At 59.6% G+C, this 230686-nt stretch carries 183 protein-coding genes and 4 pseudogenes (1 of these 187 cut by a window edge); 103 read left to right on the forward strand and 84 right to left on the reverse strand.

Annotated elements, in window-relative coordinates:
• Nucleotides 1-222 precede the first annotated feature (222 nt).
• Both ACYZTZ_RS13215 and ACYZTZ_RS13220 read left to right on the forward strand, forming a co-directional pair.
• Nucleotides 223-1329 carry an enoyl-CoA hydratase/isomerase family protein gene (locus tag ACYZTZ_RS13215; RefSeq protein WP_461998515.1) on the forward strand — a complete coding sequence of 369 codons (1107 nt, stop codon included), beginning with the start codon at nucleotides 223-225 and terminating at the stop codon, nucleotides 1327-1329.
• 3 nt (nucleotides 1330-1332) lie between these two features.
• On the forward strand, nucleotides 1333-2484 hold the full coding sequence (locus ACYZTZ_RS13220) for an acyl-CoA dehydrogenase family protein (protein ID WP_129443945.1): 1152 nt from the start codon (nucleotides 1333-1335) through the stop codon (nucleotides 2482-2484).
• Nucleotides 2485-2718: 234 nt separating this feature from the next.
• Here the strand turns inward: ACYZTZ_RS13220 and ACYZTZ_RS13225 are convergent, their stop codons facing one another.
• From ACYZTZ_RS13225 to ACYZTZ_RS13250, 6 genes are all read right to left on the reverse strand, one after another.
• On the reverse strand, nucleotides 2719-3492 hold the full coding sequence (locus ACYZTZ_RS13225; protein WP_461998516.1) for an enoyl-CoA hydratase: 774 nt from the start codon (nucleotides 3490-3492) through the stop codon (nucleotides 2719-2721).
• A gap of 14 nt (nucleotides 3493-3506) precedes the next feature.
• Entirely contained in the window at nucleotides 3507-4634 is a 1128-nt protein-coding gene (locus ACYZTZ_RS13230; protein ID WP_046046988.1) for an acyl-CoA dehydrogenase, read from the reverse strand.
• A gap of 142 nt (nucleotides 4635-4776) precedes the next feature.
• Complete coding sequence (locus ACYZTZ_RS13235; protein WP_076031059.1) at nucleotides 4777-5970, reverse strand: acetyl-CoA C-acyltransferase; 1194 nt, start codon at nucleotides 5968-5970, stop codon at nucleotides 4777-4779.
• Nucleotides 5971-5982: 12 nt separating this feature from the next.
• Nucleotides 5983-6744 (reverse strand): SDR family NAD(P)-dependent oxidoreductase, encoded by a 762-nt coding sequence (locus ACYZTZ_RS13240; RefSeq protein WP_461998517.1) that lies wholly within the window; start codon nucleotides 6742-6744, stop codon nucleotides 5983-5985.
• 16 nt (nucleotides 6745-6760) lie between these two features.
• Nucleotides 6761-8425 carry an AMP-binding protein gene (locus ACYZTZ_RS13245; protein WP_461998518.1) on the reverse strand — a complete coding sequence of 555 codons (1665 nt, stop codon included), beginning with the start codon at nucleotides 8423-8425 and terminating at the stop codon, nucleotides 6761-6763.
• 278 nt (nucleotides 8426-8703) lie between these two features.
• The gene (locus tag ACYZTZ_RS13250) at nucleotides 8704-9720 is read right to left on the reverse strand and encodes an AraC family transcriptional regulator (RefSeq protein WP_461998519.1); all 1017 of its coding nucleotides are present in this window, start codon (nucleotides 9718-9720) and stop codon (nucleotides 8704-8706) included.
• A gap of 166 nt (nucleotides 9721-9886) precedes the next feature.
• On the opposite strand from ACYZTZ_RS13250, the gene efeU reads away from it, so the two are divergent.
• From efeU to efeO (ACYZTZ_RS13270), 4 genes are read left to right on the forward strand one after another with little or no spacing between them, the layout of a single operon-like run.
• Entirely contained in the window at nucleotides 9887-10726 is an 840-nt protein-coding gene (gene efeU, locus ACYZTZ_RS13255; protein WP_461998520.1) for an iron uptake transporter permease EfeU, read from the forward strand.
• Nucleotides 10727-10734: 8 nt separating this feature from the next.
• Nucleotides 10735-11934 carry an iron uptake system protein EfeO gene (efeO, locus tag ACYZTZ_RS13260; protein ID WP_461998521.1) on the forward strand — a complete coding sequence of 400 codons (1200 nt, stop codon included), beginning with the start codon at nucleotides 10735-10737 and terminating at the stop codon, nucleotides 11932-11934.
• A 13-nt stretch (nucleotides 11935-11947) separates the two neighbouring features.
• Nucleotides 11948-13258, forward strand: a complete 1311-nt coding sequence (gene efeB / locus ACYZTZ_RS13265; protein ID WP_461998522.1) for an iron uptake transporter deferrochelatase/peroxidase subunit — start codon at nucleotides 11948-11950, stop codon at nucleotides 13256-13258.
• A gap of 25 nt (nucleotides 13259-13283) precedes the next feature.
• A complete protein-coding gene (gene efeO, locus ACYZTZ_RS13270) occupies nucleotides 13284-14108 on the forward strand; it encodes an iron uptake system protein EfeO (RefSeq protein ID WP_461998523.1) in 825 nt (274 codons plus the stop codon).
• A gap of 140 nt (nucleotides 14109-14248) precedes the next feature.
• Here the strand turns inward: efeO (ACYZTZ_RS13270) and ACYZTZ_RS13275 are convergent, their stop codons facing one another.
• From ACYZTZ_RS13275 to pssA, 5 genes are all read right to left on the reverse strand, one after another.
• Nucleotides 14249-14692, reverse strand: a complete 444-nt coding sequence (locus tag ACYZTZ_RS13275; RefSeq protein ID WP_461998524.1) for a hypothetical protein — start codon at nucleotides 14690-14692, stop codon at nucleotides 14249-14251.
• Nucleotides 14679-15437, reverse strand: coding sequence for an HNH endonuclease signature motif containing protein (locus ACYZTZ_RS13280; RefSeq protein WP_461998525.1), 759 nt, complete (start codon nucleotides 15435-15437; stop codon nucleotides 14679-14681). Before ACYZTZ_RS13280 ends, ACYZTZ_RS13275 begins: the two co-directional genes overlap by 14 nt.
• Before the next feature lie 16 nt (nucleotides 15438-15453).
• Nucleotides 15454-16719, reverse strand: a complete 1266-nt coding sequence (locus tag ACYZTZ_RS13285; protein WP_461998526.1) for a hypothetical protein — start codon at nucleotides 16717-16719, stop codon at nucleotides 15454-15456.
• Entirely contained in the window at nucleotides 16716-21836 is a 5121-nt protein-coding gene (locus ACYZTZ_RS13290; protein ID WP_461998527.1) for an AAA domain-containing protein, read from the reverse strand. The genes ACYZTZ_RS13285 and ACYZTZ_RS13290 overlap by 4 nt, the downstream gene beginning before the upstream one ends.
• 148 nt (nucleotides 21837-21984) lie before the next feature.
• Entirely contained in the window at nucleotides 21985-23328 is a 1344-nt protein-coding gene (gene pssA, locus ACYZTZ_RS13295) for a CDP-diacylglycerol--serine O-phosphatidyltransferase (protein WP_461998528.1), read from the reverse strand.
• 216 nt (nucleotides 23329-23544) lie between these two features.
• Here pssA and ACYZTZ_RS13300 point away from each other — a divergent pair, with 216 nt between their 5' ends.
• Nucleotides 23545-24108 (forward strand): TetR/AcrR family transcriptional regulator, encoded by a 564-nt coding sequence (locus ACYZTZ_RS13300; RefSeq protein ID WP_008152706.1) that lies wholly within the window; start codon nucleotides 23545-23547, stop codon nucleotides 24106-24108.
• Between the two features lie 56 nt (nucleotides 24109-24164).
• Nucleotides 24165-24641 carry a nuclear transport factor 2 family protein gene (locus ACYZTZ_RS13305; protein WP_096511704.1) on the forward strand — a complete coding sequence of 159 codons (477 nt, stop codon included), beginning with the start codon at nucleotides 24165-24167 and terminating at the stop codon, nucleotides 24639-24641.
• A gap of 121 nt (nucleotides 24642-24762) precedes the next feature.
• On the opposite strand, the gene sfnG is transcribed toward ACYZTZ_RS13305, so the two are convergent.
• On the reverse strand, nucleotides 24763-25857 hold the full coding sequence (gene sfnG / locus ACYZTZ_RS13310) for a dimethylsulfone monooxygenase SfnG (RefSeq protein ID WP_461998529.1): 1095 nt from the start codon (nucleotides 25855-25857) through the stop codon (nucleotides 24763-24765).
• Nucleotides 25858-26226: 369 nt separating this feature from the next.
• Between sfnG and ACYZTZ_RS13315 the strand changes: the two genes are divergently transcribed.
• Nucleotides 26227-27465 carry an acyl-CoA dehydrogenase family protein gene (locus ACYZTZ_RS13315; RefSeq protein ID WP_461998530.1) on the forward strand — a complete coding sequence of 413 codons (1239 nt, stop codon included), beginning with the start codon at nucleotides 26227-26229 and terminating at the stop codon, nucleotides 27463-27465.
• 197 nt (nucleotides 27466-27662) lie between these two features.
• Nucleotides 27663-28442, forward strand: coding sequence for a TSUP family transporter (locus tag ACYZTZ_RS13320; RefSeq protein ID WP_140678939.1), 780 nt, complete (start codon nucleotides 27663-27665; stop codon nucleotides 28440-28442).
• On the opposite strand, the gene nudC is transcribed toward ACYZTZ_RS13320, so the two are convergent.
• The gene (gene nudC / locus ACYZTZ_RS13325; protein ID WP_282482849.1) at nucleotides 28410-29240 is read right to left on the reverse strand and encodes an NAD(+) diphosphatase; all 831 of its coding nucleotides are present in this window, start codon (nucleotides 29238-29240) and stop codon (nucleotides 28410-28412) included. The two genes, ACYZTZ_RS13320 and nudC, sit on opposite strands and share 33 nt — an antisense overlap.
• A gap of 6 nt (nucleotides 29241-29246) precedes the next feature.
• A complete protein-coding gene (locus ACYZTZ_RS13330; RefSeq protein WP_056745926.1) occupies nucleotides 29247-30059 on the reverse strand; it encodes a crotonase/enoyl-CoA hydratase family protein in 813 nt (270 codons plus the stop codon).
• 561 nt (nucleotides 30060-30620) lie between these two features.
• Here ACYZTZ_RS13330 and glgA point away from each other — a divergent pair.
• The 10 genes from glgA to ACYZTZ_RS13380 all read left to right on the forward strand — a co-directional run bounded on the left by glgA (nucleotide 30621) and on the right by ACYZTZ_RS13380 (nucleotide 45666).
• A complete protein-coding gene (gene glgA, locus ACYZTZ_RS13335) occupies nucleotides 30621-32207 on the forward strand; it encodes a glycogen synthase GlgA (RefSeq protein ID WP_461998531.1) in 1587 nt (528 codons plus the stop codon).
• 13 nt (nucleotides 32208-32220) lie between these two features.
• On the forward strand, nucleotides 32221-34020 hold the full coding sequence (treZ, locus tag ACYZTZ_RS13340; protein WP_461998532.1) for a malto-oligosyltrehalose trehalohydrolase: 1800 nt from the start codon (nucleotides 32221-32223) through the stop codon (nucleotides 34018-34020).
• Entirely contained in the window at nucleotides 34017-36095 is a 2079-nt protein-coding gene (gene malQ, locus ACYZTZ_RS13345; RefSeq protein ID WP_461998533.1) for a 4-alpha-glucanotransferase, read from the forward strand. The genes treZ and malQ overlap by 4 nt, the downstream gene beginning before the upstream one ends.
• Nucleotides 36092-38878 carry a malto-oligosyltrehalose synthase gene (locus tag ACYZTZ_RS13350; RefSeq protein ID WP_461998534.1) on the forward strand — a complete coding sequence of 929 codons (2787 nt, stop codon included), beginning with the start codon at nucleotides 36092-36094 and terminating at the stop codon, nucleotides 38876-38878. Before malQ ends, ACYZTZ_RS13350 begins: the two co-directional genes overlap by 4 nt.
• A 21-nt stretch (nucleotides 38879-38899) precedes the next feature.
• On the forward strand, nucleotides 38900-39220 hold the full coding sequence (locus ACYZTZ_RS13355; protein ID WP_461998535.1) for a DUF2934 domain-containing protein: 321 nt from the start codon (nucleotides 38900-38902) through the stop codon (nucleotides 39218-39220).
• 113 nt (nucleotides 39221-39333) lie between these two features.
• Nucleotides 39334-41493, forward strand: a complete 2160-nt coding sequence (gene glgX, locus ACYZTZ_RS13360; RefSeq protein ID WP_461998536.1) for a glycogen debranching protein GlgX — start codon at nucleotides 39334-39336, stop codon at nucleotides 41491-41493.
• 148 nt (nucleotides 41494-41641) lie between these two features.
• Nucleotides 41642-42400, forward strand: a complete 759-nt coding sequence (locus ACYZTZ_RS13365) for a PIG-L deacetylase family protein (RefSeq protein ID WP_461998537.1) — start codon at nucleotides 41642-41644, stop codon at nucleotides 42398-42400.
• A 169-nt stretch (nucleotides 42401-42569) separates the two neighbouring features.
• Nucleotides 42570-43370 (forward strand): endonuclease/exonuclease/phosphatase family protein, encoded by an 801-nt coding sequence (locus ACYZTZ_RS13370; protein ID WP_056745912.1) that lies wholly within the window; start codon nucleotides 42570-42572, stop codon nucleotides 43368-43370.
• A gap of 372 nt (nucleotides 43371-43742) precedes the next feature.
• The gene (locus ACYZTZ_RS13375; protein ID WP_461998538.1) at nucleotides 43743-44111 is read left to right on the forward strand and encodes a DUF6124 family protein; all 369 of its coding nucleotides are present in this window, start codon (nucleotides 43743-43745) and stop codon (nucleotides 44109-44111) included.
• A gap of 481 nt (nucleotides 44112-44592) precedes the next feature.
• Entirely contained in the window at nucleotides 44593-45666 is a 1074-nt protein-coding gene (locus ACYZTZ_RS13380; RefSeq protein ID WP_461998539.1) for an autotransporter domain-containing protein, read from the forward strand.
• A gap of 149 nt (nucleotides 45667-45815) precedes the next feature.
• Here the strand turns inward: ACYZTZ_RS13380 and glgB are convergent, their stop codons facing one another.
• From glgB to ACYZTZ_RS13395, 3 genes are all read right to left on the reverse strand, one after another.
• Entirely contained in the window at nucleotides 45816-48047 is a 2232-nt protein-coding gene (gene glgB, locus ACYZTZ_RS13385; RefSeq protein WP_461998540.1) for a 1,4-alpha-glucan branching protein GlgB, read from the reverse strand.
• 2 nt (nucleotides 48048-48049) lie between these two features.
• A complete protein-coding gene (treS, locus tag ACYZTZ_RS13390; RefSeq protein WP_461998541.1) occupies nucleotides 48050-51391 on the reverse strand; it encodes a maltose alpha-D-glucosyltransferase in 3342 nt (1113 codons plus the stop codon).
• Nucleotides 51392-51540: 149 nt separating this feature from the next.
• The gene (locus tag ACYZTZ_RS13395) at nucleotides 51541-53535 is read right to left on the reverse strand and encodes an alpha-1,4-glucan--maltose-1-phosphate maltosyltransferase (RefSeq protein ID WP_461998542.1); all 1995 of its coding nucleotides are present in this window, start codon (nucleotides 53533-53535) and stop codon (nucleotides 51541-51543) included.
• A 229-nt stretch (nucleotides 53536-53764) separates the two neighbouring features.
• Here ACYZTZ_RS13395 and ACYZTZ_RS13400 point away from each other — a divergent pair, with 229 nt between their 5' ends.
• The 4 genes from ACYZTZ_RS13400 to mapR all read left to right on the forward strand — a co-directional run bounded on the left by ACYZTZ_RS13400 (nucleotide 53765) and on the right by mapR (nucleotide 57571).
• Nucleotides 53765-53932 (forward strand): hypothetical protein, encoded by a 168-nt coding sequence (locus tag ACYZTZ_RS13400; RefSeq protein WP_461998543.1) that lies wholly within the window; start codon nucleotides 53765-53767, stop codon nucleotides 53930-53932.
• 115 nt (nucleotides 53933-54047) lie between these two features.
• On the forward strand, nucleotides 54048-54281 hold the full coding sequence (locus tag ACYZTZ_RS13405; protein WP_056745903.1) for a DUF3203 family protein: 234 nt from the start codon (nucleotides 54048-54050) through the stop codon (nucleotides 54279-54281).
• A 195-nt stretch (nucleotides 54282-54476) separates the two neighbouring features.
• On the forward strand, nucleotides 54477-55922 hold the full coding sequence (ccoG, locus tag ACYZTZ_RS13410; RefSeq protein ID WP_461998544.1) for a cytochrome c oxidase accessory protein CcoG: 1446 nt from the start codon (nucleotides 54477-54479) through the stop codon (nucleotides 55920-55922).
• 239 nt (nucleotides 55923-56161) lie between these two features.
• A complete protein-coding gene (gene mapR / locus ACYZTZ_RS13415) occupies nucleotides 56162-57571 on the forward strand; it encodes a GntR family transcriptional regulator MpaR (RefSeq protein WP_033054711.1) in 1410 nt (469 codons plus the stop codon).
• Nucleotides 57572-57695: 124 nt separating this feature from the next.
• Here mapR and ACYZTZ_RS13420 read toward each other — a convergent pair whose 3' ends face one another.
• From ACYZTZ_RS13420 to tpx, 7 genes are all read right to left on the reverse strand, one after another.
• Nucleotides 57696-58442 carry an SDR family oxidoreductase gene (locus tag ACYZTZ_RS13420; RefSeq protein ID WP_082555907.1) on the reverse strand — a complete coding sequence of 249 codons (747 nt, stop codon included), beginning with the start codon at nucleotides 58440-58442 and terminating at the stop codon, nucleotides 57696-57698.
• A gap of 93 nt (nucleotides 58443-58535) precedes the next feature.
• Nucleotides 58536-60617: a putative bifunctional diguanylate cyclase/phosphodiesterase gene (locus tag ACYZTZ_RS13425; protein ID WP_461998545.1), complete on the reverse strand. Its 2082-nt coding sequence runs from the start codon at nucleotides 60615-60617 to the stop codon at nucleotides 58536-58538.
• A gap of 195 nt (nucleotides 60618-60812) precedes the next feature.
• The gene (locus ACYZTZ_RS13430) at nucleotides 60813-62294 is read right to left on the reverse strand and encodes an efflux transporter outer membrane subunit (RefSeq protein ID WP_461998546.1); all 1482 of its coding nucleotides are present in this window, start codon (nucleotides 62292-62294) and stop codon (nucleotides 60813-60815) included.
• On the reverse strand, nucleotides 62291-65398 hold the full coding sequence (locus ACYZTZ_RS13435) for an efflux RND transporter permease subunit (protein ID WP_461998547.1): 3108 nt from the start codon (nucleotides 65396-65398) through the stop codon (nucleotides 62291-62293). Before ACYZTZ_RS13435 ends, ACYZTZ_RS13430 begins: the two co-directional genes overlap by 4 nt.
• Nucleotides 65395-68499, reverse strand: coding sequence for an MdtB/MuxB family multidrug efflux RND transporter permease subunit (locus ACYZTZ_RS13440; protein WP_461998548.1), 3105 nt, complete (start codon nucleotides 68497-68499; stop codon nucleotides 65395-65397). Before ACYZTZ_RS13440 ends, ACYZTZ_RS13435 begins: the two co-directional genes overlap by 4 nt.
• Nucleotides 68496-69812, reverse strand: coding sequence for an MdtA/MuxA family multidrug efflux RND transporter periplasmic adaptor subunit (locus ACYZTZ_RS13445; protein WP_461998549.1), 1317 nt, complete (start codon nucleotides 69810-69812; stop codon nucleotides 68496-68498). Before ACYZTZ_RS13445 ends, ACYZTZ_RS13440 begins: the two co-directional genes overlap by 4 nt.
• 178 nt (nucleotides 69813-69990) lie before the next feature.
• Nucleotides 69991-70491, reverse strand: coding sequence for a thiol peroxidase (gene tpx, locus ACYZTZ_RS13450; protein WP_134097025.1), 501 nt, complete (start codon nucleotides 70489-70491; stop codon nucleotides 69991-69993).
• A 307-nt stretch (nucleotides 70492-70798) separates the two neighbouring features.
• On the opposite strand from tpx, the gene ACYZTZ_RS13455 reads away from it, so the two are divergent.
• The 15 genes and pseudogenes from ACYZTZ_RS13455 to ACYZTZ_RS13525 all read left to right on the forward strand — a co-directional run bounded on the left by ACYZTZ_RS13455 (nucleotide 70799) and on the right by ACYZTZ_RS13525 (nucleotide 90228).
• The gene (locus ACYZTZ_RS13455; RefSeq protein ID WP_461998550.1) at nucleotides 70799-71224 is read left to right on the forward strand and encodes a YciI family protein; all 426 of its coding nucleotides are present in this window, start codon (nucleotides 70799-70801) and stop codon (nucleotides 71222-71224) included.
• A gap of 467 nt (nucleotides 71225-71691) precedes the next feature.
• Nucleotides 71692-71880 (forward strand): annotated as a pseudogene (locus ACYZTZ_RS13460) (hypothetical protein); the annotation flags it as partial.
• A gap of 10 nt (nucleotides 71881-71890) precedes the next feature.
• Complete coding sequence (locus tag ACYZTZ_RS13465) at nucleotides 71891-73342, forward strand: DUF1254 domain-containing protein (protein ID WP_461998551.1); 1452 nt, start codon at nucleotides 71891-71893, stop codon at nucleotides 73340-73342.
• Between the two features lie 27 nt (nucleotides 73343-73369).
• Nucleotides 73370-74773 (forward strand): DUF1254 domain-containing protein, encoded by a 1404-nt coding sequence (locus tag ACYZTZ_RS13470; protein ID WP_461998552.1) that lies wholly within the window; start codon nucleotides 73370-73372, stop codon nucleotides 74771-74773.
• A 12-nt stretch (nucleotides 74774-74785) separates the two neighbouring features.
• Entirely contained in the window at nucleotides 74786-75739 is a 954-nt protein-coding gene (locus tag ACYZTZ_RS13475; protein WP_461998553.1) for a SphA family protein, read from the forward strand.
• A gap of 13 nt (nucleotides 75740-75752) precedes the next feature.
• Nucleotides 75753-76733: an AAA family ATPase gene (locus tag ACYZTZ_RS13480; RefSeq protein WP_461998554.1), complete on the forward strand. Its 981-nt coding sequence runs from the start codon at nucleotides 75753-75755 to the stop codon at nucleotides 76731-76733.
• Between the two features lie 8 nt (nucleotides 76734-76741).
• Nucleotides 76742-77680, forward strand: a complete 939-nt coding sequence (locus ACYZTZ_RS13485; protein WP_461998555.1) for a DUF58 domain-containing protein — start codon at nucleotides 76742-76744, stop codon at nucleotides 77678-77680.
• Nucleotides 77677-78270, forward strand: a complete 594-nt coding sequence (locus ACYZTZ_RS13490; protein ID WP_461998556.1) for a DUF4381 domain-containing protein — start codon at nucleotides 77677-77679, stop codon at nucleotides 78268-78270. Before ACYZTZ_RS13485 ends, ACYZTZ_RS13490 begins: the two co-directional genes overlap by 4 nt.
• Entirely contained in the window at nucleotides 78257-79249 is a 993-nt protein-coding gene (locus ACYZTZ_RS13495; protein ID WP_461998557.1) for a vWA domain-containing protein, read from the forward strand. Before ACYZTZ_RS13490 ends, ACYZTZ_RS13495 begins: the two co-directional genes overlap by 14 nt.
• 1 nt (nucleotide 79250) lies before the next feature.
• On the forward strand, nucleotides 79251-80831 hold the full coding sequence (locus ACYZTZ_RS13500) for a VWA domain-containing protein (protein WP_461998558.1): 1581 nt from the start codon (nucleotides 79251-79253) through the stop codon (nucleotides 80829-80831).
• Nucleotides 80828-82255: a hypothetical protein gene (locus tag ACYZTZ_RS13505; RefSeq protein ID WP_461998559.1), complete on the forward strand. Its 1428-nt coding sequence runs from the start codon at nucleotides 80828-80830 to the stop codon at nucleotides 82253-82255. Before ACYZTZ_RS13500 ends, ACYZTZ_RS13505 begins: the two co-directional genes overlap by 4 nt.
• On the forward strand, nucleotides 82252-83286 hold the full coding sequence (locus ACYZTZ_RS13510; RefSeq protein WP_461998560.1) for an HAD family hydrolase: 1035 nt from the start codon (nucleotides 82252-82254) through the stop codon (nucleotides 83284-83286). Before ACYZTZ_RS13505 ends, ACYZTZ_RS13510 begins: the two co-directional genes overlap by 4 nt.
• Before the next feature lie 73 nt (nucleotides 83287-83359).
• Entirely contained in the window at nucleotides 83360-84946 is a 1587-nt protein-coding gene (locus ACYZTZ_RS13515; RefSeq protein WP_461998561.1) for an arylsulfatase, read from the forward strand.
• A gap of 195 nt (nucleotides 84947-85141) precedes the next feature.
• Entirely contained in the window at nucleotides 85142-87655 is a 2514-nt protein-coding gene (locus ACYZTZ_RS13520) for a fused MFS/spermidine synthase (protein WP_461998562.1), read from the forward strand.
• 221 nt (nucleotides 87656-87876) lie between these two features.
• Nucleotides 87877-90228: a tetratricopeptide repeat protein gene (locus ACYZTZ_RS13525; protein WP_461998563.1), complete on the forward strand. Its 2352-nt coding sequence runs from the start codon at nucleotides 87877-87879 to the stop codon at nucleotides 90226-90228.
• 225 nt (nucleotides 90229-90453) lie between these two features.
• Here the strand turns inward: ACYZTZ_RS13525 and ACYZTZ_RS13530 are convergent, their stop codons facing one another.
• The 3 genes from ACYZTZ_RS13530 to ACYZTZ_RS13540 all read right to left on the reverse strand — a co-directional run bounded on the left by ACYZTZ_RS13530 (nucleotide 90454) and on the right by ACYZTZ_RS13540 (nucleotide 93649).
• On the reverse strand, nucleotides 90454-91422 hold the full coding sequence (locus ACYZTZ_RS13530; protein WP_461998564.1) for a hypothetical protein: 969 nt from the start codon (nucleotides 91420-91422) through the stop codon (nucleotides 90454-90456).
• 77 nt (nucleotides 91423-91499) lie between these two features.
• Nucleotides 91500-91979: a DUF934 domain-containing protein gene (locus ACYZTZ_RS13535; RefSeq protein ID WP_046046936.1), complete on the reverse strand. Its 480-nt coding sequence runs from the start codon at nucleotides 91977-91979 to the stop codon at nucleotides 91500-91502.
• Entirely contained in the window at nucleotides 91976-93649 is a 1674-nt protein-coding gene (locus tag ACYZTZ_RS13540) for a nitrite/sulfite reductase (protein ID WP_461998565.1), read from the reverse strand. Before ACYZTZ_RS13540 ends, ACYZTZ_RS13535 begins: the two co-directional genes overlap by 4 nt.
• A 264-nt stretch (nucleotides 93650-93913) precedes the next feature.
• Between ACYZTZ_RS13540 and ccoN the strand changes: the two genes are divergently transcribed.
• Together ccoN and ACYZTZ_RS13550 are read left to right on the forward strand one after the other, a co-directional pair.
• A complete protein-coding gene (gene ccoN, locus ACYZTZ_RS13545) occupies nucleotides 93914-95341 on the forward strand; it encodes a cytochrome-c oxidase, cbb3-type subunit I (protein ID WP_461998566.1) in 1428 nt (475 codons plus the stop codon).
• A gap of 15 nt (nucleotides 95342-95356) precedes the next feature.
• Nucleotides 95357-95578, forward strand: a complete 222-nt coding sequence (locus ACYZTZ_RS13550; protein ID WP_461998567.1) for a cbb3-type cytochrome c oxidase subunit 3 — start codon at nucleotides 95357-95359, stop codon at nucleotides 95576-95578.
• A 193-nt stretch (nucleotides 95579-95771) separates the two neighbouring features.
• On the opposite strand, the gene ACYZTZ_RS13555 is transcribed toward ACYZTZ_RS13550, so the two are convergent.
• Both ACYZTZ_RS13555 and ACYZTZ_RS13560 read right to left on the reverse strand, forming a co-directional pair.
• Nucleotides 95772-96266 (reverse strand): hypothetical protein, encoded by a 495-nt coding sequence (locus ACYZTZ_RS13555; RefSeq protein ID WP_046046933.1) that lies wholly within the window; start codon nucleotides 96264-96266, stop codon nucleotides 95772-95774.
• Between the two features lie 69 nt (nucleotides 96267-96335).
• Complete coding sequence (locus ACYZTZ_RS13560; protein ID WP_461998568.1) at nucleotides 96336-97112, reverse strand: helix-turn-helix domain-containing protein; 777 nt, start codon at nucleotides 97110-97112, stop codon at nucleotides 96336-96338.
• Nucleotides 97113-97190: 78 nt separating this feature from the next.
• On the opposite strand from ACYZTZ_RS13560, the gene ACYZTZ_RS13565 reads away from it, so the two are divergent.
• Nucleotides 97191-97883 carry an aspartate/glutamate racemase family protein gene (locus ACYZTZ_RS13565; RefSeq protein ID WP_056745848.1) on the forward strand — a complete coding sequence of 231 codons (693 nt, stop codon included), beginning with the start codon at nucleotides 97191-97193 and terminating at the stop codon, nucleotides 97881-97883.
• Between the two features lies 1 nt (nucleotide 97884).
• Here the strand turns inward: ACYZTZ_RS13565 and ACYZTZ_RS13570 are convergent, their stop codons facing one another.
• The 3 genes from ACYZTZ_RS13570 to ACYZTZ_RS13580 all read right to left on the reverse strand — a co-directional run bounded on the left by ACYZTZ_RS13570 (nucleotide 97885) and on the right by ACYZTZ_RS13580 (nucleotide 99964).
• A complete protein-coding gene (locus ACYZTZ_RS13570; RefSeq protein ID WP_461998569.1) occupies nucleotides 97885-98406 on the reverse strand; it encodes a GNAT family N-acetyltransferase in 522 nt (173 codons plus the stop codon).
• A 37-nt stretch (nucleotides 98407-98443) separates the two neighbouring features.
• Nucleotides 98444-99436, reverse strand: coding sequence for a LysR substrate-binding domain-containing protein (locus tag ACYZTZ_RS13575; RefSeq protein WP_461998570.1), 993 nt, complete (start codon nucleotides 99434-99436; stop codon nucleotides 98444-98446).
• 87 nt (nucleotides 99437-99523) lie between these two features.
• Nucleotides 99524-99964: a carboxymuconolactone decarboxylase family protein gene (locus ACYZTZ_RS13580; RefSeq protein WP_056745842.1), complete on the reverse strand. Its 441-nt coding sequence runs from the start codon at nucleotides 99962-99964 to the stop codon at nucleotides 99524-99526.
• A gap of 207 nt (nucleotides 99965-100171) precedes the next feature.
• On the opposite strand from ACYZTZ_RS13580, the gene pdxR reads away from it, so the two are divergent.
• The 4 genes from pdxR to ACYZTZ_RS13600 all read left to right on the forward strand — a co-directional run bounded on the left by pdxR (nucleotide 100172) and on the right by ACYZTZ_RS13600 (nucleotide 103562).
• Nucleotides 100172-101605 carry a MocR-like pyridoxine biosynthesis transcription factor PdxR gene (gene pdxR, locus ACYZTZ_RS13585; RefSeq protein WP_461998571.1) on the forward strand — a complete coding sequence of 478 codons (1434 nt, stop codon included), beginning with the start codon at nucleotides 100172-100174 and terminating at the stop codon, nucleotides 101603-101605.
• Nucleotides 101606-101728: 123 nt separating this feature from the next.
• Complete coding sequence (locus ACYZTZ_RS13590) at nucleotides 101729-102022, forward strand: putative quinol monooxygenase (protein ID WP_008150809.1); 294 nt, start codon at nucleotides 101729-101731, stop codon at nucleotides 102020-102022.
• A gap of 190 nt (nucleotides 102023-102212) precedes the next feature.
• Nucleotides 102213-102623, forward strand: a complete 411-nt coding sequence (locus ACYZTZ_RS13595) for a cupin domain-containing protein (RefSeq protein WP_461998572.1) — start codon at nucleotides 102213-102215, stop codon at nucleotides 102621-102623.
• Nucleotides 102624-102851: 228 nt separating this feature from the next.
• On the forward strand, nucleotides 102852-103562 hold the full coding sequence (locus ACYZTZ_RS13600; RefSeq protein ID WP_461998573.1) for an ATPase: 711 nt from the start codon (nucleotides 102852-102854) through the stop codon (nucleotides 103560-103562).
• Between the two features lie 132 nt (nucleotides 103563-103694).
• On the opposite strand, the gene ACYZTZ_RS13605 is transcribed toward ACYZTZ_RS13600, so the two are convergent.
• Complete coding sequence (locus tag ACYZTZ_RS13605; RefSeq protein WP_461998574.1) at nucleotides 103695-108602, reverse strand: NAD-glutamate dehydrogenase; 4908 nt, start codon at nucleotides 108600-108602, stop codon at nucleotides 103695-103697.
• Nucleotides 108603-109023: 421 nt separating this feature from the next.
• Complete coding sequence (locus ACYZTZ_RS13610; protein ID WP_461998575.1) at nucleotides 109024-110418, reverse strand: hypothetical protein; 1395 nt, start codon at nucleotides 110416-110418, stop codon at nucleotides 109024-109026.
• Nucleotides 110419-110734: 316 nt separating this feature from the next.
• Between ACYZTZ_RS13610 and ACYZTZ_RS13615 the strand changes: the two genes are divergently transcribed.
• From ACYZTZ_RS13615 to ACYZTZ_RS13660, 10 genes are all read left to right on the forward strand, one after another.
• Nucleotides 110735-111088: a hypothetical protein gene (locus ACYZTZ_RS13615; protein WP_461998576.1), complete on the forward strand. Its 354-nt coding sequence runs from the start codon at nucleotides 110735-110737 to the stop codon at nucleotides 111086-111088.
• Nucleotides 111089-111390: 302 nt separating this feature from the next.
• Complete coding sequence (locus tag ACYZTZ_RS13620) at nucleotides 111391-112350, forward strand: AAA family ATPase (RefSeq protein WP_008150800.1); 960 nt, start codon at nucleotides 111391-111393, stop codon at nucleotides 112348-112350.
• Nucleotides 112351-112355: 5 nt separating this feature from the next.
• Entirely contained in the window at nucleotides 112356-113300 is a 945-nt protein-coding gene (locus ACYZTZ_RS13625) for a DUF58 domain-containing protein (protein ID WP_095128275.1), read from the forward strand.
• A complete protein-coding gene (locus ACYZTZ_RS13630; protein ID WP_461998577.1) occupies nucleotides 113297-113791 on the forward strand; it encodes a DUF4381 domain-containing protein in 495 nt (164 codons plus the stop codon). Before ACYZTZ_RS13625 ends, ACYZTZ_RS13630 begins: the two co-directional genes overlap by 4 nt.
• On the forward strand, nucleotides 113784-114860 hold the full coding sequence (locus ACYZTZ_RS13635; protein WP_461998578.1) for a vWA domain-containing protein: 1077 nt from the start codon (nucleotides 113784-113786) through the stop codon (nucleotides 114858-114860). Before ACYZTZ_RS13630 ends, ACYZTZ_RS13635 begins: the two co-directional genes overlap by 8 nt.
• On the forward strand, nucleotides 114857-116596 hold the full coding sequence (locus tag ACYZTZ_RS13640; RefSeq protein WP_461998579.1) for a tetratricopeptide repeat protein: 1740 nt from the start codon (nucleotides 114857-114859) through the stop codon (nucleotides 116594-116596). Before ACYZTZ_RS13635 ends, ACYZTZ_RS13640 begins: the two co-directional genes overlap by 4 nt.
• The gene (locus ACYZTZ_RS13645) at nucleotides 116593-118233 is read left to right on the forward strand and encodes a BatD family protein (protein ID WP_461998580.1); all 1641 of its coding nucleotides are present in this window, start codon (nucleotides 116593-116595) and stop codon (nucleotides 118231-118233) included. The genes ACYZTZ_RS13640 and ACYZTZ_RS13645 overlap by 4 nt, the downstream gene beginning before the upstream one ends.
• 196 nt (nucleotides 118234-118429) lie before the next feature.
• A complete protein-coding gene (locus ACYZTZ_RS13650) occupies nucleotides 118430-119674 on the forward strand; it encodes an exonuclease SbcCD subunit D C-terminal domain-containing protein (RefSeq protein ID WP_461998581.1) in 1245 nt (414 codons plus the stop codon).
• Nucleotides 119671-123312 carry an AAA family ATPase gene (locus ACYZTZ_RS13655; protein WP_461998582.1) on the forward strand — a complete coding sequence of 1214 codons (3642 nt, stop codon included), beginning with the start codon at nucleotides 119671-119673 and terminating at the stop codon, nucleotides 123310-123312. Before ACYZTZ_RS13650 ends, ACYZTZ_RS13655 begins: the two co-directional genes overlap by 4 nt.
• A complete protein-coding gene (locus tag ACYZTZ_RS13660) occupies nucleotides 123309-123905 on the forward strand; it encodes a glutathione S-transferase (RefSeq protein WP_461998583.1) in 597 nt (198 codons plus the stop codon). Before ACYZTZ_RS13655 ends, ACYZTZ_RS13660 begins: the two co-directional genes overlap by 4 nt.
• A 7-nt stretch (nucleotides 123906-123912) precedes the next feature.
• Here the strand turns inward: ACYZTZ_RS13660 and ACYZTZ_RS13665 are convergent, their stop codons facing one another.
• The 9 genes from ACYZTZ_RS13665 to ACYZTZ_RS13705 form a co-directional block, all read right to left on the reverse strand.
• The gene (locus tag ACYZTZ_RS13665; protein ID WP_461998584.1) at nucleotides 123913-124170 is read right to left on the reverse strand and encodes a hypothetical protein; all 258 of its coding nucleotides are present in this window, start codon (nucleotides 124168-124170) and stop codon (nucleotides 123913-123915) included.
• Complete coding sequence (locus ACYZTZ_RS13670; RefSeq protein ID WP_046049553.1) at nucleotides 124167-124379, reverse strand: hypothetical protein; 213 nt, start codon at nucleotides 124377-124379, stop codon at nucleotides 124167-124169. The genes ACYZTZ_RS13665 and ACYZTZ_RS13670 overlap by 4 nt, the downstream gene beginning before the upstream one ends.
• Before the next feature lie 115 nt (nucleotides 124380-124494).
• Complete coding sequence (locus ACYZTZ_RS13675) at nucleotides 124495-124620, reverse strand: hypothetical protein (protein WP_255141673.1); 126 nt, start codon at nucleotides 124618-124620, stop codon at nucleotides 124495-124497.
• A gap of 208 nt (nucleotides 124621-124828) precedes the next feature.
• Entirely contained in the window at nucleotides 124829-125008 is a 180-nt protein-coding gene (locus ACYZTZ_RS13680) for a hypothetical protein (RefSeq protein WP_008157047.1), read from the reverse strand.
• Between the two features lie 155 nt (nucleotides 125009-125163).
• Nucleotides 125164-126333: a lactonase family protein gene (locus tag ACYZTZ_RS13685; protein ID WP_461998585.1), complete on the reverse strand. Its 1170-nt coding sequence runs from the start codon at nucleotides 126331-126333 to the stop codon at nucleotides 125164-125166.
• Nucleotides 126326-126622 (reverse strand): DUF5629 family protein, encoded by a 297-nt coding sequence (locus ACYZTZ_RS13690; RefSeq protein WP_056745816.1) that lies wholly within the window; start codon nucleotides 126620-126622, stop codon nucleotides 126326-126328. Before ACYZTZ_RS13690 ends, ACYZTZ_RS13685 begins: the two co-directional genes overlap by 8 nt.
• Nucleotides 126623-126837: 215 nt before the next feature.
• On the reverse strand, nucleotides 126838-128418 hold the full coding sequence (locus ACYZTZ_RS13695; RefSeq protein ID WP_461998586.1) for an aldehyde dehydrogenase (NADP(+)): 1581 nt from the start codon (nucleotides 128416-128418) through the stop codon (nucleotides 126838-126840).
• 10 nt (nucleotides 128419-128428) lie between these two features.
• On the reverse strand, nucleotides 128429-129421 hold the full coding sequence (araD1, locus tag ACYZTZ_RS13700; RefSeq protein ID WP_056745812.1) for an AraD1 family protein: 993 nt from the start codon (nucleotides 129419-129421) through the stop codon (nucleotides 128429-128431).
• Nucleotides 129422-129571: 150 nt separating this feature from the next.
• Nucleotides 129572-130894: an MFS transporter gene (locus ACYZTZ_RS13705; RefSeq protein WP_461998587.1), complete on the reverse strand. Its 1323-nt coding sequence runs from the start codon at nucleotides 130892-130894 to the stop codon at nucleotides 129572-129574.
• Nucleotides 130895-131087: 193 nt separating this feature from the next.
• Here ACYZTZ_RS13705 and ACYZTZ_RS13710 point away from each other — a divergent pair, with 193 nt between their 5' ends.
• Both ACYZTZ_RS13710 and ACYZTZ_RS13715 read left to right on the forward strand, forming a co-directional pair.
• Complete coding sequence (locus ACYZTZ_RS13710) at nucleotides 131088-132824, forward strand: IlvD/Edd family dehydratase (protein ID WP_008157040.1); 1737 nt, start codon at nucleotides 131088-131090, stop codon at nucleotides 132822-132824.
• A 199-nt stretch (nucleotides 132825-133023) separates the two neighbouring features.
• Entirely contained in the window at nucleotides 133024-133743 is a 720-nt protein-coding gene (locus ACYZTZ_RS13715; protein ID WP_191623590.1) for a FadR/GntR family transcriptional regulator, read from the forward strand.
• A gap of 196 nt (nucleotides 133744-133939) precedes the next feature.
• On the opposite strand, the gene ACYZTZ_RS13720 is transcribed toward ACYZTZ_RS13715, so the two are convergent.
• The 8 genes from ACYZTZ_RS13720 to ACYZTZ_RS13755 all read right to left on the reverse strand — a co-directional run bounded on the left by ACYZTZ_RS13720 (nucleotide 133940) and on the right by ACYZTZ_RS13755 (nucleotide 144924).
• Nucleotides 133940-136324: an efflux RND transporter permease subunit gene (locus tag ACYZTZ_RS13720; protein ID WP_046049562.1), complete on the reverse strand. Its 2385-nt coding sequence runs from the start codon at nucleotides 136322-136324 to the stop codon at nucleotides 133940-133942.
• Between the two features lie 28 nt (nucleotides 136325-136352).
• Nucleotides 136353-137420 (reverse strand): WD40/YVTN/BNR-like repeat-containing protein, encoded by a 1068-nt coding sequence (locus tag ACYZTZ_RS13725; protein WP_461998588.1) that lies wholly within the window; start codon nucleotides 137418-137420, stop codon nucleotides 136353-136355.
• A gap of 987 nt (nucleotides 137421-138407) precedes the next feature.
• Entirely contained in the window at nucleotides 138408-141065 is a 2658-nt protein-coding gene (gene pepN / locus ACYZTZ_RS13730) for an aminopeptidase N (RefSeq protein WP_461998589.1), read from the reverse strand.
• A 10-nt stretch (nucleotides 141066-141075) separates the two neighbouring features.
• Entirely contained in the window at nucleotides 141076-141906 is an 831-nt protein-coding gene (locus tag ACYZTZ_RS13735) for a DUF2797 domain-containing protein (protein WP_150657567.1), read from the reverse strand.
• Nucleotides 141903-142163 carry a YeaC family protein gene (locus ACYZTZ_RS13740; RefSeq protein ID WP_461998590.1) on the reverse strand — a complete coding sequence of 87 codons (261 nt, stop codon included), beginning with the start codon at nucleotides 142161-142163 and terminating at the stop codon, nucleotides 141903-141905. The genes ACYZTZ_RS13735 and ACYZTZ_RS13740 overlap by 4 nt, the downstream gene beginning before the upstream one ends.
• Nucleotides 142164-142196: 33 nt before the next feature.
• Nucleotides 142197-143066 (reverse strand): rhomboid family intramembrane serine protease, encoded by an 870-nt coding sequence (locus ACYZTZ_RS13745; protein ID WP_461998591.1) that lies wholly within the window; start codon nucleotides 143064-143066, stop codon nucleotides 142197-142199.
• Nucleotides 143063-144034 carry a metallophosphoesterase gene (locus tag ACYZTZ_RS13750; protein ID WP_461998592.1) on the reverse strand — a complete coding sequence of 324 codons (972 nt, stop codon included), beginning with the start codon at nucleotides 144032-144034 and terminating at the stop codon, nucleotides 143063-143065. Before ACYZTZ_RS13750 ends, ACYZTZ_RS13745 begins: the two co-directional genes overlap by 4 nt.
• Nucleotides 144034-144924, reverse strand: coding sequence for an NAD(+) kinase (locus ACYZTZ_RS13755; protein ID WP_007906781.1), 891 nt, complete (start codon nucleotides 144922-144924; stop codon nucleotides 144034-144036). Before ACYZTZ_RS13755 ends, ACYZTZ_RS13750 begins: the two co-directional genes overlap by 1 nt.
• A 107-nt stretch (nucleotides 144925-145031) precedes the next feature.
• Between ACYZTZ_RS13755 and ACYZTZ_RS13760 the strand changes: the two genes are divergently transcribed.
• The gene (locus ACYZTZ_RS13760) at nucleotides 145032-145982 is read left to right on the forward strand and encodes a DUF1853 family protein (RefSeq protein WP_461998593.1); all 951 of its coding nucleotides are present in this window, start codon (nucleotides 145032-145034) and stop codon (nucleotides 145980-145982) included.
• Nucleotides 145983-146015: 33 nt separating this feature from the next.
• Here the strand turns inward: ACYZTZ_RS13760 and ACYZTZ_RS13765 are convergent, their stop codons facing one another.
• Nucleotides 146016-147299 (reverse strand): arsenic transporter, encoded by a 1284-nt coding sequence (locus ACYZTZ_RS13765; protein WP_461998594.1) that lies wholly within the window; start codon nucleotides 147297-147299, stop codon nucleotides 146016-146018.
• A gap of 68 nt (nucleotides 147300-147367) precedes the next feature.
• Nucleotides 147368-148471, reverse strand: coding sequence for a DUF2855 family protein (locus tag ACYZTZ_RS13770; protein WP_461998595.1), 1104 nt, complete (start codon nucleotides 148469-148471; stop codon nucleotides 147368-147370).
• 55 nt (nucleotides 148472-148526) lie between these two features.
• Here ACYZTZ_RS13770 and ACYZTZ_RS13775 point away from each other — a divergent pair, with 55 nt between their 5' ends.
• Entirely contained in the window at nucleotides 148527-149180 is a 654-nt protein-coding gene (locus ACYZTZ_RS13775) for a TetR/AcrR family transcriptional regulator (RefSeq protein WP_461998596.1), read from the forward strand.
• Between the two features lie 7 nt (nucleotides 149181-149187).
• Here the strand turns inward: ACYZTZ_RS13775 and ACYZTZ_RS13780 are convergent, their stop codons facing one another.
• Nucleotides 149188-149748, reverse strand: a complete 561-nt coding sequence (locus ACYZTZ_RS13780) for an NADPH-dependent FMN reductase (RefSeq protein WP_046048836.1) — start codon at nucleotides 149746-149748, stop codon at nucleotides 149188-149190.
• A gap of 176 nt (nucleotides 149749-149924) precedes the next feature.
• Between ACYZTZ_RS13780 and ACYZTZ_RS13785 the strand changes: the two genes are divergently transcribed.
• Both ACYZTZ_RS13785 and ACYZTZ_RS13790 read left to right on the forward strand, forming a co-directional pair.
• A complete protein-coding gene (locus ACYZTZ_RS13785; protein WP_046048837.1) occupies nucleotides 149925-150185 on the forward strand; it encodes a hypothetical protein in 261 nt (86 codons plus the stop codon).
• Between the two features lie 88 nt (nucleotides 150186-150273).
• On the forward strand, nucleotides 150274-151167 hold the full coding sequence (locus ACYZTZ_RS13790; protein WP_461998597.1) for a LysR family transcriptional regulator: 894 nt from the start codon (nucleotides 150274-150276) through the stop codon (nucleotides 151165-151167).
• Here the strand turns inward: ACYZTZ_RS13790 and ACYZTZ_RS13795 are convergent.
• From ACYZTZ_RS13795 to ACYZTZ_RS13815, 5 genes are all read right to left on the reverse strand, one after another.
• Entirely contained in the window at nucleotides 151133-151747 is a 615-nt protein-coding gene (locus tag ACYZTZ_RS13795) for a GNAT family N-acetyltransferase (protein WP_461998598.1), read from the reverse strand. The genes ACYZTZ_RS13790 and ACYZTZ_RS13795 overlap by 35 nt on opposite strands.
• A gap of 14 nt (nucleotides 151748-151761) precedes the next feature.
• Entirely contained in the window at nucleotides 151762-154017 is a 2256-nt protein-coding gene (locus tag ACYZTZ_RS13800; RefSeq protein ID WP_461998599.1) for an Orn/Lys/Arg family decarboxylase, read from the reverse strand.
• Nucleotides 154018-154245: 228 nt separating this feature from the next.
• Nucleotides 154246-155004: a DNA polymerase III subunit epsilon gene (gene dnaQ, locus ACYZTZ_RS13805; protein WP_033054619.1), complete on the reverse strand. Its 759-nt coding sequence runs from the start codon at nucleotides 155002-155004 to the stop codon at nucleotides 154246-154248.
• 213 nt (nucleotides 155005-155217) lie between these two features.
• Complete coding sequence (rnhA, locus tag ACYZTZ_RS13810; protein ID WP_008152099.1) at nucleotides 155218-155670, reverse strand: ribonuclease HI; 453 nt, start codon at nucleotides 155668-155670, stop codon at nucleotides 155218-155220.
• 92 nt (nucleotides 155671-155762) lie between these two features.
• The gene (locus ACYZTZ_RS13815; protein WP_008152097.1) at nucleotides 155763-156521 is read right to left on the reverse strand and encodes a methyltransferase domain-containing protein; all 759 of its coding nucleotides are present in this window, start codon (nucleotides 156519-156521) and stop codon (nucleotides 155763-155765) included.
• Nucleotides 156522-156586: 65 nt separating this feature from the next.
• On the opposite strand from ACYZTZ_RS13815, the gene gloB reads away from it, so the two are divergent.
• The 8 genes from gloB (at nucleotide 156587) to fabI (ending at nucleotide 167312) form a co-directional block, all read left to right on the forward strand.
• Nucleotides 156587-157354 carry a hydroxyacylglutathione hydrolase gene (gene gloB, locus ACYZTZ_RS13820; protein ID WP_461998600.1) on the forward strand — a complete coding sequence of 256 codons (768 nt, stop codon included), beginning with the start codon at nucleotides 156587-156589 and terminating at the stop codon, nucleotides 157352-157354.
• Between the two features lie 99 nt (nucleotides 157355-157453).
• Complete coding sequence (locus tag ACYZTZ_RS13825; protein ID WP_461998601.1) at nucleotides 157454-158896, forward strand: transglycosylase SLT domain-containing protein; 1443 nt, start codon at nucleotides 157454-157456, stop codon at nucleotides 158894-158896.
• Nucleotides 158897-159114: 218 nt separating this feature from the next.
• Nucleotides 159115-160947 carry an extracellular solute-binding protein gene (locus tag ACYZTZ_RS13830; protein WP_461998602.1) on the forward strand — a complete coding sequence of 611 codons (1833 nt, stop codon included), beginning with the start codon at nucleotides 159115-159117 and terminating at the stop codon, nucleotides 160945-160947.
• A complete protein-coding gene (locus tag ACYZTZ_RS13835) occupies nucleotides 160944-162785 on the forward strand; it encodes an extracellular solute-binding protein (protein WP_461998603.1) in 1842 nt (613 codons plus the stop codon). Before ACYZTZ_RS13830 ends, ACYZTZ_RS13835 begins: the two co-directional genes overlap by 4 nt.
• 4 nt (nucleotides 162786-162789) lie before the next feature.
• Nucleotides 162790-163863: a microcin C ABC transporter permease YejB gene (locus ACYZTZ_RS13840; protein ID WP_095128241.1), complete on the forward strand. Its 1074-nt coding sequence runs from the start codon at nucleotides 162790-162792 to the stop codon at nucleotides 163861-163863.
• A 1-nt stretch (nucleotide 163864) separates the two neighbouring features.
• Nucleotides 163865-164884: an ABC transporter permease gene (locus ACYZTZ_RS13845; RefSeq protein WP_046048847.1), complete on the forward strand. Its 1020-nt coding sequence runs from the start codon at nucleotides 163865-163867 to the stop codon at nucleotides 164882-164884.
• Nucleotide 164885: 1 nt separating this feature from the next.
• The gene (locus ACYZTZ_RS13850; protein WP_461998604.1) at nucleotides 164886-166496 is read left to right on the forward strand and encodes an ABC transporter ATP-binding protein; all 1611 of its coding nucleotides are present in this window, start codon (nucleotides 164886-164888) and stop codon (nucleotides 166494-166496) included.
• A gap of 21 nt (nucleotides 166497-166517) precedes the next feature.
• Nucleotides 166518-167312: an enoyl-ACP reductase FabI gene (gene fabI, locus ACYZTZ_RS13855; RefSeq protein WP_461998605.1), complete on the forward strand. Its 795-nt coding sequence runs from the start codon at nucleotides 166518-166520 to the stop codon at nucleotides 167310-167312.
• A gap of 78 nt (nucleotides 167313-167390) precedes the next feature.
• Here the strand turns inward: fabI and ACYZTZ_RS13860 are convergent, their stop codons facing one another.
• Nucleotides 167391-168605, reverse strand: coding sequence for a hypothetical protein (locus ACYZTZ_RS13860; RefSeq protein ID WP_461998606.1), 1215 nt, complete (start codon nucleotides 168603-168605; stop codon nucleotides 167391-167393).
• A gap of 203 nt (nucleotides 168606-168808) precedes the next feature.
• On the opposite strand from ACYZTZ_RS13860, the pseudogene ACYZTZ_RS13865 reads away from it, so the two are divergent.
• Nucleotides 168809-168967, forward strand: a pseudogene (locus ACYZTZ_RS13865) (hypothetical protein); the annotation flags it as partial.
• A 48-nt stretch (nucleotides 168968-169015) separates the two neighbouring features.
• On the opposite strand, the gene ACYZTZ_RS13870 reads toward ACYZTZ_RS13865, so the two are convergent.
• The gene (locus ACYZTZ_RS13870) at nucleotides 169016-169882 is read right to left on the reverse strand and encodes a LysR family transcriptional regulator (protein WP_461998607.1); all 867 of its coding nucleotides are present in this window, start codon (nucleotides 169880-169882) and stop codon (nucleotides 169016-169018) included.
• A gap of 111 nt (nucleotides 169883-169993) precedes the next feature.
• Here ACYZTZ_RS13870 and ACYZTZ_RS13875 point away from each other — a divergent pair, with 111 nt between their 5' ends.
• Nucleotides 169994-170419 (forward strand): VOC family protein, encoded by a 426-nt coding sequence (locus ACYZTZ_RS13875; protein ID WP_201187412.1) that lies wholly within the window; start codon nucleotides 169994-169996, stop codon nucleotides 170417-170419.
• On the opposite strand, the gene ACYZTZ_RS13880 is transcribed toward ACYZTZ_RS13875, so the two are convergent.
• The 5 genes from ACYZTZ_RS13880 to ACYZTZ_RS13900 all read right to left on the reverse strand — a co-directional run bounded on the left by ACYZTZ_RS13880 (nucleotide 170388) and on the right by ACYZTZ_RS13900 (nucleotide 175311).
• A complete protein-coding gene (locus ACYZTZ_RS13880; protein ID WP_461998608.1) occupies nucleotides 170388-170987 on the reverse strand; it encodes a GGDEF domain-containing protein in 600 nt (199 codons plus the stop codon). The genes ACYZTZ_RS13875 and ACYZTZ_RS13880 overlap by 32 nt on opposite strands.
• A 74-nt stretch (nucleotides 170988-171061) precedes the next feature.
• Nucleotides 171062-171640 (reverse strand): hypothetical protein, encoded by a 579-nt coding sequence (locus ACYZTZ_RS13885; protein ID WP_461998609.1) that lies wholly within the window; start codon nucleotides 171638-171640, stop codon nucleotides 171062-171064.
• A 1-nt stretch (nucleotide 171641) separates the two neighbouring features.
• Nucleotides 171642-173810, reverse strand: coding sequence for a xanthine dehydrogenase family protein molybdopterin-binding subunit (locus tag ACYZTZ_RS13890; RefSeq protein WP_461998610.1), 2169 nt, complete (start codon nucleotides 173808-173810; stop codon nucleotides 171642-171644).
• A 25-nt stretch (nucleotides 173811-173835) separates the two neighbouring features.
• Nucleotides 173836-174291, reverse strand: coding sequence for a (2Fe-2S)-binding protein (locus ACYZTZ_RS13895; RefSeq protein WP_046052829.1), 456 nt, complete (start codon nucleotides 174289-174291; stop codon nucleotides 173836-173838).
• Between the two features lie 174 nt (nucleotides 174292-174465).
• Complete coding sequence (locus tag ACYZTZ_RS13900; protein WP_461998611.1) at nucleotides 174466-175311, reverse strand: oxidoreductase; 846 nt, start codon at nucleotides 175309-175311, stop codon at nucleotides 174466-174468.
• A gap of 114 nt (nucleotides 175312-175425) precedes the next feature.
• Here ACYZTZ_RS13900 and ACYZTZ_RS13905 point away from each other — a divergent pair, with 114 nt between their 5' ends.
• Complete coding sequence (locus tag ACYZTZ_RS13905; protein ID WP_461998612.1) at nucleotides 175426-176346, forward strand: LysR family transcriptional regulator; 921 nt, start codon at nucleotides 175426-175428, stop codon at nucleotides 176344-176346.
• 71 nt (nucleotides 176347-176417) lie between these two features.
• Here the strand turns inward: ACYZTZ_RS13905 and ACYZTZ_RS13910 are convergent, their stop codons facing one another.
• Complete coding sequence (locus ACYZTZ_RS13910) at nucleotides 176418-177776, reverse strand: XAC2610-related protein (RefSeq protein ID WP_461998613.1); 1359 nt, start codon at nucleotides 177774-177776, stop codon at nucleotides 176418-176420.
• A gap of 180 nt (nucleotides 177777-177956) precedes the next feature.
• Here ACYZTZ_RS13910 and ACYZTZ_RS13915 point away from each other — a divergent pair, with 180 nt between their 5' ends.
• The 3 genes from ACYZTZ_RS13915 (at nucleotide 177957) to ACYZTZ_RS13925 (ending at nucleotide 183319) form a co-directional block, all read left to right on the forward strand.
• The gene (locus tag ACYZTZ_RS13915; RefSeq protein WP_461998614.1) at nucleotides 177957-178460 is read left to right on the forward strand and encodes a VOC family protein; all 504 of its coding nucleotides are present in this window, start codon (nucleotides 177957-177959) and stop codon (nucleotides 178458-178460) included.
• 34 nt (nucleotides 178461-178494) lie between these two features.
• Nucleotides 178495-179328 (forward strand): AraC family ligand binding domain-containing protein, encoded by an 834-nt coding sequence (locus ACYZTZ_RS13920; protein ID WP_461998615.1) that lies wholly within the window; start codon nucleotides 178495-178497, stop codon nucleotides 179326-179328.
• A 310-nt stretch (nucleotides 179329-179638) separates the two neighbouring features.
• Nucleotides 179639-183319, forward strand: coding sequence for a hypothetical protein (locus ACYZTZ_RS13925; RefSeq protein WP_461998616.1), 3681 nt, complete (start codon nucleotides 179639-179641; stop codon nucleotides 183317-183319).
• Between the two features lie 10 nt (nucleotides 183320-183329).
• On the opposite strand, the gene ACYZTZ_RS13930 is transcribed toward ACYZTZ_RS13925, so the two are convergent.
• Nucleotides 183330-183917, reverse strand: a complete 588-nt coding sequence (locus tag ACYZTZ_RS13930; RefSeq protein ID WP_461998618.1) for a LysE family translocator — start codon at nucleotides 183915-183917, stop codon at nucleotides 183330-183332.
• 170 nt (nucleotides 183918-184087) lie between these two features.
• Between ACYZTZ_RS13930 and ACYZTZ_RS13935 the strand changes: the two are divergent.
• The 8 genes and pseudogenes from ACYZTZ_RS13935 to ACYZTZ_RS13970 all read left to right on the forward strand — a co-directional run.
• A pseudogene (locus tag ACYZTZ_RS13935) lies at nucleotides 184088-184468 on the forward strand (LysE family translocator); the annotation flags it as partial.
• Nucleotides 184469-185003: 535 nt separating this feature from the next.
• On the forward strand, nucleotides 185004-186386 hold the full coding sequence (locus ACYZTZ_RS13940; protein WP_461998619.1) for a DUF1254 domain-containing protein: 1383 nt from the start codon (nucleotides 185004-185006) through the stop codon (nucleotides 186384-186386).
• Between the two features lie 335 nt (nucleotides 186387-186721).
• Nucleotides 186722-187201 carry a hypothetical protein gene (locus ACYZTZ_RS13945; protein ID WP_461998620.1) on the forward strand — a complete coding sequence of 160 codons (480 nt, stop codon included), beginning with the start codon at nucleotides 186722-186724 and terminating at the stop codon, nucleotides 187199-187201.
• A gap of 85 nt (nucleotides 187202-187286) precedes the next feature.
• Nucleotides 187287-187475, forward strand: a pseudogene (locus ACYZTZ_RS13950) (LysE family translocator); the annotation flags it as partial.
• A gap of 73 nt (nucleotides 187476-187548) precedes the next feature.
• Nucleotides 187549-188589 (forward strand): DMT family transporter, encoded by a 1041-nt coding sequence (locus ACYZTZ_RS13955; protein ID WP_461998621.1) that lies wholly within the window; start codon nucleotides 187549-187551, stop codon nucleotides 188587-188589.
• Between the two features lie 81 nt (nucleotides 188590-188670).
• Nucleotides 188671-189753, forward strand: coding sequence for a bifunctional transcriptional activator/DNA repair enzyme AdaA (locus ACYZTZ_RS13960; RefSeq protein WP_461998622.1), 1083 nt, complete (start codon nucleotides 188671-188673; stop codon nucleotides 189751-189753).
• A 43-nt stretch (nucleotides 189754-189796) separates the two neighbouring features.
• Nucleotides 189797-190600 carry an isocitrate lyase/PEP mutase family protein gene (locus tag ACYZTZ_RS13965; protein ID WP_461998623.1) on the forward strand — a complete coding sequence of 268 codons (804 nt, stop codon included), beginning with the start codon at nucleotides 189797-189799 and terminating at the stop codon, nucleotides 190598-190600.
• A gap of 4 nt (nucleotides 190601-190604) precedes the next feature.
• Nucleotides 190605-191255 (forward strand): DNA-3-methyladenine glycosylase family protein, encoded by a 651-nt coding sequence (locus tag ACYZTZ_RS13970; protein WP_461998624.1) that lies wholly within the window; start codon nucleotides 190605-190607, stop codon nucleotides 191253-191255.
• Here the strand turns inward: ACYZTZ_RS13970 and ACYZTZ_RS13975 are convergent.
• The 3 genes from ACYZTZ_RS13975 to ACYZTZ_RS13985 form a co-directional block, all read right to left on the reverse strand.
• On the reverse strand, nucleotides 191230-192327 hold the full coding sequence (locus ACYZTZ_RS13975; protein WP_461998625.1) for an extracellular solute-binding protein: 1098 nt from the start codon (nucleotides 192325-192327) through the stop codon (nucleotides 191230-191232). The genes ACYZTZ_RS13970 and ACYZTZ_RS13975 overlap by 26 nt on opposite strands.
• A gap of 2 nt (nucleotides 192328-192329) precedes the next feature.
• On the reverse strand, nucleotides 192330-193454 hold the full coding sequence (gene aguA, locus ACYZTZ_RS13980) for an agmatine deiminase (RefSeq protein WP_461998626.1): 1125 nt from the start codon (nucleotides 193452-193454) through the stop codon (nucleotides 192330-192332).
• A 100-nt stretch (nucleotides 193455-193554) separates the two neighbouring features.
• Nucleotides 193555-194439: a LysR substrate-binding domain-containing protein gene (locus tag ACYZTZ_RS13985; RefSeq protein ID WP_033054579.1), complete on the reverse strand. Its 885-nt coding sequence runs from the start codon at nucleotides 194437-194439 to the stop codon at nucleotides 193555-193557.
• Nucleotides 194440-194727: 288 nt separating this feature from the next.
• On the opposite strand from ACYZTZ_RS13985, the gene ACYZTZ_RS13990 reads away from it, so the two are divergent.
• The 4 genes from ACYZTZ_RS13990 to ACYZTZ_RS14005 all read left to right on the forward strand — a co-directional run bounded on the left by ACYZTZ_RS13990 (nucleotide 194728) and on the right by ACYZTZ_RS14005 (nucleotide 197923).
• The gene (locus tag ACYZTZ_RS13990; RefSeq protein WP_461998627.1) at nucleotides 194728-195081 is read left to right on the forward strand and encodes a PaaI family thioesterase; all 354 of its coding nucleotides are present in this window, start codon (nucleotides 194728-194730) and stop codon (nucleotides 195079-195081) included.
• A gap of 96 nt (nucleotides 195082-195177) precedes the next feature.
• Complete coding sequence (locus tag ACYZTZ_RS13995; protein WP_056741763.1) at nucleotides 195178-195666, forward strand: GFA family protein; 489 nt, start codon at nucleotides 195178-195180, stop codon at nucleotides 195664-195666.
• Nucleotides 195667-195766: 100 nt separating this feature from the next.
• Complete coding sequence (locus ACYZTZ_RS14000; RefSeq protein ID WP_461998628.1) at nucleotides 195767-196555, forward strand: MipA/OmpV family protein; 789 nt, start codon at nucleotides 195767-195769, stop codon at nucleotides 196553-196555.
• Nucleotides 196556-196753: 198 nt separating this feature from the next.
• Complete coding sequence (locus tag ACYZTZ_RS14005; RefSeq protein WP_461998629.1) at nucleotides 196754-197923, forward strand: IS4 family transposase; 1170 nt, start codon at nucleotides 196754-196756, stop codon at nucleotides 197921-197923.
• A gap of 42 nt (nucleotides 197924-197965) precedes the next feature.
• Here ACYZTZ_RS14005 and ACYZTZ_RS14010 read toward each other — a convergent pair whose 3' ends face one another.
• From ACYZTZ_RS14010 to ACYZTZ_RS14020, 3 genes are all read right to left on the reverse strand, one after another.
• Nucleotides 197966-199252 carry an ATP-binding protein gene (locus ACYZTZ_RS14010; RefSeq protein ID WP_461998630.1) on the reverse strand — a complete coding sequence of 429 codons (1287 nt, stop codon included), beginning with the start codon at nucleotides 199250-199252 and terminating at the stop codon, nucleotides 197966-197968.
• Nucleotides 199253-199960, reverse strand: coding sequence for a winged helix-turn-helix domain-containing protein (locus ACYZTZ_RS14015; RefSeq protein ID WP_462000673.1), 708 nt, complete (start codon nucleotides 199958-199960; stop codon nucleotides 199253-199255).
• Between the two features lie 155 nt (nucleotides 199961-200115).
• The gene (locus ACYZTZ_RS14020) at nucleotides 200116-200724 is read right to left on the reverse strand and encodes a MiaE family protein (RefSeq protein WP_095128217.1); all 609 of its coding nucleotides are present in this window, start codon (nucleotides 200722-200724) and stop codon (nucleotides 200116-200118) included.
• 160 nt (nucleotides 200725-200884) lie between these two features.
• On the opposite strand from ACYZTZ_RS14020, the gene ACYZTZ_RS14025 reads away from it, so the two are divergent.
• Nucleotides 200885-201748 (forward strand): universal stress protein, encoded by an 864-nt coding sequence (locus tag ACYZTZ_RS14025; RefSeq protein WP_056741759.1) that lies wholly within the window; start codon nucleotides 200885-200887, stop codon nucleotides 201746-201748.
• 94 nt (nucleotides 201749-201842) lie between these two features.
• Here ACYZTZ_RS14025 and ACYZTZ_RS14030 read toward each other — a convergent pair whose 3' ends face one another.
• Complete coding sequence (locus tag ACYZTZ_RS14030) at nucleotides 201843-202313, reverse strand: DUF1289 domain-containing protein (protein ID WP_046048871.1); 471 nt, start codon at nucleotides 202311-202313, stop codon at nucleotides 201843-201845.
• 408 nt (nucleotides 202314-202721) lie between these two features.
• On the opposite strand from ACYZTZ_RS14030, the gene acnB reads away from it, so the two are divergent.
• Nucleotides 202722-205331 (forward strand): bifunctional aconitate hydratase 2/2-methylisocitrate dehydratase, encoded by a 2610-nt coding sequence (gene acnB / locus ACYZTZ_RS14035; protein WP_462000674.1) that lies wholly within the window; start codon nucleotides 202722-202724, stop codon nucleotides 205329-205331.
• Between the two features lie 51 nt (nucleotides 205332-205382).
• Here the strand turns inward: acnB and ACYZTZ_RS14040 are convergent, their stop codons facing one another.
• On the reverse strand, nucleotides 205383-207059 hold the full coding sequence (locus tag ACYZTZ_RS14040) for a SulP family inorganic anion transporter (RefSeq protein ID WP_461998631.1): 1677 nt from the start codon (nucleotides 207057-207059) through the stop codon (nucleotides 205383-205385).
• Between the two features lie 188 nt (nucleotides 207060-207247).
• On the reverse strand, nucleotides 207248-208528 hold the full coding sequence (locus ACYZTZ_RS14045) for a serine/threonine transporter (RefSeq protein WP_056741756.1): 1281 nt from the start codon (nucleotides 208526-208528) through the stop codon (nucleotides 207248-207250).
• 269 nt (nucleotides 208529-208797) lie between these two features.
• Between ACYZTZ_RS14045 and ACYZTZ_RS14050 the strand changes: the two genes are divergently transcribed.
• The 6 genes from ACYZTZ_RS14050 (at nucleotide 208798) to ACYZTZ_RS14075 (ending at nucleotide 214448) form a co-directional block, all read left to right on the forward strand.
• Nucleotides 208798-209181 (forward strand): tautomerase family protein, encoded by a 384-nt coding sequence (locus ACYZTZ_RS14050; RefSeq protein ID WP_046048875.1) that lies wholly within the window; start codon nucleotides 208798-208800, stop codon nucleotides 209179-209181.
• A 31-nt stretch (nucleotides 209182-209212) separates the two neighbouring features.
• Nucleotides 209213-209830: a TetR/AcrR family transcriptional regulator gene (locus ACYZTZ_RS14055; RefSeq protein WP_461998632.1), complete on the forward strand. Its 618-nt coding sequence runs from the start codon at nucleotides 209213-209215 to the stop codon at nucleotides 209828-209830.
• 254 nt (nucleotides 209831-210084) lie between these two features.
• A complete protein-coding gene (locus ACYZTZ_RS14060) occupies nucleotides 210085-211044 on the forward strand; it encodes a 2-hydroxyacid dehydrogenase (RefSeq protein ID WP_461998633.1) in 960 nt (319 codons plus the stop codon).
• Between the two features lie 144 nt (nucleotides 211045-211188).
• Nucleotides 211189-212256, forward strand: coding sequence for a phosphotransferase family protein (locus ACYZTZ_RS14065; RefSeq protein WP_461998634.1), 1068 nt, complete (start codon nucleotides 211189-211191; stop codon nucleotides 212254-212256).
• A 48-nt stretch (nucleotides 212257-212304) separates the two neighbouring features.
• The gene (locus ACYZTZ_RS14070) at nucleotides 212305-213072 is read left to right on the forward strand and encodes an SDR family oxidoreductase (protein WP_008149805.1); all 768 of its coding nucleotides are present in this window, start codon (nucleotides 212305-212307) and stop codon (nucleotides 213070-213072) included.
• Between the two features lie 260 nt (nucleotides 213073-213332).
• Nucleotides 213333-214448, forward strand: coding sequence for a Gfo/Idh/MocA family protein (locus tag ACYZTZ_RS14075; protein WP_461998635.1), 1116 nt, complete (start codon nucleotides 213333-213335; stop codon nucleotides 214446-214448).
• Nucleotides 214449-214854: 406 nt separating this feature from the next.
• Here ACYZTZ_RS14075 and ACYZTZ_RS14080 read toward each other — a convergent pair whose 3' ends face one another.
• The 6 genes from ACYZTZ_RS14080 to ACYZTZ_RS14105 all read right to left on the reverse strand — a co-directional run bounded on the left by ACYZTZ_RS14080 (nucleotide 214855) and on the right by ACYZTZ_RS14105 (nucleotide 221307).
• A complete protein-coding gene (locus tag ACYZTZ_RS14080; RefSeq protein WP_461998636.1) occupies nucleotides 214855-215103 on the reverse strand; it encodes a DUF1652 domain-containing protein in 249 nt (82 codons plus the stop codon).
• 129 nt (nucleotides 215104-215232) lie between these two features.
• Complete coding sequence (locus ACYZTZ_RS14085) at nucleotides 215233-216729, reverse strand: PAS domain S-box protein (RefSeq protein WP_461998637.1); 1497 nt, start codon at nucleotides 216727-216729, stop codon at nucleotides 215233-215235.
• A gap of 240 nt (nucleotides 216730-216969) precedes the next feature.
• Nucleotides 216970-217863 carry an RNA polymerase sigma factor SigJ gene (gene sigJ, locus ACYZTZ_RS14090; protein ID WP_461998638.1) on the reverse strand — a complete coding sequence of 298 codons (894 nt, stop codon included), beginning with the start codon at nucleotides 217861-217863 and terminating at the stop codon, nucleotides 216970-216972.
• A gap of 3 nt (nucleotides 217864-217866) precedes the next feature.
• Nucleotides 217867-218301 carry a carboxymuconolactone decarboxylase family protein gene (locus tag ACYZTZ_RS14095; RefSeq protein ID WP_461998639.1) on the reverse strand — a complete coding sequence of 145 codons (435 nt, stop codon included), beginning with the start codon at nucleotides 218299-218301 and terminating at the stop codon, nucleotides 217867-217869.
• Nucleotides 218302-218396: 95 nt separating this feature from the next.
• Complete coding sequence (locus tag ACYZTZ_RS14100) at nucleotides 218397-219680, reverse strand: Zn-dependent hydrolase (protein ID WP_461998640.1); 1284 nt, start codon at nucleotides 219678-219680, stop codon at nucleotides 218397-218399.
• A gap of 142 nt (nucleotides 219681-219822) precedes the next feature.
• Nucleotides 219823-221307, reverse strand: a complete 1485-nt coding sequence (locus ACYZTZ_RS14105) for an NCS1 family nucleobase:cation symporter-1 (protein WP_461998641.1) — start codon at nucleotides 221305-221307, stop codon at nucleotides 219823-219825.
• Between the two features lie 551 nt (nucleotides 221308-221858).
• Here ACYZTZ_RS14105 and hydA point away from each other — a divergent pair.
• From hydA to ACYZTZ_RS14125, 4 genes are all read left to right on the forward strand, one after another.
• Entirely contained in the window at nucleotides 221859-223298 is a 1440-nt protein-coding gene (gene hydA / locus ACYZTZ_RS14110; protein WP_461998642.1) for a dihydropyrimidinase, read from the forward strand.
• 154 nt (nucleotides 223299-223452) lie between these two features.
• Nucleotides 223453-224820, forward strand: a complete 1368-nt coding sequence (locus tag ACYZTZ_RS14115) for an NAD(P)-dependent oxidoreductase (protein ID WP_046048983.1) — start codon at nucleotides 223453-223455, stop codon at nucleotides 224818-224820.
• Nucleotides 224821-226095 (forward strand): NAD-dependent dihydropyrimidine dehydrogenase subunit PreA, encoded by a 1275-nt coding sequence (gene preA / locus ACYZTZ_RS14120; RefSeq protein ID WP_461998643.1) that lies wholly within the window; start codon nucleotides 224821-224823, stop codon nucleotides 226093-226095.
• A gap of 261 nt (nucleotides 226096-226356) precedes the next feature.
• Complete coding sequence (locus tag ACYZTZ_RS14125; RefSeq protein WP_461997883.1) at nucleotides 226357-227517, forward strand: integrase core domain-containing protein; 1161 nt, start codon at nucleotides 226357-226359, stop codon at nucleotides 227515-227517.
• A 77-nt stretch (nucleotides 227518-227594) separates the two neighbouring features.
• On the opposite strand, the gene ACYZTZ_RS14130 is transcribed toward ACYZTZ_RS14125, so the two are convergent.
• Complete coding sequence (locus tag ACYZTZ_RS14130) at nucleotides 227595-228215, reverse strand: TetR/AcrR family transcriptional regulator (protein ID WP_008149783.1); 621 nt, start codon at nucleotides 228213-228215, stop codon at nucleotides 227595-227597.
• A gap of 140 nt (nucleotides 228216-228355) precedes the next feature.
• Between ACYZTZ_RS14130 and copC the strand changes: the two genes are divergently transcribed.
• The 3 genes from copC to ACYZTZ_RS14145 form a co-directional block, all read left to right on the forward strand.
• Nucleotides 228356-228721 carry a copper homeostasis periplasmic binding protein CopC gene (gene copC / locus ACYZTZ_RS14135; protein WP_461998644.1) on the forward strand — a complete coding sequence of 122 codons (366 nt, stop codon included), beginning with the start codon at nucleotides 228356-228358 and terminating at the stop codon, nucleotides 228719-228721.
• A 3-nt stretch (nucleotides 228722-228724) separates the two neighbouring features.
• The gene (gene copD, locus ACYZTZ_RS14140) at nucleotides 228725-229585 is read left to right on the forward strand and encodes a copper homeostasis membrane protein CopD (protein ID WP_461998645.1); all 861 of its coding nucleotides are present in this window, start codon (nucleotides 228725-228727) and stop codon (nucleotides 229583-229585) included.
• A gap of 250 nt (nucleotides 229586-229835) precedes the next feature.
• On the forward strand, nucleotides 229836-230686 hold the 5' portion of the coding sequence (locus tag ACYZTZ_RS14145) for an OprD family porin (protein WP_461998646.1). The gene runs 448 nt beyond the window's last position; only the first 851 of its 1299 coding nucleotides appear in the window; its start codon is at nucleotides 229836-229838; the stop codon falls past the right edge of the window.

Raw genomic sequence — 230686 nt, forward strand, 5'->3', positions numbered from 1 at the left:
TGTAGACACCCGGATTGCGCTGATAAGGCTGTTTTCACAGCCGAATCTGTCGTAAGCGCGGCCCACGGCTGTATTCAGAGAGAAATCCTTCATCGGCATTACAAAAATGCAGGCAAGACCTGCACATATGCCGGTTGTACATCACAAATTTGCACTGGTACGATCCAGCATCGCTCGCATGCGAGCTTCTCTATAAAGAACAATAAAAGCAGGGAGTTAGTGATGACTGCTCAGGTTTCATCGAAGTGGACTTCGTCCATGGATGCCACGCAAAACGAAGTGCTGGCCGAGGTTCGCAATCACATCGGTCACCTGACCCTCAATCGCCCCGCCGGCCTTAACGCCATTACTCTGGACATGGTCCGCAACCTGCAGCGTCAGCTCGACGCCTGGGCACTGGATCCACACGTGCACGCGGTGGTATTGCGCGGTGCTGGCGAGAAGGCGTTCTGTGCCGGCGGCGACATCCGTTCGCTGTATGACAGCTTCAAAAACGGCGACACGCTGCACGAAGATTTCTTCGTCGAGGAATACGCCCTCGACCTCGCGATTCACCATTACCGCAAACCGGTGCTCGCCTTGATGGACGGTTTTGTCCTGGGCGGCGGCATGGGCCTGGTGCAAGGCGCCGACCTGCGGGTGGTCACCGAGAAAAGCCGTCTGGCGATGCCGGAAGTGGCGATCGGTTATTTCCCGGATGTCGGTGGCAGTCATTTCCTGCCGCGCGTTCCCGGTGAACTGGGGATCTACCTCGGCGTTAGTGGCGTGCAGATCCGTGCGGCCGATGCGCTCTATTGTGGCCTGGCCGACTGGTACCTGGAAAGCGACAGGCTGGGCACCCTGGACGAGCAACTCGATCAACTCGAATGGCACGAAACGCCGTTGAAGGACCTTCAAGGTCTGCTGGCGAAACTGGCCGTGCAACAACTGCCGGAACCACCTTTGGCGGCGTTGCGCCCGGCCATCGATCACTTCTTCGCCCTGCCCGATGTGCCGAGTATTGTTGAGCAACTGCGTGAAGTAACGGTCGCCGACAGCCACGAGTGGGCCACGACCACCGCCGACCTGCTGGAAAGCCGTTCACCGCTGGCCATGGGTGTGACCCTGGAAATGCTCCGGCGTGGTCGGCACCTGAGTCTGGAAGACTGCTTCGCCCTTGAGCTGCACCTGGACCGTCAGTGGTTCGAGCGCGGCGACCTGATCGAAGGCGTGCGCGCCTTGCTGATCGACAAAGACAAGAAACCGCGCTGGAACCCGCCGACCTTGCAGGCGCTGGATGCCGAGCACGTCGCGAGTTTCTTCACGGGTTTTGACCAAAGCGGGAGCTGAGCCATGCACGATATCGAATTGAGCGAAGAGCAAGTCATGATCCGCGACATGGCCCGGGACTTTGCCCGCGGCGAAATCGCACCCCACGCCCAGGCCTGGGAAAAGGCCGGCTGGATCGATGACGGTCTGGTGGCGAAGATGGGCGAACTGGGTCTGCTGGGCATGGTGGTGCCCGAGGAATGGGGCGGCACCTATGTCGACTACGTCGCCTACGCCTTGGCCGTGGAAGAGATTTCGGCCGGTGACGGCGCCACTGGCGCACTCATGAGCATTCACAACTCCGTGGGCTGCGGTCCGGTCCTCAACTATGGCACTGAAGAACAGAAACAGACCTGGCTGCCGGATCTTGCCAGCGGTCAGGCCATCGGCTGCTTCTGCCTGACCGAACCCCAGGCCGGGTCCGAAGCCCACAACCTGCGCACCCGCGCTGAACTGCGCGACGGCCAGTGGGTGATCAACGGCGCCAAGCAATTCGTCAGCAATGGCAAACGGGCGAAACTGGCCATCGTGTTCGCGGTGACCGATCCGGACCTGGGCAAGCGCGGCATCTCGGCGTTCCTGGTGCCAACCGATACCGCGGGTTTCATTGTTGATCGCACTGAACACAAGATGGGTATTCGCGCGTCCGATACCTGCGCGGTGACCCTGAGCAACTGCACCATCCCCGAAGCCAACCTGTTGGGTGAGCGCGGCAAAGGACTGGCGATTGCCCTCTCCAACCTCGAAGGCGGCCGCATCGGCATCGCGGCGCAGGCGCTGGGCATTGCCCGCGCGGCATTTGAAGCGGCGCTGGCCTACTCGCGGGATCGGGTGCAGTTCAACAAGCCGATCATCGAGCACCAGAGCATCGCCAACATGCTGGCCGACATGCACACCCGATTGAACGCGGCACGACTGCTGATCTTGCATGCCGCGCGGTTGCGCAGTGCCGGCAAGCCGTGTCTGTCGGAGGCTTCACAGGCGAAGTTGTTTGCATCCGAGATGGCCGAGAAGGTGTGTTCGTCGGCGATGCAGATTCATGGCGGGTATGGGTATCTGGAGGATTACCCGGTGGAGCGTTACTACCGGGATGCGCGGATTACGCAGATTTATGAAGGGTCGAGCGAGATACAGCGGATGGTGATTGCTCGGGAGCTGAAACATTACTTAGTGTGATGGCTGGAATTGGGGGTGGTCTTTGAATCCACCCCTCACCCTAACCCTCCCGAAACGTCGGACCGCCCCAGAGGGGCGAGGGGACTGACCGAGTTGTTTTGTAGAAATTCTGCGACCTCAAATACCGAGTCGAACTCAGGATTTGAAAAGCATGGAGATGGGCTCCCTTTCCCCCTCTCCCCTATGGGGAGAGGGCTGGGGTGAGGGGTGGATTTTGAATCTACCCCACTACCATCACTTACCCTGGAACTCCGCCTCACGCTTGGCAATAAACGCCGCCATCCCTTCCTTCTGATCCTGCGTCGCAAACGCCGCATGGAACACCCGACGCTCAAAGCGCACACCTTCCGACAGGCTCACTTCAAACGCGCGGTTGACGCTTTCCTTGATCATCATTGCAATCGGCAATGACTTCTTGGCAATCAGCGCCGCGACTTTCAACGCTTCTTCCAGCAACTCATCTGCCGGAACAATCCGCGCCACAATCCCACAACGCTCCGCTTCCACCGCATCGATCAAGCGACCGCTGAGGCACATTTCCATGGCCTTGGCTTTGCCCACCGCGCGGGTCAGGCGCTGGGTGCCGCCCATGCCCGGCAGTACGCCGAGGTTGATTTCCGGCTGACCGAACTTGGCGTTGTCGCCGGCCAGGATGAAGTCGCACATCAGCGCCAGTTCACAACCACCGCCCAAGGCGAAACCATTGACGGCGGCAATGATCGGCTTGCGGCGGTTAGCCACGCGATCGCTGTCGCTGAACAGGTCGTCAAGGTAGATCTGCGGGTAGGTCAGCTCGGCCATTTCCTTGATGTCGGCGCCGGCCGCGAAGGCTTTTTTCGAGCCGGTCAGCACGATGCAGCCGATGTTCGAATCGGCTTCCAGGCCATCGAGGGCTTGGTTCAGCTCGCTGACAATTTGCGCGTTCAACGCATTCAGCGCTTGCGGACGGTTGAGGGTGATCAGGCCAACGCGACCATGGGTTTCCAACAAAATCGTTTCGTAGTTCACAAGTAGCTACCTTCTCAAAGATTGCGCGAAATAACCATGCGCTGAATATCGCTAGTGCCTTCGTAGATCTGGCAAACCCGCACGTCGCGGTAGATACGCTCCAGCGGGAAATCGTTCAAGTAACCGTAACCGCCGAGGGTTTGCAACGCCGAGGAACAGACTTTCTCGGCCATTTCCGAGGCAAACAGCTTGGCCATGGACGCTTCTACCAAAGCTGGTTTGCCACTGTCTCTTAATGCCGCCGCGTAATGCACCATCTGCCGGGCGACGGCGATTTGGGTCGCCATGTCCGCCAGGCGGAACGCGACCGCTTGATGTTCGATGATCGGTTTGCCGAAGCTTTCACGCTCGCGGGCATAGTCGCGGGCTGCTTCGAAGGCAGCGCGGGCCATGCCCACCGATTGCGAGGCGATGCCGACACGGCCGCCTTCGAGGTTGGCCAGGGCGATTCGATAACCTTCGCCCTCCTCGCCCAACCGGTTGGCCACCGGCACCTTCACGTCTTCGAACAGAATCTGGCAGGTGTCGGACGCGTGCTGGCCGAGCTTGTCTTCGACCCGCGCGACTTTGTAGCCCGGCGAATCGGTGGGCACGATCAGCGCCGTGATGCCACGCTTGCCGGCACTCGGATCAGTCACGGCGAACACGATCACCACCCCGGCGTTCTGCCCGGACGTGATGAACTGCTTGCAGCCGTTCAACACGTAATGATCGCCTTCCAGACGGGCACGGGTTTTCAAGCCGCTGGCGTCGGAGCCGGCCTGCGGTTCGGTCAAGGCAAAAGCCCCGAGCATCGAGCCGCTGGCCAACGGTTTGAGGAAGCGTTCTTTCTGGTCGTCGTTGCCGTACTTGAGGATCGGTACGCAACCCACCGAGTTGTGCACGCTCATGATGGTCGAGCAGGCGCCGTCGCCGGCCGCGATTTCTTCCAGGGCCATGGCGTAGGCCAGGTAACCGGTGTCGCAACCGCCCCACTCTTCCGGCACCAACATGCCGAAGAAGCCCAGTTCCGCCATCTCGCCGATGGCCTCCTTGGGGAAGCGATGCTCACGGTCCCACTCGGCGGCGAACGGTTTCAGCCGTTCCTGGGCAAACTGCCGGGCCGCTTCGCTGATCTGAAGTTGTTCGTCATTGGGAATCATGCCAAATCCTTAAAATTCAAGTTGAAACACAAGACCTGTGGGAGCGGGCTTGCTCGCGAAGAGGCCGTGTCAGTCGACATCAATGTTGAATGACACACCGCCTTCGCGAGCAAGCCCGCTCCCACAGGGATTGGTGTCAGCCTCAGTACAGGCATTCAACGGCCATGGCCGTAGCTTCGCCGCCGCCGATGCAGATCGCTGCAACGCCGCGTTTCAGGCCTTTCTGGCGCAGGGCCGAGAGCAAGGTCACGAGGATCCGCGCGCCGGACGCACCGATCGGGTGACCGAGGGCGCAAGCGCCGCCGTGAACGTTGATCTTCTCGTGGGGGATTTCCAGTTTGGTCATGGTGACCAGACTGACCACCGCGAAGGCTTCGTTGACTTCGACCAGATCGACTTCGTCCAGGGACCAGCCGGTTTTCTTCATCAGCTTCTCGATCGCGCCCACCGGTGCCACCGGGAACAGGCCCGGAGTGTCGGCAAACGCGGCGTGGCCGTGAATCACGGCCAGCGGTTTCAGGCCACGCTTTTCAGCTTCGGAACGGCGCATCAACACCAGTGCCGCGGCACCATCGGAAATGGAGCTGGAGTTCGCCGCCGTCACCGTGCCGCCGTCGCGGAACGCCGGTTTCAAGGAAGCGATCTTGTCCAGTTTGGCTTTCGGTGGCTGTTCGTCGTTGCTGATCAGCACTTGCTCTTTGCCGACGGTCACGGTGAGCGGCACGATCTCGTCTTTGAAGCTGCCGTCCTTGATCGCCTGCTGTGCGCGGGTGGTCGAGGCAATGGCAAACGCGTCCTGAGCTTCACGGGTGAAACCGTTGGTTTCAGCGCAATCCTCGGCGTAGGTGCCCATCAGGCGACCTTTGTCGTAAGCGTCTTCCAGACCGTCAAGGAACATGTGATCAAGCACACGACCATGGCCCATGCGGTAACCGCTGCGGGCGCGGTCCAGCAGATACGGCGCGTTGGACATGCTTTCCATGCCGCCGGCGACAACCACGTCGGCGCTGCCGGCCACCAGCATGTCGTGGGCCAGAATGGCCGCTTCCATGCCCGAACCGCACATTTTGTTCAGGGTGGTGCAGCGGGTCGATTTATCCAGCCCGGCGCCCAATGCGGCTTGGCGCGCCGGCGCCTGGCCGAGGCCGGCGGACAGGACGCAACCGAACAGCACTTCTTCAACCGAGTCTGGCGCCACACCGGCGCGCTCGACAGCAGCGCGAATCGCCGCAGCACCGAGTTGCGGTGCGGTCAGGCTTTTCAGTTCGCCCTGGAAACCGCCCATCGGGGTGCGGACGGCGCTGACGATAACAATGGGATCGTTGGAAATAGTCATGACAAATCCTCCTTATTTGGCGGCCATGCGCAAGGCACCGTCGAGACGGATCACCTCGCCATTGAGCATGCTGTTTTCAATGATATGCCTGACCAGCTCGGCATACTCGCTAGGTTTGCCCAAACGTGGCGGAAACGGTACGCCAGCCGCCAGGGACGCGCGGACTTCCGGGGTCATGCCGGCCATCATCGGGGTTTCGAAAATGCCCGGGGCGATGGTCATCACGCGGATGCCGAAGCGCGCCAGTTCACGGGCGGCGGGCAAGGTCAGGCTGACGATCGCGCCTTTGGAGGCGGCATACGCGGCCTGGCCGATCTGGCCGTCATAGGCTGCAGCCGAGGCGGTGTTGATGATCACGCCACGCTCGCCGTCAGCATCCGCTTCGGTTTCGGCAATCGCCGCAGCGGCCAGGCGCAGCATGTTGAAGCTGCCGATCAGGTTGACGTTGATCACCTGGCTGAAATTGGCCAACACGTGCGGGCCGTTCTTGCCGAGGATCTTCTCACCGTGCACGATACCGGCGCAGTTGACCAGACCATTCAGGCCACCGAAGGCTTTGACCGTCGCCTGCACGGCGGCTTCGGCCGCGGCTTCGTTGCTGATATCCGCCACCACGCTTTGCGCGCCGAGACGTTCAGCCTGGGCCGTAACGGCTTCGGCGTTCATGTCCACCAGCATGACTTTGGCGCCCGCCGCGACCAGCATTTCAGCCGTGGCCGCACCGAGGCCGGACGCACCGCCGGTGACGAGAAAAACCTTGTTTTCGATCTGCATCATTGTTTCCTTGGATTCAAGCTGAAACGTTCTTCGCGGCGGCCTCTTGAGCCTTGGCGATTTCCTGGTTGCGCAAGATAAAGCGCTGCAATTTGCCGCTTGGGGTTTTCGGCAACTCGCTGACAAATTCGATTTCACGGGGGTACGAGTGCGCGGCCAGTCGTTTGCGCACGTGTTGGCGCAGTTCTTCGGCCAGTTCCGGTGTTGCGCGGTATTGCGAGCAAATCACCACGAAGGCTTTCACCAGCTCGGTACGCTCCGGATCCGGCTTGCCGACGACGGCGGCTTCGATCACTGCCGGGTGTTCGATCAACGCACTTTCCACGTCGAACGGACCGACGCGATAACCGGAGGTGGTGATCACGTCGTCGCTGCGACCGACGAAGCTGATGCTGCCGTCCGGGTTCCACTCGACAGTGTCGCCGCTCAGGTAATAGTTGCCGACGAAGGCCTTGGTCGGTGCGCCTTCGTAACCGGCGAACCAGCACATCGGCGACTGGGTACGATCGATGGCCAGAATGCCCGGCTGACCGACGCCGAGTTCTTTGTACTCGTCATCCAGCACCACGATGCGATGGCCTGGCGAGGCGAAACCGGCGGCGCCCATGTGGATCGGATGCTCGAGGCCATGGTGATTGCACAGGACCATGCCCAGTTCGGTCTGGCCGTAATGATCGTGAATGACCACGCCGAGGTTGTCGGCGAACCAGCGAATCACTTCCGGGTTCAGCGGCTCGCCGGCGCTGCTGACGATGCGCAGTTTGCCCTTGATCGAGCGGGCGAACTCGTCGCCACCCGCGATCAACAGACGATAGGCCGTCGGCGAACCGGTGAGGTTGGTGATCCCGTATTTGTTGATCACCCGGCAGGTGCTTTCGAGGGTGAACGGGCCATCGTAAAAGGTGATCGGATGCCCCATGGCCATGGGACCTGTGACACCGAAATAGATGCCATAGGCCCAACCCGGATCGGCGACGTTCCAGAAGGCGTCTTCGGGGCGCAAGTCCACGGCGTCACGGGTGTAGCTCTGGAAGGCGACGATGGCCTTGAGCGGAACGGACAGCGCTTTCGACGGACCGGTGGTGCCCGAGGTGAACATCAGCAGGAACGGGTCTTCGCCGGTCAGCAGGGCCGGTTCGCACTCAGCAGAATAATTGGCCAGTTCGGCCCAGAAGCTGTAATCGCCGCGGACGATGCCCTGGCCTTTGGGACCGGCGACGGTGACGATGGTCGGGCAGTCGGCGACTTCAGTGAGTTTGGAACGATTGCCCGCGTCGGTGACCACCACTTTGGCACCCGAGGAGCTGAGGCGGTGTTCGATGGCTTTCGGGCCGAATGCCGTGAACAGCGGCTGGTAGACCGCGCCGATGCGCCAGGTGGCGAAGACGGTGATCAAAAGTTCGATGTTACGTGGCAGGAGACCGGCAACCTTGTCGCCTTTTTTCACGCCTTGGGCCAGGAGGAAATTGGCTAAACGCGCGGCTTTGTCCTGCAAGTCGCTGAAGGTGTAGGTCGCGCTGGCGCCATCGCGGCCTTCCCAGAACAGCGCGATGCGCCCCGGCAAGGCATGCCGGTCGCAACACTCGACACAGGCGTTAAGGGCAGTCAAATCGCCCGCGAGTGCGGCGTCGACGGTGTGCTGATAATTGAACTGTGATGTAGCAGACAAATAATCGCGCATTGCCAGAATCCCTTTGTATTTTTATTAGGCTGGGGGAACCTTGAGTAACTGGGAAATACTCGCTCTGCGCGGGGCGCGGGACAATGGTCAAAGCTATCAAGTTGCGTGACTGGTTTGGCCAAGAATTGAGAGATGCGTCGTCAGGGATGGCCTCTTCGCGAGCAAGCCCGCTCCCACAGGGGATTGTTGGTGTGACATAGATAGTGTTCACACCACAGAACTACTGTGGGAGCGGGCTTGCTCGCGAAGGCGCCCGACCAATCAACACAAAATCCGGATCAGCTCGCCTCGTTGAGGATCAAACTGCGGTAATGCCCGGGATTTGACCCCGACCACTTGCGAAACGCCTTGTAGAACGAGCTGGCGTCGGCAAAGCCCAAGCGCGTGGCAATCTCGGCGAAGCTAATGGCAGGCTCCGCCAGCCAAACAATCGCCAATTCCTTGCGCACGCTGTCCTTGAGCCCCTGGTAAGTCTGCCCCTCTTCGGCCAAACGTCGACGCAGGGTGGAAGCCGACATGCACAGCTGTTGTGCCAGGGGTTCGGTTTCCGGCCAGTGCTCGGCGGGCAGTTGCCGCAAATCGTGCTTGATCCGGCTGGCCAGGCTCTCCGGGTCGCGGTACTTGACCAGAATATTGGCCGGCGCATGGGCGAGGAAACGCTTGAGTTCCTCCGGGCTGCGCTTGATCGGCAAGTCCAGGCACTCGGCCGAGAAAATCATCCGCGTGCGCGGCCGGTCGAAACGCAGGTTCTCGGAGAACATCACCTGGTAGTCATCGCAGAAGTCCGGTGCCGGGCAGCGCAACTCGATGGCCAGGATCGGAATCCGCCGCCCCGCCAGCCAGCAGGCGACGCCGTGCACGATCATCCAGTAAGTGAAATAGGTGAAGGCGCGGCGCGGGTCCTGGTCGTCTTCGAGCAGGACGATTTCCGCCAGACTTTGCTGACGAACCAACTGCGCGGGCAGGTGTTCGAGCATCAACGACAGAAAGCTCAAACCCGAGGTCAGGCCCGCGGCCAAGCTCGGCTGGACCATGGAGCAGCGACAGAGAAACTCCAGGCTGCCGGATTTGAGCTTGCGCGGGTCCATGCCAAAGAATTCATCGTCCCGACGCCGGGCCAACAAGCGCCACAGCCTTGCGTAAGCGGTGGCCGGCACGCGGGCAGTGGTGGTTTCCAGCAGCGCCGGATCGATGCCGACCTTGTTCAACACCTCATCGGTGGTCGCTCCGGGGGCGCAACTTTGCAGCAGCGCTTCACGCACCAGTTGAATGGAGATGGTGTCTTTTTCCGACATTGACCGAGGCAAGCCTTGTTCTTGTTTGAGTGGTCGGCATATTAGCGCAGCCATGATCTTCAGGGTTGTTCAGGTTAGGTTCAGCTAAATGCCAATGACTGCCATTTGGGAATGAGTGTCATTATGTTACAAATTAGCACCCTATCGAATGACACCACGGTGCTGAATGCTCGTTCCTTTTCTGATCATGCTGCGCGAAGGCATAGAAGCCGCGCTGATCGTTGGCATCATCGCCAGCTACCTCAAGCAGACCGGGCGCGGCCAGTGGATGCCGGCGGTGTGGATTGGCGTTTTCCTCGCCGCGGCCCTGGCCCTGCTGGTGGGCGGTGGCCTGGAACTGGTCAGTGCCGAGTTCCCGCAAAAACAACAGGAACTGTTTGAAGGCGTGGTCGGCCTGGTCGCCGTGGGCATTCTCAGTTCCATGGTGTTCTGGATGCGCAAAGTCGCGCGCTCAATCAAACATTCACTGCACGCTTCACTCGATCAGGCGCTGACCGGTTCCAGACACCAGGTCACGGCGCTGATCGCCATGGTGTTTTTCGCCGTCGCCCGGGAAGGTCTGGAAACGGTGTTCTTCCTGCTCGCCGTGTTCCAGCAGAGCGAAGGCCCGGCGGCACCGATTGGCGCCCTGCTCGGCCTGATTCTGGCGATCATCGTCGGTTTCCTGATCTACACCGGCAGCATGCGCCTGAACCTGGGGGCGTTCTTCCGCTGGACCGGGTTGTTCATTCTGGTGGTCGCCGCCGGAATCCTCGCCAACTCGGTGCAAGCGCTGCATGAAGCCGGCGTGTGGAATCACCTGCAAACCGTGCTCTTCGACTTCAGCGCAACGCTGCCGATGGATGACCCGCTGGGCTCGGTGCTGGCCGGGATGTTCGGTTACCAGGACGCGCCTACGGTCAGCACCCTCGGGGCGTATCTGATTTATCTGGTGGTGGCGCTGGTGATGTTCGTTCTCCCGGCTCCCGCACCCGCCAAGCAATCTTCTTCAGTTTCCAGCCAGTAAGGGCACCCATGCCAAATCAAGCCTCTCCTCAGGCCTCCCCTCCCCGCGCCTTGCGTTGGGCGGTGGCCGGTTCGGTGATCGTGATGATCGCCGCCGGAGGCCTGTTCTACTACGCCTCGAAAGTGGCCGCCGCCAAGCGTCAGACCAACCATGACGAAGTGCTGGTGACCATCCATTCGCGCAGCTGTGAGCCGAATGCACTGAGCGTCCCGGCCGGTCGCGCCAGTTTCCGCATCGTCAATCGCTCGGACCGGGCCGTTGAATGGGAAATCCTCGACGGTGTGCTGGTGGTCGAAGAACGGGAAAACATCACCCCCGGCCTGAGCCAGGTGATCAATGCCAACCTGTTGCCCGGTGACTATGCGATCACGTGCGGCCTGCTGAGCAATCCACGCGGCACCTTGCACGTCAGCCCGACGGCCGCTTCAGACGCTGCGGCCAAAGCCAAACCGTCGATGGTGGCCTTTGTTGGCCCATTGTCGGAGTTCCGCGTTTACCTGAGCACTCAAAGCAGCGCGCTGATCAAAGCCGTCACCGCCCTTGAACACGCTATCGAAGCTGGCGACCTCAGCCAAGCGCAAGCCTTGTATGTGCCGGCCCGTGCCGCGTATCAACGGATCGCCCCGGCCGCCCAGCGTCTGGCCGAGCTGGACAACACGATCAACGCCCGCGCCGATTACTTCGAGAAACGCGAGCAGGATCCGGGCTTCACCGGTTTCCACCGGATCGAATACGCACTGTTCCAGCAACGCTCGCTCGACGGCCTGATGCCTGTCGCCCAGCGTCTGATCGCCGACGTCACCATGCTCAAACAACAACTGCTGGCCCAATCACTGCCGCCAGAGCAACTGGTGAGCATTGCAGTGCGCAATCTCAACAGCATGGCCGACGTACGCGCCAGCAGCGGCGAAGAAGAACACTACAGCCACACCGACCTGAACGGTTTTGCCGCCAACCTCGACGCCACCCGCAAAGTCGTCGACCTGTTGCGTCCTTTACTGAGCAAATCCGCCGCCGAGCTGCTGCCGAAGATCGACAGCGCCGTCACTGCCCTCGACGCCGAGCTCAATGGCTTCAAGGTCAATGACGGCTATGCGAGCTACGACAGCGTCAGTGTCGAGCAGCGCAAACAGATCGCCGACAAGGCCAAGGTTCTGGCCGACGCACTCGATGGAATCGATCCCGCCCTTGGCCTTTCCGGCCTGTAAGAAGAACAAACCGATGAACGATTCAGAGCAATTCAACCTCCAGCGTCGCAGGGTATTGATGGGCATGGGCGCCGCTGGCGTGGCATTGGCCGGCACCGCACTCAGTTGCCCGGCCATGGCCGCCAGCCCGGCGCAAGTGACCGAAGCGCCGAGCAGCGACAAGACCGAAGACCGCCACGCGTTCCACGGCAAACACCAGACCGGCATCGTCACCCCACGCCCGGCCTGCGGCATGTTGGTGTCGTTTGATGTATTGGCCAGCGACCGCGAAGACCTGGAGCGTTTGTTCCGCACCCTCAACGAGCGCATCGCCTTCCTGATGAAGGGCGGCCCGGTCACGCAGGTCGATCCGAAACTGCCGCCGATGGATTCGGGGATTCTTGGCCCGGTCGTCACGCCGGACAACCTGACCATCACCGTGTCGGTGGGCGAGTCGCTGTTCGATGAACGCTTCGGCCTGGCCGCCGCCAAACCCAAGCGTCTGATCCGCATGGTCGGTTTTCCCAATGATGCGCTGGAAGCCGATTGCTGCCACGGCGATCTCAGTTTGCAGTTCTGCTCCAACACCACCGACACCAACATCCACGCCCTGCGCGACATCGTGAAAAACCTGCCGGACTTGCTCCTGGTGCGCTGGAAACAGGAAGGCAGCGTGCCGGCGCAAGCCCCGGCGAAACCCGGCGTGCCCGCGCAAAGTGCACGCAACTTTCTCGGTTTTCGCGACGGCTCGGCCAACCCGAATTCCAACGATACCAAGGCCATGAACAGCATCGTTTGGGTCCAGCCCGGCTGCGACGAACCGGCCTGGGCGGCCAATGGCAGCTATCAGGCCGTGCGGATCATCCGCAACTTCGTCGAGCGTTGGGACCGCACGCCGCTGCAGGAACAGGAAAGCATTCTCGGCCGGGTCAAGAGCACCGGCGCACCCATGGGCGGCGAGCATGAAACCCAGGTCCCGGACTATGCCAAGGACCCGGAAGGCAAGCTGACCAAGCTCGATGCGCATATCCGCCTGGCCAACCCTCGCACCGCCGCGACCCAGGCCAACCTGATCCTGCGCCGGCCGTTCAACTACTCCAACGGCGTGAACAAGAACGGTCAGCTGGACATGGGCCTGCTGTTCATCTGCTATCAGGCGGATCTGCAAAAAGGCTTCATCACCGTGCAAACCCGACTCAACGGTGAGCCGCTCGAGGAATACCTCAAACCGGTTGGCGGCGGCTACTTCTTCACCCTGCCCGGCGTGACGGATGACAAGGACTTCATCGGTCGTTCGCTGCTTGACGCCACGCAACCAACTCTTCAGCCAAAAGCAACCGCATAACCAACCCCCACCACGGAACCGCCCCATGAAAAAGTCGCCACTCGCGTTACTGCTGACCCTTGGTTTGCTCAACACCCCGCTTTCGGCTTTCGCGGCGACGGCACCGCTGGAGTTGGTGGGGCCGATCTCGGACTACAAGATTTACGTGACTGAACAGCTCGATGAGCTGGCCAGCCACACCCAACAGTTCACCGACGCCGTGAAAAAAGGTGACCTGGCCACCGCCAAAAAGCTCTACGCCTCGACCCGCGTCTACTACGAGTCGATCGAGCCGATTGCCGAGTTGTTCAGTGACTTGGACGCGTCCATCGACTCCCGTGTCGATGACCACGAAAAAGGCGTGGGCGCCTCCGACTTCACCGGTTTCCACCGCATCGAATACTCGCTGTTTTCGGAAAACAGCACAAAGGGCCTTGGCGAACTGGCCGATGGCTTGAACAAAGACGTGAAAGACCTGCAAACCCGCGTCGCCGGCCTGACCTTCCCGCCGGAAAAAGTGGTGGGCGGCGCTGCGGCGCTGCTTGAAGAAGTTGCTGCGACCAAGATCTCCGGTGAAGAAGATCGCTACAGCCACACCGACCTGTATGACTTCCAGGGCAACATCGACGGCGCGAAGAAAATCGTCGATTTGTTCCGTCCGCAGATCGAAAAGCAAGACGCGGCCTTCATTGCCAAAGTCGACAAGAACTTCGCGACAGTGAACAAGACGCTGGCCAAGTACAAAACCAAAGACGGTGGTTTCGAGACGTATGACAAGGTGAAGGAAAACGACCGCAAGGCGCTGGTCGGGCCGGTGAATACGCTGGCTGAGGATTTGTCGACGTTGCGTGGGAAGTTGGGGTTGAATTAAAACGTTCAGCACCTGGGCAAGCTACTTCGTGAGCAAAACCGCTGTGATACCGGGCTTGCTCGCGAAGGTATTATCAGCAACGCTTAACTGCGCCGGGATCCCGTCACCCTCCGTGTTCCGGATGCGTGAGCCCCAGCGCCTTATGCACTCCACGCACGTTCGAGCATGAACTCGAACATCTCCAGGGCATCCCGGAAGCGCTTCCAAACCGGTTTACCGACGAACTCGATCGCGCAGTAGGTCTGGCTGGCCAGCTCCAGTACGTACAACTCTTCGTCCAGTTGCCCAAAGTAGATAAAGTCTGCACTGAAGGTGTCGCGCAAATCGCTGTTAGCCTCCAGCAGGGTTTCTTGAAACAGTGGTTCAGTCACGGCTGGCCAAATGATCAAGCCGTTATGCAGTACACCGTTCGCCCGCCGCAGTACTCGCTTATAGACCTCTGGAAACTCCAAGCCGAATGCCTGTTTGAAAGCGGTTTCGGCCTGCACTATGGCCTGCTCGGGACAGGATTGCGGAATGGCCGGCACTTCGCTTGGCAGCAAGTCATCGGTCATGCGATCGACCAGCGATTCAATGGTCATCATAAATACTCAACAGATCGACATTCGCCACGCGTTCCGAATCGTAGCTCATGGCTGCGTTGGGATAGACGATAGAATCTGCCGGTGGTGTCGGTAACGCGACCATCACCGATTCGCCAGGCTTGAGACGGTCAATGCTTAGCTCTGCGGGGTTGTAGTGACCATGCACCGCTCGATGTTCCACGTCGTTACGAATGAGTATGAAGTTATCCGTGTTGTTATCACCGCCATCATCCAGGGGCTTGCGGTGGTGCACCTGATAAGCTTTGCCGCCGACGATCGGGCCGAGGCCGTCGCGTGCCATCTTGTCGATGACAACCTGCGGGAAACCGGCATCGAGCAACACTTGAGCATGGCTCACGGCAATCTCCTTGAGCCATTTCCGCTTGATATTCGGATACTCTTTATCGCGCTCGCGGACATACAGCGTGCGATCAGGTTTTTTCTCGAACTTGAAATGTTCAAAGGTAAACCCGATCAGTAGACGCACACCCGTTTCGTGATAGACCAATGTGGCGTCAGGCTCGCCGGCCTGCCTGCGCGCATCTTGCCAGTCCAGCAGTCTTCGATTAAACATCTCCAGCGTTTTATCATCATGTTTGCGAGTCCTGAACAGGACCTGCAGAAAACGTTTCAAGTTGACCCGCAACTTGTTATCGCGCATCAGCTTCATGACTTCGTCATAGCCTTGAGCGATGACTGCTTTGAGTTCGGCCGCCGTGCGTGGATAGGTAATCAGACTTGTCATAAGGATCTCGGCGGCATCAGATAAACGATTGGGCAATGGCAGCCTTGCACATCAGACTTGTACATATGTCATCAGGCAATGCTTGAATATGTTGGTGAGCCGCGTGGAGGTCCTGGGTATCAAAGGGTGCCTCTTCGGGCCCCAGGTCCACCCAACTGCGCCAGGCAATGTCCCGACAGACCAGCGCCGGCCACCGCTCCGTCGAATGTGCCTCACACAGCTGCAATGCGGCGGTCCGGCAGGCAGCCCGCTGGCGAGCACTGAAACGAATCCATTGGGAGTGATCAGCCTGAGCGAACAGGCCATCGATCTCCTCGCGCAGCGCTATCGCTTCCCCATGGTGACGAGTCAGCAACCGTGGGGCGAGCCCGGATGGCAGGCTTACAGCTTCCCAGCTATTGGCCGAAGGCAGTCGAGCTTCAGCGCGGGACAGGGCCTGAGTCAGGCTCTCACCGTCAATGACCAGTTCATCGAGCCAGTCGGCCAACTCAGTGGCTTGTCCTAAAGCACGCCGGCTGAATTCATTGAGCACGCGACCGGCTTGTGCCTGGTCCGACTCAACGTTCTTGAGCGCGGCGTCCAGATCCTGGCTATAGGCGGCACTCAACGCACCAACCTGCGGGTGAAGCGCGACATCGTCCAGAATCCATCGACCCAGCTCGCCCACTTCCAGGCATTCACCTTTGGCAACGATCAAATCATTTTTCATCGCCCGTTGAAGCGAACTGGCGAAGGTCGACGGACGTCCGACGGCGTTCTCGGCCATTTGGCCCAAAAGCTGATCCATGCCCAGGCCCGGAGTGAGGTTCACTTTACTCACCCGCCATTGCGAGACCTCGGGTAACAGACTTCGCAAACCGATGCAGGCCTGGGGGCCATGCAGCCTTGTGCCAGCCGTCCCTCTCTGCCCTGGCGGCAATGCCTCAAGCATGCAATTCAGATTGGCAGGAAACGGGTACAGGAACGAGGTAAAACCGTTTTGTGCCAGTGCACCTTCGCCGGGCAGCAGTTCTCGCCAGCCAGGATCAATACAGATTTCCTGGACGGCTTGCAGCAGCAGGTCGGGCGTACTGTCGGGGGTGTGACCGACGGGCTGCAGGCGGATTTCCAGTAATTGCTGGCGCAGCGCCGGCCCATCCATGGCACTGGCGACCGCTGCATTCCATAAAAGCTGATAGACCTGCAGCAAGTCACCGTCCAGTGTCGCCGCCGCTACTTTGGGGGTTAGCCGATAGTCGAGCGGTTCGAGCATCGGGTGTGCCGACGTGTGGTGCGAGGTCATTGGCGGCTCTCCAACTCGAGAAATACCGGCGCTGTTGTATCCGCTTTGGCCTCGGAAATTGCTGTTTGCCCTTCATAGAGCGCCTGCAGCGCTTCCATGACACGTTCCGGCCAAAGTCGCCTGGCGCGCCAACCCAAAGCCAACATCCGTGCGGTGTTGAGCGCGGGGTAAGTGTCCAGCTGTTGCAAGGGGGCCAACGAGACCTGCAACGTGATATCGCCGACATGTCGTTGCAATTTTTGCTCGATGAGCTTCAGTGCCTTGTCAGCAGCAGCCGGATCCATGGTCTGCCAGATCGAGGCTGGCTCTTCCGAAGATGGGCAGGCGAAGGTTTTCAACGCTCGACCGTCCTCAAGGGGAATCTCCACCTGCACCGCATATTCGGCCGGTTTCTGCGTCGCCTGTTCGACGAGATCCAGCACGCCCAACTGTACACGGCCAATGCCTTGGGCCGGCAAGTTCGGCCCGCCGCGGCCGATCCTCGCCGGGTACTGTGTACGCAACAGGTGGTCGAGCAGACTCCGTGTCAGCGCACTTTTAACCAGCCCGGAGTCCAACCCCTGCGCCGTCTGTTCAAAGGCGTCGCGCAGGATCGCGGGATCAAGGTTATTGAAGCGCACGCGTTTGATTTCGGGACCACCACTGGCCGAGACAAGGTTCGCCGACGCCAGACGCTCCTGCAAAACCCGAAGGCAATGCCAGGCAATCAGCTCACCTTCGGCATCAGCATCGGTTGCCAGGTACACCGTCTCCAGGTCGGGCCACAAGTTGGCCACACGTTCGAAAACCCTCTGGCCCGTCTCGCTCAATGGGCCCCAGACCGGTTTGGACGCCAGACTGGCATCCCACTTCTCCGGCTGTTCCAACTGTGAGATGTGCCCTCCGGTAGCCTGCATTTCCCATTCGATGCCATCGCCCAGAGCGGCATGAATGGCGTCGCGCTTGTTCGGTGACTCCATCAGTACCAAACGACGGTGATTGAGCCGCGAACCAGAAGTGGCAATGGCGTGCCACAAGTGGTCGCTGGGTTTTCCCAGGGTGTCGGGCGTCAAGCTACGGCCATAATTGAGGGCGTTTTGCGACAACGCCACGATGAACATTTCCTTGGCCCGCGAAACAGCGACATTGATGAGGTTCGCGCCTTTATCATAAAAATGCTTGATACCCGGTTCATGGGTATCGACCATCGCAAATATCACGATTTGCTTTTCTGCACCCTGCAACGAGTGCACCGTATCGATCACCATCACGTTGTGCAGCGCGGTTTTGTCATCCATGTTGTGTTGAACGCCGTAGCGTTCTGCGAGCGCACGCTTGAGGATCGGGACTTGTCCTTTGAACGGCGTAACAATAGCCACAACCTTGGCCAACGGTTCGCCATAATGCCGGACCAGGCTGGCTTCATTCTCATGAATCCACTGAGCGATACACTTTGCTTCCTTTTCGTTGCGTCGCGACCCGGTGGGGTGCTTGGTCTCTTTGACCTCCTCCGTCACGAGGAAACCGAGTCGTTTCAATTCTGGTCGCCAGAACGTCTTGGGTGCACGCGTCACTACCGTAAGATCCCCCCCGTACACCATGTCGTTGCAAATCGAGATGATGGGCTTGAGGCAGCGATAATGGTTGGTCAGGGTGAGTCCCGGTGCTTCGGTAAAGGCTGGGTTAAACCACTGCGAAACTTTCTGTGCCATGCGCATCACGCTGCCACTGGCGAGCAACGCACCACTGGCTTCCAGTGCCTGATAGGGGGACAGATCCAAGGCAACGTTTTGTGGCGCGAGTTCGAATCGCTGCACCAGACTGGCATCGCTGGCCTTCTCCATGGCCCACACGGGTTCCAGTTGAGCAACGTCGCCAACCACAATGGCCTTGCGAGCGAACATGAACGCACTGGCGCCGATCTCGGGAGAGCCCTGCCCGGCCTCGTCGACGATCAGCAAATCCGCTATCCCGAACAGATAAGGTTGAGACTGGGCGCTCAAATCCCTTACGTCGCATCGCATCAGCTTGGGCGCTGAATAAGCGGTGACGACAAACACCGGGGCCAGCATTGCCAGTTCGCGCAATTGCATGGCATTGGAGGCCACCCACGTCTCGTCTTTTTTCAGGTTTTTCGCCTTGGCGTGACGCGAAAGAATGTAGCGCCCTTCCCAGTAACGTGCTGCGCCATGGAACAATGCTGTGCGCACGTTTACGTCAAGCCAGTCCTGTAACTGTTTGAGCAGCATCGCCATGTGTTTGAAAAAATCTGCCGAGGGGGCCTGACCGGCCTGTCTGCTAGCACCAACGCAATCCATGCTGTGGATCAGCACCGACGGTTGCGTCGGGTCCAGGCCCAACTGATGCAGCGACTGCTCCAGCGCATCACGCACCAACGCCAATTGCTCACAAACGGCCTGATAGTTGTTCCATTGTTGATCGAGTTCGGACAACTGCGCATCAACATCTGCGTGTTGTTGCTCCAGCTCTCGGAGCCGGACCATGTGCTCTGCCCTCACCTGTCGCAAATCGCGACGGTGGGCTTCCACCCGCTCTGCCCAGCGACTGCGTTGCTGCGCTTCCATCGGCAAGCCGACGGCGTAGCGGCTCATGTACATCGACAAGCCTTCGGCCGCCTGCTCTTGCATTTGACTCTGCAGCGCTTGAATGCGGACTGCCAACAAGCCGGCATATTCTTCATAGCCAGGCTTTCCAGTCAAAACAGTCACCCCACAAGCCTTCAAAACCTCAGCCACTTCCGCAAGACGCCGGTCATGGGTGCCGGGGGAGAAAATGGCTTCCACTTTGTCTTCAATCCATTGCATGACGCTGCCGATATGCAATTTTTTGATCTTGGTGCCGACCTGGTTCGCCATTTCCAGGGTTTGTCGGGTATGGGTATAAGTACTATGACTGTTGAGTGCATCATCCGCCGGTAGTTGTTCCAGCAACCGCGCATAGCCAGTGCTCAGTTGATCGAAGTCGATAATCGGCTCAAGCCGGGCAAGCCTGGCATTGAGCCCTTCGATTTCACGCTGCAGTTGTCTGCGCTGGTCGTACTCTGCGTTGCGACCCTGCTGATGCACCCGCAGTTGTTGACGCGCGACTTCCTGGCGGGCGGTCCAGGGCGCAACGTGTTCGAGCCCTGATAGTTGAGCCAGCCACTGAGTCAAGCGCCGATGCAACTCGACAATACCGCGATGGCCAGTTCGAACTTGATCATGGAGGCGATCGACCACAGCATCGAGACTCAACGATTCGCCAAAGTGGTCCTGCGCGCAGCGCAAATAACCTGCTTCGAGTTTCTGCGTACTAATGCCTTCAAAAGCTTTGACACCACCACTGAATGTCCAAGGGGCTTGATGAGTTTTCCGTGTGACCCATTGGTAATGCCCATACTCGCTTTTTACATTTTTTTCGCTGGGCGGTGCAAACCAGCCGTATGAGTTCAGATGGGGTAACCAACGACTGTCCAGAGTGACCGAAACGCTGTCGACCCGTTCGCCGCCTGCATCAAACAGCGGTTGCCCCGGCGTCTCCTGAAAACTGGAGATGACATTGGTCACTGCCTGAGTGGTCGCCGCACACGCGAGAATCACCGGGCAGGCTGGCTCACGGTGTTCCGATAACAGCGGCTGGACCCAGGCACTGGCAATCACGCCGCGCAACAGGCTGGTCTTTCCGGTGCCAGGCGGCCCGTTGACGGCAAGCAACTGGCCCGCATTGGTGTTTGCCAGAGCGATCAGTGAATCGCGTTGCGCCGGATCCAGCGCGTAAGCCTCGCGCTTGCCGTTCTTGAACGAATCCATATGACCGAAGTAGGCCAAAAGATGGTCCAGTGAATGCTGCTCATATAAAGGGTCGTAGGGCTGAAGATTGCCGGTGCTGTCGATCTGCGACATCCGCTTGAACAGGCCGAACTCATCGCTATCCATCAGCGGCGTGTCTGCTAACAGTTGCTCGTAGGCATTGCACACATGCTGGGACGCCCCTTTGACAGCGCCCCCATCTACCAAGGCAAATACCGGCTTGTAGTTTTTCAACGCGGGAAAATTGGCCTGGGTCTGGCGAAAGCGCTTGATCCAGTCCTTTACACCTTGCGAGCCAGAGAGCACCTTGAACGCGTCATCCCACAGTTTCAGCGCGCCGTTCAGGGTTTGTCCGGACGACAGTCCTTCTGTGCCCTCACTCTTGATCGACATTTGCTGATGAACCCACTGGTCAAAAGCTTCGACCTCATCGAACAATAGACCTGGCAGGCGGCTGACCTCGCCCAGCAGGTTGCGATTGAACAACGGTACACGCTCTCTGGACAGCGCCCAACCACAAACATCGGATTCCGGGAGCGCTACCGCTTGCAGAGGGAGCACGCTCAACACCGTGCTAAACAGCTCGTTACGGACTGTCTTTTCAAGTTTGAACACCAAGTGTCGAACGGGCGGATATTGTGACTGCTCAAAATCCAACCCTTCACAGGGTTCGCTCAGGAATCGCTGTTCAATCTCATCAACATTGAATGGAAGGCTGGGTTTATCTCCCAACAGATTGTCGAGTACACCCATTGCATCGAAAGCCGTGGTTTTTAGCCCCTCGAGCCAATAGCCGACCAGTTTGAGGTTGATGGACTCAAGCTTCGTCGCGTCCAGTTGGGTGAAACCGCTTTTACCCGGCGCCTTGTAATCGTTGATCACGGAGAGTTTCTCCTGATCAGAAGGCGCCTCAGCCACGCTCTTGCGCAAAGCCGGGGTAATGATTTCAAGGTCCCTGATAGCCTGTTCAAGATCCTGCCTGGTTTTGAGCAGGGCTTTTGCTTCAATGAACGGAGCCTCGTGAGCCCTGATAAAATCGTTACACGCAGCGGCGCTCTTCAGGGCCTCGGCCAATTGTTGGGGTGTGATCAGCTTAGACAAGGTCTTGGCAATGCTATTGGCATACTTGCGTTGAGGATCGGTAGGCAGTGCAGGTGCCGAGGGTTGGGGTGAAGGGGCAGCGAGCGCCGCTTTACATTGCGAGATAAAAGCGTGGCATTTGGCTTTATCGTCACGCACCTCGGCAGACAGAGGAGTGCCTGTCTGTTTGGATAATTTCTCTGCGTAACGGATCTGTTCGGGAGAGGATCGAGCGGTATCTTTTGACATAATCGTCCGTGATTCGAGCTATCTGTCCTGTGCCTCGAAGGCGTATTTTGGCGGACACAGCGATAGCACAATAGTGGCCATCATTAAAACGCAAAAACACTTGAATAGAAACTCCACGCCTTTTCCTTAAGGCGTGGACGATCCCGATTCAGAGAATCCGATAGAGCAACCGCTCGATCCGCACACGACTCACGCGCTTGAGAAACTTGGCCACCCCCGCCGGGTATTCCAGCAGCGTTTCCAGTTCCTGATAACGCTCGATGCGGCGGGTGTTCTCGAAAATCTCCGCCAGCTCTATACGTCGCGGCTCCAGCAGTTCGCCTTTCGGATCATCAATCAGCAAGGCGTTTTCCAGATCGAGTCGGAATGCCCGCGGGTTGAGGTTGTTGCCGGTCAGCAAGGTGTAGCGCTGATCGATCCACATGCCCTTGAGGTGGTAGGTGTTGTCGCCGTCACGCCACAGATGCAGGTTCAACTGGCCGCTGTCGACGCTGCGATGATGACGCTTGGCGAAACGCCGCAGGCTGATCTCGTAAAGGTACGGCAGCGCCGAAATCACCTTGAACGGTTCGCTCGGCGGGATGTAGAAGTCGTTGGCCGTCTTGTCGCCGACGATGATGTCGATCTTCACGCCCCGCGCCAGTGCCCGGTTGATTTCCCGGGTCACGGGCAGCGGCAGGTTGAAGTACGGCGTGCAGATGGTCAGTTGATGCTGAGCGCTGGCGATCAACTCGCAAATCACCCGGCTCAACGGGTTGTTCTTGCCGACACCGAGCAATGGGCTGACCGACAAGCCACCCTTTTCCGTGGTGCCTGTCGTGGTGTCGTACGCCGCGTGCTTGAGGCGGCTGCGCAAGTCGCCGATGTCGTTGCGCAGGCTGCGGGTGGTCGGCAGGTTCGGCAAATCGAGACGATGCACCGCTTTGGAGGCGATCAGACCGTGCTGGACCAGGTGCTGCATCGAATCGGCCAGAGCGCTGTTCTGCAGCACGTGATATCGGTCGTAGCGGTATTTGTCGAACTTGTGCAGATAGACGTTGTTCAGGCTCGCGCCGCTGTAGATCACATAGTCATCGATCACGAAGCCTTTCAAATGCAGCACGCCGAACAGCTCTCGGGTCTGCACGGGAACGCCATACACCGGGACTTCACTGGCATGAGTGCGGGTGGTTTCCTGATACCAGGCCGAATTGCCCGGCTGCTTGCCGGCGCCGATCAAGCCGCGCTGGGCGCGCAGCCAGTCAACGACCACCACCACGTCCAGTTCCGGACGCGCCAGTTTGGCCGCGTGCAAGGCATCGAGAATTTCCTGGCCGGCTTCATCCTGTTGCAGATAGAGCGCGACGATATAAATGCGCCGGGTGGCGCTGGCGATTTTTTCCAGCAGGCAACGGCGGAACTCGGCAGCGCCGGAAAGAATGGTGACGGCATCGGCGGTCAGCGGAAAACTGCGCAGTTTGGGCAGCAGAGAGCGTTTGAAAAGCGACGGCATAGGGCTCGCAAAAAGGTCGAATCCGAAGAACCCGAGAGCTTACACCATGGATCGGTTCGGGTCTTGTTACTGACTGTAATGGCCCCATCGCGAGCAAGCTCGCTCCCACATTAAAATGCATTCCCCTGTGGGAGCGAGCTTGCTCGCGATAGCAATTTTGTAGGCAACGAAAATATCCGCTTGACCAAGGAGAACGATCGTTCTACTGTTCGCCACATGAACGAAATAACCAGCAACGACACACGCGACATCATTCTGGATGTCACCGAAAAGTTGATCTACAAAAGTGGCATCGCTGCCACCGGGATGGATCTTCTGGTGAAAACCGCCGGCGTCTCCAGAAAGAGTATTTACCGCTACTTCGCCAACAAGGAGGAGCTCACCGTCGCGGCCCTGCAGCGCCGTGATGTGCGCTGGATGCATTGGTACAGAAGCGAAGTCGACCAGGCTGAAACACCGGCCGACCGGCTGCTCAACCTGTTTACCGTACTCAAGGCCTGGTTCGCCTCTGAAGGCTTCCGTGGCTGTGCATTCATCAATACCAGCGGCGAAACTGGCGACCCGCAAGACCCGGTTCGCCTGGTCGCCAAAGACCACAAACAGAAGCTGCTCGACTACGTGCGCGAGCTCTGCACCGAACATGGCGCCACAGACCCGGAGACGCTGGCCAAACAGCTGCTGATCCTGATCGACGGTGCCATTACCGTGGCGCTTGTCATGGGTGATCACAGTGCCGCCGATAATGCGCAATGCATGGCGCGAAAGTTATTGGACCTGTAACACTTTAATCAAGCCCGACAACTTGCTAGAACTTTACTTTGATAGGGAGACTATTAATGTCTAATGCCGAAGTTCGTCCGCCATTGCCGCCATTCACCCGTGAATCGGCCATCGAAAAAGTACGTCTGGCCGAAGACGGCTGGAACTCCCGCGACCCGGAACGCGTATCGCTGGCCTACACCCTCGACACCAAATGGCGTAACCGCGCCGAGTTCGCCTACAACCGCGAAGAAGCCAAAGGTTTCCTGACGCGAAAATGGGCCAAGGAACTGGATTACCGCCTGATCAAAGAACTTTGGGCCTTTACCGGCAACCGCATCGCCGTGCGTTATGCCTACGAATGGCACGACGACTCGGGCAACTGGTTCCGTTCCTACGGCAACGAAAACTGGGAGTTCGACGAGAACGGTTTGATGGCCAATCGGTTTGCCTGCATCAACGACTTGCCGATCAAGGAAAGCGACCGCAAGTTCCACTGGCCGCTGGGCCGTCGGCCTGACGACCATCCAGGTCTGTCCGACCTGGGCCTGTAAGCACTGATCCCCTGTAGGAGCTGTCGAGTGAAACGAGGCTGCGATCTTTTGACTTTGATTTTTAAGATCAAAAGATCGCAGCCTCGTTTCACTCGACAGCTCCTACAGGGGTTTGTGGTGTTCAGGCTACCGCGGCAGCCTGCTTCACCTGCGCTTTAGCTTCCAGTTCACGCACCAACGGCAATACCCGCTTGCCGAAATACTCCACCTCTTCCTGAAAGTGCAGAAACCCCGCCAACACCAGATCCACGCCCACCGCTTTCAGCGCAACGATCCGCTCGGCAATCTGCTGCGGCGTACCGATCAGGTTGGTCTTGAAGCCATCGTTGTACTGCACCAGATCCTCGAACGTCGACTTGGCCCAATTGCCCTCACCCTCAGGTGACGCCCTGCCCGCCTGCTTCGCCGCATCGCCAAACGCATTCACCGCTTCGGGGTCCGCCTGATCGATGATTTGCGCCAGCACGGCTCGCGCTTCTTCTTCGGTGTCGCGGGCAATGACAAACGCGTTCACGCCGACTTTCACCGAATGATTGTTGGCCGCCGCCTTGGCGCGAATGTCATCGACCTGGGCCTTGATGCCTTCCGGGGTGTTGCCGTTGGTGAAATACCAGTCCGAAACCCGCGCCGCCATGTCCCGAGCCGCGCGGGAACTGCCACCCTGAAAGATTTCCGGCTGACCGAGCGGTTTGGGTTTGAGGCTGTAGTTGTCGAAGCGGTAGAAGGCGCCGCGAAAGGTAAAGTTGTCCTCGCTCCAGATGCCCTTCAACGAGCGGATGAATTCTTCGGAGCGGCGATAACGCTCGTCGTGTTCCAGCCAGTGTTCGCCAATCGCCTGGAACTCACCCTTGAACCAGCCACTGACGATGTTCACCGCCACCCGGCCGTTAGTCAGCTGGTCGATGGTTGCCAATTGCTTGGCCGCCAACGCCGGTTGCCAAGGGCCGGGCAGGATCGCGGCGATCACTTTCAGTTGGGTGGTGGCGGCCAGCAACGCGTGGCTGAAGGCGACGGATTCGTGTTGGTACTCGGCGCCGTAACCGGCGGTGAAGCGGATCTGCGTCAGGGCGTATTCAAACCCCGCCTCTTCGGCCAGTTGCGCCAGTTTGCGGTTGTAGTCGATGCCCCAGTGGGTGCGTTGCTCGATCTTGCTGACCACCAGCCCACCGCTGACGTTCGGCACCCAGTAGGCAAATTTGACGGCTTGCTGACTCATTGGCATGTCCTCGGGACTTTAGGGAAGTCCTGAGGCAAGAGCAGCAACCGTGCCAGCGCTGAAACGTGGCTTGTGGCACGACTGTCTTGAGTCTGGCGAGAACCCTGTGGGAGCGGGCTTGCTCGCGAAAGCGGTGTGCCATTCAACATCTTCGTTGGATGACATACCGCTTTCGCGAGCAAGCCCGCTCCCACAGGGATCCGTGTGTGCCTGGGGCAATTTGCTGATGCGCTGTTGGTACAGCAACAATTCACTGTGTGCCGACATCCAATTCCTCCCGTAAATCCTGGCCCGCGAGCTTCGGCATGGACCATGCAATTGCCCCTGGCAGACACAACACTTTCTACTGCCGATCCAAGGAGCGCCCCAATGACCGAACACCAGGTAATCAATCCGCTGTCCACTGGCACTGACTATGAAGCGCTGGCCGCAAGGTTCCGGCCGATTTTCCAACGCATCGCCGCCGGTGCCGTTGAGCGCGAGCAGTCCCGCACCCTTCCGCACGAACCGATTCAGTGGCTCAAGGACGCCGGTTTCGGCGCGGTTCGGGTGCCGGTTGAATACGGCGGTGGCGGCGCCTCTCTGCCGCAACTGTTTGAGCTGCTGATCGAATTGGCCGAAGCCGATTCCAACGTGCCTCAGGCCCTGCGTGGGCATTTCGCCTTTGCCGAGGATCGCTTGAACTCGGCGCCCGGGCCGGCGCGGGATCTGTGGTTCAAGCGCTTCGTCGACGGTGACATCGCCGGCAATGCCTGGACCGAAATCGGCAGCGTGGCGATTGGCGATGTCATCACTAAAGTCTCGCCTCACGGTGACCAATGGAGGCTCAACGGCGAGAAGTTCTACAGCACCGGCAGCCTGTTTTCCGACTGGATCGACGTGTACGCGCAACGCAGCGATACCGGTGGCGACGTGATTGCCGCCGTCCGAACCCGCCAACCCGGCATCGTGCAGAGCGACGACTGGGACGGTTTCGGCCAGCGCACCACCGGCAGTGGCACCTCACGGTTTATCGATGCCGACGTGGAGGCCGAGAACATCCTCGACTTCGCCACCCGCTTCAAATACCAGACCGCTTTTTATCAGCTGGTGCTGCTGTCGACCCTGGCCGGGATCGGTCGCGCGGCGTTGCGCGATGTGGCGCATCAGGTGCGTGAACGCAAACGCATCTACAGCCATGGCAATGCGCAGCACGTCAGCCAGGATTCGCAAGTGCAGCAAGTGGTCGGTGAAATTGCGGCACTGGTGTATGCGGCCGAGGCCAGCGCCTTGAAGGCTGCACAACCGGCGCAGCGGGCTTATCTGGCGCGATTCTCGGGTGATGACGCCTTGGAACAAGAGGCGAATGTCGCGGCGGAAATCGAATCGGCCAAGGCGCAGGTGGTGGTGTCGGAGCTGATACAGCGAGCGACCACAGAGCTGTTCAACGCACTGGGGGCTTCGGATACTCGGGTGGGTAAATCGCTGGACCGGCACTGGCGCAATGCGCGGACGGTGTCGTCGCACAATCCGGTGATCTACAAGGCGCGGATTGTCGGGGACTGGGCGATCAATGGGACCGAGCCACCGTTTGTGTGGCAGATCGGGAATGGGCCACAGACCAAGTGATGTAGCGTCATGGAGGACGCCTTCGCGAGCAAGCCCGCTCCCACATTTGACCGCATTCTTCTATGGGAACACGGTTGAATGTGGGAGCGGGCTTGCTCGCGAAGGGGCCAGACGGGTCGCCGCAAAGGGTGGATATGCGTAAGATATCGGCCCTTCCCCGCAGCCCTGTCCTGCACCCCGCCGAATAAGCCGATTCCATGCCTTTCGAACTCAGCGTTGACCTCACCACCCTGGCCATTCTGGCCCTCGTCGCTTTCATTGCCGGTTTCATCGACGCCATTGCCGGCGGTGGTGGTCTGTTGACCACCCCGGCGCTGCTGACCGCAGGCCTGCCGCCGCATCTGGTGCTGGGCACCAACAAACTCAGTTCGACATTCGGCTCAGCCACCGCCAGTTTCACCTTCTACAGACGCAAGCTGTTCCATCCCAAGCAGTGGATGCACGCCATTGTCGGCACGCTGGTGGGCGCGTTGACCGGTGCCGTGGTCGCTCATTATCTGCCAGCAGAATGGCTGAACAAGATGCTCCCGGTGATCGTTTTCGGCTGCGGCGTCTATCTGTTGTTTGGCGGCACGCCGAAAGCACCGCTGGACAGCGACGCACCGATCAAGAAAAAGTGGCAATCGACCCAAGGCTTCGGCCTGGGTTTTTACGACGGCGTGGCCGGTCCCGGCACGGGTGCGTTCTGGACCGTCAGCACGATGCTGATGTACCCCATCGACCTGGTGAAAGCCAGCGGTGTAGCGCGCAGCATGAACTTCGTCAGCAACATTGCCGCACTGTCGGTGTTCGTGTTTTCCGGGCAGGTGGACTGGATCATCGGCCTGAGCATGGGCCTGTCGGTGATGGTCGGGGCGTTCTTCGGGGCTCGCACCGCCATCAGCGGCGGTGCGAAGTTCATTCGCCCGGTGTTCATCACCGTGGTGCTGGGCTTGACCGTGCGGTTAGCCTGGCAACACTGGTTCAGCGTGGCCTAAGCGCCGCGCCACATAGACGTCGATCAGGTAACGGGCAATCGAGCGTGACGCCGGCAACGGCGGCAGCTCATGAACGTTGAACCACTGGGCGTCTTCGATCTCGTCTTCCTGACACACGATCTCGCCGCCGGCGTATTCGGCATGGAAACCCAGCATCATCGAATGCGGGAACGGCCAGCACTGGCTGCCCATGTACTGGATGTTCTTGACCTCGATCTGCACTTCTTCGCGGACTTCGCGAATCAGGCAGTCTTCGGCCGATTCGCCCGGTTCGGCAAACCCCGCCAACGTGCTGTAGACCCCGGTGACAAAGCGAGGCGAACGGGCCAGCAGGACTTCATCGCCCCGGGTCACCAGCACGATCATGCTCGGCGAAATGCGCGGGTAGCTGCGTAAATCACACGGCTCGCAATACATTGCCCGTTCCCGGGTTACTTGGGTCATCGCCTGCCCGCAGTTACCGCAAAAACGGTGTTCGCGGGCCCAGGTGCCGATTTGCGCGGCATAACCGAGCACCTTGTAAACCGTATGGTCGCCTTCGAGCATGAACGCCCGCAGGCCTTTCCAGTTGCAGCCCGGCACGTCGCTGTGACTGCGCAACTCCAGTAAATAGACCGGTTCGCCGTCCAGGTGACCGATGCCATGTTCGGCAAGGATCGACAGGTCCTGGCGCTTGAGCCATTCGCGGGGGAACAGCGCGCCATTGTCATCGAACAGAAAGCCTTCGGGGCTGCGCGCTACCGCCCAGCCGCCCGGTTGGTCGGTGTCCAGTACTGCAGTGGTCCAGCGTGAAGTCATTTTTAATCAGTCCAGAAATTCGGGTTTCTGTTTGCTCATATGGGCGGCCATGGCCACGCGCAAATCGTTGGATTGCAGCATGGCGGCGTTCCAGGTGGCGACGTATTCGAGGCCGTCGTCGATGCGATGGTCGCGCATGTAGCTGATCATTTCTTTGGTGCCGGTGATCGCAATCGGCGACTTGCTGGCGATCTCACGGGCAATGCCCATGACACCGTCGAGCAGGCTGGCGGTGTCGCTGTAAACACGATTGACCAGGCCCATGCCACGCGCTTCTTCGGCACCGAACGTGCGACCAGTGTAAGCCAGTTCACGCAGCATGCCGTCACCGATGATCCGCGGCAAGCGTTGCAAGGTACCGACGTCGGCGGCCATGCCGATGTCGATTTCCTTGATCGAGAATTGTGCGTCTTCGGCGGCGTAACGCATGTCACAGGCCGCAATAAGATCGATGGCGCCACCCAGGCAATAACCCTGAACCGCCGCCAGTACCGGCTTGCGGCAATTGTCGACGGCATTGAAAGACGCTTGCAGGGCGAGGATCTTGCGGCGCAGCAGGCGCGCGTTGCGACCCACGTCCTTGCCCAGTTCATTGGCCACGCCGGCCAGCATCATCAGGTCGATACCGGAAGAAAAATGCTTGCCCGCACCACTGAGGACCACCACCCGGACTTCGTCGGTGTCGTCGACCCACTGGAAAATCTCGATGATCTCGCTCCAGAACGCGGCATTCATCGAATTGATCTTTTCCGGCCGGTTGATCTGCACATGGGCGATTTTATCGGCCAGTTCGACGGTGAACGCAGTGTACTGAGACATGGCAGTGATCCTTTTACCGGGCAGAAAATGAGGCCCGGACTATAACAAGGCATCAAGGCGGACCGTAAGGCAGCGGTTCGGCCAAAGACGGGACTTAGCCTGCGCACCACAACGGTGCGCGAGCATTGCCGCGCTTCGCACATTCATGTGACATCTCGACTTTTTTTTGAGGCAAAACGGTAAAAAAACATGCCCTTCGTCGGTGCGTTTCTCCCCCCAGGCGGTACGTCCGTACCTCTTTAAACCGATTGTCGAACAATTTTGCCATCTGGCCTCACACGCTCTAAGTTCTGGCCTAGACTCAGTTCCGCGGGGCGAAACCGGTCGGTCATAAAGCGGAAAGAAAGTCGAAACTTTTGCCGGTCGTGACGGGTCAGCTTAAAAGGAGGTGCGTTGCGACTGGTGCAATCCTTGCAACGATCTCTACAGCCATTCTGCTTCATCGTATTGGCAGCGCTTGCTCACCGATGCGTAGCGCGTTTGCGCCCGGCCACAGGAATTGGCCACGAAACACCGTTTGTGCCAGACCTAAGAATTAGATCAACAACACGGGAGATTCATATGATCAGTGCGGCTTTAGATATTCAGGGAGAACGTGCTCATCAGCAGGTCGGCGAAGCGAGCACTGTGAGCGCGCCAAGTCACCAATCGATCAGCGTACCCGGCACCAAGACGCTGACACCGGTGGCCAGTCAGAATCCCAACAAGAAGAAAGTCCTGTTCGTCACCTCCGAGATTGCCGATCTGGTGAAAACCGGAGGTCTGGGCGACGTTTCCGCAGCACTGCCGCGAGCCATGGCTCACTTGCACGATGTGCGCGTGTTGATCCCCGGTTACCCGCAAGTGCTGCACAGCGAAAACCCGATTCATATCATTGGTGAGCTCGGTGGTCACGCCGCGTTGCCCCCCTGCAAGATCGGGCGCATGGACATGCCCGACGGTCTGGTCATTTACGTGTTGATCTGCCCCGAACTCTACGAGCGCGAGGGTTCGCCTTATGGTGCCAACAACGGCCGCGACTGGCCGGACAACCACATCCGTTTCGCCCGTCTGGGCCTGGCCGCTGCCGATATCGCCGCCAACCTTGCACAAATTCACTGGTGCCCGGACCTGGTGCACGCCCATGACTGGCCTGCCGGTCTGGCACCTGCTTATATGCACTGGCGTGGACAGCGTACCCCGACGCTGTTCACCATTCATAACCTCGCCTATCAGGGCGTGACCAGTCTGGGGTCGTGCCCGGAACTGGGTATTCCCCTGCATGCCTTGCAACAGGAAGGCATGGAGTTCTACGGCAAGATGTCGTTCCTCAAGGCCGGCATGGCTTACTCGAGCCACATCACCACCGTCAGCGCCACCTATGCCCAGGAAATCACCACCCCGGCCTTTGGCTGCGGTCTCGACGGTTTTCTTGCCGCCAAGACCCAGCAAGGTCTGCTCAGTGGCATTCCCAATGGCATCGATGAAAGCTGGGACGCCGCCACCGACCCGCACCTGTTCTGCCCCTTCAAAATTGGCGACTGGGAAGGCAAAGCGGTCAACGCCGCCCACGTGCGTGAGCTGTTCGGCCTGGACGATAGCGAAGGTCCGCTGTTCGCCGTGGTTTCGCGACTGGTCTATCAGAAAGGCCTGGACCTGACCGAGGCCGTCTCCGAGTACATCGTCAAATCTGGCGGGCAGATCGCGATCATCGGACGTGGCGAGCCGGAAGAAGAACAAGCCATGCGTGAACTGGCCCTGCGCTTTCCAGGCCAGATCGGCGTGCGCATCGGTTTCAACGAGACCGACGCCCGTCGCATGTTCGCCGGCAGTGATTTCCTGCTGATGCCTTCGCGTTACGAGCCTTGCGGGCTGAGCCAGATGTACGCCCAGCGCTTCGGTTCGTTGCCGGTGGCACGCAACACCGGTGGTTTGGCCGACACCATTGAAAACGGCGTGACCGGTTTCCTGTTCGACGAATCCACGGCCGAAAGTTACGAGGAAGCCCTGAGCCGGGCCTTCAAGGTTTTTGCCTTCCCCGACCTGCTCAATGCCATGCGCTGCCGGGCCATGGCCGCGCCTTTCAACTGGTGCAAGGCGGTCGAACCGTACGCCGAACTCTACGAAAAACTGGTGACCAAGGCGCTGGGTAAATCGGGCAAACATTAAGAGGTTTTCATAGATGCCGTTACGGACCCTTGAGACCTGGCCCCACGGCGCAATCATGCTGGACGCAGAGCACACGCGTTTTGCCTTGTGGGCGCCAGATGCGTTTTACGTCAGTGTCGAACTGGAAGATGGACAGTCCTTGCCACTCCTGCCCCAGGCAGATGGCTGGTTCGTGATCAACACCCGCTGTCCCGCCGGCACGCGTTACCGCTACAACATCGACGGCGAGCTGGAGGTGCCCGACCCGGCCTCCCGCGCGCAGGCCGGTGATATCGACCGCCACAGCGTGGTGGTCGATCCACTTGCCTATCAATGGCAACACAGCGCCTGGCTTGGGCGGCCGTGGAATGAGGCGGTGATCTACGAATTGCACGTCGGTGCGCTCGGCGGCTTCAGCGAAGTCGAGCAGCACCTGGCGCGCCTCGTGGAGCTGGGCATCAGCGCGATCGAACTGATGCCGCTGGCGCAGTTCCCCGGTGACCGCAATTGGGGCTACGACGGGGTTCTGCCCTACGCGCCCCAAGCTTCCTACGGCACTCCCGAACAACTCAAACACCTGATCGACACCGCCCACGGTCATGGCATGGCAGTGATTCTCGACGTGGTCTACAACCACTTCGGCCCGGACGGCAACTACCTGCATCGCTACGCCAAGGCCTTCTTCCGCGAAGACAAGCACACCCCGTGGGGTGCGGCCATCGACTTCCGGCGGCGCGAGGTACGGGACTTCTTCATCGACAATGCGCTGATGTGGTTGCTGGAGTACCGCTTCGATGGCTTACGCCTGGACGCGGTGCACGCCATTGAAGACCCTGACTTTCTTCAGGAACTGGCGCAAAAGGTTCGCCAGCAAACCGATCCGGCCAGGCATGTGTGGCTGACCGTTGAAAACGAACACAACCAGGCCAGCCTGCTCGAAGAAGGCTTCGACGCGCAGTGGAACGACGACGGCCACAATGCCTTGCACGTGCTGCTGACCGGCGAAACCGACGCCTATTACGCCGACTATGCGCAAAACCCCACCGAACAACTGGCACGCTGCCTGAGCCAGGGTTTTGTGTTTCAGGGCCACGTAACCCGTCACGGTACAACCCGTGGCGAGCCCAGCGGTCATTTGCCGCCCAGTGCTTTCGTGCTGTTTCTGCAAAACCATGACCAGATTGGTAACCGCGCCTTGGGCGAACGGCTGCATCAACTGGCCAACCCCGATGCGCTCAAGGCCGCCACGGCATTACTGCTGTTGTCACCGATGATCCCGCTGATGTTCATGGGCGACGAGTTCGCCGCCGAGCAACCGTTCCTGTTCTTCACCAGTCATCACGGTGAACTCGCGGAGTTGGTCCGCGAGGGACGCCGTAACGAGTTTGCAGCCTTCAGCGCGTTTGCTGATCCGCACAAACGCGAGCAGATTCCCGACCCCAACGCGCGCCAGACCTTCGAGGCTTCACGCCCCGAGCTGAAATCAACCCGACAATCCGCCATGCACGACCTGTATCGCCAACTGCTGCAGATCCGCCATCAGCAGATCATTCCCCGCCTGGCCGGTGCTCAAGCATTGGGCGCCGAGGTGCTGGCCACAGGCGCGGTAACGGCGCGCTGGCGACTGGGCGATGGCAGTCAGCTGCGCATTGACCTGAACCTCAGCGACACACCTGTGGTCCACACCCCACAGGCCGACGCTTCGTTGTTGTTGTTCGAATACCCGCCACAGTCAGCCGGTCTGTTGGATCAGGGCACACTCGCCCCGTATTGCGCGCTAGTCAGCCTCACGGCCGCAGCCCCTTTGCTAACCCCGGATGGAGAGCGCCCATGAGCGATGCGCAACTGGAAATACTGGCCAGCCAAGCTGGCCTGGCTGTCGACTGGATCGACGCCAACGGCCGCCCACAGAAAGTCGCTCCATCAGTGTTGCGTAACGTCCTCACCGGACTCGGCCACCCGGCCGGCAGCGCCCAGGAAATCGACGCCAGCCTGCAGGAACTGCAGCAGGTGCAACAGACCCGACACCTGCCGCCGCTGCTGACCGCCGACTTCGGTGTCGGCCTGAGCCTGGCGCATTACTTTGAGCCTGAAACACCGTGCGAGATCCACCTTGAAGATGGCTCACGACTCAACCTGAAACTGGATGCCGAGGCGCTACTGCCCGGCCTGATCCCGGTCGGTTATCAACACGTCAGCATCGACGGACAGGAATTTACGTTGGCCGTGGCACCGTCTCGCTGCTACAGCGTCGGCGATGCTGTCGACAGCCCGATCCCGCGCGCCTGGGGCCTGAGCGTGCAGCTGTACTCGCTGCGTCGTCCGGGCGATGGCGGTTTCGGCGATACCCAGGCGCTGGAAGACCTGGCTCGGGTGGCCGGCGAACGTGGCGCCGAAGCATTGGCGATCAGTCCGCTGCATGCCATGTTCAGCAGCGACACCCAGCGTTACAGCCCGTATTCGCCGTCCAGCCGTTTGTTTCTCAACAGTCTGTACGCCGCACCCGGCGCGATCCTGGGTGATCGAGCATTGCGCACCGCGATTGATGCCACCGGCCTGGCGGCAGAACTCAAGCACCTTGAAGCCTTGCCGTTGATTGATTGGCCGGTGGCGGCCGAGGCCAAACATCGCCTGTTGCAGGCGTTGTACGAAGGCTTTGTGCAGGGCGACCACCCGTTGCATGCCGACTTCAGCAGCTTCCGCCACGCTGCTGGCGAAGCCCTGGAAAACCACTGCCGCTTCGAAGCCATTCAAGAAGTCCGCGCCGCCAAGGGTGAAAGCCTCGACTGGCGGCAGTGGCCCGAGCAATGGCAAAACCCGCGCAGCGCGGCCCTGGCCGAGTTCGCCGAAGAGAACGCCGGACGCATCGGCTTCTTCGCCTTCTGCCAATGGCTGATCACCCGCTGCCTGGAACGCGCACAAACCGCCGCCCGCGGCGCCGGCATGAGCATTGGCCTGATCGCCGATCTGGCGGTGGGTGCCGATGGCGGCGGCAGTCAGGCCTGGAGTCGTCAGGACGAGTTGCTCGCCTCGCTGACCGTGGGCGCACCACCGGACATCCTTAACCGCACCGGTCAGGGCTGGGGGATTTCCGCGTTCTCGCCCGAAGGTCTGGTACGCAATGGCTTTCGTGCCTTCATCGAAATGCTCCGCGCCAATTTTGCCCACGCCGGTGGCCTGCGCATCGATCACGTCATGGGCCTGCAACGGCTGTGGGTGATCCCCAATGGCGCGTCACCCGCCGACGGCGCCTACCTCTATTATCCGGTAGACGACTTGCTGCGTTTGCTGACCCTTGAGTCCCATCGGCATCAGGCCATCGTCCTCGGTGAAGACCTCGGCACTGTGGCTGACGGTCTGCGAGAAAAGCTCATCGCCCGTTCGATCCTCGGCATGCGCGTACTGCTGTTCGAACAGGACAACGCGCGCTTCAAACCGATTCTCGATTGGCCGGACAACGCCCTCGCGACCACCAGCACCCATGACCTGCCGACGCTCAATGGCTGGTGGCATGGCCACGATATCGACTGGAACGCCCGACTGGGCCTGGTCGACGCCCCGGGTGAAATCGAATGGCGTCATCACCGCGAACGCGAGCGTGAAGGCCTGCGCCGGGTGTTGAGCGAGGACCCGCAGAACTTTCGCGAAGAGTCCCATGAAACCGATCAGGTGCTCGACGCCGCGATACGTTTCCTCGGTCATACCCGTGCGCCGATGGTGTTGCTGCCACTGGAAGATGCCTTGGGCATTGAACAGCAGGCCAACTTGCCCGGCACCACCGACACGCACCCCAACTGGTCCCGACGCCTGCTCGGCGACAGTGAAGCGTTACTCGATGACGCGGACGCCGCCCGACGCCTGGAACTGCTCGCCTGTGCGCGGCTTCAGGCGGCCGAGCGTGACCAATGAAGCAAACGCTTATCCAACCGCTGCGGGCAACCCTGCGGCTGCAGTTCCATAAAGACTTCACGCTGGACGATGCGGTGCCGCTGGTGCCGTACTTCGCTAGCCTCGGCATCAGCCATGTCTATGCGTCACCGCTACTGAGTGCCCGCGCCGGCTCCATGCATGGCTACGACGTCGTGGACCCGACCACGGTCAACCCGGAGCTGGGCGGCGAAGCGGCGCTGCGGCGTTTGGTCAGCGCATTGCGCGAGCTGAACATGGGGCTGATCCTCGACATCGTCTCCAACCACATGGCCGTTGGCGGTGGCGATAATCCCTGGTGGCAGGATTTGCTGGAATGGGGACGCCTGAGTCCTTACGGCGAGTTCTTCGATATCCAGTGGCATTCACCCGACCCGTTGATGGAAGGCCAGTTGCTGCTGCCCTTCCTCGGCAGCGACTACGGCATCGCCTTGCAGGACGGCACCCTGCCCCTGCGCTTCGATGCGCAAAAGGGCGCGTTTTATGTCGAGCACTATGAGCATCACTTCCCGATCTGCCCGACGAATTACGGCGAACTGCTCAGGACCGATGACCCACTGAGCGCCGAATCGCTCAAATCGCTGGCAGACCGATTCAGCACCTTGAGCTACCAGACCGACGCCCATAGTCTGGCGATACCGCTCAAAGCAGAGCTGCGTGAACTGGCCGGCGATCCGGCGATTCTGCAAGCCATCCAGCACAACCTCAGCGCTTACGACTCGCTCACACCCGAAGGTTTCCAGCGCCTGCACCTGTTGCTTGAACGCCAAAGCTATCGCCTGGCCAGTTGGCGCACGGCGGCAGATGACATCAACTGGCGGCGTTTTTTCGATATCAACGAACTGGGCGGCCTGCGCGTCGAACGTCCGGCCGTGTTCGAAGCCACCCACGCGAAAATCTTCGAACTGGTGGCCGAAGGCCTGGTTGACGGTCTGCGCATCGACCACATCGACGGCCTCGCCGACCCTCGGGGTTACTGCCGCAAATTGCGGCGGCGGGTCGACAGCCTGTCGCCGGATCGGCACCTGCCGATCTATGTCGAGAAGATCCTCGGCGAAGGTGAAACCCTGCACCGTGACTGGTCGGTGGATGGCACCACGGGTTACGAGTTCATGAATCAGCTGTCGCTGCTGCAACACGCTCCCGAAGGCGCCGACACCTTGAGCGAACTGTGGAATCGCTACAGCGAACGGCCCGCCGATTTCCGTCAGGAAGCGCAACTGGCCCGCCAGCAGATCCTCAACGGCTCCCTCGCCGGAGACTTCGAAAGCGTCGCCCAGGCCCTGTTGCAAGTGGCCCGGGATGACCTGATGACCCGCGACCTGACCCTCGGTGCGATCCGTCGGGCGTTGCAGGAATTGATCGTGCATTTCCCGGTGTACCGCACCTACATCAGCCCCCGTGGGCGGTTGGCTGAAGACGATGTGTTTTTCCAGCAAGCCATGGACGGTGCCAGACAAACCCTCGGCGAGGCCGACTGGCCGGTGCTCGATTGCCTAGCTGGCTGGCTAGGTGGTGAATCATGGCGCAAACGCCCGTTGGGCCGGCCGCGCAAGATGCTCAAGCATGCCTGTGTGCGTTTTCAGCAACTGACGTCGCCGGCGGCGGCGAAGGCTGTGGAGGACACCGCGTTCTATCGCTCGGCGACGTTGCTGTCACGCAATGACGTGGGCTTCAGCACCGAGCAGTTCAGCGCCCCGGTGGCCGATTTCCATGCGGCTTGCATCGACCGTCTCGAAGCCTTCCCCGATAACTTGCTGGCCACCGCGACCCACGACCATAAACGCGGCGAAGACACCCGCGCGCGCCTGGCGGTGCTAAGCGAGCGCAGTGCCTGGTACGCCGAGGAAGTCCCGTTCTGGCGAACCCTCGCACGCCCCCTGCGCGACGACGACCAGATGCCGACTGCAGGCGATGAGTTGATCCTCTATCAAGCGATCCTCGGCAGTTGGCCGCTCGATTTGCGCAGTGACGATCAAGCAGCCTTGGAAAACTACACTCAACGCCTGTGGCAGTGGCAACAGAAAGCCTTGCGCGAAGCCAAGTTGCAAAGCAGCTGGAGCGCGCCGAACGAAGCTTACGAACAAGCGGTTCAGCAATTCCTGCAACGTCTGCTTCTGAGCCCCGAAGGTGAGCTGTTACGCGCGGCCCTCGGCAAAGCAGCCAAGAGCATCGCCGTCCCCGGCGCCCTCAATGGGTTGGCGCAAACCTTGCTGCGCATGACTGTGCCGGGGGTACCGGACCTGTATCAGGGCAACGAGTACTGGGACTTCTCGCTGGTCGATCCGGACAACCGCCGGCCGGTGGATTACGCCAGCCGTCAGCAGTCGATGCAGACACCATTGGAACTGCCCGAGCTGTTGGCAGACTGGCGCGATGGGCGCATTAAACAAGCGCTGATCGCACAAGTATTGAACCTGCGGATCGAGCACACCGAGCTGTTTCGGCGAGGGACATATCAAGCCCTGGAAGTCGTCGGCAGCCAGGCTCACCGGGTGCTCGCATTTGCTCGCTCGCTGGAAGGAAAACGCGCCATCGTGATCGTACCGATACGCTGCGCCGAACTGCTGAAAAACAGTGCCGAACCCCGAATTGACGCGCCGCTGTGGGGCGATACACGGGTCAAATTACCGTTCACCGCCCCTGATGAAAATTTGAAGGGACTTTTTTCAAGCACAACAGTCACACACCAAAGGGAGCTGAACATCAGCGACGCGCTAGTGGATTTCCCGATCAATCTTTTTATCCAAACTACCCACACTTGAGTTCAGTTCAGGAGCATTGCGATGAGCACAAACGATAAACGCATCCGCGAATTCGCCTATCAAATCTGGGAATCGGAAGGAAAACCCGAGGGCCAGGACGCTCGCCACTGGGAGATGGCCCGCAAACTGGCTGAAGCCGAAGCCCTGGCACCGAGCAAATCGCCAAAAGCCGCTGGCAGCAAAGCCGCCGTCAAGGCCCCTGCCAGCAAAGCCAATGGCAAGGCTGCCGAGCCAACAACCAAAGCCAAAGCCAAGCCTGCCGCGGCGTCGAAGGTGATCCCTCCGGGCGAAAAAGCTACTGAGAAAAAGCCTCGAGCAGCGCGTAAACCGCCCGCTGTCTGACGCCTCTCACCCGTGTCCTGATTGACCTCGTGGCGAGCCTTCTCGCCACCGAGGGCTCGCTCGCCCTCAAAAAAAACCAGAGCCAAGAACTGTCCCCCTTTGCAGGAGCACCTATGACCAGTCCGAAGAAAGCCGCGCCAGAACCTCAGGTCGAGGCCTCGCGAATCCGTGAAGGCTTGCCCTTCCCGCTGGGCGCGACCTGGGATGGCCTGGGGGTCAACTTCGCCTTGTTTTCCGCCAATGCCACCAAGGTCGAGCTGTGCATCTTCGATGATGCCGGTGAGGTCGAACTGGAACGCATCGAACTGCCGGAATACACCGACGAGATCTACCACGGCTACCTGCCCGACGCGCATCCGGGGATGATCTACGGCTACCGTGTCTACGGCCCGTACGACCCGGCGAACGGTCATCGCTTCAACCACAACAAGTTGCTGATCGACCCCTACGCCAAACAACTGGTCGGCCAATTGAAATGGTCCGAAGCGCTGTTCGGCTACACCATCGGCCACCCCGACGCCGACCTCAGTTTCGATGAACGAGACAGCGCGCCTTTCGTGCCCAAGTGCAAGGTGATCGACCCGGCCCACACCTGGGGTCACGACCATCGGGTCAGCGTGCCGTGGGACAAGACCATCATTTATGAGACTCATGTGCGCGGTTTCAGCATGCGTCACCCCTCCGTCCCCGATAACGTGCGCGGCACCTTCGCCGGGTTGATGGTCGATGACGTGCTGGAACACATCCGCAAGCTCGGTGTGTCGACCGTGGAATTGCTGCCGATTCATGCCTTCGTCAACGACCAGCATCTGTTGCACAAAGGCATGACCAATTACTGGGGCTACAACAGCATCGCGTTCTTCGCCCCCGACCCGCGTTACCTGGCCAGCGGCAAGATCGCCGAGTTCAAGGAAATGGTTGCTCACCTGCACGAAGCCAATCTTGAAGTGATCCTCGACGTGGTCTACAACCACACTGCCGAGGGCAATGAACAAGGCCCGACCCTGTCCATGCGCGGCATCGACAACGCCTCTTACTACCGCTTGATGCCCGACGACAAGCGCTTCTATATCAACGATTCCGGTACCGGCAACACCCTGGACCTGAGTCACCCGTGCGTGCTGCAAATGGTCACCGACTCCCTGCGCTACTGGGCTTCGGAAATGCACGTCGACGGTTTCCGCTTCGACCTGGCGACCATTCTCGGGCGCTACCACGATGGCTTCGACGAACGTCACAGCTTCCTTGTGGCCTGCCGTCAGGACCCGGTGCTGCGTCAGGTGAAGATGATTGCCGAAGCCTGGGATTGCGGCCCCGGTGGCTATCAGGTCGGTAACTTTCCGCCAGGCTGGGTCGAGTGGAATGACAAATTCCGCGACACCGTGCGTGCGTTCTGGAAAGGTGACGACGGCCAACTGGCGGACTTCGCCAGTCGCATGACCGCCTCCGGCGAGATGTTCAATCAGCGTGGCCGGCGGCCGTACGCCTCGGTGAACTTCGTCACCGCCCACGACGGTTTCACCCTGAACGACCTGGTGTCGTACAACGACAAACACAATGAAGCCAACGACGAGGACAATCAGGACGGCAGCAACAACAACCTGTCCTGGAACCACGGCGTCGAAGGCCCGACCGACGATCCCGAGATCAATGAGCTGCGTCAGCGGCAAATGCGCAATTTCTTTGCCACGCTGCTGCTGTCCCAAGGCACGCCGATGCTGGTGGCCGGCGACGAATTCGCCCGCACCCAGGAAGGCAACAACAACGCCTATTGCCAGGACAGCGAGATCGGTTGGGTCAATTGGGACCTGAGCGAAGACGGCAAGGCCCTGCTCAAGTTCGTTAAACGGCTGATCAAGTTACGCCTGGCGTACCCGATCCTGCGTCGCGGGCGCTTCCTGGTGGGCAATTACAACGAGGACATCGGCGTCAAGGACGTCACCTGGCTCGCGCCGGACGGCAGCGAAATGTCCATCGAACAATGGGAGGAAGGCCATGGCCGCTGCCTCGGCATGCTGCTCGATGGCCGCGCCCAGGAAACCGGTATCCGCCGCAAAGGCGCCGACGCCACCCTGCTGTTGGTGGTCAACGCGCATCACGACATCGTCAATTTCCTGCTTCCGGAAGTGCCCGACGGTGGTTTCTGGACTTGCATGATCGACACCAACCAACCGTCGATCCGGGGTCAGGAACGCTTCGAGTTCGGGCACGAATACTCGGTCACTGGCCGTTCGCTGCTGCTGTTCGAATTGCAGCATGAGGAAGAAGAGTGAAATGGACCTTCAGGGATAGCCCGGATAAAAAAACGGACTGAATGGAGCATCGAGGCGACGAATAGCGCGACATGAGCAATACTCTGCTCGCGGCAATCCAGGGTTTGGAGCGCCGCACATTGCTATCAACGAGAACAAGGACGTAGCCATGAAATCGGTTTCCATCAGTGAAAGCATCCCGCCAGTACAAATCTGGAACAGCGCCCCGCAACTGGACAACATTCCTGTCATCAGCACTCAGACCCTGGTCCCCGCTGGCGCACGCGCCGTGGTGATTGCTCCACATCCCGGCGATGAAGTCGTGACCTGCGGCGGCCTGCTGCAGTTGCTCAGCGCCTTGGGTCATCCCCTGCAATTGATCTCGATTACCGACGGCAGCGCCAGCCATCCGGGCTCGCAGCAGTGGTCGGAGAAACGCTTGAGCGTGTTCCGCCCCCAGGAAAGCCTCGAAGCCTTGCGCCGGCTCGGGCTGCCGATGCACAGCCTCAAATGGATTCGTGGCGGCTTCACCGACAACGGCCTGGCCGAACGGGAATTTCAGATGTCTCAATTCATTGCCCGTTATTTACGCCCCGGGGATGTGGTGTTCAGCACCTGGCGCGAGGATGGCATTGTCGACCATGACGCCGTCGGCCGGGCCAGCGCCAAGGCCGCAGCAATGGTCGGTGCGGCGTTCAACGAGGTACCGGTCTGGGCCTGGCACTGGCCAACGCGTGATCGAGGGCTCATCCCCTGGCATCGCGCGCGCAAGGTGCGCCTGGACACCTGGACCGTCGCGCGCAAAAGCCACGCCACCCACGCCTACGCCAGCCAGCTTGACGGCGAACCGGCCATCGGCCTCGCCCCGCTGCTGCCCCCGGTGCTTCTGGAACGGATACGGCAGCCCTACGAAATTGTGTTCGTCTGAAGATCAAAAGATCGCAGCCTACGGCAGCTCCTACAGGTGTACGCGCAAATGTAGGAGCTGCCGTAGGCTGCGATCTTTTTGCTTCACAAAGACATACCGCAAATCCCACTGAACTGCCCGCCGCTGCATCAGTCGCATACATAAGCAGCCCTGATTCAGAGGAGTGAACGTGACCAGTGATTCCAAGTGGCGGGCCGTCGAGTCATCTCCATTGAACACACCCCCGGCGATTCATCGACTGAGAGTATTGACGGTCAACACCCACAAGGGTTTTACCGCACTCAACCGACGTTTCATTCTCCCGGAACTGCGTGAAGCGGTACGCAGTACATCGGCGGACCTGGTGTTCCTGCAGGAAGTCGTCGGTGAACACGACCGCCATTCCACTCGCTACAACGATTGGCCGCTGACCTCACAATACGAGTTCCTGGCCGACAGCATGTGGAGCGACTTCGCCTACGGTCGTAACGCGGTCTACCCCAACGGTCACCACGGCAACGCCCTGTTATCGAAATACCCGATCCGCGAACACCGCAACCTCGACGTCTCGATCACAGGCCCCGAACGGCGCGGGTTGCTGCATTGCGTTCTGGATGTGCCGGGGCACACTGAAGTTCACGCAATCTGCGTGCATTTGAGCCTGCTGGAAAGCCATCGCCAGTTGCAGCTCCAGCTACTCTGCCAACTGCTCGAATCGTTACCCGACGATGCGCCGGTGATCATCGCCGGTGACTTCAACGACTGGCAGTTGCAAGGCAACACCGCCCTCGCCCGTCGTGACTACCTGCATGAAGCCTTCGAACGCCACCACGGTCGCCCGGCGAAAACCTATCCGGCGCGCTTCCCGCTGCTGCGCCTGGACCGGATTTATCTGCGCAATGCCAGCAGTCATGAGCCGCGGATACTGGGGCACAAGCCCTGGACGCATTTGTCGGATCATTTGCCGTTGGCGGTGGAAGTGCATCTTTGAAACGCTCATTAGCTTCGGCGTTTAGCGGACGCGTTTAAAGACACTCGGTGTTACGTCCTAACGGCTACAACGTCTTGCGTCGTTACCTACACGTACGCCAGAATCCGCTGGCTTGTGCGCCTTGTCCCTGGCCTCTATTGTTTCCCTACCACTGCCCATCAGTGGTCGGGTTTAGTAGCCCGGATTAAGCGATAACGGTTGCACAAGTATCATTCAGACAGGAATTCGCCTGTTCTTCATGGTGGCTGTGCGCTTGGCGCCCTAGGGCGCGCCGGTTTTTTGTTGCTTATCCGGTCTACTAACTCGCGCACAGCTGCCACCCTCTCGTTTAGTAGCGAGATGGTTGCCGCCTCACTATGAGAGAAAGCAACTATGTTCAAAGTAACGCCGAATCCCCCGAATACCCGTCCGGTACCCTACGACGTCTTTCGTGATCTTGACCCCAAGAAAATGGAAGAGGCGGCCGACCGCGCACTCAGCTTCTACCTCGACCCCGGGGCGTCGAAAACGCAGATACCGCCCCGCAAACCCAGCACCATTTTCACCATCGACGCAGCGGTGGATGACGAAACGTTGCTCGTCGAGGCCTGCGAATCGTTGGCATCAGCCAGCGCCATGGTCAACGATCTCGCCGACGTAACGGACGGCCCGCGACGGCAAACGATGCTGGTGCTGCAACGGATGATCATGTTGGGTGAGTTAGCGGTCAATCGCGTACTGGATAACCACAAGCCTGGGTAGTCGCCAGGCGGGTAGCGAGGGCGCTTGCGCCCTCACTATTTAGAAGCATTCAAAGGTCGCAACCGCGACGCGCTTCTTTATGACTACACCAGCAATATCGACAGCAATCAGCTGCGCGGAACGGCCGCAAATGTCGGTCTCAGGGTGAGTTGGTAAACCGGTAGCCCACTATCAAAACCGCTCTGGATCGCGGATTTCTTGATGATTTTTCGAACAAACAAGAACTTAGATGTGCGGCAAAAATCAGTCACTTGCGAGTCCTAAAATACACATACCATTTATCGGCCATTTTCTTGACGCGATGTCAAGGCTCTTCTTAGCTACACGTTACTACCCCCGGAAATACACCAGGGGCAACCCCTCAGACTCCCGCAAAATCGGGCGGACAGAGGCTTGCCTCACTACATTCGGTCGCCCCTCATTCGGGGTAGGAGAGAGACGCCAGAGCGAGATACCGCATGCGATAGCAAGGTAGACCTCCATGAAAACTTCATTCACCCAACAAGAGATCAAAATCACTTTTTGCGCTGTCTCGAGTTCACTCCTTCTGTGCTCGTCCATGGATGTACAGGCAGGGACTGCAGAAGATCAAACCACGCCTTGGTACCGTCAGGATGTTCCGGTCATGACCTTGCCAGCCGTCACTTTCACCACCCCCTACCCCGGCCGCTTCAGCACTGCCTCGGATACACGAAGTTCACACCTGACCCTCGAGGACACTGCGCCTTCGGCTTGGGATCAGATGTATGGACAGGCTTCGCGGCAGGCGCAAACCGATGTTCTGGCTCAGGGATTTGCTATCCCTGGCAGTAGCGAATTCAAAGGTCCGGCGATCCTGACTCTGCAAAGCGGTAGCGGTAATACCCAGCGGGTCGGACTGGTCGGCGGCATGACTCAGTTACAAGGCAACAGCAACGGGCTGCTGACCGGTCGCGCCCTTGCTGACCCCGGCAACGACACCCTCAACCTCGAAGGCCAGAGCCTCGGCGCTTACTGGAGCCTGACCGGGCCCCAGGGCTGGCACGTGGACTTGACGGCCAGCGGCGGCCGGGTCAACGGCTTTAGCCGCAATGACCAGGGTGACCGGCAAGCAACCGAGGGCAGCGCGGTGACGCTGTCGGTAGAAGGTGGTTTCCCCATTGGACTTAGCGATCACTGGGTAGTTGAACCCCAGGCGCAATTGATCAATCAACGCATTACCCTGGACACCCCGTATGCCGGCTCAGGCAATGCCTCGTCCAGCGATCTGACGTCCTGGAGCGGCCGGGTCGGTGCACGGTTGAAAGGTAGTTACGACATCAACGGCCTGGGGGTCGAACCCTATATGCGAACCAACTTGTGGCACTCGGTGTACACCGGTAATACCGTGACCCTGGATCAGGTCGACAAGATCAGCAGCAGCCGCAACTCATCGACCGTCGAAGTGGGTTTGGGGTTGGTGGCCAGAGTGACGCCCGCCGTGAGTTTTTATGTCAGCGCCGACTTCAGCAGTGATGTGGATGGCAATGATTTGAACGGGTTGATTGGCAGTTTGGGTGTGCGGATGCGGTGGTAAGTGTTTCAGCTCAAGAAATTGATTGTTCGGGCTGACCCCATCGCGAGCAAGCCCGCTCCCACATTGGATTTATGTCGTACACAAAACCAATGTGGGAGCGGCGGTGCGACGATTCGACTTGCTCGCGAAAGGAGCGACTCGGTGTTAGATCAACCCTCCGGACGCAGCATCAACACCGCCAGCGGTGGCAGGTTCAATACCAACGAGAGTTCCTGCCCATGGCTCGGCTCATCCTCGGTAAATGCCCCGCCGCTGTTGCCATAGTTCGAACCGGCATAGGTGGCCGCATCGCTGTTGATCACCTCAGTCCAACGTCCGGCAAACGGTACGCCGATGCGATAACCCTCACGCGGCACCGGCGTGAAGTTAGCCACAACCAACACTGGCCGCCCATCCCTGCTCCAGCGCATGAAGGCGTAAACGCTGTTGATTGCGTCATCACCGATCAACCACTGGAAGCCTTGCGGCGCGTCGTCCTGATCATGCAGCGCCGGCTCTTGGCGATACAGCCGATTAAGATCGCCGACAAGTTTCTGCACACCTTTGTGTTCCGAGTACTGCAGCAAGTACCAGTCGAGTTGCTGATCGTGGTTCCACTCACGCCACTGACCAAACTCGCAGCCCATGAACAGCAGCTTCTTGCCCGGATGTGCCCACATGAAACTGAGGTAGGCGCGCAGGTTGGCGAATTTCTGCCAGCGATCGCCGGGCATCTTGTCGATCAGCGAATGCTTGCCGTGTACCACCTCATCGTGCGAGATCGGCAGGATAAAGCGCTCGGACCAGGCATACACCAGGCCGAAGCTCAGTTCGTTGTGGTGATGAGCGCGGTACACCGGGTCCTGCTGGATGTAGTGCAGTGAATCGTGCATCCAGCCCATGTTCCACTTGTAGTCGAAGCCCAGTCCGCCCTGTTGCGTGCCCTGACTGACACCCGGCCATGCGGTGGACTCTTCGGCAATCACCAGCGCGCCGGGGGCTTCGAGATCAACCACGTCATTGAGATGGCGCAGGAAGTCGATGGCTTCGAGGTTTTCCCGACCGCCGTGACGGTTTGGCACCCATTCGCCGGCCTTGCGCGAGTAATCGCGGTACAGCATCGAAGCCACGGCATCGACCCGCAGGCCGTCGACGTGGAAATGCTTGAGCCAGTGCAGCGCCGAGGCCAGCATGTAGCCGTGCACTTCGGTGCGACCCAGGTTGTAGATCAGCGTGTCCCAGTCCTGATGGAAGCCTTCCTGCGGGTTGCCATATTCGTACAGCGCGGTGCCGTCGAACTGCGCCAGGCCGTGGGTATCGGTCGGAAAATGCGCTGGCACCCAGTCGAGGATCACGCCGATGCCGGCCTGGTGGCAGGCATTGACGAACGCGGCGAAGTCATCCGGCGACCCGTAGCGAGCACTCGGGGCGAATTGCGACAGCAGCTGATAACCCCAGGATCCACCGAACGGATGTTCCATGATCGGCATCAGCTCGATGTGGGTAAAACCCAGATCCTTCACGTAAGGAATCAGCCGCTCGGCCAACTCATGCCAGGTGTACAGGCGCGAAACTTCGCCCAAATCGTCCAATTCACATTGCCACGACCCGGCATGCAATTCGTAGATCGACAGCGGCGCACTCACCCGATGACGGTCGCCCCGGGATTGCATCCACTCCTGATCCTGCCAATCGATGTTCAGCGGCGAAGCGACTTTTGACGCGGTGTCCGGCGGCAGCGAGGTGGCCAGCGCCATCGGGTCGGCCTTGAGCGGCAGAATGCCGTGGGTGCCGAGGATCTCGTATTTGTACGTTTCCCCCGCTTGCATGCGCGGGACGAAAATTTCCCATACGCCGGTCGGATGACGCAGACGCATCGGGTGCCGGCGACCGTCCCAGTTGTTGAAGTCACCCACCACCGACACCCGTTTGGCATTCGGTGCCCACACGGCGAAACGCACGCCATCGACACCGTCGACCGTTTTCAGCTGCGCGCCCAGGCAAGCGCTGAGATCGCGGTGATTGCCTTCGGCGAACAGGTACAAGTCCATCTCGCCGAGCAACGGGCCAAAGCTGTAAGGGTCTTCGGAAACCTGTTCGCCACCGGCCCACCGGGTTCGCAGCAGATACGCCTGCGCCCGATCGAAGTGCCCGACGAACAGGCCCGGCGTCTGGGTTGCCTCAAGGTTGCCGAGTTCCTCCCCGGAGTCCTTGGCCAGTACCTGCACGCTCAAGGCGTCCGGCAAATAGGCCCGAATGAATTGCCCACCATGACCATCGCCGTGGGGGCCAAGAATTGCAAAGGGGTCGTGATGTTCGGCGCGTACCAATGCGTCGATGTCCCGCGATCTGGGCAGCAACGCTTCTTTAGCGTGACCCTGTTCCTTGTTCGAGAAACTCATGACTACTCTCCACCAAGATCGGAAAAGGGTTTAAGCCCACTCAATAACCCATACAAACCGTGCAACGGCACGGGCAACCATGTGGGGCGATTTTCTGCCTCATAGGCTACTTCATACGCTGCCTTCTCCAGGCCGAACAACGCCAATGCGGCGTCCTCGCCTTCCGGATCTTGCCATGCATGAGCAAGACTAGCTGCCGCCAGCCGATAAGCGTCGACAAATGCTTGTCTTGCTTCATTTAAATAGCGATCAGCGACACGTTGACGAGCGGCTCGGGCATCAGCCGTGTTATCGACGTTGTGCACATTAATCGCCATCGCCGCAGCGTAGTCAAAAGAACGCAATACGCCACTGACGTCTTTGTATGGGCTGTGTTTGCCCCGTCGTTCGTGCAGCGGTCGCGCCGGCTCGCCTTCGAAGTCGATCAGGTAGGCGTCGCCCTTGATCACCAGTACCTGGCCCAGGTGCAAGTCACCATGGACGCGAATGCGCAGACCACCAACGGCTTTTTTGCCGAGCTCCTGAACATGGCTGAGGATGGCTTTTTTGTTGTCCAGTAAACGAGTGACCAAGGCTTTGTCTGCCGGGTTCAATTCGCTTTGATGCTGCTTGAGCAACTTCAGCGCGTACTCCAGTTGCGCCGCCACGTCCTTGGCGCAGGCCAGGGCATCTTTCTGGGTGGTGACCTTCGGGGCGAAGTCCGGGTTGTCGCTGGGCGCAGCCAGCACTTGATGCATTTCTCCCAGACGCTGACCGAGCATGCCGGCGAAGTCTCTCAGTTCGCCCAAGGCGTTGTAGTGTTGCTCCTGCTCGGACATGGCATCGGCCAGCTCGTCGCGCAGCGCCCGTTCGAGGTTGTTCTGGGTCCATTCCCAGGCGTCGCCCTGATTGCTCAAGTAGCCTTGGGCGATCATCAGCAGACTTTCCTCACCCGCCGGATCGCGGCGAACCACCGACCCCAGCAGCGGCGAGATATTGCGGAAACCGGCGTGAGTCAGGTACGCGCTCATTTCCAGTTCCGGGTGCACGCCAGACGCGACCTTGCGGATCAGTTTCAGCACCAGGCTGTTGCCGATCACCACCGAACTGTTGGACTGTTCGGCGGACAGGTAACGCACTTCCGATTCCCCGGTCAGACCGAGTTTCGCCAGTTCCCACGTCGGCTCAAAGCAGATATCGCCCGCACTGGATGGCAATACGGCATTACTTTGCATGCCCTGCAATACCGCATGCACAAAGGTGTCGAGGCTGAAGGCGTCAGTGATCAAGCCGACCTGACGCACGCGCCGGACCCGAGACAAGGCCAGTTGCTGAGGCAACGCGGCACCGACCTGATCTTCGGAGATAAAGCCGAACGGCAGCTGATAGCGACTGGTCTGGCCGCCACTGGTGACATCGATTTCACTCAACAGCACCGGATGTTGTGGATCGCCGAAGCGCACGCCGTAAGCGATGTTGACCTGATCGATGGCCGCGTCCTTGCCGGCAAACCAGCGGCGATTCTGCAGCCAGTTCGGCAAGATGCCCTGCTCCAGCGTGTCGCGTGACGGCGCTTCGAGCAGTTCTTCCATTTGTTTTTTCAGCACCAGCGTGGTGAAGTCCGGCAGGCTTTGCGCCGGCTCCACGTGCCAGCTCGGCATCTGGTTTTCCGCGGCCAATACGAACCAATAGAAGCCGTACGGCGCCAGGGTCAGCAGGAAATTCAACTGACCAATCGGCGGGAAGGCGTTACCGCCGAGCATCTCCACCGGCACCATGCCGACGTAGGCCGACAGGTCCAGTTCCGCCGCTTGCGCGCTACGGGACACGTTGGCCACGCACAAGATGATTTCGTGCTTGCCGTCCGGACCGGTGAATTCCCGGGTGTAGGCCAGAATCCGCCGGTTAGTCGGCGAGAGCATTTTCAGCGTGCCGCGACCGAAGGCCTTGGACTGCTTGCGCACAGCGAGCATGCGCCGGGTCCAGTTCAGCAACGAATGCGGGTCGCCGGCCTGGGTTTCAACGTTGACCGACAGGTAACCGTATTGCGGGTCCATGATCGGCGGCAGCACCAGGCTGGCCGGGTCGGCGCGGGAGAAACCGCCGTTACGGTCAATCGACCACTGCATCGGCGTGCGCACGCCGTCACGGTCGCCGAGGTAGATGTTGTCACCCATGCCGATTTCATCGCCGTAATACAGGGTCGGCGTGCCGGGCATCGACAGCAGCAAACTGTTCAGCAACTCCACACGACGACGATCGCGCTCCATCAGCGGCGCCAAGCGGCGGCGAATGCCAAGGTTGATCCGCGCCCGACGGTCAGCCGCGTAGTAATTCCACAGGTAATCGCGCTCCTTGTCGGTGACCATTTCCAGGGTCAGCTCATCGTGGTTGCGCAGGAAAATCGCCCACTGACAGTTGGCCGGGATCTCCGGGGTCTGACGCAGAATGTCGGTGATCGGGAAGCGGTCTTCCTGGGCCAGCGCCATGTACATGCGCGGCATCAGCGGGAAGTGGAACGCCATGTGGCATTCGTCGCCGTTCAGGCCTTTGGCGTCGGTGTCACCGAAGTACAGCTGGGTGTCTTCCGGCCATTGGTTGGCCTCGGCCAGCAGCATGCGGTCCGGGTAATTGGCGTCGATTTCGGCACGAATCTGCTTGAGGACGTCGTGGGTCTCGGGCAGGTTTTCGTTGTTGGTGCCGTCGCGTTCGATCAGGTATGGAATCGCGTCCAGACGCAGACCGTCGATGCCCATGTCCAGCCAGTAGCGCATCACCGACAGTACGGCTTTCATGACTTGCGGGTTATCGAAATTCAGGTCTGGCTGGTGGGAATAGAAACGGTGCCAGAAGTACTGACCGGCGACCGGGTCCCAGGTCCAGTTGGACTTTTCGGTGTCGAGAAAGATGATGCGGGTGCCATCGTACTTTTGATCGTCATCGGACCAGACATAGAAGTCCCGCGCCGCCGAACCTTTTTTGGCTTTTCGCGCGCGCTGGAACCAGGCGTGCTGGTCCGAGGTGTGGTTGATGACCAGTTCGGTAATCACCCGCAGGCCACGTTTGTGGGCTTCCGAGATGAACCGCTTGGCGTCGGCCATGGTGCCGTAATCAGAATGCACGCCACGGTATTCGGCAATGTCGTAGCCGTCATCGCGCCGTGGCGAGGGATAGAACGGCAACAACCAAATGGTGTTGACGCCCAGATCGGCAATGTAATCGAGTTTGGCGATAAGGCCGGGAAAGTCGCCGATCCCGTCATTGTTGGAGTCGAAAAAAGACTTAACGTGAACCTGGTAGATCACCGCATCCTTGTACCAGAGCGGGTCCTTGATAAAGGTGGCTGCCTTGGGTTTCTTCGCCATTTGAAACTCCTGTTGAAGTCGAAAAATCTGCTGAGCCGATCACCTACCTGTGGGAGCGAGCCTGCTCGCGAAGGCGGTGTGTCAGGCGACATCGATGTTTGATGTGCCGGCCTCTTCGCGAGCAGGCTCGCTCCCACAGGTTTTTGCGTTTATACGGTGATCCGCCAGATCCCGAACGGTTGATGCGCCGGGTCGATTCGCATGAACTGGTACTTGCCGTGCCAGGTCCAGCGATGACCGCTCATCAAGTCTTCGCCCTGGGTGCTGGCGTCGTCGGGCAAGCCCATTTCCCACAGCGGCAATTCGAAATTCGCTTCCTGGACGTTATGCGGATCAAGGCTCACCGCCACCAGAATGAAATTGCTGCCATCGGCGCTGCGTTTGCCGAAATACAGAATGTTGTCGTTCCAGGCGTTGTAGACCTTCAAGCCCAGATGCGTCTGCAATGCCGGGTTCTGCCGGCGGATGCGGTTGAGCTGGGCGATCTCGGCAATGATGTTGCCCGACGCGTTGAAGTCCCGTGGGCGGATTTCGTACTTCTCGGAATTGAGGTATTCCTCCTTGCCCGGCACCGGTGCCGCTTCGCACAGTTCAAAACCTGAATACATGCCCCACAGACCAGAGCCCATGGTCGCCAGTGCGGCGCGGATCAGAAAACCAGCGCGCCCCGACTCATGCAAAAACGCCGGGTTGATGTCGGGCGTGTTAACGAAGAAGTTCGGCCGGAAGCATTCACGCCACGGCGATTCATTGAGTTCGGTGAAGTAGGTGGCCAGTTCGGACTTGTTGTTGCGCCAAGTGAAGTAGGTGTAGCTCTGGGAGTAACCGACCTTGCCCAACCGCGCCATCATTGCCGGGGTGGTGAAGGCTTCGGCCAGGAAGATCACCTCGGGGTACAGCGCCCGCACATCAGCGATCAACCACTGCCAGAACGGCAGCGGTTTGGTGTGAGGGTTGTCGACGCGAAACAGCTTCACGCCCTCCTCGACCCAACCCACCACGATGTCGCGCAACTCGACCCACAGACTCGGAATCGCATCGGTGGCATAGAAATCGACGTTGACGATGTCCTGGTATTTCTTCGGCGGGTTCTCGGCGTATTTGATCGTGCCGTCGGGACGCCAGTTGAACCAGCCCGGATGCTGCTGCAGCCATGGATGATCCTGGGAACACTGAATCGCGAAATCGAGGGCGATTTCCAGCCCATGGTCCGCGGCCGCCGCGACAAGCCGTCGGAAGTCTTCGCGCGTGCCCAGCTCCGAATGAATGGCTTCATGCCCGCCCTCTTCGCTGCCGATGGCATACGGACTGCCCGGATCGTCCGGCCCGGCGGTCAAGGAGTTGTTCGGGCCCTTGCGATAGCTGCGGCCGATCGGGTGGATCGGCGGGAAGTACAGCACATCGAAGCCCATGTCCTGGATCATCGGCAGCCGCGAATGCACATCGTTGAAGGTGCCATGACGGGCCGGATCGTCAGTGATCGAACGCGGAAACAATTCATACCAACTGGCGAACTGCGCCAGCTCCCGTTCGACGTCGAGCGGGTACTCAGGGCTGATGCTCAAATAGGCACGATGATCGGCCTGCGTCATCAGCTCGGCGCTACGCTGGTGCAGAAACAGCTCGACCTGCTCGATTTCGAGCAGACCCGACAATTCATGGTGCAGCGCCGCCAGTTGCTCGCTCAGCTGTCCTTCCGTGCGTTCGGCGGCTTGCTGGACTTGAGTCCGCCCTTCCTGCAGTTCAAGGCTGATCGGCACCCTGGCGGCGTGTTTTTTCTCCAGGTCATAACAGAAGCTGGCGAACTGATCGATCCAGGCTTCGATGCAAAACACATAACGGCCCTGACGCGCGACCCGGAACTGGCCCTGCCAACCGTTATTGCCCAGGTCGGCCATGTCTTCGCTTTGCCAGGTCTCCTCACTCTCGGCGTGCCAGCGTATGCGCACGGCCAACTTGTCGTGACCGTCGGCGAACACTTTGCTGGTCACCACCACGTCCTGACCCACCACGGCTTTGACGGCGAACTGCCCGCCATCGAGGGTCGGCATGGTGTTTTCGATGGCGATGCGCGGTAGCAGTAAAGCCTGCGACAGCGGCATATGAGGGTTGTAGTTCAGCTCTGTCGGTTTTTCAGCAGTCATCGAGCATCTCTCCTTTACGCCCCATGGACGCTCTTGTGTCTGTGGCTTGTAACAGGATAGCCATCCCGCAGGACCGTCCGCCCCGGAATGGACTCACTTAGGTTCCGAGCCACAGGCACCGGTAAAGTTCACGAGGATTTGCCTGGGCCTTTGGAGGAATCAATTCCTTTACACCGTGGTCAACACACTTAAGCACGACTTACGCCATGTGCCACTGGAGGCTGAATTTATGAGCATTCCGATCCCTGCCGAAACGCCTGATCCAAACATCGACAGCCCGACCATTCCGCCGACCGAGCCTGAACCTGTGCCTGAGCAAGACCCGCCCGGTACCACCTCACCTCCCCGGGAAGACCCGCCGAGCACCATGCCGCCGATGGTTGGCACACCCGAGTAATGATTGTTAAGGGTCGTTTCAGGATGGACCGCGCCGACCATTAATCGGTTGCACAGAACGATGATCCTCGGCTGCGCCCTAACACTTTAGAACCCGCAGAAAAAAGGACACCTCCATGACTGTGCGCATCGAAAGCCAGACCTGCTTCTTCATTACCGAGAACGGCGAAGAAATTCGTTTGTGTCCCGACGTCACCATCATTACCGACTCGGAAAAAGCCATGTCGGCGGTGGAGCTCAATGGCCAGCGCTTCTACATTACCGAAGCAGAAGCCGACGCATTGACCGTAGCAGGCGCAGTCGACGGGCGTAAGCATTTGAAGGCCACCGACAGTGATTCGGTGATTTGACTGACCCGGATCAACAACACCCGCAGACGCTTGATATAGGTGTCTGCGTCCCACTGCAGCGGGTGCATCAACTTGTCGCAGGCAGCGGATCGACGCCCATCTGATCCGCTTTTTATTGCAATAGGTGAGTCTGTTATGCAAACAGATCGCCGCTCATAGTGCTCAGGCCTGATGGAGGCTGATGAGCGAAAGACCATGAGCGATAGAATCCCCGTCCGAACCGTAGAAACCGCCCCTTTAATACAAAACCCTTCAGTGCAGAGCTATGAGCCTTCGCGTCCAAAGATGAAGGCCAAGTCCAGCGACAACCTGATCCACACCCGCAGCTTCACCGGTTTATTCCGCACCCTGCGCATGAGCGGCGCGGGGTTTCTGTTTTTGCTGTTCTTCGGCACGGTGTGGTTGAACTGGGGCGGCCGCCAGGCGGTGCTCTGGGACCTTTCCGAAAGCAAATTCCACATCTTCGGCGCAACCTTCTGGCCGCAGGATTTCATCCTGCTGTCGGCGCTGCTGATCATTGCCGCGTTCGGCCTGTTCGCGATCACCGTGTTCGCCGGGCGGGTCTGGTGCGGTTACACCTGCCCACAGAGTTCCTGGACCTGGATTTTCATGTGGTGCGAGAAGCTCACCGAAGGCGAACGCAACCAGCGGATCAAGCTGCAAGCCGCGCCCTGGGGCCTGAACAAACTGATCCGCCGCTCGGCCAAGCACACCTTGTGGCTGGCCATCAGCCTGTTGACCGGCCTGACCTTTGTCGGCTATTTCACCCCGATCCGGCCGCTGGCCGAAGAACTGCTGACTTTGCAGATGGGCGGCGTCAGTCTGTTCTGGGTGCTGTTCTTTACCGGCGCGACTTACATCAACGCCGGTTGGCTGCGTGAAGCGGTGTGCATGCACATGTGTCCGTATGCGCGGTTCCAGAGCGTGATGTTCGACAAAGACACCCTGACCATCTCCTACGACGTGGCCCGTGGCGAAAACCGTGGCCCGCGCAAACGTGATGTGGCACCGGCTGAAGTCGGCCTCGGTGGTTGCATCGACTGCCAGGTGTGCGTGCAGGTCTGCCCGACCGGCATCGACATCCGCGACGGCTTGCAGATGGAATGCATCGGCTGCGCCGCGTGTATCGATGCCTGTGATTCGATCATGGACAAAATGGGCTACGCCCGCGGGCTGATCAGCTACACCTCGGAGCATCAATTGCAGGGCGGCAAGACCCATTTGCTGCGGCCGCGATTGATCGGCTACACCGCGGTCCTGTTGGTGATGATCGGTGCGCTTGCCCTGGCGCTGGTGGAGCGGCCGATGGTCTCGCTGGACGTCAGCAAGGACCGTGGCCTGTTCCGCGAGAACAGTCAGGGGCAGATCGAAAACATCTACAGCCTGAAAGTCATCAACAAGACCCAGCAACGTCAGGATTACCGTCTGACCCTGGTCGATGGCGACGGCTTCCAGTTGCAAGGCAAGACCGAACTGAGCCTGGCACCGGGCGAGATTGTGGATGTGCCGGTGTCGGTGGCGATGACCACGGAACGGCCGAGCAGCAGTTCGCAGACGATCAGCTTCAAGATTGTCGACAGTGATGAGCCGCAGATTTATAGCGTGGCGAAGAGCCGGTTTGTTGCGCCGATGAACCGTTGAGGCTTTAGAATCCACCCCTCACCCCAGCCCTCCCGAAACGTCGGACCGCCCCACAGGGGAGAGGGGGAAAGGGAGCAGATCTTCAAGCCTTTCAAAACCTGAGTTCGACTAGATATTTCAGGTCGCAGTATTTTGAACAAACACCTCGGTCAGTCCCCTCGCCCCTCTGGGGAGAGGGTTAGGGTGAGGGGTGGATATCCCTGACACCCAACAAAAACCCCAGGCAACAAGGCCACCCGATGAAACGCTACGAAAAATTCGCCGACGACATCGCTGAACTGATCCGCTCCGGTGTCCTCGGCCCCGGCCAGCGCGTGCCATCCGTGCGCTACGCCAGCCAGACCTACGGGGTCAGCCCGTCCACGGTGTTCCAGGCCTACTACCTGCTCGAACGCCGCGGCTTGATCCGCGCTCGCCCGCGTTCTGGCTACTTCGTCAACGCACACGCGCCGAGCCCGTTCTCGGAGCCGGTGATCAGCAGTCAGGTCAACGAGTCCACCGAAGTCGACGTCAGCGAACTGGTGTTCTCGGTACTCGACTCGATCAAGGACCCGAACACCGTGCCCTTCGGCTCGGCCTTCCCCAGCCCGACCCTGTTCCCGCTACAGCGTCTGTCCCGCTCCCTGGCCAGCGCCGCCCGCGAGATGGACCCGCGCATGGTCGTTACCGACATGTCGCCGGGCAACCCGCAACTGCGTCGACAAATCGCCCTGCGCTACATGGTCGGCGGGCTGATGCTGCCCATGGAAGAACTGCTGATCACCAACGGCGCGCTGGAAGCGCTGAACCTGTGCCTGCAAGCGGTCACCGAGCCCGGCGATCTGGTGGCCATCGAAGCCCCGGCGTTCTACGCGTGCCTGCAAATCCTGGAGCGGCTTAAGCTCAAAGCCGTGGAAATCCCTGTGCATCCGCGCGATGGCATCGACCTTGGCGTACTCGCGCAAACCCTGGCACGGCACCCGATCAAGGCTGTCTGGTGCATGACCAGTTTCCAGAACCCGATGGGCGCGACGATGCCCGAGGCGAAGAAACAGGAACTGGTTGAGCTATTGCGCAGCCATCAAGTGCCGCTGATCGAAGACGATGTCTACGCAGAGCTGTATTACGGCCAACAGGCGCCGAAACCGGCCAAGTCCTTTGATACCGAAGGGCTGGTGATGCACTGCGGTTCGTTCGCCAAAAGCCTGGCCCCCGGCTACCGCATCGGTTGGGTCGCCGCCGGGCGTTATGCGCAGAAGATCGAACGGCTGAAACTCATGACGTCGCTGTGCGCGTCGATGCCGGCCCAGGCGGCCATTGCCGATTACTTGCAACACGGCGGCTATGACCGGCACTTGCGAAAACTGCGCTACGCCCTGGAAGAACAGCAAAGCGCCATGCTCGCCGCGATCGCGCGCTACTTCCCGGCGCAGACTCGCGTCAGTCAACCGGCCGGCGGTTACTTCCTGTGGCTGGAACTGCCACCGCAGATGGATTCACTGAAGTTGTTTCAGATGGCGTTGGCGCAAGGGATCAGCATTGCGCCCGGGCCGATCTTTTCACCGACCCAGCGCTTCAGGAATTGTATCCGCCTGAATTACGGCAGCCCCTGGGATGAGACAGCCGAGAAAGCGATGGAGACGTTGGGGCGGATTGTGCGGTCGTTTTGAGGGTTTGATGGCGTCATCGCTGACGCCTTCGCGAGCAAGCCCGCTCCCACATTGGAATGCGTTCAACTGTGGGAGCGGGCTTGCTCGCGAAGAGGCCGGATCAGACAACAAAGAATCTATACGGTTAACGCCCGCCGCCCAGATCAACGAATGTCCCGGTCGCATAGGAAGCCTTGTCCGACAGCAACCACACAATCGCCTCAGCCACTTCTTCCGGACGCCCGCCCCGAGCCATCGGAATCGCCGACTCCAACTTGCTGACCCGATCCGGGTCGCCGCTCAATGCGTGGAAATCGGTGTAGATGTAACCAGGGCGCACCGCGTTGACGCGGATGCCTTCGCCGGCCACTTCCTTGGACAGGCCGATGGTGAACGTATCCAGCGCACCTTTCGACGCGGCGTAATCAACGTATTCACCGGGCGCGCCCAAGCGTGAGGCCACCGAGGACACGTTAACGATGCTGCCGCCCTGCCCGCCATGCTTGGGCGACATGCGCAGGATCGCGTGTTTGGCGCAGAGGATCGGCGCCAGGACGTTGGTTCTGAGGATTTTGAGAATACGGAATTCCGACATTTCATCGATCCGCGACTTGTGCCCGACGGTGCCGGCGTTGTTCACCAGTGCCGTGACCCGGCCTAGCTCAGTGTCCACTCGGTGGAACATCGCGATCACTTCGTCTTCGATGCTGACGTCAGCGCGCACTGCGATGGCAGTGGCGCCGAGGGCGCGGACTTGTTCCAGCACAGTTTGCGCAGCGGATTCATCGGCCAGGTAGTTGATGCAGATCCGATAGCCTTGTTCGGCGGCCAACAGGGCTGTGGCGGCGCCGATACCGCGGCTACCGCCAGTGATGACGATGACTTTGTCCATGCGAAATTTCCCCCATTCCAAGCGTTAGCAGTCGGGGCCAAGAATAACCGTCATTGCTGGCTTTTGCATGGGCTCACATCAATCACATTGTTCTCAACTCACCGCCAATTGCTCTGCACGCAGAATATCCACCATGAAGCGTTCGGCCGGCAGCGGGTGCCCGAGCAGATAGCCCTGCAGCGAATCACAACCGAGTTGCGTCAGGAAGTCTTGCTGTGAGTCGGTCTCCACCCCTTCGGCGACGATCCGCAACCCCAGCGCCTGGCCGAGGGCAACGATGGCGGAAACGATGGCGGCGTCATCGCTGTCACGCTCCAGGTCGCGGACAAAACCCCGGTCGATCTTCAGTTCGTTGGCCGGCAGGCGCTTGAGGTACATCAAGCTCGAATAGCCGGTGCCAAAGTCGTCGATCGACAGGTCGACACCCATTGTCGACAGCTCATGCAGCACTGTCATGCTCGCATCGGCATCGCTCATGGCGGTGGTTTCAGTGATCTCGAGGGTCAGGCTGTTGGCCGGCAAATGGTGAGTGGCCAAGGCTTTGGCGACGCTCTGGACCAGACCCGCGTTGCAGAACTGCAAGGCTGAAAGGTTCACCGCGATGCGCCAGTCGGTGTACCCGAGCACGTACCACTCGCGCATCTGACGGCAGGCTTCGTTGAGCACCCATTCGCCAATCGGAATGATCAGCCCGGTTTTTTCCGCCAACTCGATGAACTTGTCCGGCAGCAGCATGCCCTGGGTCGGATGCACCCAGCGCAGCAACGCCTCGGCGCCGACCGGCCGGCCATTGTTGGCATCGAACTTGGGTTGGTAATAGAGACTGAATTGCTGCTGATCAATGGCGATACGCAAGTCCTGCAATAACTGCAGCTGTTTGCGCGCGTTGTTGTTCATCGAGGCATCGAAGAAGCTGTAGCCGTTTTTCCCGGCCCCCTTGGCGTGATACATCGCCGCGTCAGCGTTCATCAGCAATTCCTCGGCGGCTTCACCGTTGCCCGGATATATCGCGATGCCGACGCTGGCGGAAATCTGCAAGTCATGCTCGCCGACCCGGAACGAACGCCCGATCAGCCCGACCTGACGGGCCGCCAGGTTCAATGCGTCATTCTGCTCGCCAAGTTGCACCAGCAATACGAACTCATCACCGCCGATCCGCGCCAGGGTGTCATGGCTGCGCAAATCCTCGCGCAGGCGCAGGCCGACCTCACGCAGCAACAGATCGCCCATATGGTGACCGAAGGCATCGTTGACCGGTTTGAAACCGTCCAGATCGATGAACATCAATGCGAAACAACCGCCTTGCTCGCGCACCATCGACATCGCCTGATCGATGCGGTCAGCCAGCAACACTCGATTCGGCAGGCCGGTCAGGGTGTCATGCAGGGCCAGTAGAGTCAGTTCGCGGTTGGCCTCGGTCAATGAGTGGGCAAGGCCTGCGGTGCGGGCCTCAAGGCGCGCATCGAGGATCGAGGTCAACAAGGCAAGGCTCAACACTGCCAGGGTCGTGATCAGCACCAGATTGTCCAGGCCCTTGCCGTTCAAGCCGTTGACGGCCGCGCCACAGAAGCTGCCATCCGGGAAACGCGCCGCCGCCATGCCGGTGTAGTGCATGCCGACGATTGCGAACCCCATGATCACGGCCGCACCACCACGGATCAGGCCGACATAAGGTGTGTGCTGGCGCAGGCGGAACGCGATCCATAACGCGGCGCCCGAGGCGACTACGGCGATCAGCAGCGAGGCGCCGAACAGCGTCGGATCGTAATCGATACCCGGCTGCATGCGCATGGCGGCCATGCCGGTGTAGTGCATGGCACTGATCCCGGAACCCATGACCAGCGCGCCGAATGCCAATTGCCAGGCTGGCAATTGTGGCTGGCTGACCAGCCACAGGGCAAAGCCGCAGGACAGGATGCCAGTCAGCAGTGACAGCAACGTGATGCCGACGTCGTAACCGAGGTCGATGGGCAATTTGAATGCGAGCATGCCGATGAAATGCATCGACCACACGCCAACCCCCATGGCAAAGGCGCCGCCCGCCGTCCATAGATGCACGGCCCGGCCCTTGGCCGTGGCGATGCGTTCGGTCAGGTCGAGCGCGGTATAGGAGGCGAGAATCGCCACAAAAAGCGAGATGACAACCAGCGTGGGGGAATAGCTACCGATAAGCATGAGACTACTCGCGACAGCCCTCCGTGCTCGGGGGGCAAATCGGGCGATTGTACTGATTGCGCAAAAGAACGCACTGACAAAATTAGCAAAGGGCCATCAGGCCGATGAAACGCTTGTTTTAAGGTTTCACATTAACTGACATCCCCCGCTGATCGTTCCCACGCAGAGCGTAGGAACGATCATCGGAGCTGGCGCCTACTCTTTTTCGCTCACTTGTAACGCCCCATCCCAGCCACCGCCCAGTGCCGCGATCAACTGCACGCTGGCAATCAACCGGCTCTGCAACAGGCTCAGCACACTGCGTTCGTTGTTCAACGCTGTGGCCTGAACGACCACCACGCCCAGATAAGCGATCACACCGGCCTTGTACTGGTTCTGGGTCAGGCGCAAGGACTCGCGCGCCGCGTCCAGTGCTTCCTGGCGCACGCCCGCTTCGTCTTCCAGGACCTTGAGCTGTACCAGATAATTTTCCACTTCACGGAAGCCATCGAGCACGGTCTGGCGGTACTTGGCCACTGTTTCGTCGTAGGCCGCTTCGCTGCGGTCAACTTCCGCGGAGCGCTGACCGCCGTCGAACAAGGTCATGGCCAATTGCGGCCCGACCGACCAGAAGCGGTTCGGCACGCTGATCCAGTTGGCATAGGTGCTGCTGCTATAGCCACCGTTCAGACTCAGGGTGAAGTCCGGGTAAAAGGCCGCCTTGGCCACGCCGATGTTGGCATTGGCCGCCATCACCGAGCGTTCAGCGGAGGCGATGTCCGGGCGGCGCTCGAGCAATTGCGAAGGCAGGGACAGCGGTATCTCGGGCAACGCAGGAATGTCTTTGGTTTCAGCCAGGCTGAACTCGGCCGGCGGTAGCCCGATCAGTACGGCAATGGCGTTCTCGAACTGGGCGCGCTGCCAGATCAGATCAACCATGTCAGCCTCGGTGCTTTTGAGCTGAGTCTGAGCCTGCGCCACCGCATCCTTGCCGGAGACACCGGCGCGGTACTGGTTTTCAGTCATTGTCAGCGAACGCTGATAGGCCTCGACCGTCGCTTCCAGCAGGCGTTTCTGCTCGTCGATCACCCGCAATTGCAAATAGTTCTGCACCAGTTCCGATTGCTGACTCAAGCGCATCGCCGCCAGATCGGCATAACTCGCCTCGGCGTTGGCGGTGTCGGCTTCCAGTCCTCGGCGCAGCTTGCCCCAAACGTCGGCCTCCCAACTGACTCCGGCCTGTGCGGTGTAAGTGTCACGAATCCCGCTGGAAGAACTGCTCAGGCTCGAACTGCTGCTGCCGGTGCCCTGGCTGGAGCGGTTTTTCCCGACGGTCAGGTCCACGGTCGGAAAAAACGCGCCACGGGCACTGCGCACCAAAGCCTGGGCTTGACGGTACTGGGCTTCGGACTGTGCGACGGTCTGGTTGGAACTGTTGAGTTTTTCGATCAGGCCATTGAGCTGCTGATCGCCATACAACTCCCACCAGGCGCCGCGGGCCAGGGAATCGCTGGGATTGGCCTGACGCCAGCCTGCCGCTTCCTTGTATTGCGCCGGCGCAGCCGCTTGCGGGCGCTGGTAATCCGGGCCGATGGCGCAAGCGCTGAGCATCGCCACGCACAGCGCCAGGCTCAACAAACGCGAGCCTCGGGCCGTTACCAGCGGTGCAGTCAGAGTGATAAGCGAACGGTCAGTCATAGCGGAGTTTCCAGAGCAGCATCGGTACGCACCCCACGCCAGTGGTTGAAGCGATGGCGCAGTTTGTCGAGATAGAGGTAAACCACCGGGGTGGTGTAAAGGGTCAGCACCTGACTGAAGATCAGCCCGCCAATGATGGTCAGGCCCAGTGGCTGACGCATTTCCGCACCTTCGGCGCGGCTCAGCAGCAACGGCAACGCGCCGAGGATCGCCGCCAGGGTGGTCATCAGAATGGGCCGCAGACGTTGCAGGCAAGCGCTGCGAATCGATTCCAGCGGCGCCAGGCCCTGATGCCGTTCCAGCTGTAAGGCCAGGTCGATCATCAGAATGGCGTTTTTCTTCACCACGCCGATCAGCAGGAACAGCCCGAGCAGCGAGATCAGGCTGAACTCACCGCCCAGCGCATAGATCGACAGCAACGCACCGACCCCGGCCGATGGCAAGGTTGAGAGAATGGTCAGCGGATGGATATAGCTTTCATACAGCACACCGAGCACCAGATACACCGCCACCAGCGCGCCGAGAATCATCCACGGCTGGCTCTTCTGGGTCGCGGCGAAGGCGTCGGCGGTGCCGGCCATTTTCACGATCACGTCTTCCGGCATGCCCAATTTGGCGATAGCCCGCTCGATGGCCGCCGTGCCCTGCTCCACCGTCACGCCTTCGGCCATGTCGAAGGAAATGCTCTCGGAGGCGAACTGGCCTTCGTGGCTGACGCGGTCGTCTTCCAGACTGTTTTCGTAATGAGCGATGGTCGAGAGCGGAATCCGCGCGCCGTCGGCGGTGATCACCTGAACCTGTTTGAGGGTGATCGGGTCCTGGGCATATTTCGGATTGACCTCCATGACCACCTGATACTGGTTAAGGCTGTCGTAAATCGTCGATATCTGCCGCTGGCTGTAGGCGTTGTTCAGCACCGCGGTGACCATGTCCATGTCGACGCCCAGGCGTTTGGCCTGATCACGATCGACGATCAGGGTCACCTGTTGGGCGCCGCGCCCTTCACGGGCATCAATCGCGGTCAGCTCCGGCAAGGCCTTGAGCGCAGTCACGACTTTTGGATACCACTCGCGCAACTCGCCAAGGTCGGCGCTTTGCAGGATGTAGGAATACTGCGACGTGGTCTGTTCACGACCGCCACCAAACTGCAGGTCCTGATCGGCCATCAGCATCAGTTGCGCACCGGCAACCTTGGGCATTTCCTTGCGCAGGCGTTCGATGACCTTTTGCGCAGAAATGTTGCGTTCCTTGATCGGTTTCAGCCGCACCAGCATGAAGGCGTTGTTGGTGCCGTTGGTGCCGCCAATGAAGCCAGCGACGCTTTGCACCGCATCATCCTTGAGCACGGCGCGGCGGAAGGTTTCCATTTTCGGCTGCATCACACTGAATGACAGTCCGTCGTCACCGCGCACGAAACCGATCAGCTGGCCAGTGTCCTGCTGAGGCATAAATGTTTTAGGAACAACGACATACAGTGCAATGTTAACGCCGACTGTCACGATCAGGCTAAGCAAGGTCAACCGGCGGTGACGCAGCACCCAGTCGAGGCTTGTGGCGTATTTGCCGACCATCCACTCGTTGGCGCGCTGACTCCAGCGTTGCAAACGGTTTTCCTCTCCCGGCGTATGCGGCTTGAGCCAGCGGGCGCAGAGCATCGGGGTCAGCGTCAGCGAGACCACCAGCGACACCACGATGGACGCCGCCAACGTAATGGAAAACTCGCGAAACAGGCTTTCGACGATCCCGCCCATAAACAGGATCGACAGGAACACCGCCACCAGCGAGACGTTCATCGACAGCAAGGTGAAGCCGACTTCCTGCGCCCCGAGGTAAGCGGCCTTCATCGGCGGTACGCCTTTGTCGATGTGCCGGGAAATGTTCTCCAGCACCACAATGGCATCGTCCACCACCAGCCCAGTGGCCAGAATCAGCGCCATCAGCGACAGATTGTTCAGGGAGAATCCGTAGAGGTACATCACCGCAAAGGTGCCGACCAGCGACACGGGCACCGCAAGGGTCGGAATCAACGAGGCGCGGAAGTTACCGAGGAACAGGAATACCACCAGAATCACCAGTGCCACGGCAATCAGCAGGGTCATTTCCGCTTCGTGCAAGGTCGCCTTGATCACCGGCGACCGGTCCATCGCCACGTTCAGCTTAACGCTGGCCGGCAACACGGCCTGTAGCGCCGGCAGTTGAGCCTTGATTTCGTTGACCGTCTCGATGATGTTGGCGCCGGCCTGGCGGTTGATCACCAGCAGTACCGCCGCGTCGTTGTTGAAGAAACCGCTGTTGTAGCGGTCTTCGACGCCGTCGCTGACCTTGGCCACGTCCTTCAGGCGCAGGGCCGCGCCGTCCGCGTAGTGAATGATCAGCGACTCGTAATCCTTGGCTTTTTCCAGTTGATCGTTGGCCTGAACCTGCCACAGCCGCTGGCTATCTTCGACCGACCCTTTTGGCCTGCGCACGTTGGCGTTGGCGATGGTGTTGCGCACATCGTCCAGCGCCACGCCGTATTGGTTGAGCGCCTGCGGTTCGAGTTCGATGCGCACCGCCGGCAGGGAACTGCCGCCGATCTGCACTTCGCCGACACCCTGCACCTGAGACACGCTCTGGGACAGAATCGTCGAGGCCAAATCGTAGAGCTGGCCTTTTTCCAGCACATCGGAGGTCAGCGACAGCACCATGACCGGCGCCTGGGACGGGTTGACCTTCTTGTAGGTCGGCATGCTGCGCATCCCGCTCGGCAGCAGGTTGCGCGAGGCGTTGATTGCCGCTTGGACTTCTCGCGCCGCGCCGTTGATGTCGCGGTCCAGGTCGAACTGCAAAATCACCCGGGTCGAGCCCTGGCTGGAGCGGCTACTCATGGTATTGACCCCGGCGATGGCACCGAAGGAGCGTTCCAGTGGCGTGGCCACCGTCGAGGCCATGACCTCCGGGCTGGCACCGGCCAGACTCGCCTGGACCACGATCACCGGGAAGTCCATCTGCGGCAGCGGCGCCACCGGCAACAGGCCGAAGCTCACGCCGCCCAGCAGCATGATCGCCAGGCTCAGCAACATCGTCGCGACCGGGCGCTTGATGAAAGGTCCGGACAGGTTCATGGCTGTTCTACCGCGTCCACGGCTTCAGACTTGCGGCCCCAGCGCCGACCGAGTCGGTCGAAGTACAGGTAGATGACCGGCGTGGTAAACAGTGTCAGCACCTGACTCACCAACAAGCCACCCACCATCACCAGACCCAACGGTTGACGCAGTTCCGCGCCGGAACCGGTCGCCAGCATCAGCGGCACCGCGCCGAACAGCGCCGCCAGTGTGGTCATCAGAATCGGCCGGAAACGCAGCAACGCCGCCTGATAGATCGCCGTTTCCGGGTCCATGCCCTGATTGCGCTCAGCGTCGAGGGCAAAGTCGATCATCATGATCGCGTTCTTTTTCACGATACCGATCAACAAAATGATGCCGATGATCGCGATCATGCCCAGGTCATTGCCGCTCAGCAGCAACGCCAGCAAGGCGCCGACCGCCGCCGAGGGCAAGGTCGAGAGAATGGTGATCGGGTGGATATAACTCTCGTAAAGCACGCCAAGCACGATGTACATGGTGACCACCGCCGCCAGAATCAGCAGCAAGGTACTCGACAGCGAGGCCTGGAAAGCCTCGGCCGCGCCCTGGAACTGGGTCTGCACGCCAATCGGCATGCCGATGTCTTTCTGCACCTGGTCGATGATCTCCACCGCATGACCCAGCGCCACGCCGGGTGCGAGGTTGAAGGACATCATCACTGCCGGGAACTGACCGATATGAGTGATCGCCAGTTGCGCCTGACGCTCCTCGATGTGCGCCAGACTGGAAAGGCGCACTTGCCCGCCGTCGGTGGTTTTCACGTGAATCTGATTCAGTGCATCTGGGCCGATCTTCTCGCCGGCCTGCGATTGCAGCACCACGCGGTATTGGCTGGCCTGGGTGTAGATGGTGGAAATCTGCCGCTGACCGAAGGCGTCGTACAGCGCATCGGTGATGTTCGACACCGACACACCGACCCGCGACGCCGCATCGCGGTCAATCACCAGATACACCTGCAGGCCTTTATCCTGCAAATCGCTGGCGACGTCGGTCAGCTCCGGCCGTTGGGCCAGGGCTTCCACCAGACGACTGCTCCACAGACTGAGCAGCTCGGAATCCGGCGACGACATGCTGAACTGGTATTGAGTCCGACTGACACGGTCTTCGATGGTCAGGTCCTGCACCGGTTGCATGAACAGGCGAATACCGATGAGCTTGTCCAGTTCCGGTTGCAGACGTGCGATCACCTCGGTGGCGCTGAGGTCGCGATTGCTGTGGGATTTGAGGTTGATCAGCAGACGACCGCTGTTGAGCGTCGAATTGTCACCGTCGACGCCGATGTAGGACGACAGGCTCTCCACCGCCGGATCCGCCAGGATCACTTTGGCCAGCTCCTGCTGACGTTCACTCATGGCCGCAAAGGAAATCGACTGCGGCGCTTCGGAAATGCCCTGGATCACCCCGGTGTCCTGCACCGGGAAGAAGCCCTTGGGCACCACCATGTAAAGGAATACGGTCAACGCCAGCGTGCCGATGGCCACCATCAGGGTCAGCGGTTGATGCTTGAGAACCCACTTTAACTTGCGCCCGTAAGCCGCGATCATCCAATCAATTGTGGCGCCGCTGGCCCGGTAGAAACGGCCCTGTTCTTCTTCCTTCGGCTCCCGTTTGAGCAGCCGCGCGCACATCATCGGCGTCAGTGTCAGGGACACCACCAGGGAGATCAGGATCGCCACCGCCAGGGTGATGGCAAATTCGCGGAACAACCGCCCTACCACGTCGGCCATGAACAGCAACGGAATCAGTACTGCGATCAGCGACAGGGTCAGGGAAATCAGGGTGAAGCCAATCTGCTTGGCGCCCTTGAGCGCCGCTTGCAGCGGGCTATCGCCCTCTTCGATAAATCGGGAAATGTTCTCCAGCATGACAATCGCATCGTCCACCACGAAACCGGTGGCGATGGTCAGCGCCATCAGGGTCAGGTTGTTGACCGAGAAACCCGCGAGGTACATCACGCCAAAGGTGCCGATCAGCGACAGTGGGACCGCGACCGACGGAATGATCGTGGCGCTGGCCCGACGCAGGAACAGGAAGGTCACCATCACGACCAGCGCAATGGCGATCAACAATTCGTGCTGCACGTCGGTGACCGAGGCGCGGATGGTCTGGGTGCGGTCGGTCAGCACGGTGACTTCGAGACCGGCCGGCAGGTTGTCGGTGATGCTCGGCAGCAGGGCTTTGATCCGGTCGACCACTTCGATGACGTTGGCACCGGGCTGACGCTGGATATTCAGCAGCACGGCCTGATTTTCGTTGGCCCACGCCGCCAGGCGTTCGTTTTCCGCGCCATCGACGATCTCTGCTACGTCCTTCAACCGCAACGGCGCGCCGTTGGCGTAGGCCAGAATCAGGTTGGCGTAGTCCTTGGGCGAGGTCAGTTGATCGTTTGCATCGAGCATCGACACCCGGGTCGGGCCGTCAAAGTTGCCCTTGGGCTGGTTGACATTGGACGCACCGATCAGGGTTCGCACGTCGGAGAGGTTCAAGCCATTGGCGGCCAGGGCTTCAGGGTTGACCTTGATCCGCACGGCCTGACGCTGGCCACCGGCAATGCTGACCATGCCGACGCCACTGATCTGGGCAATTTTCTGTGCCATGCGCGTGTCGACCAAATCATTGAGCTTGGGCAGCAGCATGGTCTTGGAGGTGATAGCCAGGGTCAGCACCGGGGTGTCCGCCGGGTTGACCTTGTTGTACACCGGCGGTGCCGGCAGGTCCTTGGGCAGCAAATTGGTCGCGGCGTTGATCGCCGCCTGCACCTGCTGCTCGGCGACGTCCATGTTGATGTCGAGACTGAAACGCAGGGTCAGCACCGAAGCGCCGCCGGAACTGGTCGAGGCCATCTGGGTCAGGCCGGGCATCTGCCCGAATTGACGCTCAAGGGGCGCGGTCACGGCGCTGGTCATGACATCCGGGCTCGCGCCGGGGTACAGCGTCATGACGCGGATGGTCGGGTAATCGACCTGAGGCAATGCCGACACCGGCAACAGCCGATAGGCGATCACGCCAGCCAGGATAATGGCCAGCATGCTCAGGGTCGTGGCGACCGGGCGAAGGATGAACAGCCGCGAGATGTTCATGCGCCGCCCTTTTTCGCCTTGTCGGTGGTCGTCGCGTCAGGCACCGTGGCGGCCGATTTGCCTTGCAGGTGGCCGGTCGGAGTGGTCGGTACGTCCTTGGTGTCGTTGACCACTTCCACTTCACTGCCTTCCTTCAAGCGGTCGGTGCCTTCAAGGACCACGCGATCCCCAGGGGCCAGGCCTTCGGTAATCACGGTGTTTTCACCGTCACTGGCGCCGACTTTCAACTGACGAATCGCGACTTTCTTGTCGCCGTCCAACGCGTAGACAAACGTACCGTTGGTGCCGAACTGAATCGCTGCCGACGGTGCGAGCACCACGTCTTTGAGGGTGTCGGCCAGCAGGTGGACGTTGACGAACTGATTCGGGAACAGCGCCTGATCGCGGTTCTCGTAACGAGCCTTGAATTTCAGGGTACCGGTGGTGACGTCGATCTGGTTGTCCAGGCTCTGCAAGACGCCAGTGGCCTGCAATTTGGTGTCGCCACGGTCCCAGGCTTCGGCGGGCAGTTTGGCGCCGGTGCGATAACGGGCCAGCACGGTGTCCAGGCTGTTTTCCGGCAAGGTGAAGGCCACGCTGATCGGTTGGGTCTGGGTGATGATCACCAGTGCAGTGGTGTCGTTGGCTGCCACCAGGTTGCCGACATCCAGCTGACGCAAGCCCACACGCCCGGCAATCGGGGCGCGGATCTTGGTGAATTCCAGATTGAGCTTGGCGTCGTTGACCGCCGCCTGATTGGTTTTGACCGTGCCCTGATACTGGCCCACCAGCGCCTCGGCGGTGTCCAGGGTCTGTTTGGCGATACTGTCTTCGCGATACAGGCCGCGATAACGCTCCACATCGACCTGGGCGTTTTTCAGTTGTGCCTGGTTCTGCAGCAACGTGCCTTCGGCCTGAAGCAAGGCGTTCTGGTAAGGACGCGGGTCGATTTCAGCCAGCAGATCGCCCGCCTTGACCATCTGTCCTTCCTCGAAGGAGATCTTCATCAGCTCACCGCCGACGCGGCTGCGCACATTGATGGTGTTCAGCGCCGTCACGGTGCCCAGCGCCTTGTAGTACAGCGGGAAGTCACCCTTGACCGCTGGCGCGACACGCACCGGAACCGGCCCGGTCGCCCCGCCGAAACCGGGACGCATCCCCCCCGACCTGCCGGTGTGCCCGGCAACGGCTTTTTGCCCTGCGCCCTCTTTTTGGGCAGTGCCGGCGGGCCAGAATTTCCAGCACAGGCCAGCGATGACCAACAGGACAAGCAGGCCAAACAGCCAGCGACGGGGACTACGGGAAACGGAGGATTGCATGGAATGATCAACCATTGGGCGCGTGGGCTTCTTCTACAGGAGGCTGAACGATAAGCACTGGCGGGCATTAAGCAAAGCGGCTTTACCGGCAATTTACCTTCGGCTTACGTTACAGGAGATGTATCTAAGGCACTGAAGCACAAATGAAAACGGCCTGGACAGGGCCAGGCCGTTAACAATTGTAAAGCTACGCTTATTTCAGAACAGCAAGTGCCGCTTCGTAGTTCGGTTCTTCAGCGATTTCCTTGACCAGTTCGCTGTGCAGAACGTTGTCGTTTTCGTCCAGAACCACGACGGCACGGGCGGTCAGGCCTTTGAGCGGGCCGTCAGCGATGGCAACGCCGTAGTTCTCGATGAACTCGGCACCGCGCAGGGTCGACAGGTTCTGTACGTTTTCCAGGCCTTCGGCGCCGCAGAAGCGCGCTTGAGCGAACGGCAGGTCAGCGGAGATGCACAGCACGACAGTGTTGGCGACATCATTGGCCTGGGCGTTGAACTTGCGAACCGAAGTCGCGCAGGTCGGAGTATCGACGCTTGGGAAGATGTTCAGCACTTTGCGCTTGCCGGCGAAGCTCGCCAGGGTCACGTCGGACAGATTGCCGGCAACCAGGGAAAAGGCTGGCGCCTTGGAACCGGCTTGTGGCAGTTGGCCGTTGACTTGAACCGGGGAGCCTTTAAGAGTGACTTGAGCCATGAACGGAGTCCTTCTGAACGTTGTTGTAGAGAATTTTGAAGAGGCCGAAGTTAACCACGAAATGGCCCGACGACCTATGCCCAGATACAAATTGTGAAGTGTCGCCCCCTAAATTGGATACAACTCTGACAATCAACACAAAACCTGTGGGAGCGAGCTTGCTCGCTCCCACAGGGGTCGGTGTACAGCGTACCGCCCTCGCCGGCCGCAACCCGGTGTTCATGACGAAAGGCAGTCAGCATTGTCGATTCAGGCGACGGCCATTCGACTAGCCTGTGAATCACTCACATCCAGCGGAGATAAGACCATGCGATTCATGATCATTGTGAAAGCCAGCCAGGATTCCGAGGCCGGTGTGATGCCCAGCGAGGAACTGATGACCGCGATGGGCAACTACAACGAGGAGCTGGTCAAAGCCGGCATCCTCATCGACTGCGATGGCCTGCAACCCAGCAGTAAAGGCGCCCGCGTGCGCTTCTCGGGTGACCAGCGCACGGTAATCGACGGCCCGTTCGCCGAAACCAAGGAGCTGATCGCCGGCTACTGGATATGGCAGGTGAAGTCGAAACAGGAAGCGATCGAGTGGGTCAAGCGCTGCCCCAACCCGATGCCAGGCACCGACGCCGAGATCGAGATTCGCCAGGTGTTCGAGGCCGAAGATTTCGGGGCCGAGTTCACACCGGAATTGCGGGAGCAGGAAGAACGGGTGCGTGCGCAGGCGAAGAAACGCTGAATAACGGATCAATCCCACGCGCCTGCGTGGGATTGATCAAAATGTCGGAGCCCCATAGGAGCGAGGCGTGCCCGCGATTGCTTTTTTGCCTCACGCATCCCCAACCCCCTGTTTCGAATTAACTTTTTAGTACACACAAATCCCCACAAGCGTGTACAAAAAAACCAAAGATTCCCCCCTTCGACTGGCGAACCCCGAGTTAGCTGCTAGCTTCAACAGACGTGTCCTACAGGCTTGATAGGAAAGAGATTTCGCAGCAACGGCCGCCAAGTGCCGAGTCGTCCAATGAGCCACGAAGGAACGGGGGATTCATGTCGAACAATGCGGGAGCACACGCCTTTCTATTGGCGGCATCAATGGCGTCTGCCGTTTATGCCCACGCGGATAACGCCGACACGGCCAACAAAAGTAACAACCCGCTGAACCTGGCGCCCGCCCCCACAATTGTGACGACACCGGCATCGGCGACCTTGACCCTCGACCTGAAAAACGACACCCACTACATCCCACTCGGTTTGGGTGGCGGCAACGTGTGGAAATCCGGTTCCAATATTCTCAATGCATTCGTCGAACCTCAGTGGACCGTGGAACGCAAAGGAGATGGCTTGCCTCAGTTCACGCTGTACACCGGGATCAACGTCACGTTCGGCAAATAAGGACTTTTCTATGCACGGTGCAATTCGCGCAGCCGGTTTCAGCCTGATGACCATGTTCGTCAGTTGCGGCGTCGGTGCCCTGGACCTCGATACGCGGATCGGCAAGATCGCGATGGAAGGCGAACTGCCGGCCCATGAATCGATTGCCAAACTCTATGCTGAACTGGATTTCCAACAGGCGACCCAGAGTTACCTGTGGGCCTTGCCGCTGGTGTCCTACGCGCAATGGCAGGAAGAGTTTCGCGACAAACTCGGCGCCCACAACGGCGACCTGATGGTGCTCAACAGCTACGAAGACAAATTGGGCGTGATCACCGCCAACGCCACCACGCCGTACATCCTCGGTTTCGTTGACCTGAATGAAACCGGTCCGCTGGTGATCGAACTGCCGCCCGGCCCGACGGCGGGCGGTGTGGGTGATTTCTGGCAACGCGCAATCATCGACATGGGCCAGACCGGCCCGGACAAAGGCAAGGGTGGCAAGTATCTGGTACTGCCACCGGGTGCCGAGCCACCGGCCGACGCCGGCAAGTATTACCTCGCCAAGTCGGAAACGATGAACGTGCTGGTGGGTTTTCGCGTCCTCGATCCGGACCCGGCCAAGGGCAAGGCGCTGGTCGAACAATTCAAGATGTATCCGTACGCCAAACGCGCCGAACCGGGCAAGACCCAACTGCTCTCCCCCGGCGGCAAGGCCTGGTCCGGCACTCAGCCACGTGGCCTGGCGTATTGGCAACGCTTGCACCAGATCATCCAGAAAGAGCCGGTCAACGAACGTGACCGTTTCTACATGGCCATGCTGGCCAGCCTGGGTATCGAAAAAGACAAACCCTTCAACCCCAACGACAACCAACGCAAGGCGCTGGAACAAGGTGCGCAAGTCGGCGAGCTGATTGCCAAGGCCAACACCTTCGCCAAGCGTTTTCCATACGCCCAGTACTGGAAAGACCGGCAATGGGACACCGTGCTGAACATCGCCGAGCCGTCGCAGCGCGTCGCCTATTACGACCAGTTGTGGGAACGCAGTGCCTGGTTCTACGAAGCGGTGACCAACACCAAGGGCATGGTTTCCAAGACACCGGGCCTGGGCCAGACCTACCTCGGCGCCTACACCGACGCCAAGGGCAACTGGCTCGACGGCGGCAAAAGTTATCGCCTGCACGTCGGCGCCAACCCGCCGGCCAAGCAGTTCTGGTCGATGACCGTCTACGACATCGACAGCCGCTGCCTGATCGACAACCCGCAGCGCAAGGCCGATCTGTCGTCCCGTCAGGATCTGAAAAAGAACCCCGACGGCTCGGTGGACCTGTACTTCGGCCCGACCGCGCCCAAAGATTTCGAGAACAACTGGGTGCAAACCGTGCCGGGCAAACACTGGTTCAGCTATTTCCGCCTGTACGCGCCTACCGAAGCCTACTTCGATAAAAGCTGGAAACTCGACGACATCACGGCCGTGGAATGACGCCCAAGCGTTTTATAAGGAAGTTTTATGAATAACCGCATGCTGCTCACCGCTCTCTCGCTCGCCCTGAGCACCAGCGCCTGGGCCGACTTCACCGCCACCCCGGAAGAAGCCCGGGGCATCGCCAAGGAAGCCTACTTGTACGGCTTCCCGGTGGTAGAGATGTACAAGACCCTCTACACCCAGGCCGTGGACAAGAAGAACCCGAACTTCAAGGCGCCGTTCAACCAGATCGGCAACACCGCCAAGGCGTTTACCGCCAAAGACACCGCCTTCGTCACCCCGAACGCCGACACGCCCTACTCCTTCATCTGGATGGACCTGCGCGCGGAACCGCTGGTGCTGACCCTGCCACCCATCGAAGAACACCGTTACTACTCGGTGCAGTTGATCGACGCCTACACGCAGAACTTTGCGTACCTGGGCACCCGCAGCACGGGCAACAATGGCGGGCATTTCATGATTGCCGGGCCGAACTGGCAAGGTCAGCAACCGGTGGAAATGGATCGGCTGCTGCGTAGCGAAAGCAACATCGCCTACGCGCTGTATCGCACGCAGTTGTTCGATGAAAAGGACTTGGGCAAGGTCAAGGAGATCCAGAAGGGTTACAAGGTCGAGACACTCAGCCACTACGTCAAACAACAAGCTCCGCCCGCCGCGCCAAAGATCGACTGGCCGAAACCCACGCCGACCATGAGCGATACGCCCGACCTGTTCCGCTACCTGAACTTCATGCTGTCGTTCGCCCCGGCCCAGGACGTGGAAAAAGACCTGCTCGCACGCTTTGCAAAAATCGGTATTGAAGCCGGCAAGCCTTTCAATCTGAACGCGCTCACGCCTGAGCAGCGCAAGGCGCTGGAGGAAGGTATCAGCGATGCCAAAGCCGAGTTCGCCCAGTTCAAAAAAGACAAGGTCGACACCCACCAGGTCACCAGCGGTGACATCTTCGGCACTCGCGATCACCTGAACGGCAACTACCTGTACCGCTACGCCGGCGCCAACATGGGGATCTTTGGCAACTCCGCCGAAGAGGCGAATTACATCGGTTATTTCGTCGACAAGGACGGCCAGCCGGTCGACGCCTCGAAACACGATTACACCCTGCATTTCGACAAGGGCGCCCTGCCCCCGGCCGATGCGTTCTGGTCACTGACGATGTACGACGGCAAGAACAAGTTGCTGGTGGCCAACCCGTTGAATCGTTACCTGATCAACTCGCGGATGTTGCCGGATCTCAAGCTCGACGCCGACGGTGGGCTGACCCTTTTTGTGCAGCACAAGGCACCGGCCAAAGACTTGCAAAGCAATTGGCTGCCGGCGCCAAACGGTCCGTTCTACGGCGTGTTGCGCTTGTACCTGCCGAAACCGGAAGTCACCAGTGGCGAATGGAAAATGCCGCTGCTGACCCCCGTCAATCAACCCAAACAATAAACGGAGCTCGTCATGGTCAGGCCTTATGTTGTGCGTCCTTTACTGGCCCTGTGCGTGCTCGGTGCAAGCCCGTTGGCCCTCGCGGCCGAGGGCGGTGTCGGCCGGCCGATCACCGGGCAACAGGTATTTTCCAATGCCGGGATCGTGCCGCCGGAACCCGGCTGGGTGATGTCGCTGACCAACATTTGGTACGACGGTGACCTCAAGGGCAGCAAGGGTGTGCCGATTTCCGGTGAGATCGGCGCGGATCTGGACATGAAAGTCTCCTACACCATGGCCAACTTCACCCATATCTGGGACACCGGCAAGGGTCGCTGGAACTACGCCTCGGCCATCGGCGTGCCGGTGCAGTACACCGACGTCAACATCAGCATTACCGGCCCGCGCGGCCGGACACTGGGCACCGAAGACACCGGCACACAGTTCGCCGACATGCTGATCACGCCGATCGCCGCCGGCTACCACTTCGACGAGGTCAACCACCTCTCGCTTTCCCTGCCGATCTACGTGCCGACCGGCGCCTATAACGACGATCGCCTGGCCAACCCCGGGCAGAACACTTACACCTTTATGCCCACCGTGGCCTTCACCCATCTGGACGGCAAGGGCGGTGAGTTCACCCTGTCGAGCGGCCTGGAGTTCTACACCGAGAACGACGCCACGGATTATCGCAACGGCAACATTTTCACCCTCGATGCGCTGTGGACCCACGGTTTCGGCAATGGCTGGAGCGCCGGCGTTGTCGGCGGTTACATACAGCAGATCACCGATGACAAGGGCCAGACCGCCGATTCACTCAACGGCTTTCGCGGCCGCTCGGTGGGCGCCGGTCCGGTGGTGGGCTGGGCCGGTAAATTTGCCGATGCCCAGACCAGCGTCAGCGCGCGTTGGGTACCGGAGTTCGACACCAAGAACCGCCCTGAAGGCAATGGCTTCAGCGTCAACCTGACGCTGGCGTTTTTCTAAAGTGGAACATCCCATGACTGCGCTCCAAGACCTCAACTCCCTGCAAGCCAGCATCGCCGAAGCCGTGCTCGGCCAGGATCAGGTGATCCGCCAGATTATCCTTGGCCTGTTGGCCAACGGGCACTTGTTGCTCGAAAGCCTGCCCGGCCTGGCCAAGACCCGCACGGTCAAAGCGCTGGCCAAACACCTGGACGCGAAGATGAGCCGCATCCAGTTCACCCCCGACTTGCTGCCCTCGGACATCACCGGCGCCGAGGTGCTGCACCAGATCGATGGCAAAAACGAGATCCGGTTCCAGCCGGGCCCGCTGTTCGGCAACCTGATTCTGGCGGATGAAATCAACCGCGCCCCGGCCAAGGTTCAGGCCGCGTTGCTGGAAGCCATGGAAGAACGGCAAATCACCGTGGCCGGCAACAGCCATGTGCTACCGGAGTTGTTCATCGTGGTGGCGACCCAGAACCCGATTGAACAGGAAGGCACCTATCCGCTGCCGGAAGCGCAGATGGACCGGTTCCTGATGAAGGTTCTGCTGGATTACCCGAGTGCGGAAAACGAAAGCCAGGTGCTGCGCCTGTTACGTGAAGAAGAATTTGCGTTGGGCGCGAAAACGGCTGCCGTGCAAGGCTTCGCGCTGTCCCAGGAGGTGATCTTCGCGGCGCGTCGAGAAGTCAGCGCCGTTCACGTGTCCCCGGCCATCGACCGCTACCTGATCGACCTGATCAATGCCACCCGCCACCCGGCCGATTACGATGCCGACCTCGGTCGCTGGATCGCCATCGGCGCCAGCCCTCGCGGCGGTATTGGCCTGGATCGCTGCGCCCGGGCCGATGCCTGGTTGCAGGGGCAGGATTTTGTCTCGCCGGACAACGTTCGCGCCGTGGTGCATCCGGTGCTGCGTCATCGCCTGCAACTGAGCTATGACGCGGTAGCCGACGGCGTCACTGCCGATCAGGTGCTTGATCGCGTGCTCGACAAAGTCGCGATTCCGGCCTGAGGTCGAAAATGAACAGTGCGGACGGTCTGGTCTATGTCTCTCTGGCGCAGTTAATGGCCCTGGAGTTCAAGGCGCGTGACCTGAGTTTCCTCGCGCGTCAGCCGCAAGGCAGCATCCTCGCCGGCAACCATGCCTCGCGCCTGCGGGGCCGTGGGTTGAACTTCGATGAGCTGCGCCGCTATCAGCCGGGGGACGACTTGCGTCATCTGGATTGGCGGGCGTCGCTGCGCACCGGCAAACCGGTGGTCCGCACCTTCACCGAAGAGCGCGACCGCCCGGCGTTGATTCTGGTCGATCAGCGCATGTCGATGTTCTTCGGCTCCCAGCGCAGTTTCAAATCCGCCGTTGCCGCCGAGCTTGGCGCGTTGGCCGCGTGGATGGTGTTCCACGCGGGAGATCGGGTCGGCGGCCTGGTGTTCAACGATTTGCGCATTGAGGCCATTGCCCCGCTACGCAGCCGTAAGCGTGTCGAAGCGCTGTGCAGTCGCATCGCTGAGCAAAATCAGCAACTGAACGCGGCCAATCCAGACGCCGAAGGTGAGGACCAGCTCGACAAGGTTTTACAGCATTGCCTGGCGGTGGCCGGTCACGATCACCTGATTTGCATCGTCAGCGACTTTGCCGGCGCCGGTGAGCGCACCTTGCAGTTGATGCGCCAATTGGCGGCTCACAACGATGTGATTGCCATGCAGGTCTACGACCCGTTGGCGCTGAACCTGCCGAAGAACGGCCGTTTGCTGATCACTCAAGGCCAGTTGCAGGTGGAACTGGCCGTCGAGCAACGCAGCGTTCATCAGCCGCTGGGGGACTTTCTCAGTGGTCGGCTCAAGGACGTCGCCACGTTGCTGCGCCGCAGTCAGGTGCCGTTGATGATGTTCAGCACCGCCACCGAGGCACATGAACAATTGCGCGCCGAACTGGGCAAGCTTGGCAGAGGTCGGCGATGAACCCGAACATCCCGAGCATCGAACAGCTCAAGGAGATCGCCCTGCCCGCGCCGGTGAGTTATGCGCCGCAGACGTGGGGTTGGTGGGTGTTGCTAGCGGTTTTGATCGGCTCGGTGTTGCTGGTGGGTGCGCGACGGTATTGGCAGTGGCGACGGGATCGGTATCGGCGTGAGGCGTTGGTGCGTCTGGCTGAGCTGCAAAACAGCGACGATCAACTGGAAGCATTGCGCGAACTCCCGGAACTGCTCAAACGCGTAGCCCTGTCGATGCCCTCCCCTTGGAATAAAAAACCTGTGGGAGCGAGCTTGCTCGCGATGGCGGCCCGACATTCAACATCGAAAGTGACTGACACACCGCCATCGCGAGCAAGCTCGCTCCCACAAGGGACTGTTGGTGCGCTTGGGGGGGAGGATTGGCAAGCATTTTTGGTACTGCACAGTGCGCAATCGTTACCTTGCGATTTCAGCCAGCAACTGGCGCAATTGGCCTATGCGCCTGATGCCGCATTGTTGGCGCTTAAGACTGTACAACGCGATCAACTGTTCGCCACCTGCAAACACTGGGTGGAGCATCACCATGTGGCAGCTTGATTACCCTTGGCTGCTAATCCTTTTGCCGTTGCCGTGGTTCGGCTACCGCTACCTGCCCGATTACCGCGAAGCCCGCAGCGCCGTGCGCGTACCGTTTTTCGCTGCCATGAGCCGCGCGGTCGGCCAGGCACCCAGCCAGGCCGGCACCCGCAGCAATCGCTGGCAGTTGCTGCTGAACCTGCTGGTCTGGGCACTGTTGCTACTGGCGGTCGCGCGCCCGGTGTTCGTCGAAAAACCGATCGAGCGCCAGCAACCGGTGCGTGACCTGATGCTGGCCATCGACATTTCCCAGTCCATGGAAACCACCGATTTCACCGACGCCAACGGCCAGAAGATCAACCGGCTGGCGGCGGTCAAGGACGTGGTCCATGGCTTTATCGACAAGCGCAAAGATGATCGGCTGGGCCTGATTGTGTTCGGCAGTGGTGCTTACCCGCAGGCGCCGCTGACCCTCGATCACGCCAGTCTGTCGCTGTTACTGGACGACACCGGCATCGGCATGGCCGGTCCCAACACCGCCATCGGTGACGCCATCGGTCTGAGCCTGAAACTGCTCGACCAGGCCCACGAACAGGAAAAAGTCCTGATCCTGCTCACCGACGGCAACGACACCAGCAGCGCCATTACGCCGGATCACGCGGCGTCCATGGCGGCCGCCAAAGGCGTGGTCATTCACACCATCGGCATTGGTGACCCTGACGCCTCGGGCGAAGCCAAGGTCAATCTTCAGGGTTTGCAGCAGATCGCCGAGACCACGGGTGGCCAGTTCTTCCGTGCAGAAGATCGCAATGCGCTGGATCAGGTGTACGGCACCCTCGACAAGCTCACGCCGCATCAAGTGAAAACCCTCAGCCATCAGCCGAAAAAGGACCTGTTCTGGTGGCCGCTGGGGGCCGCGATCGGTTTTCTCGCGCTCTATCACTTGGGCGCCCTGCTCCGTCCGCACCTGACACTCGCGCGTCAGCGGCAGGAGGCTTGAGATGGAGATCAGTCTCAGTGACTTCCATTTCCTGCGTCCACTGTGGCTGTTGCTGGTGCCGTTCGGCGCCCTGTTGCCCTGGCTCTGGCGCCGCAGCCGCGACGTACAACGGCGTTTGCGCAGCAACATTGCCGAGCACTTGTTGCCGCATTTGTTGATTACGCCGCAGGATCAACAGCGCTTTCGGCCCGTGCATCTGGCGTGCGCGTTGTTGATGCTGGGCGCCATCGCCGCTGCCGGGCCCACATGGGAACAGGACCGTCCGGACTTTCTGGAAAATCGCGCGCCATTGATCATCGCCATCGACCTGTCGTCGTCCATGGACGCCACCGATGTACAGCCCAGTCGTCTGGAAGCGGCCAAACACAAGCTGCATGACCTGATCCAGCGTCGCGCCGGTGCTCGCAGCGGGTTGATCGCCTACGCTGGCAGCGCTCATCTGGTACTGCCACCGACCGACGATCCGGCCCTGCTCGATACCTTCATTCAAGCCCTGAGTACCGACCTGATCAGCAAGCCGGGGAAAAATGTCGGCGCGGTGATCGAGCAAGCCAAGCGCCTGCTGATCGCCGAGAAAACGCCGGGAACCCTGCTGCTGATCACCGACGGCGCCGACACCTCACAACTCAGCGGTCTGGACAAAAAACTGGACGACAGCGCGCTGCAAGTGCTGATTCTGGCCGTCGGCAGCGAGGACGGCGGGATCATCCACGACGCCAACGGCCAGCCACGTACCGACAGCACGGGGCGTCCGGCACTCGGCAGTTTTGATCAGGCCGCGCTCAAACAGCTTGGATCAACGTTGGATGCGCCGTTGGGCAGCCTGACGCTCAATGACGACGACCTGGACTGGATCGAGCTGCACGCTCAGCAGCATTTCCAGGCTGCCAGCGATGAACAGCGCGAACTGCACTGGAAGGACGCCGGTTACTGGCTGTGCTGGCCGTTGCTGCTGATCGCCTTCTTCAGCGTGCGCAAGGGCTGGAGCCTGAACTGGATGGCCGGGTGGTTGCTGGCACTGGGCATTGGCTTGCAACCGGCACCGGCCGAAGCCAACGCATTGACCGATGCCTTTTTCACCCCGGACCAGCAAGGCCGCTGGGCCTTCGAGCACGGGCACTTCCCGCAAGCTGCCGCGCACTTCGTCGATCCTTACTGGAAAGGCATTGCCGCCTACAACGCCGCTGATTACGACCTGGCACTGGCCAGTTTTGCGCGGCTCGACACCCCGCAGGCGTATTTCTACCTGGGCAATATTTACGTGCGCCGCTTCAAGTTTGATCAGGCCATCGCCGCGTATACCCAGGCGTTGAAGGTGCAGCCGCAATTCCCTGAAGCCACCGCCAACCTGGCCTTGGCCATCGCCTTGCAGAAAGACACCGACAGCGCCGAACAGAACGCGCCGGAGGTCAAACCCGATGAAATCAAAATGGACAAGGCGCCGGGCAAGGGCCAGAGCAAACCGGTTGAGACCGAGCAGGCGGCGTCGGATGCGCTGTGGTTGCAAAACCTCAGTACGTCGCCGGCGAAATTCCTCAAGCAGAAATTCAGTTTTCAGGATCAGGCGGGAGGCAAACCATGATCCGGCTGATAGACCGAGTCGCGGCCTTCGCGAGCAAGCCCGCTCCCACATTTGATCCGGGTGCACCGCAAATCCCCTGTGGGAGCGGGCTTGCTCGCGAAGGCGGCCTGTCATTCCCCACGGTCATTGGCACCTTGCTCATCTGGCTGATCAGCACCAGCGCTCTGGCCGCCGAACCCGAGCTGCGAATCCAGACCCGCCTGCAACCCGCCGCCTCGGTCATGGTCGGCGGCATTCTGGAGCTGCAACTCGATGTCCTCACCGACAGCTGGTTCACCGACGCGCCCACCCTGCCCGACCTGAAGCTTCCCGGTGCATTGGTCATGCCGCCCGACGGCCATGCTGAACACCTGAACCAGACACTCGACGGCAAGTCGTTCAACGGCATGCGCTACAGCTACCGAATCACACCGAGTCTGGCCCAGGGTTTCGACATCCCGGCGCTGACGGTGCGCGCCACGCCCGGTCAGGCCAGCGCGCCGTTAACCGCCCAAAGCCAGCCACTGCACTTCATTGCCACACAACCGCCAGGGTTCCAACCCGGCGAACCGGTGCTCGTCGCCCAAGGGCTGCGCTTCACGCAAACAGTCGCCAACTCGGCGACACCCCTGAAGGTCGGTGACAGCATCACCCGGCAACTGACGTTGCAGGCCGACGACGCCCTGGCCATGTCGCTGCCAGCGCCATCACTGGAGGATGTCGCCGGCCTCAGCCGTTATCCGAAAGCCGCGCAAATCAGCAACCTCGACGACGGTCGCGGCCATTTCAACGGTGGCCAGCGCATCGACACCGTGACCTATCGGATCGACACCGAAGGTCGCCATAACCTGCCGGCGATCCAGCTGAAATGGTGGGACGCCAGCACCGGACAGACCCGAACGGCCCAAGTCCCGGCCGTATCCTTCGATGCTGCGGCCAACAGCGCTTATCGGCCGGTGTTTTCGATCACCGAAGACCTGAAAAAACTGGGTCAGCAAGGTCGCGTGCATCTCTCCGGGCATTGGCTGGTGCTTTTAGCGCTGCTGGTGGCCGTGACGTTGCTCGGCTGGTTTACCCGTCCGCTCGTCCATCGTACGTACCTTCAATGGCAGGCCCGACGCCGCGTCCGACACGCCGCGTGGCTGGAATCCGCCGACTACGCCTGGCGGCAAATTCCGGCGCAAATCGACGCCAGCCCCTCACAGTTAAGCGCCCTGTACCTGTGGGCCAGACGCAGCCGCATGGGTCTGAAACTGACGAACCTTGGTCCACGCCTGCAAGACCTGTTGCGCGCCTGTTACGGCCGTCAGCCGGCCAAAGATCAAGCGCTGCACCACCTCAAGCAATCCTTGGCTACGCTGCATAGTCAGGCCAAACGCGACACAGAATCAGCTGCACCTGCACTGGGTCCACTCAATCCCGTTCACGAGAAGGATTTCCCATGACGAACCCGATATCGCTACGCCACTGCCACCGCTACGGGCTGACGTTGCTGTTGACCCTTGCACTGAGCCTGCCGGCGCTGGCCCAGACCCGCGAGCCCCTGCCCTCGTGGAACGACGGCCCGGCGAAAAAGAACATCATCGAGTTCGTCCAGGCCGTGACCGATCAAAGCAGCAAGGACTTCGTCAAACCCGCCGATCGTATCGCTGTGTTCGACAACGACGGCACGCTGTGGAGCGAGCAGCCGATGTACTTCGAATTGCTGTTTGCCCTGGAAGAGGTCAAGCGCACCGCACCGCAGCACCCGGAATGGAAAACCACCCAGCCCTTCAAGGCCGTGCTCGAAAATGATCACAAGGCCCTGGGCGAGTCAGGCATGGATGGCATCCTGAAAATCTTCGGCGCCACCCACACCGGCATGACCACCGAAGCCTTCGATGACTACGCCAAAACCTGGCTGACCCAGGCGCGCCATCCGAAAACCGGCAAGCCGTACACCGAGATGATCTTCCAGCCGATGCTGGAAATGCTCGACTACCTGCGCAGCCAGAGTTTCAAAACCTACATTGTCTCCGGCGGTGACACCGCGTTCATGCGCGCCTTCGCCGAGCAGGTTTATGGCATTCCGCCGGAACAAGTCATCGGCACCACGTTTGTCACCGCCTACCAGCTCAAGGACGGCCAACCGTCGATCCTGCGCACCGCCAAACTGGCCCACAACGACGATGGACCGGGCAAACCGGAAAGCATCGACGCGGTCATCGGCCGGCGTCCGATCCTCGCGTTCGGCAACTCCGACGGCGACCTGCAAATGCTGCAATGGACCGCCGCCGGTCCGGGCAAACGCTTCATGGGGCTGGTGCATCACACCGACGCCAAACGCGAATGGGCTTATGACCGTCAATCGCAGATCGGTCGTCTGGACAAGGCTCTGGACGAAGCAAAAACCCGCGGCTGGACTATCGTGGACATGGCCGCCGAATGGCGCCGGATCTATCCCTTCGAGGCCGCCGCACCCGAGCAAGTGCAATAAAAAAGCGTAACGCAGGACTGCAAAAAACGTTTGTCGCGCTTGAGCGACGCAAGTGAGCAAAGGAGCAAGTCAGATGACTCGCATGCACAAGTGGCTACCGAAATTCGCCCTGGTGGCAGCCTCGGTGATGGCGATTTCGGCAACAGCCGGAGCCGCTGAAAAACCCAACATTCTGGTGATCTTCGGCGATGACATCGGTCAGACCAACATCAGCGCCTACTCCATGGGCGTGGTCGGGTACAAGACTCCAAACATCGACCGGATTGCCAAAGAAGGCATGATGTTCACCGACTATTACGCGGAGAACAGCTGCACGGCTGGACGCTCATCCTTCATCACCGGACAGACACCGCTGCGTACTGGCCTGTCGAAAGTGGGTGCGCCCGGTGCCTCGGTAGGCCTGCAAAAACGTGACATCACCATCGCCCAGGCACTCAAATCCCAGGGCTACGCTACCGGCCAGTTCGGCAAGAACCACTTGGGCGACAAGGATGAATACCTGCCGACCAACCACGGTTTCGACGAGTTCTTCGGCAACCTGTACCACCTCAACGCCGAAGAAGAACCCGAGCGTCCGTACTGGCCCAAGGACGACCCTGAGTTCGTCAAGGCCAACTCCCCGCGCGGTGTGATTCACAGCTTCGCTGACGGCAAAATCGAAGACACCGGCGCGCTGACCACCAAGCGCATGGAAACCATCGACGACGAAACCACCGCCGCCGCGCAGGCGTTTATCGAGAAACAGGCCAAGGCGGACAAACCGTTCTTCGTCTGGATGAACACCACCCGCATGCACCTGTTCACCCACGTGCGCGAGTCGATGAAGGGCCAGAGCGGCATGCCCGGCAACGAGTACGCCGATGGCATGCTGGAACACGATGGCGACGTCGGCAAACTGCTGAAAACCCTCGACGACCTGAAAATCACCGACAACACCATTGTCGTCTACACCACCGACAACGGGCCGAACCAGTTCTCCTGGCCGGACGCGGCGACCACGCCGTTCCGCAACGAGAAGAACTCCAACTGGGAAGGCGCCTATCGCGTACCGGCGATGATTCGCTGGCCGGGCAAGGTCAAGCCGGGTGAAGTCTCCAACGAGATGGTCTCCGGTCTTGACTGGTTCCCGACGCTGCTGGCGGCTGCCGGCGACACCGGTGTGAAGGACAAACTCCTTAAAGGCTGGGCACCGACCTCGGGCGGCACCAACTTCAAAGTGCACCTGGACGGTTACAACCAACTGCCATACCTGACCGGCCAACAACCGAAAGGCGAGCGCAAGGAGTTCTATTACTTCAACGATGACGGTGTGCTGGTGTCGATGCGTTTCGACAACTGGAAAGCCGTGTTCTGCGAGCAACGCGCACCTGGCGGCTTCAAGGTGTGGAGCGAACCGTTCGTATGCCTGCGGGTGCCGAAAATCCTCAACCTGCGGATGGACCCGTTTGAACGCGCCGACGTGGTTTCCGATCAGTACTACGATTGGGCAACCAAAAACGTCTATCTGGTTGCGCAAGCGGTCACCAAGTCTGCGCAGTTCCTGCAGACATTCATCGAGTATCCGCCGAGCCAGAAACCGGCCAGCTTCAGCGTTGACCAGATCCGCGTGGCCGTGGATGCAAAAATTGCGGAAAAAATGAAGAACCAGCCTGCACAGTAAGACCGCTTGACCGCCGCTCGCCTTCACCGGCGAGCGGCCCTATTTTTGACTTAAGACCGCGTCGGCCCCTTCGCGAGCAAGCCCGCTCCCACAGGGGATTTGTGCCGCACTGCAGATCCACTGTGGGAGCGAGCTTGCTCGCGATGGGGCCGGCAGGGTCGCAGACTTTTTTGAATTGGAACAAGGCAATCCGCAATGTCCTCACGAGTCGCCAGCAAGTCGTCGGCCATCCCTGCCACTCAGAGCAAAGCCCCGGCGTTGCTGATTCCCGCCCTGTTGCTGTTCGTCTCCGGTGCTGCGGCACTGGTGTATCAGGTGCTGTGGATCAAGCAGTTGTCGCTGGTGGTCGGCGTCGAGGTGTACGCCATTACCACCGGGATCAGCGCCTTTTTTGCCGGACTGGCGTTAGGCGGTTTGTGGTTCGGCCGGTGGGCCGATCGCTTGCAACAGCCGGTTCTGCTCTATGCAGGGCTGGAAGTGCTGGTGGCCGTGCTCGGCGTCGGTGCGACCTTCGCCATGAGCCTCGCGGCCAGCCCGTTTGCCTGGCTGGAACAGCAAGTCGGCCTGCTGGCCTGGGTGTTGCCATTTGCGCTGGTGGGCATTCCGGCGTTGCTGATGGGCGGTACCCTGCCGGTGCTGGTTCGTTCGTTGGCAGCCAACCCGCAACAACTGGGCAAGGCCGGCGGGCAACTCTATGCGGCGAACACCGCCGGGGCCATCGCCGGCACCTTGCTCGCCGCGTTTGTGTTGATTGCGACCCTCGGTGTACGCGGCAGTGCCTTGGCTGCAGCGATGCTGAACCTGCTGGCCGCCGTCGGTGCCTTGTGGTTCCAACGCCACCGCTCGCTGCCGAATGAGGCGCCGGTCAAGCACCACGCCGACAAAGCACCCGATCGCGTTGCCTTGTGGCTTTACTCAATTGCCGGTGGCGTGGCCCTCGGTTACGAAGTGGTCTGGTCGCAGTCCATCGTGCAGTTCATGAGCACCCGTACTTACGCGTTTGCGGTGGTGCTGGCGACGTACCTCACCGGGCTGTTTCTCGGCAGCATCCTGTTGGCCCGTCGGGTTGACCGCATTCGCGATCCCTGGGGTGTGTTCGGTTTGTTGATCGCCGGTGCCGGGCTCGTCGCGTTGCTGGAAATCGCCTTGCTCGGACGCTGGCTGGTGGTCGCCCAAAGCCTGGCCGAAACCTGGGTGTTGTCGTTGGGTGCGAGTGACCTGTTGGGCATGATCGCGCGGTTTGCGGTGGCGGCAGTGAGCATCGTGTTTGTGCCTACCCTGCTGCTCGGCGCTGCATTTCCGCTGGCCCTGCGTTTGAGCGTCGGCCGCGAGCGGGTCGGTCAGGCTGTCGGCGCGGTGGTGGCGTTCAATACGCTGGGCGGGATTGTCGGGGTGATGCTCTGCGGGTTTGTGCTGATCCCGTTGCTGGGGCTGGTCCGAACCCTGGGCCTGCTGGCGATTGTCGCCGCAGGGATTGGGTACTTCGCGGTGCGAAAGGGTCATAGGGTCAAGAAAGGCCGGCGGCAAGCTGTGGTCGCTATTGGCCTGTTGTCGATTGCGGTGGCGGTTTTTACGCCCGTAAACAAACTCGCCAGCCTGCTTCCCGGTGCACGCAACGGCACTCTGGCTTTTTACGAAGAAGGACGCGGTGGAACCGTCGCCGTGGTCACTCAGGGCAAAGGACAAAAAGCGTTCCAGCGCTTGTACATCCAGGGTGTGTCCAACACCGGCGACGCCATGCCGTCCCTGCGCTACATGCGGATCCAGGCGCTGTTGCCGCTGCTGATCCACAATGGCGAACCGCGCTCGGCGCTGGTGATCGGTTTTGGCACCGGCATCACCGCGGGCGCCCTGACGCGCTATCCGGGGCTGGAACACCGTGTCGTGGCCGAGTTGCTGCCATCGGTGGTCAAAGCCGCGCCGTTGTTCAAAGGTAACTTCAATGCGGCCGCTGACCCCGGCGTTGACATACGCCTGCACGATGGTCGGCAGGAACTGCTGCGCAACCCACAGCGCTACGACTTGATCACCCTCGAACCACCACCGCCCTCTGCCGCTGGCGTGGTGAATTTGTATTCCCGGGACTTCTATCAGTTGGCCGCCAGTCGCCTGGAGAAACAAGGCCTGGTCGCTCAATGGCTGCCGCTGCCCACCCAGAACATCGACGATTCACGCTCACTGGTGCGCAGCTTTCTCGACGTCTTCCCCTACGCCACCCTGTGGACCAGTGAGTTCCACGAAATGCTGCTGGTGGGCTCGATGCAGCCGATCGAACTGGACGCGGCGAAAATCAGCCAACGCTTCCAACAGGACACCGTGCGCAGCACCTTGCAGGACGTGGGCATTGGCTCCGCTGCAGCGTTGCTCTCGACCTGGGTCACCGATCGTGCAGGCCTGGAGCGTTTCGCCGCCGACGCCCCACCGGTGACCGACGATCAGCCGCGTATCGAATATGCGCCGTGGGTGCGGGCCAAGGAGATCAGCCGCGTACTGCCGGCCTTGCTGGACCTGCGCATAGCGCCACCGCTGGTGAACGCCGACGCGGGCTTCAACGAACGGATGAACGCGCACCAGCAACGCCTGATGCAGTTTTATCGGGCGAGTCTGCATGCTTATGACGGTGACCGAGACGCCTGGGCCAGGGATATTCGCGAAGTGATGCGCGGGGATGGGGGGAATCCGTATTTCCGGTGGTTTGTCGGGGAGTGATGCAGCGCCTGACAGACCGTCATCGCGAGCAAGCTCGCTCCCACATTGGATCTGTGTCGAATACAAATCCCCTGTGGGAGCGAGCTTGTCTCCGGGCGGCGTTCCGACGATGAGGCCCTCAGCCTCAATGCATCATTTGACAGACGCCGGCCATCCGGCAAAGCTGCATCGAGCTTGAACGCGCGCCTGACGGCAAACGCACCCGGACTATGGAAGTCGCAATGCCGAAACATAAAAATAAAGCGGTACAGCCAACTCCTGATTCACCACCGACCTTGATTAACCGTTACCTGTTTCCCGTCACCCTCGGCGTCTTGCTGTTGGCCATAGCGGGCATCGGCTGGTTTCTGTTCAGCAGCAAACCGGCCCCCGTGACTTATGCGCCTGTCAGTACGCCGGTCGCTCAGCCGGCCAAACCGCAACCGGTCGCCGTGGCGCCGGCAACGATGGTCGATGAGCAACAATGCCAAGGCTGCCACAGCGAGCAGGTCAAGGACTGGCAAGGTTCCCATCACCAATTGGCAATGCAGGAAGCCAATGCCGAAACGATGCTGGGCGACTTCAATAACGTCACCTTCAAAGCGGAAAACGAAACCACCCGTTTCTCGCGCAAGGGCGACGGGTTCTGGGTCAACACCCCTGGCATAGACGGCAAAAATGCCGACTTCAAGGTCGCCTACACCTTCGGCATCGCGCCGCTGCAGCAATACCTGATCGAGGTCGACGAGGGTCGGTTGCAGGCGCTCGGTGTGGCCTGGGATACCGAGAAGCACCGCTGGTTTCACCTCTATCCGGGCCAGGGTGTGAACTTCAAGGACCCATTGCACTGGAGCAAGCCGAGCCAGAACGCCAACTTCATGTGCGTCGAGTGCCACACCACCGGTTACAAGCGCAATTTCGATGCCGCAAAAAACACCTTCGACAGCCATTGGAATAGTCTCGGTGTCGGCTGTCAGGCTTGCCACGGCCCGGCTTCCAATCACATGGCATGGACGGCAAAAAAAGCTGACCTGGTCCATGCCGGTTTTGCCGTCGACCTGAAGGACAAGAACGCCACTGTCGAAATCGAAACCTGTGCCCGCTGCCACTCGCGCCGCGCCCCTTTGGGCGACGGTTTCACTGTCGGCAAGCGCCTGATGGATGACTACCTGCCGAGCATCCTGACCCGCGAGTTGTACGCACTGGACGGCAAGATCAAGGACGAAGTGTTCGAACACGGCTCCTTCGCCCAGAGCAAAATGTTCGACAAGGGCGTGCGCTGCAGCAACTGCCACAACCCGCACAGCACCGAGCTCAAGGCACCGGGCAACGGTGTCTGCCTGCAATGCCACAACACCGCCGGCAAAACCTCAGTCGCGGGTGTTGACGGCACAGGCCTGCAAGCGAAGAACTACGACGCCATCGAACACACCCGCCACACCATGGGCCAACCGGGTTCGCAGTGCGTGGATTGCCACATGCCCGGCAAGTTCTACATGGGCAATGACTTCAGGCATGACCACAGTTTCAGCATCCCCAACCCAGAGCGGGCGAAAAAACTCGGCACGCCGGACGCTTGCCTGACCTGTCACCAGGGCAACGCTGGCGACAAGGTCACCGAGCAATTCAAGCGCTGGAACACCACCACCGCGCAGGCACCGCGTTACGACGAAAGCCTGTGGCTGATTCGCAACGGTCAGCCCGGCGCGGCGCAAGCCTTGTACGAGCAGCTTCAGCGCAGCAATTTGCCAGCGATTCAGCGCGCGACCCTACTCGCCGAGTTGCCACTCTACCCAAGCGAACAGGCATTGAAACTGGCCACCAAAGACTTGAACCACCCAGCCCCGCAAGTGCGTGAAAGCGCCGTCCGGGCGATCAGCGCGTTCTTGCCGCCACCGGAGCGCGCGTCGCTGCTAACGCCGTTGCTGCATGATCCGGTGAAGGCTGTGCGGATTGTCGCGGCTCGGGATCTGCTGAGCGTGGCCCGTAATGGATTGGGCAGCGCCCAGGACCACTGGAATGCGGCCATCGCCGAGTATGAGGAGGTCCAGAAAAGCCTGGCCGAACGCGCCGAAGCCAACCTCAACCTCGCCATGCTCTATCAGGCCAGCGGTCGTAGTGGCGAAGTCGAAGCGCTGCTGCGCACCGCCCTCAAGCGCGATCTGGATTTCTACCCGGCGCTGGTGACGCTGGTGCAATGGCTGGAGGCGAACGGACGCAGTCAGGAAGCTCAGACGCTGCTGGAGCAGAGCCTGAAAGAACATCCAGATGCCGCCCTGCTGCAACACACTCAAGGCCTGTCGCTGGTGCGCGCGGGCAAATCGGGCCAGGCCATGCCGGCCTTGCGCAAAGCGGCGCAACTGGAACCTCAGAACACCCAGTACGGTTACGTGTTGGCGGTGGCGTTGCACGACAGCGGCAAGGTCGATGAGGCCTGCCAAGAGCTGGAGCGGCTGTTGAAAGTGCAGCCGGCCAATCGCAATGCGCGGTTGTCGTTGATCCAGTACTACCTGGATAACGGACAGGAACCGAAGGCGCAGGTGCTGTTGCAGGGTTGGAAGAAAATGAACATGGGGGATCCGGCGTTGAAGTGACCTGGAGTACATCCTTGAAATCCACCCCTCACCCCAACCCTCTCCCCACAGGGGCGAGGGGAAAGGGAGCCGATCTTCAAGCCTTTCAAAACCTGAGTTCGACTCGAAATTTCAGGTCGACGCAACTCGAAAAAACACCTCGGTCAGTCCCCTCTACCCCTTGGGGCGGTCCGACGTTTCGGGAGGGTTAGGGTGAGGGGTGGATCTATATGACACCCCACATCTTCACCAGGACGAACCACTCTTCAACGCCAACTCCCGCCGACTGTTCGCCCGCATCGCCTTGATCAGCGACACCGTCCCCACCAGCAAAATCGCCGCGCCAAACAGGAAGTCGATGTTGTACAGCTGAAAGTCCTGCAACGGCCCCACCAGCAATACCCGGATCGCCCCGATACTCACCAGCGTGGCGAGAAAATCGATGCCTGGTTCGTCGCGATAAAACACGTGCATCAGCGGCAGGCAAATCACCAACAGCAACAGCAATACAATCACCTTGAACGAGCCCTTGCGCTCGACACTGAACGCACATTCGTTGGCGGCGTAAGGCTTGTAATCCTCGTCGCGCACCAACGAGTTTTTCTCATTGATGTACTCGACCCGGTTGTACTTCTGAATGGGCGTAAAGGTGTTCGACATCTCCATCACCGTGGTGATGTGGCGAAAGCGCAAATCGATGCGCTCATTGCCCTTGAGGTAATACAGCACCGGTTTGTAGCCGTAGCGGTAGGTGTCGAAGGGAAACTCGGTGGCGCGCCCCTGTACGCCGATCGGTCGCGGCTCCAGCTCCGCGTAGGCGCTTTTGTTGTCAGAGGCGAGGTTACGGCTCAGGGGTTTGATCTTCACCTGTTCGAGGAAAATCGGCGTGGCGCCGTAAGACCATTGCAACGGTTCCAGGCGCAGGCGCAGCTCGTTTCGGCCCAGGTCATAGCGATTGAAGGTGCGCTCGGAAACAATCACCGCGCCGCTGAGCAGGAACTCGCCACGCAGGTTGTTGGTGATGCGCAGGGTCAGCTGATCCTTGCCCAGCGACAGCGCATCGGCGGCCGGTGGCGTGCCGCACCAGGCGTAACTGTCGAACGCACCACCCAACTGCCCGCCGCGGTTTTCCTGGAACACGTAAAAGTAACCGCCCCACAGGGTCAACATCAGCAGAAACGCGGTTAACCCTAAAATCTTCTTGCCCACACTCAAACCAGACTCCTTTCGGTACGACTTCCTTATGAGGTGCGGACTCTACCAAAGTGCCATCATCGACCCAAGCGAAACCCTCAACGTCGCCTGAACAACGGTCGCGGCTCAATCACCGAACGCCCATACAACACACTCATCCCCGCCAGCCCCTTGAGCGCATCTTCAGCCGATTTATCTTCACGCACCGCGAAGCTGTCGAACCCGCATTGGCGCATGTGGCTGAGTTGATCGCGCAGTACATCGCCGACGGCGCGCAACTCGCCCGTCCAGCCCAATCGAGTGCGCAACAAGTACGCCTGGCTGTAACCGCGACCGTCACGGAAACTCGGAAAGTCGAGGGCAATCAACGGCAGGTGTGAAAACCACGGTTTGAGGCTTTCCACCTCATCGTCCGGCCCCAACCACACGCCCTTTTGCGGTGGACCTTCAAGCCAACGGGCCAACGGCAGAATCACTGCACCCGCCGGCCATTCATCGTTGACATCCCTGACCAGGGTCCAGGGATCATCAGCGACAATCCGCGCCACACCCTCCTCCAGCCGCAGCACATTGTTCATGCCGACACCTCCAGCAGCTTCGGATAGACCTGCTCTTTGAACGGCTCCAGACCGATGCGCTGCAAGGTGTCGACGAACACTTCCTCGCTCTCGCGGTAATTGACGAACGTGGCGATGATCTGCTCGATCACCCCGGGCACTTCGGCGGCGCTGAAGGACGGGCCAATGACTTTGCCCAATGCGCTGTTCTTGCCCTGAGCACCGCCGAGGGTGATCTGGTACCACTCGCTGCCGTTCTTATCGACCCCCAGAATGCCGATGTTGCCGATGTGGTGGTGGCCGCAGGCGTTCATGCAGCCGGAAATGTTCAGGCTGATGTCGCCCAGATCATGCAGATAGTCGAGGTCTTCGAAGCGTGCCTGAATGGCTTGCGCGATGGGAATCGACTTGGCATTGGCCAGCGCGCAGAAGTCACCCCCGGGGCAGGCGATGATGTCGGTCAGCAACCCGATATTGGCGCAGCCCAGGCCCTGTTCACAGGCGTGACTCCAGAGCGTGTAGAGATCAGCCTTGGGCACGTCGGGCAACACAACATTCTGTTCATGGGCGATGCGAATTTCGCCAAAACCGAACTGCTCAGACCAGCCGGCCACCGCCTCCATTTGCTCGGCCGTGACATCACCCGGCGGTGAGGTAATGCCCGGTTTGGTCGACAGCACCACGCTGGCGTAGCCCGGCACTTTGTGCGGCTGAACGTTGCGCGACACCCAACGGGCGAAGGCCGGGTTTTCGGACAAGCGTGTGCCGAAATCGAGGTCGGTGTCCGCCAGAGCGCGGTAATCCGGTGGCACAAAGGCACTGGCCACGCGCTCATACTCGACGTCGGTCAACTGCGCCGGGCCGTCCTTGAGGTACTGCCACTCCTCCTCCACTTCCCGGGCAAAGGCTTCGATGCCCAGCGCCTTGACCAGAATCTTGATCCGCGCCTTGTACTTGTTGTCCCGCCGACCGTGGCGGTTATAGACGCGCAGCACCGCCTCGACGTAGGACAGCAAATGCTGCCACGGCAACCCCTCACGAATCTGCAAACCAAGGATCGGCGTGCGCCCCAGCCCACCGCCAACGATGACCCGCAGCAGCATTTGCCCGTCGTCACCCGGGTAAAGATAGAGACCGATGTCATGCATCATGATCGCCGCCCGGTCCTGTTCCGCCGAGCAGATGGCGATCTTGAACTTGCGCGGCAGGAACAGGAATTCCGGGTTGATGGTCGACCACTGCCGCAGGATTTCTGCCAGTGGTCGCGGGTCGATCATTTCATCCGCTGCCACCCCGGCAAAGGCTTCGGTGGTGATGTTGCGCACGCAGTTGCCGGAAGTCTGGATCGCGTGCATTTCCACGTGTGCCAGGCGTTCGAGGATGTCCGGTACCTGGGCCAGTTCGATCCAGTTGAACTGCATGTTCTGCCGGGTGGTGAAGTGGCCGTAGCCACGGTCGTAATCCCGGGCGATGCTCGCCAGCGTGCGCATTTGCGGCGCGCTTAACGTGCCGTATGGAATCGCCACGCGCAGCATGTAGGCGTGCTTTTGCATGTACAGGCCGTTTTGCAAACGCAGCGGCAGGAATTCTTCTTCGCTCAACTCATCCGCCATGAAGCGTTCGACCTGATCGCGAAACTGCGCGACCCGCTCAAAGACCAGGGCCCGGTCATAGTCATCGTACTGATACATGTGGCTACCTCATCAGGATTGATCGGGCTCTGCGGCTCGTTCACGAGGTAACGACTATGGACCTGCGGCGCAGCGCGTTACAGATTCACCTGAACGCTAAAAAACCGTATCAGGTTGTGGCAGATGGCCGCAGGGTTACCTCAAATCTGATCCGCATAAACTCTGTTTTTCTGAGTCTGTTTTGTTTCTGGCAGGGTTTCTACAGTGGACGACATGCCAGTCCGGGTGGCCTGGCAAGACTTTGCAACCGTGGAAGCATTGACCATGAGCACAGCAACAATCGGACAGGCCTATAACTACAAGGTCGTCCGCCAATTCGTCGTGGCAACCGTGGTTTGGGGTGTCGTGGGGATGGTGATGGGGGTGTGGATCGCCTCGCAACTGGTGTGGCCGCAGATGAACCTCGACCTGCCATGGACCACCTTCGGCCGCTTGCGCCCGCTGCACACCAGCCTGGTGATTTTCGGCTTTGCCGGCAGCGCGCAATTCGCCGCCAGTTACTACGCGGTGCAGCGCACCTGCCAGGTGCGGCTGTTTTCGGACAAGCTCGCCGCATTCACGTTTTGGGGCTGGCAGTCAGTGATCGTGGTGATGCTGATCACCCTGCCGCTGGGCTACACCACCACCAAGGAATACGCCGAGATCGAGTTCTCCGGCGCGGTCTGGATGACGGTGGTCTGGGTCGCTTACGCCATCGTGTTCTTCACCACCGTGGTACAGCGCAAGACCAAGCACATCTACGTCGGCAACTGGTTCTTCGGCGCGTTCATTGTGGTGATCGCCATGCTGCATGTGGTCAATCACCTGGCGATCCCGGTGGACTGGTTCAAGTCCTACCCGGTGTATTCCGGGGCGACCGACGCCATGGTGCAGTGGTGGTACGGGCACAACGCAGTGGGTTTCTTCCTGACCACCGGGTTCCTGGGGATGATGTATTACTTCGTGCCGAAACAGGTTGGGCGGCCGGTGTATTCCTATCGGCTGTCGATCGTGCACTTTTGGGCGCTGATCACCCTGTACATCTGGGCCGGCCCGCACCACTTGCATTACACCGCACTACCGGATTGGGCGCAGTCGCTCGGCATGGCGATGTCGCTGATCCTGCTGGCACCGAGCTGGGGTGGAATGATCAACGGCATGATGACGCTGTCGGGTGCCTGGCATAAGTTGCGCACCGACCCGATCCTGCGCTTTTTGGTGTTGTCCCTGGCCTTCTACGGCATGTCGACCTTCGAAGGGCCGATGATGGCGATCAAGACGGTCAACGCCCTCTCCCACTACACCGACTGGACCATCGGCCACGTCCACGCCGGCGCTTTGGGTTGGGTGGCGATGATTACCTTCGGCTCGCTGTACCACATGATCCCGAAAGTCTTCGGTCGCGAGCAGATGTACAGCACACCACTGATCAACCTGCACTTCTGGCTGGCGACCATCGGCACCGTGCTGTACATCGCCTCGATGTGGGTCAACGGCATCACCCAGGGCCTGATGTGGCGCGCGATCAACGATGACGGCACGCTGACCTACTCCTTCGTCGAAGCCTTGCAAGCCAGCCATCCAGGGTTCGTGGTGCGCTTCGCCGGCGGGGTGTTCTTCCTCAGCGGGATGTTGCTGATGGCTTACAACGTCTGGCGCACGGTTCGGGTTGCGGACGTCGAAATGGCCGAACGCGATGCGCAGATTGCCTGAGGCAAGGGGCTTGAGATGATTGAGGTCGTGTTGAATGTTTTGGGTGTCGTGGGGCTTTGGCTGGCGGTTGAATACTGCCTGAAGCACCAGACGGCCGAGAGTCTGGATGAAGCCAGTCTGATACCGTTTGCTGATGACCCGGAGGTGGCGCGGCGGGTGGAATTGGCGACGGGCAAGAGTGTGAAGGCGGTGGAGCCGGAAGAGGCGAAACCTGGCTGGGGCAATTTGGAGGTTTGAGGGGTGTCTGTTGGAACCACCCCTCACCCTAACCCTCTCCCCAGGGGGTAGAGGGGACTGACCGAGGTGTTGATTCGAGTTGCATCGACCTGACATACCGAGCCGAACTCAACTTTTGAAAGCCACGGAGATCTGCTCCCTTTCCCCCTCTCCCCCGTGGGGAGAGGGCTGGGGTGAGGGGTGGTTTTTGACCTTAGCTACGTTCGCGGGGAATAAGGCTCTGCAACTGCTGCGCCAAAAAGTTCGCATCGAACGCAAAGGTATCCGGGTCTTTCAAGCCATTGGTCTTGCGCCATTGCCAGCTGCTGGACGGCGGCAGGCACACCAGCGAAATGCTGCCGTACCGCGCGGCCGTCAGGCCCATCACGGCCAGTGAAATCTGACCACCGGCACCCATCACATCCGGCACAAATTCAACCGGTTTACCGGCGATCACAATGGACAGTTTCTCGGTCTTGAAGGTCGACGTTTCGACCGGCACGCTCGGCCCGGACGCAACATACGCCTCGCGGCTCACCTCCAGCAGATTCGGCGCCTGGACCGGTTCCAGCCATTGCTGGATCTGATCGAACAGTTCACCAATGCGCGTCGCCCACACGGCCGATTGCGACTCGAACAGTTGCTTCTTGTGTGCTTCGCTTTCTGCGTAATGGCGAAGCATCTCACCCAGTTGCTGTACATCGTCCATTGCGGTGTTCCTTTGTTGAAACGGTGCTGCGGACTTTGAGCATGGCAGATGCGCGCTGCCGGCGTACGACTAAAAGCGTGAACGGTATTGGCTGGGGGTCATGGCCAGGTATTTGCGAAAGGCACTGCCCATGTGGGACTGATGGGCGAAGCCGGTGTCCAGGGCGATGTCGGCCAGGGACAGGTCGGTGTGTTCGATCATCCGGCGTGCCGCCTGAAGCCGCACTTCAACCAGGTAAGCGTGGGGTGTCAGGCCGATGGCCCGGGTGAAGTCGCGCAGAAAGCGCAGCTCGTTTTGCCCGTAGGTGACGGCCAATTGTCCAAGGGTCAGGGGTTCGTGGAACTGCTCGGCGATCTGATCCAGCACTCGAGCGAAGGACGTAGGCGTGATCCGGTGTGTTGTTTCGATTTTCAGGGGGGTCAAGTCAACGAGATCCAGGGCACATTGCTCAAACGCCAGTAGATCGGGCTGTGGGGCGAGCAACAGACGTCGCAGCTCTCGTGCAAGGGTCAGCGCGTGTCGATTGCCTGAAGACTGCATGCGGTGGGTGACGCAGGGTAACTGCTCACCGGCAAACTGTTGGTCCAGGCGCATCAGCAGGTATTCACCGCCAGTGGCGGACTCGGAAAACACCTCGACTCCGATCGGTGTATAAGCCAAAACGCCGGGCAAGGTATCAAAATCCACCCGATGGTCGGAATCGATGGCGTGCACACCCTGCTGACGCTCCAGCGTTACCCCGAGCGTTTGCGACTGTGCCGCGTCACGCGCGCTGTACGCCGCACGAGGCAAGAGTTGCAGGCAGACTTTGCCGCCGAACAAGCGCTGACTCATTGCATCAGGCATATGAAATTTCCTGATAGATCGAAACCGGGATCCACTGGACACTCTCTCGCAAAGGGTTGCCATCAACAGGAGCACGACATGCGCACCATCGGCCTTATCGGCGGCATGAGCTGGGAGTCCAGCGCCGAGTATTACCGTCTCATCAATCAGCAGGTGCGCGACCGGCTCGGGCCGTTGCGTTCGGCGAAATTGCTAATGTACAGCGTCGACTTCGGGCCTGTCGAACAGGCCCAGCACGCCGGGCGCTGGGACGATGCGGCGGCGATTCTGGTGGATGCGGCGCAGCGGTTGCAGGCTGGCGGTGCCGATTGTGTGGTGCTGTGCACCAACACCATGCACAAAGTGGCCGGGCAGATTCAGGCCGCGATCAGCATTCCGTTTCTGCACATCGCCGACCCGGCCGGTCAGGCTGCCGTCGAGGCGGGTGCGCTGAAGATTGGATTGCTCGGCACAGCGTTCACCATGGAGCAGGATTTCCTCAAGGAGCGCCTGACTTCAATGGGGCTGACCGTACTGGTGCCGGAGGCCGATGAACGTCAGGCCGTCCACCGGATCATCTATGACGAGTTGTGCGTCGGGGTGATCAGCGAGGCGTCACGCAAGGTCTATCAGCAGGTCATCGAATCACTGACCCGACGTGGCGCCCAGGCAATCATCCTCGGTTGCACGGAAATCGGCCTGCTGATCAAACCCGAGCACAGCGCGCTGCCCTTGCTCGACACCACCGAACTGCATGCGCAGGCGGCGGTGGCGTTCGCCTTGGGCGAGTGACTTAAGCGGCCTTGGGTGTGCGACGCAGACGCGCCATGCTCAAGGCATCCACCAGCACGCCGTCACGCACGGCGTAGTCGCGAAACAGCCCTTCGGTGTCGAAGCCGAACTTGCGATACAGCCCGATGGCGGCTTCATTGTCGGCGTACACCGACAGTTCGAGCCGTTGCAGGTTCATCCAGTTGTCGGCGATGTCCAGCGCCGCCGCCAACAGCTTCGAGCCGAGGCCCTTGCCCTGCCAGGCCACCGCGACGCCCATGCCGAGATTGCCGGCATGGCTGCGGCGGATCCGCGAAAACTGCTCCAGGCCAATATTGCCGATGACCGTCCCTTGATGCAGCGCCACCAGCTGCACCACACGCTCGTTGTCCGGCGCCAGGCGCTTGCGCCAGACTTCCGCGGACTGAAACGGCATTTGCAGCACCTGACGGGTAATGGCCGGGTCGTTGTAGAGCGCGGTAATGCCGTCGATGTGGGATTCGTTGAAACGTTCGAGGGAGATGACAGCGTCAGTGGCGGGCATGGGTGATTCATCCTTGAGACAGACATGGCCGCCCACTCTATACCGCCGCAGGTTGTTCGAACCACTCCCGCCGCTCTTCGAAAGTGTTCTGAATCAGCTCGACGATCATTTGCACCTGCGCTTGCCCCTCGGACTCGGCATTGACCGCCATCCACACCTGACGCTGCATCGGTTGACTGAACAGCCCCGGCAATTCAATAAGGCCGCGGTCGAAGCGGCTGATGTATCCGGGCAGCAGGCCAATGCAGGCACTGCAACGGATCATCTCCAGCATCAGCTCATAGGAATGCAACTGCACTACCCCGGCCAAGCGTTGATCCACGAGGGTATTCCACGGCCGAAAGCTGTCGACCTGACGGTCATGCTGCCATTGCACCAGCAGGAAATCCGTCAGGTCGTCGAGGCTGTCTGGCCGCGACGCGACCCGTGAATAACGTTTGGCGATGTGTGGCAAATAGTCGAGCCGTGCCAGACGCCGGGGCTCGCTGACCGCAAAACTCGGGCCTGGCAGCGGTGAATCGGTGCCGGCCAGCCACAGCACCACATCGGCACTGACCGCTTGCAGGGACAGTTCGCTGTCCAGGGTGATGATGTCCAGGCGCACGCTGGCGTTGCGCCGCAACAAGGCAACCAGATCGCGACCGAGAATGTCATGCAGGATCGATTCGGCGACGGCCAGGCGAATCAACGGCTGTTCGGTCACCGGCAAATCGCGCTCATGGGCCAAAGCAATCAACTGCGATTGCAGCTGCAACCCGTCACGACTGAGGGCAACGCCATTCTCTGAGTGGCTGAATAGCGAACACTGCAGGTGCGCTTCAAGCTGCGCCAATTGTTTGCGCAGCTGGGTGGTCTTGATGTTGAGGCTGCGGGCTGCCTGCATGAAACAGCCGCAACGGGCACTGACCCGAAAAGACTGCGCCAGCACCGGATCGATCCCTGCCGCCAGAGTGCGCCAGTGTGAGGTTTTTTCTACGGGCGAGCGGTACTCGGCAACTTGCTGACGACCTGTGGTTTCCATGAATAGCATTGTTGACTCCCTGTCGATCTGTCCTTGAAAGCCTCATCCTGCGCAGCGTTTATGAACCTGATGTGACACTCGGGGCGGAAAATCGATTCAGCCTCCAGGGGTTTGCCGAAAGCTCACCGCCAGGCGATTCCAGCTGTTGATGGTGGTGACGGCGATGGTCAGGTCGACCATCTCGCCTTCGTTGAACTGCTCCCGGGCCTGCGCGTAGACCTCGTCCGGCACATGGCTTTCAGAGAGCAAGGTGACGGCTTCAGTCCAGGCCAGCGCCGCGCGTTCTCGCGCATTGAAAAAGCCGCTGTCGCGCCAGACCACGATCGAATACAAACGACGGTCGGTCTCGCCGAGTCGCCGGGCATCCACCGAGTGCATGTCGGTGCAGAAAGCGCAGCCATTGAGTTGCGAGGCCCGGATCTTGATCAAGTGCAGCAAGGCCGGCTCGATACTGAGGTTGCTGGTCAACGCCTCCATGGCAATCATCGCTTTCATCGCTTTGGGCGACGCGCTGTAGTAATCCAGACGGGGGTTCATGGAGTGACCTCGTGGATCGAATGTGTGCCCCTCAAGGTAGGCGTTGATACGCAGGCGTTACAGATCCAATTCTGCGAAATACCCGTGGACCACTCAGGCACCAGACCAATCGGAGGTTTTTCGCCCACGCAACTTTTGCGCAGGCGCTCATGCAGGTAATCTGGCCCGACGCACACGCGCCTCAATTGCCCCAGGAGCCACGCCGGTATGGAACTTCACGTTGTCATCAACGGCCGCAAGGACCTGGCAGGCCAGTTGTACAACCAACTGCGCAGCGCCATCGAATCCGGTCGCCTGGCAGCCGGAACGCAACTGCCGCCCAGTCGTTTGCTGGCAGAACAATTGGGGATTTCACGCAAGACCATTTCCGACACCTACACACAACTGACCTACGAAAACTTCCTCACCGGGGTCATCGGCAAAGGCACGTACGTCAACGCCCGACCAGCGAAAATCACCCGTAAACAGAGCCATTCGGAATTGGCCAGTGCCGAGGTCATCGAGTCCTGGCGCAACCTGCCGGTGTTCCTGCGTCATCCAACGCTGGAAGGCTCGTTGCGCTACGACTTCATCGGCGGCGCCACCAGCAAGGGCCAGTTTCCCCAGGATGACTGGCGGCGCTGCACCGCTCACGCCTTACGCCAGATCGCCGCTTCCAAGGGCTTCTACAGCCTGCCCGAAGGCTTGCCGGCGCTGCGTAATGCGATCGCCCGGCACATCGCGTTTTCCCGCGGGGTCAATTGCCAGGACGAAGACGTGGTGGTGTGCAACGGCGCGCAACAGGCGCTGGACCTGATCTCCCGGGTACTCACGCGCCACGGCAGCCTTGTCGCCATGGAAGACCCCGGCTATCCGCCCGCACGCCTGTTGTTCGGTACCCACGGCGCCACGGTGATCGGCGTCCCGGTGGATGCCGAAGGCATTCAGGTGGACAAGATCCCCCTTGGCACCCGGCTGATCTACGTCACCCCGTCGCACCAGTTCCCGCTCGGCATGCCGATGAGCCAGGCGCGCCGGGTGGCGCTGCTGGAGCGGGCCCATGAGTTGGGCGCGATCATCATCGAGGACGATTACGACAGCGAATTTCGCTACGAAGGCCGGCCCACCGACTCGCTGCAAAGCATGGACGAACGCGGCATCGTCGCCTACGTCGGGACCTTTTCGAAAACCCTGCTGCCGGAGTTGCGCCTGGGTTATGCGATCCTGCCGCCGGCAATACTCGAAGCGGTCATTCGCGCGAAGCAGCTCACCGACTTGCACACCTCCACCCTGCCCCAATGGGCGCTGGCCAAGTTCATCGCCGAAGGCTGTCTGCTCAAGCACATTCGGCGCTGCCATACGATCTATGCCGGGCGCCGTGAGCGGATCCTCGAGCGCATGGCCGGCGATCTTTCACCATGGCTCGAGGCGGTCCCGACCACCGCCGGGTTCCACATGGTGGTTATGTGCAAAGTGTCTATCGATATTCCATTGGTGATCGAACTGGCGAAAAAGGTCGAAGTCGGGGTGTATCCCATCGACAGCTTTTTCTATCAGCAAGCGCCGCAGTCCGGGCTTTTCCTCGGTTTTGGCGCCATTGAAACCCTCGACATCGACATTGCCCTGGACCGCCTGCGGGACATTTTGCAGCAGGTCGCCTGACGGATTGGTCTGCGTTTTTATTCCGCGATTGGCTATTGGTGGTCCGGGGATGCAGGCCTATCCTGCATAAGCGTTATCCCTCAATGAGCAGGATTCGTCCGGCCTGATTCAGGAGTGTGAGCAATGTCCAACGAAGTGATCAATACCGTTAAGGTGCAGGCCGCCGCCGGCCGCTCGGACGAACTGGGCAAGCAACTGCAAAAAATTGTCGACACCCTGCGCGAACTACCGGGCTGTGATTCCTATATGGTCGACCGCTGCCCCGAGGACGACAACCGCTGGACGGTCAGCGCCCGCTGGCAATCGGAAGCGGCCATGCAAATGCATTTCAACTGCCCTGAAGTACAAGGCTTTATCGGCTTGATCGACAGCCGCCTGGCCAACAGCGTCGACTTCAACAGTTTTCCTATCGTTTAAAAATTAGGTCGCCGTCTTCGGCCACTCCTACAGGGCAATGGGTACCCCTGCAGGAGTGGCTGGAGGCGGTGATCTTGTTTTTAAAACGCGCATGATTGGTCCCCTCGCCTTCACGAAAATTGGCTGTTTGATTGGCCTTTGCCGAGACTTACTGTGGTCCCTGACAACTAACCACAGCAGGTGATAACCCATGAACGCCTTCCGCTATTGCGCTGTTCCCCTCGCAGCCCTGGCCCTGACCGTTTCCGCCGCGACATACGCTCACGACCCTTCGGAAAAAGTCACCATTCTGCAGGACGAAATGCTGCAAAACGTGCCGGGCAAAAAAGCGTTGATGATCGAAGTCGACTACAAACCCGGCCAATCGTCCATCGCCCACAAGCACGAGGGCACGGCCATGGCCTATGTCCTTTCGGGCTCGATCATTTCTCAAGTGAAGGGTCAAAAAGCGATCACCTACAAGGCCGGCGAATTCTGGTACGAACCGGCGGGGTCGGAGCATCTGGTCTCGAAAAATGCCAGTACCACCAAACCCGCCAAACTGTTGGTGTTTATGGTGTTAGCGCCCGACGAAAAAGTATTGATCCCTTTGGAAAACTGATAGCTGTTGCGCCAGCCATAAACAAACAGGCCCGAATTAACAATTCAGGCCTTTTTATTTCCCGGAGCAATTAACCGGGGCCTTTTAAACCAAACAAAACTAGTAGTCACCTGACAAGTGCGGTGATTGGCCATTTCATTCAGCGACGACAGGTTTAGTCTGGAATCTCCGCCGACTGTGTCCGGCCTATTAACTTTCCGACTCAAGTTGTTTCACGGGAGAAACACCATGAAACTTGCACTTGTCAGCACCATGACGATGACGATTCTTTTAACGGGCTGCTCAATACCCACTGCACCGAAGGCTGTTTCCTCGCTCGACGGCGTCTTCACCGAGCCGGTCGGCCGCAGCAGCGCCACGCATGTCACCAATGGCAGCAACGTGTCCCTGGGCATCGTCTACAGCCGCAACACTCAGACCAACCGCGCCTACCTTCAGGATTACCAGGCCAACGCCGGCACCGGTTTCGGCCAGAGCCTGCTGGTGCAGTCGATTCACGACGCCTATGTCGCCACCTCCAAACCCGACCTGGCCGTGGACTGGGTCAAGGCGTCCTTGCAACGTCAGTTTGGCTCGGTGACGGTGTATCCGGACATGCAAAGTCTCAGGGCCGCCAAACCGGATGTGGTCGCCGTCGTCGACACGCGCAGTCAATTGATGACGTCGCGCAGTTCGGACATCAGCGCGAATGTCAGCGCAGCGTTCTACGATTCGAACTTCAACTACATCGGCACTGCACAAGGTCATGACGCTAAAGAACTGAGTCCGGTATGGGCGGACTATAAACGCAGCGAAGAGATAGTTGCCGACATTAACGAACAACAGAATGTGCAAGTTCGGGCCTTGCAGAAGTTTGACCAGTCGCTCAGTAATTTATTGACCAGGCCGACAGATAAAGTGTCGTTGATCGATAATAATATAGGCAAAAAGTTGTATTGAGGTTGATGGCCCCTTCGCGAGCAGGCTCGCTCCCACATTAGTTCTGATGGGGCCCGACCAGACGGTACAAAACCTTCAGGCAAAAAAAAGCCCCGCAATTCTCATTGCGGGGCTTCTTCATTCAGCGCCTGATCAGGCCGCCGGTTCCAACTCAGCGCTGGCAGTGCTAGTGGCAGTGACTGGCACTACCGCTTGACCGCTCAACGCCAGATCCAGCAGCTCACGGTTGGCCACCGCATACATGGCGTAATCAGTGCCGCTGGCGGCACGGATTTCTACCAGCATGGCGCGCCAGCGTTCGATCATGCCTTCGTGCTCTTCCATCCACAGCTCCAGACGGGTTTCCACGTCTTGAGTGCCGTCGCCCTGTTGCAGGACCGAGATGGTGATCGCACGTTGTTGCCAGTCGACGTCATCGCGGAACGCTTCACGGGCCAGGGCCTGCCAGTTGTTTTCAACCGGCAGAGCGCTGATCTGTTGCAGGTACCAGGTGATGTCCAGCGCGCTGCCCACAGCGAAGTAAGCCTTCGCCACGTCGGCTGCGTTCTGACCGGTCACGTCGGACGCTTCGATGATCGGCAGCAAGGTGTACAGGTGAGTAGTGCCTGCAACCATGCGCGCCAGCAACTCAGGAACGCCAGCCGCGACGTAAGCCTGATAGCGGGTCTGCCAGCCTTCGCGGGTCGGGCCTTCCAGCAGTTCGTCGAGTTTGAGGCCCAGCGCTGCCAGATGTGGACCGAAGTGCGCGACGTCACGGGCAGCATTCTGCTCGTTGCGACGGCTGCGCAGGAACCAGCGCGTAGCGCGACGGCCCAGACGCATCAGCTCGTCCATCAGCTCCAGTTGCACGTCAGCGGAAACCTGGTAGTCCAGGGCTTCGATCTGACGGAACCAGTGCGGGAGGTGGAAGATGTCACGCACGATCACGTAAGCACCGGCCACGTTCGCCGGGCTCATGCCGGTCGACTCTTTCAGTCGTTGAACGAAGGTGATGCCCATGTGGTTGACCAGATCGTTGGCGATCTGGGTGCTGACGATCTCACGCTTCAGACGGTGACGGCGCATGGCGTCGGAGAACTTGCTCACCAGGGTCGGCGGGAAAGCGGTTTCCATGTCGCGGGTCAGGTAGTCGTCGTCCGGCACCTGGGAGTTGAGCAGCGCTTCCTTGAGGTCGATCTTGCTGTAAGAGATCAGCACCGACAGCTCGGCACGGGTCAGGCCATGGCCTTCCGCGAGGCGTTCGTTGATCGCTTCTTCAGACGGCAGGAACTCGATGGCGCGATCCAGCTTGCCGCGGCCTTCCAGATCGTTCATCAGACGCTTGTATTCGGCAATCCGCACGAAAGCACGGCGTGCTGCCAGAGACAGTGCCTGAGTCTGCTTGTAGTTGTTGCCCAGCACCAGGTTGCCGACTTCGTCGGTCATGCTCGCCAGCAACTGGTTACGTTGCTTGTCGGTCATGTCACCGGCATGAACCACTTCGTTCAGCAGGATCTTGATGTTTACTTCGTGGTCGGAGCAGTCCACACCACCGGCGTTGTCGATGAAGTCGGTGTTGGAACCGCCGCCATTGAGGCCGAATTCGACACGACCCAGCTGGGTCATACCGAGGTTACCGCCCTCGCCCACGACTTTGCAGCGCAGTTCGTTGCCGTTCACGCGCAGTGCATCGTTGGCCTTGTCGCCGACATCGGCGTGGCTTTCGCTGCTGGCTTTGACGTACGTACCGATACCGCCGTTCCACAACAGATCCACCGGTGCCTTGAGCAAGGCGTTCAGCAGCTCGGTCGGGGTCAGCTTGTCCGCCTGAATGTCGAAGCGCTCTTTCATCTGCGGGGAAATCGCGATGCTTTTCGCGCTACGGGAGAAGATCCCGCCGCCTTCGGACATGATGCTGGTGTCGTAATCCGACCAGGCCGAACGCGGCAGGTCGAACAGGCGCTGACGCTCGGCGAAGCTGTTGGCCGGCTCCGGATTCGGGTCGATGAAGATGTGCAAGTGGTTGAACGCTGCGACCAGTTGCAGCTTGTCGGACATCAACAAGCCGTTACCGAACACGTCACCGGCCATGTCGCCGACGCCGACCACAGTAATGTTGTCTTCCTGAACATTGATGCCGCGTTCGCGGAAGTGACGTTGAACGCCAACCCACGCGCCCTTGGCGGTGATGCCCATTTTCTTGTGGTCGTAACCGGCCGAGCCGCCCGATGCGAACGCATCGCCGAGCCAGAAGCCGTAGTCGATGGCGATACCGTTGGCGATGTCGGAGAAGGTTGCAGTGCCCTTGTCCGCTGCCACTACCAGGTATGGGTCATCGTCGTCATGACGCACGACGTTGGCCGGCGGTACCAGCGCGCCGTCTTTCAGGTTGTCGGTGATGTCCAACAGGCCCGAGATGAAGATGCGGTAGCAGGCGATGCCCTCGGCCGCAATCTCGTCTCGACCGCCACCCAGTGGCAGGCGACGCGGCAGGAAGCCGCCCTTGGCGCCCACCGGCACGATGACCGAGTTCTTCACTTGCTGGGCTTTTACCAGGCCCAGGACTTCGGTGCGGTAGTCTTCTTCACGATCAGACCAGCGCAGACCACCGCGAGCAACGTTGCCGAAGCGCAGGTGCACGCCTTCGACGCGAGGCGAGTAAACGAAGATTTCGAACTTCGGTACTGGCTTCGGCAGCTCTGGAATCTGGTGCGGGTTGAACTTGAAGCTGAAGTAGGACTTGTTCTGACCGTGCGCGTCGGTCTGGTAGAAGTTGGTCCGCAGGGTGGCTTTGATCAGGTCCAGGTAGCGACGCAGGATACGGTCTTCGTTCAACACCTGGACGTCGTCCAGTGCGCTCAGAATCGCGTGTTCCAAGCGTTGCTGCTTGTCTTCCAGATCGTCAGTACCGAGCTTGCGGGCCAGGTAGAAACGGGTTTTGAACAACCGGGTCAATTCGCGAGCGATGTCGGTGTGGTTGTTCAGGGTGCTGGCGATGTAACCCAGGTCGAAGCCCAGGCGAATCTGCTTCATGTAACGGGCGTAGGCACGCAGCAGCGCGACATCGCGCCATGGCAGGCCGGCGGTCAGCACCAGACGGTTGAACGCATCGTTCTCGGCATCGCCACGCACGATGTGGACGAACGCGTCCTGCAAGGTGTCGTTGAGTTGCTGGATGTCGAGTTCCAGGCCTTCGGCGGCGGTGAACGCAAAATCGTGAATCCAGAACTCGCGGCCACTGTTGTGACGCAGGCGATACGGGAATTCACCCAGCACGCGCAGACCAAGGTTTTCCAGGATCGGCAACACGTCGGACAGCGCCAGCGGCGTATCGGCGTGATACAGCTTGCAGTGCAGCTCGCGCTGACCGGAAACCTGACCCAGTGGCTGATAGAAGCTCATCACCAGCGGATTGGATTCTTTCAGGCTCAGCAGGTGCTGCATGTCGACCACAGCCGAATGCGCGGCGAAACGCTCGCGGTAACCGGCCGGGAAGCCTTTCGGGAAGTCAGCCAGCACGTTGGTGCCGTGGGCTTCGCCGAAGCTTTCGACGACCAGGCTCGCGTAGTCGTCCTGCCAGCTGCGGCAGGCCTGTACCACTTCTTTTTCCAGCAGAACCGGGTCGATGTCCAGACGGTTCTTCGGATCGACACGCAGAATCAGTTGCACGCGGGCCAGCACGGATTCGGAGAAGAAGGTCCAGAACTCGCAGTCCGAGGCTTTCAGGCGATCCATCAGCACTTGCTGGATTTTCTGGCGCACTTCGGTGGAGTAGATGTCGCGCGGCACGTAGGCCAGGCAGTAGCAGAAACGACCATATGGGTCTTTGCGCAGGAATACGCGAATCTTGTTGCGTTCCTGGATCTGCACGATCGACATCACGGTGGCGAACAGTTCGTCGACCGGGGTCTGGAACAGGTCGTCGCGCGGCAGCACTTCAACCACCTGCGCCAGTTCCTTGCCCAAGTGAGCCTTGGCCTGGAAGCCGGAACGGCGTTCGATTTCTTCGACCTTGCGACGGATGTACGGGATGACCCGCACGCTCTCGCCATACACCGACGAGGTGTACAGGCCCATGAAACGGCATTCCTTGATGACGTTGCCGTCGGCGTCGATTTCACGGATCGACACGTAATCCGGGTAAGCCGGACGGTGGACACGGCTTGGATGCGCAGCCTTGGCAAACGACAGCAGGGTCGGTTCGCGCAGGTAGTTCACGGCGTAGTCTTCGATGCGCAGGTCATCGTAGGTCAGGCCGGTGCGCAGCAATTTGGTCAGGCCGAGGAAGGAGTCCTGGTCGTAGACGATGTGGCCGCCATCGGCTTCATCGCGAACCACGAACTCTTCATAGCCCAGGAAGGTGAAGTGGTTGCCCACCAGCCATTCCAGGAAGCTTTTGATTTCGGCTTTTTCTTCAGAATCGACAGAGAACTGGCTGTTGTCCAGGCCGGTGAGGATTTCCTGGACCTTGGCTTTCATCGGTTCGAAATCGGCGACCGCGACGCGGACTTCACCGAGAACCTGTTCCAGTTCCTTGCTCAGGACATTCAGTTCGGCCGAATTGGCGCAACGGTCGATTTCCAGGTACATCAACGACTCTTGCAGAATGTCGTCGCCCTGGGTGCCTTTCGGCAGGATTTCCAGCAGCTCGCCCTTGCTGCCGCGACGCACGCTCAGCACAGTGGTTTGCAGGGTGTGGATGCTGTAGCCGCGACGGTTCAGCTCGGTGCGTACCGAGTCCACCAGAAATGGCAGGTCGTGGTGCAGCACTTCGACCGCGGTGTGGGTCGACTGCCAGCCGTGGCGTTCGTAATCGGGGTTGTAGACGCGCACTTGCGGTTGCGCGTGATCGAAGCGCTCAAGCAGGCGCCACGCAGAAAGGGTGCAGCCGGCGAGGTCGGACAACCGACGCTGGGTCAGCTCGTCCAGGGAAATGATGCCGAAAAATTGTTCCGCGAACAGCGCCACTTGTGGCAGTGCCTGTTCACTGATGTGCTGGGCCAGTGCCGCTTGCAGTTGGTGCTGGAAGTCGGCTTTGCTGGCTGCGGTGAAGAACGCCATCTGTGGTACTCCGCTTGGGCTTGTTATTGATGGAAGCGTCGCGTGCAAACCCCTTTCGGGGCAATCCGTCACCCTGTTCCTGATTCTCGGGCAGAGGAAACAGGATGACAGGTGGGTGAAGCTGGACGAGACACTCAGGTCACATTCACCTTCCATGAATGGGCATCTGCAAAAACGACTGGGCAAGGTACAGCGCAATGCCTTTACAGGTGCTCATCCGTTGCGCAGCTTAACCAGTGCGGCAAGGCCCGTGCTTGCAGCGCTGCGACATATTCGGTCATCGGTACGTAACTCTCGGCACATGCCTGGGACAACACTAGCAGCAGCGCAGAAAAAAGGATGGTTTAAGCAGCGATTACGCGCTGCGCGTATCGGATGTGACCGACAGGCGCCAGGACGTTCACGATATGTGACCAGCAGGTCAATCAATCAGATCCTGGAATGCCTGGTACTTGCTGACAGTCGCGCAGTCGTAACACAGCATTTCCAGCATCACCTTGTCCATTTTCACGTCGATGTTGCTCGAATCGCATTCACGACAGAACAACTGCTGGCCACCGATCAAGTCCGCGCCAAACGTCCCACCTGAAAAGAACTGCGGCACCAGCTCGTCGTGCCAGTAAAGGCCGGGAGACTTCGAGAACCCGGCCCCGCTGTCCTTGAGCACGACGTCATACAAAAGCCGATGCAACGCCGATTGAGGAACCCGGGAATCTCGGTAGGCACGCTTGCGCCAGTGCTTGGCCAAGGCATCTTGCGCGGTGTTCAGCATGTTGCCGGGAATGGTATTGGAGGCATGTGACCTGCCCCTGGATTTACCGGTTTGATAAAAGTGTGTGGCATTCTTGACCGCAAGCCGTGCGAAATAATGAATCTCGCTGACAGAAAAATCCTGAAGCAGTTGATTGACCACCGACTCGGCGCGATTTTCGGCAGTAAACACAAAGTCGACTTCATGAGCCAGAACATGAATAAACTGAAGCGCCTCTTTTCTCGCCAGGTCAAACAATAACGAATAAAGCTCACTCTTCCACGGCAACTGAACACCTTCGGCAAGTTCTTCATATAACGCTACATACAAGGCCTGGCACGAACTTCTGAGTTCTTTATCCAGCGTCACATTGATCTGCCAGCGGACGGCACTAAAGTCTCGAATGCTGAAACCGTTTTCTCGATCGAAAGCCTTGATTGTCGAATCGAGATCCACCACCAGCACCCCGGCCTCGAAAAGTTGCTTGAGCAAGGCTTGCGACGCTACATCGTTGGGTGCAATTGGCTCTGCTCTGGACCTTGAAGCCAGCGGTTCGATGCGCTCCAGGCCAGGCAGGGAACACGTTTCCATCAGGGCCAGCAACCCCAGCTTTTGCACAAACCCCAACGTGTGGCATGGCACGGGCTGACGCATCACAGCGTAGCGCTTCGCCAACTCGTCCCGATCCAGCCGGGCCTGAGCGGCCAAGGCTTGCTGTTTGACCTTGAAGCACTCGACACAGGCACAGCCCATCCGCCGTCCATAGTGCCCGACGGCAAAAAATTTGTGTTCGCATTGCAGGCATTTGAAAGGTGGAGCATCGGATTCACGGGTGGTTTTTGCGCGCCTTTTTGCCCACATTGGCACATCGCAATACGGGCATCGCAGGTCCTTGCTGATAATCGGCGGCAGCACTTTGAGCAGCGCTCGAGGTTCGACCTCAACCTTGTACTCGAGCAGTAAATCAGCGTTCTTTTCGCCATTCAGATAACGTTCATACAATGTCTCGATATCAGATTCGGACAGATGTGCCACTTCAATTGCTTTCTCAAAGTACTGATCCATCAGAACACGCTCCTTCTTCTTCGGCTTTATCGATGTAACAACTCGCAAACAAACTAACGCACAGACATAAAAAAACAAGCGGAAAACACATAAAGCCACTTAAAGAGTTGGTTTGACGCAACGACCTACATCGGCCAATCAACTTTCGTCCAACTAATTACTGGCAATCCTTCAGAAACTTCCTACGCAACTGCTATAACGCTCACGCCGTAGCTTTTGCGCCGATTTCAAATACAAAGCAGCAGAAAATCCTCCAGGCTGGCAAAATCCCTCCCTCGATTGTCTTTACCGAATACCTCGAACCAGGAATCCCGCCATGCAAATGACCACCGCCCTCTTGATCGTCAACCCGTGCGATGACGAAGAAGACAACATGGCCATGCTCTGCTGCCACAGCGATCAGGGCGATATGTTCCTGATGACCCGCTACCCCGACGAGGACGCGCTGGACATCAGCCTCGGCGACGAGCCTTCGACCCTGGACGGCGTGAAAGTCACCCTCAGCCCTACCCGCCTGCTGATCGAAATCGCCGCCGCTGACGCCGATGCGCTGAATGGTGATGATTCGCTGGAAATCATTCACAACACTGATGCGGCGGATTTGGCTGAAGTGGAAGAAACGTTGCAGAACATCCTCAAGGGTACTGGCACTTATATCAGCGAGCTTTGAATCTCAGCGCCTGAGCGGACGCCTTCGCGAGCAAGTCGAATCGTCGCACCGCCGCTCCCACATTTAATCGCGTTCTGCCAGGAGAAATGCGATCGAATGTGGGAGCGGGCTTGCTCGCGAAGAGGCCCGAAAGAACACCAGCACCCTACGAGCCCTACAAAACTCCAACAATTTCCCCAGCCATTTCGCGCACTTTGCACAAAATGCCGTTAGTCGCCGCCCCCCGCGATAGATTAAAGTAACGCCCCCAGCCCTGGCGTTATTCGAACGTCTTCGGTCACCCTTTCCAGGAACAGTCATCGATGGAACATCGTGAAGCGCTACTAGCGCTGCGAACCTTTCTTTCAACGCAGATTCTCGGCCAGGAAAAACTCATCGAGCGCTTGCTCATCGCCTTGCTTGCCGACGGCCACATGCTGGTCGAGGGCGCTCCGGGCCTGGCCAAGACCAAGGCCATCAAAGAACTTGCCGAAGGCATCGAAGCACAGTTCCATCGCATCCAGTTCACCCCCGACCTGCTGCCCGCCGACATCACCGGCACGGAAATCTATCGCCCGGAAACCGGCAGTTTCGTGTTCCAGCAAGGCCCGATCTTCCACAACCTGGTGCTGGCGGACGAAATCAACCGCGCCCCGGCCAAGGTTCAGTCGGCCCTGCTCGAAGCCATGGGCGAGCGCCAGGTCAGCGTCGGGCGCAGCACGTATGAGCTTTCGCCGCTGTTTTTGGTGATGGCCACGCAAAACCCGATCGAGCAGGAAGGCACCTATCCACTGCCCGAAGCGCAGCTCGACCGCTTCCTGATGCACGTGAAAATCGGCTTCCCGGACGCCGCCGTCGAACGTCGGATCCTGCAACAGGCCCGTGGCGAAGCGTTGAATGGCGAAACCAAGCCCGAGCGCCGGGTCAGCCAGCAGGCGATTTTTGCCGCGCGCAAGGAAATCCTCGGTTTGTACATGGCTGACGCTGTGGAGGAATACCTGGTGCAACTGGTCATGGCCACGCGCACCCCGGCCAAGTTCGACCCGGAGATGGCCGAGTGGATCGCCTATGGCGCCAGCCCGCGCGGCTCGATCGCCCTCGACCGTTGCGCCCGGGCCCACGCCTGGCTGGCCGGTCGCGACTTCGTCAGCCCGGAAGACATCCAGGCCGTGCTGTTCGACGTACTGCGCCACCGCATCATTCTTTCCTTTGAAGCCGAAGCCGCGGGCATCGACCAGGACCGGGTGGTCCAGCGGATTCTCGACGTCGTAGCCGTCGCTTGACCCCGATGAACGTCATCCTGCCGCCCGAGCCGGGCATCCGTGTCAGCCTCGCCGAGCTGATCGAGATGCGCCATCGCGTGCGTGAAGTGCAACTGTTTTCCACACCGAGCCAGCGCAGCCCGCTGATCGGCTTGCACCACTCCAAACTGCGCGGGCGCGGGGTGGACTTCGATCAGGTGCGGGTCTATCAGGCCGGCGATGACGTGCGAAGCATCGACTGGCGCGTCACCGCCCGCACCCAGGAACCCCACACCAAGCTGTTCCATGAAGAGCGCGAGCGGCCGATTTTCATCATGGTCGAGCAAAGTCGCCGGCTGTTTTTCGGCTCGGGGCTGATGTTCAAATCGGTGCTCGCCGCCCAGGCCGCGAGCCTGATCGGCTGGGCCGCACTGGGTCATAACGATCGCGTCGGCGGACTGGTGTTCGGCAACAACGAGCACTATGAAATCAAGCCACGACGCAGCAAACAGAGCCTGCTGCAGTTGCTCAACCGTCTGGTGCGGGTCAATCAGTCGCTGCACACGGAGAACGAGCCGGACCGGGACGCCTTCAACATTGCCCTGCGCCGCGCCCGGGAAGTCCTGCGCCCCGGCAGCCTGGTGATCATAATCTGCGACGAACGCACCCTGACCGAGGGCGCCGAACAACAGCTGAGCCTGTTGTCGCGGCATTGCGATCTATTGCTGCTGCCGGTATCCGACCCTCTCGATCACGCCCTGCCCGCTGCCGGTCTTTTACGTTTCGCCGAACGCGGTGCGCAACTGGAACTCGACACCCTGAATTTCGAGCTGCGTCAGACCTATCGAGCCCAGGCCGAAGCACGCATCGCTCGCTGGGAATTGCTGGCGCAGAAGCTGCGGGTATTGCTGATGCCCTTGAGCACCCAGAGCGAGATGGTTGAACAATTGCGCGAGTACCTGAACCCACAGAAACCGGGGAAAGGCCGATGAGCAGCCTCGATCAACTGCAACCGCTGATCTCCCCGCCACCAATCGAATTCTGGCCACCGGCACCGGGCTGGTGGCTGTTGCTGTTGTTACTGCCGCTCATCGGTTTCGGTCTGTGGAAGGCAAGGCGCTTTCTTCCAGACAAGCGCCCGATCGTGCGCGCCGAACAACCGCTGGACCCGGTGCGCCTCGCCGCGCTGGCCGAACTGGCGCGCATGCCCAAACCCTACGACGGCGCTCCGGCCGGCGCCTGGTTGCAGCAACTCAACGGTTTGCTCAAACGCCTGTGCCGCAACCACTACCCCTATAGCCAGAGCCATACCCTCAATGGACGCAAATGGCTGGCATTCCTCGACAATCGTTGCCCGGCCGCCGGTCTGACCCGCTGGATGGTGCTGGTCGAAGGCGCCTACAAACCCGAATGCAAACTCGACGACAAGGCCATCGCCGGCCTGACCCAAGCCGTCGACACCTGGATTCGCAAACATGTTTGAGTTCGCCTGGCCGTGGATCTTTGCCCTGCTGCCGCTGCCCTGGCTGATGCGCATCGTGCTGCCTGTGGCCGACAGTGGCGAGCCGGCGCTCAAAGTCAGCTTCCTCGGCGACCTCGAAGGCCTGGTCCGTCGCCGCGCCCGGGCCAACCTGCCGGCCTGGCGCCAACAGGCACCGTTCATGCTGCTGTGGCTGTTGTTATTGATCGCCGCAGCGCGCCCACAATGGCTTGGCGAACCGCTGCCCATCGCCGCCAGCGGTCGCGATCTGCTGGTCGCGGTCGACGTGTCCGGCTCGATGGATTTCCCCGACATGCAGTGGCAGGACGAAGACGTCAGTCGACTCACACTGGTTCAGCACTTGCTCGGTGACTTCCTTGAAAGTCGCGACGGCGATCGCGTCGGCCTGATCCTGTTCGGCAGCCAGGCGTATCTGCAAGCACCGCTGACGTTCGACCGGCACACGGTGCGCGTGTGGCTCGACGAGGCGCGGATCGGCATCGCCGGCAAGAACACCGCCATCGGCGATGCCATCGGCCTGGCCCTCAAACGCCTGCGCCAACGCCCGGCACAAAGTCGCGTACTGATTCTGGTCACTGACGGCGCCAACAACGGTGGCCAAATCGACCCGCTCACGGCTGCGCGGCTGGCGGCTAGCGAAGGCGTGAAAATCTACCCGATCGGTATCGGCGCCGATCCGGAGCAAAGCGGCACTTTGGGTTTCCTGGGGGTCAACCCGAGCCTCGACCTCGATGAACCCTCCTTGATGGCGATCGCCGAAGCCACGGGCGGCCAGTATTTTCGCGCCCATGATGACAAGGAGCTGCAAGCGATCAAGGACACCCTCGACAAACTGGAACCGGTGACCCAGCAACCGACTCAGGCCCGCCCGGCTCAGGCGTTGTACCACTGGCCTTTGGCGCTGGCGTTGCTGTTGAGCATGCTGTTGGTGGTTCGCGAACGCTGGCCGGACAACCCGTTGCAGCGACTGTTCACCAAGGATCTTCTGCAAAATCAGCTGCCCGACTGGCGCCAGCGGCTTAAACGCCTGCGCCTGCGGAGGCGCCGATGAGTGCGCTCTGGCCGTACTTGTTCCGCCCCTGGTGGTTACTGTTGTTGCCATTGCTCGGCTGGTTGCTCTGGCAACTCTGGCATCGGCAGAAACGCGCCGGGCGCTGGCAGATGATTCTGCCACCGGCCTTCCATGCGGCGTTGCTCAGTGGTGGCAACGGTCGCGACAGCAAATTGCCGTGGGTCATCCTTGGATGTGCCTGGGTGCTGACCGTTCTGGCGCTGCTCGGGCCGAGCTGGGAACGTGTCGAGCAAGCCAGCCAGAAGCCCGCCGACCCGCTGGTCGTGGTCCTTGAGCTGACCCCGGAAATGCTCGCCACCGACGTACCCCCCAACCGGCTGGAACAGGCCCGGCGCAAGCTGTTCGACCTGTTGGAGAACCGCAGCGATGCCCAGACCGCGATCGTCGTCTACGCCGGCAGCGCTCACACGCTGGTGCCGCTGTCGGATGACCTGTCGACCAGCCGCAATCTATTGGATGCCCTCAAGCCTTCGCTGATGCCCCAGTCAGGTCATCGCGCCGATCTGGCGGTGACCAAGGCCCTTGCCCTGCTGGAACAGGGCGCCCTCGGTGACGGGCGGATCCTGCTGATCGGTTCAACCTTGACCGAACAGGAACGACAGGGGATTCAACAGGCGCTGGACGGCAAGTCGACACAATTTCTGATGCTCGGTATCGGCACTGCCGAAGGCGCGCCGATCACCCAGGAGGACGGCAGTTTTCTGAAGGACGACCAGGGCGCGATTCTGGTGCCACATCTGGACGAGCCAAGCCTGAAAGCCTTTGCCAACGACCTGAACGGAAGCTATCGCCACGCTCGCCTGGACGATGCCGACTTGCGCGCACTCGGCTTGCTCGAGGGACCACGCGCGCTGCGCAACGACGGCCATACCCTGCGCCTCGATACGTGGGCCGATCAGGGTTACTGGCTGTTGTTGCCGTTGTTGCTGCTGGCGGCGTGCGCCGGTCGTCGCGGCTGGCTGTTCTGCTTGCCACTGCTGTTTTTGCTGCCACAACCGAGTTATGCCTTCGACTTCAACGATTTGTGGCTGCGACCCGACCAACAAGGTCTGATCTTGCTGAAGCAAAAGCGCGCGGCCGAGGCTGCGCAACATTTCGAAGATCGACAATGGCAAGGTGTGGCGCTCTACGAGGCAGGCGACTACAGCGGCGCCGCCCAGCGGTTCGCCGAAGGCAGCGACGCCCACGCCCACTACAATCGTGGCAACGCCCTGGCCAAAAGCGGTGAGCTGGAAGCCGCGCTGGATGCCTACGAACAGGCGCTGGAACGTCAACCGGATTTGCGCCCGGCCCTGACCAACAAGGCGCTGGTGGAAAGTCTGCTCAAGCAGAAAAACACACCCCCGCCCGTTGAACCGGACAAAAACGCCGGCAACGAGACCGAGCCACACACGCAAGAACCGCCGCCGGGCGCGGCCACGCAACCGTCGGAGAATGGCGAACCGAAAACCGACGGCCAACAAACCACGACGGACTCCGACCAACAGAGCAAAACGCCGTCGAAACCCGGCACCAATGAAGTCCCGGGCAGCGAGCTGGGGAATGAAGACAGCACCCGACCACCGATGCGTCCGGCCAGCGACAGCATCGACGGTGAACAGCGCCAGGCGCTGGAGCAATGGCTGCGCAAGATCCCGGATGACCCGGGTGAATTGCTCAGACGCAAATTCTGGTACGAACAGCAACAACATCAGGATCAGGGAAAAACTCGATGACCCGCTTCACCACTTTCTTGCTCGCACTGCTGCTCTGGACTGCTCAGGCCCAGGCTGCCGGGCTGGTCGCCAGTGTCGATCGCAGTCGCCTGAACAGCGGCGAAACGATTGAACTGACCCTGGAAACCAACGACGTGACGCAGTTCGGCAAGCCTGATCTGGCACCGCTGGAGCCGCTGTTCGAAGTGCGCGGCACCCGTCAGGTCAACCAGTTGACCACCCTGAACGGCGACAACCGTGCGACCACCCGCTGGATCATCACCCTGCTGCCTCGGCAGAACGGCAGCGTGGTGATTCCGTCACTGCAACTGGGTGACGTACAGAGTCAGCCGATCACCGTGCAAGTGGTCGAGACCGAAACCCAGGACAGCCCGAACCAACGGGCCCCGGTATTCATCGACGCCAGCCTCGATCAAAACAGCGTGTACGTACAAGCCCAGGCGATCCTGACCTTGCGCATCTACCATTCGGTGTCGCTGTACGACGACAGCAGCCTGCCCCCTCTGCAAATCCCCGATGTGCGCATCGAGCAACTGGGCGAGGCGCGCACCTACGAGAAAGACATCAATGGCCTGCGCCACGGCGTGATCGAGATGCGCTACGCGATCTACCCGCAACACAGCGGTGAGTTGGTCATTCCGCCGCAGATATTCAATGCCGCACTCGTCGACGCACAGCCCGCCAAGGACTCCGCCGCCCAGGCACCGAAATCCGGCAAATTGATGCGGGTCAGCTCGGCCGAGATTTTGCTGACGGTCAAAGCCAAACCCATCACCTACCCGGCCGACGTGCCATGGCTGCCGGCCCGCAGCCTCAGTCTGAGCGAAAGCTGGAACCCGGAACCGGATCATGCGCAGGTGGGTGATTCGTTGACCCGCAGCCTGACGGTGAAGGCTGAGGGGCTGGACAGTTCGCAATTGCCACCGCTGCCCGCCACCGACGTCAACGGCTTGCGGCGCTACCCGGATCAACCGGTGCTGGGCAACCAGAACAGCGAGCGCGGGCTGATCGGCAGTCGCGAAGACCGTGAAGCCCTGGTGCCGACGCGCAGCGGCGCAATCGAGTTGCCAGCGGTTGAAGTGATCTGGTGGAACACCTTCGAGGACCACCTGGATCACAGCAGCCTGCCGGCCCGAACCCTGCCAGTGGCGAATAATCCGAGCCTGATGGTCGACACCCCGGCCGGCATGCCACAAGTCTTTTCCGCTGCCGACAACGAAGCCCTCTGGTGGTGGAAACTCAGCACCCTGATCCTGGCCTGCACCACCCTGCTGGGCTTCGGTCTCTGGTGGCGCGCCCGCTGGCAACCGGCGATCCTGCGAGCGGCGCAGACCGGCCCGAGCCCGCGCACCGTGCTCGACGATCTCAAGCGCGCCTGTCAGGCCAACGATTCCCACGCCACCCGCCAGGCCCTCGACGCCTGGGCCCGACAACAGCCGGAAACCCTGGCCGATATGGCGGCGCGCTTTGTGCCGTTGTCCGACGCCCTCGATGGCTTGAACGGCGCGCTCTACAGCGAAACCGGCCAGCATTGGCAAGGTGAAGACTTGTGGCGGGCGATCAAGGCGATTCCGATTGCCGAGCGGGTTCAGGATCCGGTGGGTGACAGTGGCCTGCCGCCGCTCTACCCCAAATAAGATCAAAAGATCGCAGCCTTCGGCAGCTCCTACAGGTGTACGTCATGCCAATGTAGGAGCTGCCGAAGGTTCGGGCCGCGTTTCGGACGATCTTTTAAGCCCTTCAGCATCCCCGGTCTTTTGCCAGTAAACTCCCTCCCCTTTAGCCGCGATCATTTTCCTCGCGGCCATCACCTTATTTCCTACGGAGTTCACCTTGCGTCTGTTTCACACCTCCGACTGGCACCTTGGACAAAACCTGCACGGCCAGGAACGCGATTTCGAACACGCCTGCTTTCTCGAATGGCTGCTGCGCCAGCTGAAGCTGGACCAGCCAGACGTGCTGCTGATCGCCGGCGATATCTTCGACACGGTCAACCCGCCGGTCAAAGCCCAGGAACGTCTCTACGATTTCATCGTCAGCGCCCATGAACAACAGCCGAAGCTGACCATTGTGATGATCGCCGGCAACCACGATTCCGGCTCGCGCATTGAACTGCCCGCGCCGCTGATGCGGCGTTTGCGCACGCATGCGCTGGGCCGTGTGCTGTGGCTGGATGACGGTCAACTCGACGCCGAACGCCTGTTGCTGCCATTGCCGGACGCCAAGGGCAAAACCGTCGCCTGGTGCCTGGCGCTGCCGTTCCTGCGACCCGCCGAAGTGACCGGCGCGCACTTGGGCGACAACTACCTGCGCGGTATCGGTCAGGTTCACGAATGGCTGATCGAAGCGGCCAATACCAAGCGAAAGCCAGGTCAGGCGCTGATCGCTATCAGCCACGCGCACATGGCCGGCGGTTCGGTCTCGGAAGACTCCGAGCGCAGCCTGATCATCGGCAACGCCGAAGCGCTGCCCGCCAGCCTGTTCGGGCCGAGCATCAGTTACGTCGCCCTCGGTCACTTGCACAAGCCGCAGAAGGTCAATGGTGAAGAGCGTATCCGCTACAGCGGCTCGCCGATTCCGTTGTCGTTCTCCGAGATTGGCTATCAGCACCAGATTCTCGACATCCAACTGAAAGGCGAAACCCTGGTCAGCGTCGAACCCAAACTGATTCCCCGAGCTGTGAATCTGCAACGCATCGGTCCCGCACCATTGGCGGAAATCCTGCTGCAACTGGCCGACTTGCCGAACATCGACTTGCTGGCCGATATCCAGCGCCAGCCATGGCTGGAAGTTCGGGTGCGCCTCGATGAGCCGCAACCCGACTTGCGTTATCAAGTGGAAACCGCCCTGCAAGGCAAAGCCGTGCGCCTGGTGCGGATCGCCGCTGAATACGCCGGCAACGGCAGCCGCGATGGCGTGGATGACGGCACGACCTTGATCGAACTCGACCAGCTCACGCCTCAGGAATTGTTCAGCCGCGCCTGGCAGGACAACTACGGCAGCGAGGTCGACGAGCAAACCCTCAAGGACTTCGCCGAGCTGTTGCAAGACGTGCAGATGGAGAGCGAACCAGCATGAAGATCCTCGCGATCCGCCTGAAAAACCTCGCCTCACTGGCCGGGCCTTTTGAAATCGACTTTACCGCTGAGCCGTTGGCCAGCGCCGGTCTGTTCGCGATCACCGGGCCGACCGGCGCCGGTAAAAGCACGTTGCTCGACGCCTTGTGCCTGGCGCTGTTTGGTGCTGTGCCTCGGCTGAGCAATGCTCAGGTGTCTGCCAAAGCGCCAGACGCCGACGGCGAGATCAGCACTGGCGACCCTCGCACGCTGCTGCGTCGCGGCACCGGTGAAGGTTATGCCGAAGTCGATTTCGTTGGCATCGATGGCCGTCGTTACCGCGCTCGCTGGGAGGCTAATCGCGCCCGGGAGAAGGCCGGCGGCAAGCTGCAAGCCAGTCGTCAGAGTTTGCGCGACATCGATCTGGATCAACTGCTGGCCAGTCAGAAAGTTGAATTCAAAACTCAGCTCGAATCCGTACTGGGCCTGAACTTTGAGCAATTCACCCGCGCGGTGCTGCTGGCCCAGAGCGAATTCAGTGCGTTCCTCAAGGCTAACGACAACGAACGTAGCGAACTGCTGGAAAAACTCACCGACACCGCGCTCTATACGCGCCTCGGCCGCCGGGCTTTCGACAAAACCAAAGAAGCTCGCGAAACCCACAAGCTGCTGCAGGACCAGGCCACTGGCGTGACGCCGTTGTCGCCAGAAGCCCGGGCGGAACTCGACGAACGCTTCAACGAGGCTCAGCAGCAACTCAAGACCCAGCAAGCGCAGCTCAAGCAATTGGAATTGCAACACAGCTGGCTCAAGGACCTGCGTCAATTGCAGGACGAGCAGCAGAGCGCCACCGAGCAGTTGCAATCGGCCCAGCAGCGTTGGGAAGTTCTGGCCGGCGAACGTTTGAAGCTGACTCGCCTGGAGCAACTGGCCCCGCAACGGCACCAGTTCGCCCGCAAGACAGAACTCACTGCCCAGCTCACACCGCTGGCCGCGCAGATTCAGCAGCACACCCAACAGCAAACCGAACTGAATGAGCGTCAGGCGCAACTCGAACACAGCCTGAGCGCCGCGCAGACCGCGCTGGTCGAGGCCCAAAGCCAACACACCTCAAGCGCTCCACTGCTGCGTCAAGCCTTCGAAGCGCAAAGCACCCTCGCCCGTCTGGTCAAAGACGCCAGTCTCAGTGCCGACCTCAAGCAGCAGGCGGAACTGGCCTGCACTCAGGGCCAAAACACGATCCGAGGCCTGCTCGACCAACAGAAACTGGTCGCCGAACGTTTGCAGCGAATTGCCGGGGAGCTTGAGCAAAGCACTCCTCTGGCCCCCTTGAGCGATGCCTGGAACGCCTACCGTGATCGCCTGCAACAGCTGATGCTGATCGGCAATCGCCTGAACAAGGGCCAGGCTGAACTGGCCGCCTTGGAACAAAGCGCCGCTCGCGCTGCCGAGGACCTGTCCACCCAGCGCCAGAGCCTTGAAGTGCTGTACAAGGAAGCCGGCGCCGAACCGGAAGCGGTGGCCGAGCAGATCCGGATTCTCGGGAGTCTGTTGCAAGACAACCGCAAGCAGCAGCGGGCCTTTGAAGAGCTGACGCGCCTGTGGGCCAGTCAGCAGGAACTGGACAAGCGCGCGTCCGAACTCCAGCAGCGCCAGCTGACCGCTCAGCAAGAACGAGAACGTCTGACCCAGGACGGTGTGAAAGCCAAGAGCGAATTGGTCGTTGCCGAACAGACCCTGACCGTCACCCGCGAACTGCTGGAACGCCAGCGTCTGGCCCGCAGCGCCAGCGTCGAAGAACTGCGCGAGCAGTTGCAGGACGATCAGCCGTGCCCGGTCTGTGGCAGCCCCGACCATCCCTATCATCAGCCCGAAGCCCTGCTGCAGAGCCTTGGCCGGCATGATGAAAGCGAACAGGCCAACGCCCAGAAAGCCGTCGACCTGTTGAAAGAAAAACTCACTGAACTGCGCGCTGAAGTGGGCGGCGTGATTGCCCAGCAAAAGGAGTTGCTGCAACAGCAAGAACACCTCGCGACCCAGCAGCAGAGCCTGGCACCGAGCCTTGAAGCACATCCGTTATCTGCACAGCTGTTGACGCAGGATGCGGCTAAACGCGATGCCTGGCTGGTGCAGCAAAACAACCAGTTGAACCAAAGCATCACTCAGGACGAACAACGGCAAACCGCCCTGCTCACCCTGCAACAGGACGCCGCGCGCCTTCAACAGCAACTGCGTAGTGCTGAAGCGGCGAGCCAGCAAGCAGCCCAGCACCTGGCCAACCAGCAACGTGAGTTGAGCAGTGATCGCCAGCGTCTGGACGAGGAGTTGACGGCGTTCAGCACCCTGCTCCCGGCCGATACGCTGCAAGCGTTGCGCAACGAACCGGCTGCGACCTTCATGCAACTGGACCGGCAGATCGCTCAGCGGCTGGAACAACTCGATCAGCAACGCGATGAACTCGGCGAACAGCAACAACGGCAGCAAACGCTGGAGAAAGAACAGGACCGCCAACTCACTCGCCTCCAGCAGTTGGAAACGGCCCGACAGCAGTTCACCGCCCTCGCCGACCAGCAACAGGCCTGCCAGCAAAAACTCACGCAATTGCTCGGCGAACACAGCAGCGCCGAGCAGTGGCAGCAGCAACTGGATCAAGCCGTCGAACAGGCGCGCAATGCTGAAGCGACGGCCAATCAGGAACTGCAAACCGTGCGTACGCGGCTGGTGCAACTGGGCGCCGAACTCAAGGCCCAGCAGGAACGTTCGCAGGCACTGGAAACCGAAGATCGCGAGCTGAGCGGCAAGATTGCCGACTGGCGCGCATTGCATCCGGAACTGGATGATGGTGGTCTGGAAGATCTGCTTGGTGTCGACGACCAGCAAGTCAGCGAACTGCGTCAGCAATTGCAGCAAAGCGAAAAAGCCATCGAACAGACCAAGGTCCTGTTGCAGGAACGCGATCAGCGTCTGCTCAATCATCAAGCACAACACAACGGCAATCTCGACGCCGAACAGCTGGCGACGGCGCTTGCCGAATTGCAAAACCTGTTCACCGCCAGCGAACACCGTTGCGCCGAACTGCGCGCCGAACAGGCCGAGGATCAGCGTCGGCAAAACGCCAACCAGGCCCTCGCGCAGCAGATCGCCGACGCCTACACCGAATATCAGCGCTGGGCGCGTTTGAATGCGCTGATCGGTTCGGCCACGGGCGACACCTTCCGCAAGATCGCCCAAGCCTACAATCTCGACCTGTTGGTGCATCACGCCAACGTTCAGTTACGGCAATTGGTGCGGCGCTATCGCCTCAAACGTGGCGGCAGCATGCTCGGTTTGTTGGTGATGGACACCGAGATGGGTGATGAACTGCGTTCGGTGCATTCGTTGTCCGGCGGCGAGACGTTCCTGGTGTCGCTGGCTCTGGCGCTCGGTTTGGCGTCGATGGCATCGAGCACGCTGAAAATCGAATCGCTGTTCATCGATGAAGGCTTCGGCAGCCTTGATCCGGAATCCCTGCAACTGGCCATGGACGCTCTCGACGGCTTACAAGCGCAGGGACGAAAAGTCGCGGTGATTTCACACGTGCAGGAAATGCATGAACGGATTCCGGTGCAAATTCAGGTCCGCCGTCAGGGCAACGGCCTGAGTACGCTGGAGGTGAAATGAATACGCTGTATTCCTTCCGCCGCTGCCCCTACGCGATGCGGGCTCGCATGGCCCTGCGCTACTCCGACGTTGCGGTGAACATTGTCGAGGTCAGCCTGAAGGCCAAACCTGCCGAAATGCTGGCGCTGTCGAGCAAAGGCACGGTGCCGGTGCTCAGCGTCGACGGTCAGGTGATCGATGAAAGCCTGGCGATCATGCACTGGGCCCTGGCGCAGAACGATCCGCAGGATTGGTTGCTCAAGGGTGACCCTGTCGGGCAGCAACTCATCGCCGAGCTGATCGAGGAAAACGATCAGGTGTTCAAGGTGCACCTGAATAGCTACAAGTACGCCGAGCGATATCCCGAGCAGCCAATGGCGTTTTATCGCGCCGAGGGCGAGGTGTTTTTGCGCAGGCTCGATGAGTTGCTGGAGGGACGCGACTACCTGCTGGCCGAGCATCCGAGTCTGGCGGATGTGGCGCTGATGCCGTTCGTGCGGCAGTTCGCCCATGTGGATCGCGAGTGGTTCGGGCAGACGCCCTATCGCCGTTTGCAGGCTTGGTTGCAGCGGTTTCTGGAGTCGGAGCTATTTATTGGCGTGATGCAGAAATAACACCGACTCACGCCAACACTGCACACATCTCCAACGCCGAGCAATCCACTTGGAACGGCCCGAAGAAATCGTCCTGGCGTTCGATCGGCGGATTGCCGGCCAGCAGCGCCAGGGCCTTCGCGGTTTCAATGTTGCGAGCAAGGTTGTGATTGGCTTCGATAGTCCGTGCCACCGACCCCGCCGAGCCCTGTCCGATTCCCAACAAGGAAGATCCATTGGTCATGAACGCCAGGAAGGCGATGACCCAAAGTCTGTGCCCTTTCATGCTCCGGCGACTCCTGAGAGTTCAGCCTGATCGACCATCGCGTTTTGCGAACGGTGTTCAAACTGGATGCCGGGATGAGCGACTTGAATCGGCGCATCGAGGGTCTGTTGCGATTGAGGCGAGAGGCTGAAAACCAGCACCATGGCTACGTAAAGAGCGATAGCCAGGTAGGCGCCGTATTTGGCAGAAGTGATGATTGAGCTGGCCATGATGTTCTCCGCAGGCATGTTTCGATGCCCACAGAATCGATCAAAAAAGCGGTGATAACCACTCAGGGTTATCCATAGTGACCATCAGCTTCGTTGATCATTAAGCCAGACTATTTCAGTCTTCAATAAAACTCATCAAGCGCTCGCGGGCCGCATCCGGCTCGTCTGGAACGGGCTGGGCAGCCGAAAGAATGGGGGTGGAATAGAGAAACAGAAGTACCACGGCCAGACGCATTGCCATGCTGTCGATCCTTATCACAAGAAGGAGTCAAAAAATCAGCGTCAAATTTAAACTTATGGCCATGTGATATCAAGCAATACGTTGATAGCAATATGATACTGTCGTAAACGCGTTATGCAGGAGCGACATCACTCAGGTTTCTCAAAGCTTTTCAGCTCGATCGGCGCAAGTGACTTCGCTCCTGCATAAAAGGTGCAGGGTTCAAATTTCAGGCTTGGGTCTTGTGATCCAGAGCCGCGTAAAAGTTGGCGCTCTGTTGCAGGTATTTCTGGGTGTAGCTTTGGGCGTGGGATTTTTTGTCGCTGATTTCAACGCTGGCGCTGGCTGGCAAAGCAACGGTGGCAGAGATAGCGGAAGCGGCGATTACGGAGAAGAGATTGAAGTTCATGGCGGTATTCCTCGTATTCAGTTGGCTTGCTTGCCCGGTGGGGCCGTGAAGCAAACTTAACCTTCGAGGTTGGCGCCTTGAAATCTTTTGTAGCATTAGCAGATATCAGCGTCATTAATAGAAGGATGCAGGCCCCATCAACCGGGGCCTGCGGCCTATTGACGCACCAGGAACTTGAGATCGCTCGGGGCATCCATCGGCAGTTTTTGCACGGTTTTACCCAGCAGGCCTGTCTTTGAATCGCGCTCGACGACAACAATCTGGTTGCTTTTCTGGTTGGCGATCAACAAGAACTTGCCACTCGGATCGAGGCTGAACTCACGCGGGTGGTCACCTTCTACGGAACGGCGCTGCAGCTCCTTGAGGTGCCCGGTCGCAGGATCGATGGCGAACACCAGCAGCTGATTGGCGGTGCCACGGTTGCTGACGTAGAGGAACTTGCCATCGCCCGACGCGTGAAGCGCAGCGGCCGCCTTGTCCGAAACGGGCTGACCCGTCGCCAACTCGACCATTTGCGTTTGCTTGAGTTGGCCGTCCTTGTAATCGAACACCGCAACCTGCGCGCTCATTTCCATGGTCAGCCACGCGTGCTTGCCATCGGCGCTGAACAGCAGATGACGCGGACCGCTACCGGGTGGCAACTGCACGGACGCCGGTGTGGCGGCGGTCAAGGGCAATTCCGGGTTGGCCTTGGGGTCGAAGCGGTAGGCAAAGATCTTGTCGGCGCCCAGGTCATTGGAGAACACATACTGGCCGTCCGGCGACGAAACCGTGGAATGCACGTGCGCCGACATCTGCCGCTCGGGATTGACCCGGCTCGATGGATGGCTGCTCATCTGCACCACCGGTTTCAGCTTGCCGTCGGCGTCTACCGGCAACACCGATAGGGTACCGCCCGGATCTTCAGACACCGAATAGTTGCTGACAAACAGGTGACTGGCTTCAACGCTGAGGCCCGAATGCGTCGGCTCGTTGCCCAGGCTCTGCACCTGATTGATCAGGCTCAGTTCATGGGTTTTCGGGTCGATCGCATAACTGCTGACGCGCCCTACCGGATCGGTCTGTCCCGGGCCGTTTTCGTTGACCACGAACAGGTGACGCTGATCCTTTGACAGGGTCAGCCAGGACGGGTTTTCGCTCTTGACCACTTGCAGCGGCTTGGCATCGATCTGCCCGGTAGCGCTGTCGAAGTTCAGGCGATAAATCCCCTGGCTCTGACCGGCGGTGTAGGAGCCGACCAGCAACTGATAGTCATCGGCCGACGCAACCTGAAAACCCATCGCGCCGACGCTGCCGGCCATCAACAGAGGCCAGAGCTTACGCATCCTCATTCGCTTCTTCCTCGTCGTCATCACCGCGGAACGCGGTCATGCACACCAACCGGTGCTCGCCGGAACTGCCGGTGATCAGCCAGCTTTGCAGGGTTGGATCGAAGGTCGCGGCCTCGACTTCGGCCGGGGTGAACTCCCAGTGCTTGGACACACGACCGTCCAGGCATTCGATGTGCAGGTTATCGTCTTCATCAAGGGAGAATTCGAAGGCGTGCAGCCCGTCGATTTCCACCATATCGCAGTGTTCGAGGGTGGCGAGCAAGGTGTCGGTTGGGGCGGTCATGGCAGTCAATCTTTGAATGGGAAAGACGCAATGATAGCTCAATGTGGGAGCGGTCCAGTGCCGGTCACTCAACTCAAAGACGGCGTCGAACAAATGTGGGAGCGGCGGTGCGACGATTCGACTTGCTCGCGAAAGCGGTGTAACAGTCAAAGATTAGTCGACTGACGCTTCGCTTTCGCGAGCAAGCCCGCTCCCACAGGGGATTGCGCTCGCCGTTAGAGGGCTTCGCGGGATGGCTGCCCGTCCACCAGGCGTTGAATGCGCAGCGGATTGCCATTCTTCAACGCCTCCGGCAGCAGGCTGTCGGGGTAGTTCTGGAAGCACACCGGGCGCAGGAAACGATCGATGGCCAGCGTGCCGACCGACGTACCGCGCGCATCGGAAGTTGCCGGATACGGCCCGCCATGGACCATTGAATCGCAGACTTCTACGCCGGTCGGATAGCCGTTGAGCAGGATCCGTCCGACCTTCTGCTCCAGCAACGGCGTCAGCTCAGCGAACTGCTCAAAGTCCGCCGGCTCGCCAATGATCGTCGCCGTCAGTTGCCCATGCAGACCGTTCAACGCGGCACTCAGTTGCGCCTGATCGGCGACTTCGACAAACACCGTGGTCGGGCCGAACACTTCTTCCTGCAGCACTTCATCGCCATTGATCAACAGGCTGACATCCGCCTTGAACAGTTGCGGTTGCGCCTGATTGCCCTGCTGTGGCTGACCGGCCAGGTGCTCGATGCCCGGATGAGCGAGGAGTTTTTGCAGGCCTTGGCCATAGCTGCTCAAGGTCCCGGCATTGAGCATGGTTTGCGCCGGCTGATCGCCGATCAGGCCCGCCACCTGTTGCATGAAGGCGCTGAACTGCGGTGAACGAATACCGATCACCAGCCCGGGATTGGTGCAGAACTGACCGCAGCCCTGAACCACCGAAGCGGTCAGGTCACGGGCGACCGACTCAGCACGCGCTTGCAGCGCCTGCGGCAACACGATCACCGGATTGATGCTCGACATCTCGGCAAACACCGGAATCGGCTGCGCCCGTGCTGCGGCCATATCACACAACGCACGGCCGCCCTTGAGCGAGCCGGTAAAGCCAACCGCCTGAATCGCCGGATGCTTGACCAGCGCTTCGCCGACTCCGCCGCCGTAGATCATGTTGAACACGCCGGCCGGCATGCCGGTTTTTTCTGCGGCGCGGATGATCGCGTCGGCCACCCGTTCGGCTGTGGCCATATGGCCGCTGTGAGCCTTAAACACCACCGAGCAACCGGCGGCCAACGCCGACGCGGTGTCGCCGCCCGCCGTGGAAAACGCCAACGGAAAGTTACTGGCGCCAAACACGGCGACCGGCCCGAGGCCGATGCGGTACTGACGCAGGTCCGGACGCGGCAACGGTTGGCGCTCGGGCAATGCCCGATCGATCCGCGCACCGTAGAAATCACCGCGACGCAGCACTTTGGCGAACAGACGCATCTGACCGCTGGTGCGACTGCGCTCGCCTTGAATCCGTGCCGCTGGCAGCGCGGTTTCGCGGCAGACCAGCGAAACAAAGTCATCGCCCAACAGGTCCAGTTCATCGGCAATCGCGTCGAGAAATTGCGCTCGGCGTTCGGCGCTCAGGCTGCGATAGGCCGGGTAGGCGGCAGCGGCAGCCTTGGCGGCGGCATCGACTTCTTCGAGGGTGGCCTGGTGAAAACTGTAAGGCAGGTTTTCGCCCGTATTGGCATCAACGCTTTTGACGATGATTTCGCCGGCAGCGTTGCGCTGGCCGCCGATGTAGTTGTGACCAAGAATCTGGGTCATGCCTATCTCCTTAAAGGGTGCCAACGGTGCCAGGCTCAAACGCCGCTTCAACCGGTGCAATCCCGTTGATCAACGGTGCACCGAACTCGGTCTGACTGATCTCGAACACATCACCCGGCCGGGTGCGAATGCCGTCGGCAAAGGACAGGGTCGCAGTGCCGAAGAAGTGAATGTGCACATCGCCCGGGCGCAGGAACTGGCTGTATTTGAAATGGTGGTACTCGAGGTTTTCCAGGCTGTGGCACATGTTGGCCTCGCCACTGAGAAACTCGTTCTGCCACAGCACTTCACCGTCACGCAGGATGCGGCTGGTGCCTGCCAGATGCTCCGGCAGTTCACCGACCCGAAGTTCCGGGCCATAACTGCAACTGCGCAATTTCGAGTGGGCCAGGTAGAGGTAATTCTTGCGCTCCATCACGTGATCGGAGAATTCATTGCCCACGGCAAAACCGAGTCGATACGGTTTGCCGTCGTGGCCGATGACGTAGAGTCCACTGAGTTCCGGCTCCTCCCCCGCGTCTTCGGCGAACGGCGGCAGCGGAAACGGTTGGCCCGGACGCACGACGATGCTGCCGTCGCCCTTGTAGAACCATTCCGGTTGTACGCCGGCCTGCCCCGCTACCGGTTTGCCGCCTTCCACGCCCCATTTGAAGATGCGCATGGTGTCGGTCATCGCGGCTTCGTCGCCGACTTGCTGATGCATCTTGTCTCGTGCCGACGCGCTGCCCAGGTGGGTCAGGCCCGTACCGCTGACCAGCATGTGCGCCGGGTCCGGGTGATCCAGCGGTGGCAGGATGCGCAGCGTGGCCAACAGCTCTGCATAGTCATGGCTGATGCTCAGGCCCAGGGTTTTCACCTGTTGCTCAAGATTGACGCCCGCCTCGATCGCGGCCAACGCCAGGTCGCGAACGGTGCGCGCGCCCTGCACTTCGCGCACCAGACTGTCTTCGACCACGCCCACCCGGCGCTCGCCGTTACTCAATTCGAACTGAACTAAACGCATGATTTTCTCCTGTAACAAATCTCAAATCCAACGCTGCCCCCCTGTGGGAGCGAGCTTGCTCGCGATAGCGGCCCAACATTCAACATTGATGCGGGCAGACACTCCGCCATCGCGAGCAAGCTCGCTCCCACAGGGGATTTTGGTGATGGCTCAGGTGCGGGTAGCGCCCCGGGCGCTGGCAGCGAACTGATCGGCCGGCAATACGTGCTTGCGCTCCAGCAACCGATAAACCACACCGGTCAACACCAGCCCGAACACCATCACACCAGACAAGAAGTACAGGCCCGAAGCCAGGTTGCCGGTGTATTCCTTGAGCGCGCCGATCACGAACGGACCGATGTAGCCGCCGAGGTTGCCCACCGAGTTGATCAAGGCGATTCCGGCGGCCGCACTGGCGCCGGCAAAGAAGCGGCCCGGCAAGGTCCAGAACACCGCGGTGCAGGAAAACAGCGAAAAGGCCACCAGGCACAACGCCGCCAGTTGCAGCACCGGTACGGTCAGCCAGGCGCTGAGGAACAGGCCGATGGCACCCAACACGTAAAGCACCGCCAAGTGGCCGTAGCGATCATTCAAGCGATCGGAACTGCGCGGAATGATCAGCAACCCGATGATCCCGAAGATGTACGGCACCGACGACACGAAACCGGTCACCAGATCCGTGCCACCGAACTGCTTGATCAGGGTCGGCAACCACAAGCCCAGGCCGTAGATACTCAGGGTCACCGGCAGATAGAACAACGCCAGCAGCAACACTCGTTTGTCCTTGAGGGCGTGCAACGGGTTGCCGTGGCGGGTCTGGCCGTATTCCTCAAGATCCTTTTTCAGTTCGCCGGTCAGCCAGTCCTTTTCGGCCTGGTCCATCCACTTCACCTGTTTCGGGCCGTCCGGCAGGTAACGCAGCACCGGCCAGGTCAACAGGATCGCCGGGGTACCGATGACGATGAACAGCCACTGCCAGCCATGCAGGCCAAGAATGCCGTCCATGCCGAGCAGACCGCCGGACACCGGGCCGGTGATCAACATGGCGATGGGTTGGGACAGGATGAACAACCCGAGGATCTTGCCGCGATGGCGCACCGGAAACCACTGGGTGATGTAGTAGAGAACGCCCGGGAAGAACCCGGCTTCCGCGGCGCCGAGCAGAAAGCGCATCACATAGAAACTGTGCGGCCCCTGGACGAAGGCCATACCGATGGTGATGGCGCCCCAGGTGACCATGATCCGCGCGAACCAGCGCCGCGCGCCAAAGCGTTCGAGCATCAGGTTGCTGGGGATTTCCAGCAGGAAATAGCCAATGAAAAACAGCCCGGCACCCAAGCCGTAAGCCGCGTCACCGATGCCGAGGTCGGCGCCCATGTGCAATTTGGCGAAGCCTACGGCGGAGCGATCCACATAGGCGATCAGGTACAGCAGGATCAGGAAGGGAATCAGTTTCAGCGTAATGCGACGAATAAGCCGCAGTTCCTGGCTCATGAGATCGGTCTCCGATTGTTGTTGTTATAGAACCTCGGGGGACGCCTCTCGCGGAAAACCGTCAGGGCAATCCCTCCGTTGAAACGGACTATATAGTAATACTATTTATGCAACAACACTTCCAAAGCGCCGAATTTACGCCTATGTTACGCCTCAGCTCGAACAATATAGTCATACAATAAGAGAACCGATCATGTCTGATAAGAAACCCACCCTGCGCTCCGCCCAATGGTTTGGCACTGCCGACAAGAACGGCTTCATGTACCGCAGCTGGATGAAGAATCAGGGCATCGCCGACCACCAGTTCCACGGCAAGCCGATCATCGGCATCTGCAACACCTGGTCGGAACTGACCCCGTGCAACGCGCATTTCCGCCAGATTGCGGAGCACGTCAAACGTGGGGTGATCGAGGCTGGTGGCTTTCCCGTGGAATTCCCGGTGTTCTCCAACGGCGAGTCGAACCTGCGTCCGACCGCCATGCTCACTCGCAACCTGGCGAGCATGGACGTCGAAGAAGCGATTCGCGGCAACCCGATTGACGGTGTTGTGCTGCTGACCGGTTGCGACAAAACCACCCCGGCGTTGTTGATGGGCGCGGCCAGTTGCGACGTGCCGGCGATCGTCGTCACCGGCGGGCCGATGCTCAACGGCAAACACAAGGGCCAGGACATCGGCTCGGGCACCGTGGTCTGGCAGCTCAGTGAACAGGTGAAAGCCGGTACGATTACCATCGACGATTTCCTTGCCGCCGAGGGTGGCATGTCCCGCTCGGCCGGTACGTGCAACACCATGGGCACCGCGTCGACCATGGCCTGCATGGCTGAAGCACTGGGCACTTCCCTGCCCCACAACGCGGCGATTCCAGCGGTCGACGCGCGTCGTTATGTGCTGGCGCACATGTCCGGCATGCGCGCGGTGGAGATGGTTCGCGAAGATTTGAAGCTGTCGAAAATCCTCACCAAAGAGGCCTTCGAAAACGCCATTCGGGTGAACGCGGCCATTGGTGGTTCGACCAACGCCGTGATCCACTTGAAAGCCATTGCCGGGCGCATCGGTGTCGAGCTGGATCTGGATGACTGGACCCGCATCGGTCGCGGCATGCCGACCATCGTCGACCTGCAACCGTCCGGGCGCTTCCTGATGGAAGAGTTCTACTACGCCGGTGGCCTGCCAGCGGTGCTGCGTCGCCTGGGTGAAGCCAACCTGATTCCGCATCCGAATGCCCTGACCGTGAACGGCAAGACCCTCGGCGAGAATACCAAGGACGCACCGATCTACGGCCAGGACGAAGTGATCCGCACCCTCGACAACCCGATCCGCGCCGACGGCGGCATCTGTGTGTTGCGTGGGAATCTGGCGCCACTCGGCGCGGTGCTCAAGCCCTCCGCCGCCAGCGCCGAACTGATGCAACATCGCGGGCGTGCGGTGGTGTTCGAGAACTTCGACATGTATAAGGCGCGGATCAACGATCCGGAGCTGGAGGTGGATGCCAACTCGATTCTGGTGATGAAGAACTGCGGTCCGAAGGGTTATCCGGGCATGGCCGAAGTTGGCAACATGGGCTTGCCGGCCAAGTTGCTCGCTCAGGGTGTGACAGACATGGTGCGCATTTCCGATGCGCGCATGAGCGGCACGGCGTACGGCACTGTCGTTCTGCACGTAGCCCCGGAAGCGGCCGCTGGCGGGCCTTTGGCGACCGTGAAGGAAGGTGACTGGATCGAACTCGACTGCGCCAACGGTCGTCTGCACCTGGACATTCCCGACGCCGAACTGGCGGCGCGCATGGCTGATCTGCAGCCACCGCAGCAGTTGATCGTGGGTGGTTATCGTCAGCTGTACATTGATCATGTGCTGCAGGCGGATCAGGGTTGCGATTTCGACTTCCTGGTGGGTTGCCGAGGCTCTGAAGTACCGCGCCACTCCCACTAACACCACAAATCCCCTGTGGGAGCGAGCCTGCTCGCGATAGCGGCTTAACATTCAACATCTATGTTGACTGACACACCGCCTTCGTCGGAACGCCGCCCGGAGCAGGCTCGCTCCCACATTTGATTTGCACCTGCCTCAAGATCGCGTCGCGCCTGTTATCATGCGCGGCACCCCATCGCCCAGGATCGCGCCGTTCCCCATGGATTACCGCAAACCCTCCGACCGCAAAAGCATGCACTCGCGCATCGTCCAGGAACTGGGCATGCAGATCGTTTCCGGACGCTTCAAGCCCTGTGACAAACTGCCCGCCGAAGCCCTGTTGTGCGAGGAGTACGCGGTCAGCCGGCCAGTCCTGCGCGAAGCCACCCGGGTTTTGGTCGCCAAGGGTCTGGTGTATTCCCGTCCGCGAGTGGGCACGGTGGTCAAGCAGCGCAAGGAATGGCACATGCTCGATCCCGATGTGCTGCATTGGCTGATGCAAAGCAGCCCGCAAAATGAATTCTTCGATTTGCTGACCAGCGTGCGCAGCATCATCGAACCCGCAGCGGCCGCCCTCGCCGCGCAGTTCGCCACGGACGATGACATCGCCTCCATTGGTGAAGCCTATCAACGCATGGAAGCGGCACCGACACCGGAGGCGCTGCTGCAACCGGACCTGGATTTCCATAGCCGCATCGCCGATGCGACCCATAACGACTTGCTGGCCAACCTGTGCAACATGCTGTCGGTGGCGATTGCCGAAGCCTTGAAGCATTCCAACCAGCGGCCGAATCTGCATGAACTGGCATTGCCCCGGCACAAGGCAATTCTGACGGCGATCGAGAATCGTGATGCGCTGGGTGCGCGGCATGCGACGTTGGTGCAGCTGGATGATGCGCGTAGTGCGTTGAATGCGGTGCTGGGTGCTGATCCTTCCTGACACAACACGATCCAACAGCTACAAAAATTCCCTGTGGGAGCGAGCCTGCTCGCGATGACGGAGTGTCATTCAACATAGATGTTGAATGTTAGACCGCTATCGCGAGCAGGCTCACTCCTACAGGGGGGGCCAGTGTGAATTTCGGGATGTAAAAAAGCCGCAACCATGGTTGCGGCTTTTCTATTTCAGCCTGGAATCAGTGAGCAAACAACGAATTGCCCTTCTGCCCCGCCAATTTCTCCGGTTTGATCAGGAACCGCGCCAGCGCTGGCAACAGCCACAGTGCGCCGAACATGTTCCAGAGCAGCATGAAGGTCAGCATCAGGCCCATGTCGGCCTGGAACTTGATGGCCGAGAAGATCCAGGTGCACACGCCAATCGCCAGGCACAGGCCGGTGAACAACACGGCTTTACCAGTGGACTTCAGCGTCTGGTAGTACGCCTCTTGTAGCGGCAGACCAGCACGCAGGAAGCTTTCCAGACGGCTGTAGATGTAGATCCCGTAATCCACGCCAATCCCCACCCCGAGTGCCACAACCGGCAGGGTCGCGACTTTCACGCCGATGCCCATGAAGGCCATCAGGGCGTTGCCGAGTACCGAAGTCAGTACCAGCGGCAGCACGATGCACAGCGTCGCCGCCCATGAACGGAAGGTGATCATGCACATGGTCGCCACGCAGATGTACACCAGGATCAGGATGGTCAGCTCGGATTCCTTGATCACCTCGTTGGTGGCGGCCTCGATCCCGGCGTTACCGGCGGCGAGGATGAATTCCAGGCCTTCCTTGTTGTTTTCCTTGGCGAAGTCCTGCACCGCATGCACGGCACGATCCAGCGTGGCGGCCTTGTGATCGTTGAGGAACACCAGCACCGGCGCCAGGGAGCAACTGTTGTTGTACAGGCCATCAGCCCGGGCGATCGAGTTGTTCAGCACGTCCGGGTTACGCGACAGGGTTTCCCATTTCAGGTTGCCCTCGTTCATGCCCTTGATCATCTGCTTGGACACGGTCACCAGCGAGATCGCCGACTGCACGCCCTCGGTGTTCTGCATCTTCCACATCAGCTCGTCGATCGGCGCCATGGCTTCGTAGCGCGAGCAGCCTTCGGACTTGGTCTTGACCATCACCACCAACACGTCGGAACTGGTGGAGTAATTGCTGATGATGAAGTTGTTGTCCTTGTTGTAGCGCGAGTCCGGACGCAGTTCCGGAGCGCCTTGATCGAGGTCGCCGATTTTCAGGTTCTGGCTGTACCAGAGGCCACCGCTGAAGGCCAACAAGGCCAAAACAATCGACACTGGCGCCACTTTCGGGCTGGCAAAATTCGACAGCAGACGCCAGAACGGGTGTTCGCGGTGCGCGTCTTTCTTGCTGCGTTCGACCGCGCGTTTGCTGATGCCAACGTAGGAAATCGCCACGGGCAGCAGAATCAGGTTGGTGAACACGATCACCGCCACGCCGATGGACGCGCCGATGGCCAGTTCACGAATCACGCCGATGTCGATGATCAGCAGCGTGATGAAACCCACCGCATCCGCGAGGATCGCAATCATCCCCGGCAGGAACAACTGACGGAATGTGCGTCGCGCGGCAGTCAGTGCGTTGTCCGCCTCGCTGGACTGCAAGGCAATCCCGTTGATCTTCTGCACACCGTGGGAAATACCAATGGCGAAGATCAGGAACGGCACCAGCATCGAATACGGATCTAGCCCGAAACCAAAGAAGTGCATCAAACCGAGCTGCCAGACCACCGCCACCAGCGTTGTACTCAACACCGCCACGGTGCTGCGCATGCAGTTGGTGAACCAGTAGAGCAGGATCAACGTGATGATGAAGGCGACGCCGAAGAACATCACCACCATGACCAGCCCATCGATCAAGTCGCCGACTTTCTTGGCGAAACCGACGATGTGGATCTGCACGTTGGGGTTCTGGGCTTCGAACTTGTTGCGGATCTTGTCTTCGAGTTCGTGAGAGAACTTGCGATAGTCCAGCGCCAGCAACTTGCCCTGGTCCTGCGGGTCCGGGTAGGACTCCAGTAGCGGGATATCGACAATGCTCGACTTGAAGTCGTTGGCCACCAGACGCCCGACCTGACCGGACTTGAGCACGTTGTTGCGCAACAGGTCGAGGCTTTGCTGGGAGCCGTTGTAGCTCTGCGGAATCACTTCACCACCGGCAAAGCCCTCCTCTGTCACTTCGGTCCAGCGTACGCTCGGGCTCCACAGCGACTTGAGGCCGGAACGGTCAACTCCGGAGATGTAGAACACCTCGTCGTTGATCTGACGCAGCGTCTCCATGTACTCCTTGGAGAAGATGTCGCCATCAGTGGCTTCCACCGAGATGCGCACCGTGTTGCCCAGGTTCGCCAGATCGTTGCGATGCTCCATCATCTTTTGAATGAACGGATGCTCGAGCGGGATCATTTTTTCGAAACTGGTGGAAGGCCGGATCAGCGTCGCCTGCCAGAACAGGAAAATACTGACCAGCAGGCAGATCACGATCACTGCCGGGCGGTTGTTGAAAATCAGGCGTTCGAGAAACGTCGCCTTGTCATGATGATGAGTGCTCAAGGATGTCATAGACCCGCCTTCTTATTATTTGCCCGGCTCATTTGGACGACCCATTTTTTCCATTCTCTGCGCCGGTTGGCGAAGTGACGCGAACGCCACCCTGTCCTGCCAGAATCAGATTGCCGTTGCCCGCTGCGGTGACTGCCGAAACGGAAATGCGATCCGGACGGTTGAACACGCTGAAGGTTTCGCCGTTGTCGTCGCTGCGGATCACCGAGCCACCGTTGCCGACAATCACGATGGAACCGTCGTCGAGCAGCGTCGCGCCGGACAGACCGAACTCCAGTGCACCGCGAGCGGCCTTGAGCTCAACCGGCTCCCAGGTCGTACCGAAATCGGTGGAGCGAAACAGATTCCCGCGTAGCCCGTAGGCCAGCAGCGTGTTGGCTTGAGCGGTGCCGATCACGCCGAACAGCGAGCCTTCGTATGGTCCTTCAAGCTTCTCCCAGGTCTGGCCCCAGTCGGCGGAGCGGAACATGCTGCCCTGCTCACCGACGATGAACAGACCGGAATCCTTAACCGCAGCGATGGCGTTGAGGTGGTACTGGTCTTCGTTGTCGAGGCGATCGCTGACGTCTTCCCAGTTCTTGCCGCCGTCGGTGGTTGCCATCAATGCGCCGTAAGCACCCACGGCAAAGCCGCTGTTGACGTCCTGGAACCAGACGTCGAGCAGCGGCGATTCGCGTTTCAGATCTTCGAATTGCTTGGTCCAGGTGACGCCGCCGTCCTCGCTCGCGAGGATCTGCGCATCATGGCCGACGGCCCAACCGTGTTTGTCGTCGACGAAATACACCGACGTCAGCAGTTGCCGCGTCGGCACCTTGGCTTGGGTCCAGGTCGCGCCCTGGTCATCGGAATACAAAATGTGCCCGCGATCCCCGACCGCCACCAGGCGCTTGCCGGCGTGCACGACGTCGAGCATCAGGCTCTTGCTGGCTTTGGCAGATTCAACGGAATAGACAATGTCGGATGCTGGCGCAGCAGCGGCCAGCACAGGTGCCGACAGCACGGCACAGCCCAACAGCGAGAGCGCTGTAGCCAGCAACGCGAATTTGCGTAATGCCGGCGGGCGGCAGATACCCACACCCATGACAGGCTCACTCATAGACCTTCCCCCATTATTATTGTTAGGTCGTTCAACCTTTCTGGGCGCCATAAGGGGTGCTCTTTGCGATTGCCTTTTCTGGAGCATAGTCCTGAAATACGCAATCTAGAGCCCCTTCGGAAGCTGGCTTATCCTATCGGGGTTTGGAAAGGTCTGACAATCGACGCCACGTTATGTTTTGTTAACCTGGGGGGTATGGGTGGGTGCTGAATGATTCGGTATCAGGTGGGGTGATTGGGTTTCAGGGTTTGGTGTACATATCCATTTCTGCGGTAACGGCTACTTATGGTTTCGCTCTTACAGCGACTCACTTTTCCAGACGCCGAAAAGTAAGCAAAAGGCTTCGCCCCGGCGTACGGCGCCTCGCTAAAGCTCCGCGTTCCCTCGCTTCGGTGCCCATCAGGGGGCATCGCCTACGGTCTGCTTCGCAACGACCTCCTCTCGATGTGTGCGGCTTCGCCGCACGGCGCTACGCGCCTAACCCCCTGATGAACACCTACGCTCGGCCTGCCGAAGGGGCGAAAGATCAAAAGCAGGATCAACATCTAAAGCCACAGCCACAGCCAGATCAAAAGATCGCAGCCTCGTTTCACTCGACAGCTCCTACAGGGGATGGGTGTACACCCGCCCTTCACCACTCAACAGGCCGAGCGTTAGCTCGCCAGCCGCTCTTGATCTTGATTCACCCGCCCCTTCGGGAGGCTGAGTGGAGGTGTTCATCTGGGGGGTAGGCGCGCAGCGCCGTTCGACGAAGTCGAACACATCGAGAGGAGGTTGAAGCGAAGCCAACCGGAGGCGATGCCCCCAGATGAATGCCGGAACGAAGGAACGCCGAGCCTAGGCGAGGGGCCGGACGCTCGGGGCGAGCCTTTTTTTGCTTACTTTTTTTTGGTGTTTGAAAAAAAAGTGAGTCGCCGTAAGGGCGAAACCCTAAGTGGCCGTTACCGCAGGAATGGATATACACCCCCGCGGAAACAAACCCCCAACTCAGGCCAGGCTTTTGCTGACCACCTCAAACACATCACTCGACAACTGACCCGAAGCACGAATCCGCTCCAGCTCACCTTTCATCAACGCCTGACGCGCATCGTCATACTTGCGCCAGCGAGTCAGCGGCGCCAACTGCCGAGAAGCGATCTGCGGATTAAACCCGTTCAACTCAATCACCAGATCCGCGAGGAACCGATAACCCGAACCATCGGCCGCATGGAAGTTGATCAGGTTCTGCCCGGCAAACGCGCCGACCAGTGCCCGCACCTTGTTCGGGTTCTTGATGTTGAATGCCGGATGCTGCATCAACGCCTTGACCCGCTCAAGGCCACCCGGCAACACGCTGCCCGCCTGGACGCTGAACCACTGATCCATGACCAGCGGGTTGTCCTTGAAGTGCTCGGCAAAACTCGCCAGTGCCGTGGCCTTCTCTTCTTCGAACGACGAATTCACCAACACTGCCAACGCCGTCAAGCGCTCGGTCATGTTGTCGCTGGTCTCGAACTGCTCAAGCGTCGCCGCCACCACTTGCGGTTTACCGCTGAGCATCAGGTAGGACAGCGCAATGTTCTGCAATGCGCGACGAGCGAAGTGCTCGGCCTCAGCCACATACGGGGTTTTCTTCGACAGATCGCGATTGGCCTGATAACGCAGCCACAACGCTTCGAACAAACCTTCTGCCAATTGTTTACGAGCAAACTCGCGAGCGATGTGAATGGCGTCAACGTCCGCCACTTCGCTGATTTCGGTGAGATACGCCTCGCCCGGCAGCGAAAGCATTTCCGCAACCATCGCCTGATCCAGCGTCTCGTCGGACAACACGGTGCGCAAGGCAGAAATCAAACGCTGATCCAGCACCAGTTTCTCGCCCTTTTGCTGCTGAGCAATCAGCTCTTGCAGCACCTGAACCGACAATTGCTGACCCGCATCCCAGCGGTTGAACCCGTCGCTGTCGTGCTGCATCAGGAACATCAGTTGATCGCGGTTGTACGGGAAGCTCAGTTTCACCGGCGCCGAGAAGCCACGCAGCAACGAAGGCAATGGCTGTTCCGCGATGTCGATGAAGGTGAATGTCTGCTCGGCTTCGGTCACCGAAATGACCCGTGAGGTGCCTTGAGCGCTGGCTTCACCGGAAAGACGCAACGCAATGGCCGCACCTTTGGCGTCCAGCAGGCCCAACTCGACCGGGATCACGAACGGCAGCTTCTCAACCTTGTCCGGGGTTGCCGGGCAGCTTTGACGGAACGTCAGGCTGTAGGTTTTCGCCGCCGCGTCGTAGGACTCGCTGACCGCCAGGCGCGGTGTGCCAGCCTGGCTGTACCAGCGTTTGAACTGGGTCAGGTCGACACCGTTGGCGTCTTCCATGGCTTTAATGAAGTCGTCGCAAGTCACGGCCTGGCCGTCATGGCGTTCGAAGTACAGGTCGCTGCCTTTGCGGAAGCCTTCGGCGCCAAGCAAGGTATGGATCATGCCGACCACTTCCGAGCCCTTTTCGTACACGGTCAGGGTGTAGAAGTTGGAAATCTCGATGAAGCTGTCCGGGCGCACGGCGTGAGCCATCGGGCCGGCGTCTTCGGCGAACTGGTGGGTGCGCAGGTACGCCACGTCCTGGATGCGCTTGACCGTGGCCGAGTTCATGTCGGCTGAGAAGCCCGAATCGCGGAACACAGTGAAGCCTTCCTTGAGCGACAACTGGAACCAGTCGCGGCAGGTCACGCGGTTGCCCGACCAGTTGTGGAAGTACTCGTGGGCAACAATCGCCTCGACCCGCTGGTGCGCGGCGTCGGTCGCGGTTTCAGCGCGGGCCAGCACGGCGCTGGAGTTGAAGATGTTGAGGCCCTTGTTCTCCATGGCGCCCATGTTGAAGTCGTTGACCGCGACGATCATGAAGATGTCCAGGTCGTACTCGCGACCGTACACCTCTTCGTCCCAGCGCATGGACTTCTTCAGGCTGTTCATGGCGTGCTGGCACTTGTCGATGTTTTCCGGCTCGACATAAATGCGCAGTGCCACGGAGCGATCGGTCATGGTGGTGAAGGTGTCTTCGACGCACCACAAATCACCGGCCACCAGCGCGAACAGGTAGGCAGGTTTCTTGAACGGATCTTCCCAGGTCGCCCAGTGCCGGCCGTCTTCGCCCGGACCGCTGGCAATCGGGTTGCCGTTGGACAGCAACACCGGATAACTGTGCTGCTCGGCCACCACCGTGGTGGTGAACGTGCTCATCACGTCCGGACGGTCGAGGTAATAAGTGATCTTGCGAAAGCCTTCGGCCTCACACTGGGTGCAGAACATCGTGCCGGACTTGTACAGGCCTTCCAGCGCGGTGTTGGTTTCTGGATGGATCTTGACGCTGGTGTCGACCGTGAAGGTGGTGCTGGTCGGGTGCAGCGTCAGGTGGTTTTCCGTCAACTGATAGTCGGCGACGGTCAATTCGTTGTCGGCCAGGGTGACCGACAGCAATTCAAGCTGCTGGCCATCCAGCACCAGCGGCGGCAGGCCCGGGCCACGTTCAGGATTGCGGCGCATCACCAGTTGCGCATGGACCAGGCTGTGGTCCTCGAACAACTCGAAGGTCAGGTGCGTCTCGTCGATCAGGTACTCGGGCGCCTGATAGTCCTTCAGGTAGATCATCTTCGGTTGTTCGGTGCGCATGCTGGAGTCCTTACTGATGCACGGCGAGCTGGTAGGCCGTGTATTTACGAATATTGATTACGCCGGTGTCGAAGATCAAGTACTGGCCCTTGATTCCCAACAGCGTGCCTTCGGCAATCGGATTCTTGTCCAGGTTGAAGCTGACGATTTTGGCCGGGTATTGCTCGACCGGATAGCGGATTTCGAGCGTTTCTACATCGGTAATGGTCTGGATCGCCTGTAGGCCGAATCGTTCCTGCAAACCTTGCAATCCTTCGGCGCAACTGTCGAACAGCTGATCACGAACCTGCGCCAGGTCGACCGACACCGCATCGCCCTTGAGCAAAGCACGCCAGTTGGTCTTGTCCGCCACCTGACTGCGGAACAGGTCTTCGACGAAGCCCGACTGCTGACGGGTCGAGACACGCATGATTGGCAAGGCCTGACGGGCGCCCTGATCGATCCAACGGGTCGGCAACTGGGTGGCACGGGTAATCCCGACCTTCACCCCCGAAGAGTTGGACAGATACACAATGTGATCCGTCATGCAGAACTTCTCGCCCCACTCCGGCTCACGGCAGGTGCCAGCGTCGTAGTGGCAACGCTCCGGGCTCATGATGCAGATATCGCACTGGGCCAGTTTGGTCATGCACGGGTAGCAGTAGCCCTGGCTGAAACTGGTTTTGGTCTTGCGTCCGCAATGGGTGCAATGAATCGCCCCCAGGTATTCCAGGCGCACCGTGGTCCCGATCAAGGGATTGACCGGCACCTCGACGTCGTCCAGACGAAACGCGTACTGCACGTTCGGCCCGTCAAGGCGCGCCGACATTTTGCTGATTGCACCGCGGCCAAGCTCGATCAATGGACGGCATCCGACTTGAACAGGATATTGGGCACTTCGATCGACTTGGAGCCGCACTCCTGCACGCCCATGTAACCGGTGCGCTCGTGCTCGGGCAGGTTCTGGATTTCCCAGGCGATCATCGCTTGCAGCGACAGTTCGCGTTGTTCGGCGGTGAGTTTGCCACCGTCGGACCATTTACCGATTTCCACCGCCAGTTTCAGGCTCTGGTAGATATCAGGGGTGATGTTGTTGATCATTTCGTTAAAAGAGGACATCAAGGGCTCCGCGCTCTTTATTGACATAACTAGTTAGACGGCCAGTTTACGGCGGTTGTACAAACCACCCAACAAACCGGTCAAGCATCCGACGAGCAACCCGCCGACGTGGGCCGCGTTGGCAATTTCACCGAAGCCGATCATCGAGACCAGCCCGGACAGGCACAGCAGCAGCCAGACCAGCATCATCACCAGCACGCCGCGCGGCAGGCTATAAGCACGGTTCGGCGAAATCAGCTGGAAAATCCAGCAATGCCCAAGTAGACCGTAGAGCACGCCGGACAACCCGCCGAACAGGGTCGGGCCACTGAAATAATACTGGGCGTAGTTAGACACCAGACTGAAAAGCAAGGTCAAGCCGATCAGGTTGATGCTGCCCTGGCGCGACTCGATGCGTCGGCCCAGTTCCCAATACCACATGCCGTTCATGGCCAGGTGCAGGATGCCGAAGTGGATCAGCATCGGTGTCACCAGACGCCACCATTGCCCCGCCGCCAGGCTGTCGGCCAACGGCACAAAATGGATGTACTCGCCGACAACGCGGAAATCGAGGAAGGTCAGCCAGCGCATCGTGTCGAGGTTTTCGCCCAGCAGCGTCACCGCGCCGACAAGCAGGCTCAGCAGCAACACGAACGCTGTCGCCTTGGCGTGGCGCAGTTGCTCGACGAAACTTGGGCGCTTTATGGTTTGCGCCACCGGAATGTCCAGCTGTAGATCGGGATCACCGGCCGGGAAGCGTTCGTACAACGAGCGGACGTCTTCGCTGATGTTGGCCGGCACCCACAGCACCTGCTCACCCGCCTCCTCACTGACCCGATGCGGCACCTGCATGCGCTGCAACAGTTTGACGAACCCGCTCAAGTCCACCGCCAGCGGCAGCCGTAAAACAGCAACGGCACTCATCGCAGCACCTCCGGCCGCTCGACATCGACCCAGACAAATTTATGCGGGTCGAGACGGGTTTCCTGGTCCAGACGATAGGCAACCAATTTGCCGTAAAGCACCGCGCTGTAATCCAGACAGGCCAGATTCGGCCGGATTGGCACCGGTTTGCCGCTGCGCCAGTAATGGCCCACGAACAACAGTGGCTCATCAACGCCATAGCGCAGCAAGGTGTTTTTTTCAGTGGACGACAGCGGCGTCCGGGCCACCGGTTCGGGCAAGGCGTCGGGCTGGAACACGATGTCTCCGTAGGTTTGCGGGTCGTCCTCCCAGAATTTGGTGCGGAAGAACGAACGCGTCAGGCCATCGCCACTGGTCATGGTCAACCCATGAGGCAAGCGCATGTCGGTGCCGCGCAGCAGGCGGTCGAACACGGTGCAGGCGAAACTGCCGGGCACCGCGGAGGCCTGGAGGAAGTGCTCGTCGACGCAGCCGTTGGGGAACAGGGCTCGCAGCGGTTCGATCAGCCCCGCGTCCCAGCAGGCATGCACCACCCGGAAACGCCCGGCATCGACGAACAATGGCATCTCATAGAACCATTGCAGGAAGTCATGCCAGTCAGCCGGATGGTCTTCGAACTGAGTCAGGGTTTCGTTCAGCAAACGGGCATGGCGCGGGGTGTGTTCACGCACGAACTGCTTGCCGCTGCCCGGAGGCGCCGACGTGCTCCAGCCGAGGGCGTTGAATTCATGGTTACCCATGATGCACAGCGCCTGACCGGCTTCGACCATGTCGTGGACGATGTGCAGCGCTTCGCGAATCCGCGGGCCGCGGTCGATGATGTCACCGACGAACACCGCCATACGCGACGGATGCCGCCAGACGCCAGCGTGTTTTTGATAACCGAGCCGGTCGAGCAAGTGCTCAAGGGTCAGAGCGCAACCGTGCACGTCACCGATCAGGTCGTAGCTACGCGCGGGATCGAGCATCAGTCGCCTCCACCACCCAATTTGCTGCCCCAACCGAGTTTGGTCCGGCAGACTTCATAGTAGTTGTGGTCGAGCGGGTGAATCAGCCGCAGCTTCTGGGCCTTCTTGCTGATGGTGATGGTGTCACCCGGCGCGCAGGTGAAATGATTCTGCCCGTCACAGGAAACTTGCGGGTAAATCTGCATATCTTTGGACACGACGATTTTCAGCTCACTGTTGCCATCGACCACAATCGGCCTGCCCGACAAGGTATGGGGGTACATCGGCACAATCACAATAGCATCGAGCTTGGGATGCATGATCGGCCCGCCCGCCGACAGCGCGTAAGCGGTCGAACCGGTCGGCGTGGCGACGATCAGGCCGTCGGCCTTCTGGCTGCAGACGAACTGGCCGTCGATGTACAACTCGAACTCGATCATCCGCGTCGATTTGCCGGGGTGCAGCACTACATCGTTCAGCGCGTCGCCCTGACCAATGGCCTCGGCGTGGCGGCGGACTTCGGCTTGCAACAGGAAGCGGTTTTCCACCAGATAGTGGCCGTCGAGCACTTCGGCGACTTTGACTTCCAGCTCATCGGGGCGAATATCGGTCAGGAAGCCCAGGCTGCCACGGTTGATGCCGAGCACCGGAATATTGTGTCGGGCCAGTGCGCGGGCGGCGCCCAACAGGCTGCCGTCACCACCGACCACAATCACCATGTCACATACTTCGCCGAGCATCTTGCGCGACGAGGTTTGCAAGCCATGACCCGGCAAGACTTCGGCGATGGTGTCTTCGAGGATCACGTGCAGGTGACGATCGAGCAGAAACCGTTTCAGTCGGCGGACGGTATCCAGCACCTGAGAACTGCCCAGGCGACCGATGATGCCGATATTACGAAATTGCTCCATGAGGTTCCTGCGCGGCGGCGAAAAACACGATTATGGGCGAAAGCGCGGGATAGACAAAATCCTTTCAGCCACAACGGCGTACTCACGATTGAGGCTATGCTCGCAAGATGATCCTATTTCCCGATTTGCTGCAGTTACCCCACCAGTTGCGCCACCCCGAAGTGCGCGACCTGGCCTGGGTCATCCTCGCGCCGCCGATGCTTGGCGTCACGACGTGGCCGCAGCGTCACCCGCTGACCGGCAGTGACTGGGTACAAGCACCGGAGCGGCTGGAACGGTGGCTACGGCAACTCGATCACGACAGTTATGACTTGCTGCACTGGCTGGCGCAGGCCCGGACCCGGCGATTGGGCTTGTACTACGAACGCCTCTGGCAATACGCCGTGCGGCACGCACCGGGTATCGACTTGATTGCCGCGAACATGCCGATCCGCCGCGAAGGCCACACGCTGGGCGAGCTGGACATGCTGCTGCGCGATCGTGACGGCGTGCACCATCTGGAACTGGCGATCAAACTTTACCTTGGCCCGCAAAATGGCGACGGACACGACACGGCGCAGTGGCTCGGCCCCGGTTGCCATGATCGGCTGGACCGCAAACTGGCCCATCTGACTCAGCATCAATTGCCGATTTCGGCGCGCCCGGAGAGCCGTGAAGTATTGGCGGCGCTGGATATCCAGCAGTTCAGTGCGCATTTGTGGCTGGGCGGCTATTTGCTGTATCCGTGGCCGGGACCGGCCGAGCCACCGAATGGCGCACATCCCCAGCATTTACGCGGTAGCTGGCTGCACCAGAAGGACTGGGCAGACTTTGTCGTGCAACGACCGTTCGGTCGCTGGCAACCCCTGCCCCGCCATGCCTGGCTGGCACCGGCACACTATCCAGTGGAACAGACCTGGAGCATTGAACAGCTGAATGCCTGGCTCAGCGATCTCGAGCCACTGGCCCCGGCGCAGTTGCTGGTGCGACTCACAGAAAACGCCCAGGGCGATTGGGAAGAAGCCGAGCGGCTGTTTCTGGTGGCGGATCTTTGGCCGAATGTGCCTGGCAGTGGCTGAGTTTTGTGGTGACTGCAATGACCCCTTCGCGGTCTAGATGGACAACCGCACAGCCAGCGCCGCCAACGTCACCAATAACACCGGCACCGTCAGCACAATCCCCACCTTGAAGTAATACCCCCAGCCGATCCGAATGCTCTTGCGTTCCAGCACATGCAACCACAGCAACGTCGCCAGGCTGCCGATCGGCGTAATTTTCGGCCCCAGGTCGCTGCCGATGACGTTGGCGTAGATCATCGCCTCCTTCACCACCCCGGTCGCCTGGCTGGCATCGATTGACAGCAAACCAATCAGCACCGTCGGCAGATTGTTCATCATCGACGACAGCAGCGCCGTCAGCACGCCCGCGCCCATGGCCGCGCCCCACACGCCGTAACTGGCAAAACCATCCAGCCATCCGGCCAGATACCCCGTGAGCCCCGCGTTGCGCAGGCCATACACCACCAGGTACATGCCCAGCGAGAAAATCACGATATGCCAGGGCGCTTCTTTGATGACTTTGCGCGTGGATATTTTGTGACCACGGGCCGCGATGGCCAGCAGCAAGGCCGCGCACACCGCAGAGATGGCACTGATCGGAATCCCCAGCGGTTCCAGCGCGAAGCAGCCGAGCAGCAGAATCACCAACACCGCCCAACCGGCATAAAACGTGGCGTTGTCGTGGATCGCAGAAGCCGGATGCGCCAGTTGCTCGGGGTCGTAATCCTTGGGAATGTCACGACGGAAAAACCACATCAGCATCGCCAGGGTCGCCGCGACACTCACCAGGTTGACCGGGATCATCACCGCCGCGTAGCGATTGAAACTGATGTGGAAGAAGTCCGCGGAAACGATGTTCACCAGGTTCGACACCACCAACGGCAGACTCGCCGTGTCAGCGATGAAACCGGCGCCCATGACGAACGCCAGGGTCGCCGCCGGGGAAAAGCGCAACGCCAGCAGCATGGAAATCACGATGGGCGTGAGAATCAGCGCCGCCCCGTCGTTGGCGAACAACGCCGACACCAACGCGCCGAGCAGCACCATATAAGCAAACAGCTTGCGTCCGCTGCCCCGCCCCCAACGAGCCACATGCAACGCCGCCCAGGCGAAGAACCCCGCCTCGTCCAGCAGCAGACTGATGACAATCAGCGCGACAAAAGTCCCGGTGGCGTTCCAGATAATCTGCCACACCAGCGGGATGTCGCTGAGGTGTACGACCCCGAAAATCAGCGCAAGCACCGCGCCGAATACCGCACTCCAGCCAACGCCAAGGCCTTTTGGCTGCCAGATCACCAAGGTGATGGTCAGCAGGAAAATCAACGATGCGGTCAACATGCAAAAGCAGCCTTCAAACAAGGGCAGCTAAAATAGCGCAGATCACCAGGCCCATATAGCCGCTAACCTCACAACCGAATCACATGCCCCTCCACCGGCGCGATCTGGCCGTGGAACAGCCGGGCAATCACGCTCTGCGCGGCTTCATAGCCTTTGCTCTCGACCACTTCCAGCAATGGTTTATCAGCCGCCGTCAACTGCCGGTAAAAACGCTGCAAACCCTCACCAATATGCTGACTGACCCCTTCTGGGCCCCACTCGGCATTGCGCTTGCGGATCTGGATCGGCGCGAAAAAGAACACCGGTTGCGGCCCTTCAATGGCCGTCAATCTAGCCTCATCGGTGCTTTGCGCAGAACCGGCGAAGCAGCTGTAAACCAACTGCCCGGCAAAATGCTGGTGGACCTGATCCCGTAAATCCAGGTCGCCGGAAAAATCCACATACAACGTAGGACGGTCATTGGCCAGGCTCGCCAGTTCTGCGTAGGTCACCGTTCGCTCGTAACAACCGAGTTTCTCGACAAACGCCTTGTTGCCGGGCGAGGTCAGCGCCACCCGCTCCAGGTCAGGGTGACTTTCCAGGCAGACCGCCGTGCCATAGGCGGTTTTGCTCGAAGCACTGGAGAACACCAGCCGGGTTGCGCCGAAAAACTGGTTGTCCTGGAGGAAGTCCGCGAGCATCGACGACGTCAGGAACAACGGCTTGAGTAAAATCTGCAGGTTTTCGGTTTCTGGGCTGTAGTACGAATCCCAGCTGCAACGGGTGTATTGGTTGTAAGCCGACGTCAGTGCCTGCCGATGCTCGGCGCCATCATAGAAACCACGCTCAGTGACCCGCTCCGGGCGCATCCACAGATGGCTGGCAATCGGAAAATACCCGTAGAAGCGCTCCCCGACCTTGATGCCCGCCACATCAGACGCCACGACATCGGCAAAACCCCAGGCCGGGATGTGACCCCATTCCGCCAGCCCTGTCGGGAAGAACCCCCAGTAATTCATCAAATCGCCATACGCGGCATAGGTAATGTTGTTGGTGGTCAACGCGCACCGGCCGATCTTCAATATCACCTCTCCGGCAGCCGGAATCAGGCTACGTCGTTCCTGCTCGACTCGACTCTGGTCAAGGGCGTTTTTGCGGGTAATCAGCCGTGTTACCGTGCTCGGACTTTGCATCTTTCAGACTCCTGCTGCGAGTGAGTGGCGGGTAGCACCAGAGTAATGGCAGCCGATGAAGAGCGGGTTCGGAAACACCAAGGGCATCGCGCCCACCCTCAATCCCCGCGCAAAGCCGCTGAAACGGCCGAGTCAGGCCCGGGCGGTTTTCACTGTGCATGCCATTTATGAGGCGTTTGTTCGGATTTGGCGGCGCGATGGCTGGTCGGGTTTGACCACGCGCGCGGTCGCATTGGAAGCCGGCGTTGCCATCGGCACGCTGTACGACTACTTCCCAAGCAAGGAAGCCTTGTTGTCAGGTTACGTCCGACATTGCCTGGAGCGCCTGTTGCAGCAGGTGGATGAACAAGTCGTACAGCCCACGGATCTGGATTGGCAGACCCGGACCAACCGTCTGATACGCCTGACCTGTGACCCGGTCGAGGCCAGGCAACCGTTGTTCGACTATGAACTGATGACCCTCGAACACCAGATCGCCGAACCCAAACACCATCGGCGAGTGTTCCAGGATCTGTCGCAGAAGTGGCGCGAAGCCTTCGCAGCCTGTACCGATTTGCCCGTATGCCCTTCAGAAACAACCATTGATGCCTGGCTAATCACGGCTTGGGGCGGTCGCCGTTATTGCGTCACTGCACAACCTGCGGCGGCGCAAACCGCCACATGGCTGCTGGAGATTGAATCGATGATCTGTGGCCGGCTCCGTGGCTAAATGAGCGTCATTGCTTTTTATGCTGTTCAACCCACTGTCCATATGCATTGATGAATTTTTGCAAAAACGGTTTGAGCGACTCGGACAGGTTACCCGCCTCGTCGAACGCTGAACCGGCGCCGCTCAAGTAGGCTTCCGGTTGCTGCATGCACGGCACATCCAGAAACACCATGGACTGGCGCAGGTGGTGATTGGCGCCAAAACCGCCGATAGCGCCCGGCGAAGCACTGATCACCGCTCCGGGCTTGCCGCTCCAGGCACTCTTGCCATAGGGACGCGAACCCACATCGATCGCATTCTTCATCGGCGCTGGCACCGAACGGTTGTATTCGGGGGTCACGAACAGCACCGCGTCGGATGAGCTCACTTGTTGCCGGAAAGTGCTGTAGGCTGCCGGCGGTGAAGCACCATCGATGTCCTCGTTGTAGAGCGGCAGATCGCCGATTTCGACGATAACCAGTTTGAGATTGGCAGGCGCCAACTCGGCCAGGGCCAGCGCCACCTTGCGATTGATCGATTCCTTTCTCAAGCTGCCGACCAGTACAGCGATCGTATAGACGTTGCTCATGGAAGATTCTCGACTGTTCGATGGAAAGAGCTAGTAGTTATAGATGACGATTCAAGCAGTGGGCGACTGAAAAACGCCGCCCCTGACTATTTTTTTCCTGTAGGAAAACTTACCTCGCCCAACCACGGTCTACAGAGCCGCAAATTGAGTGATTTATCCCCAGAGGTTCTAAGCAGATGGCAGCAGTACTCGTCGGTCAGTTCCATGCAAGAGACGCGGAAGGCCGCGTTTATTCCGTGCATGAGTTCCAGGAATCCACCCCGTCGGCAGACGGTCTCACTGGCTCGGTGCCTGTCACCACTTATAAGCTGGCCATTGGCGATCGCGTAAAAAAGCTCGATGACAACCAGTTTTTGCTGGTGCAATCGGACGTCACTATCGTGCGCGAGCCCGACACCTATGTCGGCAGCCGGCCGGAAACCAACGTCGCTTCATAACCCCGTGTTATGAGCAGAAGTCATATGCGCGCACTTGAGTTAGGATTCAGCCACTGACTCCCTCACCTGCTGAACATGGACTTCACGCATGCGTTTACGTCATATCGAAGTGATCCAGGCGCTCCTGCAGACCGGTCACCTGGGCACCGCCGCCGAATGGCTGCAGTTGCCTGTGGCCGAAGTCGAAGGGATTCTGCGCGACGCCGAGGATCAGTTGGGTTTCATGCTGTTTTCCAGCGTGCGTGGACGCTTGCAGGCCACGCGCGAGGCGCGGGAGTTGCAGGTCCAGATCGCCCACGTCTATGAAGCGCTCGAGCCGGTTCAGCGGCTGGCCAACAGCCTCAAGCAATATCAGGCTCCGCCCTTGCGGATCGTCTGCACGCCGCCCCTGTCACAGCAGCTATTGCCACAGAGCATTGCCGCCCTGCGCCGACGCCTTCCCGACGCACCTTGCACCCTTCTGAGCCAACCTACCCGCGAGATCGTCAGAAACCTGCTGCTGCGCGAAAGCGATCTGGGCCTGAGCCTGCATGACCCCGATCACGCCGACATTCATTGCCAAGTGATCGCCCAAGGCAAACTTCAGCTGCTGGCACCCCACGGCTGGTTGCAACCCAAACAAAAGTACATCTCGCTGCAGGACCTGGCCGGCCAATCGATGGTGGGCCTGGAAGGTCATGATCCGCTGAGCCCGGCGCTGGAAAACAAACTGCATGCCCTGCGCCCTGCCCCGGTCATTCAAACCCGGGTACAGACTCACCAGATGATGCGCAGCATGGTCGAGGCCGGCGAAGGTCTGGCCATCGTCGACCCTTTCACCGCCCTCGGGGCTAAATCGGCCGGGCTGGATGCCTGCCCGCTGGCGCCGGCCGTGCCGATCAGCCTTTATGCCTTGACCCTCAAGAACGGCGAACCATCACCGGCGATTCAGGCATTGCTGGGCATCATCACGGAACAAGCCGTGGCGATGTTGGCGAACTAACCGGGGTTTCCAGCGGATTATCGAACAATCGATACCAGAACAGCGCCACTTCGGCGGTGTTCGGATCGATCCCGCGATAGCGCAGATGATCGATTCCGCCCAAGACGTAACCGCGACGCTCATAGAGCCGGCAGGCCCCCAGGTTGTTGTTCTGGGTTTCAAGCATGATGCCCGGCAGTTTCTTTTTGCGGCTCCAGAACTGCGCCACATCCAGCAGGGCCTTGGCCACGCCATGACGGCGCGCCGGCGCATGCACCGCCAACTCGTCGATATGGGCAAAGCCGTTCCAGTTGGTGCTGACCACCAGATGACCCACCGGTTCATCATCGAGATAAGCCATGAAAATCGCGCTGTCAGCAGCATCGCGGAAACTGCTGAACTCTTCGGGATCGATGCCGTAGCACTTTCGATAAGGCGTGATCGGCGTCACCGGCCATTGCTCCACCGGTTTGCCGATTTCGGCTGCGCCGTAGGCCGCGACTTCAAAACTGAAATCGCTGCCCCAGATATAGGCCGCAAAACCTTCGTCGGCAACGCGCACCGACAGCCCTGGGTATTTCGGATTCATGATCGGTTGCATACTGGGAAAGGTCCTCATTCCTTGATGCAATCAACGGTGTAATGCCGTCCATTGCCCTCGTCTTCGTGTTGCAATCCGTGCACATCAGCGACAAACCCCGGGAAGCTGCTATCGAACGTGCGCGCAAATGCCAGGTAATCGATGATCGAGCGTGTCGACTCGGTAAAGCGCTCGCCGGGCATGATCAACGGAATCCCCGGCGGGTACGGCACCAGCATCACCGCGGCGATCCGCCCATCCAGAGCATCGATCGACACCGCTTCAACGTCGCCACGCACCAATTGATCATAGGCGTCAGACGGCTTCATGGCGATTTCCGGCAGCACCGTGTACATGCGCTTGAGGTGTTTGGCCGTGGCATTACTGCGATAGCAGGCGTGCAATTGATCGCACAGATCGCGCAACCCCATGCCCTGATAGCGCGCGACATTCTCTTGTGCCACGCACGGCAGGCACGTCGCGAGGCTGACATTGGCATCGTAGCTGCGCTTGAACTCCAGCAACTCGGTCAGCAGCGTGCTCCATTTACCCTTGGTGATGCCCATGGAGAACAACACCAGGAATGAATACAGCCCGGTCTTTTCAACGACCAACCCACGTTCCCAAAGGAATTTGCTGACCACCGCCGCCGGAATCCCACGCTCGCTGAGGGCGCCTCCTGCCGTCAGGCCCGGCATCACCAACGTGACCTTGATCGGATCAAGCAGCACGTAGTCGTCGGTCACGCCGCCAAAGCCGTGCCAGTCGGCGTCGGGTTGCAGCAGCCAGTCATCGGTGACCACACGGTTGATGCCCTCCACCGACGGCGGCTGCCAGATGGAAAACCACCAATCGTCAGCGGCGATGTGTTGGCGCAAATTGGCCAGCGCCCGGCGAAAGCTCAGCGCTTCGTCAAACATTTCCTGCAACAGCGAACGCCCGGCCGGGCCTTCCATCATGGCCGACGCCACATCCAGCGAAGCGATGATGCTGTACTGCGGCGAGGTAGAGATGTGCATCATGAACGCTTCATTGAAGCGATCCCGATCCAGCTGCCGCGCGCCGCCGTCCTGGACGTGAATCATCGACGCCTGGCTGAACGCCGCCAGCAGTTTGTGGGTGGAATGGGTGGTGAACACCAGCGGGCCGTCTTCACTGCGGGAAGTGCCCATGCCGTAACGCCCGGCGAAGAACTCGTGAAACGCCGCGTAGGCATACCAGGCCTCATCGAAGTGCAAGACCTCGACGCTGTTGCCCAGTTGCTGCTTGATCAGCTCAGCGTTGTAGCAGAGGCCGTCGTACGTCGAATTGGTCACCACCGCCAACTTGACCTTGGGCGCTCGGCCCTTGGTCAGCGGGCTGGCGTCGATCTTGGCCTGAATCGATTCGCGGCTGAATTCGCTTAATGGAATCGGGCCGATGATCCCCAGCTCATTGCGCTCCGGGCACAGGTACAGCGGAATGGCGCCGGTCATGATGATCGAGTGCAATATCGACTTGTGGCAGTTGCGATCCACCAACACCAAGTCATCGCGAGCGACCATCGAATGCCAGACGATTTTGTTGGCGGTCGAGGTGCCATTGATCACAAAGAACGTGTGATCGGCGCCGAAATTGCGGGCAGCACGGGCCTCGGCTTCTGCCAGCGGACCGGTGTGATCGAGCAAAGAACCGAGTTCCGGCACCGACACCGACAAATCGGAACGCAGGGTATTTTCCCCGAAGAACTGGTGAAACGCCTGACCCACCGGGCTCTTGTGGTACGCCACGCCGCCGCCATGGCCGGGTGTGTGCCAGGAATAATTGGAGTCGGCCGTGTGCTGCACCAGCGCTTTGAAAAACGGCGGCAGCAGACCATCCAGATATTTGCGTGCCGCTCGGGCGACCTGCCTGGCCAGAAAAGGCACGGTGTCTTCGAACAGATAAAGAATCCCGCGCAGCTGATTGAGTTCGGCCATGGCGTCGGCGGGTGCATTCTCCAGGGTCACCTGCTCACCCAGCGCGAAGATCGGCAAGTCGGGCGCACGCACCCGCGCCAGGCCAATGAGTTCGGCCATGTTGTGCAATAGATGAGAGTGAGTACTGGCGTCTTCGGCCGCAATCAACATGCAGGAAAGACCGTGATGGGTCGAGGCGACCAGACGTCCTTCGGTGTAATCCACCGCCGAGACAATGCTGAAGCCTTCCTGCTCCAGCTCCCGGGCGATGCCACGCACGCGATCACCGGCGACGGTGTCGGCCTTGATGTCGCGATGGACGATCAGGACCGGGAATTTCAAATCTTTATACATGAGGCTCAGTGTCCTGAGGCGGCAGACCGTGGTCCGCCAATCACCTCAGGGTAGAGGGTTCGAGCGCATGTGGCGAGCGTGATGCCCTAAAATGGGTCATCGGGCGCGGTACGCCTTATCAAGATCAACAGATCGCAGCCTCGTTTCACTCGACAGCTCCTACAACGGAATGCGTAATCCCGTAGGAGCTGTCGAGTGAAACGAGGCTGCGATCTTTTTCCGAAGCGCCTACGCCTGAGCCTTGGCCTCGGCCAGTTGTTGCCAGAGCGATGGGGCGCCGGCGGATTTGGCGATGGTTTCCAGGCGTGCCACGTGTTGGGCCAGGTCATCTTCGCTGGCACGGATAATCCGCGTCGGTTGACGGTCAGCCGGCAGACGACGTATCTCGGTGGCGGAATTGTCCGCACCTTCCCCGGAACCGTTGCCGTCGGAAGCATTACCAGCCAGGGACAGGCTGGTCTGGCCGCCCGTCATGGTCAGGTAAACGTCGGCGAGGATCTCGGAGTCGAGCAAGGCGCCGTGCAGTTCACGACCGGAGTTGTCGACGCCATAGCGCTTGCACAAGGCGTCGAGGCTGTTGCGCTGCCCCGGGTGACGTTCCCGGGCCATCATCAGGGTGTCGAGGATCGAGCAGTGCTGCGTGATGTCCGCACGATCGTGCTGGCCCATCAGGGCGAATTCGTTGTTGATGAAGCCAACGTCGAACGCCGCGTTGTGGATGATCAGCTGCGCACCCTTGATGAATTCAAAGAACTCATCGGCCACTTCAGTGAAGCGCGGCTTGCCGACCAAAAATTCGTTGGTGATGCCGTGGACGCCAATGGCGCCTTCATCACTCTCGCGGTCCGGTTGCAGGTAAACGTGGAAATGCCGGCCCGTCAGGCGCCGACCGATCAACTCGACACAACCGATTTCGATAATCCGGTGGCCGTCGGTCACCGGCATGCCGGTGGTTTCGGTATCGAGTACAACGGATCTGGTGGCCATCAGTGCTCAGCTCTCAACGGGTCATTCGTGCAAAAGCGGCGATGTTAACACGCCCGCCGGGGTCTTTCAGATACACCGTGTTGCACCCATCGCGAGCAGGCTCGCTCCCACATTGAATTCGGGGGTTCACAGAATTTGTGCTCAACGAAGATCAAATATGGGAGCGAGCCTGCTCGCGATTGGCCACGACGCGGTGCATCGGTAGAACCGGAATCAAGCCTGTTTGTACCCGCGCACTTCATCCACGCCACGGTTGGCCAATTGGTCGGCCCGCTCGTTGCCATGGTGACCGATGTGCCCGCGCACCCATTTCCAGGTGACGTTGTGGCGATTGACCTGCTCATCCAGCAACTTCCACAGATCAGCGTTTTTTACCGGTTCTTTCGCGGCGGTTTTCCAGCCGCGCTTCTTCCAGTTGTCCATCCACTCGTTGATGCCTTTCATCACGTACTGCGAGTCGGTGACCAGCAGCACGTCGCAGGAGCGCTTGAGTTCTTCAAGGCCACGGATCGCGCCCATCAGCTCCATGCGGTTGTTGGTGGTGTTGGCTTCGCCGCCCCACAGTTCTTTTTCAATGCCCTTGCACACCAGCAAAGCGCCCCAGCCGCCAGGACCAGGATTGCCTTTGCAGGCGCCGTCGGTGAAGAGTTCTACGCTATCGCTCATACCAATCTATCCAGAAAATGCGGTGGCTCGCCGATCGGTGATCGACGATGCCCGAGGCCGGGGCAAACCCGGCCGGGAAAATAAAAAGTGTATTACGGATCGATGCGGCGACGATTGACCTTGGCCATCGGCAATGGAATCAGCTTGCCCATCGGTTCGCGCCGCTCCTGACGGACGGGCCGCAGGCCCACCACGATCTTGCGCGCCACCAATAAATAGAAGCCGCCACCCGAGAGTTGCCAGTCACCGGCCTTGCGCTCCCAACCGGCCAGACGAGCCTGCCAGGCGGGTGATGCAAGCGGCGGACGATAGCACCCGAAGCGGCGTTTCTCCAGCGCGAAACCCAGCAGGTTCAGCCAGTCACCGACTCGCGACGGGGAGATGCAGCGAGCCTTGCGCAAGGCGTCGTGAGCAAACACGTGACGCAAACCCCAGGTGCTCCAGGGGTTGATCCCGACGATCAGCAGATGCCCGCCGGGCCGCACGCTGCTCGCCGCTTCACGCAGCAAACCGTGGGGCGATAGACAGAAATCCAGCCCATGCTGCAACACAACCACATCGGCGGCATGCTCGCTCAACGGCCACGCCTGCTCTTCGCAGACGATCTCGACACCCGGCAACGGCGCGCCGAGCCGCACATTGCGCTGGACTTGCGGCGCCGACGGCGGCGTCTGGGCCGACGGGCCGTAATGCACAAGATAGCCACCGAAGAACCGTCCCAACTCGTCTTCGAGCATGCGACGTTCTTCGTCCAGCAGAAATTGCCCGATGGGGCCAGACAGCCATTCACGGGCCGCGCTGATCAATGTCAGCCATTCAGGATCAGCCTGAGCGAACGCTTTATCGGTCATTGCATTCTCCAACGCGCCAGGAAGTTCTAAGATGCGCCATTGTTTTCCGCTTGGCGAATCCGACGATGATACAGATCAGTGCCCTGCCCGCCTTCACCGACAACTACATCTGGTTGTTACAAGACCACCGCACCCAGCGCTGCGCCGTGGTCGATCCGGGCGATGCCGCGCCAGTGCAGGCCTGGCTCGCAGCGCATCCGGGTTGGGTGTTGAGTGATATTTTGATCACTCACCATCATCATGACCACGTCGGCGGCGTCGAGCAGCTGAAAAAAGCGACAGACGCGACAGTCTACGGTCCGGCCAGCGAAACCATCCGGCTGCGGGACGTGGCCCTCAAGGATAACGACCGCGTCAGCGTGCTGGGCTGGGACTTCGATGTCTTTGCCGTCCCCGGCCACACCTTGGGGCATATTGCCTATTACCATCACGGTTTGCTGTTCTGCGGTGACACCCTGTTTGCTGCCGGTTGCGGGCGCTTGTTCGAAGGCACACCGGAGCAGATGCATACCTCACTGACCCGCCTCGCCGCGCTGCCTGAGGATACGCTGGTCTACTGCACTCACGAATACACTTTGAGCAACCTGAAGTTTGCCGCAGCGGTCGAACCGGGCAATCCGGACACTGCCGCACGTCTGGAAAAAGTCACCGCACAACGTGAAGCCGGAATCATGACGCTGCCCTCTACTCTGGCGCTTGAAAAGCTTACCAACCCGTTTTTGCGTGTCGACGAAACATCCGTTAAAGAAAAAGTGGACGAACGGAATGGAACCCAAAACCGGGCTCCGAGTGCGGTTTTTGCTGCTCTGCGTGCTTGGAAAGATAAGTTCTAAGTAGCCATCACGTTGGTACGAAAATTCTGAATGGTTGACCGCAGGGGGTGCGCTTTCTAGAATCGCCCGACATTTTTGCCCGGAACTTACTTCCAGCCAATGTCGTCATCTATTCGTAAAGCCATCAATTCAGACGCATTGACCCGCTTGGCTCAAGCCATCGCGGTGGCTGTGTCCGCCACTCTGGCGGGCTGCTCAAGTCATGTGCCGCAGACCGACGCGGCACACACTCCGAACATCGCCGCCCGGGCCAAGCAGAAACCTATCTGGCTCAGCGAAAAACCGACTCCACAAATTCCACAAGATGTCTGGGAGCGCATGCGCCAAGGCTTCCAGTTGCAGGACAACCTGGGCGTCAACCCGCGCATCGAGCAACAACGCCTGTGGTTCGCCAGCAACCCGTCCTTCCTCGAAAACGCCGGCGAACGCGGCAGCCTCTACATTCACTACATCGTCGAACGCCTTGAAGAACGCAACATGCCGCTGGAACTGGCGCTGCTGCCAGTGATTGAAAGCGCCTACAACCCGATGGCCTATTCCCGGGCCGATGCGGTTGGCTTGTGGCAATTCATCCCTTCCACCGGGCGTTACTTCAACCTGCGTCAAACCCGTTTCTATGATGGCCGTCGCGATATCACCGCCTCGACCACCGCGGCCATGGATTACCTGACCCGCCTGCACGACATGTTCAACGGCGACTGGCTGCTGGCCCTGGCGGCCTACAACGCCGGCGAAGGCACGGTCAGCCGGGCCATCGAGCGCAACGAAAAGCTCGGCTTGCCGACCGATTACTGGAACCTGCCGCTGCCGGCCGAAACCCAGGCCTACGTGCCAAAGCTGCTGGCCCTGTCGCAAGTGGTGCTGGCACCTGAAGCCTACGGCGTGAACCTGAACCCGATCGCCAACGAACCGTACTTCCAGGTCGTCGAAATCAACCAGCGCATGGACCTGTCCAAGGTCGCCGCGGTGGCTAACATCGACGAAGACGAACTGTTCCAGCTCAACCCGGCCTTCAAGCAGCGCACCACCATCGATGGCCCCCAGCATTTGCTGGTGCCAACGTCCAAGGCGCAACTGCTGACCGCCAGCCTGTCGACCATGCGTCCTGAAGAGTTGATCAGCAAGAAGCCGCTCAAGCCGGTATTCGAAGGCTCGGACGACTCCGAAATCGCCAGCCTCAAACGTGCCTACCGCGTCAAACGCGGCGACAACCTGGCCGCCATCGCCAAGGCCAACAAGGTCGACGTCAAGGACCTGCAGCGCTGGAACAAGCTGACCGGCAAGAACCTCAAGGCCGGCCAGACACTGGTCATGCAGGACACTGCCAAGCGCTCTTCCGGACGCGTCAACACTGTCGTAGCCGCGAACAGCAAAGCTGACAAACAGAAGCCGCAGACCCAGTACAAGGTCCAGCAAGGCGACTCGCTGTACATGGTGGCCAAGCGTTTCAACGTTGAAATGCAGCACCTCAAGCGCTGGAACCCACGTGTTGGCCAGGCGCTGAAGCCCGGTCAGATGCTGACGGTGGCTTCCCCACGCTGATTGATGTGAAACCGAAAAAGATCGCAGCCTTCGGCAGCTCCTACAGATAATGCGTACATCCGATCAATCGCGGGTGTACATGATCGGTGTAGGAGCTGCCGCAGGCTGCGATCTTTTTTTCGCCCCGCCCCCGCATTAAGCCCCCGTCTTTTTCCTGTCGATACAAGCTGTTACTGTACGGGCCACAAAGCCCAAGCCGCCTGGATCGGATCCCTGACTTGAAGCGTCCCCTCCTCCTGCTCCTGATCAGCCTGGCCTTGAGCTCCCCCGCAAGCGCGACGATCAGCGAAAGCCATGGTTATGCGCAATTCGGCACGCTCAAGTACCCGGCCAGATTTACCCACTTCGACTGGGTCAACCCGCAAGCGCCCAAGGGCGGTACGTTGCGGGTGATGGCGTTTGGCACCTTCGATACGCTCAATCCCTACACCTTCAAGGGTTCAAGTCCGGTTTCCACGCCGAATTTCCTGCAATACGGCATCAACGAGCTCAACGAACCGCTGATGGTCGGCACCGGCCAGTACGCGCAGTCCGGCGATGAACCGACCTCCAGCTATGGCCTGATCGCCCAATCGGTGGAATACAGCGAAGACCGCAGCTGGGTGGTGTTCAACCTGCGCCCCGAAGCGCGCTTCCACGATGGCACGCCGATTACCGCCTATGACGTGGCGTTTTCCTACCGATTGCTGCTCAAGGAAGGCCATCCGCAATACCGCACCAACCTTCAGGAAGTGTCGCGGGTCGACATCCTTAATCCGCAGCGCATTCGTTTCGTCTTCAAGCGCGCCGGCAATCCGTTGCTGATCCTGCGCCTGGGTGAATTGCCGGTGCTGCCCCAGCATTACTGGAAAGGTCGTGACTTCAAGGCCACCACCTTCGAACCGCCACTGGGCAGCGGACCGTATCGCATGACGTCGGTAGTGCCTGGGCGTCAGATCATTTTCGAACGGGTCAAGGATTACTGGGGCAAGGACCTGCCGGTCAATCGCGGCAAATACAACTTCGATCGCATGGAAGTCGAGTTCTACCGCGACAGCGACGTCGCGTTCGAAGCCTTCAAGGCCGGCGAATTCGACATCTATATCGAGCACCAGGCGAAGAACTGGGAAAACGGCTACAGCTTCCCGGCGGTGCGACGCGGCGACGTCATCAAGGCGCAAATTCCGCATCAGATCCCGACCCAGAGCCAGGGTCTGTTCATGAACTCCCGACGCCCGGCCTTCTCCGAGACCAAGGTCCGTGAAGCGCTGGGCCTGATGTTCGACTTCGAGTGGACCAACCGCACGCTGTTCAGCGGCGCCTACAAACGCGCCATGAGTTACTACCCCAACAGCGAGTTCTCCGCGACGGGCCTTCCGGTCGGCCATGAATGGTTGATGCTGACGCCGTATCGCGAGCAGTTGCCCGCCAAGCTCTTCACCGAGCCGTTCAGCCTGCCGCAGACCCAAGGGCGCGGCATCCCCCGGGAAACCATGCGCAAGGCCCTGGGCCTGCTTGCCGAGGCCGGCTGGAAGCTCAGTGGCCAGCATGTTCAGAACGCCGCAGGCCAACCGTTGCGTTTGGAGATCCTGCTGGTCAACCCGAACCTGGAGCGCATCCTTCAGCCTTACGTCGAGAACCTCGCCAGCATCGGCATCGACGCTCGGCTGCGCACGGTCGATCGCGCCCAGTACAAACAACGCCTCGATCAGTTCGATTTCGACATGATCCTGATGACCCTCAACCAGACGCTCAGTCCGGGCCTGGAACAATGGCAGTACTTCCATTCAAGCCAGGTAGGGGTCAAGGGCAGCAAAAACTACGCCGGTATTGCCAATCCGGTGGTCGACCATTTACTCGAACTATTGCTCGCCGCCCAGACCCGCGATGAACAGGTCGCCGCCGGCAAGGCCCTGGACCGGGTGTTGCTGTGGCAGCACTACATCATTCCCAACTGGTATCTCAATTATCACCGCCTGGCCTACCGCAACCGGTTCGCCTTCGTCACCACGCCGCCCTACACGTTGGGCCTGAGCGCATGGTGGCTGAAATCTTCGGAGAAAGATCGATGAAACCCGTACGCAACCTGCTCTTGCAGGCCAGCGGTCTGTTGTTCGCCGGGCTGGCCTGTGCCGCTCCGCAACATGCCCTGACCCTGTACAACGAGCCGCCGAAATACCCGGCCGATTTCAAACACTTCGATTACGTGAACCCCGACGCGCCCAAGGGCGGGATCTTCCGTCAGGCCGGTTTCGGCGGCTTTGACAGCCTCAACCCCTTCATCAACAAGGGTGTCGCGGCCGACGACATCAGCATGATCTACGACACCCTGGCCAAACAGGGCCTGGATGAACCGTTCACCGAGTACGGCCTGGTCGCCGGCAAGATCGAAAAAGCCCCGGACAACAGCTGGGTGCGTTTCTACCTGCGCCCCGAAGCGCGCTTCCACGACGGGCATCCGATGCGCGCCGAGGACGTGGTGTTCAGTTTCCAGACCCTGATCAAGGACGGCGCGCCGCTGTACCGCGGTTACTACAGCGATGTCGAGGAAGTGGTCGCTGAAGATCCGCTGACGGTGCTGTTCAAGTTCAAACACAACAACAACCGAGAGCTGCCGCTGATCCTCGGCCAGTTGCCGGTGTTGCCCAAACATTGGTGGGCGACGCGCGATTTCACCAAGGGCAACCTGGAAATACCGTTGGGCAGCGGCCCGTACAAGGTCAGCGAAGTCAAGGCCGGGCGTTCGGTGCGCTATGAGCGGGTCAAGAATTACTGGGCCAAGGACCTGCCGGCGAACCGCGGGTTCTACAACTTCGACGTGATGACCACCGACTACTACCGCGACAACACTGTGGCCCTGGAAGCACTCAAGGCCGGGCAGTTCGATTACTGGCTCGAAATGGCAGCCAAGAACTGGGCCAACGCCTACAACATTCCGGCCGTCACCGAGGGCCGGTTGATCAAGGAACAGATCCCCAACGGCAACCCCACCGGCATGCAAGGTTTTGTATTCAACCTGCGCCGCCCGGTGTTCCACGACGTGCGCGTGCGCCAGGCCCTGACCCTGTTGCTGGACTTCGAATGGACCAACAAACAACTGTTCAACGGTGCCTACGCGCGCACCCGCAGTTTTTTCGAAAATTCGGAAATGGCTGCCAGCGGCCTGCCGGACGCTGATCAACTGGCGATCCTCGACCCGTTCCGCAGCAAGATTCCCGAGCAGGTGTTCAGCGAGGCGTTCCAGAACCCGGTGACTGACGCCAGCGGCATGATCCGCACCCAGCAGCGCAAAGCCTATCAACTGCTGCAAGAGGCGGGCTGGCGGATCGTCGATGACAAGATGGTCGACGCCAACGGCAAACCGGTGACCATCGAGTTCCTGTTGGCCCAGACCGAATTCGAGCGGGTGCTTCTGCCGTTCAAGCGCAACATGAGCGACTTGGGGATTGACCTGGTGATCCGCCGGGTCGACGTCTCGCAGTACATCAACCGCGTGCGTTCACGGGACTTCGACATGATTGTCGGCAGCTTCCCGCAGTCCAATTCACCGGGCAATGAACAGCGTGAATTCTGGATGTCTGACGCCGCCGACAAACCCGGCAGCCGCAATTCCATGGGCCTGAAAGACCCGGTGGTGGACCAATTGGTCGAGCAACTGATCAACGCCGATTCGCGCAAAAGCCTGGTGGCCCACGCCCGCGCACTGGACCGCGTGCTGCAATGGGGTTATTACGTGATCCCCAACTGGTACATCAAGACCTGGCGCGTGGCGTATTGGAACCACATCGGTCATCCGAAAGTTTCACCCAAGTACGACATCGGCATTAACACCTGGTGGGTCAAGCCAGACGCTACCCCGGCCATAGAAGTCGAAACCAAACTGCAAGCCGACCCTGCGGGCACGGAGTAATCAGATGCTGGCGTATATTTTTCGGCGACTGCTGCTGATCATCCCGACGTTGCTCGGCATTCTGCTGATCAACTTCGTGATCATCCAGGCCGCCCCCGGCGGGCCGGTGGAGCAGATGATCGCCAAGCTCGAAGGCTTCGAAGGCGCCACCAGCCGCATCGCTGGCGGCGGTGCCGAAGTCTCGGTGGCCGGCTCCGCCTATCGCGGCGCCCAGGGCCTGGACCCGATGCTGGTCAAGGAAATCGAGCACATGTACGGCTTCGATAAATCGGCGCCGGAACGCTTGTGGATCATGATCAAGAACTACGCCACGCTGGATTTCGGCGACAGCTTCTTCCGTGACGCCAAGGTTATCGACCTGATCAAGGAAAAGATGCCGGTGTCGATCTCCCTCGGGCTGTGGAGCACGCTGATCATGTACCTGGTGTCGATCCCGCTGGGGATCGCCAAGGCGACGCGACACGGCAGCCACTTCGACGTCTGGACCAGTTCGGCAATCATCGTCGGCTATGCGATCCCGGCGTTCCTGTTCGCCATCCTGTTGATCGTGGTGTTCGCCGGGGGCAGTTATTTCGACTGGTTCCCGCTCAGAGGGCTGACCTCCAACAACTTCGACGAGTTGAGCATGGGCGGCAAAATTCTCGATTACTTCTGGCACTTGGCATTGCCGGTGACGGCGCTGGTGATCGGCAACTTCGCGACCATGACCCTGCTGACCAAAAACAGCTTCCTCGACGAAATCAACAAACAGTACGTGGTCACCGCCAAGGCCAAGGGCCTGACCAATCACCGCGTGCTCTACGGCCATGTGTTCCGCAACGCCATGCTGCTGGTGATCGCCGGGTTCCCGTCGGCGTTTATCGGCATCTTCTTCACTGGCTCGTTGCTGGTGGAAGTGATCTTCTCCCTCGACGGCCTCGGGCTGATGAGTTTTGAGGCCGCGATCAACCGTGATTACCCGGTGGTCTTTGGCACGTTGTTCATCTTCACCCTGTTGGGATTGGTGGTGAAACTGATCGGCGACCTCACCTACACCTTTGTCGATCCGCGCATCGACTTCGAAAGCCGGGAGCATTGAGATGAACCTGTCCCCTCTCAATCGCCGACGTTTCGAACTGTTCAAGGCCAACAAGCGTGGCTGGTGGTCGCTGTGGCTGTTTCTGCTGTTGTTTGGGCTGAGCCTCGGCGCCGAGCTGATCGCCAACGACAAACCGCTGGTGGTGCACTACGACAACGGCTGGTACTTCCCGGCGCTCAAGCGTTACCCGGAAACCACCTTCGGCGGCGAATTCCCGCTGGAAGCCAACTACAAGAGCCCGTACATCCGCGAATTGCTCAAGGAAAAAGACGCCTGGGTGCTGTGGGCGCCGATTCCCTACAGCTATCAAAGCATCAACTACGACCTGAAAGTCCCGGCACCTGCGCCACCTTCAACTGACAACCTGTTGGGCACCGACGATCAGGGCCGCGATGTGCTGGCGCGGGTGATTTATGGTTTCCGGATTTCGGTGCTGTTCGCCCTGACCCTGACCATTTTCAGCTCGATCATCGGCGTGATTGCCGGGGCCTTGCAGGGTTTCTACGGAGGCTGGGTGGATTTGGCCGGGCAGCGCTTTCTGGAGATCTGGTCCGGGCTGCCGGTGCTGTACCTGCTGATCATTCTCGCCAGTTTCGTCCAGCCGAACTTCTGGTGGTTGCTGGGGATCATGCTGCTGTTCTCGTGGATGAGCCTGGTGGACGTGGTCCGCGCCGAATTCCTGCGAGGGCGTAATCTGGAATACGTGCGCGCCGCGCGGGCGTTGGGGATGCAAAACGGAGCGATCATGTTCCGCCACATCCTGCCCAATGCCATGGTCTCGACCATGACCTTCATGCCGTTCATCCTGACCGGCGCCATCGGCACCCTGACCGCCCTGGATTTCCTCGGCTTCGGTTTGCCGGCAGGCAGTCCGTCCCTCGGTGAGCTGGTGGCCCAGGGCAAATCCAACCTGCAAGCACCATGGCTCGGCATGAGCGCGTTTGCCGTGCTGGCGTTGATGTTGAGTTTGCTGGTGTTCATCGGCGAGTCCGCTCGCGATGCCTTCGACCCGAGGAAGTGAAATGAATCAGGACAATCTGATCGAAGTGCGCGACCTGGCCGTCGAATTTGTCGTTGGCGAGCGCGTTCAACGGGTGGTCGAAGGCGTGAGCTTCGACATCAAGCGCGGGGAAACCCTGGCGCTGGTGGGTGAAAGTGGCTCCGGCAAATCGGTGACGGCGCACTCGATCCTGCGGCTGTTGCCCTACCCGCTCGCCCGGCATCCGTCCGGGACCATCGAGTATTCCGGGCAGAACCTGCTGAGCCTGAAAGAGAAAACCATCCGCCACATCCGCGGCAACCGGATCGCGATGATCTTCCAGGAGCCCATGACCTCGCTCAATCCGCTGCACTCGATCGAGAAACAGATCAACGAGGTGTTGAGCATCCACAAGGGCCTGATCGGCAAAGTCGCGACCAAGCGTACTCTGGAGCTGCTGGAAATGGTCGGCATCCCGGAGCCCGAGAACCGCCTCAAGGCCCTGCCCCATGAATTGTCTGGCGGCCAGCGGCAGCGGGTGATGATTGCCATGGCCCTGGCCAACGAGCCGGAACTGCTGATCGCCGACGAGCCGACCACCGCGCTGGACGTCACCGTCCAGCTGAAAATCCTCGAGTTGCTCAAGGAATTACAGGCCCGATTGGGCATGGCGCTGCTACTGATCAGTCACGATTTGAACCTTGTGCGAAGAATTGCGCATCGCGTATGTGTCATGCAGCGCGGTTGCATCGTCGAACAGGCATCGTGCGAAGAGTTGTTCCGCGCACCGCAGCATCCGTACACTCGGGAACTGCTGGCAGCGGAGCCCAGCGGCAAGCCGGCGACCAATGTGATTGGCCCGCCATTGCTGCAAGTCGAGGACCTGAAAGTCTGGTTCCCGATCAAGAAAGGCTTTCTGAAAAAGACCGTCGACCACATCAAGGCGGTGGACGGAATCAATTTCAGCCTGCCTCAGGGCCAGACCCTGGGGATTGTGGGAGAAAGCGGTTCGGGCAAGTCGACACTGGGTTTGGCGATTTTGCGGCTGATCGGCAGCAAAGGTGCCATCCGTTTTGAAGGCAAGCAGCTAGACTGCCTGACGCAGCAACAGGTTCGACCGCTGCGGCGGGAGATGCAGGTGGTGTTTCAGGACCCGTTCGGCAGCCTGAGCCCACGGATGTGCGTGAGCCAGATCGTCGGCGAAGGCCTGCGGATCCACAAGATGGGCACCGAGGCGGAACAGGAACAAGCGATTATTGCGGCACTCAAGGAGGTAGGTCTGGACCCGGAAACCCGGCACCGCTACCCCCACGAATTTTCCGGTGGGCAGCGGCAGAGAATCGCCATTGCCCGGGCATTAGTGCTAAAACCGGCGTTGATTCTGCTGGACGAGCCGACATCGGCCCTCGACCGGACAGTGCAACGCCAAGTGGTGGAGCTTTTGCGTTCACTGCAAACCAAGTACAACCTGACGTATCTGTTTATCAGCCATGACCTGGCTGTCGTCAAAGCGCTGAGCCACCAGCTGATGGTGGTCAAGCAAGGCCAAGTGGTCGAACAGGGAGACGCGCAAAGTATTTTTGCGGCCCCCAAACATCCGTATACACAGCAGTTGCTGGAAGCCGCTTTCCTGGCCCCAGCCACTGCGCAATAACCTGAAAGAGAGGAGCAACACATGGGTTTTCTCGCCGGTAAGCGCGTACTGATCGTCGGTGTCGCCAGCAAGCTGTCCATCGCATCCGGCATCGCTGCCGCCATGCATCGCGAGGGCGCTGAGCTTGCCTTCACTTATCAGAACGACAAACTCAAGGGTCGTGTCGAAGAGTTCGCACAAAGCTGGGGTTCCAACCCTGACCTGTGCTTCCCGTGCGACGTGGCCAGCGATGAAGAAATCGCCAAGGTTTTCGTTGAGCTGGGCAAGAGGTGGGACGGCCTGGACTGCATCGTGCACTCCGTCGGCTTCGCCCCGGGTGACCAACTGGATGGCGACTTCACCGAAGCCACCACCCGTGAAGGTTTCCGCATCGCTCACGACATCAGCGCCTACAGCTTCGTGGCCCTGGCCAAAGCCGGCCGCGAAATGATGAAAGGCCGCAACGGCAGCCTGCTGACCCTGTCGTACCTGGGCGCCGAGCGCACCATGCCGAACTACAACGTGATGGGCATGGCCAAGGCTTCCCTGGAAGCTGGCGTTCGCTACCTGGCCGGCTCCCTGGGCCCGGATGGCACCCGCGTCAACTGCGTATCGGCTGGCCCGATCCGTACCCTCGCTGCTTCCGGCATCAAGAACTTCCGCAAGATGCTGGCCGCCAACGAAGCGCAAACCCCGCTGCGTCGTAACGTCACCATCGACGAAGTCGGCAACGCCGGCGCCTTCCTGTGCTCGGACCTGGCGTCCGGCATCAGCGGCGAGATCATGTACGTGGACGGTGGTTTCAACACCACGGCCATGGGTAGCCTGGAAGAGTAATCTTCGGGTAGCCAACAAAAAAACCCGCCTCTTGAGGCGGGTTTTTTGTTCAGGCTAATACATTGCCTGGTGTTGCCGTCAGATGTGGACCCCTATCAACTGTTTAAATCCTGCAGGCGTAACGCGATCACCCGCAACAACCATGCGATTACGGCCGCTTTGAACAACCAGGTCACGGACTAATCCTTCGGCATAGATGACCATCCCCTCATTACCAAAGTCCGAGTCAAATTGACCGTTATCATTGATACGCAGCCAGAACATGTAGGCAGTCGGGCCACGACTCGCTGCACCGCCGACCAATATTTTTTGATCTGCTTGCACTTCAATCCTCGACGGAACATCTATGAGGTCAGGGATATCAATCCACAATGGCGCCCCATCATTGAAGATCGGATCTGGTTCGCCGTTGGCTAGCAGCCGGTAAACCACCATGGTTTGCGAATTTGGCCCTTCACCCACGCCCGTAAAGACAATTTTGTCCGCGTGTATGGTCATGTCACCCAGGGAACCCTCGTCCCCTTCCCAATATCCATGTTTGCCAAACGACTGATCCAATTGACCCGAGGGCAAGTAACACGCCAGCGCAAGCCTTACGTTCAAGCCTCGGCTGGTGTGTCCGAATACGATAATTCGGTTGTCCGACAGCACGGCAATACTACGGATGACCGTGTCTTGACCACTGATTCGCACCTCAATGTGCCCTAACAGGCCGAAACCCCGATCGGGTGATCCATCACTGTTCAAACGATTCAACCGGCCTGCTTCAAAGATTTTGGAATCGCCGTTGCCCACCTGGTAGCCCGATGCCAACAGAATTTTTCCGTCACTTTGAAGACACCCTGCATGGCCACGGGTAAACAAAAGGACTTCAGTCGGATCCAGTGGGAAAGGCAAAATCTTCGTACCGAAGACCAAGTCCGGACTGCCACTGGGATTGAACCGCGTGATGGCTGTACGCTCCCTTTCCGGAGTACTTTGCGTTGCGCCAATCAATAGAATTTTGCCATCCGTTTGCCGTATCAGCCGTACGGGCCTTGAGCTTTGAGTATTATCAAAGCGCCATTTGGCGACACTCCCATCACCAAAATCCGGATCCGCCGTACCGTCTGAAAAAGCCCGGCTCAACCAGCACTCACCACTCACCCATTGAACATAGACAAGCCCCCCGTCATCCTCTATCAGTGCTCGAATCTCGGCTCGCACAGGAACATCCACTGTACCGTTTTGGCCGAAGGTCAAATCCAGGTCACCTGGTTTTCGAGGCGCTAGTGCTTTATCCAGCTTCGTCATGTTTCAATCCTCTGAAAAGAATGGAACATCCTCGTTGTGCATAGCGGATGCGCCTCTGATCTGATGTCAGTTGGTTCACCTCACTGTCGCGCAAAGCTGGAAGTAGCGGCTACTGTCATAAATAACAGTACTAATATCTTTCAGAGCCAATTGGCGGTCCGTACAAGCCTTTTAGCCCGTATTTAGCCTTCCAAGGCGAGTACGCCTTCCTGTGCTCGGACCTGGCGTCCGGCATCAGCGGCGAGATCATGTACGTGGACGGTGGCTTCAACACCACGGCCTGCGATTTCAGGCCTGATGTAGATTTCCTGTGGGAGCGAGCCTGCTCGCGATGGCGGAGAGTCAGTCGACATCAATTTTGACGGTTAGTCCGCTATCGCGAGCAGGCTCGCTCCCACAGGGTTTGGTGTTTAGCCGGAAATATGTGTCAGGCAGCTGGAAAATAGCTGCTGGATCGGCTGTGTGCGCTGGCTATAGCGCTGCAACAGGACGATCTCGCGGTAGAACGTCAACGCCCCCAACGGAATGATCCGGACCTTCGCCCCATGCTCAAGCCATAACCCCGCCTTGGGAAGCAGCGACACGCCCAACCCGCATTCAACCATCTTCACGATGGCTTCCAGCTCATCCAGCTCCAAAGCCACCTGCACATCAATCTGCTGCTCACGCAAAAACCGCGTTACCAGTCTTCCACCGAACGAGTTGCGGTCGTAGCGCACATGCGGATGGCTCGCGAGGATCTGCAACGGCTCATCGCCTTCCAGGTCCGCTGGCACGATCAATACAAACGGTTCCTTGCGGATGACCTGCGCTGACAGTTCTTTGGGCAACTCGAACGGCGGCTTGATCAGGATCGCCAGATCCACCTCACCGGTGTCCACCTGACTCAACAGGTTCAGCGACACACCGGGCACCAGTTTCGGCTCGAGCAACGGCGCCTGTTGCCTCAGTCGAAGCAACGCCTGCGGCAGCAGTCCGGTCTGGGCCGTGGCCACCGCGCCTATTTTCAACTCGCCGCGATACTCACTGACATCATCGCTGACCGCCATGCGGCTGAAGGTCTCCAGCATTTCCCTGGCCATTGGCAATGCGCGCTGGCCCGCCGCATTGAGCAGCGCCTGACGTCCGGTGCGGTCGAACAAACGAATACCCAGGGCCTGTTCCAGATTGCGAATCTGCGCGCTGACGGCCGACTGGGTCAGGCCAATGTGCATACCGGCCGCGGCAAACGTGCCGTAGCGCGTCACCGCAATGAAGGTTTTCAGTTCCCGCAGCATGGCATTCTCGATTAATCGAAATAATTTGAGCTCGATGCAAAAATTATCGTCTTTTAATCAAAAAGCACAGGGCTAAACTCAATCTGAATCCATACAGCCGAGGCACCTCCGATGCAACTCTCCCCTTTTCACCTGGCCATCCCGGTCTACGACCTGACTGCCGCGCGCAATTTTTATGGCGAAGTGTTCGGACTGGAAGAAGGTCGCTCAAGCGATCATTGGGTCGATTTCAATTTTTTCGGCCATCAGCTGGTCATTCACCTGGCGCCGAAAAACGCTTCTCAAGAAGCCGCGCACACCAATGCTGTCGACGGTCATGACGTGCCGGTGCCGCATTTTGGTGTGGTGTTGGGGATGAACGAATGGGAGGCTCTGGCCGAACGCCTAAAAGCCCTCGATACCCGATTCGTGATCGAACCGGGCATTCGCTTTCAGGGCTTGGTAGGTGAGCAAGCGACGATGTTTCTCTTCGATCCGTGCGGCAACGCGCTTGAGTTCAAGGCATTCAAGGATGTGGCTCAGTTGTTTGCCAAGTGAACGCATCGGCCTGTTCCATCAGCTCCTCGATCGAGCCGGGAAGCTCAGGGTTGCACTCGAGTTGTCCGATGCTGAAGCGGATGTCATAACCGCGATGCACCGTGGCATTGCGCTCTTCGAGTATTTCTTCGAGTCGCGCCCTGATCGCGGGTATTTCCACAACGCTTGAGCCGGTCAGTAACGCGACGAATTTGTCGCTGCCCAACCGGCCGATCACATCGCTCTCGCGAAAGGCAATTCGCAGCACATCAGCGAAGGTTTTCAGGGCGTTGTCGCCCTCGGAACGACCATAGAGATAGTTGATGTGCTTGAAGTCATCTATGTTGAAGAGCAGCAGCGTCGCTGGCTTTTTCAGCTGGTGGCAGACATCCAGCCCTTGTTGGGCCAGCGCTGTAAAACCGTGTCGGTTGGAGAGCAGCGTCAACTCGTCCATGCTCGCCATCTGCACGCCCATCAACTCCTCCTCGGCCTTGCGGGCCAAGTCACGCAGCAGCTCGCGCTCCTGCAGTGGCGTGCGCAACGGGTCGGCGCACGCGCCTGGTTTTACCGGTTTGCCTGGGATCAGCATTACTCACTCCATTGGCGGGTATATTTCTTAGAGTCGTCCATACCCGGTTTGACTCCCTGTTAACGGACCGCCGGTCAACTACCCACGACCGGACATGGCCCTCCCGCGTCTGCCCAGCGTTTGAACTGGGTGACGAAAATATCGTGCGGCACCGGGACCGGCGCCCTTCCCTGACCCGGATTCCAGCCCCAAAGCACCAATTTGTCGTCGCTGACATGCTTGATCAGCGCGGCGAAGTCGCGATCTCCGTTGCTGGAGCGGTCCTTGATCATGGCGCACAACTGGTCGGCCGGCAGACCGATCCAGGCCATTTTGTGCACGGCGGGCGGCAGGCTCCAGTGCGGCGCCCCCGGCGGTGCGTGAGCCCCATAACTGGCCGGCGGATTACTTTCGGCGTGGCAGGTAGCGCAGGGCAAACCCGCCGCGCCCTTGCCGTCCATGCCCCGCACGACGTTCATTGCGTGAGGAATCCCGGCGTCGAATTGCAACGGCGAATCGCCGGGGATATGGCAGTTCTGGCAGCGCGGGCTCTGAAAGACCTTTTGCACGGTATCGAACGCCTTGATCGCTTCCTTATCGTCAGCAAACAGGTCCTCGGCGTAGGCGATCAGGCCGATCAATACCACCGCGCCAAGAATCAGATGTCGTCTCATCTCACACCCCCGACAGTTGCAGCGGCAGTTCCCGCAAGCGCTGGCCAGTCAGGGCGAACACCGCGTTGGCCACTGCCGGCGCCGTGGGCGGCACACCGGCCTCGCCGATGCCGCCGGGTTTGTCGCTGCTGGGCACGATATGCACTTCCACCACCGGCATTTCGTTGAGCCGCAGCACTTGATAGTCGTGGTAATTGGACTGCACCACTTGGCCGTTCTTGAAGGTCAGTTTGCTGTGCAAGGTAAACCCGAGGCCGAAGGTGATGGCCGATTCCATTTGCGCCGCGATGCTCATCGGGTTGACCGCAATGCCGCAATCCACCGCACACACCACCCGATGCACGCGGATCGCCAGGTTGTCCTGGGACACCTCGGCCACTTGGGCAACATAACTGCCGAAAGACTCATGCACCGCAACACCCAACGCATGGCCGTCCGGCAGTGGCGCCTTCCAGTTGGCTTTCTCGACGGCCAGGTTCAGCACGCCAAGATGCCGAGGATGGTCCTTGAGCAAGGTTCGTCGGTACTCGACCGGATCCTTGCCGGCCGCCTCGGCCAGTTCGTCGATCAGCGACTCCATCACGAACGCGGTGTGGGTGTGCCCGACCGAACGCAGCCAGAGCACGCGGATGCCGGTTTGCGGCGAATGCAGATCCACCTGGTGATTCACCAACCCCTCAAGGTACGGACTGTCGGCAACCCCTTCGACCGAGGTCTTGTCGATGCCATTCTTGACCATGGTCGCCTCGAATGACGTGCCCGCCATGATCGACTGCCCGACCATCACATGCTTCCAGGCGATCGGCAGGCCGCCGGCATCGAGGCCAATGCGGGCCTGATGGAGGAACGCGGAGCGGTAGTAACCACCGCGAATGTCATCCTCCCGGGACCAGACGGTTTTTACCGGCGCGCCCGCTGCCTTGGCGACTTCCACGGCTTCAGCAACAAAGTCCGAGGTCGGATTGGCGCGGCGGCCGAAACCACCGCCGAGAAACTCGGTATGAATCTCCACCTGCTCGGGTTTGAGCCCGGTGATTTTCCCGGCGACCATTTGATCCAGCGTCTGAAACTGGGTGCCGGTCCAGATTTCGCATTTGTCTTGGGTGATTTTCACTGTGCAGTTGAGCGGCTCCATCGGCGCGTGGGCCAGGTACGGCACACTGTACTCGACATCGATGGTCTTCGCCGCTTTACCCAGACCCGCCGCGACATCACCGGCCTGACTGGCCGACGCGCCAGGGGTGGCGGCGAGTTTGCGGAAGCTTTCCAGCAGATTCTGACTGTCGAGCCCGGTGTTCGGCCCCAGGTCCCAATCGATCTTCAACGCATCGCGCCCCAGCTTCGCCGCCCAGTAATGGTCGGCAATCACCGCCACCCCGGTGGGCACCTGCACCACTTTGTGCACGCCCGGGATCGCCAGCGCTTCGGCGCCTTCGAAGGATTTGACGCTGCCACCGAACACCGGTGAACGCGCAACCATGGCGGTCATCAGGCCGTCGAACTGCACATCCATGCCGAACTTGGCGCGGCCGGTGATTTTCTCCGGCGTGTCCAGGCGCTTGGTCGGTTTGCCGATGATTTTCCAGTCCTTGGACTCCTTGAGCTTGATCGACGCCGGATCCGGCACCGGCAGCTTGCCGGCGTCATCGGCCAGTTCGCCGTAGGTGGCGCGTTGGTCACCGGCAATCACTACACCCGATTCGGTGCGAATCCCGGACGGAGCGACGTTGAAGCGTTTGGCCGCCGCGTCGATCAACATCAAACGCGCCGCTGCACCGGCCTGACGGTAGCGGTCGAACTCCATCCAGGTCGACGTCGAACCACCGGTAATTTGCATCCCGCCAAACCCGGCCAGGCCATACTCGGCGGCTGAAGCCGGTGCATGTTCGACACGGATCTTCGACCAGTCGGCGTCCAGTTCTTCGGCGATCAACATGGTCAGGCCGGTCCAGATGCCCTGACCCATTTCCGAATGGCCGAGCAGCATGGTGACGCTGTTGTCATTGCCGATCCGTAAAAACGCATTGGGCGCAAAAACATTGCCTTGATTCTCGGCGCCCATGGCAAAGCGATGACCACCGGGGATGACAAACGCCACCACCAGACCACCGCCCAGCACCGCGCTGCCCTTGAGGAAACCGCGGCGTGACAGAGGGTTGAGGCTGTTCATTGTTCAGACTCCCGTCAACGTGGCATCAACCGATCTCGGCGGCGCGTTTGACCGCTGCGCGGATCCTTGGGTAGGTGCCGCAGCGGCAGATGTTGCCGGAAAGCGCCTGATCGATGTCGCTGTCGGTGGGCTTGGGAATTTTCGCCAGCAACGCGGCGGCCGACATGATCTGCCCGGACTGGCAGTAACCGCACTGGACCACATCGAGTTCGGCCCAAGCCTGTTGCACCGGGTGCGAACCGTCGGTAGACAGACCTTCGATGGTGAGGATTTTTTGCCCGTTGGCCACCGCTGTGGCCGGCGTGATGCAGGAACGCAGTGGCGCACCATCGACGTGTACGGTGCAAGCCCCGCACTGGGCGATGCCGCAACCGAATTTGGTGCCGGTCAGGTGCGCGACATCGCGCAGGACCCACAGGAGCGGCATGTCCGCGGGGACATCCAGCGCCTGGTCCTTGCCATTGATGTTGAGGGTCAGCATTGCGAATGTCCTCAGACTCACGGTGTTCTGAAGGGGCGTCGCTGTGGCGATTCGGAACCTACGCGCGCCTCGGGTTATCCCTACAGCTAAGCGCAAATTACCGGGCGAGACCGGTTCATCGACCACCGGTCACACGATAAAGGCGAACAGGATCGCTCTGTAGCAGTTGGGGGCTTAGAAGTCGGTGGACACCGACAGCTCACGCCATGCGTTCAGCTCGCCGGTGACGAAGGCGTTCTTGGCCTCGATGTAAGTCACCGCGTCCGTGCCCAGCGGCAGGCGCAGCGGTGGTTGTTCGGCCTCGACCAGGATGATCATCGCCTGAGCGAGTTTTTCCGGGTCGCCTGGCTGTTGCTGATTGACGGCTTTCGCCACTTTGCGCATTTCACCGGAGGTCGACGCGTAGTCGGCAATTGTTTCAGGGGACTCGACCAGAGAGTTGCTGTCGAGGAAGTCGGTACGGAAGTAACCCGGCTCTACCACGGTGACATTGACGCCCAGCGGCGCCAGCTCGCCGTGCAAGGCTTCGCTCAATGCTTCGACGGCAAACTTGGTCGAGCAGTACACGCCGTAACCCGGTGCCGACTGATAACCGCCCACCGAAGAGATGTTGATCACATGACCACGGCGAGCGGCGCGCATGTGCGGCAGGACGGCGCGAGTGACATTCAGCAAGCCGAAGACGTTGGTTTCGTACACGCGCCTCACTTCATCGGCGCTGGCTTCTTCCACCGCGCCAAGCAAGCCGAAACCGGCGTTGTTGACCAGCACGTCGATGCGCCCGAAGTGCTCGATGGCCGACTTGGCGACCGCGACGCCCTGGGCTTCGTTGGTCACATCAAGGGTGGCGGCCAGCAAACCTGGCTGCTCGCCAAAACGCTGGGTGATGCTGCTGGCGTCACGGGCGGTGGCGACCACGGCGTCACCATTGGCCAGCGCGGCGGCAGCGATCTTGGCACCGATACCGCGAGAAGCACCGGTGATGAGCCAGACACGTTTGAAGTATTGGGAAGTGGTCATGATCGCGAATCCTTGTAGGCCGTTGGGGTAAGCACAAGGTACGCAGGAACATTGGTCGGAAAAATGCCCTCGTGTTACAAGCACTATGAAACGCTCTTTCATAATGGCGCCGATATGAATCACGACCCGTTTGATGGTTTGACCGAGTTTCTCGCCGTCGCCGAGCACAAAAGTTTCACCCTGGCCGCGACTCGGCTAGCCGTTACGCCCACCGCCGTCAGTCATGCGATCAAACTGCTGGAACGGCGCACCGGCGTGCTGCTGTTTCAGCGCACCACGCGCCGAGTGGCGCTGACCGAAGCCGGCGCCAGTCTGTTTGCCCGCTTGCGTCCGGCGGCCAGTGAAATCGATGAAGCACTGGCGGTGCTCAGCGGTTTCCGTGATCAGCCCATGGGCACGTTGCGACTCACCGTACCGCGATTGTCCGGCACCCTGTTGATGGAGCCGCTGATTCCGCTGTTCCGCGAGGCCTACCCGCAAGTGACCCTCGATATATCCCTGGACGACGCCACGGTCGACCTGATGGCCGGCGGCTTCGATGCCGGGATTCGCCTGGGAGAGTCGATTGAAAAAGACATGATCGCGGTGCGCCTGACACCTGACCTGCAATGGTCGGTGGTGGGCTCTCCGGCGTACTTCGCCAAGGCTGGCAAACCGGCCATCCCGGAAGACCTGACCCGACATCAATGCATCGGCTTTCGCTTCTCGACTTCCGGCAGCGCGCATCGTTGGGAGTTTCGCCGCGAGGGTCGGGACTTTACCGTGGGCGTCGAGGGCGGCGTGATCGTCAATGACCGCCGGTTGTTGGTGGCGGCCGCTCGCAGCGGTTCGGGCCTGGCCTATGCCTGTGATCTGGAGATTGCCGACGAGTTGGCGGATGGACGCCTGGAGCGGGTGCTGCAACCCTTCGTGCCACTCAGCTCGGCGTTGTACCTGTACTTCCCCAGCCGCACCCAGACACAGCCAAAACTGCGGGCCTTTATTGATTTGGCCACCCGGTGGATCGCTGAAAAAGGAGGCCTGGGGCGCAGCTGAACCGTCGCCTTCACAGTATGACTACATTCAAAAACCGTCATATCGACCCTAAAAAAGTCATTACGACTACATCAAGGTTGTTTCACGTAAGCCGCGCTGTACTTCTGATACTCACCAAAACCGGTCACTTCTGCGGCGCCATTGAGCAACTGCAGGCGAAACAGCGGATCGCCCTCGGGGTCCAGTGCAATGACAAGGTTGCCGGCGAGCAGCGGATACTGATGATGCACTTCGACGGGCGGCTCCTTGAGCTGAAAGACGCTCAGGTTGATGTCCGCCATCTCGGGGCCGTTGTCGATTCCTGGCAAGACTTTGAAGGTCAACTCGCCGACACGCTGATCCTGGACATTGCTCACGAGGTAGCGCCCTTCTCGCTGACTGTCAGCAACCCGCTCAAGCTTTTGCGCGGCGACTTTGAACGCGGTCGGCCTCACATTGATGCTTAATTGACGAGAGCCGTTGATCCACGTGCCGGTCTGGCTGCCCTGTTCGTTCGGCGTGCCTTCGACGAACCAGTTGCCGATCATCTGACCGTCGTCGTCCAGTTCACGCAGAACGATTCCACCCTCTTCGTAGGTATTGCCCACCAGCCGGATCGGTTGACCGCTGCCGGTCTTGCTGTAGCGAACTTCCCCAACGTAGACATCACCCTGACGTTGCCACCACAGCTCAACGGGGATCTTGTCATCGAGGGTGCCGCGCAACATGACCGGCGCTTCACCGACGGGACCCTCGAGGCGACGACGCTCCGTCCACTGGCCGGATTTCAGTTCACGATCGGTAACATCCACATAGCCATAAGGCATGAACGGGTTGGTTTCCGACGGTTTTTGCACCACCTCTGTTTTCTCGGCCACCTTCACAGGGCGGTTGTCCTGAATTTGCCAAGTCGCGCTCTGGCGCCAGCAGCAACCGCTTTTGGACTGGGTATGCAGGCGCTTGGTGACGGGGTCGATGTCGAACATGCCCAGATTTGCGTCACGGGTCAGTGCGGAAAAGGACGGGCTCAACACGAGCATCGGGCTCTCGGGATCGAACAGATAGATGTCGTAGGAAGGACCGCCATAGCCCGCATCATTGCCATTGCGTACGGCAAGATCTTGTTGCCCGTCGAAATTGAAATCGCCGAACAACAGCAGACTTTGATCGGCATACGCCAGGTTGCGGTCGAACTCCGAAGCTTTGCGGCCTGGCTTGAACAGGGCGAACGCTTCGGCTGACTCGATGCGTTGCAGCACCTGACCGCCAGCCCTTTCGCGCAACGTGATCAGCGCAGGAGCGCCGTCGAAAGTCTGGGTGGGCGGCTGTGCAAACAGCACGTCAATGACGTATTTCTTCGCGGGGTCCGTGAGGTGATACGTCAACGGCCCGGCGCTTACAGCAGCGGCAGCCAGCAGACAGGAAACAGCCAATAAACGAGGGGCGACCATGATGCAGAGCGTCCTTGCGGCAAACCAGGTCGGCAAGTCTAGCGGCTATCGGGTCATGCCGACATTGTTGATTCCATCGAAAGGAAACTCTTTCAACTTGTCGATCTACGGTACGGCCAGACGACCCGAGGCTGACTACGTTCAAAGTCCAGCCTGAGTCATTCGTAGAGGAGCTACACCATGCACCGCGTTCAAAAACTCACGCCCTGCCTGTGGTTCGACAATCAGGCCGAGGAGGCCGCGAAGTTCTACTGTGCGATCTTCGATCATTCGAAAATCAGCGCCACCACCCACTACGGCAAGGCCGGTCAGGAGATCCACGGCAGGTCCGAAGGCTCGGTGATGACGGTCAGTTTCGAACTGGACGGGCAGAGTTTTACCGGCCTCAACGGCGGACCCATTTTCAAGTTCAATGAAGCGGTTTCATTTCAGGTCAATTGCCACACTCAGGAAGAAGTCGACCACTTCTGGGGGCGCCTGTCCGCGGGCGGGCCCGTTGAGGCCCAGCAATGCGGCTGGCTCAAGGACAAATTCGGCGTGTCCTGGCAGATCGTACCGGTGGCCCTGATGGACATGATGAAAGACCCCGACACGGCAAAATCCCAACGCGCAATGACGGCGATGTTGCAGATGAAAAAACTCGACATCGCAGCGCTGCAACGAGCCTTTGCCGGCGAGAGCTAATACACTGCGACGCTGACCTGCCAGGACGCTGACCATGAAGCCCGCCGTTGCCAAAAACGCTGACAAAGCCCCGCGCTTCTGGCGCGACGACGCCCTGCCCTTCATCGAAGCCCGCTCCATCGCCGACGGCCGCGAGGTCTGTTACACCCGGCATTCCCACGAGCACTTTTCCATCGGTGCGATCACGGCCGGGCGCAGTACCTACCTCCATGAGCAATCGGAGTTTCAGGTTGGTGCCGGCACCGTGGTGCTGATGAATCCCGGTGAAGTCCACGCCTGCAACCCCATCGATGACCAACCGTGGTCGTACCTGATGCTGTACGTCGAGACACCCTGGCTGACCGATTTGCAGCACCAGCTCGGCTTCAGCCAGGACTTGGCGTTTCGCCGGTTTTCCATCACCCACACTGACGACAGCGACCTGTTTGCCGGCCTGAAGGGTTTGTACGAAGTATTGGTCGATGCGCAGCAAGACGTGTTGTGCAAGCAAAGCGCGGCCGTGGAGTTTTTCACCGACGTACAGCAGCGGCTCAATCCGATCGATCAACCGCTGCGCGAGCCCAATTTCAAACTGGAACGGGCGGCCGATTACATCCGCGACAACTGCACGCACCTGCTCAAGCTCGAAGACATTTGCGAGGCGGCTCAGCTATCGCCGTCCTACCTGATTCGTGCGTTCAAGCAGCATTACGGCATGACGCCCCACGCTTTTCTGGTCAATCGGCGTATCCAGTTCGCCCGCGATCAGTTGCGCAGCGGCAAGCTGATCGCCGATGTGGCACTCGAAGCCGGGTTTGCCGATCAGGCGCATTTTCAGCGAGCGTTCAAACAACATCTGGCGGCGACACCGGGGCAGTATCGCGGTTAAAAGCAATAACCTGCGTTGGTTTTTGAATAAATTTGTCGACCCACGCAGCCTTATACAATCAGCAACACACACTCTTAGTTAACTTCCCCCCCTAACAACAGCAGCACATCAGCGTTATCTCGCATTACACGGCAGCACTTCAATATAAAAAATTACATGCCGACATACAGCGCAAATGACACAACTCTATATATACCTCTAACCTGCAAACCCGAATACGGCTTGAGGCAACGACTGCTGGAACACACTGACCTCTGACCAACAAACATTAAAGTCCACAGTAACAATGCCCGAAGAAGGAACTTCAGCAATGCACAACTTTGACAACAGTGCAGTTATGTCCAGTAATGAACGTCAAAAGCAGGCGATCACCAAAGCACTGGAAGACTTTTTCCGTAACGATTATGTTCAAATGACCCTTCAAGGGTCCTGGGATCTCCTGGCCACCAAGAGCGTGACAGGTTCAAGCTTTGATCTGGTTCACCGTCCGCTGAGCTTTTGCCTTAGGAGACTGATCCGGCATCCGGATTTTCTGAATATGCAGCGCAAACGCTCCCTACCCGACCACGCAGCTTATCAAGTCGATAAAAGTGGCCGTATCTATCATGTTTGGGAAAACCTGAGTTCCACCGCGCATCCGGACCCTCTGCTCATCAGGACTAGCAACTTCTTCTCGCGCACGGACATCACCGCTCATGTGGCCGGTATTGCGGCACTCGAAGAAGACCTGAAACTGCTGACAAAAATGGCCGCAGTCGCTGGCGGATTCATCAGTTCAAGCGAGTGGATTTCGGTAGGCCAATGGCTCGACTTCCAGGGTTTGCCATTACCCTCCAACGAACAGGACGCCAAAGAGCTGATTGATCTGCTCAACTTCGCGACCCTACCCGAGGGCCCTCGGTTTGGTAACTATTGGCAACTTCTGGATGCCCCCGAAGACTCGCCCTTCAAACTCACCGAGAACAATCGCGCCATTATTCGTCAGGTGACCGAGGGTTTAACCGGCGGCGAGACCACCCTGGTGGCAATTTTTGGCGCTCATCTGCTGTTAGAAAGCGCCTCGGCAGATCGTCTACCCACCAGTCTTGATTATCGCTTACCAAAACTGATCGAAATTGCTGTTTGGGTCTCGGAACAAGGACAAGCGTATATCGATGCCCTGGGCTGGTTCACCGACGAGACCAAGCCAAAACCGTCACAAGAGTTTGTCGAGCAATTGCTGATCGCCGCCATGCTGCTCGACCTCGATCCCGCCGTCGACAGCGCCAATACAATGTTTGCCGATTTCGACCTCTACTCAGCCGATGACTTCATGCGTCATCCGTCCAGTGTGCTCAGGGGTCTGGAAAAGCATCTGGTCGACAGTCTCAAGCTTGATCAAATGTTCGCACCGCTCGTTGCGCAGCTGGTGCTTGGCGGTATGGCGCCGCAATACCTGTTTACTGGCTGGCCGTCCGAAATGCGCCTCGGAACGCCAGCCTGGGTGGTAGGCACTCAAGCCGTACATTTTGCCGAAGCACTTATCCCGGGGGTCTCGCGCAAAATGACCTATCAACACCTGCTCGGCCTGAGCAAGTCTTCCCAGGCAACCCGGCAACTGGCTTCGTTGCATGCCACCCATTCGGTGGATCCGGTGGTCACCTGGGCATTGATGAACAAAATTATTGCCCGGGACGCCGATGGCAACCTGAGCCAGAAAGCGATAACCCTGGCCGCTGAGGAATACGAAAAGTACCTCGACAAAATACTGAACGCCGCCACAGCTCTCGGTAAAGCAATACCCCACCGCAAACCACTCGCGCTCAAAAAGCTGAAGTCCAGGGCACCAGGCTGCGACCCTGACGAACTGTTGGTTAAACACCGCGGCAGCGGTGGCGGCGCCGGGCGTAAGGTATCGGTTCTCGATCTTTATATGGGCGATGAACTTCACAGCCAGGATTGGGATCGCGTCAACGGAACCAGTATCTACCAATCATTCCCCGGCTTGGCCAGGTTATATCCCGCCAGCTACTTGTATGAAGACGCCATCAACAGGCACCACAGCGCTATAACAGAAGCGCTGGCCAGCAACATTGAAGTGACTCTTTCGCAATTGCCCCTCAATGAAGCCGCCTTCATTGAATACGGCGCTGTAGGTATTTATTGCATTGAGAAATACACAACGACCCGCTTTCCAACTTTACCGTCACCGGGGGGTGTAGTCCGCCCCTTGACTGCCGCCCCAGGAGAAACCGGCCGTTATGGTGTGATCCTCTGTGCGCATATGGATTCGCAGGTTCGTTGCTATGAGCTGTTTCCGTTACGACTGGAATGCCGATTCAACCCGAAACTTGAGTCCGTGTTCCGTCCACTCGTGACGCAGGAGGGAAATGGCCACGAGGTAAAATTTGTCGACCGTGAAAAGTTCGATAACGTCGATCTTGACGTACAGGCTTACTTACAAAACCAGGCACCACGCAGTAATGCCCGATCAAGGATATTCATCCGAAAGATCGGAGAGTTCCAGGCATCACTGGACACTCCAGCCCCCACCTCTGCAAACCCGTTCTTCCGCTCGACGCGCAAAGAAGAACTCAGCCGTCGTGTTGCTGAAAAAAACCCTTATTTCACCGTCGAAGAGTTGAAGCAGATTGGTCTCGACCCCACCGAACGGGAACGGGCAATCGAGAAGTTCGATGCCATTTTCAATACCGTTCTCAATATGATCATTCCGTTCAAGGAGTGCGTCGAAGAGATGTCTTCGGGCGTTCCCGAGCGGCAGCGAAACGCTCTGCTGGGGTGCGTCATGGATGCAGCGGCGCTTGTATTTGCTTTTGCCATCGTGCCCGGAAAAGTTGCAGCCATCAGCAGCAAAGCCACGACCGTGGTAACGAAACTGCTTTTTGCATCGCGGATCGGTGCCGGTGCCGTGGTCGGACTATTCAACCCCTTGGACGCCATCCCGCAACTGGTCAAGGGCGGTGCGAAGCTGATTGGCAAAGGCGCATTAAAAGTTGGCCATTACGCCGCCTCCGGTGCCCATATCGCCCGTAACCAGTTGCGGCATCTGACCGGGGCCAATTCCTATGATCTGATCAAGGCCATCAACCACACCGGTGTGGCATCGCAGCTGCGCAGGGACCTGGACACCGTGGCTCACGCACGGGCGTTGTTTAAAAGCGACGGTATCGAAACGGCCGGGGAGGTACTGAAAAACCTGCACGCCAATGACGCGAAGCTGCTCAAGCAAGTGCCTGAACAAGAACTTCAGCACCTGTTGGAAAATGCGTTGGCCGATATCGCGTGCACGTCTGACACCACGCCATCGCTGACGAATATTCTGGGTCCTGACGCAGTCGACTCGCTGATTCGCCAGCAAGCGCAAAAGTTTTCCCTGGATAACCTGCAACAGTTCAAGGATCACACGACACTGCCGGAGCTGTTCAATGACCTTCTGGAGGTGGAGTACAAAAACCTGACGGCCATGAATCAACATCAAAAAACATTGCTCGCTTCGGACCTTGGCAAAGCACCTTACAGCGGCATTCTCGATGATGTGTCCTTTAACCCGAACCGGTTGACCGACAACGCTGATCGAGCCGCTGCCTGGATTCTCAAAGCGTCTAATTCTCGTAACGAGGCAGACACCATCACGTCGCTGCTCCACGAATACAGCGAAAACGGCAAGTCCCTGACCGACCCTGCGGTGTACAAAGAACTGCATCGACGCCTGGTGCCCGAGGCGACAGACGCCTTGCGCAGCCCTACCGCTCAGGCCCGCTACCCTTCCAACGTTTCGGGCGCGGCGATGCTGGAGAAACACTTGGCGACCCTGGACCCGGCCCAAGAATACTTCGGCAAACAGTTGCTCGGCTCATTCCTGGGTTACCACAGCTTTGTCGACGGAAATGGCCGTACCGCACGTGCGATCTATGCAATTACGGAACTACGAGCCAATCGATTCAACGCCCTGCCGGTCCTGGTAGAAAACGCGCTGAGCGGTCTGGCCTGATGCAGGGAATCTAGGACCGGATCAGATATCCCGCACACACCACCAACAGCAATGCCATGCTCCGGTTGAACAACCGCATGCCCCTGGCGTTGCTCAAATACCCGCGCAGAAATGTCCCGGCATAGGCCCAGCAGGCCACCGACAAATAACACACCACCAGATAGATCGCCGCGAACTGCCAGACCAGTCGCGCATCGCCGTCGGCGACAAACGCCCCCATCCCCGCGACACAGGCCAGCCAGGCCTTGGGATTGAGCCACTGCATCAATGCGCCATAGAACATCGAGGGCGCCTTGTCCTCTTTGCCCGCCCCGAGCCGGCCATTATCCGCTGCCAGTTTCCAGGCCATGAACAGCAGAAACGCGACCCCGGCCAACTGCACACCACGCGTCAAAAACGGCCAGACCACCAACAGTTCATGCAGACCCAAGCCCATCAATACCAGCAGCAACACAAACCCCAGCGTTGCACCCAAGACATGGCGCAACGTCGCCCGAAAGCCGTACCGGGCGCCGGAACCCAATGCAACGATATTCACCGGCCCCGGTGTGATCGAAGCGACCAGTGCAAACGCCGCCATGGACATCATCAGACTCATCACAGACCTTCTTCTATTCAGTTGAACGAGGCCTCAAGGTAAAGAGCGAGTTGATGGCTGTATTGAACAAAACACCCCTCAGCTGTACCGCGACCGACGTCCACCACTGTATGGGTCAAGCCACCCCGCGCCTGTGATAAAAATACCGTTCCTGCTTTTGGAGCCCCGCCATGGACCTCGCCACCCTCACCCTGTTTCTGCCGGCCTGCTTCGCCCTGAACATGGCACCCGGGCCGAACAACCTGCTGTCGGTCAGCAACTCGACCCGCTACGGCTATCGCATCGCCTGTGTCGCCGGGATCGGTCGGCTGCTCGCGTTCGCCGGCATGATCGCCCTCGCGTCAGCGGGGCTGGCGGTGGTGCTGCAAACGTCAGAGTTGTTGTTCTACGGGATCAAGATTCTGGGGGCGGCGTATCTGCTCTACCTCGCCTGGCAATTGTGGCGCGCGGATCCCGGGGCGGAAAACGTGGTGGCGGGCGCGCCGGTGGGGACGCTGGCGTTGGCGCGGCAAGAGTTCCTGGTGGCGGCCGGTAATCCTAACGATTGCCTATATAAAGTATTTTGAATGACCGCCACAGCCAAAAGCAGCCAGTCTGAAGCGCCTAGAAAAGGTTATTGGCCCTTTGCACTCTATACGAACCATACCGTCATACCCTTCCAACTCTTTACGGGGCTCCGAAAGGTTTCGCTGGGGAGCCCTGGGCGTCCGAAGGGGGCGGCGGTGTGACACACATCAATGTCTAGCCATGCTGGCTGGCACGAAAATTCGCTACCGGCCAGAAGTCAGAGGACAAGTTGATGTCATGTAAGCAGCGTTGTTTGATTTGCTGCTTATACTGACCGAGCAGTCTGAGCTTGCCATCCGTCGTGTTTCTCCTCGATCAGTCTCGCGCTCGCGCCGACCAATTTAGGCAAAAACAAAGACTTACAGCAAGACAAGGAGCGTTATGAGATATCAAGTCGTGAGCAAACACGACATTGAATATCGCCTGATTAGTAGTTAGTTGACCGACTTACTCATCTAATTCGAAAAATGGAGTTTCAGGTTCATGATAACCACACTACCGAGAACATTTGGCTGTGCGATGGTATTGCTCGCGTCCTTTGGATTTACGCTCGCCCAAGCAGCAGACATCACGCCCGCCGAAACGAAAGCCATCGCCGAGGAAGGCTACATCTACGGTCTGCCCATCGTGATGAACTACGCGATCATGTACGACTACGCGGTGGACAAGAACTCCAGCCAGTTCAAGGCGCCGTTCAACCAGATCCATAGCCTGCATCACGTCGCTACCTACCAGGACACGGCCATCATCTCGCCGAACAGCGACACGCCCTATTCCCTTATGTTCATGGACGTGCGTAGCGAGCCAGTCGTGCTCTCGGTGCCAGTGGTAGAGAAACCGCGCTACTACTCGGTGCAGCTCATCGACGGCAATACTTACAACTTCGGTTACATCGGCAACCGTACCACCGGCAATGAAGCCGGCGATTACATGGTGGTCGGCCCCGAATGGAAAGGCGCGACTCCTCCGGGCATCAAGAAGGTGTTTCATTCCCGCACGCAACTGCCCTTCGCGATTTATCGAACCCAGCTGTTCAACCCAACTGATATATCGAACGTCGAAAAGATCCAATCCGGCTACAAGGCACAACCGCTTTCCGCCTATCTCAAGCAACCCGCACCACCTGCCGCGCCGCCGATTGATTTCCCGAAGATCGACAAAGACCTGGTGAAGACCGACTTCTTCAAGTACCTGGACTTTGCCTTGCAGTTCGATCCCGTCGCACCGGTTGAAGTGGCGATCCGCGAGAAACTTGCCCAAATCGGCGTAGGGAAGGATTTTAACTTCCAGGCCCTATCGGCCGAGCAGAAGGCCGCCATCGTTCAGGGCATGCAGGCCGGGCATGCAAAGGTCGAGGATGGGATCAAGAATCTCGGCACGAAGATCAACGGCTGGAACATTGCCGGTGCCGGCGGCAACAGTGCCTTTTATAACGGCGACTGGCTGAAGCGCGCTGCCGTCGCGCAAGCGGGCATCTACGCCAACGATGCCGATGAGGCCACGTATCCGATAACCAGTACCTTACCCAATGGCGAGCGACTCGACGGCAGCAAGCACAACTACACGATCACCTTTCCTGCCGGGCAACTCCCGCCAGTCAATGCCTTCTGGTCGGTGACGATGTACGACGGCAAGTCGCAACTGCTGATCAAGAATCCGATCAATCGCTACCTCATCAACGCGCCGATGCTACCCGACATGAAGAAGAACCCCGACGGCTCGCTGACGCTGTACATCCAGAAGGATTCACCCGGTGCAGACAAGGAAAGCAACTGGCTGCCTGCACCGAATGATCTGATCTACATGGTGATGCGCCTGTATTGGCCGAAGACGGAAACACCTTCCATCCTGCCTCCTGGCAAAGGGACGTGGAATCCACCGCAGATCGTCAAAGTTACATGAGCCGCTAACAACCGTATCCAGCGGACGGCCCTGGTGAGCCGCCGCTGGCCGGGGCATCAGATTGTTACAGCCGATCAAAGAATGGCCAATAACCGCGCTAGTAATGAGTAATAGCTAAGCTTTAAATCGCGTCAACTTCGCCCAAGGTTTCTTAAGTCCGCGACCGTCTGCTATGGGTTGTGGATTCAACCGGTCGATGCAACACAACTAAATTCCGCAGACAGGCTGGTATCGACGACCAAGAGCAGCCGGCCGGCGAACTCGTAAATCTCATCTAATCTAGGCAGACCAACTCCCCCGGCAAAAAATTGAACACAGGACAGAGAGGGATTTTTATGACCGTTGTAAAAGGTAACGACCTTCGCGAGTTGTCTGCAGATGATGTTTACTCAGAGCCACAAGTACTCAATGGGTTAGGCTTCGAGCTTCATCCTCAATCGGTTAAAATTTTCAAACCAACCGGGGCTCCCGTTTACTTCTACGACGTGTTCACGGACGGCCCGGACCGGGTCGGAATCGCAAGCTTGGTACTCGAAATGGACGCCCTCCAGGTTGCTGACGTAGGACACGCCTGCGCCAACTTATCCGAGAGCCAGACAGACCCCGACCTTCTTTCACGTATTGCCGACCGATTGATATCCCATGGACTTGAAAGTGGCCTCCGAACGGTGCGTGTCGTTGTCCCCGCCGGTGATGAAAAATCGATTCAAGCGTGTCTAGCACAGGGCAATATTTGCGCTCAGGAATGCCTGGAAAGCGATGGAAAACAGTTCGTCTGGTTCGATTATTCGAATTCGAGTCAGCAAGACGAATAGTCTAGTACTCAATCATTTGCGCCCACAGAGCGAAAAAACCAGCACAAGGCCGAATGTATAAGCGCGGCCGCGCCCGGGGCGCGGGCCGACATTCGCCGTGTTGGGCGCGTTGTTCCTGGTGCTGGAGTGGATCGCCATCGGTGCCTACGCCTACATGGGCCTGCACATGCGCCGCTGGTTCGCCGAACCCCGGGGCAAGCGGATATTCAATCGTTGCTGCGCAGGATTGTTATCGGCAGCGGCTTCGGTGTTGCTGATGGCGCGCCGGGCCTGAAGTTATGGATTGACGGGATGCAACGCAGGTTCAAACTGCGTGTCATCCCGTCTCAATTCCCAACGAGCCTTGAATGAACCTGAACGTTGTCTACGCCCTTGGCGCTGCCGCTCTTTTTGGCGCGAGTACGCCATTGGCCAAGTTGCTGGGCTTGAACCTTTCGCCGATCCTTTTGGCCGGGTTGTTGTACCTCGGCAGTGGTCTGGGCCTGACGCTCGTCAGACTGTTGCGCGACCGAGGCTGGCAGCCTAGCGGCCTGAAATCGTCGGAGTGGCCATGGCTGATCGGTGCCATCGCTTTTGGCGGCGTGCTCGGGCCTGTGGCGCTGATGTTCGGTTTGACCCTGACCTCTGGCGCCACGGCCTCGTTGATGCTCAATCTCGAATCGGTATTGACCGCCGTGCTGGCCTGGGTGGTATTCAAGGAGAACGCTGACCGGCGCATCGTCGCCGGAATGCTGGCAATCGTCGCCGGTGGCTTGCTGCTGGCCTGGCCCCAGAACCTGGCGCAGTCACAGGGCTGGATCGGACCGTTGGCGGTAGCGCTGGCCTGTGTCTGCTGGGCGATCGATAACAACCTGACGCGCAAGGTGTCGGCCTCGGATGCGCTGTTTATTGCCGGCATCAAGGGGTTGGTCGCCGGGGCGGTGAACTGTTCTCTGGCGCTGTTGCTCGGCGCAACACTGCCGCACATGACGGTGCTGGGGCCTACGTTGATCGTCGGTTTCCTGGGGTATGGCATCAGCCTGGTGTTGTTCGTTCTGGCGCTTCGAGGCCTGGGCACTGCGCGTACCGGCGCCTACTTTTCCACGGCACCTTTCCTCGGCGCGGCGATTGCCATCTTGCTGCTGAATGAACCCGTCACGCTGACGTTCTGGGCCGCTTCGCTGTTGATGGGCCTTGGGGTATGGATTCACCTCAAGGAACGTCATGCCCATGAGCATCAACATGAGGCGCTCAAGCATGCTCATCGCCACGTGCATGACGAGCATCATCAACATGAACATTCGTTCCAGTGGGACGGGACCGAACCCCACAGTCACGAACATGAACACACACCGCTGCGCCACAGTCATCCACATTTTCCGGACATCCATCACCGACATAGGCATTAGGCAGTTCCTCATGACGAATGACTGGAATTCTCTGTCGATTTTCCGGTGGAGGCGTTGGGCGACGCGTCTTATGCTCACTTCATGAACCTACAAAACGCTGTGCTTCCGCCCCACGCAGAGATGGTTCGCGCCATGCTCGAACGAGACACCGCCTACGAGGGGGTGTTCTTTACCGCGGTCAAAACCACCGGCATCTTCTGTCGCCCCAGTTGCACGGCGCGCAAACCGAAGCCGGAGAACGTCGAGTTCTTCGCCCATGCCGATGAGTGCATGTCCGCGGGCTACCGCGCTTGCCTGCGCTGCAAACCACTGGACGCGGCGGCCATTGCACCGGACTGGGTGCAGCGGCTGCTCAAATCGGTAGACGCCGATCCCGACCAGCGCTGGACCGATGCCCAGCTGTTGGCCGAAGGCATCGAACCGCTAAAACTGCGCCGCTGGTTCAAGCAGCATTTCGGCATGACCTTTCACGCCTGGCTGCGCACCCGACGCCTCGGCATGGCGTTGGGCGGGATCAAACAGGGCGACTCCATCGACAACGCCGCATTCGACTCGGGCTACGAGTCCCTGAGCGGGTTTCGCGATGCGTTTCAAAAGTCCTTCAACATCACGCCGGGCCGCGCCGCCAACAGCGAGCCGCTGCTGTTCACTCGCCTGACCACACCGCTGGGGCCGATGATTGCCATGGCCGAACGACGCGGGCTGGTGCTGCTGGAGTTTCTTGATCGGCCAGCGCTGACCAAGGAAGTCGAAGAATTGCAGAATCGATACGGGTATGCCGTCGCGCCAGGACATAACGCGCATTTGCAGCAGATTGAAGCCGAGCTGACGCAGTATTTCGCCGGAAAACTCACTGACTTCAACGTTCCACTACACTTGCCTGGCAGCGATTTCGCCCGACAGGTCTGGGCCGAACTGGCGAAGATCCCGTACGGCCAGACCAGCACCTACGGCGCTATTGCGGCGTTGTTGGGCAAACCCGGCGCCAGTCGCGCCGTGGGCCTGGCCAACGGGCATAACCGTCTTTCGATTGTCGTGCCCTGTCACCGGGTGATCGGCGCAGACGGCTCGCTGACCGGCTATGGTGGAGGACAACCGCGCAAGGCGTTCTTGCTCAGGCTGGAAAAAGCCGCGGTGCAGATCACGCAACAACTCGCATTCTGATTACTTTCCGGCTCTCTCAATCAGTCATAAGGAAGGACATTCGATGGACAACCTATTTCACCAGTTGCACCACGACGGCTTGCTGATCCTCACCAACGTCGCCGATGCCGCCGGGGCGCGCATCGTGGAACAGCTGGGCTGTAAAGCCGTCGCCACCAGCAGCGCGGCAGTCGCTTGGGCTCACGGTTATCCGGATGGCAACGCCCTGCCCCTTGAGCGTTTGATATCAACGGTCGAGTCCATCGCCCGGGTGATTTCGGTGCCGTTGACCGTGGACATCGAGGCCGGTTATTCCGATGACCTGACGCAGGTGGCCGAGCTCATCGATGCGGTGATTGCCGCCGGGGCCGTCGGGATCAACATCGAGGACGGTGCGTCCCCGCCCGAACTGCTGGTGCGCAAGATCGAAATCGCCCGGCAGGTTGCCAGTCGCCGAAATGTGCAGCTGTTCATCAACGCCCGCAGCGATGTGTACCTCAAGAGCCTGGTGCCCGCCGAAGATCGCGTGGCAGAGACGCTCAGACGCGCCGCGTTGTATCAGGCGGCCGGTGCCGATGGTTTGTTTGCTGCCGGGGTCACCGCCGAGTACGAGATCGCTGCGCTGTGCCAGGGCACTCCGTTGCCGTTGAACGTCCTCGGGCTCCCCGGCTTGCCATCGCCTGAAGAGTTGAAAGCCCTCGGCGTACGCCGTTTGAGCGCGGGTTCACGCATCGCCGAGTTTCTGTATGGCGCCATGAGCGCACTGGCCAAGAGCTTTCTGGAAACAGGAACACTCGACAGCCGTGATCTGAAGGCCTTCACCTATGGCGAAGTGAACGCCCTGTTGGCGCCGTCCGGGAAAGCGTGACCCCATGCCCGACGCCTATCTGCCCGCCACCGAGTTTCTATCGTCCATCGATGAGGACTGGCGCCGCCACATCGCCGCCGTTGGCCCTTGCCTGCATCAGCCCCATGCGGCTCACGATCCTTATGAGTCGCTGGTGCGGGCGATTGCCTACCAGCAACTGCATGCGAAGGCCGGGGATGCGATTGTCGGTCGGCTGTTGGCATTGTTTGGATCGGGCGCGTTCCCGAGGCCTGAACAGATTCTGGCGACAGGCTTTGATCAACTGCGCGGTTGCGGGTTTTCCGCTGGCAAGATCGCGACCATTCAGGGCATTGCCCAAGCGGCGTTGGACGGTGTGGTGCCGGATTACGCCACGGCACTGGCCATGGAGGATGAAGCCCTGATCGAGCGCCTGATCACCCTGCGCGGTGTTGGGCGCTGGACGGTTGAGATGTTGCTGATTTACAGCCTGGAACGGCCGGATATCTTGCCCGCCGATGACTTTGGCGTGCGTGAGGGGTATCGGCGGATGAAGGGGCTGGAGGTGCAGCCCAATCGCAAGCAGATGATTGAGATCGGGCAGCGGTGGAGTCCGTTTCGGACGGTGGCGGCGTGGTATTTGTGGCGGGTTCCAAAACCGCCTGCTCCAGTCACAACCCCGACTTCAACCGACTGAACGCCCTAATCAATGCCCGGTTAAATGCCTTGTCATTGTCATTCTTGCTATACAACGATGCCCTCACTTCAGCCGACGGATACGTCCCCGGATCATTGCGAATCGCCGGATCAATCAAGCCGTCCGCCGCCGTAATCGCATTGGCGTAGTGGATGGTGTCAGTGATCGGCGCGATCACCTCCGGCGTCATCAGATAATCCATCAACGCCAGTCCCGCCTGAGGATGAGGCGCATCCTTGGGAATGACCATCGCGTCGAACCAGATCAACGTGCCCTCTTTCGGTATCCGATAACTCAGCTTGAATGGCTTGTTCGCAGCCTCGGCCTGTCCGGCGGCGATTGCCACGTTGCCGTTCCACGACATCGCGACGCAGGTGTTGCCGTTGGCGAGGTCGCTGATGTTCAGGTCATTGTCGAAGTAGCGGATGTAGGGCCGGATCTTCGCCAGTTGCTGCTCAGCCCGTTTCAGGTCATCGAGGTTCTGGCGGTTGATGTCCAGCCCCATGTACTTCATGACCGCGGCGAACACTTCGTTGGGATCATTGAGTAAACTGACCCCGCAATCGGCAAATTTCGACACCACCGCCGGGTCGAACAGCATCGCCCAACTGTCCCGTGGTGCGTCGGGCAGGCGCTTCTTGATTGCCTCCTCCTGATAGCCGACGCCGGTGGTGCCCCAGGCGTAGATCCCGGCGTACCGATTGCCCGGATCGAACACCGCCATGTGCTGGCGGAACTCGTCACCCACACCAGCAAAATGCGGCAGCTGTTGCGGGTTCAGGGTTTGAATCGCACCGCTCTGGATCGCCCTGGACAAATGCTGGCCGGCGGTCAGCACCAAGTCATAGCCGCTGCGGCCGGTGAGCAGTTTGGTCTCGACGGTTTCCAGGGAGTCGAAGTGGTCAGCCACCACGTGGATGCCGGTTTTCTTCTCGAAATTGGTCAAGGTGTCCGGAGCCAGGTACTCGCCCCAGATGTACAGATTGACCACCGGCCTGGTGGTGTCGGCGGCCTGCACACACAGGGGTGCAAGCACCAGCAATAACGCTTGAGTCAGTTTGTGCAGGCCCATTTTCAAACTCCCTTTTTGTTGCAGGCACTGCCTGCATACTGCGGCATGGTGATGCACGCGACGTTACCGCCGCCGAGGAGGATTTCCCTCGAGTTTTCGATACCGACGATTTTGTGTTGCGGGAACAGTTCGGCGAGGGTCGCCTGTGCGGCCTGATCGTTGCGATCACCAAACAAAGGCACCACGATCGAGGTGTTGCCGGCGTAGTAGTTGATATACGACGCGCAGATTTTGGTCCCGGCCTGACGGGTGTGCGTGCCGTCTTGCTGATCCAGGCCTTCGGCTTCCTCGGCGGTCCATTCCAGCACGTCCGGTTGCGGCAGCTTATGCACTTTCAGCTCGCGGCCACGGCTGTCGCGGGTGCTGCGCAGAATGTCGTAGGCCTCTTGGTAGATCTCCCATTGCGGGTCATCGCGATTGTCGGTCCATTGCAGCACCACTTCACCGGGGCGCACGAAGCACGCGAGATCATCGACATGGCCGTCGGTTTCGTCGAATTTGCAGCCACGTGGCAGCCAGATGATTTGCTCGGCGCCGAGGTAATCGGTCAGTCGGCGGGTGACTTCGTCTTTGCCCAAATGCTGGTTGCGATTGCGGTTGAGCAGGCATTGCTCGGTGGTGAGAATGCTGCCCTGGCCGTCGCTCTGGATACCGCCCAGTTCGGCAATCAGCGGCGCGCGGTAGCGGTCGAACCGTTCGATTTCGAGGATTTTTCTGGCGATCTGATCGTCCTTGTCCCACGGGTAGTACAAGCCGCCGTCGAGACCGCCGTATGCGTTGAACTCAAAGTCCACGCCGCGTACCTCACCGCTGTCGTCGTTGACCACAAAGCACGGGCCGCTGTCACGGAACCAGGTGTCGTTGCAGGTCATTTCCACCACCCGCACTTGCGGCGGCAATTGGCGGCGAGCGGTGGCGAACTGTGCGGCGGAGGCGCACACGGTGACCGGTTCGCTGCGGGAGATGGCGGTGACGATCTGCACCCAGACTTTCTGCGCAGGCTTGGCGCCATTGCGCCAGACGTCGGTGCGCTCCGGCCAGCCTAGCCAGCAACCGGACTTGGTTTCGAATTCGCCGGGCAGACGGAAACCATCGAGTTTGGGGGTGGAGTCGAGCAAACGTGCCATGGTCAAACCTCATCAGCGGGGATTGGAATGACCACAGGCTACGGTCGCCGGCGCCCTCCTCGCCAACGATGAATATTTCGGAACACTTGAATTCAACTCATCAATCGATCAGCTGATCGTTGAACCATTCCAGCATCTGCGCCACTGCCGGGCGTTCCAGCCGCACCCGCTCACACACCAGCGCATATTGGCCGAGTGCAGTCATGCTTGAAGTGAACGGCCGGACCAGACGACCGCTGAGCAAATCCTCCTGCGCGGTCAAGTTATCGCCCATGGCCACACCCTGGCCTTGAGCCGCCGCTTCCAGCGCCAAACCGGCGTGGGCGAAATACAGCTGCCGTTCCGGACGCTGATCGCCGGCATGGCTGGTGAGCCAGGCGGTCCAGGTCTTCCCGTCCTGATCGTCGTGCAACAGGCAGTGACGCGCCAGATCCTTCGGAGTTTTCAAGGTGCCCTGGTTGAACAGACCGGGACTGCACACCGGGAAGAACTGCAACGCCGGCAAGGGCCGGACAAAGTACGCGCTGCTGTCCACCGGGCCGGTGCCGTAAGTGATCGCCAGGTCGATGTCTTCGCCCGGCGCCGTGGCGTCGATCGGTTGCTCGTAGAGGTGCAAGGTGATGTGCGGATAGCGCGCGTAGAAATCCGTCAGGCGACTCATCAACCACTTTTGCGCCAGCTCGGCAGTCACCGCCAGGCGCAACACCGCCAGCGATGACGGGTCACGCAGCTCATCGCAGGCATCGCCGATCAGTTCGAAGGCCTGCTGCAAGCTTTGCATCAGCCGCCCGGCGGCCATCGTCGGGCGAATCTGCCGGCCTTCACGGATGAACAATGTCACGCCCAATTGCTCTTCGAGCTGGCGAATCTGATGGCTGACCGCGCTGTCGGTGACGCACAACTCCGCCGCCGCCCGGCCGAAATGGGCGTGACGGGCGGCGCATTCGAAGGTTCTGAGTGCTGCTAAAGAAGGCAGTCGTCGCATGATCAAGGCCCAGATTTAGAGGCGTCCATGCTGCCCCGGCCATGGGTGGGCGTCCAGTGGGACCGCGTTATCGCTCATCGTCGGAACGCCGCCCGGAGCCGGCTCGCTCCCACATTGATCTTCAGTGAACTCAAGTTTTGTGTACAACAATGATCCCCTGTGGGAGCGAGCCTGCTCGCGAAGGGGCCTGCACAGCCACCGCATATCCGACACCATCACACTCACTTATGGGCAATGACATCCCCCCAAACCCGGCGCATGTTGACCCCTCAATCGGAGGGATTCGCCATGCTCAACGCACTCAAACAGATCAATTCAACCTCAGCCTTTAACCGCTGGGCCGGTTTCGAAGTTACTCGCGCAGAAAGCGGCGAAGCCGAGCTCACCATGGCGTTTCGCGAAAGTGATATGGCGCAGTACGCAGGCTTCCTGCACGCCGGACTGATCGGCGCGCTGCTCGACACAGCCTGTGGATTCGCAGCCGGAACGGTCGCCGGCAACGTGCTGGCATCGCATTTTTCAGTGAACTGCCTGGCGCCCGCCATCGGCGAAGTGTTCATCGCTAGGGGTCAGGTGGTGAAGGCTGGCAGAAGCAGGTGTTCGCCCGCGCCGAGTTGTTCGCGCAAACCGGAGATCAACTGAAGCTGGTGGCGACCGGCGATGCGATTCTCGTACCGGTCGAGGGGCGCTGAAGGTCTAGGCTGTCTTGGGTAAGTTCCAGACCTGTCGGAGGTTCCCATGCAGCTCGAAGGTTCCTGCCATTGCGGCGCAGTGTCGTTCAGTTTGACCAGCGCCCACCCCTACCCGTATCAGCGTTGCTACTGCTCGATCTGCCGCAAGACCCAGGGCGGTGGCGGTTATGCGATCAACCTGGGTGGCGATGCCGGCAGCCTGAAGGTGCGCGGTCGCAAGCACATCGCGATTTATCACGCACGACTCAAGGACGAAGGCGATAAACGCGCTCACAGCAGCACCGCCGAGCGGCATTTCTGCTCGCTCTGTGGTTCAGGTTTGTGGCTGTTCAGCCCCGAATGGCCGGAGCTGATTCACCCGTTTGCCTCTGCCATCGACACCCCGCTGCCGGAACCGCCGGAACACACGCATTTGATGCTCGGTTCCAAGGCGCCGTGGGTGGAAGTCGAGGTGCATCCTGGGGATCAGCAGTTCGACGTCTATCCCGAAGAATCCATCGCCGAGTGGCATGAGCGCCTGGGTTTGAGCCGCTAAGCCGGTTCACAGTCTTTGACAGTTTCCCGACAAAGCTGTCAAAGATTGCTGGCCGGCAGCCGCCTAGCATGGGCGCATCCTAACTCCCTCGGGTGCTCCCATGTTTCGCTCGCTATCTCTGTCGTTGACTTCGCTTTGCCTGCTCATTCCCACTGACTCTTTGCGTGCTGAAGACTGGCGCTACACCTTGCGGGCCGGCGCAGCCAGCGTGCCCCGTTACAGCGGCAGTGATGAACGCGTGGTGGCGCCGCTATTGGGCGGTGAAATCGTCAGCCCTTACGGATTCTTTCTGGACACTGAAAAGGGGCTGGGCTGGGCGTTTGACGAGGACGACTTCGGCCTCAGCGTGTACATCGGCGCCAGTGATGTGCGCAAGGATCGCAAGACCGGGTTCAAAGGTTCGGATGAGCTGAACGGCATGGGCTCGATCAAGTCGCGCCCGGCGCTGGGGCTCGACGGGACTTACCACATGGGGCCGATTATCCTCGGTGCGAGCTTTGAGCATGCGCTGGAAAAAGACGATGACGATCACGACACCGGCTCGGCGTGGAACCGCTTGAAACTGAGCATCAGCGCGCCGTTTTATGAGGGTGACCATGGCAAGGTCGTGGGCAGCCTCAATAGCCAGTTTGGTGACAGTAATTACGTGCGCACCTGGTACGGCGTCAGCGATGTCCAAGCGTCGCGCAGTCGGTTCAGGGTTTATGACACGCATGGCGGGCTGGTGAGTCGCGGGGCGGATTTGACCTGGTCGTTGCCGATCAATGATGCGTGGAGTGTCAGCACGGTGCTGGCGGTGCAATATCTGGAGAATGATGCGGCGGACAGCCCGATAGTCGAGCGGCGGATGCAGGCTTCACTGGCTAGCCAAGTGATTTACTCGTTCTAAAGATCGTTCCCACGCTCTGCGTGGGAATGCCTCAACGGACGCTCTGTGTTCGGCTCTGGAAGGGACGCGGAGCGGCCCGGGCTGCATTCCCACGCAGAGCGTCACTAGTGTCCGGTAAAAACCCAAGGGGGAGCTTGCTCCCCCTTGCTGTGCCTGCTTCGTAAGCAATAATCAGGTTTTCAGACTCGATTTTCGCCCATGTTCAGCAGCACTCGATTTGCGCAAATGCTCCAGGCCCTTCCTCATCAGCTCTTCAAAGCCGCCGTCAAACGCTGTGGCGCTGATCGTTACGCCAAACAATTCACGTCCTGGGATCTGCTCGTCACGTTGATTTTTGGCCAGCTGACACAAGCCAAAAGCTTGCGCACGTTGGCGACAGCTTCACAGTCGCTGCAACCCCATCGTCACCACCTCAACGCCAAGAACATGGTGCGTTCAACCCTTTGTGATGCGTTGAACAAGCGCAGCTCAGAGCCGTTTCGGCTGGCCTGCGAGCACCTGCTTCAGGGCATTGGCCGCAAGCAGCGCAAGTCGCTCGAAGCCATGATCACCCTGATCGATTCGACCTCGATCAGCCTGCGCGGACCCGGTTTTGACGAATGGACCACCGCGACGAAAACCCGCATAACCCAAGGCTTGAAGGTGCATGTGGCCATCGATCCACAGCAAACAGCCCCGACTTACGTAAACATCACCGCCGCCAACGTCAACGATCTGAGCGATGCCCTGACCATGCCGCTTGAAGCGGGTATGACGTACGTTTTCGACAAGGGTTACTGCGACTACAACTGGTGGCACCAGATTGATCAGATGGGTTCTTTCTTCGTCACACGACTGAAGAAAAACGCCAATCTAAAGCCGGTAGAAAACTTGAGGGAACAGGATGCACCGGAATTCATTGAGGCGGATGAATCGGTCTTGTTCGGTAAGAAATACCTGAACGCTCGACGTCCGAATCACTACCAAAATCAGGCTGTGCGTCGGGTTCAGATCCGCCGAGAGGACCACGAAACGCCATTGATTCTGGTCACCAACGACTTCTCTCGCTCAGCGGAGGAGATCGCCGATCTGTACAAGCAACGTTGGCAAATCGAGCTGTTTTTCAAGTGGATCAAGCAAAACCTCAAGCTCAAACGGTATTTCGGCTTCTCTGAAAATGCCGTTCGTTTGCAGATCTACAGCGCCTTGATTACCTATCTTTTGCTGCATCTTTATCAGCGCCGTTCAGGTTGCTCCGGGTCTATTTCAGACTTTGCCATTCGGCTAACCCACAGCTTGTTCGAACGCCCATTAAGCATCGAACACCTGGAACACCGAAGGCAAAAGCGAACAAAGCTGAAGGCTGCCCAAGGCAGCCTTCAGCTTTGAAAAGGTTTTACCGGACACTAGTGACGCAGAGCGTGGGAACGATCAATCCTGATGCGCCCAGGTCATGCGAAACGACGCCCCGCCCCACGGCGAGTCCACCACTTCCACTTGCCCGCCATGGGATTGCGACACCCGCCGCACCAGCGCCAGGCCCAGGCCGAAGCCGCCAGTGCGGCGGTCGCGGCTGGCGTCCAGGCGCGAGAACGGTTCGAAGATTTTCTCCCGCCCGTCCACCGGCACGCCGGGTCCGTCGTCGTTGACCCGCACTTCGTAGTGATCACCGGTGCGCACCAACGACACTTCCACCCGCTCATCGGCATAACGGATGGCATTGCGCAGCAGGTTGATCACCGCCCGGGCCATGAAACGCGGCTCGATACGGACCTCCTCGACCTGACACTCGACAATCAGCAATTGCACACCGGCGGCTTCGGCTTCTAGCGCGACGCTGCCGACCACGCTGTCGAGCCAACTGCTGGCCTGAATGTTTTCCCGAGTGATCACCGTGGCGCCGCGCTCGAGGCTGGCATAGGTGAGCAGTTCGGACACCATCTCTTCCAGCTCGCCGAGGTCGGCGTACATGTCGGCAATCAGTTCACGGTTCTGGGCCGGATCGGGTTGCTGCTTGAGCTGGTCGAGCTCGAACGACAGCCGGGCAATCGGCGTGCGCAGCTCGTGGGACACGGCGTTGGTCAGCTCGCGCTGATTGGCAATCAGGCCTTCGATGCGCGCCGCCATCAGATTGAAGTGTTCGGACAGGTCGCGGATGTTCGAGCGTTTGGACAGCTGGATCCGCGACGACAGATCGTTATCGCCAAAACGCTCGGCCGCCAGACGCAGCTTTTCCAGATCGCGCCAATGCGGCCGTACCCAGAAAAGCAACACGAAACCGATCATCACCGCGATCATCAGATAGGCCGCGGCAATGTAGAACGGCATCAGGCTCGGTTCGGCCGGCAGCTTGATGCTGAGCAGTTGCGAACCGTCGTCAATGCGCGAGATGAACTGCGTGTATTTGTCGCGAATCACCAGCAGGCCCTGGGCCAACTCGGCTTTCTCCTGCTCGGTCAGCGACAATTGATCGGTCTCGACCAGGGTCAGGCCCAAGCCGTAGTGGGGGCGCACCGCTTCCAGTTGTCGCTCCCGGGCCGAACCGTCCAGACCGTGCAACTGCTCGGCCAGCGACCAGGCCTGGCCACGCACCGCCTCTCGGTTGTAGCTCTGCATCTGACCGTCGAGCAGCGCATCGAACGTGCGCTCGACGGTTTGCAGCCCCAGAACCAGGCCCACCGTCATCACCAGAAACAACCCTAAAAATAACCGCAGCATTTACAGCTCCCACGCAAACGGATTGAACAGGTAACCCTTGCCCCAGACGGTCTTGATGCACACCGGTTCGCGCGGGTTGTCCTTGAGCTTGCCCCGTAGTTTGCTGATGTAGACGTCAACGCTGCGGTTGAGACCATCGAAAGCGATGCCACGCATGCGGTTGAGGATGTCGTCGCGGGACAGAGTCTTGCCGGCGGCGCTGGCCAGCAACCACAGCAGTTCGAACTCCATGGTGGTGAGTTCGATGCCCTCACCCGCCAGCCGCACTTCCCGGCAGCTGCGGTCGATGCTCAGATGGCCGAATTCCAAAGCGCTGCACACGCCGCTGTCCGGCGTCTGGCGGCGTTGCAAGGCGCGTAACCGGGCCAGCAGAACCGGTGGTTTGATCGGTTTGATCACGTAGTCATCGGCGCCGGACTCCAGCCCGAGGATGTGATCAAGGTCGTCTTCCTTGGCGGTAAGAATGACGATCGGCGTGTCGGACACGCTGCGGATCTCACGGCACACGTACAGACCGATCTGGCCCGGCAGCATCAGGTCGAGCACGACGACTTTCGGTTTGAATTCGAGGAACGCGGCTAATGCGAGGTCGCCGCGATGCACCTGCCGCACCTCAAAACCGTGTTGGGACAGGAAATGCGCGATCAGCCCGGCGAGCTTTTCGTCGTCTTCCACCAGCAGTACTTTGCCAAAACCCAGGTTATCCATAACGACCGTCTGCCAGCCCTTGCGTGAAGTGGCCGGCATTATGGCGCCAATCGGTGACCGGACGGTTATCGCAGGCAGCAAAAACCGGCCTCGCGGGCCGGTTTTCGGAGATGTTTCATTCTTTTAAGAGTTTTTTACATTTTCGGTCGAAAGCGTCAGGCCGCGGCTGGCACACCGCTGTGGAAACGGAATTCCACATCTGGCGACTCGATCAACTCTTGCTCGGCGGCGCGGACCTTGTCGATCACCTGGGCGATGTCCTTGGCGTCACCGTACTGGTAGGCCAGTTTCAGGTAACCCTGGAAATGTCGGGCCTCGCTCTTCAGCAGGCCGAAGTAGAACTTGCCCAGTTCTTCGTCCAGATGTGGCACCAGCGCCTCGAAACGCTCACAGCTACGGGCTTCGATAAAGGCGCCGACCACCAGGGTGTCCACCAGTTTGACCGGCTCGTGGCTGCGCACCACTTTGCGCAGGCCCGAGGCGTAGCGCCCGGCGGACAGCTGACGCAGCGCGATCTTGCGCTTTTTCATCAGGCGCATGACCTGTTCGTGGTGCACCAGCTCTTCCCGGGCCAGACGCGACATCAGGTTGATCAGATCGACGTGGGAGTGGTACTTGGCGATCAGGCTCAACGCGGTACTGGCGGCCTTGAATTCGCAGTTCTTGTGATCGATCAGCAGGGTTTCCTGATCGGCCAGCGCGGCTTGAACCCAGCCATCGGGGGTGCGGCAGCCAAGGAACTCGTGAATTTCGGGAAGGATCATGGGGCTCACGGATAAGAGGTTCAAAATCGAAGGGCGCCGATTATACCGGCCTGCCGGCAGACCACCAGCCGCGACCGTTGATATACATCAAGTCCCGAACGGCCAGCCAGCAACTATAGTTGTCCAACGCAGTATTTTTTACTTCATGGAGATCCCGATCATGCAAGCCATTCGCAGCATTCTGGTGGTCCTCGAACCTGAACACTCGGAAAGCCTGGCGCTCAAACGGGCCAAGCTGATTGCCGGCGTGACCCAGGCTCATCTGCATCTGCTGGTTTGCGACCGCAAGCATGACCACAGCGGCATGTTGGGTGTGCTCAAGGCCGCGCTGATCGAGGACGGCTACAGCGTCACCACCGAGCAGGCCTGGAACGAAAGCCTGCACGAAACCATCGTCGATGTGCAGCAGGCTGAAGGCTGCGGCCTGGTGGTCAAACAGCATTACCCCGACAGTCCGCTGAAAAAAGCCCTGCTGACCCCGGCGGACTGGAAACTGCTGCGTTACTGCCCGACGCCGGTGCTGCTGGTCAAAACCTCGAAACCCTGGACCGGCGGGGTCATTCTGGCGGCGATCGATGTCGGGAATACCGATGGTGAACACCGCACTTTGCACTCTTGTATTGTCGATCACGGTTACGACATCGCCAGCCTGGCCAAGGCCCATTTGCACGTGGTCAGTGCCCATCCGTCGCCGATGCTGTCGGCGGCCGACCCGACGTTGCAGCTCAGCGAAACCATCGAGGCGCGCTATCGCGAACAGTGCAAATCGTTTCAGGCCGAGTTCGACATTGATGACGAGCACCTGCACATCGAGGAAGGTCCGGCGGATGTGTTGATTCCGTTCATGGTCCACAAGCTGCAGGCGGCGGTGACGGTCATCGGTACCGTGGCGCGGTCCGGATTGTCAGGGGCGTTGATCGGGAATACGGCGGAGGTGGTGCTGGATGCGGTGGAGAGCGATGTGCTGGTGTTGAAGCCGGATACGATCATGGATCATCTGGAGGAGATCGTGACTCAGCATTGATGGTTGCGGCGCCAGTCAGATTGACTTCGCGAGCAGGCTCGCTCCCACATGGGATTGCATTCCAACTGTGAGAGCGAGCCTGCTCGCGAAGCTTTTAGGCGCCGAAGGCGTCTTTTAGGAAGCCCGGTGCAATGTAGCGCTGGTAATGCGCCTCGGAGAGCAAAAAGAACTCCCGATCAATGGCATCCCGCAGTTCCGGCAGGTTCCAGTCGCGAAACTCCGGCATCAGCACCATTCCGTAGGCTTCCAGGTTGTTGATCACTCGCGCCCCCCGGGCGATCAACTGATAGGCCCAGCAATATTCCGACTGATGCGGCACAAAGCGGATCTTGCGCTGCTCCAGCTGCAGACGCAGGCGCTGGGGATCGAAAACTTCAAGCTTGCTGGCCATCACCTGGGACAGCAGCAACTCAAGACGCAGCCACACCGCGCGTTTTTCCTCCTCGTTGTAACCATTCCAGTTGATCACTTCATGGTGGAAACGCTTGCAGCCACGGCACACCAAATCACCGTAAACAGTGGAGCAGAGGCCGACGCAGGGGGTCTTGATGGTCTGATTGGGCATAGGTTGGGAGAGCACGGGAAAGCAGAACAGGTCGGCATGTTAGCCCTTTGTCTAACATTCATCACCCCTCAAAGTTCAGGGCCTAACTTACCTTTAATTTTTTTTTGCCGTAGAATCAGCCAGCCTTTTAAGGCGCCAATGTCCGTTAGAAGCTGTTTTCAAAGCGTCACGAGCACAGTCGTTCCTTCAGAGCGGTGTTGGCGAAGGGTTTTTCCAGCGGGGAAAAGCCCAACGCCAACCCTCATCAGCTCCCCGTTCTGCAGGCGTAAAACTTTGAAAGCAGCTTCTGTAAGGAATTGTCGGTAATTCTGGCTAAGTGGCCCACAACGCCACGCAGCGCATGAGTACGGCAATTTCGGGATGAGCGTCCCGGACACCCATTTGGGACCACTGATGAGGGTAATAACTGTGCTTGAAGCCTACCGCAAACATATCGAAGAGCGTGCAGCACTGGGTATCGTTCCCCAGCCGCTAAACGCCGAACAAACTGCAGGCCTGGTCGAGCTGCTGAAGAATCCCCCGGCTGGCGAAGAAGCTTTCCTCGTTGACCTGATCACCAATCGCATTCCGCCAGGTGTGGACGAAGCAGCCTATGTAAAGGCCGGTTTCCTGTCTGCCCTCGCTAAAGGCGAAGCAAAATCCCCTCTGATCGACAAGAAACGCGCTGTTGAACTGCTCGGCACCATGCAGGGCGGCTACAACATCGTGACGCTGGTCAATCTGCTGGAAGACGCCGAGCTGGCGCCAGTCGCTGCCAAAGAACTCAAGCACACCCTGCTGATGTTCGACGCTTTCCACGACGTCGCTGAAAAAGCCAAGAACGGTAACGTTCACGCTAAAGGCGTGCTGCAATCCTGGGCTGACGGCGAGTGGTTCAAGAACCGCCCGGTGCTGGCCGACAAGATCAGCCTGCGCGTGTTCAAGGTCACCGGCGAAACCAACACCGACGACCTGTCCCCTGCTCCTGATGCCTGGTCCCGTCCGGACATCCCGCTGCACGCCCTCGCCATGCTGAAAATGGCGCGTGAAGGCATCGTGCCTGACGCCCAGGGCGTCACCGGCCCGATGAAGCAGATCGAAGAAATGCGTAACGCCGGCTTCCCGATCGCCTACGTTGGCGACGTGGTCGGTACCGGTTCTTCGCGTAAATCGGCGACCAACTCGGTGCTGTGGTTCTTCGGCGACGACGTTCCTTTCGTGCCGAACAAGCGTGCCGGTGGTTTCTGCTTCGGCAGCAAAATCGCTCCGATCTTCTACAACACCATGGAAGATGCTGGCGCACTGCCGATCGAATTCGACGTCACCAACATGAACATGGGCGACGTGATCGACCTGTACCCGCATGCTGGCAAAGTCTGCAAACACGGCACTGACGAAGTCCTGACCACCTTCGAAATGAAGACCCCGGTGCTGTTGGACGAAGTTCGTGCCGGCGGCCGTATTCCGCTGATCATCGGCCGTGGCTTGACCGACAAGGCTCGTGCCGAATTGGGCCTGGGCCCTACCGACCTGTTCAAACTGCCTGAAGCACCTGTCGACACCGGCAAGGGCTTCACCCTGGCACAGAAAATGGTCGGCAAGGCTTGCGGTCTGCCAGAAGGCAAAGGCGTTCGCCCAGGTACTTACTGCGAACCGAAAATGACCACCGTGGGTTCTCAGGACACCACCGGTCCTATGACCCGTGACGAACTGAAAGACCTGGCGTGCCTGGGCTTCTCGACCGATCTGGTAATGCAGTCCTTCTGCCACACCGCGGCTTACCCTAAGCCGATCGACGTGACCACCCACCACACCCTGCCAGACTTCATCATGACCCGCGGCGGCGTTTCCCTGCGTCCGGGCGACGGCATCATCCACAGCTGGCTGAACCGTATGCTGCTGCCGGACACCGTCGGTACCGGTGGTGACTCGCACACCCGTTTCCCGATGGGCATTTCGTTCCCGGCCGGTTCCGGTCTGGTAGCGTTTGCCGCAGCCACTGGCGTTATGCCGCTGGACATGCCGGAATCGATCCTGGTGCGCTTCAAAGGCACAATGCAACCGGGCGTCACCCTGCGCGACCTGGTTCACGCCATTCCTTACTTCGCGATTCAGGCTGGCCTGCTGACCGTCGAGAAGAAAGGCAAGAAGAACGCCTTCTCCGGCCGCATCCTGGAAATCGAAGGCCTGGACAACCTGAGCATCGAGCAAGCGTTCGAGCTGTCCGACGCCTCGGCCGAACGTTCGGCTGCCGGTTGCACCATCAAGCTGTCGAAAGAGTCGATCACCGAGTACCTGAGCTCCAACGTCACCCTGCTGCGCTGGATGATCGGCGAAGGCTACGGCGATGCGCGTACCCTGGAACGTCGTGCTCAAGCGATGGAAGCCTGGATCGCCAACCCTGAGTTGATGGTTGCCGATGCTGACGCCGAATACGCTGAAATCATCGAAATCGACCTGGCCGACATCAAAGAGCCTGTGCTCTGCGCGCCAAACGATCCGGACGACGCCCGTCTGCTGTCCAGCGTTGCTGGCGAGAAGATCGACGAAGTGTTCATCGGTTCGTGCATGACCAACATCGGACACTTCCGCGCTGCCGGCAAGTTGCTGGAACAGGTCAAAGGTCAGCTTCCAACCCGTCTGTGGCTGTCGCCACCGACCAAAATGGACGCTCACCAGCTGACCGAAGAAGGCTACTACGGCATCTACGGCAAGGCCGGTGCTCGCATGGAAATGCCAGGCTGCTCGCTGTGCATGGGTAACCAGGCACGTGTAGAGCCGAATTCGACTGTTGTATCGACGTCGACCCGTAACTTCCCGAACCGTCTGGGTGACGGCGCGAACGTCTACCTGGCTTCGGCCGAGCTGGCGTCTGTTGCTTCCATCCTGGGTCGCCTGCCGACCGTCGAGGAGTACATGGAATACGCTGGCAAGATCGACAGCATGGCGGCCGATGTTTACCGCTACCTGTCCTTCGACCAGATCGCCGAGTTCCGTGAAGCTGCTGCGAACGCCAACATCCCGGTCGTTCAAGCCTAACGCTGCAACGCAATAAAAAACGCCGCCCATCGTGAGATGAGCGGCGTTTTTTTATGCCTGCGAAAGGTGCCCGTTTGCCTGAAGCGCTTGTTGCACAGCGCCGTCGACGCTCAAGTCACTGAAGATTATCTGTGCTCGCTCCTGCGCCGGCAACTTCGAGAGAACGGCCTGAGCCTGATGCTTGAGCCGCGCCAGAATCAGCAATTTGTCTTCGGCACGCACCTGCAAAAAGAAGGTTTCCAGCGCTTCGATACTCGTGCCATCCAGGTCGGGCGTCTCCTCCAGGCTGAGAATAATCGTATGAACCGGCGTTAACGCGTGGCGGGCCAGATGCAATGCACCGCCGAGAATGCGCTCCACGTTCGCGAAAAATAACGCTTCGCTCGGTCTTACAATCAGCACACCGGGGATCTCGCGAGCCTGAGGGTGGCGCTGCAGATCGACAAAATCATGACCGCTGCCTATCTGCCCCAGCACTTGAATATCTGCCGAAGACATTTGCTTGAGCATCAGCACCACGCTGATCACCACCGCCACCAACAAGCCGTCCAACACACCCAGCACCAGCACCGCCGCCACCGCGCAAATCACCAGCAGACGGTCGCGACGCCAGACGAAATACCGACCCAAGGGCTGCAGGCTCAAGCCACGCGCCAATGCGTGAATGACGATGGCCGCCAGTACCGGCTCGGGGGTCAGGGCAATCCAGGGCAACACCGTCAAGACGATGAGCAACACCACCCCCGCCGCTACCGCGCCCGCCAGACGCGAGCCGGCACCCGCCGCCTCATTGGCCGACGTCGCAGAGTAACCGGCGCCCGCCGGCATGCCATGGAACAGGCCCGACAGCAAATTGGCTGCACCGAGTGCCAGCAGATCGCGGTTCGAGGACACCCGGTCGCCGTGCTTGAGCGCAAACGAAGTGATCGATCCGTAAGACTCGGCATACAGAATCATCACCATGGCAAACGCCAATTCGCCCAGGCGCAGCCAGTCGGCAAACGGCAACACGGGAAGACGAGGCACTTCCAGGCTCAGATCGATCACGCCGATCAGTTTCACCCCATAAGCTGGCAAGTTCAGCCATTGGCCGGCCGCGATGCCGAGCGCCACCACCAGCAAACCTCCCGGCAAACGCCTGACCCGCCCGCACAGCCACAACACCAGCAAGGACACGGCCGCCACGAGCGCGCCGACCCGGTTCCACTGCGGTAATTGCTCAAGCAGTTGCGGCACGAAACGGATCAGGTTGCCATTGCTCAAGTGCACATCGACGATGCTCGCCACTTGCTTGAGGATGATTGTCACTGCGAGGCCGAAGGCAAAGCCTCGCAGCACCGGCTTGGCAATAAACGACGTCACGCTGCCGAGTTTGAACAATCCTGCCAGCAGAAAAAATCCACCCGTCACCAGCACCAGACCGATCGCCAGGGTCATGCGCAGGCCCGAGTCACCATTGGCCAACGTGGCTGTGGCGGCGGCCAGTACCGCCGCCGAAGACGACGTAGCAGAAACGATGGCAAAACGACTGGTGCCAAACAACCCGTAGCACAGCAGACCGGCAAATAACGCAATGACACCCGCCTGTGGGGGCAACGCGGCAATGCTTGAATAGGCGACCGCCTCGGGCAACAACAAACCGGCAATCGACAATCCGGCCAATACGTCCAGCCAGCGGTTGGGGCTGTCGGCATGGGGTTGCGCCGATGCGCCGTGGGCACGAGCCATGAAGCGTCTCCAGAGAAAGATAGACTGGCCGGGAAAAGTCCTCGGCAAACGCTCTATGACGCGTTTATGCAACCTCAAGCTTAATCGCTAAGCGCAAGGAATGTCGGCTCTGGGTCAGGTGTTGAGCATTTTCAACGCAATAAAAAACGCCGCCCATCGTGAGATGAGCGGCGTTTTTTTATGCCTGATCAGGCAGTCAGCGAATAGATCAACGCCGTAATTGCCACCAGGCCGACCGCAGTCACGAAGACGTTGGAAGCCTGACCGCGATAACGCGCCATGGCCGGGACCTTGCGGATTGCGTACATCGGCATCAGGAACAGGATCGCGGCGATGATCGGGCCACCGAGGGTTTCGATCATCCCCAGAATGCTCGGGTTCAACGTGGCAACGATCCAGCAGACCACCAGCATGAAGGCGGCAGTCATGCGATCCATGGTCTTCGGTGCAGGGCGCTTGCCACTCTTCACGATCAGACCTTTAAGACCTTCGCTGGCGCCGATGTAGTGGCCCAGGAACGACTTGGAAATGGCCACAAACGCAATCAACGGCGCCGCGAAGGCGATGGTCGGGTTGCTGAAGTGGTTGGCCAGGTACGACAGGATCGACAGGTTCTGCGCCTTGGCTTCTGCCAGTTGTGCGGGCGACAGGGTCAGCACGCAACTGAACACGAAGAACAGCACCATCACCACCATCAAGGCGTGGGCGCGGGACAGGATCTGCGAGCTGCGCTCTTCGGCGTGATCGCCATAACGACGCTTCTGGTCCACCGCGAACGCCGAGATGATCGGCGAATGGTTGAACGAGAACACCATCACCGGAATCGCCAGCCACAGCGTGTGCAGCAGTGCCGATGGTTCTGGTAGCGTCGACGCGGTGGCGAGAATGCCGCCGTTCCAGTGGGGAATCAGGAACACCGCGAGGAACAGCAGCGCAACAATGAACGGATAAACCATCAGGCTCATGGCCTTGACGATCGCCTGCTCGCCGCAACGTACCACCGCCAACAGGCCAAGGATCAGCACGAGCGACAGCACGGCGCGCGGTGGCGGCATGATGTGCAGTTGATGCTCGAGGAAACTGCCCACGGTGTTGGTCAGGGCCACGCTATAAATCAGCAGGATCGGGAAGATCGCGAAGAAGTACAGCAAGGTGATCAGCGCGCCAGCCTTGATCCCGAAGTGCTCTTCCACCACTTCGGTGATGTCCGCGCCTTCGCGTCCGGACAACACAAAACGTGTCAGGCCACGGTGTGCGTAAAACGTCATGGGGAACGCCAACACCGCCAGGACCAGCAACGGCCAGAAGCCGCCCAGACCCGCGTTGATCGGCAAAAACAGCGTGCCAGCCCCGATGGCCGTGCCAAACAGGCCCAGCATCCAGGTGGTGTCATGGCGATTCCAGCTCTCAAGCGTCGCTGGTGCCGTCGATACATAGCGTTCGTCGACGCTATTGGCCTGATCATTCATCCGGTGGGATCTCCGCATTCCGGTCAGTTGCTACCCGGTCAGGACGAGTCGGAAAAATCCGACAGGCAGCGCCCTGGCCGAAACAGGGGCGCGATTGTCCGGGATTAATGAGCAGAAGCAAAGACTTAGCTGAGGAGTGGTTGTGCGGATCAGATCCATTGGCACCCTTTATTAAATAGATGTTTTAAAAAATCTATTTAATAAAGGATTGCCGTCATGTAATTTCGATACTCACTGCTGACCGGCAGCCCTTACCAACGGAGCCTCTCATGCCACTCGTTCGCGTCGACATCAAAAAGCATCAAGACCCGACTCACGCCAAACGTGTCGGGCAATTGATCTACGCCGCCATGCACAGCGCCATTGGCGTGCCGGAGAACGATAACTTCCAGATTCTTGCCGAGCACGACGAACAGCATTTCATTTTTGATCCCGGCTACCTGGGCATCAATCGCACCGACAATCTGGTGGTGATTCAGATCACCTTGAGCGAAGGCCGCACCATCGAGCAAAAAAAACTCCTCTACAAAACCATTGCCGAGAGCCTTAACGCGGAACTGGCGGTGCGCCTGGAAGATGTATTCATCAATCTGGTGGAGGTAAAGAAAGAGAACTGGTCGTTTGGCAATGGCATAGCCCAGTACGCCAGCTGATTTCTGCCTTTTATATACCTGTGAGCCGCCAATGCCCCGAGTCTCCCGCAAACAAGCCGAACTCAACCGCGAGATCATCGTCGAGGCCGCCACGCGTCTGTTTCGCGAACGCGGCCTGCACGGGATCAGTGTCGTCGATGTGATGGGTGCGGCCGGCCTCACTCATGGCGGGTTCTATGGTCACTTCGAATCCAAGGAAGCGCTGGCAAAAGAAGCGTGCAGCCGGGCGTTCACCCAGTCGATGGAACGCTGGAAGCAGAAAATAGAGGATAACGACGACAGTCTCTCGGCTCGCGAGAGCATCATCGCGCCCTACCTGTCCGCGGCCAATCGCGATAATCCGGGTGAAAGCTGCCCGGTGACCGCGTTTGCCGGCGACATGTGTCATGAAACCGCTGAAAGCGGTTTGCACCAGACCTACACCCAGGGGCTGGAGGCATTGTTGCAGATGCTGGCACCGCTGATGGGCGCGGATCAGTCAGAAACCAATCGGCAAAAAGCGTTGGTGGACTATTCGCTGATGGTCGGCGCCCTGACCCTGGCCCGTGCAACCCGGGGTGACGCGTTGTCCGATGAAATTCTCGACGCAGCCCGGACGTTTCTCACCTCGGACACGGTCGTTGAAAAGGCCGCGACGCCGTCTGGCTGAGATAAACACAGCGCAGCGAGCCCAAGGCCCCACCAGCAATGGACGGGGCCTTGTTGTTTCTCCCGAACGGTGCATTCGCAAAGGTGTTGAACACCGTGGATATGTAAGCGCTACGGAACGCTCCTACACTGAGGTCGAACGCCACAAGCCTGCTATCTTTGGTAAATACCAAACCTTTGCGCAATCAGCAATTTGAAGCAACGTTTTGAAGCCACTTTCGAGCCCCGACTTTCCGATGTCCACAGGAGCCCAGCATGCCCGCAACCGTTCTGGTACTGGTTGAAACCATCAATGATTACCTGCCGATTCTCGAACATCAGGGTTTTCACCTGATTCTGGCTCCCACACCTGCCGAGCGCGCCGATGCCATTACACGCCATGGCGGCCAGATCGATGCGGTGCTGACCCGCGGCCCATTGGGCCTGTATGCCGACGAAATCGCCGCCCTGCCCAATCTCAAGATCATCTGCGTGATCGGCGCCGGCTACGAACACGTCGACCTGCAAGCCGCCGCCAACCGGGGCATTACGGTCACCAATGGCGCCGGAGTCAACGCCTCTTCAGTTGCCGACCATGCCATGGCAATGCTGCTGTCGCTGGTGCGTGACATTCCCCGTTGCGACGCCGCCGTGCGCCGGGGTGAGTGGCCGAAAATCATGCGCCCATCCCTGGCCGGCAAGCACCTGGGCATCCTGGGGCTCGGTGCGGTCGGCATGGCTATCGCCAAACGCGCCGCCCACGGCTTCGACATGACGGTCAGTTACCACAACCGCCAGCATCGCAGCGATGTGCCGTACAGCTTCCGCTCGACGCCCACCGAATTGGCACGGGAATCGGACTTTTTGGTCGTCGCCACCCCCGGCGGGCTGGGCACCAAACACCTGATCAACCGACAAGTACTCGACGCCTTGGGCCCCCAGGGGTTCATCGTCAACATCGCCCGAGCCAGTGTGATCGTCACCGCAGACCTGATCAGCTCGCTTGAGCAGCGCAGGATTGCCGGCGCTGCGCTGGATGTCTTCGACACAGAACCCCAAGTACCCAATGCATTCAAGACGTTGGCCAATGTGATCCTCACCCCGCATGTCGCCGGTTTGTCCCCGGAAGCCACTCAAGGCACCGTGGAGCTGGTAGGTCGCAATCTGGTGGCATTCTTCACCGGCAATCCGGTATTGACCCCGATTGCCCTGCCATCGTCGACGAGCATGATCTGACCACCATTCAAACAGGTGTATCAAAAACAATGATTGCCCGGCAACACGCTCACCTATAAGGGCGTTTCGTGGTTGTGGGTGTCGGGTGTGCGCATTAGATTAGCCAATAGTCTCAGGCCTCCAGAATAAGCAGAAGGGATAAGCATGACGCTTACTGACCAGTCCACACGTATCCGCACCGGCGAAGAACTCGATGCCAGCCTGATCGATCCGTACCTCAAGGCCCACATTCCGGGCCTGAGTGGTTTGCCGCAGATCAGCCAGTTTCCAGGCGGTGCGTCGAACCTCACCTACTTGCTGGAATACCCCGAGCAGGAGTTCGTCCTGCGTCGCCCGCCCTTTGGCCACAAGGCCAAGTCCGCCCACGACATGGGCCGCGAATTTCGCATCCTCAATCAGCTCCGTGAGGGTTTTCCGTACTGTCCGAAAGCCTACGTGCACTGCACTGACGAATCGGTGATCGGCGCCGAGTTCTATGTGATGGAACGGGTCAAGGGGATCATCCTGCGCTCCGAACTGCCGCCGGAACTGGGTCTGGATTCGACGAAAACCGAAACGCTGTGCAAGAGCTTCATCGACAAGTTCGTTGAACTGCACCGGGTCGACTACAACGCCTATGGCTTGGGCGACCTCGGCAAACCCGAAGGTTATGTCGCGCGGCAAATCAAAGGCTGGAGTGATCGCTACGAGAAAGCCCTGACCCCGGACGCACCGAAGTGGGAGGCGATCAAAGCCTGGCTCAACGACAAGATGCCGGCCGATCACCCGACCTCCAGCATCGTCCACAACGACTACCGCTTCGACAACGTGATCCTCGACCCAAACAACCCGATGGACATCATCGGCGTGCTCGACTGGGAACTGACCACCCTCGGCGACCCGCTGATGGACCTGGGCAACACCCTCGCCTACTGGATCGAAGCCGACGACCCGGCACCGGTGCAACTGATGCGCCGTCAACCGAGCCATGCGCCGGGCATGCTGACCCGCCGCGAGTTCGTCGATTACTACGCCGAGCGTTCAGGCATCCAGATCGACAACTTCGACTTCTACTACACCTACGGCCTGTTCCGCCTGGCCGGCATCGTGCAGCAGATCTACTACCGCTTCTTCCATGGTCAGACCCAGGACAAACGCTTCGCGCAGTTCATTCACATGAACAAACTGCTGGAGCAGATGAGCCTGCAAGTCATTTCGAAATCCAGCCTCTGATCGCCCGGCTCCGATTACATTCCCTGGCCCCAATAACAAGGAAAAACCATGTCCAAGACTCAGTTGTTCGACCTCGACGGCAAAATCGCATTTGTATCCGGCGCCAGCCGCGGCATCGGTGAAGCCATCGCCAAACTGCTGGCCCAGCAAGGCGCCCATGTGATCGTCTCGAGCCGCAAGCTCGACGGCTGCCAGCACGTGGCCGACGCGATCATCGCCGCCGGCGGCAAAGCCACTGCCGTGGCATGCCACATCGGTGAAATGGAACAGATCAGCCAGGTCTTCGCCGGCATCCGCGAACAGTTCGGGCGCCTGGACATCCTGGTCAACAACGCGGCGACCAACCCGCAGTTCTGCAACGTACTGGACACCGACCTCAGCGCTTTCCAGAAAACCGTCGATGTGAACATCCGCGGCTACTTCTTCATGTCGGTGGAAGCCGGCAAGCTGATGCGCGAAAACGGCGGCGGCAGCATCATCAACGTCGCCTCGATCAACGGCATCTCGCCGGGGATCTTCCAGGGCATCTACTCCGTTACCAAAGCGGCGGTCATCAACATGACCAAAGTGTTCGCCAAGGAATGCGCGCAGTTCGGCATTCGCTGCAACGCCCTGCTGCCGGGCCTGACCGACACCAAATTCGCTTCGGCGCTGGTGAAAAACGAGGCTATTTTGAATACCGCGTTGCAGCAGATTCCGCTCAAGCGTGTGGCGGATCCGAGTGAAATGGCGGGAGCGGTGTTGTATCTGGCCAGTGATGCGTCGAGTTACACCACTGGGGTTTCGTTGAATGTGGATGGTGGGTTCTTGTCCTGATCCGATTTACCGGATGAACAAAAGGCAGCCTTCGGGCTGCCTTCTTTTTTTGCCCTAATTGATCGTTCCCACGCTCCGCGTGGGAATGCAGCCCGGGACGCAGAGCGTCCCAAAGCGGACGCAGAGCGTCCATTGAGGCATTCCCACGCAGAGCGTGGGAACGATCACGCAGAGGAATTTTAATTCCACCAATTGCAAATAAGGAATTTTTATTCCATAAATAGCCCTCCTGAAAACAAAATCCCAAAAGGACCCCGGCTATGCGCGAACTCGGTATCGGACTCATCGGCACAGGTTTCATGGGCCGCGCCCATGCCTTGGCGTTTCGCAACGTCAGTGCGGTTTTCGAACTGCCCCTCAAGCTCAAACTCGCCGCTCTGGCCGACGCCGATCCGCAACGTGCCCGCCACTGCGCCGATGCCTGGGGTTTCGACACTGCTCATAGCGACTGGCAGCAATTGATCGATGACCCCAAGGTCAATCTGATCGCCATCACCACGCCCAATCACCTGCATTACCCCATGGCCATGGCCGCCCTCGCCGCCGGCAAACCGGTGTATTGCGAGAAGCCGTTGGCAGTGAATCTGCAACAGGCCGACGCCATGCGACTGGCGGCCAAAGCGGCAGGTGTGGTGACGCGGGTGGGTTACAACTATCAGCACAACCCAATGATCGGGCTTGCCCGGCAGCTGATTGAGAACGGCGACTTGGGTCAGATCATCAGTTTCCAGGGGGAATTCAGCGAAGACTTCATGGCCGATCCCGCGTCACCTTGGTCGTGGCGTTGCGATGCCGATCATGCCGGTGGCGCACTGGCCGATCTGGGCAGTCACTTGTTGGCCATGGCCCGTTATCTGGTGGGTGATGTCGAGGCAGTGAGCGCCGACACCCAGACCGTACACCGGCAACGTCCCGCCACGGCCGGCAGTTCGGAACAACGCAATATCGCGGTCGACGATCAGGTCCACGCGTTGTTGCGGTTTGCGAATGGCGCCCGGGGCACGTTCAGCAGCAGTTGGCTCAAGCATGGCTACAAGAATCACCTGAGTTTTGAAATCAGCGGCACCCGAGGGACGTTGGTATTCGATCAGGAACGCCTGAATGAACTGCGTCTGTTTCGTGCCGGTCAGGACGGTTTCCAGCGCCTGCTGGCGGGGCCGAATCTGCCGGGTTATGCGGCGTTCAGCCCGGCGGCAGGGCATCAGCTCGGCTACAACGAACTCAAGACATTGGAAGTCCATGATCTGGTGATGGCGCTGGCAGGCTTATCTCAGGGTGGAACAGATTTCGAACAGGCGTGGGAAGTCGAACGTCTGGCGACGGCCATTCGACTGGCAGCGCAGGAATCACGCTGGGTCAGGATCGAGGAAGTCTGAACGAAGCCCCGCCAGCAGCACAACGCCACTGGCGGTTCAACGTGAGCAGATGGACGCTTACTGAGTGACGCAACGAGTGAGCGTGGTTTCCCGGGTCACCTGCCCCTCAGCCCTCATATCGCCTTGCACATCGGTGTTTTCAGTGGTTTGGCAGGTTCGCACCGGGGTTGGAGGTGGCGCGGCGGGAGGTGGCGGTGGAGGACTGGCACAACCACCCAGAATCGCTATCCAGAGTGCGAACGACAGTGTTGCAAAAATGCGTTTCCCAAGACTTTTCATAGGTTGACCCGCGGTAAGTGATCGACATATTTCCGCGACCCAACTGCCTCACCGCGTACCCGCGGACCGGTCACAGAAAAAATACTCTCGTATTCTTTATACGACCGCCGGCAAAACCCGACAGTTCCTAGGACGTCTCGCGACGATGCAACGTGTTGCTCTCGAGTTCATAACGCAGCTCTTCGATCAATGCTGCCACCGCCTCCGGCGTTCTGAGGTTGGTTACGCTCAGCCCGGTGACCACCAGATCCACCTGCCCCGACACCGGATGATAGAGCTTCACCGTCAGTGAATGATCACCCGTAACAGTGCAGTCACAGGCCAACGGCGAAAAGCTCCGCTCCAGTTGCAAACGCAATTGCGCCACATAAATCATCCCGCGGTTCCTGTAGCTGTTTCAAAAGGGACGCGATACCCGAAGACCTGTACCGCACCCTTACAGCCTAAGAACTGCCGCACCCGTTCAGAACATTAATTTGCACCCCCTCGAGTAGTGCATTTGCACCTAACGCTGGGCCTTGGGCCGCCACTCGCTGGAGAACAAACCGCGCTCGCGAGCCCAGACAATCGCCTCGCTACGACTGTGAACGTCGAGCTTGGAATACACCGTCGACACATGGTTGCGCACCGTGTTGGGTGCGAGTTTGAGCCGCGCGGCGATTTCCTTGTCGGCCAGGCCTTCGCAGATCAGGCCGAGTACATCGCGCTCGCGGGCAGTCAGGTCGGTGAAAGACACGCTAGGTAACTGCGGCGAGTTGACGTTTTTCACGTTAGCGAGTTTCTCGATGAGCGTGCGGCTGAACCAGGAAGCGTCTTTCATCACCTCTTCGATCGCCGACACGAGCTCCAGCTCCGTGCGTTTACGTTCGGTGATGTCCATAAACACCAGCAGGTAGCAGGGACTGTCCTGAATGTTCACGGTGTCGGCCGAGACCGCGCAATCAATCAGCCCGGCGCCTTTCTTGCGTACCCGAACATCGACACGATCCACACTTCCGGTTTTTTCCAGCGCCGTAAACAGTCGCGAGCGGGCGCCTGTGTCATCGATAAAATCGATCTGCGTTACCGATTTGCCAAGCACTTCTTCACTGGCATACGCGAGCGTATCGAGGAACGCTTCATTGACGTCCATCACCACCTGATCGCCGGCGTTGCACACCAGGATTGGCACCGGAGTCAGGCGGAAAGCCTTGGCAAAACGTTCCTCGCTCTGGCGCAGGGCGACTTCGGCCTTATGCCGAGGCTCGATGTCGACGAAGGAAAACAGCATGCAGGCTTCGTCATTCAGCTCAAGTGGCTGGCCGGCGACGATCACCTGTTTGCTGCCACCTTCGGATAACTGCAACTGCGCCTGCATTTGCGGAATGGTCGCCCCTTCGCGCAACCGCTGCTTGGCAAGGTCTTTGTTTTCGGCGCCTTCCAGCACGTCCAGTTCATAGGTCGAACGGCCGATTACCTGATCACGGGTATAGCCGGTCATCTCCAGGAAGCCCGGGTTGACTTTGATGTAGCGCAAATCGCTGAGGCGACAGATCACCGCCGGGGCCGGGTTGGCATTGAAGGTTTTTTCGAAACGCTGTTCGGCGCTGGCCCACTCCGTGACATCGTTCATGATCAGCACCAGCGACTCCGGCGCGCCAGCGCTGTCGGCCAGCACCATGCTGCGCACGCTGTGGACCCAGGTGCGCTCTTCGTCGTCCGCCGGTGTCACCTCAACCAACACATCGCTGAAGGACTCGCCTCGAGCGACGCGGCTGATCGGATAATTGTCGGCCTGAACCGGGTGATTATTGCGATAACGCAAGGCGAAGCGCTTGGCGTACTCCTTGGCATTCGCCCCCAGCTCGCTGAGCTGCCCGACGCCGTGCATGGCCAACGCGGCGTCATTGGCCCAAAGGAGGGTCTGGTCGAGCTCCAGCAGAATCACCCCATCGGACAGGCCGGCGATAATCTGCTGCAACTGACGGCGATTGGTTTCGGTGGTCAGGACGTCCTGGCTCATTGGATCTCCACGCGTACGGCGGCGCATTCACGCGCCACCCTGTGAAGATTACGACCGCGGGGGGTTGGGATAGTGCAGCAAACATCCCCTGACATCTCGTGCATCCCTGTAGGAGCTGAGCTTGCTCGCGAAGAGGCCATCACCTTCAACATTTCTATTGACTGATCCGCCGCCTTCGCGAGCAAGCTCAGCTCCCTACAGGTCTTCACTCGTTCGATCGCTCCCACGCTCTGCACTAAGTCACTGCACATCCAGCGAACTCTGCAACCCCGCCAACTTCTCCGGGTTACGCATGATAAAAATCCGCCTCACCCGCCCCGCTTCATCAAACCCAAAAGTCATCGAAGCAGTGATGACCCCATCTGCCTTGATGATCACGCCTTGGGCGCCATTGATTTCGCTGGGCAGCCATTCGCAAGTCTGCCAATAGACGTGCAACGACTGACCAATGAAATCCAGCACGCGGGTAATGCCGGACAAGGTTTCGCGGATGGCCGAGGCCTTGCCGCCGCTGTCGGCGCAGAGTTCGACGTCTTCGCTCAGCATCGCGGTCAAGGAAGCGGTCGAGCCGCTGGCGATGGCGCTATGGAAAGCGCTGAGCAACTGGTCCTGACGCGCCGGTTCCGGTTGAAAGCGCGTTTGTCCGCTGCCGAGGCTGGCCTTGGCCCGGGACACCAGTTTGCGGCACGCAGCCTCTTGAACCCCGACCGCATCCGCGACTTGCGTGTAATCCATGTCGAAAATTTCGTAGAGCAGGTACGCCGCACGCTCCTTGGGGGTTAGCCGTTCCAGCAACAACAGGAACGCGGTGGACAGCGACGAGGCCAGTTCATGCCTATGTTCGGGTGAATCCTGGTGGGTGGTGTGAATCGGTTCCGGCAGCCAGGTGCCGACGTAATCAACCCGCGACTTGTGAGCCGAGCGCAGCAGATCGATGCAGTGCCGGGTGCACGCTGTGGTCAGCCAGGCGGCCGGCGTGGCAATGGCGGCGCGGTCGGCCTCCAGCCATTTGATGACCAGCTCTTGCACGACATCCTCGGCTTCGGCGCGGGAGCCGAGGATGCGATACGCCATACCAAGCAAAAAGGGCCGGCGCTGCTCGAACACAGCGGCGGCGTTTTCAGCGGAGTTCATCAATCAGTGCCTCGACACCTGCAAACGGTTCCACAGGTTGATCATGCCGATCTCGGCCGTCAAGGCACCGATTTGCGCGTCGTTGAAGTGCTCGCGCAAGTCACCGCGCAGGCTGGCGTAGTCGGTCTTTTCATCGAGTACGGTGAGGGCTTCGGTCCAGGCCAGGGCGGCGCGTTCGGAGGCGCTGAAATCGCTGACGTGGCGCCAGACGATCAGGCGGTCCAGCCGCTCGTTGGTTTCATTGGCTTCACGGGCCTCGCGGGTGTGCATCTTCACGCAGAAGCCGCACTGGTTGATCTGCGAGGCACGCAGGTGCAGCAGGTGTTTGAGGGTCGGGGACAGGTCGTGGCTGTCGAGGGTGACGTGGACCTGGGTCAGGCTCTCGAACACCTGAGGAATCGATTGCAGCAGGTTGACCGGTTGGGTGTTGGACGACATCGTGTTGCTCCACTGTTTGGGGGATTCAACAGGATGACGATTGAGGATTCGGGTTTGTGACGTGCGCTGTTTTTTTTCAGCGCACGTCATGCATTTCAAGCGGCCAATTGACCGTTGGCAATCGCCGCCGACGCCGCCAGCATTGCCCGCAACAACACCGCACACCCGGCCGCCAAATCATCCGGCGCGGCGTTTTCGATTTCGTTGTGGCTGATACCGCCTTCGCACGGTACGAAGATCATCCCGGCCGGGCCGAGTTCGGCGAGGAAGATTGCGTCGTGCCCTGCTCCGCTGACGATGTCCATGTGCGACAGGCCCAAGCCTTGAGCAGCGCCGCGTACCGCTTCCACACAGCCTTTGTCGAAGTACAGCGGTGGGAAATCCGCAGTGGGTGTCAGTTCGAAGGTCAGGCCGTGTTCCTCGCAGGTGGTTTCGATGACTTCACGGACTTCGGCAATCATTGAGTCCAGGCGCGCCGGTTCCAGATGACGGAAGTCCAGGGTCATGCGCACTTCGCCGGGGATGACGTTGCGTGAGCCGGGATAGGCTTGCAGGCAGCCGACGGTGCCGCAGGCGTGAGGTTGATGACCGAGGGCAGCGCGGTTGACCGCGCCGACGATCACCGAAGCGCCAACCAGAGCATCCTTGCGCAGGTGCATCGGCGTCGGGCCGGCGTGGGCTTCGACGCCGCGCAGTTTCAGGTCGAACCATTTCTGGCCGAGGGCGCCCATCACCACGCCGATGGTTTTGCGTTCGTCTTCAAGGATTGGGCCTTGCTCGATATGGGCCTCGAAATAGGCGCCGACAGCATGGCCGCTGACCTTGCGCTCGCCAGCATAGCCAATGGCGTTCAACGCTTCACCGACCGTGACGCCCTCGGCATCGACCTTGGCCAGGGTTTCTTCAAGGGTGAATTTTTCCGCGAATACGCCGGAGCCCATCATGCACGGAGCGAAGCGTGAGCCTTCCTCGTTGGTCCAGACCACCACTTCCAGCGGCGCTTCGGTTTCCACGCCCAGGTCATTGAGGGTGCGCAGCACTTCGACGCCGGCCAGTACGCCGAAGCAACCGTCGAACTTGCCGCCGGTGGGTTGGGTGTCGATGTGGCTGCCGGTCATCACCGGTGGCAGGTTCGGGTTGCGGCCGGGGCGGCGGGCGAAGATGTTGCCGACGGCGTCGATGCTGACGGTGCAACCGGCCTCCTCGCACCAGTTGACGAAAATGTCCCGGGCCTGGCGGTCGAGGTCGGTCAGGGCCAGGCGACAGACGCCGCCCTTGACCGTGGCGCCGAGCTTGGCCAGGTCCATGAGCGACTGCCACAAGCGGTCGCGGTTGATGTGCTGATGGGTGGACTGCAGAACGTCTACGGCAGCGTTCATGATGATCTCCTCAGGCAGTTCTTATGGATTTCTTCAGGAAAATTTTTTGGTGCACTTGAGGCCGCCTTCGCGAGCAAGCCCGCTCCCACAGTTGAAATGCATTCCCCTGTGGGAGCGGGCTTGCTCGCGAAGGGGCCGTCCCTCACACCGGAGATTTCGCGATTGACGGGCTGGGGCGCATCGAGCACAACCCGTAATAAATCAGTCCGCCCAGTGCCGAGCCGGTGAACCAGCCATAGTCGTAGAACCAGCTGAATGCATTGCTGCCGAGCGACAGCAGCGTCAGCGCCACCGGCACACCAAACGCAATAAACCCGAACCAGTTCCACGCTGGGTAAACGTCATCGCGATAGAGGCCGGCCAGGTCCAGTTGCTGTTTCTTGATCAGGAAATAGTCCACCACCATGATCCCGGCGATCGGGCCCAACAGGCTCGAATAGCCGAGCAACCAGTTGGAATACACCGTCTCCAGGCTTAAATCCGAGACGATCAAACCGAGCTTCTTCAACAGTTCATGGGCCATCAGCGCCAAGCCGACCAGGCCGGTGAGCATTACCGCTTTGGTGCGGTTGATGAACTTGGGCGCGACGTTCTGGAAATCGTTGGTCGGCGAAACGATGTTGGCCGCGGTGTTGGTCGACAACGTGGCGATGATGATCAGCGCCATGGCCAGTGCGACCCAGACCGGGCTCTGGATATGACCAATCAAGGTAACCGGATCGGAGACGGTGACGCCCACCAGTTTGACCGAGGCGGCGGTCATCACCACGCCGAGGGAGGCGAACAGAAACATGGTCAGGGGCAAGCCGATAATCTGCCCGACGATCTGATCCTTCTGGCTTTTCGCGTAGCGGCTGAAATCCGGAATGTTCAGGGACAACGTGGCCCAGAATCCGACCATGGCGGTCAGCCCGGCGGCAAAGTAACTGACCACGCTCGCGCCTTCCGGTCGTTTGGCCGGGATCGCCAGCAACTCGGTCATCGACACGTTCGGCATCGCCCATACCAACAGGCCCACACCCACCAGCACCAACAACGGCGCCGAGAGTGTTTCCAGCCATTTGATCGAGTCCGCACCGCGAATCACCACCCACAAGTTCAAGGCCCAGAACACCATGAACCCGATCACTTCACCGGTACCGCCGAGGGATTTCCAACCGTCGAACACCGAGCCGAGAAACAGGTGAATGGCCAGCCCGCCGAACATCGTCTGAATGCCGAACCAGCCACACGCCACCAGCGCCCGGATCAGGCACGGAATGTTGGAGCCGAGGACGCCGAAGGACGAACGCAACAACACCGGAAACGGAATGCCGTACTTGGTGCCGGGAAAGGCGTTCAGGGTCAACGGGATCAGTACGATGATGTTGGCGAACAGAATCGCCAGCAGCGCTTCGCCGACGCTCAGGCCGAAATACGCGGTGAGCACGCCGCCGAGGGTGTAGGTCGGCACACAGACCGCCATGCCGATCCACAATGCGGTGATGTGCCATTTGTTCCAGGTTCGTTCGCGCACCTTGGTCGGTGCCATGTCGTGGTTGTAACGGGGGCTGTCGAGGACGTCACTGCCGGCTTCGAGCTCAAACAAGCCGTCGCGCTCGGTCACTTGCGATCTGATCTGTTGCATGGCCGCTCCACTGTTCTTTTGATTATTGTTGCTCATCAGGGGCTGGCGGCATCAATTAACGTGCCGGTTACCCCGTTTGCGCATCGGGCAGTTCCATAAAAACTTTGTAACCAACTGATGTTTATCAGTTTTATTTACATAGCCGATGAGTCACCGGTTACTTGCTTGTTCACTCAGGCCAAATGCCAGGCAAGTTGTCCGAACCGTCAGGACTCAATCTGGTGCATACCACTTTTTTTCAACGTCGCGCATCAACCATAGACCATCCTCAACCGGCTGATTTCACATAAGAAATCTCGTCTATTTTTGGAACCTGTCAAGTGCGTCAAAATGGTGAGAGGCCTCACCATTTTGGTGATTTACGTATTTAATCGATACTTATCAATAAGTTAAAATAGATATAAGCTTATAAAAAATATTCTTGCTCAATCCTCAAACTCAGACTAGCGTTTATTCCTGACAGCGCTGACAGGAATACACCTGTTTGCGTCGGCTTCATATAAAACATTTAGAACCGGCACAAGTCGGTCATTGCCTGCGAGGAACTCGGAATGTCTCTGTTGATCCGTGGCGCCACCGTTATTACCCATGATGAAAGTTATCGCGCCGACGTCTATTGCGCCGACGGCGTGATCAAAGCCATCGGCGAAAATCTTGATGTTCCCGCCGATGCCGAAGTGCTCGACGGCAGCGGCCAATACCTGATGCCCGGCGGCATCGATCCGCACACGCACATGCAACTGCCCTTCATGGGCACGGTGGCCAGTGAAGACTTCTTCAGCGGTACTGCGGCGGGACTTGCCGGTGGCACGACGTCGATCATCGACTTTGTGATTCCCAATCCGCAGCAATCCTTGATGGAAGCCTTTCATCAGTGGCGCGGCTGGGCCGAGAAGTCGGCGTCGGATTACGGTTTCCATGTCGCGATCACCTGGTGGAGCGAACAGGTCCGCGAGGAAATGGCCGAGCTGGTCAGCCACCACGGGGTCAACAGCTTCAAGCACTTCATGGCCTACAAAAACGCGATCATGGCCGCCGACGATACGCTGGTGGCGAGTTTCGAGCGCTGCCTGGAGCTGGGCGCGGTGCCGACCGTGCATGCGGAAAACGGTGAGCTGGTCTATCACCTGCAACGCAAGTTGATGGCCCAGGGCATGACCGGCCCTGAAGCGCATCCGTTGTCGCGCCCGTCGCAGGTTGAAGGTGAAGCGGCCAGCCGGGCGATCCGCATCGCCGAAACCCTGGGCACGCCGCTGTACCTGGTGCACGTCTCGACCAAGGAAGCCCTCGACGAAATCACCTACGCCCGCAGCAAGGGCCAACAAGTCTACGGCGAGGTCCTGGCCGGGCATTTGCTGTTGGACGACAGCGTCTACCAACACCCGGACTGGCAGACCGCCGCCGGTTACGTGATGAGCCCGCCCTTCCGTCCGCGCGGCCATCAAGAGGCGCTTTGGCACGGCCTGCAATCGGGCAACCTGCACACCACTGCCACCGACCACTGCTGCTTCTGCGCCGAACAAAAAGCCGCCGGCCGTGACGATTTCAGCAAGATCCCCAATGGCACGGCCGGTATCGAAGACCGCATGGCGGTGCTCTGGGATGAAGGGGTGAACACCGGACGTTTGTCGATGCAGCACTTCGTGGCGCTCACCTCCACCAACACCGCAAAAATCTTCAACCTCTACCCGCGCAAAGGCGCGATTCGCGTCGGTGCGGACGCGGATCTGGTGCTGTGGGATCCGGAAGGTACGCGGACGATTTCGGCGAAGACTCACCATCAGCAAGTGGACTTCAACATCTTCGAAGGCAAGACCGTACGCGGTGTTCCGAGTCATACCGTCAGCCAGGGCCGGGTGGTATGGGCCGATGGTGATTTGCGGGCCGAGCGTGGTGCCGGGCGGTATGTCGAACGGCCGGCTTATCCGGCGGTGTTTGATTTGCTGAGCAAGCGGGCTGAATTGAACAAGCCGACAGCTGTGAAACGCTGAGATCGAGGCCTTCGGCCATCGCGAGCAGGCTCGCTCCCACATTTGAAATGCGTTCCCCTGTGGGAGCGAACCTGCTCGCGAAGAGGCCGGCAGCGACAACACAGAACCAATGCCCATCAGAGGCATCACCTCAATTAACCGTGAGGCCAACACCGTGATCAAGACTCTGAACCACCTCCCGCATCCGCACGAGAATGCGGCCGCCCTCGCCGGCCATTTCACCGATCTGGCCCCGCCACTCAACGACCGTCAGGCCCATCTGGAAGCCTCGCGCTGTCTGTATTGCTACGACGCGCCCTGCGTGAATGCCTGTCCGAGCGAGATCGACATTCCGTCGTTCATCCGCAATATCCATCAGGAAAACGTTCAGGGCGCCGCGCAGAAAATCCTCTCGGCGAACATCCTCGGTGGCAGTTGCGCTCGGGTGTGTCCGACGGAAGTGCTTTGCCAGCAAGCCTGCGTTCGCAACAACGACCATGAATGCGCACCGGTGCTGATCGGCCTGTTGCAGCGTTACGCCGTCGACAACGCACACTTCAGCGAACACCCCTTCACGCGTGCTGCATCAACCGGCAAGCGCATCGCCGTGGTCGGCGCCGGTCCAGCCGGTTTGTCCTGCGCTCACCGCAGTGCCATGCACGGTCATGACGTGGTGATTTTCGAGGCACGGGAAAAGGCTGGAGGCCTCAACGAATACGGGATCGCCAAGTACAAACTGGTGGACGACTACGCGCAGAAGGAGCTTGAATTCCTATTGGAAATCGGCGGGATCGAAATCCGCCACGGGCAGAAACTTGGAGAGAACCTGACCCTCAGCGATCTGCATCAGCAGTTCGACGCGGTGTTCCTCGGCCTCGGTCTGGCCGCCAGCAAACAGCTGGGGCTTGCTCATGAAGATGCACCCGGTCTGCTGGCCGCCACCGATTACATCCGCGAACTGCGTCAGGCCGATGACCTGACCCAACTCCCCCTCGCTGACCGTTGTATCGTTTTGGGCGCCGGCAACACCGCCATCGACATGGCCGTGCAAATGGCTCGCCTCGGGGCACGCGACGTCAACCTGGTGTACCGCCGCGGTGTCGAGGAAATGGGCGCCACCGGCCACGAACAAGACATCGCCAAAGCCAATCAAGTGCGTTTGCTGACATGGGCACAACCCGAAGAAGTCCTGCTGGATGCTCAAGGCCAAGTACGCGGCATGCGCTTCGCGCGGACCTGGTTAGTCGAAGGTCGCTTGCAAACCACTGGCGAAACCTTCGAACTGGCCGCCGATGCGATCTTCAAAGCCATCGGCCAGGCCTTTGATGGCAGCGCCCTCGCCGATCCGCTGGCCCGTGAACTCAAACGTCAGGGCGAGCGGATTCAAGTGGACGAAAACCTGCGCACCAGCATCCCCGGCGTGTACGCCGGCGGCGACTGCACCAGTCTCGATCAGGACCTCACCGTGCAGGCCGTGCAGCATGGCAAACGGGCCGCCGAGGCCATCAACGCCCAACTCATGCTCAACGTGGAGGCTGCGTAAATGGCCGATCTCTCGATTGTCTTCGCCGGCATCAAAGCCCCCAATCCGTTCTGGCTGGCCTCCGCGCCACCGACCGACAAGGCCTACAACGTGGTCCGTGCCTTCGAGGCCGGCTGGGGTGGAGTGGTCTGGAAAACCCTGGGCGAGGACCCGGCGGCGGTCAACGTGTCATCGCGCTACTCGGCGCACTTCGGGGCCAACCGTGAAGTGGTGGGCTTCAACAACATCGAACTGATCACCGATCGTTCGCTGGAGATCAACCTGCGGGAAATCACTCAGGTCAAAAAGGACTGGCCGGACCGCGCGCTGATTGTGTCGCTGATGGTGCCCTGCGTCGAAGAATCCTGGAAGTTCATCTTGCCGCTGGTGGAAGCCACAGGCGCCGACGGCATCGAACTCAACTTCGGTTGCCCGCACGGGATGCCGGAGCGCGGTATGGGCGCGGCAGTCGGCCAGGTGCCGGAGTATGTCGAGCAGGTCACCCGTTGGTGCAAGACGTACTGCTCGCTGCCGGTGATCGTCAAGCTCACGCCGAACATCACCGACATTCGCGTCGCCGCCCGCGCAGCCCATCGCGGCGGTGCGGATGCGGTGTCGTTGATCAACACGATCAACTCGATCACCAGCGTCAACCTGGAGCGCATGGTCGCCAATCCCGCCGTGGGCAGCCAAAGCACCCACGGTGGTTATTGCGGTTCGGCGGTGAAGCCGATTGCGCTGAACATGGTTGCCGAAATCGCCCGCGACCCGCTGACGCAAGGCCTGCCGATCTCCGGCATTGGCGGCATTAGCAGCTGGCGCGACGCCGCGGAATTCATCGCGTTGGGCAGCGGCTCGGTGCAGGTGTGCACGGCGGCAATGCTGCATGGCTTCCGGATTGTCGAGGAGATGAAGGACGGTTTATCGCGCTGGATGGACAGTCAGGGCTACGCCAGCGTGTCAGAGTTTTCCGGGCGTGCGGTGGGCAACACCACGGACTGGAAGTACCTGGACATCAACTATCAAGTGATTGCCAAGATTGACCAGGAGGCCTGCATTGGTTGCGGTCGTTGCCACATTGCTTGCGAAGACACTTCGCACCAGGCGATTGCCAGCCTGAAGCAGGCGGACGGGACGCATAAATATGAAGTGATTGATGATGAGTGCGTGGGGTGCAATCTGTGTCAGATCACGTGTCCGGTACAGGATTGTATTGAGATGGTGCCGATGGATACGGGCAAGCCGTTTCTGGATTGGAACCATGATCCGAGGAATCCTTACCACGTAGCCCTTTGAATGTTTGATTGATCTGAAATCCACCCCTCACCCTAACCCTCTCCCCAGAGGGTAGAGGGGACTGACCGATGTGTTTGTTCGAAAAACTGCGACCTGAGATACCGAGTCGAACTCAGGTTTTGAACAACATGGAGATCGGCCCCCTTTCCCCCTCTCCCCACTGGGGAGAGGGCTGGGGTGGGTAAAAACCGGGGACATCCTTTACGTTTGAGACCGGGGACATGGTTTACAGGTATCAATCATGGTCAGGAGGTACTGACCATGCCCTGGAATCGAGAGTCCCCGATGGATCAGCGAGTGAAATTAATCCATGACTGGCTTAGCGGCAGTTACAGCAAGAGCCAACTGAGTCGGCGATATGGCATTAGCCGTCCGACGGTCGATAAGTGGCTTGATCGGTATGCAAGCTGCGGCGTAGATGGCTTGAAAGAGCGCTCGCGAAAACCGCTGAGCTGTCCGCACCAAACCCCCGATGAAATCATTGCCACGTTGCTTGCGAAGAAAAGCGAGCACCCGGATCGCGGGCCGAAGCAACTGATCCAGCGTCTGCGCAATGCGCAGCCGCAGATCGCTTGGCCGGCCGCCAGCACCGCTGGAGAGTGGCTGAAAAAGGCCGGTCTGGTGATTCCTCGACGGCTGCACCCACCCCGTCCGCATGGGCCGGTGCATCTGCGTCAGGCCGACGAGCCCAATCAAACCTGGTGCGCCGATTACAAAGGACAATTCAAAACCCAGGACGGCCGCTGGTGCTATCCGCTGACCATCACCGACCATGCCAGTCGCTATCTTCTGGCGTGCCGGGCGCTTCCCAGCACCCACGGTGAACCTACGCGTCAGGGCTTCGAGTGGGCGTTCCGGGAGTTCGGCATGCCTGATGTGATCCGCACCGATAACGGCGCTCCGTTTGCATCGACAGGCTTGGCCCGCCTCTCCAAGCTGTCCGTCTGGTTCATCAGGCATGGTGTCCACCCCGAAACAATCAAGCCGGGACGCCCGGATCAGAACGGTCGGCATGAACGCATGCACCGCACGCTAAAGGCTGCCGTTCTCAGGCCGCCGGCGGAAAATCTGCTGCGTCAGCAGCTTGCCTTTGAGGACTTCGTACAGGATTTCAATCACGCACGGCCTCATACGGCGCTGGAGATGAAGACGCCAGCGGGTATCTATCGCCCGTCACTCAGACCTTATCCAGGCTATTTGCCGGCGATCGAATACGGAGCCGACGTCGAAGTACGGCGGGTGCGCAAGAATGGTGAGATCAAGTGGCAAGGGGCCCTGATCTTTCTGGGCGAGGCGCTGATCGACGAGCACGTCGCGCTGAAGGAGGTGGCTGATGGCGTGTGGGAGTTGTACCTTTGCTCTTTCCCTTTAGGCAGGCTTGAACGCGGTGCCAAACGCGTATCAAGCCTGTTAAATGTGTAAACGATGTACCCGGTCAAATGTGTAAAGGATGTACCGGTCTCTACAGTGAGGGGTGGCTCTCAAGAACACCGATATTCTCAAGGCTCCAACCCGATCCCCCGCAAAATCACACTCGTCACCGTCTGCACCGCCCGCTCGAACTGCATGTCCGACAACGGCTGATGGTCATTCAGAATATTCACCTGATGATCAAAGTCGGCGTAATGCTGGGTCGATGCCCAGATCATGTACAACAGACTCGAAGGTTCCACCGGCAGGATGCGTTTGTCGTCCACCCACTGGCGAATTTTCGCTTCTTTCATCTTGGCCCAGTCATACAGACTGACGTCCAGTTTCTCACCCAGAGTCGGCGCACCATGAATGATTTCGTTGGCCCAGACTTTGGAGCCATAAGGCCGGCTGCGGGAGTGGTTCATCTTGGCGCGGATGTAGCTGCTCAGCACCACGCGCGGGTCGTCGAACATCTCGAAGCACAGGGCATCCTGTTTCCACACTTCCAGCAAACCCAACAGCACGGCGCTGTACAGCTCACTCTTGGTGCTGAAGTAGTAATGCAGGTTGGAGCGCGGCAGTTGCACTTCGGCGGCGATGTCGGCCATGGCGGTGCCGCCGAAACCTTTTTCGGCGAACACCTTTTCGGCCCCCAACAGAATTTTCTCGACGTTACTGCGACGAATCTCGATCTTGTGATTGCCCATGAGGGCTCCCTGACAACAGCGTTGATCAAGACTAGCATCCGCTCTATCTCGCGGCGACAAGGGAAAACGAAACTTCGTACAGCCAGCGTCTCGCAGGTAAACTAACCGCCTCTTCGAATCCGCCTCAGAGGTATTCCACGATGCTGCTCAAGAAAACCCTGACCACCGTCGCCCTGCTCGGCTCGTTGTTCGCCGCTTCATCAGTGTTTGCCCACGCCCATCTGAAAAGCCAGACCCCGGCCGCCGACAGCACGGTGAGCGCGCCGTCGGAACTGCGCCTGGTGTTTTCCGAAGGCGTTGAAGCGACCTTTTCCAAAGTCACGATCAGCAAGGACGGCGTCCCCGTACCGGTGAAGAGCCTCGCCACCGAAGGCAGCGACAAGAAAACCCTGATCGTCACCCCGGCCGCACCGTTGGCAGCGGGCGCTTACAAAGTCGAATGGCACGCGGTGTCGGTCGATACCCACAAAAGCGAAGGTGCCTATAGCTTCAAGGTTGGCCAGTAATTCATGACGAGCGCGATGGTGCTGTGCCGCTTTCTGCATTTCACCGTCGTGCTGATGCTGTTCGGGGCGTGGGTGTTCAGGCCTCTGCTGGTCAATGGCGACGCTGGACATCTGGATCAGCGATTGGCCAGAACAAGCCGCTGGCTGGCTGCGGTAGCCTTGGTCACTGGCGTTAGCTGGTTGCTGCTGATCACCGCCAGCATGGCCGGTTCGTGGGACGCGGCATTCGATCCGTCGACCCTGCGACTGGTGCTGGGCAATACATTTTTCGGCCAGGTCTGGCGCTGGCACTTGCTGCTCGATGCGTTGTTGGTCGCGCTGCTGATGACGCCCTTGCGTTCAAACCTGCCTCTACGAATCGGCCTCGCCAGCCTGCTGCTGGCCACCCTCGCCCCGGTCGGCCACGGTGCCATGCTCGACGGCCTCAACGGCCAATTGCTGATCCTCAATCAAATCATTCACCTGACCTGCGTCGGCGCCTGGCTCGGTGGCTTGATGTTGTTGGTGATGATCCTGCGGCAGCCGGCAGAGCATTCCATCAAAGCAACATTGCAACGCTTCAGCGGCGTTGGTTACGTGTTGGTGGCGGGGTTGGTGATGACCGGACTGATCAATGTTCGGGTACTCACCGGGCAGTTCTGGCCGACGCCGTTGCTATCAGGGTTTGCGCTGATTCTGTTGATCAAGGTTGTGCTGGTCGCCGCGATGCTGGGATTGGCACTGTTCAATCGGCTGCGGATCAACGACTGCGAGCAACGTCTGACTGCTCTGAAAAGCAGCGTCATCTTCGAATGGTTGCTGGGGATGGGAGCGGTGGCTGCCGTTTCTTTACTCGGCACGATGCCGCCGATGATCGTGAGCTAAAACACAAATCCCTGTGGGAGCGAGCCTGCTCGCGATGACGGTAGAACAGACACCACTGTAGTGAATGTCAGACCGCTATCGCGAGCAGGCTCACTCCCACAGGGGTTCTTCGACATACCATAAAACCGAGTCAAGTCATCGTACAACTTCTGATTGACATTCCCCGTAACACTTGCAAATAATCCGCCCCGATGTTGTACGACGACGTATAACAAAAAATAAAAACAACAAGAAACACGGGAGCGTCACTGTGAGCAAGCTCGTCCGCAATTCCTCCGTCTGCACCCCTCGCCCATCTTTCGCACGCCGTCACACCCTGAGCCTGATCGGTTGCAGCAGCCTGGCCCTTGCCCTACCCATGACCAGTCATGCCGAAGGTTTCGTCGATGACGCCAAAGCCACGCTGAACCTGCGCAACTTCTACATCAACCGCAACTTCACGAACCCGGCCTACCCGCAGGGCAAGGCTGAAGAGTGGACGCAAAGCTTCATCCTCGATGCCAAATCCGGATTCACCCAGGGCCCCGTCGGTTTCGGCATGGATGTGCTGGGCCTGTACTCGGAAAAACTCGACGGCGGCAAAGGCACGGGCGGCACCTCGTTGCTGCCGATTCATGACGACGGCCGCCCGGCCGACAATTTCGGGCGCCTGGGTGTGGCGCTGAAAGGTAAAGTCTCGAAAACCGAATTGAAGGTCGGCGAATGGATGCCGGTGTTGCCGATCCTGCGCTCCGACGACGGTCGCTCCCTGCCGCAAACCTTCCGCGGTGGTCAGGTGACGTCCACCGAGATCAGTGGCCTGACGCTCTACGGCGGCCAGTTCCGCGCCAACAGCCCGCGCAACGATGCGAGCATGGAAGACATGTTCATGAACGGCAAATCAGCGGCATTCACCTCGGACCGTTTCAACTTTGGCGGCGGTGAATATGCGTTCAACGAAAAGCGCACCCAGGTCGGCGTCTGGTACGCACAGCTCAGCGACATTTATCAGCAGCAGTATTTCAACCTGAGCCACAGCCAGCCCATCGGCGACTGGACCCTCGGCGCCAACCTTGGCTACTTTATCGGCAAGGAAGACGGCAGCGCCCTGGCGGGCGACCT

The organism is Pseudomonas sp. LB3P58 (assembly GCF_054897895.1).

Coding starts and splice junctions, on each gene's coding strand:
- ACYZTZ_RS13215 (WP_461998515.1), top strand. CDS start 223: ATGACTGCTCAGGTTTCATCGAAGTGGACTTCGTCCATGGATGCCACG.
- ACYZTZ_RS13220 (WP_129443945.1), top strand. CDS start 1,333: ATGCACGATATCGAATTGAGCGAAGAGCAAGTCATGATCCGCGACATG.
- ACYZTZ_RS13230 (WP_046046988.1), bottom strand. CDS start 4,634: ATGATTCCCAATGACGAACAACTTCAGATCAGCGAAGCGGCCCGGCAG.
- ACYZTZ_RS13235 (WP_076031059.1), bottom strand. CDS start 5,970: ATGACTATTTCCAACGATCCCATTGTTATCGTCAGCGCCGTCCGCACC.
- ACYZTZ_RS13240 (WP_461998517.1), bottom strand. CDS start 6,744: ATGCAGATCGAAAACAAGGTTTTTCTCGTCACCGGCGGTGCGTCCGGC.
- ACYZTZ_RS13245 (WP_461998518.1), bottom strand. CDS start 8,425: ATGCGCGATTATTTGTCTGCTACATCACAGTTCAATTATCAGCACACC.
- ACYZTZ_RS13250 (WP_461998519.1), bottom strand. CDS start 9,720: ATGTCGGAAAAAGACACCATCTCCATTCAACTGGTGCGTGAAGCGCTG.
- efeU (WP_461998520.1), top strand. CDS start 9,887: ATGCTCGTTCCTTTTCTGATCATGCTGCGCGAAGGCATAGAAGCCGCG.
- efeO (WP_461998521.1), top strand. CDS start 10,735: ATGCCAAATCAAGCCTCTCCTCAGGCCTCCCCTCCCCGCGCCTTGCGT.
- efeB (WP_461998522.1), top strand. CDS start 11,948: ATGAACGATTCAGAGCAATTCAACCTCCAGCGTCGCAGGGTATTGATG.
- efeO (WP_461998523.1), top strand. CDS start 13,284: ATGAAAAAGTCGCCACTCGCGTTACTGCTGACCCTTGGTTTGCTCAAC.
- ACYZTZ_RS13275 (WP_461998524.1), bottom strand. CDS start 14,692: ATGATGACCATTGAATCGCTGGTCGATCGCATGACCGATGACTTGCTG.
- ACYZTZ_RS13280 (WP_461998525.1), bottom strand. CDS start 15,437: ATGACAAGTCTGATTACCTATCCACGCACGGCGGCCGAACTCAAAGCA.
- ACYZTZ_RS13285 (WP_461998526.1), bottom strand. CDS start 16,719: ATGACCTCGCACCACACGTCGGCACACCCGATGCTCGAACCGCTCGAC.
- ACYZTZ_RS13290 (WP_461998527.1), bottom strand. CDS start 21,836: ATGTCAAAAGATACCGCTCGATCCTCTCCCGAACAGATCCGTTACGCA.
- pssA (WP_461998528.1), bottom strand. CDS start 23,328: ATGCCGTCGCTTTTCAAACGCTCTCTGCTGCCCAAACTGCGCAGTTTT.
- ACYZTZ_RS13300 (WP_008152706.1), top strand. CDS start 23,545: ATGAACGAAATAACCAGCAACGACACACGCGACATCATTCTGGATGTC.
- ACYZTZ_RS13305 (WP_096511704.1), top strand. CDS start 24,165: ATGTCTAATGCCGAAGTTCGTCCGCCATTGCCGCCATTCACCCGTGAA.
- sfnG (WP_461998529.1), bottom strand. CDS start 25,857: ATGAGTCAGCAAGCCGTCAAATTTGCCTACTGGGTGCCGAACGTCAGC.
- ACYZTZ_RS13315 (WP_461998530.1), top strand. CDS start 26,227: ATGACCGAACACCAGGTAATCAATCCGCTGTCCACTGGCACTGACTAT.
- ACYZTZ_RS13320 (WP_140678939.1), top strand. CDS start 27,663: ATGCCTTTCGAACTCAGCGTTGACCTCACCACCCTGGCCATTCTGGCC.
- nudC (WP_282482849.1), bottom strand. CDS start 29,240: ATGACTTCACGCTGGACCACTGCAGTACTGGACACCGACCAACCGGGC.
- ACYZTZ_RS13330 (WP_056745926.1), bottom strand. CDS start 30,059: ATGTCTCAGTACACTGCGTTCACCGTCGAACTGGCCGATAAAATCGCC.
- glgA (WP_461998531.1), top strand. CDS start 30,621: ATGATCAGTGCGGCTTTAGATATTCAGGGAGAACGTGCTCATCAGCAG.
- treZ (WP_461998532.1), top strand. CDS start 32,221: ATGCCGTTACGGACCCTTGAGACCTGGCCCCACGGCGCAATCATGCTG.
- malQ (WP_461998533.1), top strand. CDS start 34,017: ATGAGCGATGCGCAACTGGAAATACTGGCCAGCCAAGCTGGCCTGGCT.
- ACYZTZ_RS13350 (WP_461998534.1), top strand. CDS start 36,092: ATGAAGCAAACGCTTATCCAACCGCTGCGGGCAACCCTGCGGCTGCAG.
- ACYZTZ_RS13355 (WP_461998535.1), top strand. CDS start 38,900: ATGAGCACAAACGATAAACGCATCCGCGAATTCGCCTATCAAATCTGG.
- glgX (WP_461998536.1), top strand. CDS start 39,334: ATGACCAGTCCGAAGAAAGCCGCGCCAGAACCTCAGGTCGAGGCCTCG.
- ACYZTZ_RS13365 (WP_461998537.1), top strand. CDS start 41,642: ATGAAATCGGTTTCCATCAGTGAAAGCATCCCGCCAGTACAAATCTGG.
- ACYZTZ_RS13375 (WP_461998538.1), top strand. CDS start 43,743: ATGTTCAAAGTAACGCCGAATCCCCCGAATACCCGTCCGGTACCCTAC.
- ACYZTZ_RS13380 (WP_461998539.1), top strand. CDS start 44,593: ATGAAAACTTCATTCACCCAACAAGAGATCAAAATCACTTTTTGCGCT.
- glgB (WP_461998540.1), bottom strand. CDS start 48,047: ATGAGTTTCTCGAACAAGGAACAGGGTCACGCTAAAGAAGCGTTGCTG.
- treS (WP_461998541.1), bottom strand. CDS start 51,391: ATGGCGAAGAAACCCAAGGCAGCCACCTTTATCAAGGACCCGCTCTGG.
- ACYZTZ_RS13395 (WP_461998542.1), bottom strand. CDS start 53,535: ATGACTGCTGAAAAACCGACAGAGCTGAACTACAACCCTCATATGCCG.
- ACYZTZ_RS13400 (WP_461998543.1), top strand. CDS start 53,765: ATGAGCATTCCGATCCCTGCCGAAACGCCTGATCCAAACATCGACAGC.
- ACYZTZ_RS13405 (WP_056745903.1), top strand. CDS start 54,048: ATGACTGTGCGCATCGAAAGCCAGACCTGCTTCTTCATTACCGAGAAC.
- ccoG (WP_461998544.1), top strand. CDS start 54,477: ATGAGCGATAGAATCCCCGTCCGAACCGTAGAAACCGCCCCTTTAATA.
- mapR (WP_033054711.1), top strand. CDS start 56,162: ATGAAACGCTACGAAAAATTCGCCGACGACATCGCTGAACTGATCCGC.
- ACYZTZ_RS13420 (WP_082555907.1), bottom strand. CDS start 58,442: ATGGACAAAGTCATCGTCATCACTGGCGGTAGCCGCGGTATCGGCGCC.
- ACYZTZ_RS13425 (WP_461998545.1), bottom strand. CDS start 60,617: ATGCTTATCGGTAGCTATTCCCCCACGCTGGTTGTCATCTCGCTTTTT.
- ACYZTZ_RS13430 (WP_461998546.1), bottom strand. CDS start 62,294: ATGACTGACCGTTCGCTTATCACTCTGACTGCACCGCTGGTAACGGCC.
- ACYZTZ_RS13435 (WP_461998547.1), bottom strand. CDS start 65,398: ATGAACCTGTCCGGACCTTTCATCAAGCGCCCGGTCGCGACGATGTTG.
- ACYZTZ_RS13440 (WP_461998548.1), bottom strand. CDS start 68,499: ATGAACATCTCGCGGCTGTTCATCCTTCGCCCGGTCGCCACGACCCTG.
- ACYZTZ_RS13445 (WP_461998549.1), bottom strand. CDS start 69,812: ATGGTTGATCATTCCATGCAATCCTCCGTTTCCCGTAGTCCCCGTCGC.
- tpx (WP_134097025.1), bottom strand. CDS start 70,491: ATGGCTCAAGTCACTCTTAAAGGCTCCCCGGTTCAAGTCAACGGCCAA.
- ACYZTZ_RS13455 (WP_461998550.1), top strand. CDS start 70,799: ATGCGATTCATGATCATTGTGAAAGCCAGCCAGGATTCCGAGGCCGGT.
- ACYZTZ_RS13465 (WP_461998551.1), top strand. CDS start 71,891: ATGCACGGTGCAATTCGCGCAGCCGGTTTCAGCCTGATGACCATGTTC.
- ACYZTZ_RS13470 (WP_461998552.1), top strand. CDS start 73,370: ATGAATAACCGCATGCTGCTCACCGCTCTCTCGCTCGCCCTGAGCACC.
- ACYZTZ_RS13475 (WP_461998553.1), top strand. CDS start 74,786: ATGGTCAGGCCTTATGTTGTGCGTCCTTTACTGGCCCTGTGCGTGCTC.
- ACYZTZ_RS13480 (WP_461998554.1), top strand. CDS start 75,753: ATGACTGCGCTCCAAGACCTCAACTCCCTGCAAGCCAGCATCGCCGAA.
- ACYZTZ_RS13485 (WP_461998555.1), top strand. CDS start 76,742: ATGAACAGTGCGGACGGTCTGGTCTATGTCTCTCTGGCGCAGTTAATG.
- ACYZTZ_RS13490 (WP_461998556.1), top strand. CDS start 77,677: ATGAACCCGAACATCCCGAGCATCGAACAGCTCAAGGAGATCGCCCTG.
- ACYZTZ_RS13495 (WP_461998557.1), top strand. CDS start 78,257: ATGTGGCAGCTTGATTACCCTTGGCTGCTAATCCTTTTGCCGTTGCCG.
- ACYZTZ_RS13500 (WP_461998558.1), top strand. CDS start 79,251: ATGGAGATCAGTCTCAGTGACTTCCATTTCCTGCGTCCACTGTGGCTG.
- ACYZTZ_RS13505 (WP_461998559.1), top strand. CDS start 80,828: ATGATCCGGCTGATAGACCGAGTCGCGGCCTTCGCGAGCAAGCCCGCT.
- ACYZTZ_RS13510 (WP_461998560.1), top strand. CDS start 82,252: ATGACGAACCCGATATCGCTACGCCACTGCCACCGCTACGGGCTGACG.
- ACYZTZ_RS13515 (WP_461998561.1), top strand. CDS start 83,360: ATGACTCGCATGCACAAGTGGCTACCGAAATTCGCCCTGGTGGCAGCC.
- ACYZTZ_RS13520 (WP_461998562.1), top strand. CDS start 85,142: ATGTCCTCACGAGTCGCCAGCAAGTCGTCGGCCATCCCTGCCACTCAG.
- ACYZTZ_RS13525 (WP_461998563.1), top strand. CDS start 87,877: ATGCCGAAACATAAAAATAAAGCGGTACAGCCAACTCCTGATTCACCA.
- ACYZTZ_RS13535 (WP_046046936.1), bottom strand. CDS start 91,979: ATGAACAATGTGCTGCGGCTGGAGGAGGGTGTGGCGCGGATTGTCGCT.
- ACYZTZ_RS13540 (WP_461998565.1), bottom strand. CDS start 93,649: ATGTATCAGTACGATGACTATGACCGGGCCCTGGTCTTTGAGCGGGTC.
- ccoN (WP_461998566.1), top strand. CDS start 93,914: ATGAGCACAGCAACAATCGGACAGGCCTATAACTACAAGGTCGTCCGC.
- ACYZTZ_RS13550 (WP_461998567.1), top strand. CDS start 95,357: ATGATTGAGGTCGTGTTGAATGTTTTGGGTGTCGTGGGGCTTTGGCTG.
- ACYZTZ_RS13555 (WP_046046933.1), bottom strand. CDS start 96,266: ATGGACGATGTACAGCAACTGGGTGAGATGCTTCGCCATTACGCAGAA.
- ACYZTZ_RS13560 (WP_461998568.1), bottom strand. CDS start 97,112: ATGCCTGATGCAATGAGTCAGCGCTTGTTCGGCGGCAAAGTCTGCCTG.
- ACYZTZ_RS13565 (WP_056745848.1), top strand. CDS start 97,191: ATGCGCACCATCGGCCTTATCGGCGGCATGAGCTGGGAGTCCAGCGCC.
- ACYZTZ_RS13570 (WP_461998569.1), bottom strand. CDS start 98,406: ATGCCCGCCACTGACGCTGTCATCTCCCTCGAACGTTTCAACGAATCC.
- ACYZTZ_RS13575 (WP_461998570.1), bottom strand. CDS start 99,436: ATGCTATTCATGGAAACCACAGGTCGTCAGCAAGTTGCCGAGTACCGC.
- ACYZTZ_RS13580 (WP_056745842.1), bottom strand. CDS start 99,964: ATGAACCCCCGTCTGGATTACTACAGCGCGTCGCCCAAAGCGATGAAA.
- pdxR (WP_461998571.1), top strand. CDS start 100,172: ATGGAACTTCACGTTGTCATCAACGGCCGCAAGGACCTGGCAGGCCAG.
- ACYZTZ_RS13590 (WP_008150809.1), top strand. CDS start 101,729: ATGTCCAACGAAGTGATCAATACCGTTAAGGTGCAGGCCGCCGCCGGC.
- ACYZTZ_RS13595 (WP_461998572.1), top strand. CDS start 102,213: ATGAACGCCTTCCGCTATTGCGCTGTTCCCCTCGCAGCCCTGGCCCTG.
- ACYZTZ_RS13600 (WP_461998573.1), top strand. CDS start 102,852: ATGAAACTTGCACTTGTCAGCACCATGACGATGACGATTCTTTTAACG.
- ACYZTZ_RS13605 (WP_461998574.1), bottom strand. CDS start 108,602: ATGGCGTTCTTCACCGCAGCCAGCAAAGCCGACTTCCAGCACCAACTG.
- ACYZTZ_RS13610 (WP_461998575.1), bottom strand. CDS start 110,418: ATGGATCAGTACTTTGAGAAAGCAATTGAAGTGGCACATCTGTCCGAA.
- ACYZTZ_RS13615 (WP_461998576.1), top strand. CDS start 110,735: ATGCAAATGACCACCGCCCTCTTGATCGTCAACCCGTGCGATGACGAA.
- ACYZTZ_RS13620 (WP_008150800.1), top strand. CDS start 111,391: ATGGAACATCGTGAAGCGCTACTAGCGCTGCGAACCTTTCTTTCAACG.
- ACYZTZ_RS13625 (WP_095128275.1), top strand. CDS start 112,356: ATGAACGTCATCCTGCCGCCCGAGCCGGGCATCCGTGTCAGCCTCGCC.
- ACYZTZ_RS13630 (WP_461998577.1), top strand. CDS start 113,297: ATGAGCAGCCTCGATCAACTGCAACCGCTGATCTCCCCGCCACCAATC.
- ACYZTZ_RS13635 (WP_461998578.1), top strand. CDS start 113,784: ATGTTTGAGTTCGCCTGGCCGTGGATCTTTGCCCTGCTGCCGCTGCCC.
- ACYZTZ_RS13640 (WP_461998579.1), top strand. CDS start 114,857: ATGAGTGCGCTCTGGCCGTACTTGTTCCGCCCCTGGTGGTTACTGTTG.
- ACYZTZ_RS13645 (WP_461998580.1), top strand. CDS start 116,593: ATGACCCGCTTCACCACTTTCTTGCTCGCACTGCTGCTCTGGACTGCT.
- ACYZTZ_RS13655 (WP_461998582.1), top strand. CDS start 119,671: ATGAAGATCCTCGCGATCCGCCTGAAAAACCTCGCCTCACTGGCCGGG.
- ACYZTZ_RS13660 (WP_461998583.1), top strand. CDS start 123,309: ATGAATACGCTGTATTCCTTCCGCCGCTGCCCCTACGCGATGCGGGCT.
- ACYZTZ_RS13665 (WP_461998584.1), bottom strand. CDS start 124,170: ATGAAAGGGCACAGACTTTGGGTCATCGCCTTCCTGGCGTTCATGACC.
- ACYZTZ_RS13670 (WP_046049553.1), bottom strand. CDS start 124,379: ATGGCCAGCTCAATCATCACTTCTGCCAAATACGGCGCCTACCTGGCT.
- ACYZTZ_RS13675 (WP_255141673.1), bottom strand. CDS start 124,620: ATGGCAATGCGTCTGGCCGTGGTACTTCTGTTTCTCTATTCCACCCCC.
- ACYZTZ_RS13680 (WP_008157047.1), bottom strand. CDS start 125,008: ATGAACTTCAATCTCTTCTCCGTAATCGCCGCTTCCGCTATCTCTGCC.
- ACYZTZ_RS13685 (WP_461998585.1), bottom strand. CDS start 126,333: ATGCGTAAGCTCTGGCCTCTGTTGATGGCCGGCAGCGTCGGCGCGATG.
- ACYZTZ_RS13690 (WP_056745816.1), bottom strand. CDS start 126,622: ATGACCGCCCCAACCGACACCTTGCTCGCCACCCTCGAACACTGCGAT.
- ACYZTZ_RS13695 (WP_461998586.1), bottom strand. CDS start 128,418: ATGACCCAGATTCTTGGTCACAACTACATCGGCGGCCAGCGCAACGCT.
- araD1 (WP_056745812.1), bottom strand. CDS start 129,421: ATGCGTTTAGTTCAGTTCGAATTGAGTAACGGCGAGCGCCGGGTGGGC.
- ACYZTZ_RS13705 (WP_461998587.1), bottom strand. CDS start 130,894: ATGAGCCAGGAACTGCGGCTTATTCGTCGCATTACGCTGAAACTGATT.
- ACYZTZ_RS13710 (WP_008157040.1), top strand. CDS start 131,088: ATGTCTGATAAGAAACCCACCCTGCGCTCCGCCCAATGGTTTGGCACT.
- ACYZTZ_RS13715 (WP_191623590.1), top strand. CDS start 133,024: ATGGATTACCGCAAACCCTCCGACCGCAAAAGCATGCACTCGCGCATC.
- ACYZTZ_RS13720 (WP_046049562.1), bottom strand. CDS start 136,324: ATGACATCCTTGAGCACTCATCATCATGACAAGGCGACGTTTCTCGAA.
- ACYZTZ_RS13725 (WP_461998588.1), bottom strand. CDS start 137,420: ATGAGTGAGCCTGTCATGGGTGTGGGTATCTGCCGCCCGCCGGCATTA.
- pepN (WP_461998589.1), bottom strand. CDS start 141,065: ATGCGCACCGAACAACCGAAGATGATCTACCTGAAGGACTATCAGGCG.
- ACYZTZ_RS13740 (WP_461998590.1), bottom strand. CDS start 142,163: ATGTCCTCTTTTAACGAAATGATCAACAACATCACCCCTGATATCTAC.
- ACYZTZ_RS13745 (WP_461998591.1), bottom strand. CDS start 143,066: ATGAGTGCCGTTGCTGTTTTACGGCTGCCGCTGGCGGTGGACTTGAGC.
- ACYZTZ_RS13750 (WP_461998592.1), bottom strand. CDS start 144,034: ATGCTCGATCCCGCGCGTAGCTACGACCTGATCGGTGACGTGCACGGT.
- ACYZTZ_RS13755 (WP_007906781.1), bottom strand. CDS start 144,924: ATGGAGCAATTTCGTAATATCGGCATCATCGGTCGCCTGGGCAGTTCT.
- ACYZTZ_RS13760 (WP_461998593.1), top strand. CDS start 145,032: ATGATCCTATTTCCCGATTTGCTGCAGTTACCCCACCAGTTGCGCCAC.
- ACYZTZ_RS13765 (WP_461998594.1), bottom strand. CDS start 147,299: ATGTTGACCGCATCGTTGATTTTCCTGCTGACCATCACCTTGGTGATC.
- ACYZTZ_RS13770 (WP_461998595.1), bottom strand. CDS start 148,471: ATGCAAAGTCCGAGCACGGTAACACGGCTGATTACCCGCAAAAACGCC.
- ACYZTZ_RS13775 (WP_461998596.1), top strand. CDS start 148,527: ATGAAGAGCGGGTTCGGAAACACCAAGGGCATCGCGCCCACCCTCAAT.
- ACYZTZ_RS13780 (WP_046048836.1), bottom strand. CDS start 149,748: ATGAGCAACGTCTATACGATCGCTGTACTGGTCGGCAGCTTGAGAAAG.
- ACYZTZ_RS13785 (WP_046048837.1), top strand. CDS start 149,925: ATGGCAGCAGTACTCGTCGGTCAGTTCCATGCAAGAGACGCGGAAGGC.
- ACYZTZ_RS13790 (WP_461998597.1), top strand. CDS start 150,274: ATGCGTTTACGTCATATCGAAGTGATCCAGGCGCTCCTGCAGACCGGT.
- ACYZTZ_RS13795 (WP_461998598.1), bottom strand. CDS start 151,747: ATGCAACCGATCATGAATCCGAAATACCCAGGGCTGTCGGTGCGCGTT.
- ACYZTZ_RS13800 (WP_461998599.1), bottom strand. CDS start 154,017: ATGTATAAAGATTTGAAATTCCCGGTCCTGATCGTCCATCGCGACATC.
- dnaQ (WP_033054619.1), bottom strand. CDS start 155,004: ATGGCCACCAGATCCGTTGTACTCGATACCGAAACCACCGGCATGCCG.
- rnhA (WP_008152099.1), bottom strand. CDS start 155,670: ATGAGCGATAGCGTAGAACTCTTCACCGACGGCGCCTGCAAAGGCAAT.
- ACYZTZ_RS13815 (WP_008152097.1), bottom strand. CDS start 156,521: ATGACCGATAAAGCGTTCGCTCAGGCTGATCCTGAATGGCTGACATTG.
- gloB (WP_461998600.1), top strand. CDS start 156,587: ATGATACAGATCAGTGCCCTGCCCGCCTTCACCGACAACTACATCTGG.
- ACYZTZ_RS13825 (WP_461998601.1), top strand. CDS start 157,454: ATGTCGTCATCTATTCGTAAAGCCATCAATTCAGACGCATTGACCCGC.
- ACYZTZ_RS13835 (WP_461998603.1), top strand. CDS start 160,944: ATGAAACCCGTACGCAACCTGCTCTTGCAGGCCAGCGGTCTGTTGTTC.
- ACYZTZ_RS13840 (WP_095128241.1), top strand. CDS start 162,790: ATGCTGGCGTATATTTTTCGGCGACTGCTGCTGATCATCCCGACGTTG.
- ACYZTZ_RS13845 (WP_046048847.1), top strand. CDS start 163,865: ATGAACCTGTCCCCTCTCAATCGCCGACGTTTCGAACTGTTCAAGGCC.
- ACYZTZ_RS13850 (WP_461998604.1), top strand. CDS start 164,886: ATGAATCAGGACAATCTGATCGAAGTGCGCGACCTGGCCGTCGAATTT.
- fabI (WP_461998605.1), top strand. CDS start 166,518: ATGGGTTTTCTCGCCGGTAAGCGCGTACTGATCGTCGGTGTCGCCAGC.
- ACYZTZ_RS13860 (WP_461998606.1), bottom strand. CDS start 168,605: ATGACGAAGCTGGATAAAGCACTAGCGCCTCGAAAACCAGGTGACCTG.
- ACYZTZ_RS13870 (WP_461998607.1), bottom strand. CDS start 169,882: ATGCTGCGGGAACTGAAAACCTTCATTGCGGTGACGCGCTACGGCACG.
- ACYZTZ_RS13875 (WP_201187412.1), top strand. CDS start 169,994: ATGCAACTCTCCCCTTTTCACCTGGCCATCCCGGTCTACGACCTGACT.
- ACYZTZ_RS13880 (WP_461998608.1), bottom strand. CDS start 170,987: ATGCTGATCCCAGGCAAACCGGTAAAACCAGGCGCGTGCGCCGACCCG.
- ACYZTZ_RS13885 (WP_461998609.1), bottom strand. CDS start 171,640: ATGAGACGACATCTGATTCTTGGCGCGGTGGTATTGATCGGCCTGATC.
- ACYZTZ_RS13890 (WP_461998610.1), bottom strand. CDS start 173,810: ATGAACAGCCTCAACCCTCTGTCACGCCGCGGTTTCCTCAAGGGCAGC.
- ACYZTZ_RS13895 (WP_046052829.1), bottom strand. CDS start 174,291: ATGCTGACCCTCAACATCAATGGCAAGGACCAGGCGCTGGATGTCCCC.
- ACYZTZ_RS13900 (WP_461998611.1), bottom strand. CDS start 175,311: ATGACCACTTCCCAATACTTCAAACGTGTCTGGCTCATCACCGGTGCT.
- ACYZTZ_RS13905 (WP_461998612.1), top strand. CDS start 175,426: ATGAATCACGACCCGTTTGATGGTTTGACCGAGTTTCTCGCCGTCGCC.
- ACYZTZ_RS13910 (WP_461998613.1), bottom strand. CDS start 177,776: ATGGTCGCCCCTCGTTTATTGGCTGTTTCCTGTCTGCTGGCTGCCGCT.
- ACYZTZ_RS13915 (WP_461998614.1), top strand. CDS start 177,957: ATGCACCGCGTTCAAAAACTCACGCCCTGCCTGTGGTTCGACAATCAG.
- ACYZTZ_RS13920 (WP_461998615.1), top strand. CDS start 178,495: ATGAAGCCCGCCGTTGCCAAAAACGCTGACAAAGCCCCGCGCTTCTGG.
- ACYZTZ_RS13925 (WP_461998616.1), top strand. CDS start 179,639: ATGCACAACTTTGACAACAGTGCAGTTATGTCCAGTAATGAACGTCAA.
- ACYZTZ_RS13930 (WP_461998618.1), bottom strand. CDS start 183,917: ATGAGTCTGATGATGTCCATGGCGGCGTTTGCACTGGTCGCTTCGATC.
- ACYZTZ_RS13940 (WP_461998619.1), top strand. CDS start 185,004: ATGGTATTGCTCGCGTCCTTTGGATTTACGCTCGCCCAAGCAGCAGAC.
- ACYZTZ_RS13945 (WP_461998620.1), top strand. CDS start 186,722: ATGACCGTTGTAAAAGGTAACGACCTTCGCGAGTTGTCTGCAGATGAT.
- ACYZTZ_RS13955 (WP_461998621.1), top strand. CDS start 187,549: ATGAACCTGAACGTTGTCTACGCCCTTGGCGCTGCCGCTCTTTTTGGC.
- ACYZTZ_RS13960 (WP_461998622.1), top strand. CDS start 188,671: ATGAACCTACAAAACGCTGTGCTTCCGCCCCACGCAGAGATGGTTCGC.
- ACYZTZ_RS13965 (WP_461998623.1), top strand. CDS start 189,797: ATGGACAACCTATTTCACCAGTTGCACCACGACGGCTTGCTGATCCTC.
- ACYZTZ_RS13970 (WP_461998624.1), top strand. CDS start 190,605: ATGCCCGACGCCTATCTGCCCGCCACCGAGTTTCTATCGTCCATCGAT.
- ACYZTZ_RS13975 (WP_461998625.1), bottom strand. CDS start 192,327: ATGGGCCTGCACAAACTGACTCAAGCGTTATTGCTGGTGCTTGCACCC.
- aguA (WP_461998626.1), bottom strand. CDS start 193,454: ATGGCACGTTTGCTCGACTCCACCCCCAAACTCGATGGTTTCCGTCTG.
- ACYZTZ_RS13985 (WP_033054579.1), bottom strand. CDS start 194,439: ATGCGACGACTGCCTTCTTTAGCAGCACTCAGAACCTTCGAATGCGCC.
- ACYZTZ_RS13990 (WP_461998627.1), top strand. CDS start 194,728: ATGCTCAACGCACTCAAACAGATCAATTCAACCTCAGCCTTTAACCGC.
- ACYZTZ_RS13995 (WP_056741763.1), top strand. CDS start 195,178: ATGCAGCTCGAAGGTTCCTGCCATTGCGGCGCAGTGTCGTTCAGTTTG.
- ACYZTZ_RS14000 (WP_461998628.1), top strand. CDS start 195,767: ATGTTTCGCTCGCTATCTCTGTCGTTGACTTCGCTTTGCCTGCTCATT.
- ACYZTZ_RS14005 (WP_461998629.1), top strand. CDS start 196,754: ATGTTCAGCAGCACTCGATTTGCGCAAATGCTCCAGGCCCTTCCTCAT.
- ACYZTZ_RS14010 (WP_461998630.1), bottom strand. CDS start 199,252: ATGCTGCGGTTATTTTTAGGGTTGTTTCTGGTGATGACGGTGGGCCTG.
- ACYZTZ_RS14015 (WP_462000673.1), bottom strand. CDS start 199,960: ATGGATAACCTGGGTTTTGGCAAAGTACTGCTGGTGGAAGACGACGAA.
- ACYZTZ_RS14020 (WP_095128217.1), bottom strand. CDS start 200,724: ATGATCCTTCCCGAAATTCACGAGTTCCTTGGCTGCCGCACCCCCGAT.
- ACYZTZ_RS14025 (WP_056741759.1), top strand. CDS start 200,885: ATGCAAGCCATTCGCAGCATTCTGGTGGTCCTCGAACCTGAACACTCG.
- ACYZTZ_RS14030 (WP_046048871.1), bottom strand. CDS start 202,313: ATGCCCAATCAGACCATCAAGACCCCCTGCGTCGGCCTCTGCTCCACT.
- ACYZTZ_RS14040 (WP_461998631.1), bottom strand. CDS start 207,059: ATGGCTCGTGCCCACGGCGCATCGGCGCAACCCCATGCCGACAGCCCC.
- ACYZTZ_RS14045 (WP_056741756.1), bottom strand. CDS start 208,528: ATGAATGATCAGGCCAATAGCGTCGACGAACGCTATGTATCGACGGCA.
- ACYZTZ_RS14050 (WP_046048875.1), top strand. CDS start 208,798: ATGCCACTCGTTCGCGTCGACATCAAAAAGCATCAAGACCCGACTCAC.
- ACYZTZ_RS14055 (WP_461998632.1), top strand. CDS start 209,213: ATGCCCCGAGTCTCCCGCAAACAAGCCGAACTCAACCGCGAGATCATC.
- ACYZTZ_RS14060 (WP_461998633.1), top strand. CDS start 210,085: ATGCCCGCAACCGTTCTGGTACTGGTTGAAACCATCAATGATTACCTG.
- ACYZTZ_RS14065 (WP_461998634.1), top strand. CDS start 211,189: ATGACGCTTACTGACCAGTCCACACGTATCCGCACCGGCGAAGAACTC.
- ACYZTZ_RS14070 (WP_008149805.1), top strand. CDS start 212,305: ATGTCCAAGACTCAGTTGTTCGACCTCGACGGCAAAATCGCATTTGTA.
- ACYZTZ_RS14075 (WP_461998635.1), top strand. CDS start 213,333: ATGCGCGAACTCGGTATCGGACTCATCGGCACAGGTTTCATGGGCCGC.
- ACYZTZ_RS14080 (WP_461998636.1), bottom strand. CDS start 215,103: ATGATTTATGTGGCGCAATTGCGTTTGCAACTGGAGCGGAGCTTTTCG.
- ACYZTZ_RS14085 (WP_461998637.1), bottom strand. CDS start 216,729: ATGAGCCAGGACGTCCTGACCACCGAAACCAATCGCCGTCAGTTGCAG.
- sigJ (WP_461998638.1), bottom strand. CDS start 217,863: ATGAACTCCGCTGAAAACGCCGCCGCTGTGTTCGAGCAGCGCCGGCCC.
- ACYZTZ_RS14095 (WP_461998639.1), bottom strand. CDS start 218,301: ATGTCGTCCAACACCCAACCGGTCAACCTGCTGCAATCGATTCCTCAG.
- ACYZTZ_RS14100 (WP_461998640.1), bottom strand. CDS start 219,680: ATGAACGCTGCCGTAGACGTTCTGCAGTCCACCCATCAGCACATCAAC.
- ACYZTZ_RS14105 (WP_461998641.1), bottom strand. CDS start 221,307: ATGCAACAGATCAGATCGCAAGTGACCGAGCGCGACGGCTTGTTTGAG.
- hydA (WP_461998642.1), top strand. CDS start 221,859: ATGTCTCTGTTGATCCGTGGCGCCACCGTTATTACCCATGATGAAAGT.
- preA (WP_461998643.1), top strand. CDS start 224,821: ATGGCCGATCTCTCGATTGTCTTCGCCGGCATCAAAGCCCCCAATCCG.
- ACYZTZ_RS14125 (WP_461997883.1), top strand. CDS start 226,357: ATGCCCTGGAATCGAGAGTCCCCGATGGATCAGCGAGTGAAATTAATC.
- ACYZTZ_RS14130 (WP_008149783.1), bottom strand. CDS start 228,215: ATGGGCAATCACAAGATCGAGATTCGTCGCAGTAACGTCGAGAAAATT.
- copC (WP_461998644.1), top strand. CDS start 228,356: ATGCTGCTCAAGAAAACCCTGACCACCGTCGCCCTGCTCGGCTCGTTG.
- copD (WP_461998645.1), top strand. CDS start 228,725: ATGACGAGCGCGATGGTGCTGTGCCGCTTTCTGCATTTCACCGTCGTG.